The organism is Micromonospora craniellae, from assembly GCF_014764405.1.
Lineage (GTDB): Bacteria > Actinomycetota > Actinomycetes > Mycobacteriales > Micromonosporaceae > Micromonospora > Micromonospora craniellae.
Genome location: NZ_CP061725.1, coordinates 6423207 through 6653892 on the forward strand (window position 1 = coordinate 6423207; position 230686 = coordinate 6653892).

Consider the following 230686-nt stretch of genomic DNA (forward strand, 5'->3'; position numbering starts at 1 on the left):
TAGAGGTCGGCGTACGGGGCGAGCACACGGTCCACGGCCGGGGCGAACAGACCCGCGGTGACACCCGCGACCGCCAGCACCGCGGCCGGGGCGAGCAGCGACCAGGACACCGGCGTGGACTCGGTGGTCGGGGTGTCCGGCTTGTCGGCGAAGGCGCCCCACATGAACCGCAGGGTGTACGCCACGGTCAGCACCGAGCCGAGGATCACCCCGGCGAGGACGACCAGGTTCGCGGTGCCGCCGTGCAGCAGCGACTCGACCGCCGCCTCCTTGGCCACGAACCCGGCCATCGGCGGCAGGCCGGCCATCGACGCGGCCGCGAGACCGGCCACCACGGCCAGGGCGGGTGCCCGACGCCGGAGCCCGCTGAGTTCGCGCAGGTCACGGGTGCCGGTGACGTGGTCGACCACCCCGACGGTGAGGAACAGGGTCGCTTTGAACAGGGCGTGCGCCAGCACCATCGCCACCCCGGCCAGCGCGGTGTCCCGGGTGCCGCCACCGAGGACCACCATCAACAGGCCGAGCTGGCTGACCGTGCCGTAGGCCAGCAGCAGCTTGAGGTCGACCTGGCGCAACGCGGCCCAGCCGCCGAAGAACATGGTGAGCAGACCGGCCACCAGGAGCACCGGGCGCCACGGTCCGGCCTCGGCGACCGCCGGGCCCATCAGGGCGACCAGGAACACGCCGGCCTTGACCATCGCCGCGGCGTGCAGGTAGGCGCTGACCGGTGTGGGAGCCGCCATCGCGCCGGGCAACCAGAAGCTGAACGGGAAGATCGCCGACTTGCTCAGCGCGCCCAGCAGGACCAGCACCATCGCCACCGCGAGGTAGCCGCCGCCTGGCAGGTTCTCGGCGATCTCGGACCACCGGTAGGTGCCGGCGTGCTGGCCGAGCATGACGAAACCGGCGAGCATCGCCAGACCGCCCAGCGTCGTCACCAGCAGGGCCTGCATGGCCGCCCGTCGGCTGGCCCGCTTCGCCGGGTCGTAGCCGATCAGCAGGTAGGAGAAGACCGTGGTCAGCTCCCAGAACACGTAGAGCAGCAGCAGGTCGTCCGAGACGACCAGGCCGAGCATCGCGCCGGCGAAGGCGACGAACACGGCGGCGAAGCGTCCCAGGCTGGGGTCGTCGGAGCGGAAGTAGCGGGCGCTGTACGCGAGGACGAACGCGCCGACCCCACCGACCAGTACCACCATCAGCCAGGACAGCGTGCCCATCCGTAGCGCGAGTTCCAGCCCCAACTGCGGCACCCAGGAGACGGTTTCCACCACCGGTTCACCGGAGCGGACCCCGCTCGTGTGAGCCAGCGCCCACACCAGCGTCGCGCCAGGCACCAGTGCCACCAGGTAGAGGGCGTGCCGTCCCCAGGTCCGCACCAGCGCCGGGGCGATCACGGCTGTCAGCGCATGGACCGCCACCAGTACCAGCACACACCCTCCCCAGAGATCATTCGTCGGTCTGACGACCCTATCCGGTAAGGACCGCAATCCGCATCTGCCGTGATCCGGATCAAAGGTGTGTCACCCTGACAGACCGCCCCGCCTCGTGTGCGAGTTCACGTGCGGTTCACATCCGGACCCACGCTCGAAACCCGCCGCTCACCAGGCAATCCGATCACACCTTAACGGATGTTCAGTCTCGTCCCGCACGTCGGAGTCGTCCGTCGTCGCGGTCGATACGAAGTTCTCGTTCCAGCTCGTCGATGAGGGTGCGCAGATCGTCCAGCCGTCGGCTGATCCCGATCCGAAGACAGGAGGTGCGGGACCGGCGAGGCCGGCCACCGTGCGTCACGAAGACATCGACGTACGGCAGTCATGGCCCACAGCGTACGGGACGTCGGGACGAGGACGGTCATGCCTTCGCGGGGCGCGATGTCGTACCGGCGTGCCCCGGCCGGCACGACATCGCCCCCCCCCCTGGACGACCGCCCTCATGAAACAGGTCTCAGGCCACGGGAACCCGGTCCAGGAACCCCAGTACCTGGGTCAATCGGCCGTCGTCGTCGACGGTCGCCACGTCGAAACCGGCGATCGGCGCCTAGACGCCCTCAGGACCGAGTTCCCATGCGAAGCGGACCTGCTGGTGGTGGCCGTCGACCGGACCGACCGCGCGGAACGTCATCCCCGGGAACCGGTCCTGCACCGCGGCGATCGTCGCGTCGACGGCCTCCCGCCCTCTGGGCGACCACCAACGGGTCGACGTAGCGCCCCTCGACGGCGAACACGTCGTCGATCTCCCGGCGACGCCGCGCCGGGTCGGTCTCGTTCCAGATCGCCAGGTACCGCTCGACCAACGTGTCGAACTCGACAGCCATCGACGTCTCCTCGTCGCCACAACTGGCCCCGGTCCGCGCCGCCGTGCGGCGGATCCTCGACGGGCACCACCCGTACCCGGCCGTGCTCGTCGACCGGCACTGGCAGCTCCTCGAGGCCAACCCCACGGTCGCCCTGTTCACCGCCGACGCCCACCCCGACCTGCTCGTCCCACCGGTCAACGTGCTGCGGCTCAGCCTGCATCCGGACGGCATGGCACCGCGCATCGCCAACCTGGCGCAGTGGCGCACTCACCTGCTCAAACGGCTGCGTCACCAGGCCCAGGCGACCAGCGATCCGGTGCTGTCCGCGCTGCATGACGAGCTTTGCGGCTACCCCGGCGGCGACGGTCCCGCCGAGCCGGTCGGTGACCTCGCCTCGCGGGTCGCCGTCCCGCTGCGGTTCCGGCACGGCGACGGCGAGCTGTCGAAGTAGGTGTCCGGCCAGGGCTCGTCCCGGTAGCGGAAGTGCCACCACTCCCGGTCGTAGCCGACGAACCCGCCGTCGGTCATCAACTGCCGCACCAGCCGCCGGTTCTCCCGCGCGGTGGCGCCGACACCACCACGCCAAGGCCGATCGCCCACCGGCCGAGCCTGCGCCGGGGGCGCTGCTGACGGGTGCCGACCAGTCCGGCCGGAGCAGGTCAAAGGTCCGGACGACCACGGTGGGCTGCCCGACCGCGGCGGGCGACGAGTGCGCCGCCCAGCAGGGTCAGGCCGGCGGCGAGCACGGTCAGCGAGGCCCACCGGAGCGGGGCGGCGAGGGTACGTCGGCCGGACTCGCCGGCCGCCCCGCCGGGCAGCGCCTGCGGTGGCACGGGGGCCGACGGTACGGCGGACGTCGCGGTGCCGGGGCTCACCAGCACCCCGACGGAGGCGTCCCGGGGCAGCGCGAAACCCCAGTCGAGCAGCGCGGCCCCCTGCTCCCAGCCCCGCTTGTCGACGACGTCCGCGCCGAGCAGCGTGACCACCAGCCGACGCCCGCCCCGCTCGGCCGCGCCCACGTAGGTGTGCCGGGCCAGGTCCGTGTAGCCGGTCTTGCCGCCCAGCGCCCCGGGGTAGTGGTAGAGTAGCTGGTTGTCGTTGTCGATGGTGAAGCCCTTCGCGCCCTGCCTCGGCTGGGGCGGGATGGTCGCCTCCCGGGTGGCCGCGTACCGGCGGAAGTGCGCGTCGGCGAAACAGGCCCGGGCGATCAGCGCCAGGTCGTACGCGCTGGTGAACTGCCCCGGACCGTCCAAACCCGACGGGGTCGCCGCGTGCGTCTGGTACGCGCCGAGCTGCCGGGCCTGCTCGTTCATCGCGCGCAGCCCGCCCGTCATGCCGTCCGCTCCGCCACCGGCCCGGGCCAGCGCGTTCGCCACCTCGTTGCCGGAGCGCAGCAGCAGGCCCAGCCAGAGCGTCTCCACCCGGTACCGGCCGCCCTTCACCAGCCCGACGGCCGAACTGCCCGGTTCGATGTCGAGGTCGCCGTCGGTGACGGTGACCATGTCGGACGGGTCCAGTCGGGGCAGCATGGTCGCGGCCAGCAGCAGCTTCTGCACGCTGGCCGGAGTGGCGTACTCGTGCGGACCGCAGCCGCCCAGCACCGCGCCGGTGTCCAGGTCGGCCACCAGCCACGAGGTGGCGGCCACCTTCGGCGGCGCGGGCGCCCCCGACGCGACGACCAGCCCCTGGGTGGCCAGCCGCGCGCCGCCCACCGCCCGCTGCACCGGGTCCGGTGACGGCGTGACCGGCTGCGACGGCCCGGGAGCCGGCGGCGCCGGACGCGGGCACGGGATCGGTGCCGCCACGGCGGCGATCGGCGGCAGCGGCGCCGTCATGAGTACCGCAGCCGCCGCGACGGCCAGAGCTCGTACTCTCACATTCAGCGACACTATCGGGTAATTACCGACTGGTCCGGCAAATCGACCATCGGGCACGCCCTCGGCGCGCACGGCGACGCGTCTTTCAGGCTGAACAGCACGCTCGGAAGGGCCCGCGGACACGGCGACCCGGAGCCGCGCCGGCAGAAGCCCGGGTGGTGGCGGGTCGGCGGGTCAGTCGCGTGGGCGGCCCGAGGCGCGGGCCCGGCGGGCGGCGACCACCGCGATCGCGATCACGACCGCGCCGACAGCCAGCGCCACGACCGTGCCCGCGCCCGGGCGGTCGTCGACGGTGGCCGAGGTGGCGCTGCTCACCGGGGGCGCCTCGGCCGGCTCGGGCACCGCCGGCGACGGCGTGGCCGGCGACCTCACGGCATCCCACTCCCCCGGCTCCACCAGCCGCCCCACGCCCGCTTCCCGGGGCAGACGGAAGCCCCAGTCGAGCAACGCGGCACCCTGCTCCCAGCCGCGCTGCGGTCGAGGCTCCGCACCGAGCAGCGTGACCACCAACCGGCGGCCGTCCCGTTCGGCGGCACCCACATAGGTGTGCCGGGCGTAGTCGGTGAAGCCGGTCTTGCCGCCCAACGCGCCCGGGTAGCGGTAGATGAGCTGGTTCTCGTTCTGGATCTGGAAACCCTTGCCGCCCAGCCCACGCTGGGCCGGGATGCGGGTGCGTTCGGTGAGCGCGTACCGGCGGAACGTCGGGTCGGCGAAGCAGGCCCGGGCGATCAGCGCCAGATCGTACGCGCTGGTGAACTGCCCCGGACCGTCCAACCCCGACGCCGTGACCGCGTGGGTCTGCAACGCGCCGAGATGGCGGGCGTACTCGTTCATCGCCCGCACCCCGCCCGCCGCACCGTCCGGGCCGCCGCCGAGGCGGGCCAGTGCGTTGGCGGCCTCGTTGCCGGACTGCAACAACAGCCCCAGCCAGAGCGTCTCCACCCGGTACCGGCCGCCGGGCAGCAGCCCGACCGCCGAGGAGCCAGGCGCGATGTCCAGGTCCTCCCGGGTCACGCTGATCGTCTGCTGCGGATCGAGCCGGGGCAGCATCGTCGCGGCCAGCAACAGCTTCTGCACGCTGGCCGGGGTGGCGTACTCGTGCGGACCGCAGCCGCCCAGCACCGCGCCGGTATCCAGGTCGGCCACCAGCCACGAGGTCGCAGTCACCTTCGGCGGGGCCGGTACACCCTGCGGCACGACGAGGCCCGGTGTCGCCAGCAGTTCCCCGCCGACCGCCAGATGCTCTGGATCCGACGGCGGCGGAGTCGGTCGTGGCGAGCGGTTCACCTCCGGTGCGACCGCCTTCGGGCAGGGCACGGCAGCCGGTCCCGGAACTGGCGTGGCAGCCGGGAGGGGCGGGGTCGACGGGGACGCGCCCACAGCACGCTCGGTGACCGCAGCCGCACCGGGAGTCGCGGGAGCCGCCACGATCGCGAGGACGGCGACGCTGACGGAGAAGGCCCGAACTCTCATGAAGACGCAGACTAACGGCACGATCGGCGGGAGCAGCCGATCGGTCGCACCGCCGACTCGACCCGAGCTCGCCGATCTTCCACACGCACCGGTTGAACCGATCCCGTACGCCCCCCGTATCCACAGCCGAACACACCACAACGTTCGGACCTGCGACGGGAGCGCTCCCGAAGCTCGCCCGACGGTCATCCCGGGAATGGTGCACGGCACGCGGACCGGCCGCCGCTGCCGCACCACCCGGGCTTTCCACGGCGCTCCAGCCGGCAACCGCCGACCCGCGTCGGCCCGCCCCGGCGGTCATTCATGAGGAGAGATGCATGGTCAGGCGTACCCAGAATCAGCGGAAGCAGGCCGCCCTGAAGGTCGGCGGGGTCGGCATCCTCGCGGTCGCGCTGCTCGGCGCGGGCTTGACGCTGGCCTCCGCCGACGACAGCGCCGGGCCGCAGACGGCGAACTGCCCGACGGTCCGGGACAAGCTCTCCGGTGTGCCGGCCGCCGCCGTCAACGGGGTCGAACAGGAACTGGCCAACCTCGACAAGCAGATCGAGGAGGCCAACGCCCGCCTCGCCGCACAAGCCGCCAACCCCCAGGGTGGCGCCAACTTCATCCAGAACGCCATCCTCGGCCCGCTGGCCAGCAAGCGCACCGCCGCCCTCGACCGCATCGGCATCAACATCAACCGGGCCGGCGGACAACGCCCGAACCTCGCCAGCCTCGCCACCTGCGGCCTGAACGCCCCGGGCGCCCCCAGCGCGCTCAACGGCGGCGCGGGCAACGGCGACATCGGGGCCGGGAACGCCAACAACGGCGGCAACAACGGCAACGCCGGAGCCGGTGCGGCGCAGACGGCGAACTGCCCGACGGTCCGGGACAAGCTCTCCGGCGTACCCGCTGCCGCCGTCAACGGGGTCGAACAGGAACTGGCCAACCTCGACAAGCAGATCGAGGAGGCCAACGCCCGCCTCGCCGCACAAGCCGCCAACCCCCAGGGTGGCGCCAACTTCATCCAGAACGCCATCCTCGGCCCGCTGGCCAGCAAGCGCACCGCCGCCCTCGACCGCATCGGCATCAACATCAACCGGGCCGGCGGACAACGCCCGAACCTCGCCAGCCTCGCCACCTGCGGCCTGAACGCCCCGGGCGCCCCCAGCGCGCTCAACGGCGGCGCGGGCAACGGCAACGCGGGCAACGGCGGGAACAACGGGAACGCCGGGGCCGGCGTGGCGCAGCGGGTGAACTGCCCGAGCGTCGCCGACCGACTGCCGACCGTACCCGCTCAGGCCGCTGCCGAGGTGCAGCGTGAGCTGGCCAACCTGGACAACCAGATCGCGGACGCCAACGCCCGTCTCGCCCAGCTCGCGGTACGCCCGGAGGGTGGACCGAACTTCGTTCAGAACACCGTCGTCGGCCCGCTGAAGGACCGGCGTGTCGCCGCCCTGAATCGGATCGCCACCGCGATCGGCCGGGTCGACGGCAACCGGCCCGCCGAACTGGTGAACCTGGCCCCCTGCTCGGTCAACTGACCTGGCGAGACCCACGGACGGTGGGCGACGGCTCCGACCGTCGCCCACCGTCCGTTTGTGCGGCACCGACCGCGACAGTTTGATCGACCACCTCGACCTGCTGGTGCTGCGCTGAGCTTTCCGGCGGGCGGGTCAGGCCCGGCCGAGGTGCCGGAGGTAGGCGTGCAGCGCGGCGGAGCCGGCCAGCCGACGCAGGCCGCGTCGGTGCAGGTCCTGCTCCCGCCGGGCGAGTTCCGCGCGGACCCGCTGCGGGCTGCCGGTGCTCCTCAGCTCGTCGAGCACCGCCGTGATGATCTCGAACGGGTAGGCGCCCCGGCGCAGCAGCGCCACCACCTGGGCCGCGCGCAGCTCGGCCTCGTCGTAGTGCCGGTAACCGGTGCCCGGTTCGCGCGTCGGCCGGAGCAGGCCACGCGTCTCCCAGAGCCGTAGCTGCGAGGTGCGGACCCCGACCAGGTCGGCGACCGCGCCGACCCGGGCGCTCCGGCGGGGTACCGCGACCGGCGAAACAGGGCTGGTCACCACCGTCTCGAAGGCGCCGAGCACCCGACGGATCTCGGCGCGTTCCCGGTCCAGTTCGGCGTGCCCGGCGTCCAGCGCGGCCAGCGCCGCCGGCAGGTCACCCGCGTGCACCGCCGCCATGATCTCGCGGGTACGCCCCCAGCCGTGCCCGTCGGCCACCGCCCGGGCCACGGTCAGGGCCCGCTCGTGCGCCGGGGTGAAGATCCGGTAGCCGCTCGGCGTGCGCTCCACGGGCGGCAGCACCCCGAGGTCGACGTAGTTGCGCACCTGCTGCACGGAGATGCCGACCGTCGCGGCGAGGTCGACCGCGCGCAGCCGCCCGGTCCCTCGCCGTCCCGCCACGGGTTCACACTAGCGCCTCGGCAGCGTTTGAGACTTTCGGGCATGTTTCCCCTCAACGAGCAGAGGGTGATCGACAGAAGTCTCCACGACATGGTCAATGAGACACTTGAAGCTGGCCAGGCCATCCCCGCCGGTTTCTCCGGGCGGGAGTCCGTCCACGATCTCGCGAAGGGTTCGCATGCAGCAGCCAGCACGGTCCGCCGCCGACAGTCACGACGTGATCGAGGTACGCGGCGCCCGGGAGAACAATCTCGACTCCGTCTCGGTCGACATCCCGAAGCGTCGCCTGACCGTCTTCACCGGCGTCTCCGGATCCGGCAAGTCGTCGCTGGTCTTCGGCACCATCGCCGCCGAGTCGCAACGGATGATCAACGAGACGTACAGCGCGTTCCTCCAGTCGTTCATGCCCAACCTCTCCCGGCCGGACGTGGACTCGCTGCGCAACCTCACCCCGGCGATCGTGGTCGACCAGGAGCGGATGGGCGCCAACTCCCGCTCCACCGTCGGCACCGCCACCGACGCGTACGCGATGCTGCGCATCGTGTTCAGCCGGCTTGGCAGCCCGCACGTCGGCGGCGCCGGGGCGTTCAGCTTCAACCTGGCCGAGGGCATGTGCCCCGCCTGCGAGGGCCTGGGCCGGGTCTCCGACCTCGACGTCAACGAGCTCGTCGACGTGGAGAAGTCCCTCAACGACGGCGCCGTCACCGTGCCGAACTTCGCGGTCGACACCTGGTACTGGCAGACCATCGTCGGCTCGGGCCTGTTCGACCCGGACGTCAAGCTCCAGGACTTCACCCCGCAGCAGTGGGAGGACTTCCTGCACAAGCCGGCCACGAAGATCAAGGTGGGCAGCAACAACCTGACCTACGAGGGCCTGGTCGTCAAGGTGCGCCGGCTTTACCTGACCAAGGACCGCGAGTCGATGCAGGCGCACGTCAAGGCCTTCGTCGACCGGGCGGTCACCTTCACCACCTGTCCCGACTGCGACGGCACCCGACTCAACGCCGCCGCGCTCTCCTCCCGCATCGCCGGACGCGACATCGCCGAGTGCGCCGCCATGCAGATCAGCGACCTCGCCGCGTTCGTCCGGAGCATCGAGGACTCCTCGGTGGCCCCGTTGACCGGGAACCTGCGGGAGCTGCTGGACTCGCTGGTCGAGATCGGTCTGGGTTACCTCAGTCTCGACCGCGAGTCGGTCACCCTCTCCGGTGGCGAGGCGCAGCGGGTCAAGATGGTCCGGCACCTCGGGTCCAGCCTCTCCGACATCACGTACGTCTTCGACGAACCCACCGTCGGCCTACACCCGCACGACATCGCGCGGATGAACGACCTGCTGCTGCGCCTGAGGGACAAGGGCAACACCGTCCTCGTCGTCGAGCACAAGCCGGAGACCATCGCGATCGCCGACCACGTGATCGACCTCGGTCCGGGCGCGGGCACCGCCGGCGGACGGATCTGCTACACCGGCGACATCGCCGGGCTGCGCCGCAGCGACACCCGTACCGGCCGGCACCTCGACCACCGGGTACGCCTGCGCGAACAGGTCCGCACCCCCACCGGACACCTGGCCGTACGCCACGCCGACCTGCACAACCTGCGCGATGTCAGCGTGGACATCCCGCTCGGCGTGCTGACCGTCGTCACCGGGGTGGCCGGCTCGGGCAAGAGTTCGCTGGTGCACGGCTCACTGCACCGCCGCAACGGGGTGGTCGTGGTCGACCAGTCCCCGATCCGGGGTTCACGGCGCAGCAACCCGGCCACGTACACCGGCCTGCTCGACCCGGTACGCACCGCGTTCGCCAAGGCCAACGGGGTGAAGGCGGCACTGTTCAGCGCCAACTCCGAGGGCGCCTGCCCGACCTGCAAGGGCATCGGACTGGTCTACACCGACCTGGCGATGATGGCCGGTGTCGCCTCGGTCTGCGAGCGGTGCGAGGGTCGCCGCTTCACCGACGAGGTGCTGACCTACCGGCTGCGGGGCCGCACCATCAGCGAGGTGCTCGGCATGTCGGTCAGCGAGGCGCGGGACGTCTTCCCCGGCGGCGCCGCCCGGGTGGTCCTGGACCGGCTGGCCGACGTCGGGCTGATCTACCTCACCCTGGGCCAGCCGTTGAACACCCTCTCCGGCGGTGAACGACAGCGGCTCAAGCTGGCCATCCACATGGCCGACAAGGCCAGCACCTACGTGCTGGACGAGCCGACGACGGGCCTACACCTGGCCGACGTGGACCAGTTGCTGGCGCTGCTCGACCGGTTGGTGGACACCGGCAACACGGTCATCGTCATCGAGCACCACCAGGCGGTGATGGCGCATGCGGACTGGCTGATCGACCTGGGGCCGGGCGCAGGTCACGACGGCGGACGGGTCGTCTTCACCGGCACCCCCGCCGACCTGGTCGCGCACGGCGACACCCTCACCGCACGTCACCTGCGCGAGTACGTCGCCCGCTGACGGTCATCCCCCGCCCGACACCGTGGTGTCGGGCGGGGGATGACCGTCAGGCGGCGCAGCGTGACCACCCCTGCCTGCGCGGCCCAGCCCTGCGGCTCTCCGGTCACCCTCGTCTCACCACCGGCGCCCGGACTGGTCCGGGCGCTCCTGGTCCGTCACGGGCCGGTCGTCGGCCCAGGTGCTGCGGTAGATGGTGCCCCGTCCCTCCGGGTCGGGGGTTCCGGTCGACGCCGACTCGGCCACCGCAGAGGCGGTGTCGTTGGCACGCAGCCCGCCGGTCCGCCGGGAGCGCCGGATCCGGGTGATCACGAACCACACCAGCCCGGCCAGGCAGGCCACGATGACCACCTTCTGCAGGATGCTGGCATACCCCTCGACCAGGTGCCAGTTGTCGCCGAGCAGGTATCCGGCCAGCACGAAGGTGGTGTTCCAGATGAGGCTGCCCAGCGTGGTGTAGATCGTGAAGGTGAGCAGCGGCATCCGTTCCACGCCCGCCGGAATGGAGATCATGCTGCGGAAGATCGGGATCATCCGGCCGAAGAAGACGGCCTTGACGCCGTGTCGGAGGAACCACTCCTCGGTCCGGTCGACGTCGCTGAGCTTGACCAACGGCAGTTTGGCCGCGATCGCCCGGGTCCGTTCCCGCCCCAGCGCCGCACCGATCCAGTAGAGCGCCAGGGCGCCGACCAGCGACCCGAGGGTGGTCCAGAAGATCGCCCCGACCAGGCTCATCCGGCCCTGCGCGGCGACGAAGCCGGCGAGCGGCAGGATCACCTCGCTGGGAATCGGCGGGAAGAGGTTTTCCAACGCCACGGCCAGCCCCGCCCCTGGGGCGCCGAGTCGCTCCATCAGGTCGGTGACCAGGCCGACCAGACCGTCCTCGGGTGGCGCGGACTGGCCGACGACGTCGGCACCAGACGGAGCGTGCGGGGCGTGAACCATGGCCCACACGCTACGAACTGAAGCCGAGAGTCGCACAACCACCCGTCGATTGAGGACCGAGCGGATCCTAGAGTACCCGGAATGAGTGAAGCTTCAGCGCGCGGACCGCTGCGGATCGCCGTCGCCCAGCCGTCCTGCGTGGCCTACGACGTCGCGGCGAAGATGTGGGTCGGCCCGGTGGAGGCCCGACGGTTCACGCCCGGCCCGGAGGCGGTCGTGTTGTCCGTCGACGGCTGGCGGCTGGGCCTGGCGATCTGCAAGGACACCGGCGTGCCGGAGCACGTCGCGCGGACCTGCGCGCTCGGCGTCGACGTCTACGTCGCGTCGATCCTCGACCATGCCGCTGACGCGGCGGTCCCCGACGAGCGGGCGCTGCGGATCTCCACCACGCACCGGGTGGTGGTGGCGGTGGCGAGCTTCGCCGGTTCGACCGGCGGCGGCTACACCGAGGCCGCCGGACGGTCGGCGATCTGGGCACCCGACGGCGCGGTGCTGGTCCGGGCGACTTCGTCCGGGCCACGCTCACCTGAGACCGGTCAGTCGTCGTCCTCGTCGTCGAGTGAGTCCTCGATCTTGTCGAGCAGGCGTTCCAGGCGGTCGGCGACGTCGGCCGGGACCCGGTCGCGGTCGACCTCGTCGTCGAGGCGGTCGCGCAGCTTCTCGATGCGCTTCTCACGGTCCTCGGGCTTGCCGGTGGCGAGTTCGGTCAGGTCCTTGCGCAGCCGGTCGGCGACCTTGCGGTCGATGTCGCCGGTGAACTGCCCCTCGGTGAGCAACGCGATGAGCTCACCGGCGGTCTGCGGCATGCTCACCGGCTCGGGTCGGGTGGTCGACGGCGTGGCGCTGGGCCGGGGAGCGGCCGATGTGGGGGGTGGCGTGGAGGTCGGCGGCGGCGCGGCCGGCGCGGCGCTGGGCGTGGCTGCGGGCACCCCGTCGTCGCCGCCGCTCAGGGCGATCGCCGTGCCGATGCCGACCACCAGGGCCAGGCCGGTCGCGACCAGTGCGCCGACCGGCCGCCGGGGCCGCCGGGAACGCCCCGGCACCGGGCCGCCCCGAGCCGGACCGTACGTCGCCGATCCGGTGCGCGGCGGCCAGGGGGGCGGTGGCCACCTGGGCGGCCGTGCGCAGCGCCGACGGCCAGGGCAGCGGGCCGTCGGCCAGCCGATCGGCGAGGTTCTGCCCGTCGACGAGCTCCATGACCAGGAACGGCACCACGGTGCCACCGTCGAGGGTGGCTTCGCCGTAGTCGTACACCTGGGTGACGTGCGGGTGGGCCAGGCGTGCCGCGGCGCGGGCCTCGCGCCGGAGGGTGGCCCGCAGGTCCGGGTCGACGGCGAACGAACCGGCGAGGACCTTCACGGCGACCGGTCGGCCGAGGACCTCGTCGTCGGCCCGCCAGACCTCGGACATCCCGCCGAGGCCGATCCGGTCGTGCAGCACGTAGCGGTCGTGCAACCGCAGGCTGGGGGTGAAGGCTGACATCGGTTCCCAGTCTGCCTGGTGCACCGGCCCGCGCACGACCCGAGCGGCCTGGTGGGCGCCGTTCCGGAGGGATCCGGGCCGGCGCCCGACGGGGCGGTAGGGACCTGGAGCGAACCGTCCTATTGCCGGTCGCTGTTATCGGACGCAGCTGGTCGGACTGGGCAGCGGGGTCGGCTGGATCTGGTCGGCCAGCCGGCGCAAGGCCCCGGCGGTGAGTCGGCGGGCGGCGGCGAAGCGGGCAGTGCGGGGCGGATCGGGACGGATCGGCGCGTCCGGCCGCGCGGAGTTGACGTGGCGGGTGACTGCGTCGATGGCGGACACGAATCCGGTGGACTGTTCCATGGTCAACTCCTCGGGACAGGTCCGGAGCTGGTCCGGACGACGAGCGTGGTGGGCAGCAGGATCTGACCCGCGCGGGCGTCCGCGGGCGGTTCGAGGAGCAGTTCGGCGGCGGTGCGCCCCTTCTGCTCGGCAGGCTGGCGCACCGTGGTCAGGCCGACCGTGGCGGCCTCGGCGATGTCGTCGAAGCCGGTGACCGAGACCTGGCGCCCCCACTCCCCCTGCTCGCGCAACGCATCGAGCGCGCCGAAGGCGAGCACGTCGGAGGCGGCCAGTACCGCCGTGGGCGGCTCGGGCAGGGACGCCAACGCGGAGGTGGCGGCGGCCCCGGCGTCCCGGGTGTTGTCCCGGGCGGTGAGCACCGTCAGGTCGGACCAGGGCACGCCGGCCGTCGCGAAGGCGTCGGCGAAGCCGGCGAACCGGTCACGGGTGGTGGGGTGTGGCACGTCGGCCACGTCGGCCACCCGCAGCAGGTCGGACGCGGCGCGCGGCAGGACGTCGTGACCGAGCAGCGCGACCCGGCGGTGGCCGAGCTCGACCAGGTGCGCGGCCGCCGAGCGGGCTGCGGCCCGCTCGTCGATGCCGACCCACCGGTCGTCCGCGCCGGATCGCGCCGAGGTGGTGACGAAGGGCAGTCCACGGCCACGGATCGCGGCGAGGATCCCCTCCTCGTCGCCGACGCAGTAGACGCAGAACCCGTCCACGGCGGCGTTCTCCACCGCCCGCCGGGCCCCCGACGCGTCCGGCGGCAGCGGCACCAGCAGCAGGTTGCTGTCGTGCCGTTCGGCCGCCTCGGCGACGCCGGTGACGAACCGGACCGCGAAGGGGTCGGTGAACGCGTACGACAGCCGCGAGGTGAACAGGACGCCGATGGCGCCGACGACGCCACGACGCAGCGACCGGGCGGTCGGATCGGGCCCCGGGTAGCCCATCTGCCGGGCGGTCTCCAGGATGCGCTCCCGCAGCTCGGTGGAGAGCTGGTCGGGACGGCCGTAGGCGTTGGAGACGGTGCTTCGGGATACGCCGACCGCCTCGGCGACGGCCTTCAGGGTCGGTTTCATGCGACCCGCCCTTCTGGATCGATTCAGTAACTGGATCGATCCAGAGACTAGCCAGCAGTTCGCCAGGTGTCAATCCCGCCGTCGTGGGGCATCGGATCAACGGCTCAGGTGGGTCACCTGGGGTCGAGGTCGGCGATCATCCGTTCGAGGATCTCGGCCGTGCGCTCCGGCGGCTCGGCCTCGACACAGAGACGCTCCATGGCCACCGCATAGAAGTCGAGGTCATCGCGCTTGTCCAGGTAGATCGCGCTGGTCAACTGCTCGATGTAGACGATGTCCGGCAGGTCCTGGTCACCGAAGCGCAGGATGGTGAAGGCGCCACCCGCGGCGGCGTGCCCACCGGCGGCGAACGGGATGACCTGCACCCGGACGTTCGGCGTCTGGGTGGCCTTGAGCAGCGACTCCAGCTGGCCTCGCATCACCTGCGGGCCGCCGATCGGGCGGCGCAACGCCGCCTCGTCGACCACCGCCCAGAGCCGGGGCGGCTTAACCCGCTGCAGCACCTCCTGCCGGCGCATCCGCAGGTCGACCCGACGGTCGATCTCCGCCGGCGCGGCCTGGCCGTGCCCGAGCAACACGACGGCGCGGGCGTACTCGCGCGTCTGCAACAGGCCCGGCACGAACTGCACCTCGTAGCTGCGGATCAGCGCCGCCGCGGCCTCCAGGCCCAGGTACGACTGGAACCACGACGGGAGCACGTCGCCGTAGCGGTGCCACCAGCCCGGGTTGTTGGCGTCCCGGGCCAGCTTGAGCAGCGCGCCACGCTCCTGCTCGGCGGTGACGCCGTAGAGCGTGAGCAGGTCGGCGACGTCGCGTTCCTTGAACCCGACGCGACCCAGCTCCATCCGGCTGATCTTGGACTCGGAGGACCGGATCTCCCACCCGGCGTTCTCCCGGGTGACCCCGCGCGACTCACGCAACCGCCGCAGTTGGGCACCGAGCAGCATCCGCAGCACGGTCGGGCCCGCCGCCGGACCTTCGTCCGCGGAAACCATGGTCACCTGCCGTCCTCCGCACGCCGTCTCGTCGGCCGGACCGACGGACCGGTCCGACCGACGTGTAAGCATGCCATGAACCATCAGTGAGGTGAACCTCCATCCCGTGTGCGGCGATTCCCGCGTATGGGATGGAGGTTCAGCCGATCAGATGGTCGAAGTCCCCGTCCCGGGCGCCGAGCACGAACGCGGCGATCTCGTCCGCGGTGTAGATCAACGCCGGGCCCTCCGGGTGGCGGGAGTTACGTATGGCGATCCCCGCCCCCTCGGGAAGTTCCGCCAGCTCGACGCAATTTCCGCTGGGATTGCTGCGCCGACTCTTCTGCCAGGCGAGGGGAGGCAACTGGGCGACGGGTACGCCGTTGGGCGGCTGCTGCATGGTGGCGTCGGTTCTCTCCGGTAGGCGCCGGTGCCGTGGGAGGAGCGGTAGCGGCAAGAGGGATGGATTCAACTCATCTGCACGTGCATCTGCTATTGCATCTGCATTGGACAGCGAGCATGATAGCGCAAGTGAGCGGTGCCCATCCGCTCACTTTCTGTCACGCGATCCCGGCTTTCACCAGGGGAAACGAGGGCGTCTGGCACACGCCCGTCGGCCGGTCGCGGGACGCGCTCGCGGCGAAGGGAGAGGTGCGTGCCGGATCCGCTCACGGTCGCGTCCGGTATCTGCGCCGTCGGTGCCCTGCTCTCCTCCTGGCAGCTCGGGCGTCGGGCCGTACGAGCCGAGGCCGAGATCGGCCGCCTCCAGGCCGAACTCACCGCCGAGCGGCACGCCGCCAGCCACGACCCGCTGACCGGCCTGCCGAATCGGCGCGCCTTCTATCGTCTCGCCGCGACCCTGCTCACCGACGGCGCGGGCCGCCCGCTGGTCGCCGTGGTGCTCGACCTGGACGACTTCAAGCAGATCAACGACCGCCACGGGCATGCCGCCGGTGACCAGGTGCTGATCAGCGTCGCCGAGCGGCTGGCCACCTTCGCCGGAGACAACCTGGTCGCCCGGCTCGGTGGGGACGAGTTCGCCGGGCTGCTGGCCAGCCCCACAGTGGACCGTCGCTGGATCGATCACGCCACCCGGCGGCTCTGCGACATGCTCGCCGCACCGATCCCGCTGGGCACGGTCACCCTCCGGGTGACCGCCTCGGTCGGTCTGGCACCGGTGCAGGGTCAACAGCTCACCGAGGCACTCGACCGGGCCGACGCAGCGATGTACGAGGCCAAGGGGATCGGCGTGGGTCGCACCCGGCGCGCCCTGCACGACAGCGCCCATCTCGCCGAGTGCTGACCCGTCCCTTCGGTGCGTGGCCGGCCCGAGACGGGGTACTCACCCCGGATCAGGCGGAACGACGACCGGAGGGACGATCGTGGCGAGTATCCGGGCCCTGGTCCTCAACTGCACCCTCAAGCGCTCACCGGCGCCCTCCAGCTCGGAGGTGCTCGGGCGCGAGGTCCTCGACGCCCTCGCCGACCAGGGCGTCGAGGGCGACCTGGTCCGCGTCGTCGACCACGACGTACGGTTCGGCGTCTCCACGGACGAGGGCGACGGCGACGGCTGGCCGGACATCCGGACGAGGCTGCTCGCCGCACGGATCCTGGTGATCGCCACACCGATCTGGCTGGGCCAGCCGTCCAGCGTGTGCAAGATGGTCCTGGAACGGCTGGACGCCGAACTCAGCGAGACCGACGAGCAGGGCCGGCTGCTCACCTACGGCAAGGTCGGCGCGGTGGCGGTGGTCGGCAACGAGGACGGCGCGCACCACACCATCGGCCAGGTGCAGCAGGCCCTCAACGAGGTGGGTTTCACCTGCCCGGCAGCCGCCGCGACCTACTGGGTCGGTGAGGCCCTGCACAAGACCGACTACCGCGACGCCGGCCCGAAACCCGACACCACCGGCCGGACGACCTCGGCGCTGGCGCTCAACAGCGCCCACCTCGCCCGGCTGCTCGCCGAGCAGCCGTACCCGCCGCCGGACACCCGGCACGCGGCCACCGGCCCTCGCCCCGAATCAGGCTGAGCGCCGGAGGGAACGTCACTGCCAGCCGTACCCGGCGCGCAACGCCTGCCCGACCCGGTCGAAACGGGCCCGGTCCAGCACCGCACCCTCCCGCCGGATGCCGTCCTCCCGCATGGTCAGCACCCGGTCCAGCCGCACCCAACTGGGCCGCTTCTCCCGGTCCCACTCGCCGGGCCCGAGCGCCAGCCAGTGCCGCTCACCGTCCCGGTCGCTGCGGCTGGACAGCATCAGCGCGAACAGCGTCCGACTGTGCCGCCCGACCACCAGCACCGGGCGGTCCTTGCCCTGTCGGGGCTCGTCCTCGTAGGACACCCAGGTCCAGACGATCTCCCCCGGGTCGGCCTGGCCGTCCGGTTCCGGGGCGTACGACAGCACGCGGCGTTGCAACGCGGTCACCTGACGCGGTCGCGCGGTCTTCGCCGGGGTCGGCCCGGCACGCCGGGGACCCGGGATCACCGCGCCGACGCGGGCCGCCATACTCCTCAACAGACCTGCCACGGCGGCAGCCTATCCGCTGCCGTCGACCGCCTCACGGGCAGGGAGACGTCACCAGCTGTGGGTGCCGAGCCCGCCCAGGGCCCTGCGCCGGTTCGTGCCGGGGGCTGGCGGCCGGCCGCGTCACGGCAGGTTCTCGCCCGGTCCGCTCCGCGCGCTCCGCAGTTGGGCCACGAGGTGGCGGAACTCGTCCACGGTGACGGTCTCGCGCAGCGTGGCGAAGACCGCCTCCGTCCCGGCGGACGCCGTCGGTCCGTCGACGCCGGCCCGGTGGGCCACCCGACGCAGGAACTCCACCGGCCGGCTCGGCCCGGACCCCGTGGGCAGGTCACCGGTCAGCTCGTCCGGCAGGTACCCGGTGGGGTCGGCGGTCGTCGCCGCGCCCGCCATCCGCTCGACGACGGTGTCCAGCACCGCGCGGGCCACGGTGGCGGCCTGGTCGCTCGGCAGGCCCGACCGGCGCGACACCGCGGCGACGAATAGGGGAAACCGCACGGTGCCCTCCTGTCGTCAGCGCCGCGCCGATTACCCCGGCCTACCGCCGACAAACCGGCCGCCCCGCGCAGGCAGCCCACCCCGGATGTAAGGAAGGGTCCCCTGCTAACGCCTGGTGTATAGCAGGGGACCCTTCCTTACATCCCGGCCCGCATTCCGGCGAGGCTTCAGCCCACCAGGTCTGCCGGCTGGGCCACGGTCGACGGCAGCCGCCCTTCCGGGGCGGTGGTCTCCGGTGTCCGGGGCGAGCGGGCCTCACGCCAGCACGCCGCCCGCCGCGCGTCCACGGTGTAGCAGAGTTCCCGTGGCGCCTCCGGCCGCCCGTCCACCCGGGCGAACGGAAGTCCTCGGCCCGCGTAGTCGTAGTGCGCCTTCAACAGCCGGGTCAGACCGGCCATCGCCCCGACGATCTTCTTGCGCGGTCGCCCGGTCGCCTGCGCCAGGTCCTGCACCGTGAACATCCGGTCGGGGGCGGCGGCGAGCGCGTCGAGCACCGCGGCCACCGTCCGGTGGGTGGCGCTGCGGCCCTGGCTGAGCCGGCGCAGGTCCTCGACCGTCCAGTCGGCCGCGGGTGGACCCGGCGTCGGCTCGACCCGGGCGCGCGGCGGGCTCGACCGCTGCCCGGCGTCGAGCTCGGCCAGCAGACGCGCGACGTGCGGCACGTACGCCAGCGGCACCGCCACCAGGACCATCCCGTCCGGCGCCGCCCCCGGCTGCGGGACCGGCGCGGCGACACCCGGCGCCCACCCGGCCCGGGGCGGGTAGGACGGCTGTGCCGGGGCGTTCACGAGGTCGGTCGAGCGGCCGGGGCCACGGCGGGCACGAACCGGTAGCCCAGGCCGCGTACGGTCACGATCACCGGGGGTTGGTCGCCGTCGAGGGCGAGACGTCGGCGCAGTCGCTTGATGTGCACGGTCAGCGTGTTGGAGGTGTCGTCGGGAACCCCACCCCAGACGGCGGTGAGCAGCTGCTCCCGGGTGACCGTACGCTCGGCGTGGCTCATGAAGAAGTAGAGCAGCTTGAACTCCTTCAACGGCAGGGCGACTGATCGGCCGTGCAGGCTCACCTCGAACGTCGCCGGGTCCACCCGTAACCCACCGAGTTCGATCGGCGGGTCGAGCGCGCCGGAGGTGTCCGGGCGGATGGCCCGCAGGATCGGCAGCACCTCCTCGGCCCGGTACGGACGCCGGACGCCGGCGGTGGCACCCGCCTTGAGCGCCGCCACGGCCACGCCCCCGTCGTCGTCGCCCACCCCGACCACGGTCGGGATGCCGGCCCGACCGGCCAGCAGCCGCACCAGATCCGCACTGCTCATGGTGGCCAGTCCGGCGGCGACCACGGCGGCGTCCGGTTGCAGGGCGCCGGTGGCCAGCAGGGCCTCCGCTGCGTGCGGGAAGTGGTGCCCGCGTACCCGGTGGTCGGCGAGCTCCGCGACCAGCGCGGCGCCCACGCTCTCGTCGTCGTCCACCACGAGCAGCACGAATCGCCCGTCGGCTCGGTGGTCACCCCTGGTGGCCTCGACGAGGATGTTCATCGCACACCGGCTCCGGTTCAGGTTCGGGCCCGGCGCGACGTCGACACGCCGCGCAGGATGGTCCGCCGCACGGCAGGACGGCGTGCGGCCCGCCGTCGCACCGCCGCTGCGGCTCAGCCGAAGCGGCCGGTGATGTAGTCCTCCGTCCGCTTGTCGGCGGGGTTGGTGAACAGCTTGCCGGTCTGGCTGAACTCGACCAGTCGGCCGTGCCGTACCTGCTTGTCGTCCACCTCGGCGGTGAAGAACGCGGTGTAGTGGCTGACCCGGGCGGCCTGCTGCATGTTGTGTGTGACGATGACGATGGTGTAGTCGCTCGCCAGCTCGAACATCAGGTCCTCGATCTTCGCGGTGGCGATCGGGTCGAGCGCCGAGCAGGGCTCGTCCATGAGGATCACCTCGGGCTTGACCGCGATGGTCCGGGCGATGCACAGCCGCTGCTGCTGACCGCCGGAGAGCGCCAGGGCGCTCTTGCGCAGCTTGTCCTTGACCTCGTCCCAGAGCGCGGCCCGGGTCAGCGCCTCCTCGACGTGGTCGTCGAGCCGGCCCTTGATGTCGTTGATCCGCAGCCCGTACGCGACGTTGTCGAAGATGGACTTGGGGAACGGGTTGGGCTTCTGGAAGACCATCCCGATCCGGCGGCGGACCTGGATCGGGTCGACCTCCTTGGCGTACAGGTTCTGGCCGTGGAAGAGCACCTCGCCACCGACCCGGGCACCGGGGATCGGGTCGTTCATCCGGTTGAGCGCCCGCAGCACCGTCGACTTGCCGCAGCCCGACGGCCCGATCATCGCGGTGACCTGGTTCTGCTGGATCGGCATCGAGGTGCCCCGAACGGCCTCGTAGCTGCCGTAGAAGACGCTGACGTCGTTGAGCTGCATCACCGGGGCGGTCGACGGCACGCTCCCCGAAGCGGTGCTGCCGGCGGCCTGCACCGCGACGGACGGCCGGGTGGTGAGTTCGGTGTCGTTACTGGCCATGTCAGCGCTCCTTGATGGCGAACCGGCTTGCGATGAGTCGGGCGATGATCGTGAAGCCGAGCACGATCACGATGAGCGTCAGGGCGGCACCCCAGGCCCGGGACTGGGCCGCCTCGAAGGGTTGGCTGGCGTTGCGGAAGATCTGCGCCGGCAGCGCGGTGTTGGTGCCGTCGAAGAGGTTCCAGTTCGGCGCGAAGACGATGCCGGTGACGATGACGATGGGGGCGGTCTCACCGGCCGCCCGGGCCACCGCCAGCAGCGAGCCGCTGGTGATGCCGGAGATCGCCGCCGGCAACACGACGGTGAGCGTGGTACGCCACTTGCGGGCGCCCAACGCCATGCTCGCCTGGCGCAGTTCCTCGGGGACCAACCGGAGCATCTCCTCGCTGCTGCGGATCACCACCGGCAACATCAGGCAGGCCAGCGCCAGCGAGCCGGCGAAACCGGTCTGCTTGCCGATCATCAGTACCCAGGCGATGTAGATGAACACGCCCATCACGATCGACGGCACACCGGTCATCACGTCGGCCATCAACCGGATGACCCGGGCCAGCGGCTTCTGCTTGCCGTACTCGTTGAGGTAGATCGCGCCGAAGACGCCGAGCGGGATCGCCATCAGCGCCGCCATGCCGGTGATGGTCAGCGTGCCGACGATCGCCGCGGACATGCCACCGCCGTCGCGGCGGTAGGAGTTGGGGATGTCCTCGGTCAGGAAGGACAGGCTCATCACCCCGGAGCCCTTGACGATGACCTCGTACGTCACCAGGGCGAGCGGGACGACCGCGAGCAGCACGGCCGCCCAGATGGCCGCCGTGGCGAGGTGGTTGCGGAACCGCCGACGGCCGGACAGGGCCGACCGGGTGAGGTCGGGCCCGCCGGCTGCGGCCCGGGGGGCCGGAGGTGCGGTGACGGTCATTACCTGCTTCCCTTCATCCGCGCCTCGGCCCGGCGGACGACCACCTGGGCGAGCACGTTGATCAGTACCGTCATCGCGAACAGCACCACACCGAGGCCGATCAGCGCGGCGGTGTAGGTGCCGGTGGACTCGCCGAACTGCTGCACGATGACCGCGGCCATGGTGTTGCCGGAGGCGAACAGGTTGGCGGTGATGTTGGTCGAGCCGCCGATGACGAGGGCCACCGCGATGGTCTCCCCCATCGCCCGGCCCAGGCCGAGCATCACCGCACCGACGACGCCGCCGAAGCTGTGCGGGAAGACCGCGCCCCAGATCATCTCCCAGCGGGTCGCGCCGAGCGCCAGGGCGGCGTCCTTGTCGGCGCGCGGGACGGTGCCGAACACCTCACGGGTGATCGAGGTGATGATCGGCGTCACCATGATCGCCAGGATGATGCCGGCGGTCATGAAGTTGCGACCGGTGCTGACCGGGCCGAAAAGGCTGCCGAGCACCGGTACGCCGCCAACGAGGTTGTGGATCCCCTGGTAGACCGGGACCAGCGCCGGCGCGACGACCAGGATGCCCCACAGGCCGAAGACCACCGACGGCACGGCGGCCAGCAGGTCGATCACGGTCACCGCCGGGGCGCGCAGCCGGCGCGGCGCCAACTCGGTGAGGAACAGCGCGATGCCGACCGAGACCGGCACCGCGAACAGCAGGGCGATCAGCGACGAGACGGCGGTGCCGTACGCGAACGACAGCGCACCGAAGATGGCGTCGCCGGTCGCCGGGTTCGGGTCCCAGACCCGCTCGGTGATGAAGCGCAGCCCCATCGCGTCGAACGCCGGCCACGCCTCGGTCACGGTGGTGATGAGGATCAGCCCGAGGACGGCCAGCACGAGCAGGCCGGTGCCGAGCGTCCACCAGGAGAAGACACGATCACCGAGGGCGCTGGAGCCGCGTTGGGCCAGCGTCGGCCGAGGGTCGGGGGACTTGGTCGTCAAGGTCATCTTCACTCCAGCTCAGGTGCCCCTGGCGGGGACGGGATCGGTGTCGATCCCGTCCCCGGATGGAACGCCCAGCGATCTTGGATTGATCAGCCCTGGATCTTCTCGACCTGGGCCAGCGCCTTCTCCTTGAGGGAGGCCGGCAGCGGCGCGAAGTCGATCTCCGGAGCCAGTTCCTGGCCCTCGTTGAGCAGGTAGGTGAGGAAGCCCTTGACCAGCTCGGCCTTTGCGGCGTCGCCGTACGAGGTCTTGACGATGATGAAGGTCGGTGCGGTGATCGGGTAGGCGCTGGCACCGGCCGCGTCCAGCGGGTTGTAGCTCAGGTCCGCCTCGATCGCGGCGCCCTCCAGGCCGGCGGTGGTGCCCTCGATCGACGGCGCGACGAACTGGCCGTCCTTGTTCTTGATGGCGGCGAAGGTGAGCTGGGTGGCCTTCGCGTCGCTCAGGTCGACGTAGCCCACGGCGCCGTTGGTCTGCTTGACGATCTGGGCGACGCCGGTGTTCTTCTCACCGCCCTGGGTGCTGGCCGGCCAGGCCACCGTGTCACCGCTGCCCAGCTTCCAGGTGGAGCCGGCGGCGGCCGCCAGGTACTTGGTGAAGTTGTTCGTGGTGCCGGAGCCGTCCGAGCGGTGCGCGACGACGATCGGCGTGTTGGGCAGTTCGACGCCCGGGTTGTCGGCCTTGATCGCGGCGTCGTCCCAGGTCTTGATGTCGGTCTGGAAGATCTTGGCGAGCGTCTCCGCGCTGAGCTGGAGCTTGTCCACGCCCTGCAGGTTGTAGGAGACCGTGATCGGCGCCGCGACCGTGGGCACGTAGAGGAACGAGTCGGCGGTCACACCGTCGGTGTCCTTCACCAGGCTGTCGGTGCCGGCGAAGTCGACCAGGCCCTCACCGAACTGCTTCTTGCCGGTGCCGGAGCCGGTCGCGTTGTAGGTGACCGTGACGTTGGAGGCAACGCCCTTGAACTCCTCGATGACCTCTTGGTAATAGGCGTCCGGGAAGCTGGCGCCGGAGGCGTTCAACGCGCCGGACAGGTTCGCGTAGGCGCTGTCGCCGCCGCTTCCGCCCGGCTCCGTGCTGTTGTCATTGCTACCACAGCCGGTAAGCGCGAGCGCGGCAAGCGCGACGCCGGCGAGGACGCGCCGCGAAAGCACGTTGCGGTTCACCAGGTAAGCCTCTCTATCGGGGTGCATCAGCCCGTCCGGGCCGTACGCGAGTCAAGGTAGGAGGCCCAGGTAGCCGGACTCCCGGACCCAGGTGAACGAAAAGTGAACTTGGCGGCTCGGCCGGTGGCCGGACCGGAGTCGGGATGTGACGTTCGGCCCGCGAGTGTGCCGGATGCCCGGAATGGGACCCCGCTACAGGCGGATCGTGCCCGTCGTCAGGTAGACCACCTGCCGCGCCACGTTGACCGCCTGGTCGGCGTACCGCTCGTAGTAGCGGCCGACCAGCGCCAGGTCGATGGCGGACTCCACCCCGTACGGCCAGCCGGCCACGAGCTGCGACAACAACCGCTCCTGGGCGGCGTCGACCTCGTCGTCGTCGAGCCCGAGCTGCATCGCGGCCAACCGGTCGCGGGTGGCGAGTACGACGGCGGTCTTGTCGGCGATCCGGGCCGCCGCGTCGGCCATCTCGGTCATCACCGGGACCGCCGGTTCCGGGACCACGCCCACCGGATACCGCATCAGGACCACCTTGGCGACGTGCACCGCGAGGTCACCCATCCGCTCCAGGGCGCCGGCGATTCGCAACGCGCACACCACCAGCCGCAGGTCGGAGGCGACCGGCTGGTGCCGGACCAGCACCTGCGGAATCATCGCCTCGACCTCGGCGCGCCGCTGATCGAGCACCGGGTCGGCGGCGATCACCGCGTCGGCGGCACCCCGATCGACGCCGAGCAGGGCGGCGCTGGCACCCCGGATCGCCGCGCTGGCGTCCCGACTCATCGCGGCCAGCACGCCGGTGAGTCGGTCGAGCTGCTCGTCGTAGCTGTCCCGGCTCATCGCGCCCCTCCGTCCGTCCAGGCCGTTCCACCCGCCGGTGCACGTCACCGCCGTGCCGGGGCTGGGCCCGGCCCGGCCCGCAAAGCTACCTGCCGCGTGCATCCCGGTGCCCGGCCTCGGCCCCGAGACCGGTCAGTCGGCCAGCACGTCCAGCAGTAGTGCCGCCGTCCACCCGAAACCCGCCGAGCCGAGACCGGCTCCGGTCTCCGGGTGGAAGTACTCGTGACAACCGGCGGTCTCGGCCAGCCCGATCATCGACGCCCGCAGACCGGCGGCGAGCCGGTCCTGCCCGTGCGCCAGCAGACCGCGCCGCACCAGCCAGTCGACGTTCATCCAACTCGGACCGCGCCAGTAGCGCAGTGGCTCGAAGTCGGCGGAGGTGCGGTCGTGGCTGGGCAGCGGCCGGTCCATCCGCTCGGCCAGACCGAAGCGCGCCGAAGTGGCCTCCACCAGCACCGCCTCAACCTGCCGCGGCGGCAGATCCGGCAGGATCAGCGGAGCCAGCCCCAGCACCGTACGGGCCGGGGTCAGCCGACCGGTCCGCAGGTCGCGGGGACGGAACGTGCCGGCGACCGGGTCGTACAGCCGGTCCACCACCGCCGCGGTGATCCGGGCCGCGTGCTCCCGGTGCGGTCCCGGGTCGGCGTCGACCTCGGCTGCGATCCGGGCCAACGCGTGCTCGGCGACGCCCATCGCGGCGTTGAACAGCGGACACTCCACCAGGAACGGATGCCGGTCGGCCAGCCCCTCGTCGCGGTAACCCGCCGCCCGGTAGGCGGTGACGACGGCGACGTACCGCGCGTAGTCCAGGTCGGTGGGCCGGTGCGCGGCGGCGGCGTGCACGATGTCGGCTCGCCGGTACGCCCGCATGATCGACGCCTCGGCGGGTACCGCGGCCAACGGGTCGTCCCAGGCCGGACTGTTGTCCAGACCGGACTCCCACGGGTGTACGACGGCGGCCAGCCCGGCACCACCGACGTCCCGGTGCACGCGGAGGTAGCGTTGCTGCGCCACCAGCCGGGGATAGAGCCGGCGCAACGCGTCCCGCGCCTGCGGCGAGGGGGCCCGCTCGTAGGCGTGCCAGGCGGCCAGCGCGTGCACCGGCGGCTGGACCAGCCCCGAGGTGGCCACCGGTGGCGTTCCCTCGACCTCGGTCGAGGCCCAGAACACCGGACCCGGGAAGTACGCGCCGCCCGGCGCCGCCGGATTGAACACGATGTGCGGCACCCGGCCGTCACGCCACTGGGCGTCGAACAGGCTGGACAGCTCCGACCAGGCCCGCTCGGGGCGGACATGGGCCCAGCCGATCGCGATGAACGCCGAGTCCCAACTCCACTGGTGCGGATAGAGGGTGCGCGACGGGACGGTGTGGTCGTGCTCCCAGTTGGCGTCCAGAGTGGCCCGCGCCGCCTGCCACAGCCGGGCGTACCGCCCGTCGGCCGGGCGGGCCGCCGCCGGGCTCGGATCGGCCGACGGAACTGTCCGGTTAACCATGTGTCACATCCAGGTAGCGCTACGTTCCTCGCTAGGCTAGACGATCGTGGCATCAGCCACTGCGCACGGGGGCGCGCGAGCGACTCGACGCGAAGGAGCCCATCGATGCAGCAGGGACCCACGGGCACCGAGGGTGCTGACTACACCCAGCGGTTGCGGCGGCTCAGTGGCGCACGGTGGAAGCAACTCCTGGACGTGCAGGCGCCGTACCGGTGGAACCTGCGGCGACTCGGCCTCGGCCGCACCCTCGACGTCGGGTCCGGTCTGGGCCGCAACCTGGTCAACCTGGGGGCCGGGGCGGTCGGCGTGGACCACAACCCGACCTCGGTGGCGTACACCCGCTCGCGGGGGCTGGAGGCGTACACCACGGAGGAGTTCCTCCGCAGCGAACACGCGCGTCCGGACGCGTTCGACTCCATGCTCGCCGCGCATCTGCTCGAACACATGCCAGCCGAGCAGGCCCGCGAGGTGGTCGCGTCGTACCTGCCGTTCGTCCGCTCCGGCGGCCGGGCCGTCTTCATCACCCCGCAGGAGCGCGGGTACGACAGCGACGCGTCGCACGTCCGGTTCGTCGGCTTCGCCGAGGCGGCCGACACCTGCCGGGAGCTCGGGCTGACGATGTTGCGGCAGTACTCCTTCCCGTTCCCCCGGATCGCGGGGCGGGCGTTCACGTACAACGAGTTCGTGACCGTCGCCCGGCTGCCCTGAGGCCGCCGGATACCGTGGGGCGCATGGGCAACCCGACCCGGTGGGCCACCGAGACCGGCCCCGAGCACTCCCAGTGGTACGTCGACCGGTTCCGCCGCATGGCGGCCGACGGGGTCGACCTGGCCGGGGAGACCCGGTTGCTGGACACGCTGGTGCCGCCGGGCTCCCGGATCCTCGACGCCGGCTGCGGCACCGGTCGGGTCGGCGCCCAGCTCGCCGCCCGGGGCCACACCGTGGTCGGTGTGGACGCCGATCCGGTCCTGGTGGACGCGGCCCACGCCGACCACCCGGGGCCGCGTTGGCTGGTCGCCGACCTGACCGAGCTGGACCTGGCGGCGGCCGGTGAGCCCGAGCCCTTCGACGCGGCCGTGCTGGCCGGCAACGTGATGGCCTTCGTGGCGGCGGGCACCGAGGGCGCGGTGCTCCGACGCGTCGCCGCGCACCTGCGCCCGGACGGGGTGATGGCGGTCGGCTTCGGCACCGACCGGGGCTACCCGCTGGCCGACTTCGACGCCGACGTGGTCGGTGCCGGACTGCGCCTGGAACACCGCTTCGCGACCTGGGACCTCCGGCCGTGGCACGACGACGCCGACTTCGCCGTCACCATCCTGCGCCGCCCTCAGATGTAAGGAAGGGACCCTTCCTATGCACCAGGAGTTAGTAGGGGACCCTTCCTTACATCAGGGGGTGGCGGCCTGGCGGGCTGCCTCGGGGTCCAGGGGCGCTCCGGCGGGGATCAGATCGACCACGCCTGCGGGTAGCCGGACCGGGCGCACCTCGCCGTAGCCGAGCATGGCCGCCACGGCGGCGTCGGCCAGGACGTACCGCCGGCCGAGGTCGGTGACCAGCGAGATCGCCCCGCCGGTCGCGCCGGGCGTGGCGACCGATTCGACCACGGCCCCGCGCCCCGGTCCCACCAGCACCTGGTCGGCCACCTGGCCGGTCGGGCGGCTCTGCGGCGGCGGCGCGACGACCGGCTCCGGCAGGTCCACACCGAGCAGCAGTTCGACCGGGCCGGTGTCGTCGCCGACCCGTACGCAGAGCGTCGCGGCGTCCCCGGCGGCCAGCCGGGGCGGTACCTCCGGTGGTGCGCCGGGACCGGTCGGGGCGAGGTCGTCGAGCTGGGGCAGCGTGGCGAATCGCCCGAGGCTGATCTGGTCCGGCTCGCGCTGGCCGGTCCGGGCCAGCAACAGGGCGGCCTGCAACTCGGTGATGCCGGCCAGGCCGTCGCGCAGCACCACCGCGTACTGTCGTCCGCCGCCGGGGTTGCGCACCACCAGCACGTCGCCGACCCGCGCGCCCGAGACCTCCACGGATCGGTCGCCGAGGCCGGGCACCTGCAACGGCTTCAGGTCGGCACCGGCCGGGACGGCGTTGAGCAGGGCCGCGGCGACGGGGACGGCCCGCGCCCGGGTCACCGCCAGCGCGGCCAGCACCCGGTCGGTGTCCCGGACCAGGTGCCGTCGCTGCTGCCAGAGCAGATGCAACGCGCCGTCGGGGGCGCGCAGCAGCAGGGCGTACGCGCCGAGAGGTCGACTGCCGTCGGCGCCGGGACCGACCAGCAGCACCGACCGTGGCCGTCCGGGGCCGGACGGGGCCACGGTCGAGGAGCAGACCGTCCACGGCGCGGTAATGAGCCGTCCGGTGTCCGGCAGCGAGTCGGGTACGTCGCTGATGCCCAGCGGTACGCCACGCGGCACCCCGTCGAGCGACCGGCGTGACACCAGCACGGTCGTCGGCCGGTCCGCACCGACGATGAGCAGCGCCGAGGTGTAGTTGCGCACCGGGTGCAGCCGCTGTTCACGGTAGACGAACCGGGCTCCGGACTCCTTCTCGACGATGACGGCGGCGGTGTCCCGCCACGTCGCGCCGCCGCCGGTGAACAGGCCGTAGAGGGCGAACGCGCCCAACCCGACGACCGCCACCAGGACGCTGGCCAGGGCGGCACCGGCGAGCCGCCGCATCGGGGAGTGCGCCGGGTCGGTCTCGCGCATCACCAGTGCCGCCACCACCCGCTGGAGGGTGAACTGGTATGAGTGGAGCTGGTCCTGCCGCGACGGCATGCGATCTCCTCCGCGCGAGACGGTCGGCGCACAGGATATGCGGCGCGTCGATGTCGCGGGGACCGTGCGTCACCGCCTGCCGGCTTGCGCGTAGCATCCGGCCGGTGAGCGTACGTTTCGAGGAGTTGGCCTGGCGCCCCACCCCGCTCGGCGAGATCAGCCTGCGCCGACGCCGGGACCCCCGTCTCGACCTCGACGTGTACGAGGTCAAGCTCGACGACGAGTTCCTGATGTCGAGCCTCTTCACCGCCGGTGAGATCGCGCTGGCCCGGTTGGGTCTGGCACCGCTGTCGGGGCCCGGCCTGGACGTGGCCGTCGGTGGTCTCGGGCTCGGCTACACGGCGCGGACCGTGCTGGCCGACGACCGGGTGGGTGCGCTGCTGGTGGTGGAGGCGGTCGAGGACGTCATCGACTGGCACCGGCGCGAGTTGTTGCCGTTCGCCGCCGGGCTGGCCACCGATCCGCGTACCCGGCTGGCCCGGGCCGACTTCTTCGCCCGGGTGGCCGGCGGGGACGGCCTCGACCCCGACGCGCCCGGGCGTCGTTTCGACGCCGTCCTGCTGGACGTCGACCACTCCCCCCGGCACGTGCTGCACCCGAGCCACGCCGACTTCTACACCCCGGCGGGACGGCGCCGGTTGGCGCGGCTGCTGCACCCGGGCGGGGTGTTCGCGCTCTGGTCGGACGACCCGCCCGACCCGGGGTTCGAGGCGGTGCTGGCCGAGGTCTTCCCGACCAGCCGTGCCCACGTGGTGCGTTTCGCGAATCCACTGACCGGCGGTGAGTCGGCCAACACCGTCTATGTGGTGCAGACCTCGACCGGGCCTGACCTGGTCGAGCAGGCATGAGGCCGGGCCGAACGGGGTAGCTGACCAGGCAGGCCGCCCGGATCGTCCGGGCGACCTGCTCGGGAGGTGGAGATGCGTGCCCTGCTCTGGGTGGTCGGCGTGGTGGCCGGTGTGCTCGTCCTTCTCGGGCTGCTCCTCGAAGCGGTCCGCTGGCTCCTCATCATCGGCGTCATCGCGCTCGTCGCGGTGATCGCGCTGGCCTTCGTCAAGGGCCGGCAGTCGGCCCAGAACTATCCCAGCCGCCGCTGACCTGCGCCGTCAGACTCCGGCGGCGGCGAGGGCGGGAGTCGCCGGACGGTCGTCGGTGACATCGGTACGCCGACGTCGGTTCGGCAGGGCGAGGCGGAAGACCTTGCCCCACGCGGAGAGCACCTGTCGCGGCAGGGAGCCGGTGACGTACTTCAGGCCGTACTTGTCGAACAGCGCCCGCACCTCGGGAGCGATCTCCTGGTAGCGGTTGCTGGGCAGGTCGGGGAAGAGGTGGTGCTCGATCTGGAACGACAGGTTGCCGGTCATGATGTGCATCAGCTTGCTGCCGCTGATGTTGCCCGAGCCGAGCATCTGCCGCAGGTACCACTCGCCCCGGGTCTCCCCCTCGATCGAGGTCTTCTCGAAGGTCTCCACGCCCTGCGGGAAGTGCCCGCACATGATCACCGAGTGGCTCCACAGGTTGCGGACCAGGTTGGCGGTGAAGGTCGCGGCCATGGTGTGGAAGAACGACGGGCCGGACAGCAGTGGGTGGATCACGTAGTCCTTGAGGACCTGGCGGCGGATCTTCCGGCCGACCGCGCGGAGCCGGGCGCGGAACTCCGGGCTCTTGTGCTTGCCGTCCTTGAGGTTGTTGGCCAGGTCAAGGTCGTACGCGGCGACGCCGTACTCGAAGAAGCAGGCGTTGACGAAGTTGTAGACCGGCTGACCCAGGTAGGCCGGGTGCCAGGGCTGGTCCTCATCCACCCGCATGATGCCGTAGCCGAGGTCGTTGTCCTTGCCGACCACGTTGGTGTAGCGGTGGTGCAGCTCGTTGTGCGACTCCTTCCACTGCGACGCCGGGGTGGCGTGGTCCCACTCCCAGCTCGTCGAGTGGATCTTCGGGTCGCGCATCCAGTCCCACTGGCCGTGCAGGACGTTGTGCCCGATCTCCATGTTCTCCAGGATCTTGGCCACCGACAGCCCGGCGGTGCCGATGATCCAGGCCGGCGGGAACAGCGAGAACAGCAGCACCACCCGGCTGCCGACCTCCAGCTTGCGCTGTGTCGAGATCACCTTGCGGATGTACGCGGCGTCCCGCTCGCCCCGGGAGTTGATCACGCGCTCCCGCAGGGCGTCGAGCTCCCGGCCGAGGTTCTCGATGTCCTCGGCGCTGAGGTGCGCGATCGGGTTGTTGGCCTTCTTCTGGATCACGGTCACGGCGGCGGTTCTCCGATCAGATCTCGAGTTCGCAGGGCCCGGCCGCGGCCGACACGCAGGTCTGCACGCGTACGCCGTCGCCCGGCAGGGCGGTGGTGAGCTGTCCGTTACGCAGGTCGCGGACAGCGCCCTCGCGAAGTGGCAGCACGCAGCCGAAGCAGATGCCCATCCGGCAACCGGAGGGCATCAGCACGCCGGCGTTCTCACCGGCGTCGAGCAGCGGGGTGGTGCCGTCGGCCGCCACGGTCACCGACGAGGTGGTGAAGGTGACCGTGCCGCCGTCACCGGCGGTGATGATGGTGGGTCGGAAGCGTTCGGTGTGCAGGCGCTCGGCGTGTCCGCGAGCGGCCCAGTGCGCCTCGGCCGCGTCGAGCAGACCGAGCGGGCCGCACGCCCAGGTCCGGCGCTCCAGGTGGTCGGGGACGAGGGTGTCGAGTTCGGCGACGTCCAGCAGTCCCTCGACAGCGGTGTGCCGCTCGACCAGCCGGAGGGTGCCACGCTCGGCGAGGGCGCGCAGCTCCGGGCCGAAGACGACATCGACGGCGGTCGGCGCCGAGTGGACGAGCACCACGTCGCTGCCGTCCAGCGCACCGGAGCGGAGCATCCCGGCGACCGGGGTGATGCCGCTGCCGGCGGTGAGGAACAGCACCCGTTCCGGCGCCGGCGAGGGCAGCACGAAGTCACCGCGCGCCTGGTCGAGCTGCACCAGCGTGCCGGGGCGTACCCGCCGCACCAGGTGGTTGCTGACCACGCCGTCCGGGATCGCCTTGACGGTCACCGAGATCGGGTCGGTCCGGCGCGCGGGGGCCGAGGTCACCGAGTAGGCCCGCCACTGGCGTACGCCGTCGACGTCGACACCGAGCCGCACGTACTGGCCCGGGACGTGACCGCGCCAACTGCGTCCCGGCTGGATCAGCACGGTCGCCGCGTCCGCCGTCTCCGGGCGTACCTCGACGATCCGCCCCCGCAGATCGGCGCCGGCCCGCAGCGGGGCGACCAGATCGAGGTAGTCCCCGGGCAGTACCGGTGTGGTCACCGACTCGGCGAGTCGCCACAGGCGGCGCCGTAGGGATACCTTGGCGCCCGGTCGCGGAACAGTGGCGGTCATACGACGATGGTCGCGGCGCGCTGGGCATAAAATCTTGGCCGGCGAAGGTAAAGCGACCCATCTGTTTTGTGCGGGGAGAACAACGTGGCGGAAACCTCCGGCACCACCCATCGGGCGGCCCGCATCGAATTGGACCAACGGGTGGCCCGTGAGCTGCGCGACCGCCTGCCGCTGGTCGCCGAACGAACCGTCACCGCGATCACGGCGGAGGTGCCCAGCTACTCCGGCACCCTGACCGGACAGATGCGACACAAGATAGAGAACGCGGTGCAGATCGCGTTGGGCACGTTCCTGCAACTGCTCGAACGGTCTCACGGCGGCGACCCCAGCACACCGCTGGTCCCGGCGCTGGAGGCCGCGTACGCGCTGGGCAGCGGCGAGGCCCGGTCGGGTCGCAGCGTGGACGCGCTGCTGGCCGCGTACCGGATCGGCGCCCGGGTCTCCTGGCGGGAGCTGGCCGCCACCACCGTGGCGATCGGGTCGCCCGCCGCCGCGGTCGCCGAGTTCGCCGAGCTGATGTTCGCCTACATCGACGAACTCTCCGCAGCCAGCGTGGCCGGGCACGCCGACGAGCTGGCCAGCGTCGGCCGGGCCCGGCGGCGCAACCTGGAACGGCTGACCCAGCAGTTGCTCCTCGGCGAGCCGGAGGACGTGCTGGTGCGCAGCGCGGAGCGGGCCGACTGGCCGCTGCCGCAGACGTTGACCGTCGTGCTGCTGCCGCAGACGAAGCTGCGCGGCGCGCTGGCCCTGCTCGACGAGCGCACACTGGAGAGCAACGAGGAGCTGCCCGCCGGTGAGCCGGGCGAGGAGACCGCCGTACTGCTCGTACCGGACATGCACGGCGACCGGCGACGGCAGCTCGCCCGGGTGTTGCAGGGCCGCCGCGCCGTGCTCGGGCCGGCCCGCCCGTGGGCCCGGGCCTGCTCGTCCTACCGCCGGGTGCTGCGGGTCAGCGCCCTGGGCATCGCCCCACCCGACGACGGCGAGCCGTTGGACACCGAGCGGCACCTGGCCGAGTTGCTGCTCAGCGCCGACGGGGAGGCCCTCGCCGACCTGCGCGCCCGGGTCCTGCAACCCCTCGCCGAGCTGCCCGCCGCCACCGCTGAGCGGCTCACCGAGACACTGCGCTCCTGGCTGCTGCACCAGGGCCGACGTGACGACGTCGCCGCCGACCTCTTCGTGCACCCGCAGACCGTGCGGTACCGGATGGGTCAGCTCCGCCAGCTCTACGGTGAACGGCTCACCGATCCGCGCAGTCTGCTGGACCTCACCGTGGCGTTGGCGCTGGTGGCACCCGGCCCGCCCGCCGCGACGCCCTGAGCGCCCGTGAAAGGAAGGGTCCCCTGCTAACGCCTGGTGTATAGCAGGGGACCCTTCCTAACACATGGCGCGGCTCATTCCAGCGTGTGTGGCCCGAGCAGGCGGATCTCCTCGACGTCCAGCCGGGCCTGCAACTCGCGCAGCACCACGTCGTCGATCTCCCGGGCGTCGCGCATCCGGGTTATCTCGCGGCGCTTGTGGTCCAGCGCGGCCAGGCGCAGCCGGCGCTCCGCCTCCTGCGCGGCAGCCGTCTCGTCCTCCGGCTCGGCCTGGGCCTCGTCGAGGTGCCCCGCATACTCGTCCTGGATGCGCCGCATGGTCTCCGCGGCCGCGCCGACCCGGTCGGCGATGTCGGGCAGCGCGTCGAGGGTGACCTGGGTGGCACGGACCCGTGCCTGCCGGTTCTCGTCCTCGCGCTCCGGGTCACCGGTGAGGCCGGCCCAGGTCAGCAGCAACGGCAGCGTGGTGCCCTGCACCAGCATGGTCAGCAGGATCACCGCCGCCACGCAGAAGATGATCAGGTCGCGTTCGGGGACGTGGTCGCCGTCGATGCTCAACGGGACGGCGAGTGCCGCCGCCAGCGAGACCGCCCCCCGGAACCCGGCCCAGCCGGCGACGGTACGGATCCGCCAGGTCACCCGACGGTTACGCGAGGCCGCGCGATGGTCCAGCAAACTGGCGACGAGGGCGGTCAGGTGCAGCCAGAGCATCCGCACCACCACCAGCAGCACCGCCACCACCACCGCGATGGCAAGCGCACGCGGCAGCGACACACTGGTGACGCTGCGTACCGCCCGGGGGATCTGCATGCCGACCAGCACGAACAGTCCACCGTTGATGAGGAAGGTGGTGAGATCCCAGAACGACAACGCCAACACCCGGGACCGGGCGCGGATCACCCGGGGGCTGGCGGCGGTCAACATCAGCCCGGCGACGACCACCGCGAGTACGCCGCTCTCGTGCACGGCCTCGGCGAGGAAGAACGCCGCGAACGGGGTGAGCACACTGATCGCGCCCTCCCGCAACGGGTCGTCCAGTCGCTTACGGATCAGAATGACCACCGTGCCGACCAACAGACCGGCCGCGATACCACCGAGGAACGACAGACCCACCCGCTCCACAAGCTCGAATACGGTCGGCGCGGCACCGCCGCCGAGCAGCCCGAGCGCCACGGCGAACAGCACCAGCGCGGTACCGTCGTTGATCAGGCTCTCGGTGTGCAGCGTGGTGAGCAGGCGCCGGGGCATCCGCTTGGCCAGACCGGCGACGGCCGCGGCATCGGTCGGGGCGAGCACCGCACCGAGCACCCAGGCCACCGCCGGGTCGATGCCGAAACGCTGCACCACCAGCGACACCGCCACCATCGTGACGCCGACCAACCCGATCGCCAGCAGCGTGATGACCACGATGTTCGCCCGGACCTCGCGCAGGCTGGTGGTCAGGCTCTCCCGATAGAGGATGGCCGGCAGGAACAGCAGCAGCACGACCTCGGGGGGAAGGATGACGTGCGACAGCGGCGGCAGCAGCGCCAGCAGCGCGCCCATGCAGATGAGCAGCACCGGCGGCGCCACCCGGTAACGACCGCCGAGGGTGGTGCCGACCAGCACGGTGACGCCCAACGTGATGATCAGCAGCAGCTCGCTCACGTCGCCCCCGTTCGTCGCCCACCACATGGTGGTACGCCGAACAGCCGTCCCGGGCGGATTCAGCGAATGGCCCGGCTCGTCGCCCTTCACCGCCTGGACATTCGACGGCTGGATCTGGTTGGAGGGCTACCAGTTGGACGCCAAGGGGAATGCCGTCGAGCGACGAGCGGTATTCGTCCGCATCGCCGGTCTGAAGAAGCTCTAGACGACGGGCGACGGCGGCCATCGCGGCCTGCGGGCCCTTCGACCCGGATACCTCTTTCGGCCCCTTTCGAGCTGCACCGTTGGTGCTATCGCACCGCTGGGCACGTGCGCCATAGCCGTGGCCACAGGACGCCCACCGCGATCCGTTCACCCTCTCAGCTCGAAAGGGCCCGACCTGCTGTATGTAGCCAGCCGCGGGAAAGCCCCCGTCCACACGGATGGGGGCCACCGGCGAGAGCGGGTGCAGTTCGACTACACCAGCCATCACGGTGCCCGCTCCCGGCGCACCGTTGAGCCGCACGCGCTGGTGAGCTGGGGTCGGTAATGGCCCCTGGTCGCCTGGGACGTCGACCGCGAGTTGCCCGACGCGGACGCGAGCGCCTACCGGGCGCGGACGCTGTCCACCGGCCCGTACCCGGTCCGGACCACCGTCACCATGCACGCGCCCGCCGCCATGGTGGCCGAGCGGATCTGGCCTGGATGATCGCGGTGATCGGGGTCGACTTCACCGTGCCCGGCCCGCCCGAGCTGTTGACCGCCCTGCGTGAGCCGGGCGAGCGCTGCCACCGGGGCGTGTCGGGCGACGACGGTGGCGGTGGCGGGAACCCCCAGGGCCCGGTGTCCGACTAGAGGGCAGAGCGGCGGGCAACCGGGCGAAGGCAGCACCACCGGCCCGAAGGGCACGGGCGCGTCCGCAGAAAGACCTTCTAGTCCGATCGGAAGAGTCATGTCTCTGACCGAAGTCTCCGGTGCCTCCACACCGGACTCCACGCCCGGCCCGGGTCGCTCCGCCGCCGAGCCGTCGCCCGCCCGCAACGGCGGCCCTCGCCGCTGGCCGCGCTCCTGATCCGCCTGCACTTCCACGCGGGCGTCCTGGTCGCGCCGTTCCTGGTCGTCGCCGCCCTGACCGGCCTGGCGTACACCGTCTGAGGTTACCGGATGTGGTGGCAGCGCCGCCCCATCCGCACCGACCGGCGTGCGCTCGCCGGGGCGCCGGTTCGGCATCCCGCTGCTCGGTCTCCTGGTCGTCGACACCGCCCTGGGGCTGGTCGCCCGGCACCGCGGCCAGGCGACGCCCGCCGCGCGGTGAGGGTGAGCCGTCCCGGCCGGACCATCCGGCCGGGACGGCACCCGTCGGGCCCACTCGGTGGCCACCCACGGAATCGATGCGTCCCGACCATGGCGCGCGGCGCGGTTACGGGGTAGAAACATCTCAACTCCGATTCCTCACACCGTGATACGAGTCCGCCCGTCGAGAGAGCGCTCTCACGGGTCCACCGCGTCGTCGGGCCGGAGATCGCGCCGCCCCGACGGGAAGGACGAACGAATGCCGACTCGACCACACCGCCGGCGGCTCGGTCGCGCGCTGGCCTTCGGCCTCGTGCTGACCACTGCCGCCGCCACCATCACCACCCCGGCCGGCGCAGGCCCGCCCCGACCGGTCACCCCGAACTTCGGGCCGAACGTCACGATCTTCGACCCGAGCATGCCGGTCAGCCGGATCCAGGCCACCCTCGACGCGGCCCACGCCGCCCAGGTCGACAACGAGATGGGCACCACCCGGCACGCGTACCTGTTCCGGCCGGGAAGCTACGGCACCGCCGCGCAGCCGCTCCAGATCAAGGTCGGCTACTACACCGAGATCTCCGGGCTGGGCGCCTCCCCCACCGACGTGGTCATCAACGGCAAGATCGAGGCGTACAACCGGTGCCTGACCGAGGGCGGCACCGGCAACTGCATCGCGCTGGTGAACTTCTGGCGCACGCTGTCCAACCTGTCGCTGCGCATCAACGCCGCCGGCCAGGACGACTGCCGCGCCTCGGCCAACTTCTGGGCGGTCTCGCAGGCGGTGTCGATGCGCCGGCTGGACATCAGCGGCGGCGGGCTGTCGCTGATGGACTACTGCACCAACGGGCCGCAGTACGCCAGCGGCGGCTTCATCGCCGACTCCCGGCTGCCGGCCACCACCAACGGCTCCCAGCAGCAGTGGCTCACCCGTAACAGCGAGGTCGAGAGCTGGTCCAACGGGGTGTGGAACCAGGTCTTCGCCGGAGTGGTGGGCGCCCCCGACGACGCAGGGTTCCCCGACCCGCCGTACACCACCCTGGAGACCACCCCGGTCAGCCGCGAGAAGCCGTACCTGTTCGTCGACGCCAAGGGCAAGTACCAGGTCCGGGTGCCCGCCGCCCGCTTGGACACCCGGGGCATCACCTGGGCCAACGGGCTGACCTCGGGACGCACCATCCCGATCGGCGACTTCTTCGTCGCCAAGCCGTCCGACTCGGTACAGACGATCAACTCGCAGCTCGCGCGCGGCAAGCACCTGCTGCTCACCCCCGGGGTGTACGGCGTGGCCCGCAGCATCGAGGTACGCCGGCCCGACACGGTCGTACTCGGCATCGGGCACGCCACCCTCACCGCCGTGAAGGGAGCCGTACCGCTCGACGTCGCCGGGGTGCCCGGCGTGGTGATCGCCGGAGTCACCATCGACGCCGGCCTCAAGGAGTCACCGGTGCTGCTGCGGGTCGGCCGCAAGCACGGCCGAGACCACAGCACGCCGAAGAACCCGACCACGCTCTCCGACGTGTACTTCCGCATCGGCGGGCCGCACATCGGCAAGACCGACACCGCGTTGGAAGTCAACAGCGACCACGTCCTGATCGACCACACCTGGGTGTGGCGCGGCGACCACGGCGTAGAGGGCTTCACCGAGGGAGTCAACGGCGACACCGACCGTTGGCGGACCAACACCGGTCGCTACGGCGCGGTCATCAACGGCGACCACGTCACCGCCACCGGCCTGTTCGTGGAGCACTTCCAGCGGCACAACACCGTCTGGAACGGCGAGCACGGCACCACGATCCTCTACCAGAACGAGTTGCCGTACGACCCGCCCACGCAGGCGGACTGGATGAACGGCACGGTCAACGGGTGGGCCGGCTACAAGGTCGCCGACCGGGTACGCCACCACACCCTGTACGGCGGCGGCGTGTACGTGTTCAACCAGAACAACCCGTCGATCCGTACCGAGAACGGGTTCGAGGTGCCGGTGCGGCCGGGTGTCCGACTGCACCACATCATGACGGTGAACCTCAGCGCCGGCACCATCGACCACGTGGTCAACGGAGTGGGCGAGGCCGCCGACATGGACCACGTAGGCGCGCCCGTCTACCTGCGCCAGTACCCGTAGAAGTGTAAGGAAGGGTCCCCTGCTAACGCCTGGTGCATAGCAGGGGACCCTTCCTAACCTCCGGGAGCGTCAGCGGACGATTGGGCTGCGGCGTTCGAGGAGGACGACGTCGCGCCAGCGGCCGTGGTGCCGACCCACCCGTTCCCGGGTGCCGACGACGCGGAAGCCAGCCCGCCGGTGCAGTGCCAGGCTGGCGACGTTCTCCGGGAAGACACCGGACTGGATGGTCCAGACACCGGCCGCCTCGGTCGAGGCGATCAGCCCGTCGAGCAGCAGTCGGGCCACGCCCCGCCCCTTAGCTTAGACCGCATCTCATTAGGGGTTGTTGCTGGTCAGCAGGTTGAGGCGGGCGGCGCGGCGGTAACAGATCAAAGCGCAGGCCAGGCGCAGGAATCCGATGAAGTGAGAAGCCTTACGGTCGTAGCGGCGGGCCAGGCGCCGAAACCGGCTGACCCATTCCAGGCAGCGCTCGATGACGTAGCGGTGCCGGCCCAGATGAGCGGCCGATTCGATGCCCTTGCGGGCGATCCGGGCGATCATGCCGCGCCGGCGGACCAGTTCGCGGCAGGACCGGTAGTCGTGACCTTTGTCGCCGTGCAGCTTGGCCGGCCACCGCCGCGGCCGGCCGAGCGGTTGCCGGATCGCGCGCAGGTTGTCGAGCACATCCTCGAGCACGGTGTGGTCGTTGACGTTGGCAGCGGTCACCAGCACCGTCAGCGGCAGTCCGTCACGGTCGCTGACCGCATGGATCTTGGAGCCGGGCTTGCCCCGGTCTACCGGGCTGCGCCCGGTCAGGTCCCCCCTTTGAGTGCCCGCACGTGCATAGCGTCCACGCTCGCCCGTGACCAGTCGATCTGCCCGGCAGCGCCGAGCACGTCCAGCGTCGCCTCATGAAACGCCTGCATGACGCCCTGTTTCACCCGCTCGGTGAACCGGCGATGCGCGGTCGCCCGCGAGATCGGGAACGATTCCGGCAACGCCTCCCACGGGCAGCCGGTCTGCAACACGTACGCAATCGCCGCGACCGCGACACGGTCATCGATGCGCCGCCGCCCGCCACCCTGATGCCTTTCCGGATGAGCGGGCAGCAACGGCTGCACGAGGTGCCACAACGAATCCGGGCAGTACTTCTCCACATCACTCACACCCGTACAACGAATGATGTTGGTACTCAACAACCCCTAATGAGATGCGGTCTTAGCAGCCGGATCCACGTAGACGGAGTGCTCCACCACCCCGGCGTACACCGCCCGGGTCGAGGTCGGCGACACCGCGATCCAACCGTGCACCACATCGTCGGCGTCCACCGCGACCAGCCGGTGCGCCGGCAGCCGGCCGGCGTCGAAGGCGGCCCAGCTCGGCGCGACGGTCTCGAAACTGGCCTGTCCGCCGTCCAACCCGACCTGGTAGATCGCCAACACCCGCGCAGCGTCCCCACCCCGCATCGGTCGCAGCACGACCTCACCCACTGAAGCCCCCCGACCCCCGCTGATCGTGGCGGTGTGGCTGTTCGACACGCCGACACGGGAACAGCCACACCGCCACGATCACACGCGCCGCCATGATCACACACCATGGCGTCAGCGGTCGGCGAGGAAGCTCTCCACCGCCTCCGCCGCGTGTCGAACGCCGCCGTTCGCCCGCACCTCGGACCGGATTGTGTCGAGCCGGCGCCGCAGCTCCGGGTCGTCGGCGACCGCGTCCACCGCCGCACGCAGGGTCTGCGCGGTAACCTCCTCGGCCGGCAGCAGCCGGCCCACCCCGGCGGCGACCAGCCGGTCCGCGTTGCCGAACTGGTCCACCGCCTGCGGGATCGCCACCGTGGGTACGCCGCACCAGAGCGCCTCGGTGCAGCCGCCCATCCCGGCGTGCGTGACGAACGCCGAGGCGTGCGCCAGCACCACCAACTGCGGCACCCGGCGGTGCACCTCGACGTTGTCCGGCAGCGGCCCCAGCGCGGCCGGGTCCACCTTGTCGCCGATGGCGATCACCACGTGCCACCGCGAGTCGGCGAACCCGCTCAGGCACGCGCGGTAGACCGGCACCTGGTCGTTGTACGCGGTGCCGAAGGACACCAGCAGCACCGGCCGCCCGTCGGCGGGTGGCGCCCAGCCCGGTTCGGTGAGCCGGACCGGGTCGAGGCACGGGCCGACGAAGCGTACCCGCTGCCGCGACACCCGGTCGGCGTGCGGCTGCATCACCTTCGGGATCAACGCCAGGACGTGCTCCGGACGGCTCAGAAACTCGTGCCCGTCCTGGTGGATGCCGTTGTCGGCGAGCCACCGGTCCAGGGTGGCGTAGTAGTCCCGCCCGGAGTCCGAGGCGCGCAGGGCGGTGTAGAACTCCGTCATGTCCTGGTCGTAGCCGTCCCAGGCGACCATCGCGGGCGACAGTTGCACGGCCGGTACGCCGTACCTGGCGCCGAGCAGCGGCCCGGCCAGGCCACCGATGTCGTGCAGCACGAGGTCCGGCCGGTCCTCGTCGTAGCGGGCGGTCAGCCGCGGCAGCACCGCCACGGCCTCGTCGAGGAAGACCCGCATCGCCGCGCCCGGATCCTCCGGCCAGTCGGTGTCGCCCTGCGGAAGGATCGTCGGGTGGGCGACCGGCTCGGCCCCGGTCGGGGCGACGAGGTCGGTCAGCGGTGCGCCGACGGCGTAGGTGACCCGGTGGCCCCGGTCGACGAGTTCCCGGATCAGGGCCAGCGAGGGATAGACGTGGCTGGGCGCGGTACTGCCGATCATGGCGATGTGACGTGCTGCGGGCATGGTGAACGATGTCCTGTCGAGTCGGAGGGAGGATGCCGAACCGGCCAGGCTCACGCCAGATGGCCACCGAGCTTCGTGTAACCACGCAGCAGGTCGCGGGCGATGATCAGTCGCTGCATCTCGTCGGTCCCCTCGAAGATCCGGTAGAGCCGCACCTGCCGGTACCAGCGTTCGATCGGCAGTTCCCGGGTGTAGCCCATGCCACCGTGGAGCTGGAGCACCCGGTCCACCACCCGGTTGACCATACCGGCCCCGTAGAGCTTCGCCATCGAGGAGGCGTGCCGTGGGTCGAGGCCCGCGTCGACCGTCCAGGCGGCACGCAGGATCAGCCAGCGAGCCGCCTCCAACTCGGTCTCCGAGTCGGCGATCATCCACTGGATGGCCTGGTTGGTGCCGATCTTCGCACCGAAGGTCTCCCGCGTGTCGGCGTACTCGATCGCCATCCGCAGGGCCCGTTCGGCGATGCCGACGGCGTGCGAGGGAATGGTGTAGCGCCCCTTGCCGATCCGTTCCACGCCGAGGGCGAAACCCTGGCCGATCTCGCCGAGGATGTTGCGCTTCGGCACCCGTACGTCGTCGAAGACCAGCGACGCGGGCCCACCCTCGCCCATGGTGGGGATGAACTCCGAACGCCAGCCCATCGCCCGGTCCACCAGGAACGCGGTCGCCCCGCCGTGGCGGGTGCCCCGCTCGGGATCGGTGACGGCGTTGACGATGGCGAAGTCGGCGTCGTTGCCGCCGGTGATGAAGGTCTTCTCGCCGTTGAGGATCCAGTCGTCACCGTCGCGGCGCGCGCTGAACCGGATGTTGGCCGCGTCCGAGCCGGCGCCCGGTTCGGTGATGGCGAAGCAGGAGATCCGCTCCCCCTCGATGGTGGGCAGCAGGAACTCCTGCTTCTGCTCGTCGGTGGCGTGGAAGAGGATGTTGTCGGCCTCGCCGCCGAACCGGAACGGCACGAACATGCGGCCGATCTCGGTCCAGATCAACGACTGGACGACGGCGGGCAGTTCCATGCCGCCGTAGCGCTGCGGTGTGGCCAGGCCCCAGAAGCCGAACGTACGCGCCTTGAGCTGCAACTCGCGCAGCTGGGCGCGGTCCAGGCCGGGTTGGTGGGCCCGTTCCCGGCGCAGCAGTTCCTGCTCCAGCGGCATGACCTCCCGGGCGATGAAGTCGCGGGCGGTGTCGCGGATGGCCCGTTCCTCGTCGGACAGTCCGAAGTCCATGTGCTCACCCGTCCTTTCCGGTGGGCTGGTGGGGTCTGCACCGCTTAAACCGGGAGCGGATCGTCGAGGCCGCCGTCGCGCTGATCGACGCCGACGGGCTGACCGGGTTCTCCACCCGCCGACTCGCCGCCGAACTCGGCGTCCGGGGGGGCCGTCGCTCTACAACCACTTCGCCACCAAGGACGCGATCCTCGACGCGGTGGCCGACAGCATCACCGGCCAGGTGGACGTGTCGTACTTCGGCGAGATCGACTGGCGCGTGGCGCTACGCCGGTGGGGGCACACCTACCACGCGGCCCTGGCCGCCCACCCGAACATCGTGGCGCACCTGGCGCAGGGTCCCGGACGGCGACCGGCGGCGCTGGCGATGGCCGACGCCGTCTACGGCGGACTCGTCACGGCGGGCTGGCCACCGGCGCGGGCCACCCACATCGGCACGCTGATGCGCTACTTCGTGACCGGCTCGGCGCTGGGCTCGTTCGCCCGTGGCTTCGTCGAGGACCCGAGCGTCTATGCCGACCAGTATCCCCACCTGAGTCAGGCGCACCGGCTCGCCGAGCACCAGCAGCAGGTCGACGAGGGCGCGTTCACCCTCGGCCTGGACGCCCTGATCGAGGGGTTGTCCCGCAGCTACGAACGCACGGTCGGCCCGTTGCCACCTCTCCCGCCGACCGGTGCGGCGTACTAAGGTCGAAACTTCCACCGCTAGGCGAGGTGAGCGCCGCATGGATCTCGTACGGACCGACTTCTACCTGGACGGGCGCTGGGTCACGCCGAGCGGCGGAGAGTCGCTGGAGGTGCACGACCCGACGACCGAGGCGGTCGTCGCGACCGTACCGGCCGGCACCGCCGACGACGTGGACCGGGCTGTGGCCGCCGCCCGCGCGGCGTTCGAGAGCTGGTCGGCGACCGACCCCGCGGACCGGGCCGCCCACCTCGACCGGCTGCACGCCGAGTTGACCGCGCGCGCCTACGACATCGCCCGCACCATCGTGCGGGAACTCGGCACCCCGCTCAAGGTCGCCACCCGGGTGCAGACCGGCCTACCGCTGACCGTACTACGCAGCTACGTCGACCTCGCCGCCCGACCGCCGGCACCGGAGACCATCGGCAACTCGCTGGTGGTGCGGGAGCCGGTCGGCGTGGTCGGCGCGATCACCCCGTGGAACTACCCGCTGCACCAGGTCGTGGCCAAAGTCGCGCCGGCGCTGGCCGCCGGGTGCACGGTGGTCCTGAAACCGAGCGAGCTGACGCCGCTGACGGCGTACCTGCTCTTCGACGCCGTGCACGCCGCAGGTCTGCCGCCGGGCGTGGTCAACCTGGTCACCGGCACCGGTCCGGTGGTGGGCGAGGCCATCGCCGCGCATCCCGACGTGGACCTGGTCTCCTTCACCGGCTCCACCGCCACCGGCCGGCGCGTCGCGCACCTGGCCGCCGACCGGATCGCCCGGGTCGCGCTGGAACTCGGCGGCAAGTCCGCCAACGTGATCCTCGACGACGCCGACCTGGCCACCGCGGTCAAGGTCGGCGTCGGCAACGCCTTTCTCAACTCGGGACAGACCTGCACCGCGTGGACCCGGATGCTGGTGCAGCGCACCCGCTACGACGAGACCCTCGACCTGGTGGCCAAGGCCGCCGAGGGCTACCAGGTCGGCGACCCCCTCGAACCGGCCACCCGGCTCGGTCCGCTGGTCTCGGCGCAGCAGCGGGAGCGGGTCCGCGACCACATCGCCCGAGGGCTGGCCGGCGGGGGCCGGCTGGTCGCCGGTGGGCCGGACACCCCGCTGCCGGAGCGAGGCTTCTTCGTCGCCCCGACGGTGATCGCCGACGTCGACCCGGACAGCGCCCTCGCGCAGGAGGAGGTCTTCGGGCCGGTGCTGGCGGTCATCCCGGTCGACGACGACGACCACGCCGTGACGGTCGCCAACAACTCCCGCTACGGGTTGGCCGGCGCGGTCTGGTCCGGCGACGAGGAACGGGCGCTGCGGGTGGCCCGGCGGCTGCGTACCGGTGCCGTCGACATCAACGGGGCGCCGTTCAACCCGATGGCCCCGTTCGGCGGCTACAAGCAGTCCGGTCTCGGCCGCGAGCTGGGCAGCCACGGGTTGGCGGAGTTCTGCGAAGTGAAGGCGATCCAGCGGTGAGGGGCCTGGTGGCCCGGGCCGCCGACGCGCCGCTGCGGGTCGAATCGATCGAGGTGCCCGCCACCGGCCCCGGCCAGGTACGGGTCCGCATCCGTGCCTCCGGCGTATGCCACTCCGACCTGTCCATGGCCGACGGCACCCTGGCCGCGCCGTACCCGTTGCTCCTCGGGCACGAGGCGGCCGGTGTGGTGGAGGAGGTCGGCGACGGCGTGCACCGGGTCGCCCCCGGCGACCACGTGGTGCTCAACTGGGCACCGGCGTGCCGGTCCTGCTGGTTCTGCCGGCACGACGAGCCCTGGCTGTGCCGGCGCAACGGCGCACCCGCCGTGGCGCGCGGACACACTCTGGACGGTCGGCCGCTGCACGTCACCCTCGGCCTGGGCGCGCTCGCCGAGCAGGTGCTGGTGCCGCAGGAGGCCGCCGTGGCGGTGCCGGCGGACCTGCCGTTCCCGGCCGCCGCGCTGCTCGGCTGCGCGGTGCTCACCGGCGTCGGCGCGGTACGGCGTACCGCAGGGGTCGCTCCCGGCGACTCGGTCGCCGTGATCGGTCTCGGCGGTGTCGGGCTGTCGGCGGTGGCCGCCGCCCGCGCGGCCGGTGCCGGTGTCGTGATCGGCGTGGACGTCTCCCCCGCCAAGGCCGAGCTGGCGGCCGCCGCAGGCGCCACCGACTTCCTGCTCGCGGACGACTCGCTGGTCCGCGCGGTCCGAGGGCTGACCGGCGGGCGGGGTGCCGACCACGCGGTGGAGTGCGTCGGCCGTGCCGCCACCATCCGGACCGCCTGGCAGAGCACCCGCCGGGGCGGACAGGTCGTGGTGGTGGGCATGGGCGGCAAGGACGACATCGTCGGCCTGAGCGCGTTGGACGTCTTCCACTCCGCGCGGACGCTGTGCTCCTCGGTCTACGGCTCCTCGGACCCGGACCGGGACGTCCCCGAGCTGGCCCGCGCGGTGCTCGACGGCACGCTCGACCTGAGCTACCTGGTCACCGACCGGGCCACCCTCGACGAGGTGCCGGAGGCGTTCGCCCGGATGGCCCGGGGCGAGGGCGCCCGGACGGTCGTCCAGTTCGACTGACGCCATCACGACGACGGTCCGGGGCGGTCGGCGGTGGACCGCCTCACCAGTCGTCGGGGTCGCCGGTGGACGACGTCGCGTCCACCGGCGACCCCGGCCGTCTCACTGGACGGTGCAGAGCGTGCCGTTGAGCCGGAAGGCGGTCGGCGTCACGTTCGGCCCGCTGTACGCCCCGACGAACCCGGCGCTGACCGTGCCCCCGGCGGGGATCCGGCGGTTGTCGTCGGTGCCGGTCACCCGTACGGCCGTGCCGACCTGTTCCCAGGTCGCGTTCCAGCCGCTGCTCACCTGTTGCCAGCTCGTCGGCCAGGTCCAGGTCAACGTCCAGCCGTCGACCGCGCTCGCCCCGGTGTTCACCACGTCGACGGCGGCCACGTAGCCGTTGCCCCAGTCCGTGGTGTTGGCGAAGCGGACGGCGCAGGTGCTGCTCGCCGGGCTGCCGGTGGTGAAGGTGAGCGGCGGGGACGCCCAGGAGACCCGGCCTGCGGTGTCGCGGGTCAGCACGTTGACCGTGTACCGGACGCCAGGGACGAGGTTGTCCACGGTCAGGCTGGTGCCCGAGGTTTCCCCGAGCTGTTCGCTGACCGCACCGTGCTGCCGGTACACCTCGTACTTGGCGATCGGGGCGGCACCCCGGGTGGCCGCCGGCCAGGAGATGGTCGCGCTGCGGTGGGTGACATCGGCGACCGTGGGTCGGCCGGGTGCGCCCGGCTGACCGCCCGGCGCGGCGGCCGGACGCACCACGAGCGTGGTCAGCGAGTACGGCGGCAGGGTCCGGCTGGTCGCGCTGCCGGTCTGCGCGGTGGCGACGGCGGTGGCGCCGTTGGTGTGGGTGTGCACCGTGGGCGCGGCGGCCGACGGCGCGAACCCGGCGTAGTCGATGTCGACCTCCCGCGCGTTGTCCGGGTCCTTGTTGATCAGCAGCACCGCGACCTCCCCGTTGGCCCGGCGGACCGCGTGCGCGGCGACCAGCGGGTCACTGGTGCCGGCCCGGACGAACTGGTCGCCGGTGCGCGCGAACCGGCTCATCATGGTCAGCCCGTGGTACGACGCGAAGGGCGTGTTCAGCGGCGGCTCGCAGACCGACCCGTCCGAGGTGCAGGTGCCGCTGGAGAGCATACCGAAGTCGCCGTAGTCGGTCTGCCCCGCCACGGTCGTCACCTTGCCGATGCCGTTGCGGACGTTCCACCACTGCACGGTGAAGACCCCGTTGGCCAGCAACCCGCTGTAGGCGTCGGCCAGGAACAGGGCGGCCGGTTGGCTGGTCATCCCCTCGGCGGTCACGTTCACCTCGGTGAGGCTGATGCCGATGCGGTCCGCGTCCGGTCCGGCGTACCGGCTGATCTGCTGCCGGAGCAGGTACACCGCGTCGGTGATGTGGCTGGTCCGGGGCAGCGACTCGGCCACGCTGCCGCCCGGGTACCAGTGCACGTCAACGAAGTCGATCTTCGGCCCGGCGATCGACAGCACGGTCTGGTTCCAGGGGCCCGGGTCGGCACCGGCGGTCAGGCCGTCCGGCCAGTTCGCCGGCATGGTCAGCACCGCGCCGACCTTGATGCTCGGGTCGACGGCTTTCATCGCGTCGGCGTACTCGACCACCAGGTTGGCGTAGTAGGTGGCGCTCTTGTCCGGGTGCTCGTCGGCCTCCCAGGCCGAGCCGTAGTGGCCGTTGCCGTAGTTCTCGTTGCCAACCGCCCAGTACCGGGCGCCGTACCCCTTGGTCACGTTGGCGTACCGCACCCACTCGGCCGCCTCCTGCGGCGTGCCGGTGCCGTAGTTCGCGATGATCATCGGCTGACCGCCGGCCCGGCGTACCCCGGCCATGAAGGTGTCGAAGTCGGTGTTCGGCGCGACGTACCCGCCCGGTGCGGTGTGGTCGCGCCAGTGGTAGATGTCGGCGTACGAGCCGCCCGGGTATCGCATCATCTGCACGCCGGCCGCGCGCAGCAGGTCCGACGTCTCGGTGGTGCCCAGCTGCGAGTCCCAGATGGCGTGGTTCACGCCGAGGGCGGTGTCCGGCACGGTGGCCAGCCCAGCCCGCGCGTTCACCGTCACCGCCACCGGCGAGGTCGCCGCGCCGACGCTCGGCGCGTCGACGCCGAGCAGCGTCGCGGTGGCGAGCAACAGGCTCGCCACGAGTGCCGCCCGGCCGCGCCGGGAAAGCCGCAGGGGCGGGGAAAGGGGTCGAACACCGTACCTGTTCGAGATTGTCATGGTTGTCCTTCGTTGGTCACGGCGGAGGTCCGCCCGGCCCGGCGCCTCGGCGGTGCAGCCTCGGCAGCGGGCGGACGCGAAGACGGCTCAGCTCAACCCGCCGTCGTCCCCCTGAGCCGTGGCGGCCCCGGTTGCCCATCGGGCGACGGTCACTCGCGCGCGCGACAACGCATCGACGCACCAGAATCCCACAGCATCCAGCGCCGACTCAACGACGCGTTTCGCCGCGACAAAACAAATAGCAAGGTTTGTGAACAGTGAGTGTTACGATAACTTCCGTCGATGCGCGGTGACGCGGTGGCAGTCCTCGGCGGTCTACACCGGAGGCATGCAGGTACTGGATGACGCAGAACGGCCCCGGCACGATGACCGCCCACAGCGCGATGGTCAACGGCGCCGGGTTCGGCCAGACCATCCGTAGCATCAACGGCTCGATCGAGTGCAACGGTGGCAACCCCACCCATGTGCCGAGCCGGGTCACCCGGCACCAGCAGTTCGTGGGCATCCTCGGGGTGCCCGCCGGAGCGAACCTCTACTGCTGACGCCGCCCGTCCGGTGCCGCCCCGCCTCACCCTCGGCGGCGGCACCGGACCGGTCAGCCCAGCTTCGGCGTGGCCCGGTCGATGATCGCGGCGAAGTCGACCCCGGCCGGCAGAGTCCCGTACGCGTGGCCCCGGTCGCCGCCGAGCCGGGAGGCACAGAAGGCGTCGGCGACGGCCGGATGACCGCGCCGGACCAGCAGCGCGCCCTGCAACACCAGGGCCAGTTGCTCGACCACCCGACGGGCCCGCACCTCCAGATCCGCCGGGTCGTCCAGAGCGACCTGGACCTGGTGCACCGCGGCGTCGAGCCGGGAGTCCACGCCGATGGCCATGCCCACCTCGGCCTCGAACGCCGCCCGTACCTCGGGCTGCCCGGCCAGCGCCCGCAGGACATCCAACGCGGCGACGTTGCCGGAGCCCTCCCAGATCGAGTTCAGCGGCGACTCACGGAACAGCCGGGGCATCCCGGACTCCTCGACGTAGCCGTTGCCGCCCAGGCACTCCAGCGCCTCGGCGGCGTGCCCCGGCCAGCGCTTGCAGACCCAGTACTTGCCGACGGCCAGGGCGATCCGCTTGAACGCCGTCTTCACCGCGTCGCCCCGCGCGGAACGGTCGGTGGCCCCGGCGAGCCGCATCATCAGCACGGTCGCCGCCTCGGACTCCACCGCCAGGTCGGCCAGGACGTTGCGCATCAGCGGCTGGTCGGCGAGGTACCGGTCGAAGGCCCGCCGGTGGGCGGCGTGGTGCGCCGCCGTGATCACCCCCTGCCGCATCCCGGCCGCCGCGCCGATCACGCAGTCCAACCGGGTCAGGTTGACCATGTCGAGGATGGTGCGGACGCCCCCCCCGGGCGACGTGCGCGCCGACCCGCCGGTCGACCCAGGGCGCGGCGTGCAGCCCGTGGCCGACGGCCGTCCGCATCAGCTCGTGCCAGGACGGGTGGAACTCCACCTCGACGACCCGACGGCCGAAGCGGTCATGGGTGCGCAGCGTCGGCGGGTGTTCGTTGGCCAGCCGGCCGTGTTCGGCGGCGGCCTCGCCGCCCGCCAGTCGGCCGAGTTCGCGCAGCTCGGCCGTTGCCCAGTCGGCACCCTCGCGGGCCAGCCCGGCCAACAGCGCCGGGTCGTCGGCGACGTCGTGGCCGACCAGCGGCGGTACCTGGTTGAACACCTCGTGCGTGGCCACTGCGCGCGGGCTCGTCGGTCCGCCGCTCGCGGCTCTGCCGACCGACTCGCCCTCGACCGCAGGGCCAGCAGCACCGACAGCACCACCAGGAAGGTCGCGGCGTTGGTCAGGGCCGCACCGGCGAGCCCGGCCACGGCCAGCAGCAGGCCGCCCAGCGACGGCCCGGCGAGCAGAGCCAGTTGACCGGCGAGTTGGCGGGCCGACATCGCGCGGGCCAGCGCGGCCGGTGGCGCCAGACGACGGGGCATCGAGCCCGTGCTGGGCAGATAGAAGGCGTCCACGACCCCGATGGCCACGGCGGCGAGCAGCAGCGGCAGCCGGGGGTCGGTCGACGACCACGCGGCGGCGGCCAGCGCCACGGTCACCGCGACCATCGCCGTGTCCGACACGACCATGACGCGCCAGGCGCCGACCCGGTCGGCCACCGCGCCACCCACCAGCAGCAACAGCGCTCGGGGCAGGTTGATCGCGGTCAGCACCACCGCGGCGAAACGGCCGCCGTGCCCGGCCGCCACCCAGGTCATCGCGAAGGCCATGGCCTGCACGCCGACCAGACTCAACGCGGTGCCGCCGAGCCACGCCCAGTACGCTCCGGGCACCGCCGGCCGGTCACCGATCGCCGCAACCACCACAGCCCTCCCCGTCCACCGCCAACCGTGCCGGCCGGCACCGCTGGTGACGGCACCGGACGGTGTTCCGGTACGGCACTGTGCGACCTTCGACCCGGTCGAGGGTCAAGCCGCCCGGCGCGGGCGGTGGTGGCGCGGACCAGCTGTCAGCCGTGTCCGCGACACCCGGGGAACAGCGCCTAGTCCGCCAGTTCGGTGCGGGCAGCAGGTCGGGTGACCAGCTGAAGTGGTAGCGCGGGCCGGGGCGGACGGTGCCGCCGTCCCGACCCTCTCCAGGGGTCCTCGTCGCGGGCCTCCGGCGGCACCCCGCGTGGCGAACGACCTGCGGCGTTGACCCCGTGAAGCACACAGGCTTGCGCGCCTGTTAACCGGACCTTATTGTTAGCGATAACATTGACATCGGCACATAACACCGTCGAAACCTCAGACCCGTGGAGACGGGCGAGGGCCGCCTATCGCCGCAGGTAGCACACAATGCATCGGCCAGCGTCGAGGGCCGCCACAGCTCCGCCCCTCACCGCTGCCCCGCCGAGGTCTCGACGCCACCACCTACCGCGGCGACACCTTCTGCGCACGCCACCACCTGGGCTCAATGACTGTTCCCGCCCTTGACGTGCCGGAGTCACATCCCCGTCCCCACCGTCAGAAAGGTCAGCACGATGGCTCTGACTCGACGAGCATTCACGCTGGGCGCGATCGCCACCGCCGGGCTCACCGCCTCCGGCCTGGCGATCAACCCACAGGCCGCATCGGCAGCCACCTACACCGCCTACCTGAAGACCTACTTCACCGAGTCGCCAGACCACTCAGCGTCCAACTACGGCCTACACCTCGCGGTCAGCCGGGACGGCCTGAACTGGTCTCCGTTGAACCAGAACAACCCGGTGGCCACCCCGACCGCAGGTGAACGGGGACTGCGCGACCCGTACATCTTCCGCAAGCAGGACGGCACCTTCGTGGTGGTCGCCACCGACCTGTACGGGATCGACTTCAGCCGCAGCAGCCAGTACCTGCACGTGTACGACTCGACCGACCTGACCAGCTTCACCGGGTACCGCCGCATCCGGATGCATACCTACACCAACGTGCACACCTGGGCGCCCACGGTGTTCTGGGACGCCGGGCGCGGCCAGTACGCCATCGTCTACTCGGCCAACACCACCGCGGACCTTTTCCTGGTGAACTACACCAGCGACTTCCGCACGGTGAGCGCGCCGCAGACCTACTTCAGTCCCGGCTTCCCGATCCTCGACGCCGACATCAAGGTCGACGGCGGTGTCACGTACATGTTCTACAAGAACATGTCGAACGGGAACCTGTACGGTGCCCGGTCGAACACCGGCGCCCCGAACAGCTTCACCACCTACACCAGCGGCCTGCGACAGGGCGGCGCGATCGAGGGCGCCCACCTGGTCAAGCGCAACGACGGGTCGGGCTGGTGGCTCTGGGGTGACTCGTTCGTCCCGGTCAACAACGACTTCTACCTGTGGGGCACGAGCAACATCGGCGCCAACTCGTGGTCGGTGCTCAACCAGCGTGACTACACGCCGCCGCTGAACTCCAAGCACGGCTCGATCGTCGGCATCACCGAGGCCGAGTACAACGGCGTGGTGAACCGCTGGGGCCTGCCGAGCTGGGTCCGGCTGAAGTCCTCCAACTTCCCCGACTACTACGTACGGCACGCCAACCACGAGATCCGCATCGACCCGTACCCGTTCGATCCGCACCGCGACCAGATGTGGCGGATGGTGCCCGGCCTCGCCGACTCGGCCGGGGTGTCGTTCGAGTCGGTCAACGTGCCCGGCAGCTTCCTGCGGCACAGCGGCTACGTGGCACGGCTCGATCCCAACGACAACAGCGCGACCTTCCGTGCCGACGCCACGTTCTATCGCACCGCCGGGCTGGCCGACGGTTCCTGGTCGTCGTTCCGCTCGTACAACTTCCCCACCTACTACCTGCGCCACGCCGGATACGTGCTGCGCATCGACCCGCTCAGCTCCTCCTCCAGCGCCGCCGACCGCCAGGACGCCACCTTCCGGGTCACCTCGTAACATCCTGCGGCCGGTGGCCGGGCCATGACGACGGCCCGGCCACCGGCTGTCCGAGTCACCCCCGTCGCCACGTTCGGAGGCCGTGATGCCCTACCCGTCCCTCCACCGTCGCCACCTGCTCCAGGCCGCCGGAGTGGCGGCTGTAGCCGGTGCGATCGGCCCCGTGCTGCGCGGCGGGGCCGCCGGCGCGGCGATCCCCCCGGTCCGGCCCGACATCGGCGTCTCCGCGTACGCCTTCGACCTCGGCCAGGTCCGGCTGACCGCCAGCCGGTGGCTGGACAACCAGAACCGGACGCTGAGCTACCTGCGCTTCGTCGACGTCAACCGGCTGCTCTACAACTTCCGCGCCAACCACCGCCTCTCCACCGGCGGCGCCACGGCCAACGGCGGCTGGGACGCGCCGACGTTCCCGTTCCGTACCCACATGCAGGGGCACTTCCTGAGCGCATGGGCGTACATGTGGGCGGTGCTCGGCGACACCACCTGCCGGGACAAGGCCAACCAGATGGTCACCGAGCTCGCCCGGTGCCAGGCCAACAACGCCGCCGCCGGCTTCAACGCCGGATACCTGTCCGGCTTCCCCGAGTCCGACTTCACCGCCGTCGAGGCACGCACGCTGACCAACGGCAACGTGCCGTACTACTGCATCCACAAGACGCTGGCCGGGCTCCTCGACGTGTGGCGGTACATCGGCACCACCCAGGCCCGCGACGTGCTCCTGGCGCTGGCCGGCTGGGTGGACTGGCGTACCGCCCGGCTCACCTCCGCGCAGATGCAGGCCATGCTCGGCACCGAGTTCGGCGGCATGAACGCCGTGCTGACCGACCTGTACCAGCAGACCGGCGACGCACGCTGGCTGACCGCCGCCCAGCGGTTCGACCACGCTGCCGTGTTCAATCCCCTCGCCGCCAACTCCGACCAGCTCAACGGGCTGCATGCCAACACCCAGATCCCGAAGTGGATCGGCGCGGCCCGGGAGTTCAAGGCCACCGGCACCACCCGGTACCGCGACATCGCCGGCAACGCCTGGAACCTCACCGTCAACACCCGCACGTACGCGATCGGCGGCAACAGCCAGGCCGAACACTTCCGGGCACCGAATGCCATCGCCGGCTACCTGCACAACGACACCTGCGAGCACTGCAACACGTACAACATGCTCAAGTTGACCCGGGAGCTGTGGCTGCTCGACCCGAACCGGACGGCCTACTTCGACTTCTACGAGCGGGCGCTGCTCAACCACCTGGTCGGGGCGCAGAACCCGGCCGATGCCCACGGACACGTCACCTACTTCACGCCGCTGCAACCGGGCGGCCGCCGTGGGGTCGGCCCGGCGTGGGGCGGCGGCACCTGGAGCACCGACTACAACTCCTTCTGGTGCTGTCAGGGCACCGGCCTGGAGAGCAACACCACCCTGATGGACTCGATCTACTTCCACAACGGCACCACCCTGACGGTGAACCTCTTCATGCCGTCGGTGCTCACCTGGTCACCGCGCGGGATCACCGTCACCCAGACCACCAGCTACCCGACCAGCGACACCACGACGCTCACCGTCACCGGCAGCGTCGGCGGCTCGTGGACGATGCGGATCCGCATCCCGGCCTGGACGCAGGGTGCCACCGTCAGCGTCAACGGCGCGACGCAGAACATCGCCACCTCGCCGGGCACGTACGCCGCACTCACCCGCTCCTGGACCTCGGGCGACACGGTCACCGTACGCCTGCCCATGCGGGTGCTGGTGCAGCCGACGAACGACAACGCCAACGTGGTGGCCCTCAGTTACGGCCCGGCGGTGCTCTCCGGCAACTACGGCAACACCGCGCTGACGGCGCTGCCCGCCCTGGTCACCGGCTCGGTCACCCGCACCAGCAGCACCGCGCTCACCTTCACCGCCACCGCCAACGGCTCCACGGTCAACCTGGTCCCGTTCTACGACGCGCACGGACACAACTACACCGTCTACTGGAGCGCCAACGGCCAGAGCGGCACCGCCGCAGCGACGTTCCGGCTCGTCAACGCCGCCAGCGCGCTGGTCCTCGGCGTCGAGAACATGTCCACCGCCGACGGCGCCCCGGCCCTTCAGTGGGGCGACACCGGCACCGCCGACCACGACTGGCAGCTGGTGGTCGACGGCTCGGCGGTCAAGTTCCGCAACGCCAACAGCGGCAAGGTGCTCGGCGTGCAGAACATGTCCACCGCCGACAACGCCCAGGTCGTGCAATGGGGCGACACCGGCACTGCGGACCACCGGTGGACGGTGGTGGACGTGGGCGACGGCTCCCACAAGATCCGCAACGGGCACACCGGCAAGCTGCTGGCCGTCCTGAACGGCTCCACCGCCCAGGGCGCGCGGGTGGTGCAGGATCCGGACAACGGCACGGCGGACAACCTGTGGCGGTTCGTGCCGGGCGGCGCGCGGCGGATCCAGAACCTGGCCAGCGGGCTGGTGTTGGGGGTGCAGAACATGTCCACCGCCGACGGTGGCCCGGTGCTCCAGTGGGGCGACACCGGCACCGCCGACCACCTCTGGACCGCGCTCGTGGACAGCAACGGCTACCTGCGGTTCCGCAACTCCCACAGCGGCAAGGTGCTGGGTCTGGAGAACGACGGCACCGGCAACGGCACGCGAGTGGTGCAGTGGGCCGACAACGGCACGGCGGGCAACCGCTGGCGGTTGCGGTACGGCTCGGGCGGCTACTTCCGTCTCCAGTCCGGCAACGGCGGACGCGTCCTCGGCGTCAGCGGCGCCTCGACGAACCAGGGCGCCCAGATCGTGATCTGGGACGACAACGGCGCCAACGACCACCTCTGGCGGTTCATCTAGCCGACCCGGACCCCCGGCTCGCCGTCCGTCGAGTCCAGACTGGTCAGCCTGCCGTCGCGCAGGTGGACGGTCCGGTCGCAGCGGGCGGCGATGCCGGGGTCGTGGGTGGCCATGACGAGGGTCGTGCCGTGCTCGTCCCGGAGGCTGAGCCGCAGGTCGACGATTGCCGTGCCGTTCTGACTGTCGAGATTGCCGGTGGGTTCGTCAGCCAGCAGCAGCACCGGCCGGTTGATCAGTGCGCGGGCGATGGCGACCCGTTGCTGCTGCCCACCGGAGAGCCGCGACGGCAGAGCGGCCGTCCGGTCGGCGAGCCCGACCATCGCCAGCAGTTCCCGCGCCCGGGCGGCCTTGTCGAAGTCGGTGCGGAACGGAATCAGCGGCGCCATGACGTTGTCCAGCGCGGTGAGCGTGGGCAGCAGGTGGAACCGTTGGAACACGAATCCGATCCTGCGCCGGTACGCCGCCAACGCCCGCCCGGACAGGCCGGTCACCCGCTGCCCGGCGACGTCGATGGTGCCTGCGTCGCTGCGCTCGATGGCGCCGATGAGGTGCAGGAGCGTGGACTTGCCGGAGCCACTCGGCCCGGTCAGCGCGACCGCGCTGCCGGCGGCGAGCGAAAGGCTGACGTCGTTGACGGCCACCAGCGGCGCGCCGTCAGGCAGCGGGAAACTCTTGCGCACCCGATCGAGACTGACCAGCGGTTCCGGCGCGGTGACCGGGACCGGGGGCGAGGTGCGTCGCATCGTGTCTGCACTCCTTGTCGCTCACCCTTGCGCGAGCAGTTGGGCGGTGGGCAGGCGGCGCAGCATGGCGATCGGCACCACCACCGAGACGGCGGAGACGGCGATGCCGAGCACCAGGGCGGCCAGCGCACACCAGGCGAGGGCGGTGGTGATGCCGCCGGCGAAGGCCGAAGCCGCGCCGAGGCCGGCGGCGGCGCCGAGGCTCAACCCGAGGGCGAAGGCGAACCCGAGCGCGAGCAGCGTACCGGCGAGACCTGCGGCGAGGCCGATGCCGGCTATCTCGGTGAACATCAGTTGGGCGAGATGTCGCCGGCTCCAGCCGAGACAAGCCAGGATACCGAAATCGGCGCGTCTGGCCCGGATCGCGGCGGTGTTGGCGTTGAGAACCGCCAGCGCGCACACCGCGAGTACCAGGATCGACAGCAGCACGCTCTTTCGGTCGGCCGCCTGCACGAGCACGGCCGCGACGCCCTTCTGCACCCACGGCTCGGCCACGGCGAGGTCGGTTCGCCCGTAGTTGCCCGCCGGGTAGTGCACCGTCACCGGCGTGGGTGACGAGCCGAGGGTGATGTCGACCTGCAGGCCGGTGCGTTGCGCGATCTCCTCGGCGATCACCCGCACCCGCTCCCGGGAGACCGGGTCGATGCCCACCTCACCGGCCAGCCGGACCCGTACCACGCTGATCGGCGCAACGGTGTTGAGCTGGTACTCGGGGTATTCCGGTTCGGTCGAGTACGCGCCGGGGTCGAAGATGGCGGGTAGCGCCGAGATGGTGGTGAGCATCAGCGGCGGCTGGCTCAGCAGACCGGTGACGTCGGAACGTACCTCGACGACCCGCCGTCGTCGGCCCCCTGACCCCAGATCTTCAGGTCGTACGGATCCGGTCGGGCCCGCAGCCCGTCCGCCTCCTGCACCGTGTTCGGTGGCCCGACGGTCCAGAACGAGTGCAGCCACATGGTGTTGGTGGTGGCCAGGTCGTATTCGATTTCCAACTCGCCGGGGCGCAGCATCCGGTCGACCATGTTCTGGTACGGCTCGTCGATCGGCGTCGACCACTGCCCGACCGGCGTACCCGGCTCGTCCGCGAGGGCCGCCCGCAGACGCTGGTCGTCCGCGGAGGTGCGGACCAGCTCCGTCGAGCCCGGGTCCAGCCGCTCGACGTCGACATCGAGCACCCCGTCGACCTCAGGTCGGTCCGCGATCAGGATCGGCAACACCGAATACGGATAGGGCATCTTGTCCAGGCGATGCGAGGTCGGCGCCTCCGCCGAGGTGAAGTAGCGGCCCGAGGTCACCGCCCGGTCCAATCCCGCCAATGCCGCCTCGGAGTCCGGATCGACCGCGGCCATCAGGAACGGCACCGTCCACACCAGGGTGACGGTGGGGCGCATCGGCTTACCCTCCCGATCCGTCGACCCCATGCCGCCGACACACGTCAACGACGATCGGGCCCGCAGATCCGTCGGTTGCAGCACGTCCTGCTCGCCGATGAAAGGCACCGCCCCGAGTCCGTCACCCACGTCGGCTGCACCCGCAGCACCTGACGCTGCGCGCTCGGGTCGAGCTGGTCCGACAGGTCGACGGTCACCGGCACGGTCCGCATCACGTACCCGATCGCCGCGACCGGCGCCGCGACGGATACGCCGCGTACCGCCTGGATATCCCGCCACTGGTCGACGGTGATGCCGCCGCGCATCCCCGCCAACTGGCCCGACTGGACCAGACTGCGCTCCTGCTCGAGCGGGAGCACGACGTCCTTGGGGCGCACCAACAGATCGTAGACGGGACGATAGTTGGCGGCGACAGTGCCGACTGTGTCCAGCCGCGAGGTCACCGCGGCCCCGGTGAGCAGCGTGAATCCCGCAACCGCCACGGCAATCATGGTCAGCAATGCCAGCGAGCGTCGCATCCGTACCCGCCACTGCGAGACAGCCATTCCCAGCAATCGACCCACCGCCCCCCGTCCAGACCCGCCACATCATGCCCTCTGCATGCCACCGCCGGCCAGACAGATGTCCAACCGGCGGCAACGTCCCCCCGACGATCAGCAGCAGCCGGTGGTGTAGCTCACGGATGGCGCGCTGCAGTAGTCCGCAGTGTTGGCATAGCAGCAAACCTGACCCGAGACCACCTTGTTGTAGTAGTAGCAGAAGGGGCCACCGCACCCCACGTAGGCGCGGGTGCAGACGTTACACGCCGAAGCCTTGGCCTTGGGCAGCAGTGCGGCCAGCATTTTGTCACCCAGCCTGTTGATGATGGCCATCCGTTCCTTTTCCTTTTCTCGCCAGTCGGTCGCTGTGGCGGCCCGGCCACCATGTCATTGTCCGCTTACGATCCGCTAACGCTGCGCTAACGCCGATTGCCCGCGCGGATCACGCTGACCAGCCGGTCGATCCGCCAGCCGGGTACGACGCCGAGCCCGGCGGCCAGGATGTGGCACAGCTCGTCGTACGCGGCCAGCGCCGACGCGATGTCACCGCGCCTCATGTGCGCTTCGATGAGGTGTTCCCAGGCCCGCTCCCGGTAGGACCACTGGCGTACCAGCGGCTCCATCGCGTCGATGACCGCGTTGTGCTCCCCGAGCACGAGCTGCGCCTCGGCCAGGTCCTCCATCGCCCGCCAGCGCCGTTCGTCCAGCGCCGCCGCCTCCACGGCAACCCCGGCGGACCGGGCGTCGAGGCAGGCGTCTCCCCGCCACAGCCGCAGCGCCGCGGTGAGGGCGGCGACCCGCAGTCCGGCCCCGTTCGGGAGCCGTGCGGCGGCGCCGCGCCGGGTCAGCTCGTCGAAGCGGGCCAGATCGGTGGAGGTGCGGTGCGCGCACAGCAGGTAGCCCGGTGGACGGGTCTGCAGCAGCGTCACCGCATCCGCACCCCCCGAGCAGCACCAGACTCCGCCGCAGGGCGCTGACGTGACCCTGCAACTTCGTCGTCGCCGTCATCGGTGGGTCGCCGTCCCAGATGACCGAGACGAGACGGCCGACCCCGACCACCGTGCCGGGGTCGAGGGCGAGCGTCGCCAGCAGCGTCCGCCGCCCCGAACTGCCGATGCTCATCGGCCGGCCTCGGACGGTCACCTCGAGCGCGCCGCCACCACCGACGGGGCCCGGGCCGTGCAGTGGACGTGCGGCACCGGCACCCACCAACAGTGGCGGCGCACCCAGGTGTGACGCACCCCGTGGCGGCCCCGTCCCGGTCCGGACGGGGCCGCCACCGACCGGCGTACGACTGGGTGCCCGGCTGGGAGGACGAGATCAGTAGGTACCGGCCGAACTGGAGCAGCAGCGCGGAGAACTGCGGGTCGTCGACGCTGTCGTGCTGCGCGATCCGGACGTCGGTCGGCTGGTCGGCGGAGGAGGTCCGACCTCGATCCTCCAACCGGTGCCCCGGAGGCGACCTGGCCCGTTCACCGAGCCAGCCAACCGCCGTCGACCGGGATGACGGCACCGTGCACGTACGCGGCCGCGTCGGAGGCGAGGAAGACGGTGGCACCGGCGAGGTCGTCGGGACGCCCCCAGCGCCCGGCCGGGATGCGGTCCAGGATCGCCCGGTTGCGTTCCGGCTGGTCCCGCAGGGCCTGGGTGTTGTCCGTGCCGATGTAACCCGGCGCGATCGCGTTGACGTTGACCCCGTGCGGCGCCCACTCGTTGGCCAGCGCCCGGGTCAGGCCGGCGATCCCGGACTTCGCGGCGGCGTAGCCGGGCACCGTCACGCCGCCCTGGAAGCTGAGCATCGACGCGGTGAAGATGATCTTTCCAGCGCCCCGTCGGATCATGTCCCGGCCCAGCTCGCGGGCGAGGACGAACGGGGCCGACAGGTCGACTTCCAGCACGTGGTCCCAGTCTGAGTCGGAATGCTCGGCAGCCGGCGCGCGACGGATCGTGCCAGCGTTGTTGACCAGGATGTCGACGGGCCGGTCGTACCCGACGAGCCAGTCGCCGAGCGCGCGGACGGCGGCCCGGTCTGACAGGTCCGCCCGGTACGGCACGAACTCGCGACCGTGCGCCGCCACCCGCGCGGCGACCTCGCTACCGGTCTCCGCAAGCGATGCGCTCACCCCGATCACATCGGCGCCGGCCGCCGCCAGGGCCTGCGCCATCGCCAGTCCGATGCCGCGTCGGCAGCCGGTCACCACGGCCAGCCGGCCGCTCAGGTCGAACAGGTTCACGTATCCCGTTACCTCTCAGTGCGCTTTGGTGAGCACATGGTTGGTAGTCCTGCCTTGCGGTAGGACGGTCCCGGTCTGTCCCACGGTTGTGGTGCCGGGTTCACGCATCATCGCCACCTGCCCCCGTACGCGTTTTCACCAGATTTCCTGGCCCTCACCCGGCAGCGGGGTCCGGTCCGGCACCACCGGGCCGGACCCTGCTCGTCGGCTGACAGGTCGATGCCGGGTGGGCTCAGCGGGCCGGTGGCCTGCCGACGCTCTGGCGGGAGACCAGGGTCGGCGCGACGGTCTCGCGCAGTGCGCCGCCGCTGGCCGACTCGATCTGGGTCAGCAGCATCTCCAGGCTGGCCCGGGCCACCGCGTCGAAGTCCGGACGCACGGTGGTCAACGGCGGGATGAAGTACGCCGCCTCCGGCACGTCGTCGAAGCCGACCACGCTGATGTCGTCCGGCACCCGGCGACCGTGCTCGTGCAACGCCCGCAGCACCCCGAGCGCGAGGTGGTCATTGGCGGTGAAGACGGCCGTGGCGTCGGGCATCCGGGCCAGCATCTGCCCGCACCGGTAACCCGCCGCCGCGGACCAGTCCGCCGGCACCAGCGGCGGAATCTCGGCCCCGGCGGCGAGCAGGGCCTCCCGCCAGCCCTCGATCCGGCCCGCGCTGTCGAACCAGTCGGAGGGGCCGGAGACGTGCCACACCGTGTGGTGCCCCGCGTCGAGCAGGTGCTGGGTGGCGGCCCGGGCACCGGCGGCCTGGTCCACCGTCACCAGCGGCATCGGCCGGCGCGGGTCCCCGTCGACGGTGACCAGCGGGACGTCCTTCGGCAGGCGCTCCAGCGCCTCACCGGCCGACTCCACCGGCGCGATCACCACGATGCCGGCGACCCGGTGGGCCAGGTGCCGCTCCACCGCCGCCGAGATGGACCGGTGGTCGAGGTCCCGGACGCTGCCCACGCTGACCGCGAAGCCGGACTCGGCGGCGGTCTGTTCCAGCGCGGTGAGCAGCGATGCCGGACCGTAGAGGGTGGTGTTCTGGGCTACCACTCCGATCACCTGCGAACGGCCGGTGACCAACGCGCGCGCCGCCCGGTTCGGGCGGTAACCGAGCTCGGCGATGGCCGCCTGGACCCGCAGTCGGGTCTGTTCGCGGACGTTCGGGTGGCCGTTGAGCACTCGCGACACCGTCTGGTGGGAGACACCAGCGAGGCGAGCCACGTCCGTCATCGCAGGATCGCGTACGGCCATCTCAGACTCCCCGCATTCGGTCGACGCCGAGACCCGGTCGACGCTGACTGGAACGGCTAGGGCACAAAGATCCCCTCTCGCGGTACCCACACCGGCCCGTGCCGTCCGAGTGGAGAGCGCTCGATCACGCACAGTCTACGTCAGCGTCGATCCCGATCGTCGCTGGCCGAGTCCTCGTCGCACCGAGGGCTTCGTCACCCGGTCGACGCTGTAGGGGTGGTGGTGGTAACGCGCCCGGGCCGTCCGTCGGACGGCCCGGGCGACGTGGTCAGAAACCCCGGGCGAGGCGGTAGTACGCCTGGTTCCAGCGCAGCTCGTCGGCGAAGCGACGAGGCTCGGTGTTCGCGTCGATGACGACCATTTCGGTACGGCTCATCTCGGCGAGGTCGTGCAGTTCCTCCACGCCCACCGCGTGCGAGAGCACGGTGTGGTGCGGGGCGCCCGCCGTGATCCACGCCTCGGCCGACCCGGCCAGGTGCGGGCGGGGACGCCACACCGCCCGGGCCACCGGCAACCGCCGCAGCGGCTGCGGTGGGGGCACCACGTCCACCTCGTTGGCGACCAGCCGGAACCGCTCGCCCATGTCCGCCAGGCCGAGCACCACCGCCGGCCCCGGCTCGGCGTCGAAGACCAACCGGACCGGGTCCTCCCGACCACCGATGCTCAACGGGTGGATCTCCACGTTCGGCACGTCCGTGGCGATCGTCGGGCACACTTCCAGCATGTGCGCACCGAGGATCAACTCCTCGCCCGGCGTGAGGTCGTAGGTGTAGTCCTCCATGAACGAGGTGCCGCCCTGCGCGCCGGCCGACATCGCCTTGAGCGTGTGGACCAGCACGGAGGTCTTCCAGTCGCCCTCGCCGCCGAAGCCGTAGCCGTCGGCCATCAGCCGCTGCACCGCGATGCCGGGCAGTTGACGCAGACCGCCGAGGTCCTCGAAGTTCGTCGTGAACGCTCGGAACCCACCCGCGTCCAGGAAGGTGCGCATCCCCAGTTCCAGCCGTGCGGCGTACCGCAGCGAGTCGTGGCGCTCACCGCCGGGACGCAGCTCGGCGGCGACCCGGAAGGTGTCGTCGTACTCCTTGACCAGATCGTCGATCTGCGCGTCGGCGACCTCGTCGACCACCCGCACCAGGTCGTTGACCCCGTAGGTGTTCACCGAGACGCCGAAGCGCAGCTCCGCCTCGACCTTGTCCCCCTCGGTCACCGCGACGTCGCGCATGTTGTCGCCGAACCGCGCCAGGCGCAGCGAACGCATCGCCGAGAAGCCGATCGCCGCCCGGGTCCACGAGCCGACGCGGGTGACCACACGGGGGTCGCTGACGTGGCCGGCGACGGTCTTGCGGGCCACCCCGAGCCGGGTCTGGATGAAGCCGAACTCCCGGTCGCCGTGAGCGGCCTGGTTCAGGTTCATGAAGTCCATGTCGATCTCGTCCCACGGCAGCAGGACGTTGGCCTGGGTGTGCAGGTGCAGCAACGGTGTGCGCAGCGCGTCCAGACCCGAGATCCACATCTTCGCGGGCGAGAAGGTGTGCATCCACGCGATAACCCCGACCGCACCCTGCACCGCGGCGTCCCGACAGACCTCCAGGATGTCCGCGCTGGTGGTCAGCACCGGCTTCCAGACCACCCGGGCCGGGATGTGCGGCGAGTCGTCGAGCAGGGCGGCGATCTGACGGGACTGCTCGGCCACCTGCCGGAGGGTGTCCTCACCGTACATCGCCTGGCTTCCGGTGAGGAACCAGACCTCGGGTTCAGGATGCGTTGCCATGGAGTTGCCTTCCGCGAGAGGGGCGGTCACTTGTAGCGGATGCCGATGAGGCGCTGGAGCAGGATGAACGCGAAGAGCAGGCCGCCGATAACGATCTTGGTCCACCAGGAGTTGAGGCTGCCGTCGAAGGTGATCAGGGTCTGGATCACGCCGAGCACCAGCACACCGAGCACGGTGCCGAAGACGTACCCCGACCCACCGGTGAGTACCGTGCCGCCGATCACCACGGCCGCGATCACGTCGAGTTCCATCCCGATCCCGATCAGCGGCGCCCCGGAGAGCGTGTAGAAGGAGAGCAGGATGCCGCCGATCGCCGAGCACAGGCCGCTGATGGTGTAGACCGCGATCCGGGTACGCCCCACCGGCAGCCCCATCAGCAGCGCCGACTGCGGATTGCCGCCGATCGCGTACACGTTGCGACCCAATCGGGTGTACGCCAGCACGTACGCGCCGACGAGCACCACCGCGAACGCGATCAGCACGCTCACCGAGACGAAGTTACCGCCGGGATTGCCGATCCGGTGCTGCGCCATCGTGGTCCAGAAACCGTCGGTGATACGGATCGACGAGTCACTGATGAACGTACACATGCCCCGGGCGAAGAACATTCCGGCGAGTGTCACGATGAACGGCTGGATGTCGAAGAAGTGGATCGCACAGCCCATCAGGAAGCCGAGCGTCGGCCCGATGAGCAACGCGATGACCAGCACCAGCAACGCGGGCAGACCCGCCTGGAGCAGCCACGCCGAGACCATCGCCGTCATCGCGACCACCGACCCCACGGACAGGTCGATGCCGCCGGTGAGGATCACGAAGGTCATCCCCACCGCGACGACGAGAAGGAACCCGTTGTCGATGAAGACGTTGAAGATGACCTGGACGTTGGAGAAGGCCCGGTACTGGGAGACACCGATGGCGTACATGACCAGCAGGAGGGCCAACGTGGCCAGCACCGGCACGTGCCGTCGGGGCAGCCGCGCCCAACTCGGCCCGGTGGTCAACGACGTACTGCTCATGCCGTCACTCCGCTTCGCTGCGTGCCGCCATGAGGCTCCACCGCGCCGAGCCGATGATTCGCTCGCTGCCGCTCACTCATGCCGTCACCTCCTCCTTCTGGCGCTGCGGCGACGAGGCCGGCGGGGGTGGGGTGCCGCGCTTGCGGCGGTTGAACTTGGCGCGGAACGCCGGGGCCTGGATGAGGCAGACCGCGATCACGACGACCGCCTTGAACAGCAACGCCGTCTGCGGCGAGATGTTCATGGCGTACACCGTGGTGGTGAGGGTCTGAATGATCAGCGCGCCGAGGATGGTGCCGCTGAGATAGAACCGGCCGCCGGCCAGCGCGGTGCCCCCGATGACGACCGCCAGGATGGCGTCCAACTCCACCCAGAGGCCGGCGGCGTTGCCGTCGGCGCTGGACACGTTGGCCGTCATCATGAAGCCGGCGATCGCCGCGCAGGCCGCGCTGGCGACGTAGACGAGGAAGACGATCCGGCCGGACCGGATGCCGGCCAGCCGGCTGGCCTCCCGGTTGCCGCCCACCGACTCGATGATCATGCCGAGCGCGGTGCGGCGGGTGAAGGCCGCGACCAGCAGCGCCGCACCCAGCGCGATGAAGATCGCCAACGGCAGGGTGAGGAAGTGACCCAGGCCGATCGCCCGGTACGGCCCGGAGTTGATCGTGATGATCTGGCCCTCGGTGATCAACTGCGCCAGGCCCCGACCGGCCACCATCAGGATCAGCGTGGCGATGATCGGCTGAATGCCGATCACCGACACCAGCACGCCGTTCCAGGCACCGAGGACGAGTGCCACCCCGAGCGCCATCGCGAGCGCGGTCGACACGGTGACGAAGCTGTTCTGGTCCGCTGCCTCGCTGATGTGCAGGCAGGCGATGGCGCCGCTGATGGCGCAGATCGACCCGACCGAGAGATCGATGCCGCCGGTGGAGATGACCAGGGTCATGCCGAGGGCGACCAGGATCAGCGGCGCGCTCAACCGGAGGATGTCGATCGGTGTGCCGTACAGGTGGCCGTTGTTCATCTCGATCGACAGGAAGCCGGGCCGGTAGATCGTGTTCGCCGCCAGCATCACCACCAGCACGGCGATCGGCCAGAACAGCCGATGCCCGAGAAGAGGCTTGATCCGCTCGCTCATGATTGGCCCCCCTCCCGCTGGGTCCCGCTGGCGATGGTCTGCATGACCCGGTCGGCGTCCACGGTGTCGTCGTTGCTCAGGTGCGCGACCATCTCCCGGTCACGCATCACCGCGATCTTGTGGCTGAGCCGCAGCACCTCTTCCAGTTCGGCGCTGATGAACAGCACCGCCATACCGCCGTCGGAGAGTTGCACGACCAGCTTCTGGATCTCCGCCTTGGCGCCGATGTCGATGCCACGGGTCGGCTCGTCCAGGATGAGCAGCCGGGGCTCGGTGATCAGCCAACGAGCCAGCAGAACCTTCTGCTGGTTGCCGCCGGAGAGGTTGCGCACCGGTACGTCGGGGTTGGGCGGGCGGATGCTCAACGCCTTGATGTACTTGTCGACCAGTTCGTCCTGGCGACGGCGCGGGATCGGCCGGAGCCAGCCACGGGCCGCCTGCATGGCCAGGATCATGTTCTCCCGGACCGACAGGTCGGCGATGATCCCCTCCGCGCGCCGGTTCTCCGAGCAGAACCCGATGCCGTGGTCGATGGCCTGCACCGGGTTACGCAGGCCGGTCGTGTCGCCGTTCACCGCCACCTGGCCCCGGTCGGCGCGGTCCGCGCCGAACAGCAGCCGGGCCACCTCGGTACGGCCGGAGCCGAGCAGGCCGGCCAGGCCGACCACCTCCCCGGCGTGGATGGTCAGGCTGAACGGCGCGACCGCGCCCTTGCGCCCGAGGTCGGACACCTCGACGAAGGGCGTGCCGCCCTCCAGGGCCGCCAGCTCCCGCCGGGGCTGCTCCTCGATCCGTTCGAGGACGTCGAGCTCCTTGCCGATCATCTTCTCCACCAGGGCGAGCTGCGGCAGCTCTGCGGTCGGGTACTCCCCCACCAGCGTGCCGTTGCGCAACACGGTGATCCGGTCGGCGATGCCGTAGACCTGGTCGAGGAAGTGGGTGACGAAGAGGATCGCGATGCCCTCGTCGCGCAGCTGGCGCATGATCCGGAAGAGCTGCGCGACCTCACCGGCGTCCAGGCTGGAGGTCGGCTCGTCGAGGATGAGCACCCGGGCCTGGACGTCGATCGCCCGGGCGATCGCCACCATCTGCTGCACGGCGAGCGAGAAACTCGCCACCGGAGCGGTGACGTCGATGTCGAGATCCAGGCGGGTCAGCAGTTCCCGGGCCCGCCGCCGGACCTCGCCCCAGCGCACGGCGCCCAGACGGCGCGGCTCCCGGCCGATGAAGATGTTCTCCGCCACCGAGAGGTTGGGGCAGAGGTTGACCTCCTGGTAGACGGTGCTGACCCCGGCCGACGCGGCCTGCATCGGCCCGTTGAAGGCCACCTGCTCGTCGCCCAGGGTGATGGTGCCCTCGTCGATGCCGTAGACACCGGTCAACACTTTGATCAGGGTCGACTTGCCGGCGCCGTTCTCGCCCATCAGGGCGTGCACCTCGCCGGGGAAGAGTCGGAAGTCGACGTTGTGGAGTGCGCGCACCCCGGGAAAGGACTTGCTGATCCCGGTCATCGTCAGGACCGGGCGGCTATCCGTCATCCCATCAGATCCTCTTCTGGGTTCTCTCGGTACGGAAGGCCCACGCAGCCCCCGTGGCGTCCGCCCGGTCAGCCATGGGGCCGACCGGGCGGACGTGGCACGGGGGTGTCGGGCCAGGCGCCCAGTCCGTCGGGAAATGGGCGACACGGCGGGGCCGCCACATCAGCGCGGCGGCCCCGGGCGTCGATCAGTACTTGCGGTTGGGCAGGGCCTCCTTGGCCTGCTCCTGGGTGAAGGTGGTCTCCTCGGTCTCGATCCGCGGCGGCACCTCCTCGCCAGCATGGACCTTCTTCGCCAGATCCATCAGCTGTGGGCCGAGCAGCGGGCTGCACTCCGCGATGAAGTTGAACTTGCCGTCGGCCAGGGCCTGCATGCCGTCCTTGACCGCGTCGATGGTGATGATGGTGATGTCCTGGCCGGGCACCTTGCCTGCCGCGGTGATCGCCTCCAGGGCACCGAGGCCCATGTCGTCGTTGTGCGCGAAGAGGACGTCGATCTTCGGGTGTGCCCGCAGGAACTGCTCCATGACCTGCTTGCCACCGGCCCGGGTGAAGTCACCCGACTGGGAGGCGATGATCTTCAGCTTCGGGTCCGCCGCGATCGCCTCGCCGAAGCCCTTCTTGCGGTCGTTGGCCGGCGCCGAACCGGTGGTGCCCTGCAGTTCGACGATGTTCACGTCGCCGGTCGCGGCCTTCTTCTCCTCGACCAGCCACTCACCGGAGAGCCGGCCTTCCTTGACGAAGTCCGAGCCGAGGAACGTCTTGTACAGCGACTTGTCCGCCGAGTCCACCGCGCGGTCGGTCAGGATGACCGGGATGCCGGCGTCCTTGGCCTCCTTGAGCACCGTGTCCCAGCCGGACTCCACCACCGGCGAGAAGGCGATCACGTCGACCTTCTGCTGGATGTAGTTGCGGATGGCCCTGATCTGGTTCTCCTGCTTCTGCTGGGCATCGTCGAACTTCAGCTCGATGCCCGCTTCGCCTGCCGCCTCCTGGATCGACACGGTGTTGGCGGTCCGCCAACCGCTCTCCGCGCCGACCTGGGAGAAGCCCAGGACGAGCTTGCCGTCGTCGCCGGCGCCGTCGCTTCCGGTGTCACTGTTACCGCAGGCCGCCACGCTGCCGGCGAGCAGCACAGCGGCGGCGACCGCGATGGCGCGACGACGCGCCATCGGCATTCGCATGTTCCTCATCGGATCTCCTCGGGGTGGGTGCGGTTGTCCACGCCGCCCGTCGTGGTGCACGAGCGGCCTGAGTCGGTGGTGCGGATCCTGTGCGGGTGGTGCGAATCAGGTCGACGGGTCGCCGGGACCCGCGACCGGTCAGGAGCTCGCCGGAGGCGAGGGGCGTTGTCCGTAGACGTTCTGGTAGCGGTCGTAGAGCGCGTCGATGTCGGCCTGCGCCATCGGCACCGGTTGCCCGAGCGCGCGCGCCAGATGCGCGGTCCGGGCGACGTCCTCGCACATCACCGCAGCCTTGACCGCGGCCCTGGCGTTGCTCCCGATGGTGAAGACGCCGTGATTGCGCATCAGAACCGCGGGCGATCGGTGCCCGGTGAGCGTGCTGACGATGCCCTTACCGATGTCGTCGCCGCCGATCAGCGCGAACGGCCCCACCGGGATCTCTCCGCCGAACTCGTCGGCCTGAGCGGTCAGATGGCAAGGGATCGACTCGCCACGCGCCGCCCAGGCGGTGGCGTACGTGCTGTGGGTGTGCACGACGCCGCCGACCTCGGGCATGGCGCGGTAGACGTACGCGTGCGCCGCGGTGTCGCTCGACGGCGACAGCTCCCCCTCGACCGGTACGCCGTCGAGGTCGCAGAGCACCATGTTCTCGGCCGAGAGGTCGTCGTAGTCGACACCGCTGGGCTTGATGACCATGAGGTCGTGGCCCGGCACCCGCGCGGAGACGTTGCCTGCCGTCCAGGCCACCAGCCCGTACCGGGTCAGTTCACCGTGCAACCGGGCGACGCTGGCGCGCAACTCGGTCACCAGGGCAGTCGGGTCGCCGCTCATGCCGGCACCTCCACGGTCTCGTGCTGCGTCCCGGTCGACTCGGCCGCCGCGTTGCGGATCGCCCGCAGGCGCAGCATCACGTCGTTGGCGCCACGACCGAAGTGGTCGTGCAACGTGCGGTACTCGGCGTAGAGGGCGTCATAGGCGCGTACCCGCTCCGGGTCCGGCTGGTAGACGGCCTCGTGCACGCGACCCATGGTCTGCGCGGCCTCCCGGATCGAGGGGTACGCGCCGGCGGCGACGGCGGCGTGGATCGCCGAGCCGAGCGCCGGGCCCTGGGCGGAGCCGATGATGCCCAGCGGCCGGTTGGTGACGTCGGCGTAGATCTGCATGAGCAGCTTGTTCGAGGTGAGGCCACCGGCGATCACCAGGTCGTCGACGGGTACGCCCGCGTCGACGAACGCCTCGACGATCATCCTGGTGCCGTACGCCGTCGATTCGAGCAGGGCACGGTAGATGTCCTCCGGCCGGGTGGCCAGGGTCATGCCGACGATCATCCCGCTCAGGTCGTGGTTGACCAGCAGCGACCGGTTGCCGTTCCACCAGTCCAGCGCGACCAGGCCGTGGGTGCCGACCGGCTGGGCGGCGGCCAGCTCGGTGAGGCGCTCGTGCGAGTCGAGCCCGGCGGGTGCGGCGTGCGTGACGAACCATCCGAAGATGTCGCCGACCCCGCTCTGCCCTGCCTCGTAGCCCCACGCGCCGTCGCTGATGCCGCCGTCGACGACGCCGCACATGCCGGCCACCTCGGCCGGGGCGGCGCCGTTGACCACATGGCAGGTCGAGGTGCCCATGATGGCCACCAACCGGCCCGGCTCGATCGCCTGTGCGGAGGCCGCGGTCACGTGTGCGTCGACGTTGCCGACGGCGACCGCGACGCCCTCCGGCAGACCGGTCCAGGCTGCTGCGGCGGCGGTGAGCTCGCCCGCCTTCGCGCCCAGCGACATCAACGGACCGTCCAGTTTGGCCACGAAGTCGCCGAAGTCGGGGTTGAGCGCGGTCAGGTAGTCCGCCGACGGGTAGCTGCCGTCCTGGAGGATGCCCTTGTAGCCGGCGGTGCAGGCGTTGCGGGTCTCGACGCCGCACAGTTGCCACACGATCCAGTCGGCCGCCTCGATGAAACGCTCGGCCCGGCGGTAGACCTCCGGGTCCTCCTCCAGGATCTGCAGACCCTTGGCGAACTGCCACTCCGCGGAGATCTTGCCGCCGTAGCGGCCGATCCACGGCTCGCTCCGCTCGTGGGCCAACGCGTTGATCCGGTCGGCGTGTGGCTGTGCGGCGTGGTGCTTCCACAGCTTGACCCAGGCGTGCGGGCGTTGACGCAGCTCCGGCACCTCGCACAGCGGGGTGCCGTCGGCGAGCGTCGGCAGGACCGTGCACGCGGTGAAGTCGATGCCGATGCCGACGACGTCGGCCGGATCGACCCCGGCGGCGGCCACCGCCGCCGGCACGGCGTGGCGAAGCACGTCCCGGTAGTCCTCGGGGTCCTGCAACGCCCAGTCGGGCGGCAGCGAGGTGCCGCCGTCCGGTAGGGCGGTGCTGATGACCGCTCTGCGGTACTCGTGCACCGCAGTCCCCAACTCGGCACCGTCGCGGACCCGGACCACCAGGGCCCGTCCCGAGAGGGTGCCGTAGTCGACGCCGACGACGTACTGGTCGCCTGCTTCGTCCACTCCGCTCATCTTCACCTCCGGCCGATGACGGACCTCAGTGTTAACGCTCACATCCTGCGCCGTCAAGACACTCGCCGGCAACAGCTCCGTAACGGAGCACACCGAGACATAGGCCAACATCGACAGGCTACCGAAAGATTGTGCGCGGTGGCGCCCCCGCCCAGGTCACCCCGCGTGCGACGGATAGGTGCGTGAACCCGGTCGGGAGCGGGCGCGACGCCCGCCAACCCAGAGCGGACGACACGCCGCACCGGAGGTCGGGACGACAGCGACGCGGGAACCCGTTCGATCCGCTCCGACCTGCTCGAACGAGCCGCCACGCCGACCGGACCGGACCACGCGATGGCACACCGCCGCCCGCCCACGCATCGCGTCGCCGCCCGCCCCGCGCCTCCCCGTCGCCCCGACCGCCACGCGCCCCCGACCTTCGCGCACGACCTGCGCGCATCCGTACGCGCACCGGGACGCGACCGGCGGGTCCCGGACGCCACTCTCCCTCCGCCGGCCGACGACCGACACGCGACCGGCCGACACCGGAAACCCCCCCGTTCGGGGGGCCCAAAGATGAGCGTTAACATCACCGATCCATCAGACGATCAAGTGAGCGCAGCGCCAGCGCGGCCCGCCTGACCGTACGTCGCCTCGAATTCAGGCACGCATCCCTCGCTGACGTGCACGACCACTCGAAGCATCCGGGGCGGCACCGGCACCGAACCTCCTGCACGCGCTCCGGTAACGACTCCCGGCGATTTACAGAACTGTATGTCAGCGATAACATTCGCGACATCGATGCCGGAGCGTGGCCGGCTGAAGACACCAGCGGCCACGGCAGAGGCGACGGTGCTGGCCGCCGGTCCACGGGCAGCACCGTCGGCGGCAGGCGCCCCGCCACCGCCGGTGACGAGCGTCCACGACGGCGACGTGCCGCCGGCGCACCACGCACGCCTGTACCGCCACCACCGGCCGGGCACCTCGTGGCCGGTCATCGACGAAGGACATCTGTTGGCTCCGCGACCTTGAAGGAGGTCCGAATGCGCGCACGACCACGATGGTTGGCCGTCCTGAGCGTCCTGATGTTGACGTTCACGGCCGTCGTCGTCGACGGGCTCCACTCGCCGAGACCCGCCCAGGCACTCAACAACGGGGTGGCCCGTACACCACCGATGGGATGGAACACCTGGAACACCTTCGGGTGCAACATCAACGAGACGCTGATCCGGCAGATGGCCGACGCGATCGTCTCCACCGGGATGCGGGACCTCGGCTACAAGTACGTCGTCGTCGACGACTGCTGGTTCGACCCGAACCGCGACGCCCAAGGCAACCTACAGGCCCACCCCGGGCGGTTCCCCAGCGGCATGAAGGCACTCGGCGACTACCTGCACGCCCGAGGCCTGCTCTTCGGCCTCTACCAGGTGCCCCGGGAGAAGACCTGCGCCCAGTACTTCGGGGCGTGGCCGGGCTCCACCGGCAGCCTGGGACACGAGTACCAGGACGCTCGCCAGTTCGCCGCCTGGGGCGTGGACTTCCTCAAGTACGACTGGTGTTCGCCCTGGGGGACCATCAACGACCAGGTTGCGGGCTTCGCCCTGATGCGTGACGCGCTCGCCGCCACCGGTCGACCGATCGTCTACAGCATCAACCCGAACAGCATCCACGAGAAGACCGGGCCGCAGCGCAACTGGGGCGACGTGGCCAACATGTGGCGGACCACCGAGGACATCACCAACTCGTGGAACACCGGGCAGACCAACGGCTTCCCGATGGGCATCCAGAACATCATCGACGTCACCGTGCCCCTCGCCTCGTACGCCGCACCGGGCGCCTTCAACGACCAGGACATGATGGTGGTCGGCAACGGGGGCATGAACGACACCGAGATGCGCAGCCACTTCGCGCTCTGGTCGATCATGGCCTCGCCGCTGATCGCCGGCAACGACATCCGCAGCGCCAACGCGGCGACGCTGGCCATTCTGCGCAACCAGCAACTGATCGCGATCAACCAGGACCCGCTGGGCGTGCAGGCCGTGCAGGTGTCCAACGACGGCACCCGCCGGGTGCTGGCCAAGCGGCTAGCCAACGGCGACGTCGCAGTGGCCCTGCTCAACCAGGGCTCGTCCACCACGACCGTGTCCACCACCGCATCTGCCATCGGCAAGTCCGGCAGCTCGTTCACCCTCCGCGACGCGTGGACCAACGCCACCTCGACCAGCACCGGCGCGATCTCCGCCAGCGTGCCGGCACACGGCACGGCGGTCTACCGGGTCAGCGGCGGCGGGACGACCAACCCGCCGGCCACCTTCCGACTGCGTAGCGAGTCCTCCGGCCGGTGCCTCGACGTCGACAACGGCGGCACCGCCAACGGCACCGCCACGCTGATCTGGGACTGCCACGGCAACAGCAACCAGAGCTTCACCCAGAGCGGCCAGACGCTGCGTGTCCTCGGCAAGTGCCTGGACATCTCCACGACCGCCACCGCCGGCACCCCGGTGCGGATCTGGGACTGCAACGGCGGTACCAACCAGCAATGGACCTTCAACGGCAACGGCACGATCAGCAGCGTCCGTTTCCCGAACATCTGCCTGGACGTGGACAACAACGGGACCGCGAACGGCACCGCGGTCCTGGTCTGGAGCTGCCACACCGCCGCCAACCAACGGTGGAGCCGGGCCTGACGACGGCGCGGACCCGTCGCCCGGCGCGGCGCGACCGGGTGACGGGCCGGGCGGGTGCCACGACACCCGCCCGGTCTGCGGCGGGCGTCTCGGCGGGTACGCCGACCGGACGGGTGTGTCCAAGCAGTGGGACGACGTCAAGCGCGGGCCAACCAGGGACTCGACTACAGGGCCTAGCGGCCCGCGCCCGCACGCCGCTTGTTGTAGACGTCGAAGGCGACGGCGACCAGCAGCACCAGCCCCTTCACCACCGACTGCATCGACTGGTCCACGCCCATCAACTGCATGCCGTTGCTCATCACCGCCATGATCAGGCCACCGACCATCGCGCCGACGACCGTGCCGACGCCACCGGTGACGGCCGCGCCGCCGATGAAGGCCGCCGCGATCGCGTCGAGCTCGAACATGTTGCCGGCGGCGGGCTGCGCGCCGTTCGAGCGTGAGGAGAAGATGATGCCGGCCACGGCCGACAGGAAGCCCATGTTGACGAAGATCCAGAAGTTGACGGTCTTCACCTTGACGCCCGACAACATCGCCGCGGGGAGGTTGCCGCCGATGGCGTACACCTGGCGGCCGAAGACCGTCCGCCGGGTGAGCATGCCGTAGGCCAGCACCAACGCGGCGAGGATGATCAGCACGATGGGCAGGCCCCGGGCGTGCGCCAACTGCCAGGCGAAGTACATGACCACCGCGCCGACCAGCGCCATCCGCGCCACGAACAGCGCGAACGACTCCACCGGCTGCTGGTAGCGGATGCGCGCCACCCGGGTCCGGAAGCAGCTCACCACGTAGCCGGCCACCGCGATGGCACCGATGAGCAGCGTGAACGCGTCGTACCCGTCACCACCGATGAGTCCGTTGAGGAAGCCCGCGGCGATCCTGTTGTACTCGGCCGGGAACGGCGACAGCGAGATGTTGTCCAGCACCCGCAGGGTGAGACCACGGAACAGCAGCATTCCGGCCAGGGTCACGATGAAGGCGGGGATGCCGACGTACGCGACCCAGAAGCCGTGCCACGCGCCGACCGCAAGCCCGACCACCAGCGCGGCCACCACGCCCATCCACCAGGGTTGGCCCTGCCGGATGACCACCACGGCGGATACCGCGCCGGTCAACGCGACCACCGAGCCGACCGACAGGTCGATGTGTCCGCCGATGATCACGATGACCATGCCGATCGCGAGCACCAGGATGTACGAGTACTGCAGGACGATGTTGGTGATGTTGCCCGGGCTCAGCGAGAGTCCGTCGGTGAGGAACGCGAAGAGCGCGACGATGACGACGAGTGCGACGAAGATGCCGCTCTGCCGCAGGTTGTTCATGATGAGCGTACGGGGGTCGCCGCTGCCGACGTGCAGCGCGGCGGCGGGAGCACTCTCGGTCGACGGGCCCTTCGAGTCCGAGGAGGGCTTGGTGCTGGTCATCCGACGGTTTCCTTGTCCTTCGCCATGAGTTCCATGAGCTTCTCCTGGGTGGCCTCGCCGACCGGCACCATCCCGGTGATCCGACCCGCCGACATCGTGTAGATGCGGTCGCACATGCCGAGCAGCTCGGGCAGTTCCGAGGAGATGATGATGACCGCCTTACCGGCGGCGACCAGCTGATTGACGATCGTGTAGATCTCGAACTTCGCGCCGACGTCGATGCCCCGCGTCGGCTCGTCCAGGATCAGCACGTCCGGGTCGGTGAAGAGCCACTTCGACAGCACGACCTTCTGCTGGTTGCCACCGGAGAGCTTGCCCACCACCGACATCACGCTCGGCGCCTTGATGTGCATGTCGCGCCGGCTCGCCTCGGCGACCTTGGTCTCTTCGTTGTCGTGCACCCAGCCGAGGCGGGCGAGCTTGCGCAGTCCGGCTGCGGAGACGTTGTGGCGGATGTCGTCGATAAGGTTGAGGCCGTACCGCTTGCGGTCCTCGGTGGCGTACGCGATGCCGTTGTGGATGGCCTCCGCGACGGACCGCGCCCGGACCTCGCGGCCGTGCATGAACAGCCGGCCGGAGATGTCCCGGCCGTACGACCGGCCGAAGACGCTCATCGCCAACTCTGTCCGCCCGGCACCCATCAGCCCGGCGATGCCGACCACCTCGCCGGCGCGCACGTTGAGACCGGCGCTCTGGACGACCAGCCGGTCCTGCGTCGGGTGCCGCACCGACCAGTCCTCGATCCGCAGCACCTCCGGGCCCGGTGACGAGACCCGGTCAGGGTAGAAGCTGTCCAGGTCGCGGCCGACCATGCCACGGATGATCCGTTCCTGGGTCACCTCACCGGAGGCCATCTCCAGCCGTTCCACGGTGCGGCCGTCGCGCAGCACGGTGGTCGAGTCGGCGATGGCGGTGATCTCGTTGAGCTTGTGCGAGATCATGATGCAGGTGATGCCCTGGTCGCGCAGCCGCCGCATCAGGTCGAGCAGGTGCGCCGAGTCGATGTCGTTGAGGGCGGCGGTCGGCTCGTCCAGGATGAGCAGCCGGACCTTCTTCGAGATCGCCTTGGCGATCTCGACCAGTTGCTGCTTGCCGACGCCGAGTTGCACCACCGGGGTCACCGGGTTCTCCGGCAGCCCGACCGAGGCGAGCAGCTTCGCCGCCTCGGCGTTGGTGCGGTTCCAGTCGATCAGGCCGCTGCGTCCACGGCGCTCGTTGCCGAGGAAGATGTTCTCGGCGATCGACAGGTACGGCACCAGGGCGAGCTCCTGGTGGATGATGACGATGCCCCGGTCCTCGCTGTCCCGGATGCCCCGGAAGTGCACCGGTACGCCGTCGAGGAGGATCTCGCCGTCGTAGCTGCCGGACGGGTAGACGCCCGACAGCACCTTCATCAGCGTCGACTTGCCGGCGCCGTTCTCGCCGCAGATGGCGTGGATCTCCCCCCGGCGTACGGCGAGGGAGACGTCCTGGAGAGCCGCCACCCCGGGGAACGTCTTGGTGATGTGACGCATCTCGAGGATGTGGTCGTCCATCTGCACCGTCCTGGCGATCTGTGTCGTGCGGGTTGTCCTGGATGGTCGATGCGGGTGGGGCTCGGCGGCGGTGTCCGCCGCCGAGCCCCCGGGTGTCGCCGTCAGCTCTTGGCCTGACCGGCGGCGACCTCCTCGGCGGTGTAGTAGCCGGAGTCGATCAGCACCTTCTGGATGTCGTCTTTGAAGACGGTCTCGACCGGCAGCAGGTACGACGGGACGACCTTGACCCCGTTGTTGTAGGTCTCGCTGTCGTTGGCCTCGGGCGTCTTGTCCTGGAGGAACGCCTCACCGGCGAGCACGGCCTGGTCGGCCAGCAGGCGGGTGTCCTTGAAGATGGTGGAGCTCTGGATGCCGTCGTTGATCAGCTTGACCGAGGCGATCTCGGCGTCCTGCCCGGTGACCACCGGGATCTCGTCGACGCCCCGGTAGCCGGCGTTCTGCAGGGCGGTGATGATGCCGCGCGAGATGCCGTCGTACGGCGACAGCACGCCGTCCACCTTGCTGTTGTCGTTGTAGCTGGAGGTCAGCAGGTCCTCCATCCGCTTCTGCGCGGCCTCCTGCTGCCAGCGCAGGATCGCCACCTGCTCGATCTTGGTCTGCCCGGACTTCACCGTGAGCGTGCCGGCGTCGATGAACGGCTTGAGGGTGTCCATCGCCCCGTCGAAGAAGAAGTGGGCGTTGTTGTCGTCAAGCGACCCGGCGAACAGCTCGATGTTGAACGGGCCGGTCGCCTCGCCCTTCGCGCCGTCCTTGGTCTGCAGACCGAGGCCGACCAGAAGCGCGCTGGCCTGGGCCACGCCGACCTTGTAGTTGTCGAAACTGACGTAGAAGTCGACGTTCGGGCTGTCCCGGATGAGGCGGTCGTAGGAGATGACCGGGATCTTCGCGTCGGCCGCCGCCTGCAACTGTCCACTCAGGGCGGTGCCGTCGATCGCGGCGATGATCAGTACGTCGGCGCCACGGGTGATCATCTGGTCGACCTGCTGCGACTGGGTCGGGATGTCGTCACCGGCGTACTGGAGGTCGACCTTGTAGCCCTTGGCTTCCAGCTTCTCCTTGACGGAGTTGCCGTCGGCGATCCACCGCTCGGAGGTCTGGGTCGGCATCGAGACGCCGATGGTGAGGTCGGACGGCTTCTCGTCGCTGGTGCTGCCGCTGCCGGCACCGTCGCCACTGCACGCCGCCATACTCAGCGCCAGGGCGGCGCTACCGAGAGCGGCCAGAATTCTTCTGCTCACTGGCTTCCCCAATCTGGAACTCGCGCCGTCGCACCGGCTGCGCGGATCGCACTTCGGGGCCCAAGTGTTAGCGCTCACATTGTCCGGGTCAACACCTCGCCGGAAATCCAGCGGTCACGTTCTCGTAACGAAGCCGAGACTCCACCGGTCGGCCGAATCGCCGCAGGCCAGAGGCGTCACACATCGAAGGGAATCGTATCTTCACGCCGGGCACCCGAATAGCTTTCATCGAGACCAGAGAATACGCCAACCCGCGCCCCGAGGCGATGGGCAAGGGTCCCGGGCCGCCGGATCCGTCGACACCCGTACGCCGCCCTGCGCGCGGCCTACGAGGCCCAGGGCAAGACGCCCGCACAGATCGCCGAGTTGCTGCACTACACCGAGTATGGAGTTGCGGCTGATGAATTGCAGCGGGATGGGCGCCGACCTCCAGACCCAGGGCGACGCGGCGTTCGAGCAGCACGCCATCGAGGCGATCCTCGACCGTCAGGTCGACGGCGTGATCTACGCGGCCATGGCCACCCGCCGGCTGACCGTGCCGAAGGCCATCCTCAACGGCCCGGTGGTGCTGCTCAACGCCACCAGCGCGGAGGATCTGCCCAGCGTCCTGCCCGACGACGAGCGGGCCGGTGCCACGATCGGTGATCTCCTTCGACGACGACCCGATCGCCTCCTGGCTGCGCCCGGGCCTGTCCACCGCCGCCATCCCGCACGAGCGGATGGGCCGCCGGGCGGTGGAGCTGCTGCTCGACAAGGACCACTCCGGCCCAGCGCTGGTGCCGATGCGCCGTCGCCGTTCGGTCGCGGCTCCCGCCGCCCGGACGCCGATGCCGGCACCGGCGTCCTGACCGGGCGGTTCCGGGCAGGCGCGGCTCAGCTTGACGGGTCGGCGTGCATTCGACGCCGCTCTCCCGGGGTGAGGCCGATGCCGGACGCCTCGGTGGTGAAGACCGAGACGTCACCCAGCTCCCAGACGGCCATCCGGACGTACATGGCGCCGTCCGGGTTCTCGTGGATCACGTGGCACGGCGCCGGTGGTCAGGCGGCGACCGGCCCGGCCCAGCCGTCGGCGCCGGCCACCAGGCCGGTGTACCCGCCCCGGTGGTAGAGCAACGGCGAGCCGGTGGCCGGGCTGCGGACCAGTTCCGGCTCGGCCAGCACGATGGCGTGGCTGCCGACCGGCACCCGATCGATCACCCGGCACAGCAGCCAGGCGAGCGTGTCGTCGAGGATCGGCACGCCCTCGGGGCCGACCTGCCACCTGGTCGGCGCGGCGAACCGGTCGATGCCGCTGGTGGCGAAGGTCCGGGCGAGGTCCTGCTGATGAAGGGCGAGCAGGTGGACACCGACGTGCCGGGCGGCGGCCACGGTAGGCCAACTGGAGGAGCCGAGGTTGAGGCAGAACGACACGACCGGCGGCGACAACGACACCGACGTGAAGGACGTGGCGGTGAAGCCGGCCGCCGGAGTACCCGGCGCGGTGACCACGGTGACCGTGCTGGCCTGGTGCCGCAGCAGGGTACGGATCTCGTCGGCGTCGGCCTCGACGGGCGGCTGATCGTCGGTGGGCGGTGTCACGGGGTCCTCCCGGGGATGGTGCGCTTCGGCTGGGCGGCACCGGCCACCCGCCGCTCGTACGGGATCTTCTCGCCGGCCTCGACGGCGACCGGTAACCGGTTCTCCGGCGGCGGCAGGGGGCAGGTCGCGAAGTCGGTGTACGCGCAGGGCAGGTTGGTGGCCCGGTTGAAGTCCACGGTGAACTCGATCGTGCCGGGAGCGTCGTACACGTGCTGGAGACCCTCCACGGCGGCGCCGACGGTGGTCGGGCGGGGGCTGTCGAAGGGGACGAACCGTCCGGGCCGGACCCAGCGCGTCGTCGGCGGGTACGCCGGGGTGCCCCGGAAGGCGGTCCGCAAGATCCCGGATCGAGTGGCCTCATGGTCGCGAGGATGCCACTCGGTCCGGGATCGCGCACGCTCGTGCGCGGTACGCGTCGGGGTCGACGAGGCGCTCGTCAGTGCGACCGCGCGAAGGTCGGCTCCTCCGAGCGCTGGGCAGGTGCGGTGACCGTGGTGGTGGGGCTGCCCGGCGTGACGCGGATCCGCACCGGCGAGTCGACCTGGATCCCGAGCGCGTGGAACTCGTTGCGGGTGAGGGTCACGGTCACCGGCTGGCCACCGGAGGTGGTGACCTCGACCCGGATCTCGAAACCGATGCGGGTGATCCGGGTGACCCGGCCGGCCACGCCGGTGCTGTCCGCGCCGTCGGCGGTGAGCTGGAGGTCGTGCGGGCGCACCAACTCGTCGCCGAGCTGGGTGACCGGGCCGAGGAAGCGCATCACGAACTCGTTGGCCGGACGGTCGTACAGGTCGTCGGGCGAGCCGATCTGCTCCACCCGGCCTTCGTTGATCACCACGATCTCGTCGGCGACCTCCAGGGCCTCCTCCTGGTCGTGGGTGACGAAGACGGTGGTCACGTGCACCTCGTCGTGCAGCCGACGCAGCCAGTCGCGCAGTTCCTTGCGGACCTTGGCGTCGAGCGCGCCGAACGGCTCGTCGAGCAGCAACACCGTCGGTTCGACGGCCAGCGCGCGGGCCAGCGCCATCCGCTGGCGCTGGCCGCCGGAGAGCTGCGACGGCAGCCGCTCGGCGAACTGTCCCAGGTGTACGAGCGCCAGCAGCTCGTCGACGCGGCGGGTGATCTCGTCCTTGGAACGCTTGCGGATCTCCAGCCCGAAGGCCACGTTGCGCCGGACCGTCAGGTGTTTGAACGCCGCGTAGTGCTGGAACACGAAACCGACGTTGCGCTTCTGCGGCGGCAGGTTGGTGGCGTCCACCCCGTCGATCTCGACCCGCCCGGTGTCGGCGCGTTCCAGTCCCGCGACGATCCGCAGCAGCGTGGACTTTCCGCCGCCGGAGGGGCCCAGCAACGCCGTCAGCCGGCCGGCGGGGATGCCGACCGACACGTCGTCGAGCGCGACGAAGTCTCCGAAATGCTTGCCGACCTGGGAAATCTCGATGCTCAACGGTCTTCCTTCGGCCTGAGGACGGATACGACGATGATGCAGGCCACAGCGACGAGGGCGAGGAGGAAGGCGGTGGCGTACGAGCCGCCCTTGTCGAAGTTCAGGTACTTCTCCTCGACCACGAGGGTGGCCGTCCGGGTCGCGCCGAGCACGTTGCCGGAGACGATTTTGACCGCGCCGAACTCACCGAGCGAGCGGGCCAGGCTGAGCACGACGCCGTAGATCACGCCCCATTTGATCGACGGCAGGGTGATCCGGCGGAACGTCTGCACGGCGTTCGCGCCGAGACTGCGGGCGGCCTGCTCCTGCTCGTCGCCGACCTCCTGGAGGACCGGGACGACCTCCCGGATGACCAGCGGCAGCGCCACGAACACGGTGGCCATCACCATGCCCGGCACGGCGAAGATGATCTGGATCCCGGCCGCTTCGAGCGTCGGACCGAACCAGCCGTCCCGACCGCCGTAGACCAGGATCAGCGCGAGGCCGACCACGATCGGCGACACCGACAGCGGCATGTCGAGCAGGGCGTTCAGCGTCCGTTTGCCGGGGAAGTCGTAGCGGACCAGCAGGATCGAGATGCCGACACCGAAGACGGTGTTGATGACCACCGCGACGACCGCGACGAGCACGGTGAGTCGCAACGCGTGGGTGACATCGGGGTCGGTCAGGATGTCGTTGAGGTTGACGAAGCCGTCGGCGAACGCGTTGCGTCCGACCAGGTACAACGGCCAGGCCACCAGGAAGAACAGGTACGTCGTCACGACGAACCGCAGGACGTACCGCCCGGGACGCCGGCCGACCCGGGTCCGCGTGACGGTGGGGTGCTCAGCCACGGCGCATCACCCTCCGCTGAATGACGTCGAGTACCACGATGACGGCCAACGAGACGGCCAGCAGCACCACCGCGACCGCTGCCGCGCTGTCGGGATTGTCGTTCTCGATGCTGCTGAGGATGCGGACCGAGGCCACCTCGGTACGCATCGGCAGGTTGCCGGAGAGCAGGACCAGCGAGCCGTACTCACCGACCGCGCGGGCGAACGACAACGCGGCGCCCGCTGCGATGGCCGGCGTGAGGCTGGGCAGGATGATCCGCCGGAAGGTGGTCAACCGGCTGGCGCCCAGCGACGCCGCCGCCTCCTCGGCGTCCGGGTCCAGTTCGGACAGCACCGGCTGCACGGTCCGCACGATGAACGGCAGCGTGACGAAGAGGAAGGCGAGGAAGACCGCGATCCGGGTGTTGGCGATGTTGACGCCGAGCGGGCTGTCCGGCCCGTACAGCGACAGCAGCACCAGACCCGCGACGATCGTCGGCAGGGCGAACGGCACGTCGATCAGGATTTCCAGCGCCCGCTTGCCGAAGAAGCGGTCCCGCACCAGCACCCAGGCGATCAGCGTGCCCATCACGACGTTGACCAGCGTGACCAGCAGCGCGGTGCCGACAGTCAGCCGGAGGGTGGCGGCGGTCTGCTCGTTGGTCACCGCCCGCCAGAACCCGCCCCAGCCGCCCTCCGAGGCGGTGACCACGACGGCGGCGAGCGGGATGAGCACCAGCAGGCTGAACCACACCATCGCGACGCCGAGCCCGAGTCCGGAGACCCGGGTCAGCGGTAGGCCGGCCCGGGCCGACCGGCGGTTGCCCGCCGGCCGGTCCGGAACCAGGGTCGCCGAGGTCACTTCGCCTTCCCGGAGGCCGCGATGATCTTGGTGACGATGCCGTCACTCTCGTCGAAGTACTTCTCCGACAGCGCCGACCAGCTCTCGAAGTCCTTCTCCACGGTCAGTAGCTTCTGCGGGGCGGGGAACGGGTCGTCCGGGTCGATCGCGCCCTCGATGCCGCTGGTGTCGACGCCGTCAATGATCGGCCGGAAGCCGGTCAGCGCGAACTGCCGCTGCCCCTGTGGGCCGAGCACGAAGTCCAGCCACTCCTTCGCCTTCGGGTCGGCGTTCTTGAGGATCGCGCCCGGGTTCTCGATCAGCACGGTGGTCGCCGGCAGGACCCAGTCCAGCTTCTCGCCGTTCTGCCGGGCCAGGATCGTCTCGTTCTCGTACGCCAGCAGGACGTCACCGGCGCCGCCGAGGAAGGTGGTGGTGGCGTCCCGCCCGCTGTTCGGCATCGACACGACGTTGCCGAACAGCTTGGTCACGTACTCCTGCGCCTGGGCGTCGGTGCCGCCGTTGGCGGCGATGTGCCCCCAGGCGGCCAGGGCGTTCCAGCGGGCAGCGCCCGAGGAGGCCGGGTTCGGCGTGACGATGCCGATGCCGGGCTTGATCAGGTCGTCCCAGCTCTGGATGTTCCTGGGGTTGCCCTCGCGGACCGCGAGCACCACCACCGACGACGAGACGATGCCCTTGGTCGGGCCGTCGTCCCAGCTCTCCTCGACCAGTCCGGCGTCGACCAGGCGGGTCACGTCGCTGCTCACGGAGAAGTGCACGTAGTCGGTCTTCAGGCCGGCCACCACGGCGCGGCTCTGGTCGCCGGAGGCGCCGTACGAGGTCCGGAAGCGGACCCCCTCGCCGGCCTCGGTCTTGTTCCACTCGGCGGCGATGGCCTTGTTGGCCGCCTCGGGTACCGCGAAGCCGACGATGCTCAGCGTGGCGGAACTGCCGCCCGCCGCGTCGCCGCCGCAGCCCGACAGCGCCACGCCGGTGACCGTGGCGAGAGCGATGGCTGCTCTGATCCGGTGCCTCATCGGGACCCGTCCTCCTCCAGTGCGCGCCGCACTATATAAATCCGACCGATTAAATAGGGAATATGCCCGTTTCGGGCTGCCCTGGACCGAGCAGTGGTGGGTGTGGTCACGGACCGGGCGTCGATGCCCGGCCGGCACGACGCCGACCACGCCGTCGCACCCGACTCCACATCGGGCGCGGCGGGCCTGATCGTCCGCGCCGACCGCGCACCGAATATCCCACTAACTCGACAGGTTTTCAAGCCTTAGCCGACGAGGCTGTCCGACAGCCTCGACGCGGCGATCCGTCACGCCACCCGGGGCGGCCGACCGACGACGTCCCGCCCCCGCCCATCGCCGGGCGCGAGCAGATCCGCCAGAGTGGCGTGGTCGACCACGTCCTCGATCGCCCGGTGCACCGACAGCCACACCTCTCCCAGCCCGGCGGCCACGCCGTGATAGGTGGCCACGTCGGCGGGCGCGCCACGGACCGTCGTCAGCGCCCCGCCGGTGGCGCGCAGCACGTCGCCCACGGTGATCTCGCCCGGCGGGCGGGTCAACGCGTAGCCGCCGTCCGCGCCGCGCAGGCTGTGCAGCAGGCCGGCCCGGCGCAGGTCCAGCAGGATGCCCTGGAGGAACGAGTACGGGATGTCCTGGCTCGCGGCCAGCGCCGCCGCCTTCACCACCGCCGGGTGGCACTCCGCCACCGCCAGCATCGCCCGTACGGCGTAGTCCGATCGCGCTGAGACGTGCACGTCACCCCACCAGCGCCCTACATAATCCATCAAACATATAGGGATGGTGGACAGTTCGGCGCGGCCCGTCAAGGTGTCGGAGTCGCGCGGGCTACCCGGCGCGCATCGCCCGTACCGCCTCCCCCGCGAACAGGCAGGCGGCCCAATGCCCCGGGACGACCTCGACCAGCGGCGGATCCGTCCCGGCGCAGTCCGGCCGGGCCTGCGGGCACCGGGTCCGGAAGCGGCAACCCACCGGCGGGTCCACCGGGCTCGGGATGTCGCCGTTGAGGATGACCCGCCGACGGGCCCGCTCGGCCTGCGGATCCGCCACCGGGATCGCCGACAACAGCGCCGCCGTGTACGGATGCGCCGGCTGCTGCCAGATCCGGGCCGGCGTGCCGGACTCCACGATCCGCCCCAGGTACATCACCGCCATCCGATCGCTCATGTGCTCCACCGCGGCCAGGTCGTGCGCGATGAACAGGTAGGTCAGCCCCAGGTCCCGTTGCAGCCCCCGCAGCAGGTTCATGATCTGGGCCTGCACGCTGAGGTCCAGCGAGGCGATCGGCTCGTCCAGCACGATCAGGTCGGGCTCGCCGGCCAGGGCGCGGGCGATACCGACCCGCTGTCGCTGACCGCCGGAGAGCTCGTGCGGATGCCGGTCGGCGAGGTCATCACGCAACCCGACCATGTCGAGCAGTTCCGCCACCCGCCGCCGCCGCGCGGCGCTCCGATCGGTGAGCCGGTGCACGGCCAGCGGTTCGGCGATGCTCGCGCCCACCGTACGGCGCGGGTCGAGGGACGCCTGCGGATCCTGGAAGACCATGGCCACCCGGCGGCGCAGCGCGCGCAACCGCCGCCGCGACCAGTGGGTCACGTCCTGCCCGGCCACCCGGACCGTGCCCGAGGTCGGGTCGACCAGCCGCAGCAACGCCAGCCCGGTGGTCGACTTGCCGCTGCCCGACTCGCCGACCAGACCCAGCGTCTCGCCCCGGCGTACCCGCAGCGACACCCCGTCCACCGCGCGGACCACGCCCGCCGGGGTCGGGAACCACACCGTCAGGTCGTCGAGTTCGGCGACCACGTCGGCCGTCGCGCCGGGCCGGTGGCCGGTCAGGTGCGGCTCGGTCCGCTCGGCCGTCATCGGTCCTCCCCGTCGTGCCGTCGCGGATAGAAGGTGCGCACCTCGTGCCGCCCCGACACCGACACCAGCGGCGGCGGCTCGTGCTCACAGCGGGCGTCACCCCGCACCGGGCAGCGGGGCCAGAAGGCACAGCCGGCCGGCAGGTCCAGCGGACTCGGCGGGGCGCCCCGGATGGTGACCAGCTCGCCGCCGCCCGCCGCCGGGTCCGGCCGCGCCGCCAGCAGGGCACGGGTGTACGGGTGTGCCGGCCGACCGAAGACCGCGTCGACCGGCCCCTGCTCGACGATGCGACCGGCGTACATGACCGCCACCGTGTCCGCGATCCCGGCGACCACGCCCAGGTCATGGGTGATCCAGACGACCGCCGTGCCGAGTCGCCGTCGCAGGTCCGCCACCAGCTCGACGATCTGTGCCTGCGTGGTGACGTCCAACGCGGTGGTCGGCTCGTCGGCGATCAGCAGATCCGGCTCGCAGGCCAACGCCATCGCGATCACCACCCGCTGCCGCATGCCGCCGGAGAACTGGTGCGGGTACGCGTCCACCCGCCGCTCGGCCGACGGGATGCCGACCATGTCGAGCAGCTCGATGGCGCGGGTCCGGGCCGCCCGCCGACTCAGGCCGAGATGCTCCTCGCTCGCCTCCGCGACCTGCCGGCCCACCGTCAACACCGGGTTGAGCGACGTCATCGGATCCTGGAACACGAAACCCACGTGCCGTCCCCGCAACCGTCGGCGTTCCGCCTCCCGCAGCCCGGTGAGTTCCGTGCCGAGCAGGTGCACCCGCCCCGTCACCCGGGCCGAACGCGGCGCGAGGCCGGTCGCGGCCAGCACGCTCATGCTCTTGCCGCTGCCCGACTCCCCCACCAGGGCCAGCGTCTCCCCCGCCCGGACCGACCAGTCCACCCCGACGACCGCCCGCGCCGGCCCCCGCCGGGTACCGATCGTCACGGCGAGGTCCTCGATCCCCAACACCACCTGGCGCTCGCTCATGCCGACACTCCGGTCGCTCACGCCGGCATTTCGCTTGCTCACGACGTGCTCCTTCGGGCTTCGGCTACGGTGAGCTGGCGGGGGTCGAGCACGTCCCGCAGCGCGTCGCCGACCAGGTTGAACGCCAGTACGGTGAGGAAGATGGCGGCCCCCGGGAAGACGCCCAGCCACCACGCGTCGGTGACGAACTCCCGGCCGTCGTCGAGCATCCGGCCCCAGGCCGGTTCCGGCGGCTGTACGCCGAGACCGAGGAAGGAGAGCGCCGCCTCGGAGAGGATCGCGAAGGCCAGCGACAGCGAGGTCTGCACGATCAGCGGCGCCGCGATGTTCAGCAGCACGTGCTGACCCATGATGCGCAGGTCCGACGCGCCGATCGAGACCGCCGCCCGGACGAAGACCTGCTCCCGCACCGAGAGCACCCCGGCTCGGGTGACCCGGGCGAAGATCGGCGTGTAGACCACCCCGATCGCGATCATCGCGGTGAGCAGTCCCGGCCCCAGCACGGCCACGATCGCCACCGCGAGCAGCAGCACCGGGAACGCGAACAGCACGTCCATGCAGCGCATCAGGATGTTGTCCAACCAGCCGCCGTAGTAGCCGGCGAGCAGCCCGAGGGTCACCCCGACGGCCAGGGCGATGCCGACGCTGACCAGCCCGACCTGGAGCGAGACCCGGGCCGCGATCATGACTCGGCTGAGCACGTCGCGGCCCAGCTCGTCGGTGCCGAACGGGTGCGACCAACTCGGCGGCTGGAGCATCCGGTCGGTGTCCACCTCGTTGACGCCCGACGGCGCCAGCCAGGGGCCGGCCACCCCCACCACGACCAGCAGCACGAGCACCGCGCTGCCGCTCAGGGCCAGCGGGTCGCGCCACAGCGCCGACAGCGCACGGCGTACCTGCCCGTCGCTGCCGCCCCGCGAGCGGACGTCGGCCCAGGCCGGGACGAGTCGTCCGAGCCGGCCGCTCATCGGACCCTGATCCTCGGGTCGAGGCGGGCGTAGAGGACGTCCACCAGCAGGTTGACCAGCAGGAACAGGGCCGCGACCAACAGCACCGCGCCTTGCAGCACCGGGTAGTCCCGGGCCCGGACCGCGTCGAAGGTGAGCCGGCCGATGCCGGGCCAGGCGAACAGCACCTCGATCACGATCACCCCGCCGAGCAGGCTGGCCAGTTGCACCGCCACGACGGTCACCACCGGGATGAGCGCGTTGCGCAGGACGTGCCGCAGCACCACCACCCGGGCCCGCAGCCCCTTCGCCTCGGCGGTGCGGACGTAGTCCTCGGAGAGCACCTCCAGCATCGAGGAACGGATGAAGCGGGTCAGGATCGAGGCGGTGACCAGGCCGATCGTGGCGGCCGGCAGAGCCACGTGCGAGGCCCACCGGGCCGGGTCCTCGGTCAGCGCCACGTACCCCGACGGCGGGAGCCACCCGAGCACCCCGGCGAAGAGCAGGATGCCCATGATGCCCATCCAGAAGTCGGGCACCGAGACCCCGAACTGGCTGAACACGCGTACCGCGTGGTCGACCAGCGAGCCGCTGCGGATGGCCGAGACGATCCCGAGCGGGAACGCGACGAGCATCGCGAACAGCACCGCGGTGACCGCCAGCGACAGCGTCGCGGGCAACCGTTCCAGCAGGATCGCGGTGACCGGTCGGCCGCTGCGGAAACTGACGCCGAGGTCGCCGGTCAGCGCCCGGCGGAGGTAGTCGAAGTACTGCGGGACCAGCGGCTGGTCCAGCCCGGACCGGGCCCGCAACGCCTCGTACGTCTCCTGGTCGAACCGGGTGCCGAGCGCGACGCGTACCGGGTCACCCGGCACCAGTTGGATCAGCAGGAACACCACCAGGGTCACGCCGATCAGCACCACACCGGACTGCACCAGCCGGCGGATCACGAAGCGTGCCACCTGCGGTCCCCGCCCCGGTCACTTCGCCAACGCCGCGTCGCGGAACCGGATCGCCCGGTCGGTGCGTACCTCGTAGCCGGTCAGACCGCTGGACCAGCCCTGCGCCACGTCCGGGTTGTAGAGGTAGATGTAGCTGGCGTCGTCGACGATCTGCTTGGCCACCTGCTCGTACCGCTGTTTGCGGGCGCCCTGGTCGGTCTCGGTGCGAGCCTGGTCGAGCAGCCGATCGACGGTGGGGTTGGCGTACTTGTGGAAGTTGAAGGTGCCGCCACTGTGGTGCTGGGCGTAGTAGAACTCGTCCGGGTCGATGTTGCCCAGCCAGCCGAGCATGAACGCGTCGAAGTTGCCGTTGCCCTGCTCGTCGAGCCACTGCGCGAAGTCCAGCGTACGAATCTTGACGGTGACGCCGATCTCCGCCAACTGCGAGGCGATCACCTGTGCGGCGGTGACGGTCTCCGGATACTCGGTGGTGACCATCAGGTCCAGGGTCAGCCCGCTGACACCGGCCTGGTCCAGCAGTTGCCGGGCCTGGTTCGCATCGTGCGTGTACGGCGCGTACTCGTAGTGGTAGGCGCTGTTCTGCGAGATGGCGGTCTGGTTGACGGTGGCCAGCCCGAACTTGGCGGCCTTGGTGATCGCCTCCCGGTCCAGGGCGAAGGCGATCGCCCGGCGCACGGCGACGTTGTCGTACGGCTTACGGGCCTGGTTGAGGGCCAGGTACCAGTAGTCGGTGGACGGCACCGACCGCACGGTGAGCTCGTCGGCGTCGAGCAGCGCGGGCACCTGCTGGGGCGGCAGGTTGTCGGTCCAGTGGACCTCGCCGCCGCGCAGGTTCTGCAGAGCCACGGTCGGATCGCTGACGAAGGTGAAGGTCACCCCGTCCACTTTGGGCTTCTCGCCCCAGTAGTTGTCGTTGCGGACCAGCCGGATGTTGTCGCCGCTGGTGTAGGAGCCGATCGCGAACGGGCCGCTGCCGACCGGCTTCGTGGTCACCTCGCCGGACTCGATGTTGGCCTTCTGCACGATCGCCACGCCCTTGAAGCCACCGAGGTTGGCGAGCAGGTTCGGCGTGGGCGCGGTCAGCGCGACGACCACCGTGGTGGGATCTGGCGCGGTCACCGACCTGACGGTGGCGAACTTGTACGCGGTGTTCAGCTTCTCGTCGATGATCCGGGTGTACGAGTACACGACGTCCTCGGCGGTCAGTGGTGACCCGTCGGAGAACCTGACTCCCTCGCGGAGGGTGAACGTCCAGGTGAGCTGGTCGTCGCTGGTGGTCCACCCGGTGGCCAGCGCGGGCTGCATCTCCAGGTTCGCGTCCGGCTCGACCAGGGTGTCGTAGACGTTCTCCAGGACCTGGAAGCTGTAGTAGGCAGAGGTCTTGTGCGGGTCGAGCTGGTCGGGTTCGCCACCGATGGCAGCGTTGAGGACACCGCCCGCGCTCGCTCCGTCGGCCCCGTCGACGTGGACCCCCTCGCCCGTGGTGCAGCCCGCGACTGCGACGAGCATCAGGGTGAAGGTGGCGCCGGCCAACCGGAATCTGGTGCTGGACATGGTCCTCCCCTGGATTCTTTCCCGGCCACTGAAAGATGTCCTTCTACACCTCACGCTAACCGCAAACGACTCCGACGGCAGGACACGTGTCGCGTCGGAGTCAGAGGCAGGACCAGCAGTAGAGGTGTTCGTCGGCGTCCCGGGCACGTCGGGCGAGCGCGCTGACCTCCTCGATCACCGGCTGCATCTGGTCGTCGGGGAGCGGCCCGTCCCAGGCGAGTTCCTCGCTGCGTCCCCACCGGGCCGACAGCTCGGGCGTCTGGTCGGCGGTGATCGACGCCAGCGTGTCCCGCGTCGCGTCGTCCAGCACGGTCAACCAGGGGCCGTCCTCGGCGTCGCTCCACACCAGCCGGTCTCTCACCGGGTCGCCAGCCTCGGCCGGACCCCGCACGAGAGCCACCAGCTCCCCCAGCGTCACCGACGGGTCGATGCCCTTGCAGTCGATCGCGTCGACCCCGGGTCGCCCGTCGGCGAGGGCCACCGGCCCACCGTCGATCTCCGCCATCAGCCTGACCGCTGCGGCGTCGTCGGCCGCGCGAAAGTAGTCGTACAGAACACCCATGCCGGTATCCCAGCAGAGGGGTGCGACACGGCCGCGTCCGCAGTTTCCTCAGGGCTGCCCGTCGGGACAGTTGTTGCTGGTCAGCTTCATCGTGTACTCGGCGTCGTCGCTGGTGATGCCGGACGGCACACCGTCGAACCAGGTCTCCACCTTCTGCCAGCCCACCCGCTGCTCGTAGTGCAGGTGCGGGGCGCCCGAGTTGCCGGTGCTGCCGATCCGCCCGATCTGCTCGCCCTGGGCGACCCGCTGCCCCTCCTCGACCAACGGCGGTTCGAGCAGGTGCAGGTACTGCGTCTCCCACCGCCCGCCGTGGTCGATCTTCACCCAGTAGCCGCCGCCCCGTCCCGGCGGACCATCCGGGTCCGCCGGGGTACGGCCACCCAGCGACCCGTTGATGCCGGCCACCGTGACGGTGCCCTGATACGAGGCGAGCACCGGCTGCCCCCACTGGTCCCCTTCGAGGGGGAAGAAGTCGACGTCGTACTCGCCGTGGCCGGGGTAGGTGCCCACCTGCCACGTCTCGCCGCAGCCCACCGGCATCTGGAACAGCGGGCGCGGTCCCGGCGGCAGCAGTTGCGGCACCACCACGTAGGCGACCGCGCCCAAGGCCGCGACAGCACCGAGCGCGAGCAGGAGCTTCCAGAAACGGCGGGTACGACGATGGGTGCGGGGATGGCCGGTCGTCACCCTGCCAAGCATGGCAGAGGCCGGCGAGTGGCCCCGCCGGTGACGGGACCGGACCCCGACGGCCACGTTCACCGGGGCCGCGTTCGGGTAACGACCCGGCATGGCGCGGTACACGAAACCGGAACTCCGGGAGCAGATCAAGGCCGAGATCATGGCCTCCGACCGGGGCGGCCGGCCCGGTCAGTGGTCGGCCCGCAAGTCGCAACTGCTCACCAAGGAGTACGAACGGCGCGGCGGCGGCTTCCTGGGACCGAAGGACTCGCGGCAGCGGTCGTTGGAGCGCTGGGGCGCGGAGAAGTGGCAGACCAGCACCGGCTCCACCCGGGCCCGCAAGGACGGCGAAACCGCGCGATACCTGCCGAAGAAGGCGTGGGAGAAGCTCTCGGACGAGCAGAAGCGCGACACCGACACCAAGAAGCGACGGGCGTCGCGTACCGGTCGGCAGTTCGTCGCCAACACCGACCCGGCCAAACGCGCCCGCAAGGAGACGACCTCCCCACGTGGTCGGTCCGCCACCTCGGCCGAGCGGCTCACCGAGCTGACGGTTCCCGAGGCCAGTCGACTCGTACGCGACCTCGACAAGAACCAGCTCAGGACGGCGCTGCGACGCGAACGCGGCGGCAAGGCCCGCAAGACGCTCCTGCAACGCCTCCAGTCGGAGCTCGACCGCCGCTGACTCGCGCTGGTGCCTCGGGCGCGCAGTGGTGCAAGGAAGGGTCCCCTGCTAACGCCTGGTGCATAGCAGGGGACCCTTCCTAACATCCCGGCGACGCGAGGCGCAGAGGGGCCTTGGCGAGTGGGCCTCAACCCAGGCTGTTGCTGAAACCGGCGATGCTCGCTGCCAGGGTCCGGTCGACGAACTCGCAGACCTCCTGCCAGCGATCTGCCGCCGAGTCGGTGTGGATGAGGGTGACGCTGTCGTCGGGGCCGGGGTTCAGCAACGGTGTACGCCGGGGCAGGTCACCGGGTACGTGGTTCTCGACTGTCTCAGCGAATGCGGTGACCGCGAGTACGCCCGTCTCCCCCCGGCCGACCTTTTGGACCGCCACGACGTGGCGCATGGTCTGACCGAGTACGGTGAGCCGCAACTGGACCCACCAGCTTCCTTCCCGCAGATTGGTGTAAAAGTCCACGGCGTTCGCTGTGCGGATGAGTTGCGCCCGCCAGTACGCGGCTTGCTCGCTCGGCGGCGCCGCCTCCGTCACCAGGGCTTCCGCAGCGGGGTCGGCGGTGCGGAACGCCTCCAGGAACTGATCCCGCACGCCCCGCATGTAATCGGTCAGCCGCGCGTGCACGTCGAAGGCGAGTTCTTTGGTCTGCTGCCGTGGCCGGCCGTCTCCTGCGTGTACCAACCCTCGGAGGCGTTCGGCGTAGGCTCTGGCGACGTCCACCGCCCCGGCCCCGGCGGGTGCGACTTCCACGGTGCCGGTGAGCGCGGACGTCAGTGCCTGCCGTTCCAGCCGGGCGAAGAAGCGCACCAGTGGCCGGATGTCGCCGTCGTTAGCGTGATCGAGCGCGGCGATGTAGTCGCCGCGTTGACGCCGGTCCACCACGAGCGGAGCGTAGTGGGCCTGGAGCAGCACCAGCAGGGTCAAGGCTCGCGCCACGCGTCCGTTGCCGTCGGCGAACGGGTGGATACGGATGAACCGGTGGTGCAGCCAGGCACCCCGCACGATCGGGTGCACCGTCGCCGACATCTCGTCGTACAGGACGAGGAGGCGTTCCATCTCCGTCTGGACGTGCTCGGGAGGCGTGAAATGGACGCGGGTGCCGTCCTCCCGCGTGACGGAGTTCCCCTGGGTCTTCCAGTCACCGTGCCGCAGCGTGGCCCGCACGACACGCCCGAACTGATCCTGCGCGTCGAAGGTGGGTTGGTGCCGGGTGACCAGCGCATGTAGTTCCCGGATGAAATGCAGGGACAGTGGCGAGCCTCCGCGCGCCGTCTCGGCGAGGTGCTCCAACGCGGTGTACTGGTCCTGGATCACGGCGAGCGTGTCCTCGGTCAGCTCACCCTCGCCCGCCGCGACGTCGAGGGTCAGCCCTTCGGCGACGAGCGCTTCGGTCACACCCCAGTCGAGGTCGTAGAGCCGCTCGATGATCCCCGTCTCGATGGCGTGGCGGCGCAGACTGCGCTTGCGCGCCGCCTCGATCTCCTCCGCCGTGGAGAGTTGGAGGTTGTCCTCCCAGACCATGCGGAGACTGTCGGTCGCCGAGAGCAGTTCGGCGATGTCGCCGTTCAGCTCGGGCAACGGCTCGACGCTGCGCCAGGGAACATCAGGTGTCACAGGGCAGGAGCCTAGTGGTCCCACCTCGGATCACCGTCGTCCGACAGGCGGATCCTTCCGGCAGACAGGTAGCGCGGCCGGAAGTGCCAAGGGCGATCGCGGAGCCAACCGCGTCACAGGTGTGGGCCCTGTCAAGCTGAGCGCGTCAACGGATCGCAGCAGCCGCTGTCGGCCTACCGGTGAGGAATCACCGGCAGGTGCGCCACGGCCCAGCAAGATCGCCGCTCACCGAGCATCGCCGCTCAAGCCGGGCTCCTGACGCTCAGCCACCCACAGGCCCCGCCCCTGCAATCCGACCACCAGCCCACGATCACCTCATGGCTACATCCGCGAGTACTGCTTGACGACGGGCCCTCAGCCCAGTGAGGAAGTGCCCGTAGCTCGCACGGTCGAAGGAGAGAACAGGACCGCTGCGGTCCTTGGAGTCTCGGATCTGCGCTCCGCCGTCGTGCGCCCGCGCCTCCACGCAGCTATCGCTGCCGTTGCTCCTGGTCGACTTCTTCCAGTCCCGCGTCAGACCGTTCACGTCATCTCCTCAGCGGCGCTTCGCAGCATTTCGATTGAGCGATCAGTCGACGCCGCATCCTGCGCCAACCTGTTGAAGACGTCGCCGTACGATGCTACCGCTTCCGGATAGAGGTCCCCCGCGTACGTCTCGCAGTACACGACATCCTCGCCCTCCGGGAAACCGAGGATCACGAGCGGCCCGAGGGTTCCGGCGTGGGCGCCTGTGGAGTGAGCGATCACCTGAAGGTCAACGGTGGGCCTGGTGGCGACATCCACAAGGTGTAGGAGTTGGCGACGCATCACCTTCGGCCCGCCGACCATGCGACGGATGACTCCCTCATCGAGAATCACCCACAGGCTCGGCGGATCAGTCTGTTCAAGGATGGCCTGCCGCGCGGTTCGCACCTCCACGCGAGTGTCGATCTCGTCGGCCTTGAGCCGGACGGGACCGCGTTGCAGCAGAGCGCGGGCGTAGTCCTCGGTTTGCAGCAGTCCCGGCACGATCATCGGGCCGAAGGCTCTGACCGAGCTCGCTTCGCTCTCGAAGGCGATCAGGCTCGCGTACTTCTCCGAGATCGCCGCCGCGTACGGCTGCCACCAGCCACGATCTCCGCGCTTGGTGGTATCGGCAGCGGTCTTGGCAAGCCGCTCGGTGACCTCGGCGTCAGCACCGTAGTGTTGGAGCAGCGCTTTGAGCGTCAGCGGCCGGACGCCAACTCGGCCCCGCTCGATACGACTCAGGTGAGAGTCGGAGATGCCGGCTGTGCCTGCCGCCTGTTCGATGTTCAGACCAGCTGCTTCACGCAACCCTCTCAGCTCGATGCCCAGCTTGCGTCGTGCCGTCGGACTCGCCACGTCGGACAGTCTAAGGCCAACACCAACAACCCATGGCCCCCCTCAGACACTCGCCCCAGACAATTGTCTGGAGCAGATGCCCTATGGAATCATCCTCTGTGATGACGCCGTCACACCGAGAAGCCTGAGTGACACCAGCGGAGGTAGCCATGAGCAGTCACGGTGACACCGCCCGGCAGAACGCAGCCGAGCAAATTCAGCAAGTGGAGCGCGAGACAGCGAAGCAGCGGATCCTCGCCATGGCCGAGGCAGAGCGGATTCCGGTGGAGGAGACGACCCGGGCACTCCCGGAGGGCCGGTGGCGGCGTGGAGAGTGAGGTGCCGGTCGGGCGGCGGGTGGCGTACTGGCGGGCGCGGCGAAGAATGTCGCAGCAGGTGTTCGCCGATCGGCTCGGCAAGTCCAAGAGCTGGGTGGACAAGGTCGAGCGTGGGGTGCGGGCGCTGGACAGGGTTTCCACGCTCCAGGAGATCGCCGGTGTGCTGCGGATCGACCGGGCGGTGTTGCTGGGCCGGGACACCCGCCCCGCCGACGTGGCGGTGCGGATCGAGGGCGTGGAGCGGATCCGGGCGACGCTGTCCGCGTACGACATCGCGCTGGACCGACCGGCGGCGCACCGCGACGTGCCGTCTGCCGCGCGGCTGGCCCGCGACGTCGCGCACGCCTGGACCAGTTTCCAGCATGCGCGGTACCCGGTCCTGGTCGGCATGGTGCCCGAACTGCTGGCCGGCGCGCAGCGCGGCCACGCCCACGATCCGCAGGCCGGGCGGGTGCCGCTGGTGGAGGCGTACCGGGTGACGGCGGCGCTGCTGGTCAAGCTCGGCGAGACCGAGCTGGCCTGGCTGGCCGCCGACCGGGCCATGGCCGTCGCCACCGGGTGATCCGCTGCTGGTCGCCGCCGCCACCGTGCAGTTGGGCCACGTGCTGTGTGCCACCGGTCGAGCCAGGGCGGCGGGTACGGCGGCACTCGCCGCCGCGTACCGGATCGCGCCGACCGACCCGGACGATGCCGACGGGTCACCGCTGTCGCTGTGCGGGACGTTGCTGGTGCAGGCGGCTCTCGCGGCCGCGCGGCACGGTGACGACAAGGCCGCCGCCGTCCGTGTCGACGAAGCCACCGAACTGGCCGTCGTGGTCGGCGACGGCCAGGACCACCATCACACCTGCTTCGGGCCGACCGCCGTCGCGCTCGCCCGGGTCGCGGTCGACGTGGAGCGGGGTGCGGCCGACGAGGCGGTCGCCCGGCACGTGGACGCCGTCGGGCGCGACGGCTGGCGGTGGCTGCCGCCCGGGGTCCGGGCCGCCCATCTGATCGACGCCGCTCGGGCCTATCTCCAGACCGACGATCCGGTAAACGCCGCCCGGGTGCTGCTCGACGCCGATCGCACCGCGTCGGCCGAGGTACGCGACCGGCCCGCAGCCCGGGACGTACTCGCCGACACGATCCGCCATCCTGACGCCCCGGCGACGGTCCTCTCGCTGGCCGTCACCCTCGGGGTGAGCTGAGCCGCGTTCGGTCAGCTACGGCACATCAGGGCGTCGGGTTCCTTGCCGGGTGACCAGATCCAGGCACGGTAGGCGACCCCGACGAGGTGCTCGCCGACGGCGCACTGTCCCTTGTGGTGCCCGCTGGCGAAGTCGCCGCCCGGATTGCCGGCCGGTCGGTTGTCGCCACGGTCGAACCAGACCGTCCGGCGGGTGCCGCCGACGGTGGCGCCCCCGCGAGCCCCGTCCTCCACACCGAAGCCGGAGGACGGGGCTCGCGGGGGCCGATCGGTCAGGCCGCGTCGAGGCGGGCCAGGTCCTCGGCCGAGAGTTCCAAGTCGGCCGCGCCGACGGAGTCCCGGATCGTCTCCGGGCGCGACGAGCCGGGGATCGGGATCACCGTGGGCGCCTTCGCCAGCATCCAGGCCAGGCAGACCTGCTGCGGGCTGACGCCGCGTTCCCGGGCGACCTCGGCGAAGACTGCGAACCGGGAGCCCAGCTCGGCGGCGTTGGAGATGCCGCCGAGCGGACTCCAGGGTAGGAAGGCGATGCCGAGTTCGGCGCAGAGCGCCAGCTCCGGTTCGCTGGAACGGAAGGCGGGAGAGTACTGGTTCTGCACGCTGACCAGTCGGCCGCCGAGGATCTCGTTGGCCTGCCTGATCTGATCCGGGTCGGCGTTGGAGATGCCGGCCATCCGGATCTTCCCGGCGTCGAGCAGGTCCCGCAGCGTGCCGATGGAGTCCGCGTACGGGGTGTTCGGGTCGGGGCGGTGGAACTGGTAGAGGTCGATCGCCTCGACGCCGAGCCGCTTGAGCGACGCCTCGACGGCGTCCTTGAGGTGCTCGGGCCTGCCGTTCAACGTCCAGAGGCCGTCGCCGGGGCGTACGTGGCCGCCCTTCGTGGCGATCAGCACGTCGGACGTGTCGCCGCCGTAGCTCGCCACGGCACTGGCGATCAACGACTCGTTGTGACCGGCGTCGGCGGGGCCCAGGTGGTAGGCGTCCGCGGTGTCGATCAGCGTGACCCCGGCGTCCAGCGCGGCATGGATCGTGGCGATCGAGCGCTGTTCGTCGGGACGGCCCTCGATCGACATCGGCATGCCGCCGAGCCCGATCGCGCCGACGGTGACGTCGCCGATACGGCGGGTCTGCATACAGGCTCCTCCTCGAAGCGGTGCGGTTCGGCGGGCGGGCGGTGGCCCGCAACGCCCGGATTCCACCTTCTACCCCATTGGCAGTGCTGTCTACCGGACCGGCACGTCACCCGCACCGCCAACCGGTGGCGCCGGTCCTGGACGATCGGCGGCGCCCGCACCTCATTTGTACGCACAGCAAATTATTTCCCCTCTTCCTGCGCACCTTCCCCTCCCGCAACAGGCCCTTCCAGGCGCCTCACGGTTCGACGTATGTCCAGGCCACAGCGGTGTCGACGGGCGCCCGAGACCAACTCGTTACTTGACGCAATAGTTCGTTCGCCGTAGGAAGGAAGTGTGACTGACGTGGTGACGCCACCAACGAGCCCGGTGAGCCGGGAGCGGTCGAAGGAGATCAAGCGCCTCTCGGTGATCTCCACCGCCCGCCAGGTACGGCTGCTCTCCCGCGCCGAGCTGACCGAGTTGACCGGGTTGAGCCCCGCAACACTCACTCCCCTCGTCCGCGAACTGATCGCCGAGGGCTACCTGATCGAACGCGGGCCGGGCACCTCCCGGGCCGGCCGCCCCCGGGCCATGCTGGAGTTCAACCCGCGCGCCGAACTGGTCGCCGCGGTGTCGCTGGAACCCAGCCGGATCAGCTGCGAGATCGCCGACAGCGACGGCAGCGTCATCGCCCACCGGGCGGTCCGGCTCACCGGCGACATCGTCGAGACCATCTGCCGCTCCGTACCCGAACTGGCCGGCGCCGGACTTCCCGCGCTGCGCGGGGTGGCGATCGCCGCGCCGGGCGTCTCCTCGGGCGGCACGGTCCGGCTCGCCCCCTCGGTGGGGCTGGTCGAGGGCCGGCAGATAGGCGAATCAGTCCAACGACACCTCGGCGTGCCGGTCGTGGTGGACAACGACGTCAACCTGATGGCCGCCGGTGAACACGCCGCCGGGGCCGGCAGCGACGTGGCCGACCTGCTGCTGTTGCACGTCGCCGACGGCATCGGCGCCGGACTGGTCCTGGACGGGCAGGTCCGCCGGGGCGCCGGTGGCGCGGCCGGCGAGGTGGGCTTCCTGCCGCTGGACCCGACCGACCGGGGACACGACGGGATCGGCCCGTTCGAGGCCCGGTGGTCGGAGAACGCCGTCGCCGAACGGGTCGTCGCGCTCGCCCCCGGCCGGCGGCCGGACGCACCGGTGGCCGCCCTGGTCGAGCTGGCCCGCACCGACGCGCGGGCGGCGGCGTACCTCGACGAGGTGTTGACCGCCTGGTCCCGGCTGATCGTCTCCTGCGCCTGCGTGATCGACCCGGGCCGGGTCCTGCTCAGCGGCGCCGCCACCCAGCTCGACGACGACGCCGTGGCGCGGCTCCAGACGCTCGTCGACGCCTCCGCGCCCGCCGCCACCGAGGTACGCCGGGCGGTCCTCGGCGACCGCGCGGTGCTGCACGGCGCGGTCAGTCACGCCCTCGCCGCCGCGGCGGCCGGCACACCCCAACTCCTACCCACCCCTTGATCCCTTCCCTCGGAGGTACCTCATGAAACGACGACTTCTCCTGGCCGGAGCGCTCGCCAGCGTGCTCGCCGTCGGCACCGCCTGCGGCGGTGGCGGTTCGGACGACGCCGCAGGTGACGTTGCGCAGCTCACCATCTACACCGCCCGGGACAAGAAGGTCACCGACTTCGTGGTGGAGAAGTTCACCGAGAAGTACCCCGAGTACCAGGGCAAGGTCGAGATCCTCAACATCGGCGCCCAGGAGATCCTGGAGCGGGTCCGCGCCGAGAAGGCCAACCCGCAGGCCGACGTGTGGTGGGGCGGCACCCAGCAGGGTCTCTCGGCGGGTGCGGCCGAGGACCTGCTGGCCCCCTGGCAGCCGTCGTTCGCCGACAGCATGGACGAGCAGTACAAGGACGCCGAGGGCCGCTGGTTCGGGGAGATCCTGCTGCCCGAGGTCATCATGTACAACAACGCGGCGCTGGCCCCGGAGCAGGCCCCGAAGGACTGGGACGACCTGCTCGACCCGCAGTGGAAAGACAAGATCATCATCCGGGACGTGGCCGCGTCCGGCACCATGCGGTCGATCTACGCCTCGATGATCCAGCGCCTCTCCCCCGACGGCAGCAACCCGCAGCCCGGGTACGACTGGCTCAAGCGCCTCGACGCCAACACCGGCTCGTACGCGGCCAATCCGGCCGACCTGTACCTGAAGCTCTCCCGCCAGCAGGGCACGCTCAGCGCCTGGAACCTGCAGGACGTGCTGTTGCAGGCCAACCAGTCGAACATGCCCTTCGGCTACGTGATGCCCACCTCCGGTGCGCCGGTGCTGGTCGACGGTCTCGCCGCGGTCAAGGGCGGCAACTCCGAGGGCGCGCAGAAGTTCATCGAGTTCCTCTTCGACGACGGGCTCCGGGCGGACCTGGCCAAGGACTTCTTCCAGATCCCCGCCATCGAGATCGCCGACCAGCCGGAGTGGCTGGCCCAGCTCGACCTGCGCCCGATGAACGTCGACTGGAACGTCATCGCCGAGCACGAGACCGAGTGGATCAACCACTGGAACAGCCAGATTAAGAACAAGGGCTGACCGCGTCGGCACCGGGCCGGGTACGCGTACCCGGCCCGGCCGCCGGCCGGCCGACCGATGTAAGGAAGGGACCCTTCCTATACCGCAGACGTTAGAAAGGGTCCCTTCCTTACCTACGACCGGCAGCACGAGAAGGAGGACATCATGATCGATGTCACGCTGGAGTCGGTGAGCAAGCGATTCGCCCGCGCCGGCGACACCGCGGCCGTCGACGATGTCGACATCAGCATCGCCGCCGGTGAGTTCTTCACCCTGCTCGGCCCGAGCGGCTGCGGCAAGACCACCACCCTGCGCATGGTGGCCGGGTTCTACTTCCCGACCTCCGGCCGGATCCGCTTCGGCGCCGAGGACGTGACCCGCCGCCCGCCGAACAAGCGCGACACCGGCATGGTGTTCCAGAACTACGCGCTGTTCCCGCACATGTCGGTGGCGCAGAACGTCGCGTACGGGCTGAAGATCCGCAAGGTGGGGCGGGCCGATTCCCGGCGACGGGTCGAGGAGGCGCTGGGCCAGGTGCACCTGGACGGATACGGCGAGCGGCGCATCGACCAGCTCTCCGGCGGTCAGCAGCAGCGTGTCGCGCTGGCCCGGGCACTGGTCATCCGTCCGCGTACGCTGCTGCTCGACGAGCCGCTGTCCAACCTGGACGCGAAGCTGCGCGAGGAGACCCGCACCGAGATCCGCCGTATCCAGAAGGAGAGCGGCACCACCGCCATCTACGTCACCCACGACCAGGCCGAGGCGATGGCGATGTCGGACCGGATCGCGGTGATGGAGTCCGGGCGGGTGCAGCAGATCGGCGCCCCGCAGGAGATCTACCACCGGCCGGCCAACGCCTTCGTGGCCCGCTTCATCGGCCGCAGCAACGTGCTGTCGCTGCCGGTGGTGGCGGTCACCGACGAGACGGTCACCGTCGGCCGCCCGGACGGCACCGAGATCGCGGTGGCCGCGCCGGCCGGGCACGGCCTGCGCCCCGGTGAGAGCGCGCTGGTGTCGGTACGCCCGGAGCACATCGGTCTCACCTCGGCCACCGAAGCGGGTGCGCTGCCCGGCCAGGTGACCGAGCTGGAGTTCACCGGCATGGCCACCAACCTGGTGGTCGACGTGGCCGGTGAGTCGGTGCAGGTGGCCGCGATCGACGTGCCGGCGGGCGTCGCCGTCGGCGACCGGATCGGGCTGCGGCTCAACCGGGAGCGTATGTGGGTGGTGCACCCGTGACGGCCGCACCCAGCGCCGCCACCGCCCCGCCGATCACCGAGGACCCGACCCCGGCCGGACAGGGTCGCCGTCCCCGGCTGGGCGGACGCTTCGCCAGTGGCGCCAGTTCCCGCTGGTTCCCGTACGCGCTGGTGTTCCCGCTGGCGCTGATCCTGTTCGGGTACGTGGTCCAGCCGATGTTCGCCACCTTCGCGGAGAGCGTCGGGGTGGACGGGGTCGCCAACTACACCGAGTTCCTGCGCGGCGAGGGCGTGGCCCGGTCGTCGTTGCTCACCTCGCTGGGCATCTCGGCGGCCAGTGTGCTGTTCTGCGGGATCGTCGGCGTGGCGATGGCGTTCCTGCTCAAGCGCTTCCAGTTCCCCGGTCGCCGGTTGATCGAGGCGATCATCCTGGTGCCGGCCGCGCTGCCGCCGCTGATCGGCGCCATCTCGTTCCAGCTGCTCTACAGCGAGACCGGCATCCTGCCGCGCGGGCTCCAGCAGCTGTTCGGCACCGAGAGCCCGGTGCTGCCGTTCACCGGCATCGCGGGGGTGCTGGTGGTGCACACCTTCACCATGTACCCGTTCTTCTATCTCGCCGCCTCGGCCGCCCTGTCCGGGATGGACCCGTCGGTGGAGGAGGCCGCGTACAACCTCGGCGCCGGCCGGGTACGGGTGTGGCGTACCGTGCTGCTGCCGATGCTCACCCCGGCGCTGGTCTCGGCCTCGCTGCTGGTGTTCATGACCTCGCTGGCGTCGTACACCGCTCCGCTGCTGTTCGGCGTGGACCGCACGATGACCATGCAGATCTACATCAACCGCACCAACGGCGACCTGCCGATGGCCTCCACGTACGCCTCGGTGCTGGCGGTGGTGTCGATCCTGTTCCTGCTCGGCATGCGCTGGTACGAGGGGCGGCGCAGCTACCGCTCGCAGTCCAAGGGGGTCGCCGCGCACCGGCGGGAGATCACCAACCCGTTCGGCAAGTGGGCCGTGCTGGCCGCCTCGGTCCTGGCCACGGTGGTGCTGCTGGCGCCGGTGGGCACGATCGCGCTGGTGGCGTTCTCCGAGGACGGCTCGTGGACCACCCAGGTGATCCCGTCGGCCTACACCTGGCAGAACTTCGTCACCATCTTCTCCGACCCGAGGGCGTTCCAGCCGATCCTCAACTCGTTGCAGATGAGCCTGATCGCCACGGTCGCCTGTGTGGTGGTCGGCGTGCTCATCGCGTACGCGGTGCGGCGGTTGGACTTCCGGGGCCGGGCGCTGCTGGACGTGGCGGTCATGCTGGCGTGGGCGCTGCCCGGCACGGTGGTGGCGATCAACCTGATCTCGGCGTTCAGCACCGGCAACGCGTTCAGCTTCGGGCAGGTGCTGATCGGCACCTTCTGGATCATGCCGCTGGCGTACTTCGTGCGGTTCCTGCCCCTGGTGTTCCGGTCCAGTTCGGCCACGCTGGCGCAGATCGACCCCTCGCTGGAGGAGGCGGCCCGCAACCTGGGCGCCTCGTGGTGGCGGGCGTTCGGCACGGTCACCCTGCGGCTGATGATCCCCGGGGTGGCGGCCGGCGCGCTGCTGGCCTTCGTCAACGGCGTCGGCGAGTTCGTCGCCTCGGTGCTGATCTACACGTCGCAGACGGCACCGATCTCGGTCGAGATCAACAACCGGATGTACTCGTTCGAAGTCGGCACCGCCGCCGCGTACGGCATGCTCCAGGTGGCGCTGATCTTCGTGGTGATGGTGGTCTCCGGTCGGCTCCAGAGCGGCCGGTCGGCGTCCCGGGAGGCGGCGAAGTGGACGGCGTGACGCGTACCGAGGTGACCGTGAGCTGGCCGGAGTCGGGCCTGCTGCCGATCGGCCGGGTGCCCGGTGGCGAACTGGCGGCGGTGGCCGCCGCCGCGGACTTCGCGGTGCTGCCGGTGGGCGCGGTGGAGTGGCACGGCCCGCACCTGCCGCTGGGCACCGACCTGATCCTGGCCGAGGGGTTCGCCGCCGAGAGCGGCGCGACCGGCGAGGGCCCGCGCGGCGTCCTCTTCCCCGCCGTGCCGTACGCGGCCTGCCCGGGGCAGACCCGGCCGTGGCCGGGGACGGTGGCGATCCGCCCGGAGATCGCGGTCGGCTACCTGGCCGACGTGATCGAGGGGATCGTCGCGGCCAGTTTCCCCCGCCTGCTGATCGTCAACGGGCACGACGCCAACATGTCCACCGCGCGGGCCGCGATGGAGTGGGTCTCCGGCCGCCGTCAGGCCAGCCTGCTGCTGGTCAACTGGTTCCAGTTGGTGACCCCGGCGGAGACCACCCAGCTCTACGGCGAGCTGCCCGCGCGCGGGCACGGCGGGGCGTACGAGACCTCGGGCGTGCTCGGCTTCGACCCCGACGCGGTACGCCTCGACGCGGTCGAGGACCTGCCGCCGAAGCCGAAGCTGCCGGTGCCGCACCCGTACGTGCTCGTGGAGTCCCGGCCCGACCCGTGGCAGGGCTGGTCCGGGCACATCTCGCTGGCCGACGTGGAGACCGGCGAACGGGTCCGGCACATCGCCGGGGCCCGGCTGCGGGAGATCGTGGCCGCCTGGGTCGCCGCACCGCCACCCGCGCCGCCCACCGCCGATCCCCTGCCCACCGACCCGACACCTTCTCGGAAGGAGGGGTGACCGTGGACCGGGGACTGGATGTCGTCGACTTCCACCTGCATTTCCGCATCGGCGCCGACGAGACGGTCCACGCCTGCGAGGAGGCCGCCGGGATGCACCCCGGCGGGGCACCCGAACGGGCCGCCCGCGCCGCCGCCTCCGCCCCGTACGCGCGGGCGTGGCGGCAGGCGTGGTCGTTCCCGGAGCCGGAGCCGCCCGCCGCGCACTGGCCGGACGAGGCCGACCGGTGGGCCGACGAGCTGCGCCGGGTCGGCGTACGCCGGGCGGTGTTCGTCACCGGCGGCGGCAACGACGCGGTGGCCGACGTGGTCGACCGGCACCCGGACCTGCTGCTCGGCTTCGCCCACCACGACCCGTACGCCCCGGACGCCGCCACCGAGCTGGAACGGGCGGTCACCGAGCGCGGCCTGCGCGGCTTGAAGCTGTTCGCGCCGTTGCTGCGCGGCCCGCTCGACGGGCCGGACCTCGATGCGCTCTGGGGCACCGCCCAGCGGCTCGGCGTGCCGGTGCTGATCCACATCGGGCACTACGGCAGCGCCGGTGGCCTCACCTTCGGTCGCCACGGCGGCCCGGAGGAGCTGGCCCGGATGGCCCGCCGGTTCCCGGAGCTGCCGGTGGTGGTGCCGCACTTCGGCGTGCAGTACGTGCAGGAGCTACTCTTCACCGCCTGGGGCTGCCCGAACGTGCACGTCGACACCTCCGGCTCCAACCAGTGGGTGCGGTGGATGCCGTACAAGCTGACTCTGGAGGACCTGTTCCGGCGCTGCTACGAGACCATCGGCCCGCAGCGGATCGTGTTCGGCAGCGACTCGTCGTGGTTCCCGCGCGGGTACGTGACCCGGTACCTCGACGACCAGCTGCGCATCTGCCGGGAACTGGGCCTGCCCGACGACCACCTGCGCGCGATCTTCGCCGGTAACGCCGAGCGCCTGCTCGGGCTCGACGACTGACCGGCCGACCGTCCGGGCCGGCCCCGCGCCGACCCGGCCTGGAGAAGGAAGTAGGGAACTCCGTCATGAGCACACCCGCGCTGACCACCTACCAGCGGCACCACCTGCGTCCCACCTACGACCACCACGTCGGGTACCTGTTCCCGGCGATGGTGCGGGCCAGCCAGGCGCACGTGGTGATGCTGACCGAGCAGGGGTTGATCCCCGCCGAGCGGGGCGCCCGGTTGCTGCGCGGACTGGCCGAGCTGCGTGCCGACCCGGCCGACGCGCCGCCCTTCGACGGCACCTTCGAGGACACGTACTACCTGGTGGAGAAGCGGCTCGCGGCGGCCTGCGGGGTACCCACCTCGGAGCTGGACGTGCAGATGGCGCGCAGCCGCAACGACCTCGACGCCGGGGTGTTCCGGATGCTGCTGCGCGACCAGTTGACCGGGGTGCTCGACCGGGTGCTGGACACCGGGACGGTCGCGCTGGACACCGCGGACCGGTACGCGGACGTGGTGATCACCGGCTACACCCACCGGCGTCCCGCCCAGCCGACCACCATCGGGCACGCCCTGGCCGGGTACGCCGAGGCAGTGGCCGGGGAGGCGGTCGCGTACGCCGACCTGATCGAGGCGCTCAACGTCTCGCCGCTGGGCTCCTGCGCGTTCGCCGGCACCGACCTGGACATCTCCCCCGCCCGGGTGGCCGAGCTGCTCGGCTTCGCCGCCCTGGTGACCAACTCGTACGAGGCGGTGGCCGGCGCCGACCACCTGGTGCGGGTCGGCACCCTCAACGCCCAGGCGCTGGCCACCGGGGCGCGGCTGGCCCGTACCCTGATGGACTGGCTGAGCTGGCGGTGGGTGACCACGCCCGGTGACTTCACCCAGGGCAGCAGCATCATGCCGCAGAAGCGCAACCCGGTGGTGCTGGAGCACCTGGTGTCGTACGCGGGGCAGGCCGCCGCCGACGCCGCCGCGGTGCTGAACAACGTGGGCGCGGCCTGGTGGGAGGACTCGAACAACGCCACCACCGACGTGCAGGTGCGGCTCTGGGAGAGCAACGACCGGGCGGACCGGTTCTTCGCCCTGCTCGGCGGCTTCCTCGCCGAGATCGCGCCGTTGACTCCGCCGTCGGCGGCCGAGATCGTCGCCTCCGGGGCCACCACGACCGCCGCCGCCGACGCCCTGACCCGGCACGGTGTGCCGTTCCGGGCCGCGCACTCGGTGGTGGGTCGGCTGGTGCGCGGCGGTGACCCGCAGGGCTGGACCGCCGACGAGGTGCGGGCCGCCGCCCAGGGACTGGTTCCCGGCGGGCTGGACGACGCTGCCGTCGACGACCTGATCGCCGCCGCCGTCCGGCCGGAGCTGGTGCTGGGCCGCGCCCAGGCCGACGGGCCGGGCACCGCTGCGGTACGCGCCCAGGTAGCGACACTGCGGGGCAGCTTCGACGCGGTGCGGGCGCGGCTGGCGGCGGTACGCGACCGACTCGACCGGGCCGACACCGCGCTGGACGCGGTCGCCACCGAACTGGCGGCCCGATGAGCGTGCAGTTGGCGCGACCCGAGTCGGGCGCGCACACCGACGGGCTGCTGCTCGGCATCGACTTCGGCGGGACCAAGATGGCCGTCGGGGTGGCCGACCGGCAGGGCCGGCTGGTGGCCCGCGAGCGGGTCCCCACGTACGCCGAACGCAGTGCGCCGCAGGCGCTGGAACGGGCGCTGCACCTGGCCGCCCGGCTGGTGGCCGAGGTGGGCGGTCCGCTCATGGCCGCCGGGGTGGCCTCCCCCGGGGTGATCCGGCCGGACGGCATCGAGCTGGCGCCGAACGTTCCCGGCTGGGAAGGGCTGCGACTGGCCGACGCGGTCCGCGACGCCCTCGGCGTCACCGAGGTGGCGGTGGACAACGACCTCAACGCCGCTGCCCTGGCCGAACTACGGCTCGGCGCGTTGCGCGACGCCGACCCGGGCCTGGTGCTGGGTCTGGGCACCGGCGTGGCGGCGGCGATCACCGTCGGCGGCGCGGTGGTTTCCGGTCACCGGGGCGCCGCCGGTGAGATCGGGTACGCGGTCTCCGGCGGCCCGTGGCCGGGCACCATGCTGGAGTTGGACTTCTCCGGCCGGGCCCTGGACGGGCTCGCCGCCGAACTGGGACTCTCCGGTGGCGCGGCGGCCCTCACCGGGGCGGCCGGACGACCGGGGCCGGAGCGGCGGGCGTTGACCGCCCGGCTCGACGAGTTGGCCCGGCACCTGGTCACGAGTTGCCTGCTGCTGGACCCGCAGCGGGTGGTGCTGGTCGGCGGGGTGGCCGGCAGCGCCCTGATCCGGGAGCTGCTGGTCGATCGGCTCGCCGAGGTGCTGCCGCACCGGCCGGAGGTGGTATTGTCCCGGTTCGCCGACGACGCCGCCCTGCTGGGTGCAGTCACCCTTGCCCGGGAGGCGGTGGCGGTCACCGGTTGAGCGCCGGAGCGACACTCTCTGGCGAATGGCGCCGCGTCGCCACCACAGGTTAGCCTACCCTAACTTGGCGAGAGCGAGGCGTGATGGCACAGCCGACGGCGCGGATCGGCCGCACCGACCGACGGTGGGTGAGGTGACCGTGCGAGTCAGCCCGACCGGCCGGTTGTTCGGCGAGATGTTCTGGCGGCAGCGCCGGGACACCGCGCTCTGCACCGCCTTCTGGTCGCTGCACCAGGTGTGCGAGGCACTGGTCCCGGTGGCCATCGGCCTGGTCATCGACCAGGCGGTGAGCACCGGGTCGACCTCGGCGATGATCTGGTCCGTCCTGGGGATCTTCGCGTTGTTCACCGCGCTGACCATGGGCTGGCGGTCCGGGTTCTGGTTCCTGTCCAGGGCGGTGACCGAGGAGTCGCACGTCCTGCGGATGCGCGTGGTCCGGCGACTGCTCGGCGGGCAGGGCATCCGCACCGGCCGGCAGAGCGGCGAGCTGCTCTCCATCGCCACCTCCGACACCCAGGCCGCCGCCGACTCACTGGAGTTGGGCAGCCGGGTGGTGTCCGCGCTGCTGGGGCTGGTCGTCTCCACGATCGTCCTGCTGCGGATCGACTGGACGCTCGGGCTCGGGCTGGTGATCGGCATCCCGGTGCTGGTGCTGGGCCTGCACGCGCTCGGGCCGCTCGTGGAACGCCACACCTCGGCGCAGCAGCAGGCCATCGGCCGGGCCGCCGCGACCGCCTCGGACCTGCTGCGCGGGCTCCGACCGCTGCGCGGCTTCGGTGGCGTCGACGAGGCGTCACGGCGCTACCGCACCGCCAGCCGCACCTCGCTGCGCGCCAACGTCGGCGCGGTCAAGGCCGGCGCCGCGTTCGTCGGCGTGTCGACGTTCACCACCGGCCTGCTGATCACCGTCGTGGCCGCCCTGGCCGGCTGGTTCGCCCTGGAGGGGCGGATCACGGTCGGGCAGCTCATCACCATCGTCGGCCTGGCCGCCTTCATCACCGACCCGGTGCTGAACCTGGCCGACTGCGTCTTCCGGCTGGCCACCTCGCGGGCCAGCGCGGCCCGGGTCGCCGAGGTGCTGGCCGCGCCCGAGCGCGCCTCGTCCGGCGTACGGGCGGCGCAGCCCGGTCCGCTGGTCCTCGACGAGGTGCACACCCCGGGCCTGGACGGCGCCAGTCTCGTGGTGTGGCCCGGGGAGATGCTCGGGGTCGTCACCGGGCAGACCAGCACCGCCGACGACGTCACCGACCTCCTGGCCGGAGCACGGGCACCGGAGCGGGGCGAGGTGACCCTGGCCGGCACGCCGGTACCGGACCTCGACGTCGCCTCGCTGCGTCAGGTGGTGCTCGTCGAGCCGCACGCGGTCGACCTGTTCGGCGGCACTCTGCGCGAGGTACTGCAGAGCGGCGACGACCGGGACGACGCCGCGCTGCGACAGAGCATCGCGGCGGCCTCCGTCGACGACCTGCTCGCCGAGGGCGGCCCCGGCCTGGACCGCGAACTGCTCGACCACGGGCTGAACCTCTCTGGCGGGCAGCGGCAGCGGATCGCCCTGGCGCGGGCGCTGCTCGCCGACCGGCCGGTCACCGTCTTCCGCGACCCGACGACCGCGGTCGACGCGGTGACCGAGCACGCCATCGCCGAGGGGATCCGCTCCCGCCGGGCCGGGGACGCCCGGGCCACCGTGCTGGTCACCACCAGCGCGCCCCTGCTCGACCGGTGCGACCGCGTCGTCTTCCTCGACGCCGGGCGGGTGACCGCCGTCGGCCGGCACCGGGACCTGCTCGCCCAGTCCGCGTACGCCGAGGTGGTCCTGCGATGAGCGCGACGACGATCCTGCCGGTCGCCTCCGGCCGGGTGACCGTGGCCACGTTCTGGCGCAACCTGCGCCGCTGTCCGTTGCTGGCCTGGGCGTCGGTCGTGACGTCCGTCGCGGCGAGCGGCGCGGCGGTGGTGGTGCCGATCCTGCTCGGCCGGCTGGTCGACCTGGTCGTCGCGGGTGGCAGCGTGGACGCGCTGCTGGCGACCTCGGCCTGGATCCTCGGTGCCGGCCTGATGGCCGCGGTGCTGACCGGCGCCTCCCGGTGGCTGGTCACCGAGTGGGGCATGCGCGCCTGCGCCGACCTGCGGGAAGAGGTGCTCGACCGGGCCCTGCGGATGGACTCGGCCCGGCTGGAGAGCGCCGGGTCCGGCGACGTCGCCTCCCGGGTGACCGGGGACGTCGAACAGGTCGCCGACTCGATCCGGCTGGCCGCGGGGATCTTCACCGCCCTGGTCACCGTCGTCATCACGTTCGCCGGTTTCGCCACCCTCGACTGGCGGATCGCGCTCGCGTTCCTGATCGTCTTCCCGGTGCACGTGCTGAGCCTGCGCCGGTTCGTGCCCCGCGCCAAGCGGCTCTACGCCGCCGAGCGGGAGGCGGCGGCGGTCCGTACGCAGAGCCTGCTGACCACGTTCACCGGCGCCCGGACGGTGCACGCCTACGGCATGGCGCAGCGGCAGGGCCAGCGGGTCGACGGGGCGTCGCGCAACGCGGTCACGGCGCGCCTGCGGGCCGTCCGCGGGTTCCTGTGGTTCGCGAACATGATGAACTACGCGGAGGCGATCGGCCTCACCGCCGTCCTGCTCACCGGCTTCCTGCTGGTCCGGGCGGGTGAGAGCAGCGTCGGTGACGTCACCGCCGCCGCGCTGCTGTTCCACCGGCTCTTCGGCCCGCTCGGCATGCTGCTGATCTCGTTCAACGACGTCCAGTCGGCCGGTGCCGCGCTCGCCCGGCTGGTCGGCATCACCGGACTCGACGTGCCGGAGTCCCGCGCGCGTGCCGGCGACCGGCCGGCGGGCGGGATCGGCGCCAAGGCGATCGGGCACCACTATCCCGGCGGGCCCACCGTGGTCCACGACGTCTCCGTGGAGATCGCCGAGGGCGAGTCCCTGGCCGTCGTCGGTGAGAGTGGTGCCGGCAAGACGACGCTGGCGGCCATCCTCGGCGGGGTGTTCCCGGCCGCCGAGGGCGAGGTGCTGCTGGGCGGCCGACCGATCGCCGACCTGGATCCGGCGGAGCTGCGTCGCACCGTCGGCGTCGTCACCCAGGAGGTGCACGTCTTCGCCGGTACTCTCGCCGACGATCTGCGGCTGGCTGCGCCGGACGCCGCCGAGGAGCAGCTGTGGGAGGCGCTGCGGCTGGTCGGTGCCGACCAGTGGGTCGCCGCGCTGCCGGAGGGGCTGCACACCCGGGTCGGCGAGGGCGACCACCCGGTCACCCCGGGGCAGGCGCAACAGGTGGCGCTGGCCCGGGTCGCCCTGCTCGACCCGCCGATCGTGGTGCTCGACGAGGCGAGTGCCGAGGCGGGCAGCGCCGGTGCCCGACAACTGGAGCTGGCCAGTGCCGCCCTGGTGCGGGGCCGTACCGCCGTGGTGGTCGCGCACCGGCTGACCCAGGCGCAGAGCTGTGACCGGATCGCGGTGATGGCGCACGGGCGGATCGTCGAGCTGGGCACCCCGGAGGAACTCGTCGCCGCGGGCGGCCGGTACGCCGAACTCTGGGCGGCCTGGCAGCGCTGAGAGACGCGGCCACCCGGATGAGCGCCGCGGTGGAACCGGTCGCGGACGGCTCGGCGCAGGGCGTCGAGCCGCCTCCGTCGACCAACTCCGCCGTGTGCGCGCCGCAGACACACAGGTCGGGGTCGCTCAGGCGACGGGTCGCTCCGCCCGGCCCGCCCAACGGCCCCGCACGTGGCCGATATGCGCCCGCATCAGGCGCTCCAGGCCGACCCGGTCGCCCGCCTCGATGAGGTCGAGCAACTCGATGTGCTCCCGCGCGGACGGCACCAGCTCCCCGGTCTCGGCGAGCCGGGTGAGCCCGAACAGCCGCGACTTCGCCCGCAGCTCACCGACGAGCGAGACCAGGTGGCTGTTGCCCATCAGGGAGAGCAGTTCCAGGTGGAACTGCCGGTCGTGCTCGATGTACGCGATCAGATCCTTCTCCGTGGCCACGTCCACGATCCGCTGGGCGAGCGGTCGCAGCCGGGCCAGGTCCTCGGCGGTGGCGACACCGATCACCTTCACCGTGGTCGGCACCTCGATCAGCTGGCGGATCTCGGTGAGGTTGTCGAGCTCCTTCTCGGACAGCTCGGTGACCCGGAAACCCTTGTTCCGCACCGTCTCGACCAGGCCCTCCTTGACCAGGTCGAGCATCGCCTCACGGACCGGTGTGGCGGAGACGCCGAGTTGGGCGGCGAGAGTGGGTGCGGAGTAGACCTCGCCGGGGCGCATCTGCCCGGACACCAGCGCCGCCCGCAGGGCGTGTGCGACCTGGCCGCGCACGCTCGGGCGCGCTCCCAGGGCCGGCAACTCCAACGAGTCAGTCATCACACCACAGCCTCCATAACCGGACATCGTAGGCGGGGCCACCGGCGGCCGGCGTGCGCTGCCCGGCCGGACACGCGACACCACGGGAGGTCAGCTCCGGGCGGGCGCGACGGCCACGGTGTGCAGGGAAGTGTAGAAGTCCTGCGCCGCCTTGCCCTGCTCGCGGCCACCGAAGCTGGAATCACGTTCGCCACCGAACGGCAGGTAGAAATCCACGCCCGCGGTCGGCGCGTTGACCTTGATCTGTCCCGCCGCCAGCCCGTCGGCGAAGCGGAGCGCGACGTCCAGGTCGGCGGTGAAGACCGAGGCGGTGAGCCCGTACCGGACATCGTTCGCGGCGTGCAGCGCCGCGCCGGCGCTGTCGACCCGGCTCAGCGCGCAGATCGGCCCGAACACCTCCTCCCGGTTCAGCAGGTCCTCGGCGGGCAGGTCGGCCACCACCGTCGGGGCGACGAACCAGCCCCGCTCCCCCACCGCCCGGCCGCCGGTGAGCAGCCGGCCACCGGCGGCGACGCCGCGCTCTGCCGCGTCGAGCACCCGGGTCCGCGCCGCCTCCTCGATCACCGGCCCGACGACGGTCTCCGGCGCCGTGGGATCGCCGCACGCCAGCGCGTCGACGGCGGCGACCAGCGCGTCGGTGAAGTCGGTCGGGTCGCCCACCACGATGATCCGCTTGGTGGCGGTGCACTTCTGCCCCGCGTAGCCGAAGGCCGCGTAGGCGACCTGCCGGGCGACGGATTCGACGTCGGCGTCCGGGAGGACCACCGCAGGGCTGTGGCCGCCCATCTCGCACTGCACCGGCACCCCACGGGCCACGGCGGCCGACCCGACGGCGGCTCCCACCAGTGCGGATCCGGTGAACGAGACGACATCACCCGCCTCGACGACCGCCTGGCCCGCCTCGGCGTCGCCGGGCAGCACCGTCAGGAGCCCGTCGGACAGGTGTGGCGTGATCAGCTCGGCCAGCCGCATCGCGCACGCCGTCGCCTGCGGCGCCGGCTTGAGCAGCACGGCGTTGCCGAAGGCCAGCGCCGGCGCGGCCTTCCACAGCGGGATGGCCAGCGGGAAGTTCCACGGCGTGATCAGGCCGGCGACTCCGCGCGGCCGGCGCCGGGTGTACGCCAGACCCCGGCCGCCGCTCGGGTCGTGCACCGCGCCGGTCGGGTCGTACACCTGCTGGGCGTAGTACCGCAGCAGGGCCACCGACCGGGCCGCCTCACCGCGCGCCTCCGTCACCGGCTTGCCCACCTCACGGACGACCAGCTCGACCAGCTCGGCCGCGTTGGCCGCCACCGCGTCGGCCGCCGCGTGCAGGGCGGCCGACCGTTCCCCGGGCGGTGCCGCAGCCCAGCCGGGCTGCGCCGCTCGGGCCGTCTCGGCGGCCTTGGCGACATCTGCGGCAGCGGCGGCAGGGACCGAGACGACGGCATCGGCCGGGTTCTGTGGGGAGGCGGACACGACGACGGACATGGCAACTCCAGTACTGGTCAGAGCAGGAAGCCGGTAGGGAACGGGTCGGTGGGGTCGAGGAAGTACTGGGCGGTGCCGGTTATCCAGGCCCGGCCGGTGACCGTCGGCACCACGGCCGGGCGGCCGGCGACGGTGGTGCGTTCGAGCAGCCGGCCGACGAACCGGCTCCCGATGATCGACTCGTTGACGAAGTCGGCGTCCAGCGCCAACTCGCCCCGGTCGTGCAGTTGGGCCATCCGGGCCGAGGTCCCGGTACCGCAGGGCGAGCGGTCGAACCAGCCCGGGTGGATGGCCATCACATGCCGGGAGCGCCGGGCGTCCGACCCTGGAGCCGCGAGGTAGACATGGTGGCAGCCGGTAATCGCCGGATCCTCTGGATGTACCGGGTCGATCTGCTCGGTGACCGCGTCCATGATGGCCGACCCGGCGTCGAGCATGCGTTGCCGGGTGCGCGCGTCGGTCGGCGTGAAGGGAATACCCAACTGGTCGAGGCCGAGGATGGCATAGAAGTTGCCGCCGAAGGCGAGGTCGAGGGTGACCGGGCCCAGCCCGGGTACCTCGACCGTCGCGTCCAACTCCTGCACGAAGGCGGGTACGTTGCGCAGCGTCACCGACTCGGCGTGCCCGTCGCGCACCGCCACCTCGACCACCACCAGCCCGGCGGGGGTGTCGAGCCGGATCACGGTGACCGGCTCGGTGACGGTCACCATGCCGGTCTCCACGAGGACGGTGGCCACCCCGATGGTGCCGTGCCCGCACATCGGCAGGCACCCGCTCACCTCGATGAAGAGCACCCCCCAGTCGGCGTCCGCCCGGGTGGGCGGTTGCAGGATCGCGCCGCTCATCGCGGCGTGCCCGCGCGGCTCGCACATCAACAGGGTGCGGATGTGGTCGAGGTGCGCGATGAAGTGCCGCCGGCGTTCGGCCATCGAACCGCCGGGGATCACACCGACGCCGCCGGTGATCACCCGAGTTGGCATGCCCTCGGTGTGCGAGTCGACCGCATGGAACACCCGGCTGCTGCGCATCGCCTACCGCCCTTCCGTCACCGGCCGGCGGCCGCTACCGCCTTCTCGGTGGCCTCCCGGACAAGGCGCTCGTGCTCCTCGGTGAGCGGCACCCGGGGCGGCCGGCACGGCCCGCCGTAGCGTCCGACGATATCCATGGAGAGCTTGATCGCCTGCACGAACTCGGTCTTCGAGTCCCACCGCAGCAACGGGTGCAGCGCCCGGTAGAGCGGCAGCGCGGCGGCCAGGTCGCCGTCGGCCGCGGCGTTGAACAGTTGCACGCAGGCCCGGGGCAGCGCGTTGACGTACCCGGCGATCCAGCCGGGCGCGCCGGCGATGGCGAGTTCCAGCGTGACGTCGTCGGAGCCGGCGATCAGGTCCAGGCCGGGGGCCGCCTCGGCGAGTTCGTAGGCGCGGCGGACGTCGCCGGTGAACTCCTTGACGCCGACGATGAGGCCCTCGCCGTGCAGGCGGGCGAGCAGATCCGGAGTGAGGTCGACCTTGGTGTCGATCGGGTTGTTGTACGCCACCACCGGCACGCCGACCTTCGCGACCTCCCGGTAGTGCTCGACCACGGCCCGCTCGTCGGCACGGTAGGCGTTCGGCGGCAGCAGCATCACGGCCGGGCAGCCGGCTTCGGCCGCGTCCTCGGCCCAGCGCCGGGCCTCCTGCGCACCGTAGGCGGCGATGCCGGGCATCACGGTGAAGCCCTCGGGTGAGGCCTCGACCGCGACGCGGACCAGCGCGCTGCGTTCGGCGTCGGTGAGGGTCTGGTACTCGCCGAGCGAGCCATTGGGCGTGACCCCGTCGCATCCCTCTTCGGCCAGCCAACGGACGTGTTCGGCGTACCGGTCGAAGTCGACGGCGAGTTGGGCGTCCAACGGCACCGTCGTCGCCACCAGCACGCCGTGCCATGGTCTCAATCGTGCAGCCATCGAATACTCCTTATCCATCGACCGCGACGGGTCCATTCTGTGCCGTGTGACATGGACACCGGTCGCCGTCACCGCGGCGGGGAGCCAACAGTGAGACGTACAATGTCACACTACAACAGCGCAACTGCTTCCAGCCCGCAACGCCCCGAGGTGCACATGCCCGGAACCGCTCCCGCGCCACCCCCGGATGCCATGACCGCCCAGCGACACCGGCCCTCCCATGCCTAGCCACGCCCCCCGCGCGGGAACCCCCGGCCCGGCCGACCTGGTCGTCGTGGGCGCGGGAATCGTGGGCGCCGCCTGCGCGTACCACGCCAGCCGAGCCGGCTTGTCGGTGACCGTCGTCGACAGCGGACCGATCACCGGCGGGACCACCGGGGCGGGCGAGGGAAACATCCTCGTCTCGGACAAGGAACCGGGCCCGGAACTCGACCTCGCGCTCTACTCCAACCAGCAGTGGCGGAGCATGGCAGACCTGCCGGTGGACGGCACGACGTTCGGCCGGCTGGTAGAGCTGGAGACCAAGGGCGGCCTGGTGGTCGCCGCCGACCAGGCGTCCCTGGACGGCCTGGCACGGCTCGCCACGCAGCAGCGGGACCTCGGAATCGAGGCGGCAGCCGTGCCCGGGGATCGGCTACGGGAGTTCGAGCCGCACCTGACCGACGACGTCGCCGGTGGCTACCGATACCCCCAGGACCTGCAGGTGCAGCCCATGCTCGCCGCCGCGCACCTGCTACGGCTGGCCCGCCGGTCCGGTGCCACGGTGCTGCCCCACGAACCGGTCACCGGTGTCCTGCGGGTCGGCGAGCGGGTCGTCGGCGTGCGAACGCCCCGGCGCGACATCCCCGCCGCAGCCGTACTCAACGCCGCCGGCACCTGGGCCGGGAAGATCGCCACTCTGGCCGGCGTCCCGCTCCCGATCGCGCCGCGACGCGGCTACATCCTGGTCACCGAGCCACTCCCGCCAGTCATCCGACACAAGGTGTACCTCGCCGACTACGTCGCCGACGTGGCCAGCGACTCGGCCGACCTGCAGTCGTCGACGGTGGTCGAGGGCACCCGGGCCGGCACCGTTCTCATCGGCGCCACCCGGGAACGGGTCGGCCTCGACCGGAGCATCTCGGTGCCCGCGTTGCGGCAGCTCGCCGCCGGCGCGGTCCGGCTGTTCCCGTTCCTACGCGACGTCGCGGTGATCCGCGCGTACCGCGGCTTCCGGCCGTACTGCCCCGATCACCTCCCGGTGATCGGCGCGGATCCGCGCGCGCCGGGGCTGCACCACGCCTGTGGCCACGAGGGCGCCGGCATCGGCCTCTCCCTGGGCACCGCGCGGCTCATCACGCAGGGCCTGATCGGCGAGCCGCCCGAGATCGACCTGAGCCCGTTCCGCCCCGACCGCTTCGGCCCGGAGGTGCCCCGATGAGCCACCCCGACCAGTTCGAGATCTTCCTCGACGGCACGCCGCTGCCCTGCCGCGACGGCTGGACCGTCGGTGCCGCGCTCACCGCCGCCGGGATCCGGTCCTGGCGGGGCACCCGGCACGCCGAGCGGCCCCGTGGCCTGTTCTGCGGCATCGGGATCTGCTTCGACTGCCTGGTGACCGTCAACGGGCAACCCTCGTTGCGGGCCTGCCTGGTGCCCGCCGCCCCCGGCGACGACGTCCGCACCCAGCAGGGAGCGGGCCGGTGACCACGCAGCGCGTGGATGTCGCGGTGATCGGTGCCGGGCCGGCGGGGCTGGCCGCCGCCCTGGCCGCGGCCGAGGCGGGGATGAGCGTCGCGGTCGTCGACGCCGGCGTACGCCCCGGCGGGCAGTACTGGCGCTCCCCGGCACCCGGTGCCGGCCCGTTCCGGCCGGCCGCCCTGCACCACGGGTGGACGCGGTTCACCTCGACCGACACCCGACTGTCCGAGCTGGCCGACGCCGGCCGGGTGCTCCGGCTGGCCGGGCACCACGTCTGGTCCGTCGTGCCGGCCGGCGACCAGTGGTCCGTTCACTGTGTCGTGGGGGTCGAGCCCCGGCAGCACGGCACACCCGCCCCGGTCACCGTGCACGCCCGGCGACTCGTCCTCGCCACCGGCGCGTACGACCGGCAACTGCCCTTCCCTGGCTGGGACCTGCCGGGTGTGCTCACCGCCGGTGGGGCACAGGCGCTGCTCAAGGGGAACCTCGTCGTGGCCGGGCAGCGGGTGGTCGTCGCCGGCACCGGGCCGTTCCTGTTGCCGGTCGCCGACGGCCTCGCCCGGCACGGCGCTCAGGTGGCCACGGTCGTCGAGGCGAACAGCCCGCTCGCCTTCGCCCGGTTCCCGCACACGCTGCTCGGCGCGGCCGGCAAGCTCGGCGAAGCCTCCGGGTACGCCGGGCGGCTGCTGCGGCACCGGGTCGCCGTGCGGTACCGGCACGTGGTGCTGCGGGCCCTCGGCACGGACCGGCTGACCGGTGTCGTCATCGGCAGGGTGGACCGCGACGGCCGGGTGCGGGCCGGCACCGAACGGCGGATCGACTGCGACGCGCTCGCCGTCGGCTGGGGGTTCACCCCGCAGCTCGAACTGGCCCTCCAACTCGGTTGCGCGACCCGACTCGACGTCGACCAGAGCCTGGTGGTGACCGTCGACGACAACCAGGCGACCAGCGTCGGCGGGGTCTGGGCGGCAGGTGAGGCCACCGGCGTCGGTGGCGCCGACCTCGCGTCGGTCGAGGGCCGGATCGCCGGCCTGGCGGTGGCCGCGGCGCTCGGCGCGGATGCGGTGCCCGTCGACCGGGCGCTGCGCCGGCGGCGCGCCGCTCTGCGGCGCTTCGCGACCGCCATGCACCAGGTCCATCCGATCCCGGTGGGCGTGCTCGACGAGTGCACCGACGAGACGCTGGTCTGCCGGTGCGAAGAGGTGAGGGCGGGTGAGATCCGGCGGGCAGTCGTGGAGCTGGAGGCGACCGAGGCGCGCATCGTCAAGCTGCTCGCCCGGCCCGGCATGGGATGGTGCCAGGGCCGGGTGTGCGGCTTCGCCACCGCCTGCCTGACCGCCCGGCACGCCGGCCGGGCCGTCGCCGAGCCGGACCTGCGGGCCTTCGCGGACCGACCGATCGCCGCACCCACCCTCCTCGGGGAGCTCGCGACGCCCGACGGCGACGCGCGCCCGGACGGCGATCGGGGGTAGGCGGGCGCCGGGATCCCCGCCCGGCCGTCCGGGCCGGGTGTCGGCTCCCGGCCGCGACGGTCAAGGAGGAACTTGACGGGGCTCGACAGACCGGCCCCGAGCAGCGGAGCCGATCTCGGCGCGGACGACACGAACGCCCAGCAAGGCAGCGATGTTAGCGTTAACAGAACCTTGTTTTCTGCAGGTTTCGTCCGCCGCACTTTACCGTGTCGTAGGGATTGACGGCCCGAAAGTTAGCGTTCACACTCGCTGGCAATCAGGGATTGCATCGCCAGCGCTGCCCCGGGACGGGCGCTGACCACCCGGGCCGAACTGACACCGCCAGCGGATCCGCCTCGGACCACCGAGAGGCAGGAGCTGGCCGAGCCGTACTTCCAGCTGAAAGGACGATCCCAAGTGGCTGATTCCGTTGAGTTTCCGGTAAGTCGACGTCAGGTGCTGCAGGTCTCGGCTGCCGGTGTGGCCGCAGTGGCCACCGCGGCCGCGTTCCCGGCCGGTGCACAGGCGGCACCGGCCGCCGGGGTGGCTACCGGTCCGACCACTCTGGGCGTGACGTCGGCCGACCCGGGTCCCGGTGGGACCGCTCCGGTGCGGCCGTTCCAGTTGCGTGACGTGCGGCTGGGTGACGGCCTGCTTCAGGAGAAGCGGGACCGGATGAAGAACTACCTCCGCCAACTGGACGAACGCCGGTTCCTGGTGTTGTTCAACAACCAGGCGGGTCGGCCGAATCCGGCGGGCGTGACGGCGCCGGGTGGCTGGGAGGACGGTGGCCTGCTCAGCGGCCACTGGGCCGGGCACTTCATGACCGCCCTCGCCCAGGGATACGCCGACCTCGGTGAACCAGTCTTCAAGAACAAGCTCGACTGGATGGTCGGCGAACTCGCCGCCTGCCAGGCGGCCATCACCGCCCGGATCGGTGGTGGCGATCCAGGAGGTGAGGACCCGGAGGAGCCGGAGATCGGTCGGGTCACGGGCCGCTTCGGTAGCGGCCTGCGCCTCAACGGGCCGAGCCGGGCGGAGCACGTCGCCCTGCCACAGGAGGCGATCAGTCAGCTCACCGATTTCACGATCGCGACGTGGGTGAACCTCGCGGCGACGCAGAACTGGAGCCGGCTGTTCGACTTCGGCCAGAACAGCACGGTCAACATGTTCCTCACCCCCCGCGCCGGTACGACCGGCAACGCACCCAGGTTTGCGATCACGGTCGGCGGCAGCGGCGGCGAACAGCAGATCAACGGCACCACCGCGTTGCCCACCAACCAGTGGGTGCACCTGGCCGTCACACTCACCCAGAACACCGGCACCCTGTACGTCAACGGCGTCCAGGCCGGCCAGAACACGAACATGACGTTGAGCCCGGCGAACCTGGGGAATCCCGGCAACCGGTGGATCGGGCGGTCGCAGTACGGCGACGCGATGCTCAACGCCACCATCGACGAGTTCCACATCTTCGACCGCGCGCTGAGCGCGCAGGAGGTGGCCTCCCTCCAAGGCTCCCCCGCCGGCAGCACCGGTGGCGGGTCGATCGCCTGGTACCGGTTCGAGGAGGAGGGCGGGTCGACGATCCTGGACTCGTCGCCGAACGGCCGTGACGGCGGAATCGTGGCGTCACAGAGCGGCGGGGATGAGTTGTGGGTGCCGACGCACCCGGGCTACCTGGGGGCGATTCCGGAGGACGCGGTGTTGCGGCTGGGTCCGCCCCGGTGGGCGGTGTACGGCAGCAACGCGGCCACGAACACCTGGGCACCCTGGTACACCCAGCACAAGATCATGCGAGGTCTGCTCGACGCGTACTACCACACCGACAACGCCACGGCGCTCGACGTGGTGACCAAGATGGCCAGCTGGGCGAACCTGGCGTTGACGATCGGGGACAAGAACCACCCCGGCTACCCGGGGCCGATCACCCGGGACAACCTGAACTACATGTGGGACCTCTACATCGCCGGCGAGACCGGCGGCGCGAACGAGGTGTTCCCCGAGATCTACGCGCTCACCGGCGACAGCCGGCACCTGGAGACCGCCAAGCTGTTCGACAACCGGGAGTCGCTCTTCGACGCCTGTGTGGAGAACCGGGACATCCTCGTCACCACCCCGGCCACCAACCCGGGCCGTCGCCGCCCCGACCGGCTGCACGCCAACTCGCACGTGCCGCAGTTCGTCGGCTACCTGCGCGTCTACGAACACAGCGGCGACAGCGAGTACCTCCAGGCCGCCAAGAACTTCTACGGCATGGTGGTCCCGCACCGGGCGTACGCCAACGGGGGCACCGGCGGCAACTACCCCGGCTCGAACAACAACATCGAGCTGTTCCAGAACCGGGGCAACGTCGCCAACTCGATCGCCCAGGGCGGTGCCGAGACCTGCACCACGTACAACCTGATCAAACTCGCCCGCAACCTGTTCTTCCACGAGCAGGACCCAGCGTACCTGGACTACTACGAGCGGGGCCTGATCAACCAGATCGCCGGGTCCCGCGCCGACACCACCACCGTCGGCAACCCGCAGGTCACCTACTTCCAGCCGCTGACCCCCGGCGCCGCCCGTGGCTACGGCAACACCGGCACCTGCTGCGGCGGCACCGGCATCGAGAACCACACCAAGTACCAGGAGACGATCTACTTCAAGTCCGCCGACGACTCCACCCTCTGGGTCAACCTGTACGTGCCGTCGACCCTGACCTGGCAGGAGAAGGACCTCACCGTCGTACAGGAGACGGTATACCCCCGCCAGGACCACACCCGACTGACCATCGACGGCAGCGGCCGGCTGGACCTCAAGCTCCGCGTACCGGCCTGGGCGCAGAAGGGTTTCCAGGTCAGCGTCAACGGTGTCGCCCAGGACCACACCGCCACCCCGGGCAGCTACCTGACCCTGAGCCGCACCTGGCGCTCCGGGGACACCGTCGACATCCGGATGCCGTTCAGCATCCGCATCGAACGCGCCATCGACCGCCCCGACACCCAGGCCGTGTTCTGGGGACCGGTGCTGCTGCAGATCCTCGGCAACCCCGGCGGCGGCGCCTTCCGGGAGCTGTCGCTGTACCGCCACCTCAAGCGCGATGGCGACTACAGCCGGGCGGCGATCACCCCGAGCAGCACCACGGCCGCCGGTGACCAGGTCTTCGCCTCGCAGGGATTCACCCTGCGGCCGTACTACGTCGCCGACACCCAGGCCGCCTCGTCGTACTTCCGGCGGGTCGAACCCACGGTCGTGTTCGGCAGCATCGACACCGGCGTACCCAACCACAAGCGCAACGACGGCCTGCCCGCGTACGACGTCCCGGTCAGCGGCGTGCCGTCACCCGGCACCGACGGTCCGACCTTCCTCGACCTGCTCTGGGACGAGGCGCCGTTCGCCAGCCACGGTCAGTTCGTCACGACCGTCACCCGCATCGCCGACGCGTTCGTCGACGCAGACGTCTTCACCGCCGCGCAACGCGACCGGATCGTGGCCGACGCCACCCGGGCGAGGGCCGACCTCGACCCCGGTACCTCGTTCGACGTCGAGGTCACCGCGAAGACGCAGCGCATCGGCGGCAACGCCTACGTCTCCGTATCCGCCCGCAACGCCGACGAGGTGCCGCTCACCATCGAGCTGGTCACCGCCTTCGGCTCGCGTACGGTGACCGGCGTCGCCCCGGGCAAGACCGCCTTCCAGCAGTTCAACACCCGCAGCACGGCGGTACCGGCCGGCACCGCCACCGTCCGTGTCACGGGCACCGTCGACGGCGAGGAGATCACCACCGAGATCGAGGCGCCGTACCCGGCCTCCAGCGCCAGCTGAGCGCTCCGCCCTCAGCGGTGGCGGTGCCCGCCGAGGCGCCGCCACCGGTGACGGGACGGACGTGTTTGCCGAACTGCCCGACACGACGGCCGTTCCCGGTGGAGTCTGCCAGGGAGGAGACGGCAGGGAGGCGGGATGCGGCAGCGGAGACGGGCGGGTCTGCTGCTGCTTACGGCCGTGTCCCCGACAATCGAGGCCACCTTCCTGGTCGCCATGGGCTTCGTCGCCGCCACCGGGCTGTCGCCACAGACCTCGGCCGTCTGGCCGTACGACACCTACCACGACCTACGCTGGCTGTACGTCTACCACGAGTCCTGGCCGAAGTTCCTGCTCTGGTTCGGCGCCGTGGTGGTGGCAAGGGGCATATACCACACCGCGCTGATCATGCTGGCCTGGCCGGACGAGGTGCCCCGACCGCCGGTACGGTGGTTGCTGCGGCGCAGTCTCGGCCTGGCCCTGCTGGTGGCGGTGATCGTGGCGCCGTGGGCGTTGATCTCGGTGGCCGCGTCGGTGGTGGCGCTGTCCTGGGTGCTGCTGGCCTCGCTGCTGCCGATGTTCCTGCTGGCGCCGTTCCTGCAACGGGCCGCTGTGGTCGGCCCCTGGTGGCGCGGGCTGCCGTCGCCGTCCCTGGTCGGCTGGTCGCTGCTGAACTTCGTGGTGTTGACCGTTGCCGGCGCAATCTGCTGGAGCGTGCCGGGCTGGTGGACCGTGCCGGTGGCCACCGCAGCGGGGGTGGCGAACGGGCTGCTGTGGGACCGTACGGTCCGCGCTGCGTTGTGCCCGTCCCGCGGCCGGTTGGCGTGGCTGCCGGCGACCCCGATCGCGGCGGTGCTCGCCCTCGCTGTGCCGCTGCTCATCCCGCCGTTGGTGCAGGCGGTGCCGGGCGAGAACCTCCGTGCCGAGGCGGTGGTGCTCGACCATCCGCTGCCGCCGGAGGTGGCGCAGGCGGTCATCGTCCTCGCCGGCTACGGCTCCAGGTACGGCGGCGAGGCACCGGCCGACGACCGGGTCGAGCGGTTCTCCTACCGGGGGCTGGCCCCCGATGGCACACCCCTGCCCTACGAACCGCGCGACACCACGAACTCCGTGGCACACAGTGTGCGGCTGCTCGACGAGCAGGTGCAGCGGCTGCACGGGCGGACCGGCCGGCCGATCGCGCTGATCGGCGAGAGTGAGGGGGCCATGGTCGCCCGTACCTACCTCCGGGACGGGGCCCATCCGGCGGTCGACTCGCTGGCGATGTTCAGCCCGCTGATCAACGCGGGACGCGCCTACTACCCGCCGCCGCACCACGACCGGGGCTGGGGCGTGGTCACCGGTTGGCAGTTGCGGATCATGTTCGGCCTGCTGCACAGGGGAGGCGGGCCGGGTAGCAGCCCGGACGAGCCGTTCATCCGCTCCCTGGTCGACGACGCGCCATTCTACCGAAACCAGCTCATGTGCCCGGTGCCTGGCGTGCGGATGGTCGCCTTCATACCCACCACCACCGCCGCCGAGGCGCCGCCCGGCGACTACACCGACATCCCGGTGTTCCAGATGCCCGGGGTCCACGGCGGCCTGCTGAACCGCGCGCTGGTCGAGGACCGGCTGGTCGCCTTCCTCTCCGGCGAACCGATCCGGCAGGAGCGCGACGAGTATCCGCTGTTGCAGCGGCTCGGTTCTGCCTGGCAGGCGCCGCCGTTGGCCATCGAGGCCAACCCGGCCTGGGCGGCGTTCCGGCAGCCGGACCCCGCGTTCACCGGGCAGGTCTGCCGGCCGGCCCGTTGACCCGGTCGCGCGTGGCTCAGTGGGCCGGACCGGCGCGATGCAGGAGCACCAGCCGGACGGCGGCCAGCGCGGGCCCGAGCACCAGGACCGTCTGCACCGGGTGGTAGGTGAACAGGAGCAGGTGCAGCACGACGAAGACCGCCACGGCGGCCAGCGCCAGCCACGCCGACCAACGGCGGCCGAGGGGTACGAGCGCCCCGGCCAGTGCCGTGCCCACCCCGGCGACCAGCCGCAGCCAGACCCAGGCGGTGACGTCGTGCTGGTGGACCGCGCCGCTGCCGATCGAGACGTACGGGTCGCTGGTCAGGTCGGCCCCGGCCGCCACCGCGTCGAAGATCCCGGCCACGCCGAGCAGTACCCCCGCCAGTAGCAGCGCCCGCGCACGTACGTCGTTCCTCGTCACCGCTCCCCCGTCGTCCGTCGGTCCGGCAGCGTCCGTGGTGCGCTCAGCGGGTGATCTCCAGATGGCGGTCGAGCATCGCGTTCATCTGTGCCGGCACCTCCAGTTGCACGAAGTGCCCGGAGCCGGTGGTCTGTCCGATGTGCGCCTCGGAGACGAGTCGGGTGAGGTGGGCGTAGTCGGCGAACGGCGCGTCGGTGCCGATCATCAGCAGCGGCCGGGCCCAGGTACGTGTGGTCGCGCATCCCTGCCGTGATCCGTCCGTCCACCGTCGTACCTCCCCACGGCCCGGCGTGCTCGTACTTCCACTGAAGCACGGTCCCGCACGGACAGAGGATCATATTGCATATATCCTATTTAATGGCGTTACCGACGCGGCGGGTCCTTCGAGCGTCTCCTCGCCGGCCACGACCATTTCGTCTCCATGCTGTTCCGGGGAGTGCTCTCGGTCGAGGGCGACCTCACGCTGCTCAACCACGCGCCCGCGCCGACGCGCTCCACCATGCGACTGACGGTCGCCGCCGACTTCGCCGAGGTGCCCGAGGTCCGCAGCGGCCTCCAGGCGCTGCCCTTCATCCCGGCACGGGCAGCCCGGACCCTGCGGATCCTGGCGCTCACCCAGGGCGCGCGGGACGACCCGTTCCGGGGCGAACAGCCGGGCAAGATCGTCCAGGAGTGCCGGTACGGCGACTCGGCCGCCTTCACGCCCTCTTCGTCATCCTGCTCGACGAGTACGAGCGGTGGACCGGCGACGCCCGACCTGGTCCGTGGGTACGCGTACGAGGTGCGGACGGCCATCGCCTGGCTCGACGGACCCGCCGACCCGCAGCGCACCTGTGTGGAGGCCGGCATGCCGGAGCAGATGGGCCAGATGTAAGGAAGGGGCCCTTCCTATACACGAGGCGTTAGCAGGGGACCCTTCCTTACACGTCAGGCGTCGGTGCGGGCGGGCGTCGGCGGGGCGCGGTCGGCCCAGCTACGGGCGATGGCGGCACAGACGACCAGTTGGATCTGGTGGTAGATCATCAGGGGCAGCACCAGCAGACCGAGCGCCTCGGGCTGTACCAGGACGGCGGCCATCGGCAGGCCGGTGGCCAGGCTCTTCTTGGCCCCACAGAACAGGATCGTCACCCGGTCGGCCCGGTCGAAGCGCAGCAGCCGGCCACCGGCGTGCAGCAGCCCGAGCACCAGCGCGAGCAGCCCGGCGACGACGGCGATCAGGACGATCAGCCGCCCCGGCGAGACCTCGTCCCAGACCCCGGCCACCACGCCGGCGCTGAAGGCCGAGTAGACCACCAGCAGGATCGCGCCCCGGTCGACCCGGCCGGTCAGTGACCGGTGCCGCTCGATCCAGCCGGCGGTCCACCGGCGGGACAGTTGCCCCGCGACGAACGGCACCAGCAGTTGCAACACGACCGTGCCGATCGAGCCGGCGCTGACCCGCACCTCGCCGGAGCCCTGGAGCAGCAGGGTCACCAGCAGCGGGGTGAGCGCGATGCCGGCGATGTTGGAGAAGGAGGCGGTGAAGACCGCCGCCGGCACGTTGCCCCGGGCGATGGCAGTGAACGCGATCGAGGTCTGCACCGTGGATGGCACGGCGCAGAGGAAGAGCAGCCCCTGGTACAGCTCGGGGGTCAGCACCGCCGGTCGCAGCGGCGCGGCGGCGAGCCCGAGCAGCGGGAAGACCACGAACGTGGCGAGCAGCACCACCGCGTGCAGCCGCCAGTGCCGGGCGCCGGCGAGCGCGGCCCTCGGGGCGATCTTGGCCCCGTGCAGGAAGAAGAGCAGCGCCACCGCGAGCTGGGCCGCCACCCGTCCCACCTCGGCGGCCGTGCCGCGCAGCGGGATCAGCGCGGCCAGCGCCACGGTGCCGAACAGCGCCGCGATGAACGGGTCGATCGGCAGCCGGCGAGGCCAGCGCATCGCCTCTCCCCTCCGGTCGGTCCTGCCGCCCGCCGCCCGGGGGCGGCCGCCCGACCATTGTCGGCCCGGATGGATCAGTGGGAAAGGCGATCATCATGCTTACTGTCATCACATACCGTGATAGCTTTGCCGGATGTATGACCCGGTCCAACTGCGCAGCTTCCTGGCGGTGGCCCAGGCCCTGAGCTTCACTCGGGCCGCGGCCCGGCTGGGCGTGCGCCAGTCCACGGTGAGTCAGCACGTCCGGCGGTTGGAGGCCGAGACCGGGCGACCGCTGTTCGTGCGGGACACGCACAGCGTCAGCCTCACCGTCGACGGCGAGGCGATGGTGACCTTCGCCCGGGACATCCTGGACGCGGGCGACCGGGCCCGGCGTCACTTCGCCGCCGGGCCGGTACGCGGCCGGCTGCGGCTCGGCGTCTCCGACGACCTGATCTCCACCTATCTGCCCCGGGTGTTGCACGACTTCCGGCACCGACATCCGCTGGTGCACCTGGAGTTGACCGTCGACCTGAGCGGCACCCTGCACCACCGGCTCGACGCGCAGCAGTTGGACGTGCTCTTCGCCAAGCGCCTGGCCGGGCAGGACCGGGGCAGGCTGGTCTGGCGGGACCGGCTGATCTGGCTGGCCGCCCCCGGCCACCGGCTCGGCCCGGACGAACCGGTGCCGCTGGTCGCCTACCCGCCGCCCAGCATCTCCCGGGCTGAGGCCCTGGACGCGCTGGGTGCGGCCGGTCGCGCCTGGCAGCTCGCCTGCACCAGCACCAGCCTGGGCGGGCTGGTGGCGGCGACCCGGGCCGGTCTCGGGGTGATGGCGCACTCCGCCGAGCTGGTCCCACCCGGGCTGGTGCCGGCCCCGACCGGGCACCGGCTGCCGCCGCTGGGCGAGGTGGAGTTCGTCCTGCTGCACCGTGACGGCGCGCCCGCCGACACGGTCGCCGCCCTGGCCGAGGCGATCCTGACCGCCGGGGCCCGCACCGTGTCTCCGTCCTGAGCGCCGACACAGCGGTATCCGGCCCACACGGGGCGTAGGCTCGCGCCGTGGACGACACGGCCCGGCCCGGGGCAGTGGCGGGGCGTGCGCCTGTGGCTGTGCGGCGCCACCCTGGTCGACCTCGACCTGCGCCCAGTTCCACGGCACCACCCGACTCGACGGCAGCCGGTTCGACCACGTCTCGTTCAGCCTGGCCGGGCCGTCTTCCACGGTGACGTGGTGTTCGGCACCGCGCCGCCGGATCACGTGGTCCTGCACGGCGCGGTGGCCTGACACCGCATCCTGGCGGACCCGTCGGGTTCGGGATGCGGTTCAGCGGGCCGGGAAGCGCAGCACCCGGTCGTCGCCGTCGCGGACGTCGCCCCGCCCGTCGGTGTTGGACGTGGTGACCCAGAGCGCGCCGTCCGGGGCCACCTGCACGGTGCGCAGCCGTCCGTACCCGTCGAGCCGGGCGGACGGCTCGCCGAGCCGGTCACCGTCGAGTAGCACGACCCAGAGCCGCTCGCCACGCAGCGCCGCGACGTAGGCGTTGCCGCCGGTGATCGCGATGCCGGACGGCGACGCCTCGCGGGTCGACCAGGTGACCAGCGGATTGGTGTAGCGCCCGCCTGCGGTGTCGCCCTCGCCCTCGACCTCGGGCCAGCCGTAGTTGCGCCCGGCCTCGATCAGGTTGACCTCGTCGACGTCGTTCTGCCCGAACTCGGTGGCGAAGAGTCGGCCCTCCGGATCCCAGGCCAGGCCCTGCACGTTGCGGTGCCCGAGGCTGTAGACCGGGGAACCGGCGGTGGGGTTGCCGGGCGCCGGCTCGCCGTCCGCGGTGAGCCGGAGGATCTTACCGGCCGGGCTGGCCGGGTCCTGGGAGCTGCTGGTGTCCCCGGCGTCGCCGGTGCCGACGTACAACATGCCGTCGGGACCGAAGGCGATGCGCCCGCCGTTGTGGAAGCTCGCCTTGGGGATGCCGGAGAAGACCACGTCCGGCTGGCCGCCGTCGAGCCGGAACCGCACGATGCGGTTGTCGTCGGCGGCGGTGAAGTAGGCGTAGACCAGGTCGTCGTCGGCGAAGTCCGGCGACACGGCGAGCCCGAGCAGGCCGCCCTCACCGCCGGCGGTCACGCCGGGCACCTCGGTGACCTGTTCGGGCGTGCCGCCGCCCGGGGAGAGTCGCAGGATCCGACCGGTGTTCCGCTCGGCGACAAGCGCGTCGCCGCCGGGCAGGAACGCCAGACCCCACGGCACGTCGATGCCCCGGGCCAGTTCCTCCCCCGCGTCGAGGTCGGGCGCCGCCGACGGGGAACTGCTCGCCGTGCTGGAGGCCACCGGCCCCGGGTCCGGACCGGGTCCGGTGGCGTCGGTGTCTCCGTTGCCGCACCCGGCGGTCCCGGCCACCAGCAGCACGGCCAGGGCCGATCCGGCCCACACGTGGTATCGCATTCGTCTCCTTCGGCGGTCTCCTGATGCGTCCCGGTACTTCGAGCAGCGAACCATGTGGCGACAAGATTGAGGAGGAGACCCCTGGCGGGTCCCGGCAGCGACCGGCGCTCCCCCGGCTCAGGACGCCAGGGTGGAGATCAGGTAGTCGTCGAGCTCGACCTGCTCGCTCACCGCGTTGACGATCAGGTCGAAGCCGTACCGCAGCCGGGTGAAGGGCGCCGGGTCGTTCGTGGCGTGGTGGTGCATGGCACCGAGCCGCACTCCGTCGGCCTGCTTGTTCAGCGTCTGGGACAGCACGGTCACCTCCGCGCCCATGGCGGCGGCGAGCTGCACCGCCATGTGACGAAGATGGTAGGTCTGCACCAGGTAGCCACCGGACCAGAGCAGCCGGATGATGTCCAGCGCCTCGCGCAGCCGCTCGTGCCGCCCGCGTACGCTGGGGAACCCCTGGCCGACGACGTGCTCGTTGAGGCGCTCACCGGCGCCGACACCGAGCGTGAACCGGTTGTCGGAGATGATCGCGAGCGTGGCGGCGGCCTGCGCGATGATCGCCGGGTGGTAGCGCACCGTCGGGCAGGTCACCCCGGTCGCCAGACCGATCCGGTCGGTACGGGCGGCGACGGCGCCGAGCACCGTCCAGGTGAACGAGGAATGGCCCTGGTTGTCCACCGCCGCTGACCGCAGTCCACGCCGCAGCGCGGACGTCGTCGGTCGGCGGCCGGGGCGGTGCGTCTCACGTCCGGCGGCGAGGAGTTCCTGGTGCGCAAGCTTGTCTCGGCCCTCCTCACGGTGGTGCTCCTGCTGATCGCCGCGGCCTGCGCCGGCAGGTCACCGGGCGACCCGGTCGGCGCGGTCGACGAGGACCCGTACAGCGAGTCCGCGCTGCGGTACGGGATGGCGCCCATGCCGCACCCCGATCTGACGTACCAGCCCGACGTCGTCCTCGTCGGCGGCGGTGGCCGCTCGGTCCGGTCGGTCACCGCCGACGGGCTCACCTGGCGGATCGACGGCAGGGCACCCCGCGCCGACGACCTGGCCCCCGGCAAGGTCATGTTCGTCACCGGCCGGGGCGTCGGCCGGGTGCTCGACCTCCAGCGGGAGGGTGGCGACCTGCTGGTCACGATCGGGCCGGTCACCATCACCGACGTGATCCGCGACGGCACCCTCGCCAAGCAGGGCATCGCGATCGAGGACCCGGTCGCCTACCAGGCCGGGGAGCCGATCTGGGCGCTCGACGAGGAGGAGGCCGACGCCAGGCTGGCCACCCCGTCGGGCCGGGCCGGGCGCAGCGCGCCGCTGCGACTCGCCCCGCCGCCGCCCCGGCCCGCGCAGCCGGCACCGACCCGGGGCGGCGGCGAGGTCAAGTCGGTCGTCGCCAACTTCTCCACCGGCGTCAGCCTCAACAGCGGCGCCGAGGTCAGCTTCAACTACGACCGCGACGGCACCAGCTGTCCGGGCGGGCCGCGCTGACCTTCCAGCAGCCGGAGGCGGGCTTCTTCCTGAGCATCAAGGGCGGCTCGGTGGCCCGGGCGGAGCTGTCGATCAGTGGCGGCTTCGGTATCCGGTACTCGTTCGAGGCCGGGATCCGGGACGGGCAGAACATCAAGGCGGTGCCCCCCATCCCGGTGGACTTCAGCATCCCGATGGGCACCGTGCTCGGCGTACCGCTGGCGCTCACCGTCAGCCAGACGGTGAAGGTCACCACGGCGTTCGGTGCGAAGACCGGGACCATCAAGGGCAACGGCGAGTTCTCCCTCGCCGGCAAGCTCGGCTACGGGTACGCGGGCGGCACGTTCGGCCCGCAGGTCAGCAAGAACTTCCAGCGCAAGGAGAGCCTGACCAACTCGCTGCGCGGGGTGCCGGTCGGCGTGATGGGCCTGCTCATCGAGCACCGGGTGCGGTTCGACCTCGGGTTCAGCGCGTTCGTGCTCAAGGCCGGTCTCTTCTTCGAGGTGTCGACGGCGTACGGGACGACCATGGGCTCGGCGCTGGGAGCGCCGCTGGCGGTGTGCCGGGGGGGGTGGGCATCGGCGTACGGGCCTCGTACGGCATCGGCTACACGATCCTGGCGCCGGTGGTGAACGTGATCAACAAATTCCTCAACCTGGTGAACATCAAGCCGATCGACCCGTCCGGCAAGTGGGGACCGCCGCCGTACCGCACCCACAGCGCGGAGGAGATCATTCCGCCCGGTACGAAGCTCTGCGGCACCCCGAAACCGTCCGCCGACTGAGCCCTGCGACACCTGTCGCGCTCGGGCAGGCCCGCGAGCGCCTGCGGGCCGGGTCCGGGTGAACATCGCGCGAGTGTGCACCCTCGTCGATGGGTTGACCCGACTGTAAGACATCTTTACAGTCCTGTTTCGACGCGTGTCGGGAGCTACCCCACGACAACAGAGGGAGTGGAATGTCCAGACTGCGTACTGCGGTGTCCGGAATCCTCGCCGCCACACTCGCCGTCGCCGGCGTCCTGATCGCCGCCCCCGGCGCGCACGCCGCGACCGCGAACTTCGCCAAGGTCCAGGAATGGGGCAGCGGCTACGAGGCCCGCTTCACCGTCCGCAACGACACCGCCACCACCATCACCAGTTGGCGGGTCGACTTCGACCTGCCGGCCGGGTCCACCCTCGGCAGCTACTGGGACGCCCTGCTCGCCAGCAGCGGCAACCGGCACACCTTCACCAACCGCTCCTGGAACGGCACCCTGGCCGCCGGTGCGTCGACCACGTTCGGCTTCATCGTCTCCGGCAGCGGCACGCCGACCAACTGCACCGTCAACGGCGGCCCGTGCGCCGGCGGCAGCGCGGACACCCAGGCGCCCAGCGTGCCCGGCAACGTCAGGGTCACCGGCACCAGCACGTCGAGCGTCTCGTTGGCCTGGAACGCCGCGACCGACAACGTCGGGGTCACCGGCTACGACGTCTACCGTGGCAGCACCCTGGCCACCACCGTCGTCGGCGCCACCTCCGCCACCGTCGGCGGCCTGAGCCCCGCCACCGCGTACACCTTCTCGGTCCGGGCCCGCGACGCCGCCGGCAACCTCTCGGCGTCGAGCGCGACGGTCACCGCGACCACCGCACCCGGTACGGTGACCGGCACCCCCGCCTCGATCAACGGTCAACTGCGGGTCTGCGGCGTGCAGCTCTGCAACCGGTACGGCCGCCCGATCCAGTTGCGCGGCATGAGCACCCACGGCATCCAGTGGTACTCGCAGTGCGTCAACGACGCCTCGCTGGACGCGCTCGCCACCGACTGGAACGCCGACGTGCTGCGCATCTCCATGTACATCCAGGAGGGCGGCTACGAGACCGACCCGCGCGGCTTCACCGACCGGGTGCACGACTACATCGAACGGGCCACCGCGCGCGGCATGTACGCCATCGTCGACTGGCACATGCTCACCCCGGGCGACCCGAACCACAACCTGGCCCGGGCCCGCACCTTCTTCACCGAGATCGCCCAGCGCCACAAGGACAAGACCAACATCCTGTACGAGGTGGCCAACGAGCCGAACGGGGTGAGCTGGGCGTCGATCAAGAGCTACGCGGAGCAGATCATCCCGGTCATCCGGGCCCAGGACCCGGACGGCGTGGTGCTGGTCGGCACCCGCGCCTGGTCGTCGCTGGGACTGTCCGAGGGCTCCTCGGAGACCGAGATCGTCAACAGCCCGGTGAACGCGTCGAACATCATGTACACGTTCCACTTCTACGCCACCACACACGGCACGTCCTACCTGAACGCGTTGTCGCGGGCCGCCGACCGGCTGCCGATCTTCGTCACCGAGTTCGGCACCCAGACCGCCTCCGGTGACGGGGCGAACGACTTCGCCCGCGCCCAGCAGTACCTGGACCTGATGGCGACCAAGAAGATCAGTTGGGTCAACTGGAACTTCTCCGACGACTTCCGCAGTGGTGCCGTCTTCACCACCGGCACCTGCAACGGCAGCTCGTACACCGGGACCGGCGTGCTCAAGCCGGCCGGTGTCTGGATCCGCGACCGGATCCGTACCCCGGACAACTTCCTGACCAGCTGACGACGGCACGAGGCGGGGCGGCCCGACGGGCCGCCCCGCCTCGCGGTCGGTGTCCCCCGGTCAGCCGCCGACGCCGGAACGGGCGGCCGCCGACACGCCGGGGCGGTGAGTTCCGACACGCACCGACTCCACCCATGGTGAGCAGACGATAACCGTCCGCAAAGAGTGGACGCTTGAGGCACCTGACGGAACTCCGCAGTTCCGAGTACGACAAACGTCGGCCCCTCAGGGGTTGAGGTACGCCAACACCGCGAGGACCCGCCGGTGGTAGTCGTCGGAGGGCGGCATGTCGAGCTTGGTGAAGATGTTGTTGATGTGCTTACTGACAGCCTTCTCGGTGATCTGCAGCTTGCTGGCGATGGCGGCGTCGGAGCGGCCCTCGGCCATCTCGCGGCCCTGCTGCTCGTGCTCACCCCGCCGCAGGCCGTCGCGTTCCTGCTGCTGCACCAAGCTCTTCGGCGTCTACCTCGGGATGACCTTCGCGCCCACCACAAGGGGATGCCGCATCCGACCGGTTCCGAGGACAATCTGCGGCCGATCGTGCAGGCGTACTGTGCCGAGATCGGTGTCCGCTACGAGCAGACCAGTCTGGTCGCCTCGTACCGGCAGGCGCTGTGCCACCTGCACGAGGTGGGCGTCCCCGCCCGCGCCACGCATGCCGCCCGGTGACTCCCCGGCCGGTGCGTAGTCGCCGGGAGACCGGGTACGCGGCACCTTCGCCAACGAGTACTGGGACAACAAGGACCCCGGTCTCTATGTCGACGTGGTGTCCGGTGAACCTCTGTTCGCCTCCGTCGACAAGTATGACAGCGGCACCGGCTGGCCGACGTTCAGCAAGCCGGTCGAGTCCGGGAACCTGGTCGAGATCCCGGACAGCAGCCTCGGCGTCACCCGTACCGAGGTCCGGTCTGCGCACGGCGACAGCCACCTCGGCCACGTCTTCGACGACGGTCCGATCGAGACCGGCGGGCTGCGCTACTGCATGAACTCGGCCTCGCTGCGCTTCGTGCCCCGCGACGACCTGGAACGCGAGGGCTACGGGGCGTACCGCGACCTGTTCGCCGCCCGGCGGTGAGCTGACCCGCACGAGGACACACCCCCGTTCGCCCACGAGGGCGGAACAGGAGGCAGAGACGGCCGTCAAGACCGAAGCCCGACCGCAGACCCTGACCGCGCTGGCGGACTCGCCCGTCGGATTGGCCGCGTTCCTGCTCGACCACGACGCGCGCGGCCTGGACCTCGGTCGGGGGTCGCGGTGCACGGATCGGCCTCGGCGTCGGCGCGCAGCCGCGCCACCGCGCGGGCGAGGAGATCGTGCCGGCGGTGATCCCGGCGGACGTGCACGACGATGCGACGCCGGACGACGGGCCGGACCACGGGCCTCGACACCGCGCCCTCGGGCAGTTCGGCGACGGCCAGGCACGGTAGGAGGGTGACGCCGACACCCGCCGACACCAGGCGCAGGGCCGCCCTGTGGTCGTCCAGACGCGCGGCGAACCGGGGCGTGAACCCGGCGGCTCGGCAGGCGCTGGAGATGATCTGTCCGATCGGGCTGTCGTAGATGTCGTGGTCCACCCACGGCTCGGCCCGCAGGTCCCGCAACGCGATCTCGGGGGCGTCGACGAGCGGGTGCCCTGCGGCCAGTACGGCAACGAGTTCCTCGACGGCGAGTTCGTGCCGGTGGTAGCCGTCGAGCCGTACCTCGACGCCACCGGCCGGCTCGGTGCGGATGTCCAGGTCCGGCTGCCGGCGGCCCCGCCCGTCGACCGGTTCGTTGAGACTGATCTCGACGGTGAGGTTCGGTCGGTGCTGCCGAACGGTCCGCACCAGCCCCGGGATCCACCGCTCCGCCGCCGAGGCGAAACAGGCGATCGCCAGGTGTTCGCCCTGGCCGCCACGCAGGTCCGCGACGACCCGTTCCAGGCGGTCGAAGTCGGCGACCAGCGTCTGCGCCTGGTCCGCGAGGTGACGGGCGGCGTCGGTGGCGACGATGCCCCGGCCCTGCTTCTCGAACAGGACCAGCCCGGTCTCCTTGGCCAGCGCGGTCATGTGCTGACTGATCGTCGCCGGGGCGTAATTGAGGTCCCGTGCGGCCTGGTTGATCGATCCGGCTGTCAGGACCGCCCGCAGGACCACCAGGCGTCGAGGGTTCAACATGGGCCAACCGTACGGTGACAGCGAATGATCGGCGATCTTTGTCTGCTTGTCGCCCCGCCCGGGCCCGTCGGAGGATGACCGTCGGGGACCGGCTCCGCCGCCCGCCCGGCGCACGAGAGGACCGCTGATGGACACGACGTTCTGGGACGAGGCGGACCGCCTGCTGATCCGCTACGGGGCGAGCTTCACCCCCCGGATCATCGAGCGCGCCCGTGGCGCGTACGTCTTCGACCGCGAGGGCAGGTCGATCCTCGACTTCACCTCGGGGCAGATGAGCGCCATCCTCGGCCACGCGCACCCGGACATCGTCTCGACCGTCTCGTCCGCGGTCGCGTCGCTGGACCACCTCTACAGCGGCATGCTCAGCCCGCCGCTGCTCGCGCTGGCCGACCGGCTCGCCTCGACACTGCCCACCCCACTGGGCAAGACCCTGCTGCTCACCACGGGCGCCGAGGCGAACGAGGCGGCGATCAAGATGACCAAGCTCTACACCGGCCGGTACGAGATCGTCTCGTTCGACCGGTCCTGGCACGGCATGACCCAGGGGGCAGCCTCCGCGACGTTCTCCGCCGGGCGACGCGGCTACGGTCCCCCGATCCCGGGCAACCTCGCCCTGCCCACTCCGAACGCCTACCGGTCACCGTTCCGTACGACCGACGGCGCGCACGACTGGGAGGCGGAACTCGCGTACGGCTTCGCCCTCGTCGACCAGCAGTCCGCCGGAAGCCTCGCCGCCTGCCTCGTCGAGCCGATCCTCTCCTCGGGCGGCATCATCGACCTGCCGCCCGGATATCTGCGTCGGCTGCGACAGATGTGCGACGAGCGCAGGATGCTGCTCATCCTGGACGAGGCGCAAACCGGTCTCGGCCGCACCGGCACGATGTACGCCTTCGAGCGCGACGGCGTCGCCCCCGACATCCTGACCCTGTCCAAGACCCTCGGCGCCGGGCTGCCGGTGGCCGCCGTGGTGACCAGCGCCGAGATCGAACAGGTCTGCCACGACCGAGGCTTCCTCTTCTACACCACCCACGTCTCCGACCCGCTGGCGGCGGCGGTCGCGCTGACCGTCCTCGACGTCATCGCACGAGAGGAGCTGGTACGGCGCGCGGCGCAGCTCGGCGAGCAGCTCACCGATCGGCTCCTGGCCCTCCGGGACGAGCACGAGGTGGTCGGTGACGTCCGGGGCCGGGGTCTGCTCCAGGGCATCGAGCTGGTGACGGACAAGGCGAGCCGCACACCGGCCGACGCGCTCGGCACCCGGGTCACCTCGGCCTGCCTGGACCGGGGGCTGCACATGAACATCGTCCAACTGCCGGGCATGGGCGGCATCTTCCGGATCGCCCCGCCCCTCACGATCAGCGACGACGACCTGTACGCCGGCCTGGACATCCTCGACGCCTCACTCAAGGCCGTCCGGCACGAGCAATGAAGCCACCCGCCGGCCGGAACGCCGACCACGGCGGCCGGGACCGTCCACACTAGGCTTGCCGCCATGTCAGAGCCAACGCCCGGGCCGCGCAGGGTCGGCCAACTGATCTGGGCCCCCCACGAGGTGACCGCCGGCCTCGGAAGCCAGGTGCAACCGCAGGTCAGCCGAGGTCGCCGAGCGCTCCAGACCGGGCTGGCGGCTTTCGTCCTGACGTGGCCGCCGACGTTCGTCATCCTCACCGCGGCCACCTTCGCCGCACCGTCGCTGACCGACGACGCCGGCGTCGGCCGGGTCGCCCTCTGGGCGTTGCTGATCGCCGTGCTGTTCGCGATCACGGCAGCGGTGAGCACCCTGTGGTCGAGGCCCGATCGGGACGGGGAGGAGCCCACGAGTCTCGTCGTCACGCTGCGCGTCGTACGTGGCGCGCTGCTGACCGGCGTGGGTGCGGGTGCGGTGCTGGCATGGCAGGGACTGTCGGTGCGACAGGCCGCCACGCTGGCGCTGATACTGGCGCTCGTACTACGCGTCCTGCCGGTGGTCGTGGCGCGGACGCTGCGGCGACGGCACGACCGCCCTGCGGAGAGCCCCGCCGTCCCATCGCCGTAACCGCCCCGGCGAGCCCACGGCAACTGGCCCACCCAACTCCCGGGTGGCCCCACCTCCGCGTGCGCGGAGAGCAGCGCTGCTCGCGCTGCGCCAGGTGGAGTTGATCTGGATCACCCCCGCGTGCGCGGGGAGCAGGTTCTTGCCCAGGACGTGGTCGTACTCGCCTTCGGATCATCCCCGCGTGCGCGGAGAGCAGACGCCGGGGGCACCGTCCACAGCGTGCGTCACGGGATCATCCCCGCGTGCGCGGGGAGCAGAGATGCCGGTAGTCACGGGAACCGTCGACCGTCGGATCATCCCCGCGTGCGCGGGGAGCAGAGATGCCGGTAGTCACGGGAACCGTCGACCGTCGGATCATCCCCGCGTGCGCGGGGAGCAGTCCCGGTACGCGGTCTGCGCGTTGTGGTCAGGGGGATCATCCCCGCGTGCGCGGGGAGCAGTCCCGGTACGCGGTCTGCGCGTTGTGGTCAGGGGGATCATCCCCGCGTGCGCGGGGAGCAGGTCCGCGTCCGCATGGCCGCCAACCACTGGAAGGGATCATCCCCGCGTGCGCGGGGAGCAGGGCTTGGCCTTGGCTCCACCAGCCTGCGACCACGGATCATCCCCGCGTGCGCGGGGAGCAGGGCGTCGGCCCACATCGCGTCGAGGCGCTGTAGGGATCATCCCCGCGTGCGCGGGGAGCAGTTCGGCGTTCCCCAAAGGCGCAAGCGGGTGGTGGGATCATCCCCGCGTGCGCGGGGAGCAGTTCGGCGTTCCCCAAAGGCGCAAGCGGGTGGTGGGATCATCCCCGCGTGCGCGGGGAGCAGAGACGACCATCCTCGACACCATCTCCCCCGAGAGGATCATCCCCGCGTGCGCGGGGAGCAGTGCCGCAGCGCCTACATCGCCGACGACGTCCGAGGATCATCCCCGCGTGCGCGGGGAGCAGGACCATCGTGTTCATCGCCCTCAAGCTGACCGGGGATCATCCCCGCGTGCGCGGGGAGCAGCCAGGGACCGGACCCTACCCTTGGGGGTACGGAGGATCATCCCCGCGTGCGCGGGGAGCAGATTCCCTTTGAACCGTCGGGACGCTTCTTTCCCGGATCATCCCCGCGTGCGCGGGGAGCAGCCATCTCCTGCCACTGCGCCAGTCCTCCGCAAGGGATCATCCCCGCGTGCGCGGGGAGCAGGAGCGCGACGTCCCTTGTCATCGAAGTGCACAGGGATCATCCCCGCGTGCGCGGGGAGCAGGTGCTGATCGGCCGGTTTTCGGCGATGCCCGACGGATCATCCCCGCGTGCGCGGGGAGCAGGCCATGGGTGTCCGAACATGTACGGCTGAACGAGGATCATCCCCGCGTGCGCGGGGAGCAGACTTCCAGCACAGACGTACCCGGAACGGTGGTGGGATCATCCCCGCGTGCGCGGGGAGCAGCCCACGAACGCCATCCGGGCGCAGTGCTGCCAGGGGATCATCCCCGCGTGCGCGGGGAGCAGAACGCACCTCCGAAGCCGTCGGCACCGCGCTCGGGATCATCCCCGCGTGCGCGGGGAGCAGCGGTCGTACAGGCTGTTGGCCCAGCCGGTGCGGGGATCATCCCCGCGTGCGCGGGGAGCAGTTAGTCCCTGAGCTTGACACCTAACGCCTAGCGGGATCATCCCCGCGTGCGCGGGGAGCAGGTCTACTACGCGCGCAAGGCGCAACGCAGGCAGGGATCATCCCCGCGTGCGCGGGGAGCAGGGCGGAGACCTCGCCGACCTCGGGCCACGTTCTGGATCATCCCCGCGTGCGCGGGGAGCAGCTGTAGTGGAACCGGAACGGCTTGCTGTTGCTGGGATCATCCCCGCGTGCGCGGGGAGCAGTCCTTCTCCTGGCACACGAAGACGACCGTCGGGGGATCATCCCCGCGTGCGCGGGGAGCAGCCGGAAGGCACGAATGATGCACGGACTGTGAAGGGATCATCCCCGCGTGCGCGGGGAGCAGTCAGAGCGGGTTGCGGGCCAGCTCCCGCTGGAGGGATCATCCCCGCGTGCGCGGGGAGCAGCAGACGGGCCGCGCCCACTGAATCCACGTGTCGGGATCATCCCCGCGTGCGCGGGGAGCAGCCCGCCACCTTGTGGGGCAGGCTGCGGTGGGTGGGATCATCCCCGCGTGCGCGGGGAGCAGGTGATCCTGCGGAACCGGGGCGCCGGTCGCAGCGGATCATCCCCGCGTGCGCGGGGAGCAGACTCGGGGTCGTCCAGCCAGCTCGGCGCGACGCGGATCATCCCCGCGTGCGCGGGGAGCAGGAGTCGCACGGCAACGATGGGGTCGCCAGGATGGGATCATCCCCGCGTGCGCGGGGAGCAGTAAAAATGCTCCACTGGTCGTCACGAGGTCGCCGGATCATCCCCGCGTGCGCGGGGAGCAGACTTCCTGACCTGCGGCGCTAAAGATCAACCTTGCCGTTTCTCTTCACTTCGACTCTCAAGATCATGCCCTTCGGTTTCGGACGGACAGGCCGGATGAGCATCTCGCAGGCCGCCGTCAGCCTAACGCGCCTCGACGGCCGAACACGTCTCGCCATGCCCGCGCAGCCCGGATCCCACCGGGGTGACCGAAAGCCGCTGGCGGGTGGAAACACTTGCAACGTACAACCGGATGGTTGTATGGTCGTCTGGTGACGGAGACGAATGAGGACCGGGCAGACACCCTGTTCCACGCACTCGCCGACCGCACCCGACGCGACATCCTCCGCCGCGTGCTGGCCGGAGAACACTCCATCTCGACACTCGCCATCAAGTACGACATGAGCTTCGCCGCCGTACAGAAACACGTCGCCGTGCTGGAAAGAGCCGGGCTGCTGACCAAACGACGCAACGGCCGCGAACAACTGGCCAGCGGCGACATGCAGGCAGTGCGATCAGCGACAGCCATGCTCACCGAACTCGAACACATCTGGCGCGGCCGCATCACCCGCATCGACGCGCTCATCACATCCGATCCCGACCAGGAGAACCGCCGATTTACCCGGCCACCGTGGTCGACCACGACCTCACCCCCGGCGGCCGGGTCACCTACTACATGACCAGCCCCGAGGGCGAGCGCTACGCCGGATACTGGCTCATCACCGCCGTGGACGCGCCGCGAGGGCTCTCCTTCGACGACGACTTCGCCCACGACGACCTCACCCCCAACCCCCAGATGCCGGTCTCCAAGGACGTGTACACCTTCACCGCGCACGACGGCGGGACCCGGGTGACATACGCGAGCACCTACCCGTCCGCCGAGGCGCTCCAGCAGGTGCTGGACATGGGCATGGTGGAGGGCGCCACCGGGGCGATCAACCAGATCGACGGGTTCGTCGCCGCCTGACCGGTGCGGGGCCGGGGCGACACCGGCGCGGAGGGCCGGCGCTGGCACGGCCGATGTTAGGAAGGGGCCCTTTCTATACCGTAGGCGTTAGCAGGGGACCCTTCCTTACACCGATCCTTACACCGAAGCGCGTGGTTCACTACTTCGCTGGGACGAGCACGAGGGGGTGGCAGGTGCGGGTACTCATCCTCGGTGGCACCGCCGAGGCACGTGGTCTCGCCGCCCGGCTCGTCGACCGACCGGGGCTGTCGGTGATCTCCTCGCTGGCCGGGCGGGTCGCCGATCCTCGCCTGCCGGTCGGGGAGGTACGCATCGGCGGGTTCGGCGGCGCCGACGGTCTGGCCCGGTGGCTCGGCACGCACCGCATCGACGTGCTGATCGACGCCACTCACCCGTACGCGGCCCGGATCCGGACCTCCGCCGTCACCGCCGCGGCCCAGGTCGGCGTACCCCACCTGCGACTGGAACGTCCGGGCTGGACGGCCCGGCCGGGCGACCGCTGGCACCGCGTGCCGGACGTGGCCGCTGCGGCCCGGGAACTCCCGGCGGTGGGGCGGCGGGTCCTGCTCACCACCGGACGGCAGAGCCTCGCGGCGTTCCTTCCGTCGACCGGGCTGTGGATCCTCGCCCGGGTCGTGGACGCCCCGGACGAGCCGCTGCCGGAGCACATCCGACTACTGCGCAGCCGGGGACCCTACACGCTGGCCGGTGAACTGGAGCTGATCCGGACCCACCGCATCGACGTGGTGGTGACCAAGGACAGCGGCGGCCGGCTCACCGAGGCGAAACTCGATGCGGCCCGGCAGCTCGGACTTCCGGTCCTGATGGTCGACCGGCCCGCACCCGCCGTCCGCCCCACGATGGTGTCCACCGTGGACGGGGCCGTGCGCTGGCTGTTGGCGCTGCCGGTTCAGCCGGGATAGGTACGCGGGGTCCAGACCACCACCGAGTCGTCGCCCCGCGTACTGACCTGGGTGGTCGACGAGCCCACGATGAGCAGGCACCGCATGTCCACCGTGTCCGGGTCGAGATCCCCAAGCGTGAGCACGGCGACGGACTCGGTGGCCCGGCCCACGTCCCGGGCGAGGACCACGGGCGTCTTCGGGTCGCGGTGACGCAACAGCGTGTCCCGGGCCGCGCCGACCTGCCAGCGGCGGCTGGCCGAGGCCGGGTTGTAGAGCGCCAGGACCAGGTCGGCGGCAGCGGCGGCCGCCAGCCGTGCCTCGATGACCGGCCACGGCTTGAGACGGTCCGACAACGACAGGACCGCGAAGTCGTGCCCGAGCGGGGCACCCACACGGCTCGCCGCCGCCTGCGCCGCAGTCAGGCCCGGCAGCACCCGCACCGGCACCCCGGCGAACCGGGCCTGCCCGGTCGCCACCTCATAGACCGCGCTGGCCATCGCGAACACCCCGGGGTCGCCGGAGGACACCACCACCACGCGGGCCCCGTCGAGCGCGAGCTCCAGCGCATGGGCGGCGCGTTCGGTCTCCACCTGGTTGCCCGAGGTGTGCCGCTGCTGGCCGGGACGCACCGGCACCCGGTCCACGTACGGGCCGTACCCCACCAGGTGCTCGGCCTCGCGCAGCGCCCGTGCCACCTCTGGGGTGAGCCAGCGGGGTCCGGCCGGGCCGAGCCCGACCACGACCACTTCCCCCGCTGACGCCGGTCCCGGTGCGGGCAGGTCGTCCCGGCTGGCGGCGCTGGTCGGGCTGGGCAGCAGGGCCAGGGAGAAGTACGGCACCTCGTCGGCGGACACGTCGGCCAGCGGCGCGTGCCGTCCGCATCGCGAGGTGGCCCGCTCGACGTACCATGTCTCGGGCAGTCGGCCCGCGTCGTCGAGTGCGGCGCGGACGTTGTCGAAGGTCCGGCCCAGCTTGAGCACGGCGGCGGCGTCGGTGTCGGCGAGCCGCCGGGCGAGTTCCTCGGCGGGGAGCGTGCCGGGCAGGACGGTCAGCACCTCGTCGCGTTCGACGAGCGGCCGGCCGAGCACGGCGGAGGCGGCGCTGACCGAGGTCACCCCGGGCACCACCTCTGCCGGGAACCGGTGCGCGAGGCGTTCGTGCAGGTACATGTAGGAGCCGTAGAACATCGGGTCGCCGGCACAGAGCACCACCACGTCGCGTCCGGCGGCCAGGTGGACGGCCAGCCGCTCGGCGCTGTCGTCGTAGAACCGACGGATCACCCCCTCGTAGCCGGCCGGGTCGTCGGTGCCCTCGGTGGTGACCGGGTACACCAGGGCCTCGTGCACGTGGTGCTCCTGCAACAGCCCGGCCGCGATGGCCCGGGCGATGCTGCGACCGTGCCGGGCCGAGTAGTACGCGACCACGTCGGTCTCGGCGATCAGCCGGGCCGCCTTGACCGTCAGGAGTTCCGGGTCGCCGGGTCCGACACCGACCCCGTAGAGCGTGCCGGGCTGCACCATGGTCACTCCACCTCGCTCGCGATGCCGTTCACCGCCGCTGCGGTGACGGCACTGCCACCCCGACGACCGTGCACGACCAGGTACGGAATCCGGGCCGGATGCGCGGCCAACGCCTGCTTGGACTCGGCCGCGCCGATGAACCCGACCGGTACACCCACCACCGCCGCCGGCCGACCCGCGCCCTCGTCGATCAACTCCAGCAGCCGGAACAGGGAGGTCGGGGCGTTGCCGATGGCGACCACCGCCCCGTCGAGGCGGTCCCGCCACAACTGCATGGCGGCGGCGCTGCGGGTGGTGCCCATCTGCCGGGCCAGCTCCGGCACCGCCGGATCACGCAGGGTGCACATCACCTCGTTGTCGGCGGGTAGTCGGCTACGGGTGATCCCGGCGGCGACCATCGCCGCGTCGCAGAGCACCGGTGCACCCTCGGCCAGTGCGGCGTACCCGGCGGCGACCACCTCCGGGTGCGCGTCCACGTCGTCGACCAGGTCGACCATGCCGCAGGCGTGGATCATCCGCACCACCACCCGGGAGACGTCGGCGGGGAAGCGGGACAGGTCGGTCTCGGCGCGGATGGTGGCGAACGAGCGGCGGTAGATCTCGGCGCCCTCGCGGACGTAGTCGTAACTCATCGTGGTCTCCGTGCCTGTGCCACCCGCTCGGACAGCGGGCCCTGGTGATCCCCTCGGGGGCCGGCGACACGGTAACCGGCGCCGGTGGCCACCGCCAGGGCGGCCGGGCCGAAGGGGCGCCCACAGCACCGGTCGCAGCCGGCCCAGTGCAGGGGAAACGCGTCGGCGGCGGGTGGCGCTGCGGCGGCCAGGGCGGCCGTGGCGTCGGCGCGCACGTCGGCCAGCGCGCTGCCGCAGCCGGGTCGGCCGGCGCAGGCGGTCACCCCGACCCAGGGCGAGGCCGGGTCGACGACCAGCCCGGCCCCGGTCAGCGCCGGAACCGCCGCCTCGGGTGCGGCGACCACGACGACGGTACGCCACGGGGTCACCACCGCCGGCCCGTCGGTCAGGGCCGCGACCGCCTCGGCCTGTGCGGCGGTGAGCCGACCCAGCGGCGCGGCGGCGACCACGAACCCGGCCGGGTGTGGACCGACCGGTGGCGGACCGCTACGGGGCGGGTCGACCGGCTCGGCGTACGGCCCGCCCAGCGCGGCGACGATGGCGTCCGACGCCTCCGGCAGGTCGGCCACCCGCCACACGTCCCGCCGTCCGGCGCGCTGGCGCAGGAACGCCCGGGCGGCGGCGACGATCGTCCCGGGCGCCTCGTCGGCGGTGGCCCGCAGCCCGACGTCCCGGCCCGCCAGCAGCAGCGCACCACTGTCGGCCAGCCAGCACAGGTCGGCGCCGAGGGCGGCGACGTCGCCCCGGCCGTCGTCGACCGCGATCAGGAAACGCCCGCTGAGGTCGGCGAGGTCGGGACAGGCGCAGAGCGCGTCGTCGACGCGGGTCACCACCGGCCGTACGTCGCTCCGGCCGCTGTGGTCCAGGCCACTCAGCGGCGAGGCGACGATGTTGCGGACCGTCTCGTGGCTGGCGCTGGGCAGCAGCCCCGACTCGACCAGGACGGCGGCGATCCGGTCCACCGCCTGCTGGTCGGGGATGCCACGGAGCTGCACGTTCCCCCGTGAGGTCAGCTCCAGCGTGCCGTCGGCGTCGCGCCTGGCGGTGGCGGCCAGCCGGCGTAGCTGTGCCGTGCTCAGCCGACCGCCGGGAAGGCGTACGCGCACCAGCAGTCCGTCGGCGGCCTGGTGGGCGCGAAGCGCCCCGGGACACCGGTCGGCGCCGGAGCGGCCGGACGGGGAGGAGACAGCGGGCACGTGCTCATCGTAGAGTCGGAGTCTCGGCACGGAACGCGCCGAGATCAGCATCACGCGGTCGGTGCAGAGGAACCCGGTGCGAGTCCGGGGCGGTCCCGCCACTGTCACCGTCCGGCCCCGCGCCGGTCCGGGAGCCAGACACTCCGGTCGACCGCGACCGACGACCACGGGCGCGGACCCGGGGAGGAGTCAATCATGCCCGGCGACGGCGTGGTCCTACTACTGTCCACCTCGGACACCGACCTGCTCAGCGCCCGGTCCAGCGGTGCGGCGTACCGGCTGGCGAACCCGGCCCGCGTCGGCGAGGAACCCGAGGCGCTGGCCGACCTGACGGCCGGCGTGGACCTGGTGGTGGTCCGTATCCTCGGCGGCTACCGGATGTGGCAGCGCGGCCTGGACACGTTGCTCGGCGGCGACGTGCCGGTGGTCGCCCTCGGCGGTGAGCAACTGCCGGACGCCGACCTGATGGCCCGTTCCACGGTGGCGCAGGGCATCGCCGCGCAGGCGCACGCCTACCTGGCCCAGGGCGGTCCGGACAACCTCCGCGAGCTGCACGCGTTCCTCAGCGACACGGTGCTGCTGACCGGCCACGGCTTCGCGCCGCCGCTCGCGCACCCCGACTGGGGCGTCATGTCGCGTCCGGCACCGACGGTGACCGGGCCCACGGTGGGCATCCTCTACTACCGGGCCCACCAGCTCAGCGGCAACACCGCCTTCGTGGAGGGGCTCTGCGCGGCCGTCGAGCAGGCCGGTGGCGTGCCACTGCCGGTGTACTGCGCGAGCCTGCGCGCCCCCGAGCCAGAGCTGCTGGCCACGCTCGGCCGGGCCGACGCGCTGCTGGTCACGGTGCTGGCTGCCGGGGGCACCCGGCCGGCGGAGGTGTCCGCCGGGGGCGCCGACGAGGCGTGGGACGTCGGCGCGCTCGCCGAGCTGGACGTGCCGATCCTCCAGGCGCTGGCGCTGACCCAGGACCGGGCGTCCTGGGCGGAGAGCGACGACGGGCTCAGCCCGCTGGACGCGGCCACCCAGGTGGCGGTGCCGGAGTTCGACGGCCGGCTGATCACGGTGCCGTTCTCGTTCAAGGAGACCGACGCCGACGGGTTGCCGCACTACGTCGCCGACCCGGAGCGTGCCCGCCGGGTCGCCGGCATCGCGGTCCGGCACGCCCGGCTGCGGCACGTGCCGCCGGCCGAGCGGCGGATCGCGGTGGTGCTGTCGGCGTACCCGACGAAGCACGCCCGGGTCGGCAACGCGGTCGGGCTGGACACTCCGGCCAGCGCCGTCCACCTGCTGCGGACGCTGCGCGGGCAGGGGTACGACGTCGGGCCGGTCGACGGCCCGGACGCGCTGCCCGGCCTGCTGCCCAGTGGCGACGGCCAGGACGCCGACGGGGACCGCCTGATCCACGCGCTGATCGCGGCCGGCGGCCAGGACCCGGAGTGGCTCACCGAGGAGAAGTTGGCCGGCAACCCGGTCCGCGTCCCGGCCGCCACCTACCGCCGCTGGTTCGACGCGCTCCCCGACGATCTGCGGGAGGCGATGACCGAGCACTGGGGTCCCGTCCCGGGTGACCTGTTCGTCGACCGGTCCGCCGACCCGGACGGCGAGATCGTCCTGGCCGGGTTGCGGGCCGGAAACGTGCTGCTGATGATCCAGCCGCCCCGTGGTTTCGGCGAGAATCCGGTGGCCATCTACCACGATCCGGACCTGCCGCCGACGCACCACTACCTGGCCGCCTACCGGTGGCTGGACGAGGAGTTCGGCGCGCACGCCGTGGTGCACCTGGGCAAGCACGGGTCGCTGGAGTGGCTGCCCGGCAAGAACCTCGGCCTCTCCGCGAGCTGCGGGCCGGACGCGGTCCTCGGTGAGCTGCCGCTGATCTATCCGTTCCTGGTCAACGACCCGGGCGAGGGCGCGCAGGCCAAGCGGCGGGCGCACGCCACCATCGTGGACCATCTGGTGCCGCCGATGGCCCGGGCGGAGAGCTACGGCGACATCGCCCGGCTGGAGCAGTTGCTCGACGAGCACGCCAACATCGCCACCATGGACCCGGCGAAGCTACCGGCCGTACGGGCGCAGATCTGGACGCTCATCCAGGCCGCCCGGCTCGACCACGACCTGGGGATGGAGCAGCGCCCGCACGACGCCGAGTTCGACGACTTCCTGCTGCACGTCGACGGGTGGCTCTGCGAGGTCAAGGACGCGCAGATCCGCGACGGCCTGCACGTGCTCGGGCACGCCCCGACCGGCGAGGCGCGGATCAACCTGATGCTGGCCATCCTGCGTGCCCGTCAGGTCTTCGGCGGGCAGGCCGACGCGGTGCCCGGTCTGCGGGCCGCGCTCGGCCTCGACGAGGGCGGCGCCGAACACACCGCCGAGGTGGACCGGATCGAGGCGGTGGCCCGACGGCTGGTCGAGGAGATGGAACGGCACGACTGGTCCGTCGAGGCGGTCGACCGGGTACGCGTCGAGGTGCTCGGCGACGACCACCCGCACGGCGCGGAGGTCGGCCGGGTGCTGACGTTCGCCGCCACCGAGGTCGCGCCACGGCTGGCCGGCACCACCGGCGAACTCGACGCCGTGCTGCACGCCCTCGACGGGGGTTACGTGCCCGCCGGACCGAGTGGGTCGCCGCTGCGCGGACTGGTCAACGTGCTGCCGACCGGCCGCAACTTCTACACCGTCGACCCCAAGGCCATCCCCAGCCGACTGGCCTGGGAGACCGGGCAGGCGATGGCCACCAGCCTGCTGGAGCGCTACCGCCGGGACACCGGCGAGTGGCCCCGCTCGGTCGGCCTGTCGGCCTGGGGCACCTCGGCGATGCGGACCTCCGGCGACGACATCGCCGAGGTGTTGGCGCTGATCGGGGCGCAACCGGTCTGGGATCCGGCGTCCCGGCGGGTCACCGGCGTCGAGATCGTCCCGCTGGCCGACCTGGGCCGCCCCCGCATCGACGTCACGTTGCGCATCAGCGGCTTCTTCCGGGACGCCTTTCCGCACGTGGTGCTCCTGCTGGACGACGCGATCCGGGAGGTGGCCGCGCTGGACGAGCCGGACGAGGAGAACTACCTCGCCGCGCACGCCCGCGCCGACGCCGCCCGGCACGGCGACGACCGGCGTGCCACCACCCGCATCTTCGGCTCCAAGCCCGGCGCGTACGGCGCCGGACTGTTGCCGCTGATCGAGAGCGGGAACTGGCGCGACGACGCCGACCTGGCCGAGGTCTACACCGTCTGGGGTGGCTTCGCGTACGGCCGTGACCTGGACGGACGGCCCGCCCGGGAGGACATGGAGTCGGCGTACCGGCGGATCGCGGTGGCGGCGAAGAACACCGACACCCGTGAGCACGACATCGCCGACTCCGACGACTACTTCCAGTACCACGGCGGGATGATCGCCACGGTGCGGGCGTTGACCGGGCAGGCGCCTCGGGCGTACATCGGGGACAGCACCACCCCGGACGCCACCCGCACCCGGTCGCTGACCGAGGAGACCGCGCGGGTCTTCCGGGCCCGCGTGGTCAATCCACGGTGGATCGCCGCCATGCGTCGGCACGGCTACAAGGGCGCGTTCGAGATGACCGCCACCGTGGACTACCTGTTCGGGTACGACGCCACGGCCGGCGTGGTCACCGACTGGATGTACGAGCAACTCGCGGAGAGCTACGTCCTGGACCCGGAGAACCAGCAGTTCCTGCGCCGGTCGAACCCGTGGGCACTGCGCGGGATCGTCGAGCGGCTCACCGAGGCCGCCGACCGTGGGCTCTGGGCCAAGCCCGATCCGGCCCTGATGGACGCGCTGCGGCAGGCGTACCTGGAGGTGGAGGGCGACCTGGAGGAGTCCGGTTGAGCGGTGCCGCCCCTCGGGACCGGACCGGTACCGAGGGGCGGGCTCAGGCGTCGGCGAGCCGCATGGCCTCGGCGAACGCGGCCACCGCGCCGATCACGGTGACGGCGGGTGCGCACAGGTGCTGGGCGGCGGCGACATCGGCGATGTCGTCCAGGCGGCCGCGCAGTACGCGTTGCCGGTCGGTGCCGCCGTTCTCCACGCTGACCGCCGCCGTGGCCGGGTCCATGCCGTGCCGCAGCAGCGTGGCGGTCACCTCGGGCAGCGTCTGCACCGCCATCAGCAGCACGATCGTGGTGCCGGAGCGGGCCACTCCGGCCCAGTCGACGGTGCTGCCCGGGTCGTCGGGCGGCAGGTGGGCGGCGAGCACGGTGAAGCCCTGGGTCAGACCGCGGTGGGTCACCGGCACCCCGGCCAGCTCGGGTACGGCGACGGCACTGGTCACCCCGGGCACCACCGCCACCGGCACCCCGGCGGCCCGGCACGCCAGCATCTCCTCCATGCCCCGGCCGAAGACGAACGGGTCACCGCCCTTGAGCCGCACCACCCGGTGTCCGGCCTGGGCCTCGGTGACCAGGATCTGGTTGATCTGCTCCTGCGGGACGAACGCGCCGCGCGGCACCTTCGACACGTCGACGACCCGGACGCCGGGCCGCAGGTCGCGCAGCACCACGTGTGGCACGAGCCGGTCGGCCACCACCACGTCGGCCTCGGCGAGACGGTCCAGCGCCCGGCGGGTGAGCAGACCCGGATCGCCGGGACCGGCCCCGACCAGCGTGACCCGACCGACGGCGGGCGACTCGGCCGGGACGGGACCGGTCGACCCGGACACACGCGGGATCGGAATCACCCCGGCCGCCGGGCCCGCGACAGCCGAGCCAGTGGCAGCGGAGCCCGCGTCGGCCGGGACGGCAGTGGGCGTACGGGGTGTCGCTCCGGTGGTGTGCCGGTGGACGGCGGCGGCGAAGCGGGCCGCCAGGCTCGGGTACCCGGCCCAGTGCACGTGCAGGTAGGAGGCGTGCACGGTGCCGGACACGACGCCGTCGGGCACCGGTGCGGCGATGCCGTGCGCAGCGGACGGGCGGGGCCGGAACCGCCAGGCGGGCGTGCTGTCGGGATCGGCGTCGACGCGGGTGCGGTGGAACTCGTGGCCGGTGACCTGCTGGTCGACGTCGGCGAGCACGCTGTCCGTGGCGGCCCGCGCGTCCCGGTAGCCCAACGTCAGCCGGTCGGTCATCCGGGCACGCACCGGCAGGACCCCGGTCATCGGCGCGCCGTCGAGGTCGCGGGCCAGATAGAGCAGCCCGGCGCACTCGGCGACGGTCGGGACGCCACGCGTGGCGGCGTCGGCCACCGCCCGGCGCAGAGGTGCGTTGTCGGTCAGGCCGGCGGCGTACACCTCGGGGAAGCCGCCGCCGAGGTACAGGCCGGTGGTCTGCTCGGGCAGCGTCGGGTCGTGCAGCGGGTCGACCGGGGTCAGCCGCAGGCCGGCCGCCGCGAGTAGTTCGTCGGTCTCGGCGTACCGGAAGGTGAAGGCCGGTCCGGACGCGACCGCGACGGTCCCGTCCACGGTGAGACCGGACAGTTCGGCCACCGGGTTCCAGGCCGGGCCGGGCAGCGCGGGTGCCCGGCGGGCCACCGCGACCACCTGGTCGAGGTCGACACCGGCGGCGACGTGGGCGGCGAGAGCGTCGACGGTACGCGCGGCGGCGGCGGCCCGCTCGGCGGCCGGCACCAGGCCGAGGTGCCGGCTCGGGGTGTCCAGGGTCGCGTCCCGGCGCAGCGCCCCCAGCACCGGCACACCGGTGACGGCCAGCGCGTCGCGGATCTCGGCCTCGTGGGTCACCGAGCCGACCTTGTTGAGGACCACCCCGGCGACGGTGAGCTGCGGGTCGAACGTGGCGAAGCCGTGCACCAGCGCGGCGATGCTGCGCGAGGCGCCGGAGACATCCACGACGAGCAGCACCGGGGTGCGGGTCAGCCGCGCCACGTGGGCGGTGGAGGCGAACCCGGCCCGGCCGACCGCGCCGTCGAGCAGACCCATCACGCCCTCGACGATCGCGATGTCGGCGGGTGCCCCGACGGTGGCGCCGTGCCGCAGCAGCGGCAGGATCCGCTGCTCGCCCTGGAGGAACGGGTCGAGGTTGCGACCTCGGCGGCCGGTGGCCAGTTCGTGGTAGCCGGGGTCGATGTAGTCCGGGCCGACCTTGTGGCCGCTGACGGTCAGGCCACGCCGCCGCAGCGCCGCCATCAGGCCGGTGGCCACCGTCGTCTTGCCCTGCCCGGAGGCAGGGGCGGCGACGATCAGCCGGGGCGGGAGGCTCACCATTCGATGCCCCGCTGCCCCTTCTGACCGGAGTCCATCGGATGTTTGATCTTGGTCATCTCGGTGACCAGGTCCGCCGCGTCCACCAGCCGGGGGTCGGCGTCCCGCCCGGTGACCACCACGTGCTGGTGGCCGGGGCGCTGCCGCAGCGTCTGCACCACCTCGTCGACGTCCACCCACCCCCACTTCATCGGGTAGGTGAACTCGTCGAGCACGTACAGGTCGTGGGCAGAGGTGGCGAGCCGACGCTTGATCTCCGCCCAGCCCTCCGCAGCCTGCGCCGCGTGGTCGCTCTCGGTGCCCTGGGTACGGCTCCAACTCCAGCCGGCACCCATCTTGTACCAGGAGACCGGGCCACCCTGGCCGGTCTGCTCGTGCACCGTACCGAGGGCGCGCAGCGCGTGTTCCTCGCCGACGGTCCACTTGGCGCTCTTGACGAACTGGAACACCGCGATCGACCAGCCCTGGTTCCAGCCGCGCAGGGTGAGCCCGAAGGCGGCGGTGGACTTGCCCTTCGACGGTCCGGTGTGGACCATCAGCAGCGGCCGGTTCCGGCGTTGCCGGGTGGTCAGCCCGTCGTCCGGAACGGTGACCGGTTGGCCCTGTGGCATCAGGCGGCGCCCCTGGCGGTACGGACGGCGGTGTGGGCGCGCACCGCGTCGGTGAGCGCGTCGGCGGCGACGCCCTCCAGCGGCAGGTACTGCCCGCCGAGCGTGGTGGCCAGGTCGGCGGCGAGTCGCATGCGTACCCGGCCCTGCTCGCAGTCGACGACCACGGCGCTGGTGCCGGCGGCGGCCAGCAGCCGGGCCGCGTGCCGGGCCCGGGCCACGGCGTCCGGGCCGGTGGTGGCGCGACCGTCGGTGACGAGCACCAGCAGCGGACGCCGTCGCGGGTCGCGGATCCGTTCCACGCGCAGCACCTCACGGGCGCGCAGCAGCCCCTCCGCCAGCGGGGTGCGTCCCCCGGTCGGCAGCGTGGCCAGCCGGGCGGCGGCCACCTCCACGCTGGCGGTGGGCGGCAGGGACACCTCGGCGTCGGTGGCGCGGAAGGTCACCAGGCCGACTTTGTCCCGGCGCTGGTAGGCGTCGAGCAGCAGGGACAGCACCGCGGCCTTGACCGCGCCGACCCGCTGGCGGGCGCCCATCGAGCCGGAGGCGTCCAGGCAGAACAGGATCAGGTTGCCCTCGCGGCCCTGCCGCACGGGCAGCCGCACGTCGCCGGGGTGGACCAGGATGCCGGGGCCCTGGCGGCCCCGGGCCCGCTGGTGCGGTGCGGCAGCGTGCAGCGTGGCCACCAGGTGGGGCCGTCCGGTCGTCGGCCCGTCCGGACGCCGGGCGCCGACGGTGCGGCCGGTGGTGGTGCGGGCCGGCGAGCGGCGGCCGGCGACGCCGAGGCCGCTGCCGGGGACCTGTAACAGCCGGGCCCGGTACGGCGCGCCGGCCGGCACCGGTGCGGGTACGGTCCGTTCGCCCTCGGTGCCCGGGGCGGGCGGGGCGTCCGGACGGGAGCGGTACGGGCGCTCGTCGGCGGATTCACCCTCGGGGTCGCCCGGGCCGCCGCCGTCGGGCGGGCCGTCCGGGTCGTCCGGGCCCGGTGGCCCGTCCGTGGGCGGATCCGGTTCGTCCTCGGGCGGCCCGGGCTCGTCCAGCCCGGCGTCGTGCAGCGCCCGGTCGAGGTCGGCGGCGTCCTGCTGGGGCGGGTCGAAGGGGTTGCGGCGGCGGCGGTGCGGCAGGGCCAGCCGGGCGGCGACCCGGACGTCGCCGACGCTCACCTCGGTGCGCCCGCACCAGGCCGCGTGGGCGATGGCGGTCCGCGCGATGACCAGGTCCGCGCGCATCCCGTCGACCTCGGCGGCGGCGCAGAGGGCGGCGATGCGGGCCACTGTCGCGTCGTCGAGGCGTACCGACGGCAGCAGGGTCCGGGCCCGGGCGACCTGTGCGCCCAGCGCCGCGTCGGCGTCGGCGTAGCGGGCGGCGAAACCGTCCGGGTCGGCCTCGTACGCCAGCCGTCGGCGCATCACCTCGGCCCGTACCTGCGGGTCCCGGCTGGCGGCGACCTCGACGGTCAGGCCGAAGCGGTCCAGCAACTGCGGCCGCAGTTCCCCCTCCTCGGGGTTCATGGTGCCCACCAGCACGAACCGGGCCGCGTGGGTCACCGAGACACCGTCGCGCTCCACCGTGGCGCGGCCCATCGCCGCCGCGTCGAGCAGCACGTCCACCAGGTGGTCGTGCAGCAGGTTGACCTCGTCGACGTAGAGCAGGCCACGGTGCGCGGCGGCCAGCAGACCCGGGTCGTACGCGGTGACGCCCTCCCGCAGCGCCCGTTCCAGGTGCAGCGCGCCGAGCAGACGGTCCTCACCGGCACCGACCGGCAGCTCCACCAGGCGGGCCGGACGGGTACGGGCCGGTGGGTCGGCCGGGTGCGGCCCATCCGGGCAGTCCGGGTCGGGTGCCGTCGGGTCGCAGGAGAAGCGGCAGTCGGTCACCACCTCGACCGGCGGCAGGAACGCGGTCAGGGCCCGCACGGCGGTGGATTTAGCGGTGCCCTTCTCGCCCCGGACCAGCACACCGCCGATCGCCGGGGAGACCGCACACAGGTTCAGCGCCAACGCCATGTCGTCCATGCCGACGACGGCGGAGAAGGGGTACGACCGCACGGCCACACCTTTCACCTCGCGTGGGTCCTCGCCCACGGCCGGTCACCGAACCGCGCCGACGCACGGGCGACGCGGTACGACGCAGCGGGTGTCTGGCTCCCGGCTGCCGGCGCGGGGCCGGTGGCCGGTCACAGTGGCGGGACCGCCCCGGAGTCGCCGGCCCCACTCGGACCGGCCCACCGGTGTTCCCCACCGAGCCGTCGCCGCCGATGATGTCACACCGACCCCCGGGGCGGCAGGGTCGCGCAGTGCTGGACTACCGTTGCGCCGCGTGAGGTCCATGACACCCGACGAACCGGTCGCCGTGGTCGGCGTCGGCGCGGACGGCTGGGCGGGGCTCGGCGAGCGCGGACGCGACGCGGTGCGGCAGGCAGAGGTCGTGCTGGGCGGCCAGCGGCACCTGGACCTGCTGCCGGACAGCGTGCCGGCGCAGCGGGTCGCCTGGCCGACGCCGCTGCTGCCCGCCCTGCCCGACCTGCTCGCGACGCACGCCGACCGGCGGATCTGCGTGCTCGCCAGCGGCGACCCGATGTGGTTCGGCATCGGCACACACCTGGTCCGGCTGCTCGGCGCCGACCGGGTCCGCGTGGTCAGCCACCCCTCCTCGATCGCGTTGGCGTGCGCGCGGATGGGCTGGCCGGTGGAGCGGGTCACCGTGCGCAGCGCGGTCGGCCGCGACCTGGACGAGGTCCGCCGTGACCTCGCCCCGGGCCGGCTGCTGCTGGTGCTCAGCACCGACGCCGCCACGCCCGCCGCGCTGGCCCGGCTGCTCACCGACGCGGGGTACGGCGACAGCGAGCTGACCGTCCTGGCCGCGCTCGGCGCCGACACCGAGCACCGGGTCGACGGACTCGCCGAGAAGTGGACCGCCCCGCCCGGCGATCCGCTGAACGTGGTCGCGGTGCGGGTCGCCGCCGTGTCCGGCGCCCGGGTGCTGCCCACGGTGCCCGGACTGCCGGACGACGCCTTCGCGCACGACGGCGCGCTGACCAAACGGGAGGCCCGCGCGCTGGCCCTGTCCCGGCTCGGTCCCACCTGCGACGACCTGCTGTGGGACGTCGGCGCCGGCAACGGCAGCGTGGCCGTCGAGTGGCTGCGCAGCGATCCCAGCACGTCGGCGGTGGCGGTGGAGAGCCGCGACGACCGGGCCGACCGGATCGTCGCCAACGCCCGGGACCTCGGCGTACCCCGATTGCGGGTGGTCCGGGGAAAGGCGCCGCAGGCCCTCGTGGCGTTGCCCGCACCCGACGCGGTGTTCGTCGGCGGCGGGCTGACCGCACCGGGGGTGTTCGACGCGGTCTGGGCCGCGCTGCGCCCCGGCGGGCGGCTCGTCGCCCACGCGGTCACCCTCGAAGGCGAGCGCGAACTCACCGAACAGATGGCCCGGCGCGGTGGGGACCTGACCCGATTGTCGATCGAACGTGCCGCGCCGCTGGGCGGTTTCACCGGGTGGGAACCCGCCCGCGCGCTGGTGCAGTGGGCGGTGAGCAAGCCATGACGGTTCACTTCATCGGCGCCGGACCGGGTGCCGCCGACCTGATCACCGTACGCGGGCAGCGCATCCTGTCCCGCGCCCAGGTCTGCCTGTACGCCGGCAGCCTGGTCCCCGCCGACCTGCTCGCCACCTGCCCGCCCGATGCACGGCTGGTCGACACCGCCGAGCTGACACTGGACGAGATCGTCGCGGCGATGACCGAGGCGCACCGCGCCGGCCACGACGTCGCCCGCCTCTGCTCCGGCGACCCGGCCGTGTTCAGTGCGGTCGCCGAGCAGGCCCGTCGGCTGGACGCGGCCGGTGTGCCGTACGAGATCGTGCCGGGCGTGCCGTCGTACGCAGCGGCGGCGGCCACGTTGCGTCGTGAGCTGACCGTGCCGACCGTCGGGCAGACGGTGATCCTCACCCGTACCCAGGCCCGGTCGACGCCGATGCCGCCCGGGGAGACCCTGGCCGAGCTGGGGCGCAGCCGCGCCACCCTGGTCCTGCACCTGGCGGTGGCGCGGACCCGGCAGATCGCCGGGGAACTGGTCGGGCACTACGGGGCGGACTGCCCCGTGGCCGTGGTCGCCAACGCCAGCCGACCCGACGAGATCGTGCTGCGCGGCACCCTGGCCGACATCGCCGATCAGGTGGAGGCGCACGGGATCCGCCGGACCGCGGTGGTCATCGTCGGTGCCGCGCTGGCCGCCGACTCCTTTCCAGACAGTTACCTCTACTCCCCCGGCCGGGACCGCAGCGCCAAGCGTCCGACCGGGTCGACGGGGTGAGCGCGGTGCGCACGATCCTGGTGATCGGTGTCGGTGCGGGCGACCCGGGCCAGCTCACCCTGGCCGCGGCCGAGGCGATGCGCCGGACCGACGTGTTCTTCCTGCTGGACAAGGGCGCGGAGAAGCACGACCTGATCGCGTTGCGGCAGGAGCTGCTGGCCCGTTTCGCCCGGCCGGAGCACCGGGTGGTCGAGGTACGCGACCCGGACCGGGACCGGAGGGCCGACGGGTACGTCACGGCGGTGGACCAGTGGCGACGGCGCCGCGCCGACCTGCTGGAGGAGGCCGTCGCCGAGCACCTGCCCGACGGGGGCTGCGGCGCGTTCCTGGTGTGGGGCGACCCGGCTCTCTACGACAGCACGCTGGCGGTGCTGGAGGAGATCCGGGCGCGCGGGCGGGTCGCGCTGGAGCACTCGGTGATCCCCGGGGTCAGCAGCGTGGCGACGCTGGCCGCGCGGCACCGCATCGGGCTCAACCGGGTGGGCCGGGCGTTCCTGGTCACCACCGGCCGACGGCTGGCCGAGCGGTTGCCCCGGGACGTCGACGACATCGTGGTGATGCTCGACGCGAACTGCTCCTTCACCCACTACCTGGACGAGGACCTGGACATCTTCTGGGGCGCCTACCTGGGCACCGCCGACGAGATCCTCATCGCCGGCCGGTTGTCGGAGGTGGCGGAGCGGATCGTGAGCACCCGCCGGGAGGCTCGCGGCCGCAAGGGCTGGATCATGGACACGTACCTGCTGCGCCGCCGGGACCCGGCCGACAAGGGGTGACCAGGCGGGCGACTCTCCTGTCCGCGTCGCGGGAGAAACGGACGGGGTGCCGGCGGTCAGCCGACACCCCGTCACGGTCGATCACGTCAACTCGCGGAGCAACTCGCGGTCGGCGTGGTGTTGTTGCCGTTCTTGTAGAGCGTGATGCCGAAGTTGTTGCCGTTGCCGTTCGGCCGGGCGGTGAGCGTGCCGCTGGAGCCGCTGATCGAGGCGTTCCAGCTGTTCTGCAGGCTCTGGCTGCCGTTGGTACGGATGGAGACCGTCCAGTTGTTGCTGCCGCTGACCGAGAGGTTCACGTTGAACCGGTCGCTCCACTCGTCGGCGCGGCTCACGCTGACCGAGCAGCCGCCGCTGCCGGGCGGCGGGTTGGTGGGCGGCGGGTTGGTGCTGCCCCCGCTGTTCACCGTGATGTTGGAGCTGCCGCTGCTCTGGTACCCCTCGGTGGCCATGATCTGGTAGTAGTGGTTGCCCAGGTTCATGCCCCGGCTGGCCCACGCGTCGAAGTGGTTGCCGGTGGTGATGGTGCCGCCCACCCGCTTCGACGTCCGGACGCTCCAGTACTGGTAGAAGGTCGCGGTGCCGTCGATGGAGGGCTGGTTGACCCGCTGGGTGCGGTAGATGTCGTACGTGCCGCCGTCGGTGTTGACCGTGCCCATGGAGTTCGCGCCGGGCGGCCGCCAACTGCCCCAGCTGTCCACGATGTAGTACTCGACCAGCGGGCTGCGGGTCCAGCCGTACAGGGTCAGGTACGAGTTGCCGTTCGGGTTGAAGGTGCCCGAGTAGCTCACGTTGCGCCGCGTACCCGGGTTCCAGCCCTTGCCGGCGACGAAGTTGTTGACGTTGCTCCACTGGGTGCTGTACTGGCCGCCGTTCCCCATCGTCATGGAGACGTTGCCGCTGTCCTTCCAGAACGAGAAGAAGAACCCGCTGTGGTTCCCCTCCTGGTTTGACGTCACGGTCTGGGCGTGGGCGGGACCGGTCGTGATCGCCACGGTTCCGGTCGTGATCAGTGCCACGGCGCAGGCCGCGCCGATGAGCGACCGGAGGCGACCGGGTCTGCGGCGTCTCGGTGGGACGAGGCCGTCGGACATTGCTTCCTCCTCGGGACGGCTGGCCGAAGGCCAGCAGTGCGCTACGCGCCGGCGTGGTCTCGGCGACCCGGGCGACCGCCGTCGACGGTCGGCGTCGTATCGCGTTCGGTGGTGGTGGCGCACCGGCCACACGGTGACCGGCGGAACTGGTGGTGAGGTCGACGATGATTGAGTCGCGTCGATGGCCATCAGTATTGGCCGGTCGCCTGGAGGCGTCAACAACTTCCGGAAACACTTCCGACATCTTCGGCCAGCCAGCGCACCCGTCTACAGCAGTGTTCATCCTGTTCAGCGCCGACAGCAGCGCCTCGCTTCAGAAGGTATCCACCGCAACTATCGGTACCGACCGGGGAGGCCCCAGCCTCCGTCTGCGGAAATTCCAGAGGCTTTCCGGTCAGCGACGGGCGAACGACCGGCTACCCGGAGCGCTGCACCTCGGCGAGTCGGCGCCGGGCCCCCTCGGCGGCCGGGTCACCCAGGTCGTCGTAGATGGCGGCGGCCAACCGCCACGCCGCCGCCGCCCCGTCGAGGTCGTCCATGGCGGCACGGGTCTCGCCGAGCCGGGTGAGGGTCTCCGCCTGGTGGTAGCGGTCGGCGGAGTCGCGGAACAACTCGATGGACTGCTCGTAGCAGGTCACCGCCGACTGGTACTCCCCGAGCCCGTGGTAGGCGAAACCCAGGCTGTCCAGCGTCGCCGCCTGCCCGTTGCGGTCGTCGATCAGCCGTTGCTGGGCGAGCGCCTCGGTGCAGTCCGCGATGGCCTGCCGGTGGTTGCCCTGCACGGCGTGGATGTACCCGATCGCGTTCAGCGCGCGCCCCTCACCGGCCCGGTTGCCGGCGAGCCGGTAGAGCCGCAGCGCCTCGTGGGCGTGCGTCAACGCCTCGTCCCGCCGGCCGAGCACGAAGCAGTGCTCGGTGTAGTTGTGCAGGGTCTGCGCCAGGCCGCCCTGGTCGCCGAGCTTGTCGTACAGCGTGATCGCGCGCTGGAGGCGGTCGCCTGCGGTGTCGTGCTCGCCAAGCCGGTAGGCGGCCCGGCCGAGCAACCGGTTGGCGGTGGCCTGCGCCTCCAGGTCATCGAGACGTTCCGCCGACTCCAGCGCGGCCTGCTGGGCGGCCAGTTGGTCCTGCCACAGCCCGCGCGGCGCGAGGAAGGTGGTCAGCGCCCAGGCCAGCCGCCACGCGTACGCGTCGAAGCCGGTCGCGCTGGCCTGCCGGACCACGCGCAGCAGCACGTGCCGTTCGGCCGTGAACCAGGCCAGCGCGGCGTCCTGGTCGGCCATCGGCACGTGCACGTTGCCGGGCAGCGCGGGTAGCGCGGTGACCGATGGCCACTGCGGCTGCACCAGACGACCGGCCGGTTCGGCGCTGTGCAGGTAGTGGTCGTACAGCCGGCGGTGCGCCGCCCACCGCTGGCCGACCGGTTCGTCCGCCTGGGCCAGCTCGGCGGCGTACGAGCGCAGCAGGTCGTGGAAGGCGTACCGGTCGGGGCGGTGCTCGGTCAGCAGGTGCAGCCGGGTCAGTTCCTGGAGGACCGGGGCGACCGCGACACGTGGCCAGCCGAGCAGCGCGGCGGCGGCGGAGCCGCTCAGTTCCGGCCCCGGGTGCAGGCCGAGCAGGCGGAACAGGCGGGCCGCGTCCGGGCTCAGCGCCTCGTAGGACCAGGAGAACACCCGCCGGACGTCGCCGTCCGCCAGCACCGCGAGCCGGTTCTCCGGTGCCCGCAGCTCGGCGACGACCGCCTCCAGCGGGAACGTGGGTCGGGTGGCCACCCGGGCCGCCACGATGGACAGGGCGAGCGGGAGCCGGCCGGCGGTCTCGATCATCTCGGCCACGGCGGCGGGCTCGGCGTCCAGCCGGCTGCCGTCGACCCGGCTGCGCAGCAGGTGCGTCGACTCGGTGTCGGTCAGCACGTCGAGGGTCAGCAGGCGGGCGCCCTCGGCGGCGACCAGCGTGCTGAGCTGGTCCCGGCTGGTCACCACGACGGCGCAGCGGCCCGCGCCCGGCAACAGCGGTCGCACCTGGTCGGCGTCGCGGGCGTTGTCGAGCACGATGAGCATCTCGCGGTCGGCGAGCAGGCTCCGATACAGGCCGGTGCGGGCGTGCAGGCTGCTGGGTATGCGGGCCAGCGGTACGTCCAACGCCTCCAGGAGACCGAGCAGGGCGTCGGCCGGGGAGACGGCCTCGCACTCGTCGTAGCCGCGCAGGTTGACGTGGAGCTGCCCGTCGGGGAAGCGGTCGGCGACCCGGTGCGCCCAGTGCAGCGCCAGGGTGGTCTTGCCGACACCGGCCATCCCGCAGACCACGGTGACGACCACGGACGTCGGGCCGCCACTCGGGTGTCCGACGACCGCGTCGAGGCGGGCGAGGTGTTCCCGCCGCCCGACGAAGTCCGGCGTGGTGAGCGGTAGCTGTGCCGGCCGGGTGCGGGTGGCGGTGGGTGCGGGTGCGGCAGGCGGTGGGAATCGGTGGTGCAGGATGTCGTCGTGCAGGCGGGTCAGCTCGGGCCCCGGATCCATCCCGGTCTCCTCGGCGAGCACCTGCCGGGCCTGCCGGAAAGCCGCCGTCGCCCCGGCCACGTCTCCGCTGTGGTAGAGCCCGGTCATCAGGTGCGCCCACGCGCGTTGCCGCAGCGGGTGTCGTTCGAGCAGGGCCCGGAGTCGGGGGATGACCTGCGCCGCCGCACCGAGCGCGAGCTGGGTGCCGGCGTGGTCCTCCTCGGCCAGCAGACGCCGCTCGGCCAGTTGCCCCACCCATCGCGACAGCGGCCGGGGCAGTGGCAGCCCGGCCAGGGCCGGGCCCCGCCACAGGGCCAGCGCCTGCGCCAGCTCAGCCTCGGCCTGTACGGGATCACCGCTGGTCAGGGCGGTGCGCCCGCGCGCGACGGCGGCGTCGAAATGGTCCAGGTCGCGTTCGTCCGGCTCCACCCGCAGCAGGTAGCCACCGGCGGTGGTGACTATCCGGCCGTCGCGGTCGATCGCCTGCCGCAGCCCGCGCACGTAGGTGCGGATGTTGGCCCCGGCGGAGGCCGGCGGCTGGTCGCCCCAGAGCACGGTGACCAGATCGTCGGTGGGTACGGCCTCACCAGGACGGGTCAGCAGCAACGCGAGCAGCAGCCGTTGTTTCACCGAGCCGAGGTCGACGGGGTGCCCGTCCCGGGACACCGACAACGGGCCGAGAAGGTCGAAGCGGAGAAGCATCAATCACCTCAGCCGACAGCCTGCGCCATTGGACCGCACCTCATCCGCACCGCGTCGCCTCGCACGGTGCGGGCCGGGCCGACCGACGAGAGTCGAGGGCAACTCAGTTGTACGCCAATTGTGCGCGGCGGATACGTCGGGAACCGTACCATCGGCCGCCGAATCACCGGTCTTCCCATCGGTGTGCGCGGGGGCGTCCACGGGGTGCTCCCGCACACCGGCGAGCGTTCCGGTCCGGACCGCCGGCGTCGGGATGGCCGGCGGTCCGGACCGGAACGTACCGCCGGTGCCGTGCTCCGGCCGGTACCGGCGGATCCGCGTCTCGATCTCTGCGGAGGTGACGATGAGCAAGACCCTGCCGCTCCGGCCGCGCGTGGAGGAGGTGGAGCACCTCCTGCGGACCCGGCAGCCGGTGCGCCGTTTCGTCACCGATCCGCTGCCCCGACCCGACGTGCTGCGCGTCTGTCAGGCCGGTGCGGACGCCGGGCTGCCGGTCGCACCTGGCGACGCGCACACCGCACGCTGGTTGGTGTTCGCCCGCGCGGTGAGCGACACCGCTCCGGGCGTCCACGAGTACCGCGACGGCGACCTGGTCCCGGCGGCCGGACTCTCGGCGGCCGAGGCGATGGCCGGACTGGCCTCGGACGCCTCGGCCACCGCGCCGTGCGTGGTGGCACCGGTATGGATCCTGGGCACCGCGCGGACCGGGCCGGACGTCGACGACCACCTCGACCTGCTGCTACGGACCGGCGCCAGCCTGCACGCGGCGTACCTGCTGGCGATGCGGTCCGGCCTCGGCGGTCACCTGTTCCGTGGACCGCACCCGGCGACGGGGTCCGGCGGGTGGGACGGCCTGGCGGCCCGGCCGTTCCTGGCGCTGGCCTTCGGTCACCCGGACCGACGGCCAGGCGGCCGGTAGGGGTACGCGGCGGTCGGGGCTTGCCCCGGAGCGCGGCCGGCGACGCCGGTCAGACCTCGGCGGCGGTCGATGTTGCCGGACCGGGTGCACGCGTGCTGAAATGACTCGTATCGCCGCAGCGCGGAGGCAAACGCGCTGGGAACGGCCAGCACGGGAGCAGCGCTATGCCGGCAGCGCGCCGCATCGGCAGACGGTCGCGCGCCGCATCGCCAGGCCATCACCACGACGACGGGCACATTTCCGGGCAGGTGTCCCCGCCGTACGTGTCCCCCGGTACGTGTCCCCCGCTCCGCCGACGTGCTCGCGGCGAGACACGCCGGAGGCGTCCGATGCGATCTGCCGACGCACCAGAACCGGCGACGAGGTGAGAAGCAGTCATGATTTCCCGGGAGAGTCTCGCGGGGTGGTACCGGAACCGCTTCGTGTGGGTGGCGGTGATCGTGCTGACCGTCTCGGCCACCGCGGTGACGCTGGTCCGTTCGGCCGAATCGGACACGAAACCGGCGGACCTGCGCGGACAGCTAACGACCTGGATGCGCACCACGCTCGAACAGGCGGACCCGGGGCAGCACAACCACGCCGGGCACACCCCCCAGCAGGCGGCCGGCGGGCAGGAGACGCCACCGGCGGTGATCTGCGGGGTCCACGTGTACGGCTACGAACCGGCCGAGGTGACCACGTTCGCCGACGTCCGGACGGTCTACGGCTTCCACCTCTGCGGGGTGGCCGAGCAGAAGCGCACCTGGGACTGGGCGGTCAAGCTGGCCGGTCCGCTCATCATGGACCGGTCCACCAATCCGCCGGGCATCCAGGTGGTCGAGGCCACCGAGGACGTCATCTTCATCGACCGGCTGCGGCAGATGTTCCCGGCCAAGTACGCCGATCTGGCACAGCGGGAGGCGCTCGAACCCGGGGAAATGGCCGACCTGCGCCGCCGGTACGACGCGGCGGCCGGACTGTGACCCGTACCGGCTGATGGCGGGCCCGTTCCCCCGGCGTCGCATCGCGGTGGGTCACGACGTTCCCGGCCGGTCCGGGCCCACCACCGGACGCCAGGCGCGCAGCGATTCGACGTGCACGCCCGGGGTGGTGAAGTACGGGTCCTCGGCCATGAGCCGCCACCGAGAACCTTTCGGCGGTGCCGCTGTTCTCGATGCTCGACGCCGACCGCATCGAGCGGCTCGGCGCGGAGCGGGGCACGGTGGCCGCCGCTTACGACACCCACCACGGCGCGCGGGTCCGCTTCGCCACGGCGACCGGCCCCTGTGTCGTGGACAAGGCGGCGACACTGCGAGGTGCCGGCGCTCCGTGATCACGTGCTGCGGCACCTGTCCGGGCAGGTCAACCGGGACCGCCGGGACCGGGTCCGGCGCGCCGCGCCGCAGCCGGTCGCCCGGATCGCGGACTGGATCGCCGAGCGTCGGCCCGCACCGGGCAGCCGGATCAGTCTGCCCGGCTCGCAGCAGGGGCTCGGTGAGGAGATCGGCCTGTCCCGGGTCACCGTCAACCGGGCGCTGCGGGTCCTCGCCGACGCGGGGTGCCATCCGGGTCGAGCCCGGCGTCGTGGTGGTGGTCGACCCCTGGCGGGTCGCGGCCGTGGCCGCCGGGCGGTAGCCGGGCACCGCCCCGAAAGTTTCCGGAAGTTCTGGTCACAGCGATCGGTTCGACATAGCATGCACGCGCTTGGATGCGTCTGTCACGCGCCGGCTCCACACCCCGCCACCAGCCACAATCGCGTAAAGGGATCACCGATGCGCCTCTGGAAGACCTCCCCCCGGTCGCGACACCGGTCGCGACTCCTCGCCGTCCTCTGCACCACCACACTCGTCGCGGCCGTCGCCGTCGCACCCGGCCCGGCCGTCGCCGCCGAGACCGTCCTCTCCACCGACTTCGAATCCGGCTCGTACGCCCCGTGGGGGCCGCGCGGCGACGTGACCCTCGCCATCGCGCCGGAGGGCCACGACAGCGACAACAGCCTCTCGGTCACCGGCCGTACGGCGAACTGGCAGGGCCCGGCGACCAGCGCGACCGCCCTGTTCACCCCCGGTACGCGGTACTCGGTCACCGCCTGGGTGAAGCTCCCGGCCGGCACCGAGGGCACCGCCGGCGTGCACTTCACCGTGGAGTCGACGCCTGCCGCAGGCGGTGACAACACGTACACCTGGATCGGCGACAGCGTGCCCGCCACCGCGGCCGGCTGGGTGCGGATCGGCGGCGACTACACGCTGCCCACCGGGCTGAGCGCGGCCACCCTCTACGTCGAGGCGGAGGGGACCACCCCGTTCCTGCTGGACGACGTCCTGATCACCGCGCCGGACGGCGGGACCGGACCGGCACCGGGCACGGTGATCGTCGACACCGACTTCGAGGACGGGCTGGACGGTTGGGGCCCGCGCGACGGCGGCCCGGGCGCTCCGCGCGTCACGCTCACCGACGTCGCGCACGGCGGGGAGGCCGCGGCGCTGGTCAGCGACCGGGTCAACCAGGGCGCCGGGCTCGGCCGGGACGTGACCGGGCTGGTCGAGCCCGGCGTGACCTTCGAGTTCAGTGCCTGGTTGCGCTTCGCCGAAGGTCAGCCGACCGACGAGATCTGGCTCAGCCTTGCCAGCACCAGCGGCGGCAGCCAGACCTTCGCCACCCTCGCCCAGTTCACCACCGTCACCAACAGCGGGTGGACGCAGGTGACCGCCCGCTTCACCGTGCCGGCGGCGGACAGCACGTACCTCTACTTCGAGACCCGCTGGCAGGGCGCGGACGTCCCCGGCAACACCAGCGACTTCCTCGTCGACGACGTCGTCGTACGGGTGCCCCAGCCCCCGGTGATCGAGGACCTCACCGGCATCCACGAGACCACCGACTTCCCGGTCGGAGTGGCGATCGACGGCCGGGAGACCGTCGGGGCCGCCGCCGAGCTGCTGACCCGGCACTTCAACCAGGTCACCCACGAGAACCACATGAAGCCCGAAGCCTGGTACGACGACGAGGGCACCTTCCGGCCGCACGACCAGGCGCTCGCCGTGCTGGACTTCGCCCGGGACAACGAGCTGCGTGTCTACGGCCATGTGCTGGTCTGGCACAGCCAGACCCCGGCCTGGTTCTTCCAGGACGCGGATGGTCAGCCCCTCACCACCTCTGTGGCACACCAGCAGCTGCTGCGCGACCGGATGCGTACCCACATCTTCGGTGTCGCCGAATCACTACGGCAACGGTACGGCCCGTTCGGCTCCGCCACCAACCCGCTGTACGCGTGGGACGTGGTCAACGAGGTGGTCAGCGACAGCGGCGAGCACGCCGACGGCCTGCGGCGCAGCGAGTGGTACCGCATTCTCGGCGAGAGCTACGTCGACCTCGCCTTCGAGTACGCCCACGAGGCGTTCAACGACGTCCACGCGGTCGAGGGCAGCGACCCGGTCGCCCTGTTCATCAACGACTACAACACCGAGCAGAGCGGCAAGCAGGCCCGCTACCGGGCGCTGGTGGAGCGGCTGCTCGCCCGGGGCGTACCGGTCGACGGGGTGGGCCACCAGTTCCACGTCTCGCTGGCCACGCCGGTGAGCAGCCTGGAGGCGGCGCTGGACGCGTTCACCGACCTGCCAGTGACCCAGGCCGTCACCGAACTCGACGTCACCACCGGCACCCCGGTCACCCAGGCGAACCTGATCGAGCAGGGCTACTACTACCGGGACGCCTTCCGGATCTTCCGGGAGCACACCGAGGAGCTGACGGCCGTCACGGTCTGGGGTCTCACCGACGGCCGTTCGTGGCGTTCGGCGAACGCGCCGCTGCTGTTCGACGACGACCTGCGGGCCAAGCCCGCCTATCACGGCGCGGCCGACGGTGAGCTGCCCGCCCGGCTGCGGACCGCCACCGTCTTCGCCGGTGACGTGGCGCTCACCGCCGCCGCGCCTGCGGACCTGACCTGGCGCAAGCTCCCGTTGCACCCGGTGGAGGAGGCGGCCCGGTTCCAGCTGCGCTGGGCACCGGACCACCTCACCGCGTACGTCACGGTCACCGACGCCACGGTCTCCGTCGACGACCGGGTCGAGTTCGTCCTCGACGGCGAGACCTACCGGGTCCGGCGGGACGGCACCGGTGACGTACCGGCCGTGGCAGCGGTCCGGGACGGCGGCTACCACCTGGTCGCCCACCTGCCGCTGACCGACGCCGTCCGGGGGGACACGCTCCCCCTCGACGTACGGGTCACCGACGACGGGACCACGTCGGCCTGGAACACCCCGGGCGCGGTCGGCACCCTGACCCTGGTGGAGGAGTTGTCGTACCTGGAGGTGCGCCGGGCGTCGAGCGCGCCGGGCGTCGACGGCACGGTGGACGCGGTCTGGGCGCAGGCGAGCACGGTGACCACGGCCAAGCAGGTCTCCGGCGCCGACGGTGCGGTCGCACAGGTCCGCACGCTGTGGCGGGACCAGACGCTCTACGTGCTGGCCGAGGTCACCGACCCGGTGGTGGACGTATCCGGGTCCGACCCGTGGACCCAGGACTCGGTGGAGATCTACGTCGACGCCGGTAACGCCAAGAACGGTTCCTACCGGTACGAAGACACCCAGATCCGGATCAACGCGGACAATGTCGTGTCGTTCGGCACCGGAGACGAGGCGTTCCAGGCGGGACGCCTGCGCAGCGCGACCGTGCGGACCGCGACCGGCTACACCGTCGAGGCCGCGATCAGCCTGCTCGAGCACGGCGGCCTCGACACGTTCCACGGCTTGGACTTCCAGGTCAACGACGCCTCCGGCGGTACGCGCACGGCGATCCGCAACTGGGCTGAGCAGGAGGGCGTCGGCTACCAGAGCACCGCCCGATGGGGAGTGGGCCGGTTGGTCGAGGGGTCGACCGTGGACGTCACGCTGACCCGGGTGGCCCGGTGGAACTCGGACAGCGGCGGGGGCTACTGCGCCACCATCACCGCCACCAACAACGGCGACAAGCCGGTGGCCTGGACCGCGATCGTCGACCTGGAGGGCGACATCTACACCGCGTGGAACTTCACCCGGGAGCGCCTGGCCGACGGCAGCTACCGGATCAGCGGTGTGGACTGGAACCGGACCCTGAAGCCCGGGGCCAGCACCGTCAGCGTCGGGTACTGCGCCAACCTGTGAGAGCCGGCACCGGCCCCGGCTGAGGTCGGGGCCTTGGCCGGCTCAGCAGAGACATTGCGACAGGGTACGGGCGCGACCTGTTCCGGTCCGCCCACCGCGAGCGGCTTGCCGCCGCAGTCGCTCGACTCTCTGGGCCTTCTCGCTGGCGCGCGTTGAATCTCGGCGCAGGCGGGGGGGTTGGCGGCCCGAGGGCCGCCATGTCGGGTACGGGCACTGTCGAGCTGACAGCGGCGACGGATCACCTGGGACCGGCCGAACACGTCCTGGCCCGGTGGTGACCGGTCCCGCCGTTCGCCCGGCCGGCCAGCAACCGTGCGCCACCGACACTGCCCAGCCTGCCAGCCCGCAACCTGCCGGCCTCTCGATCCGCCGAGGGGCCCGATAGCGCATACGGATCAGCTCGACAGCGGCCGACGACGTGACCCGGAGCCGGGCGCCGCCGAGAACACGAGACCGGATCGGGCCCAGGGCGTGGTGACGCCGCTGTCCCGGGCAGCGTCACGCCACCCGGGACAGCAGTCCGCCTCAGCCGGTCAGAAGTCGTCGTCGAAGCTGACCGAGCCGGTCACCCCGACCTGGTAGGCGGACACCCGCCGCTCGAAGAAGTTCGACAGCTCCTGGACGTCCTGCAACTCCATGAAGGCGAACGGGTTGCCGCTGCCGTACATCGGCGCGATGCCGAGCACGGCCAGCCGCCGGTCGGCCACGTGCTGGAGGTACTCCCGCATGTCGGCCAGCGACATCCCGGAGACACCCTGCTCCAGCAGGTCGGCGGCGAACTGCACCTCGCACTCGACCGCCTCGGCCAGCATGTCCTTGACCTGCTGCTCCATCTCGGCGTCGAACAGGTCCGGCTCCTCGGCCCGGACGGTGTCGACCACCTCGAACGCGAAGGCCATGTGCATGGACTCGTCGCGGAACACCCAGTTGGTGCCCGAGGCGAGGCCGTGCAGCAGACCCCGGGAACGCAGGAAGTAGACGTACGCGAAGGCGCCGTAGAAGAACAGGCCCTCGATGCAGGCGGCGAAACAGATCAGGTTCAGCAGGAAGGCCCGACGGTCCTCCCGGGTCCGCAGCTCGCGCAGTTCGAAGATCGAGTCGATCCACCTGAAGCAGAACTCGGCCTTGCGGGCGATCGACGGGATGTTCTCCACCGCCGCGAACGCCTCGAACCGTTCCTTCTCGTCCGGGACGTAGGTGTCCAGCAGGTTCAGGTAGAACTGGACGTGCACCGCCTCCTCGAACAACTGCCGAGAGAGATAGAGCCGCCCCTCCGGTGAGTTGACGTGTTGATAGAGGTTGAGCACCAGATTGTTGGCGACAATGGTGTCGCCGGTGGCGAAGAACGCCACGAGCCGCGACACCAGGTGCTGCTCCGCCGGGGAGAGCTTGGCCAGGTCTGCGAGGTCGGAGTGAAGGTCGACCTCCTCGACGGTCCAGGTGTTCTTGATCGCATCCTTGAACCGGTCGAAGAACTGCGGATAGCGCATCGGCCGCAGGGTCAGATCCATGCCGGGATCGAGCAGCATCTGCCGCTGCCCCGCGCTGGCGCTGGTGCTGGATTCGGAAACGGTGGTCACTGGCATGCCTCGCAGCTCTCGGGATTCTCCAGGGAGCAGGCCAGCGCCTCGTCGTCGCTCACCGCGACCACCGGCTTCACACCAGGGGTGACGGCGACGGTGGCCTGCTGGATGCGGGTCGCGGGACGCGACCGCAGGTAGTAGGTGGTCTTCAGCCCGGACTTCCAGGCATAGAGGTACATCGAGGAGAGCTTGCCGATGGTCGGCGCGCTCAGGAACAGGTTCAGCGACTGCGACTGGTCGATGAAGGGGGCACGGGCGGCCGCCAGGTCGATCAGCGCCCGCTGCGGCAGCTCCCACGCGGTACGGAACAGCTCGCGGACGTCCGCAGGAATCTCCGCGACGCCCTGCACGGAACCCTCGGCGCGCTTGATCTGCTCCCGGACCGGGGCCGTCCACAGCCCGCGCGCCTTCAGCTCGCGTACCAGATAGGTGTTGATCTGGAGGAACTCACCGGACATCGTCTCGCGCTTGAACAGGTTGGACACCTGCGGCTCGATGCACTCGTAGCAGCCGGCGATCGAGGCGATGGTGGCGGTCGGTGCGATCGCGACCAGCAGCGAGTTCCGCAGGCCGTGCCGGCCGATCGTCTCGCGCAGCGCGGCCCACCGCCCGGCCTGACCGACCTCGGCACCCCACAGGTCCGGGTGCAGCTCGCCCCGGGCGGCCCGGGTCTCGGCGTACGCGGGATGCGGGCCGAACCGCTCGGCGAGCCCGGCCGACGTCTCCAACGCGGTCAGGAAGATCTCCTCCTGCACCCGGGTCGACAACTCCCGGGCGGCCGGGGAGTCGAACGGCAGGCGCAGCGTGAAGAACGCGTCCTGCAGACCCATCAGCCCGAGCCCGACCGGACGCCAGCGCGGGTTCGACGCCGCCGCCTGCTCGGCCGGGTAGTAGTTGATGTCGATCACCCGGTCGAGGAACACCACGGCGGTACGCACCGTCGCCCGCAGCCGTTCCCAGTCGACGCCGTCCGCGGTGACGTGCGCGCCCAGGTTGACCGACCCGAGGTTGCACACCGCGGTCTCGGCATCGTCGTTGACCTCCAGGATCTCGGTGCACAGGTTCGACAGATGGATCGTGTTGCCCGGTGCGCCGGTCTGGTTGGACAGCCGGTTCGAGGCGTCCTTGAACGTCATCCACCCGTTGCCGGTCTGCGCGAGCGTCCGCATCATCCGCCCGTACAGGTCGCGGGCCTTGACGGTCTTGACCGCCTTCTTCTCCGCCGCGCGGTACGCCTCGTTGAACGCCTCGCCGAACAGGTCGGGCAGTTCGGGCGCGTCCGACGGGTCGACGAGCGACCAGTCGCCGTCCGCCTCGACCCGCCGCATGAACTCGTCCGGGATCCAGTTGGCGAGGTTCAGGTTGTGCGTCCGCCGGGACTCCTCGCCGGTGTTGTCCCGCAGTTCGAGGAACTCCTCGATGTCCGGGTGCCACGGTTCGAGATAGACGCAGGCCGCGCCCTTGCGGCGGCCGCCCTGGTTGACCGCGGCCACCCCGGCGTCCAGCGTCTTGAGGAACGGCACGATGCCGTTCGACCTGCCGTTGGTGCCCCGGATCAACGCTCCCCGACCGCGTACCCGGGACCAGGAGATCCCGATGCCACCGGAGAACTTGGACAGCTTCGCGACCTGGTGGTAGCGCTCGTAGATGGAATCGAGTTCGTCGCGGGGCGAGTCGACCAGGAAGCACGAGGACATCTGGGTGTGCCGGGTGCCGGAGTTGAACAGCGTCGGCGAACTCGGCAGGTAGGCCAGGCTGGACATCAGCCGGTAGAAGCCGATCGCCTCGCCGGGCGTCTGGGACAGGCCGCAGGCGACCCGCAACAGCCAGTACTGCGGCGTCTCCACCACGAGCCGGGTCTGCGGGTGCCGCAGCAGGTACCGGTCGGCGACCGTCCGCAGACCGAAGTACTCGAAGCGCAGGTCCCCCGCCGGGTCGATCGCGTCGTCCAGCTTGCGCGCGTTGCGGGCCACGAACGCGGCGGTATCGTCGCCGATCAGGCCCAGTCCGTGCGCGTACCGGATGGACTGACTGAAGCTGGCAACCTGCTGCCCACGGACCTCCTTGTCGACGTACGCGGCCAGCAGCCGGGCCGCCAGCTTCGAGTACTGCGGCTCCTCACCGATCAGTTCGGCCGCGGTCTGGATCGACAGCTTGTCCATCTCGGCGGTGGTCGCGCCGTCGTACAACCCGCTGATGGTCTTGGTGGCCACCCTCAGCGGGTCGATCTCGTCCAGGTCGGCGACCCACCGCTCCACCGCCTTGACGATCTTGTTGACGTCCACCGGCTCGGTGTCGCCGTTCCGCTTGCGGACCTGCATGACGTGCCGGCGCTGCTCCGGCCCCGCCTGCTCCTGGGTCACCGTCATGTTCCCCCTCCTCACGCCTGTCCCCGAGATCGTCGGGTCCGCGCGGGAGGACGCCGCCGGTCACCCGACGGCACTCCTGCCGTGACTGACCAGCCCATGGCGTCGGCTGTCCCGCGCGGCCTTCGACCGCCGCACACGTCGCGTGCGGCACGCTGGCAGGTCTTCGGACTCGTGGGCCTGGTGCTCGCGCCTACTGGCCGTCGCTTCCCAGACCTGGCGGGTCCAGTGCGTATGACGGCGGTCGTTCCCACTCACCGCTGCGGGGCAGTCCCGGATTCCCACCGAGTTCCCTCTTGCCTCGACCGTCGTGGAGCGGCGGCCGAACCAGCTACAGGGCACACCATATATGGGTGCGGTGCGGAGATGGCAACACCAGATGCTGTGCCGGGCGTGTCGTGTGCCGGATGTAGTTCACCCCGCCGACCGCCCGGCCGGGTACTCGATCATGCCCACTAGCATCGTCGCGTGCAGACTGCGGCCGGACCCGGCGACCGACGGGCACTGCTCGACATCCTCGTCCACGCCGCGAACCGGACACCCGACCAGGTCGTGGTGCACGTCCGCGACGACGGCGCCGAACGGACGGTCACCTTCCGGCAACTGCGGGACGATTCGCTGCGAATCGCGGGCGGCTACCGGGCAGCGGGGGTGGTCCCAGGCACCCCGGTGCTCCTGCTCGCCGACGCCGGGGACGACTTCCAGCCGCTGTTCTGGGGGGCGCTCGCCGCCGGGTTGGTCCCGGTGCCGCTGCCGCCCGAGCCGGCCCGGGTACGGGCGGTCCGCGCGCTGCTCACCGACGCGGTGACCGTGGTGGACGACACCACCGAAGCTGTGGCCGACGGGCTGGCGGGCCCGGTGCTGCGGCTGGCGGACCTGCGTACCGGCACCCCGCCGGAGGAGTTGTTCGCCGCCGCACCGACCGACGTGGCGTTCCTGCAGTTCTCCTCCGGCAGCACGGGCGCGCCGCGCGGGGTGGAGTTGACCCACGCCAACGTCCTGGCCAATGTGGAGCAGGCCCGGCTGGCCAGCGGCGCCGGGCCGGACGACGTGCTGGTCACCTGGATGCCGTTCTTCCACGACATGGGGTTGATCGGCACCCACCTGACCCCGCTCGCCATCGGGTGCAAGCAGGTCCGCGTCCCCCCGCTGGCGTTCGCCAAGCGCCCGGCGCTGTGGTTCACCACCGCTCACCGGCACCGCGCGACCCTGCTGTCGGCGGCGAACTTCGCGCTTGCGCTGGCCGTCCGCCGGGTGCCGGCGGACCTCCTCGCCACGCTGGACCTGAGCCGGGTCCGGTGCGTGGTGGTGGGCGCGGAGCCGATCTCCCCGACCGTATGGCGGGCGTTCCTGGCGCACGTCCGCCCGGCCGCGCTCGCCCCGTCCGCCCTGCGACCGGTGTACGGGCTGGCGGAGGCGACCCTCGCGGTGACCTTCCCGCCGCCGGGGGAGGTCGCCGCGCCGCTGGTGCTGGACCGGGCCGCGCTGAGCCAGGGCCGCGCGGTGCCCACCGGGCCGGGTACCCACGCCGTGGAGCTGATGGACCTGGGGTACCCGGTGCCCGGCTGCGAGGTCCGCATCGTCGACGAACGGCACCGGCCACTGCCCGAGGACCGGGTGGGCCTGATCGAGGTACGCGGCCCGAACGTGGCGCGCGGCTACCACCGGGATTCGCAGGCCAGCCGGGAGACCTTCGTGGACGGCTGGCTGCGCACCGGTGACCTGGGTTTCCGGCACGCCGGCCGGCTCTGCGTCACCGGCCGCGCGAAAGACGTGATCTTCGTCAACGGCCGGACGTTCCACGCCCCCGACCTGGAGGCGGTGGCCGCCGCGACCGTCGGGCTGCCGGCCACGGTGACCGCGGTGGTCGGCTGCACCGACCCGGACACCGGCGGCGAGCGGATCGTGGTGTTCGTGGCGTGGGCCCGTCCGCCGGTCGGGGCGGCCGTGGTGCTCGACGCGACGCGGGCCCGGGTCGCCGAGGCGGCCGGGCACGACGACGTGCGGGTGCTGCCGCTGCCGCCGGGCACGTTCGCCCGGACCACCAGCGGCAAGCTGCGGCGGCGACGGATGCGCGAACGCTACCTGGCCGGCGACTTCACCGACCGGGAACGCCGCTGGCACCCACCGGCGCACGGAGGTGCGCACCCGGCCGCACTCGGCGTCGCGCACCCATCGGCGGCCGGAGCGGCGTGCCCGGTGGCCGGGCCGCCGTCGGACGGCTCGGGGCCGCTGTCCCGGCGACGGGTCGAGCAGATCGTCCGGGCGGTCTGGGCCCGGGTGCTGGACCGGCCCGCCGACACCATCACGGCGGACGACCGCTTCCTGGCCATCGGGGGGTCGTCGCTCAAGGCGATGGAGGTGCTGGCCGGGCTGGAGGACGCCCTCGGCGCCACGTTCGATCCGGCGGACCTGCGGGACTGCCCCACCGTCGCCGCGCTGACCGACCGCATCCTGGCCGGGCCGCCCGCGACCCGGCCGGCACCGCCCGGCGGGCGCGCCCCGGCGTCGCAGGACGCCCGCCCCGGTACGGCGCCGCTCGCGGTGATCGGGATGGCCTGCCGGTTCCCCGGCGCGGACGACCCCGACGAGTTCTGGCGCTGCCTCGTCGACGGCGTCGACGCGGTACGGCCGGTGCCCAGTCACCGGTGGACGCCGCAGGACGGACGTCCCCGCTGGGGATCCTTCCTGGACGATCCGATGCGCCTCGACGCGGACTTCTTCGGGCTCACCGACGAGGAGGCCCGGCTCGCCGACCCGCACGCCCGGCTGTTCCTCGAGATCGGGTACGAGGCGCTCGACCGTGCCGGGTACGCCGGCCCGCGTCGGCAGGGCCGCCGCATCGGTGTCTTCGCCGCCGTCGGTGAGAGCGCCTACCCCGAGCTGCTGGCCGCCGCCGGTCCGGTCACCGCACCCGCGGCTCTGGTCGGGAACCTGCGCAATCTCGTCGCGGCCCGGCTGTCGCAGACGCTGGACCTCGTCGGACCCGCGATCGCGGTGGACACGGCCTGCTCCTCGGCGCTGGTCGCGCTGCACCTGGCCGCGCGCAGCCTCGCCACCGGCGAGTGCGACATCGCGCTGGTCGGCGGGGTGACCCTCCACCTCACCGAGACCGCCTACCGGCTGCTGGACGCCGCCGAGGCGTTGTCACCGACCGGGCGGTGTCGCGCCTTCGACGCCGACGCCGACGGTTTCGTGCCCGGCGAGGGTGGCGCGGCGCTGGTGCTGTGCCGCACCGACGACGCGTACGCCGCCGGGGATCGGGTGCTCGCCCTGGTCGCCGGCACCGCCGTCGGCAACGACGGCCGGTCGCTGAGCATGCTCGCCCCGAACCCGCAACGGCAGTGGGAGGTCATCGCCCGGGCGTACGCGGACGCCCGGCTCGATCCCGCCGCCGTCTCCTACGTCGAGGCCCACGGCACCGGCACCGGGCTCGGTGACCCGGTGGAGGTGCGCTCACTGGCCGCCGCGTTCCCCCGCCGTCCCGACGGCATGCCCCGTTGGTTGGGTTCGGTCAAGACCAACCTGGGGCACCTGCTCAACACCGCCGGGATGCCGGCGCTGCTCAAGGTGATGCTGGCTCTGCGGCACCGGCAGTTGCCGCCGTCGTTGCACCACGTCCGGCCGTCCACCCGGTACGACCTGGACGCCGCCGGTTTCGCGGTGGTCACCGAGGCACGCCCGTGGACCGCACCCGGGCCGCTGGTCGCCGGGGTGAACGCGTTCGGCTTCGGCGGCACCAACGCGCACGCCGTCCTGTGCGAGGCGCCACCCCGCGAACCCGCTCCTCCGCCGGCCGGCACCGGCGTGCATCTGGTGACGCTCACCGCGCGGTCGGCGTACGCGCTGCGGCGCAGCGCCCATGACCTCGCCGGGCACCTGCGCGCCCGGCCCGACCTCGACGTGGCCGACGTGGTCGCCAGCGCCGGGACGTCCCGCGACGACGCGCCGTACCGGCTGGCGCTCGTCGCCGACGGCACCGGGCTGGCCGACCGGTTGGCCGCCGCCGCGAGCGCGTACCGCGACGAGCCGGTCCGCCGTCGGCCGCGTACCGTCTTCGTCTTTCCCGGCGACGGACCGCCACTGCCCGCACCCGCGGTCCGGGACCTGCACGACCGGCTCCCCGTCTTCCGGGCCCTGCTGACCAGGGCCTGTGCCGCCGCCGGTCCGGTGGCGGGACGACCCCTGCTGTCCTGGTGCCTGGGGGACGGCGAGGCGGACCAGCCGGACGGTCGGGTCACCGGCCCGGCGGGCGTGGTGGTGGCCCTGGCGTTGGCCGGGCAACTCGCCGCGTGGGGCGTACGGCCCGACGCGCTCCTCGGACACGGGGTGGGTGAGTTGGCGGCGGCCGCCGCCAGCGGCGCGCTGGGTGTCGCCGAGGCGGTGCGGCGGACCGTCGCACTCGCCGACCCGGCCGAGGACCGCCACGCCGACGACGGGTACGCCGCCCTCGCGGCGCTGCGGGGCGTCCCGGTGTTCAGCCCGGCGGCCGGGCGGTGGGATCCGCCGGACCCGGTCCGGTGGGTGACCGGTACGGCGACCGGGCCGGAGTTGCGCGCGGCGTGGCGCCGGCTCCACGACGACGGGTACGACACCGTGGTCGAGCTGGGCGTCGCCGACCCGACCCGGGACAGCGTCGACCTCCTGACGGACGCCGGGACCGGCCTGACCCGGGTGGTCGCGGTGCGCTGCGGGTCGGACACCGGTACCGCGTCGTTGCTGGCCACGGCCGGACTGCTCTGGGCCCGGGGTAGTCCGCTCGACCGGCCCGCCCTGTACGCCGGTCGGCGGCGGGTGCCGGTGCCGACCTATCCGTTCGCGCGTCGCGCCTACCCGCCACCGGGGCCGGCGCACGCCGTACCGGTGCACGCCGTCGCCTGGCGGGAGGTGCCGACGGTCGCGGGCGTGCCTGCCCGGCGGGTGCGGCTGTGCGGCCCGGGGGTGGGTGGCCCGTTCGCCGACGCCCTGGCCGTCGCGCTCACCGCCGACGGGATCGAGGTCCGCACCGACCCGGCACGGGCCGACACTCCCACGGACCTCGCTCCGGACGCCTCCGGACCGCCGCCGGAGACCACCGTGCTGCTCGCCGGGGCGGCGGTGGACACGCCGGACGTGGCCGCGCTCGACGTCGCCGTCGCCGAGCAGGTACGCGCCGTCCGCGCCCTGATCGACGAGGGTGTCGACCGGCCAGGCCGGCTGCTGGTGGTCACCGAGGACGTGCACGTCACCGGCGCGGCGGCGGAGCGTGGCCGCCCGGTGCAGGCGGTGCTGGCCGGGCTGGCCGCCGCGCTCGCCGACGAGCGTCCCGGCCTGCTCGTGCACGCCGTGGATCTGTCCTCGTCGGACGGTACGGCGGCACGGGTCGACGCCGTCCGCCGCGAGATGTGCGCCTTCGCCGGGGACCCGGCACCCGCCGACGGGCACGCCTCGCCCGGCCCGCTCGTGGGGGCCGGGGTGGCCTGGCGGGGCGGACGCCGCCTGGCCCGGTTCCTCGATCCGGTGCCGACGGCCGCGGACCGGACCGACGAACCTGCTGGTGGCGGACCCGTCGCGGGTGCCGTCCACCTGATCGTCGGTGGTGCCGGTGGCGTGGGCGCCGCGCTGGCCCGGTCCCTGGCCCGCCGGGATGGACCGACCCTGCTGCTGGCCGGCCGGTCCGACCGGGCACCGGCCGCGTTGCTGGCGGAGCTGACCGCGCGGGGCGCGACGGCGACGTACCACCGGTGTGACGTGACCGTGCCCGCCGACGTCGACGCCCTGCTCGCCGCGGTGCCCCGGGTCGACACCGTGTTCCACGCCGCCGGCACCGTCCGGGTCGGCACTCTGCGCGCCAAGTCCGTCCAGGACGTACTCGCCGTGCTGGGTCCGAAGGTGCGTGGCAGTCACCTGCTCGCCGAAGCGCTGCGTCGACACGGCCACGACCGCACGGTGCTGGTCGGGTTCTCGTCGGTCAGCGCCGTGCTGCCCGGCCTGGCCGGCGCGATCGGCGACTACGCCGCCGCCAACCGGTTCCTCGACGCGTTCGCCGCCGCGCACCGGGCCGCCGGCCGTCCCGTCCAGGCGGTCGGCTTCGCCGCGATCAGCGACACCGGCATGGCCGCCCGCACGGGCCGGACCGGCACCGGGGCGATGCGGGTCGACGACGCGCTGCGCGGCCTGGCGGTCGCCCGCCACGTCGACGCCGCACACCTCGTCGTCGCGGATCCGGTCGCCGTCCCGCGGGTCGCCGCCCCGCCGCCCGCCGTCCCGGTCGACGCCACCGTCGGTGCCGCTGACGCTGCCGTCGGTGCCGCCGATGGTGGACCGGCCGGTGTGGACGGCGGGCCGGGGCGGGGCGAGGTGGCCCGGCTGCTGCGGCGACTACTCGCCGAACCGCTGCACCGGCGGCCCGACGAGATCGCCGACGACACCTCGTTCCTCGCCCTCGGCCTGGACTCGCTGGCCGCAGTGGACCTGGTCAAACGACTGGAGGAGGAACTCGGCCGGGACCTGCCGGTCACCCTGTTCTTCGAGTACACCACCGTCGCCGACCTGGCCGCCCATCTCACCGGAGCGCGCGGCGTCGAGCCGGTCCCGCCCACGGCGCGCGCGCCGCTGGACGAGTCGCGGACGCTGGTCGAGGGCGAGCCCTTCCCGCTGACCGCCGTGCAGCGGGCCTTCCACGTCAACGAACGGCTCCACCCCACCGTGGCGAGCTTCGCCTTCGTCCAGCAGACCGTCACCGGTCCCCTCGACGCCGGACTGCTCGGGCAGGCGCTGGCCCGCCTGGAGGCGCGCCACCCGATGCTGCGGGTCCGGTTCACGCCCGGTCCGGGTACGCCTCGGCAGGTGGTCCCGCCCGTGCCGGTCCACCCGGCTCCGACGACGCCGGACTGGTACGCGGTGCGGTCGCTCACCGAGCCGCTCGCCGAGGCAGGGGAGCGGCTGTGCAACACCCCGGTCGACCTGACCCGACAGCCGCCGCTGCGGGTGGTTCTCGTCCGGGAGGGTGCCGATCGGGCCCACCTGATGCTGGTGCTGCACCACGCGGCCGGGGACGGGTTCAGCCTGAACCTGCTCAGCGAGGAGCTGTGGGCCGACTACACCGCACTGGCCCACGGTCGCGCCCCGGTGGTCCGACCGCCGGCCCCCGGATTCGACGCGTACGCGCGCGAGGTGACCGTGCCCGCGCCGGAGGATCTGGCGTACTGGCGGGGCCTGCTGGCCGGCGGCGCGGCGCTGCGGCTGCCGTTCGACGGCGACCCGGACACGCCTCCCGGCCCGCCCGTGCTGACCCATCAGGGTGAGCTGGCGCCGGAGCTGGTGGCGGTGTTGCGGGAGCGGGCCGCTCAGGCCGGTGTGTCGCTGTTCCACCTGCTCCTGGCCGGGTACATGCGCTGCCTGGCCCGGTGGGGCGGGCAGCGACGCGTACCGGTGACGGTGGCGCGGGCCGGTCGGGACGCCCGGTTGGCCGGCATCGACCGGATCGTCGGGCCGTTCGCCGACACCCTGCCCGTGGTGATCGACGTGGATCCCGACGAGCCGGTCGGGCAGCTCGCCGACCGGCTCCGGGTGACCTGGTCGGCGGCGCAGCGGCACGGCTCGGTCACCAGCCTCGACCTGGCCCGGCTGCTCGACCGGCCCGGCGCGGGGCCGCGCACCGCCAGCCCGGCCGGGTTCAGCTTCGCCCGGTTCCCGGTCACCCGCGATCCGGACTGTCCCGTCGACGTCACGCCCACGGCGGCCGGTTCGGGCTCCGCCGCCACCCGGCTCAGCCTGCTCTGCTGGGAGTCCGGCGACGGTCTCGGCCTGTCCTGGAACTTCCCGCGCCGACTGTTCACCCGGGCGACCGTGGCCCGGCTCGCCGCCGAGCACCGGGACGACCTCGTCACGATCGCCACCGGCCGACCGCCGCTGTCCACCGTGGAGCGGGCGGCGACCGCGCTGGACGCCACCCCCGCCGGACAGCGGTCCGCCGAGGCCGACCGGGCCGTGGCGCACCGCTCCGACGCCGGTCCGGCCGGGCAGCGGTCCGCCCACGCCGACCAGGTCGAGCGGCAGCCGGTCGACGGCGGCGACGTGACCGCCCGGATCCGGGCGGTCTGCCGGCGTACCCCGGACGCAGTGGCCGTGACGACCGGCGAGCGGACCATGACCTACCGGACACTTGACCGCGACGCCGACCGGGTGGCCGCGCTGCTCGCCCGGCACGGCGTCCGTCCCGGCGACCGGGTCGGCCTGCTCACCGCGCCCGGCCCGCAGACCGTCGTCGGGGTGGTCGGCATCCTGCGGGCCGGTGCCGCCTGGGTGCCGCTGGACACGGCCCACCCGCCGACCCGCCTCGCCGACCATCTGGTCCGCGCCGGAGCCGGACTGCTGCTGCACGACGACGAGTCGGCCGCCATCGCGGCCCGCCTCGACGCTGCCGCACGACCGGTCCTCTTCGGCCCGGGCACGGACGACGCGGTCGAGGAACACGACGTCCCGTCGGTGCCCGACGCGGCACCGGACCGGACGGCGTACGTGATCTTCACCTCGGGGTCGACCGGGCGGCCCAAGGGCGTACCGGTCAGCCATCGGTCGATGCGCACCTACCTCGACTGGGCCGTGGCCACCTTCGACTACCGGCCCGGCGACCGGCTCGCCCAGACGGCGTCGAGCTGCTTCGACGCGTCGGTCCGGCAGATCCTGGCCCCGCTGCTGGTCGGGGCCACCGTGGTCACCTTCACCCGCGCCCAGCTCCGCGACCCGCAGGTGTTGCTGTCCCGGATCGCCGCAGACCGGATCACGGTGTGGAGTTCGGTCCCCACCCTGTGGGAGCGGATCCTGCGCAGCGCCGAGGAGCACGTACGCCGGCACGGCGAGGCACCCGACCTGACCGCGTTGCGCTGGGTGCACGTGGGCGGCGAGGAGCTGTCGCCGGTGGCGGTCCGGCGCTGGTTCGACCTCTACGGCGACGCCCGGATCACCAACCTGTACGGCCCGACCGAGGCCACCATCAACGCCACCTGGCACCTGATCGACAAACGGCCGGACGACACGGTACGCCGGCTGCCGATCGGCCGCCCGGTCGGCGGGGCGGTGGTACGCGTCGTCGACCCGGCCGGGCGGGTGTGCCCACCCGGCGCGGCCGGCGAGCTGTACCTCGGCGGTGCCGGGCTCACCACCGGCTACCTCGGCGAGCCGGAGCTGACCGGGGCGGCGTTCGTGGTCCACGACGGCGAGCGGTTCTATCGCAGCGGCGACCGGGGGCGGCTCGCGCCGGACGGGACCCTGGAGTTCCTGGGCCGACTCGACGACCAGGTGAAGATCCACGGCCACCGGGTGGAGCCCGGCGAGATCGAGGCGGTGCTGCGGACCCACCCGGAGGTCGCCTCCGCGACCGTCCTGCACCATGCCGATCCGTACCCCCGGCTGCACGCCTTCGTGCTGCCCGCACCGCAGGCCACCCCGACCACGGCCGCGCTGCGTGCCCACCTGGCCGCCCACCTGCCGGCGCACATGGTGCCCGCGCGCATCCACCTGCTGGACAGCCTGCCGCTGACCGCCACCGGCAAGGTCGACCGCGAATCGCTGGCGGCGCTGGTCACCTCGGCCACCGACAGCCGCGCACCCGCCCCGGCGGACGCAGACGTCGCGGCCCCTGCTCGCGCGACCGCCGGCGCGCCGGCCGGTACCGAAGCGGAGCTGGCCCGGATCTGGGCCGGTCTGCTGGCCGTGCCGGCGGTCGGCCCGCACGACGACTTCTTCGCCCTCGGCGGCGACTCCATCCTGGCCCTGGAGCTCTTCGCCCACCTTCAGCAGAACAGCGCCGTCACGGCGAGCCCGACGCTCATCTACGAGCACCGGACCCCGGCCGCCCTGGCCGCCGTGCTCGACGCCGAGGCGACCACCGGCGACGACCTGCCCACCGACGCTCCGGCGGACGCCACGGCCGGTCCGGTCACCGTCGACCGTTCGGTGGCCGACGCCGTACCGCAGGCGGGTTCCGCCGCGCCGTTCCCGGTGACCGCAGCGCAGCGCGGCTTCCTGCTCGCCGACGCCGTCGCGCCCGGCGCCGGCACTGCCTGGCTGGCCCGGCTGCGGCTGCACGGGCCGCTGCGCCGGGACGCCTTCCAGCGTGCGGTGGACGTGCTGGTCGCCCGGCACCCGATGCTGCGGACCGTCTTCCCAGCCGGTGCCCGGCCACCGGTGCAGCAGGAACTGCCCGCCGCGATGCGGCTGCCGGTGGCGTACGAGAGCGTGACCGACCTCGCCGGCCTCGGCGCGCGGGTGGCCGAGGAGCGTCGTCGACGCTTCGAGCCGTGGGCCTGGCCCCTGCTGCGGCTGCGACTGCTGCGGCTCGCGCCGGACGAGCACGTCCTGCTGGTGCACGCCCACCACCTGATCGGTGACGGCTACAGCGCCGCGCTGCTGGGCCACGAACTGCTGGCCGCCTACCACGCCGACGGGACGGCCGATCCGCTGCCACCGCTGCGGGCCGGTTTCCGGGACTACGTACGGCTGCTGGCGGAGCATACCGCCGGGGCACCGGACCCGGCCGCGTACGCCTGGTGGTCGCAGCGGTTCGGGTCCGCGTACCGGCCGCCGGTGCTGCGCGCGGACACCGACCGGCCGGACGCCGACGGCACCACCGACCGGAGCACCCTGGTCCGCTCGTTCACGCTCGACGCCACGGTGGTCGCCGGACTGCGCCGGCTCGCCGTCGACGCGTCGACCACCCTGTACGCGCCGGTGCTGACCGCGTACCACCGGGTGCTGGCCCGGCTCACCGGCCAGCACGACCTGGTCCTCGGGCTGGCCGTCACCGGACGCGACCATCCACTGCCGGACCTGCACCGGATCTTCGGTCCGTGTGCGGCGATGCTGCCGCTGCGCCTGGCCGGCACCGACGCCTTCCCGGTCCACCTGGCCCGGGTCGCGGCCGAGGTCACCGCCGCCCGGCAGCACGCCGACCCGCCGTCGATCGCGGCAGCCGTACCCGCCCGACGGCCCGACGGCGCGCCGGCCGGCGCCCAGTTCTTCTTCAGCTTCCTGGACTTCGACGCGCTACGGCCCGCCACCCCGGCGACGCTCGGTACAGCCGGGTCGGACCGGCTCGACCTCTCCTGGGACGAGGACACCGAACTCGCCCCGCCGCCGCTGGGCACCGACCTGTTCCTGACGGCCCGGCCGGTGGCCGACGGCCTGCGGGTCACCCTGCGCGGCTCCCCTACGGCGGTGACCGCCACCGACCTGGAGCAGCTCGCCGACCGGCTACGCACCGACCTGAGCATCGCGGCGACCGAGCCGGGCCGAGGGACGACCGAGCCGAACGCAGACGCGACCGAGATGAGCCCAGCATCTACCGAGTCGAGCCCGGGCGCGACCGGGTCGAGCGCGGCGGGGACCGATCGGCCGCGCGCCGGCAGCCGGGCGGGCGCGACGCCTGACACCGGGCCGTCGACCGGGTTGACCGCCGCCATCGTCGGGTACCTGCCCTCCCCCGCGCAGCTCGCCGTGATCGCCGGTCTGCCGGCGGGGAGCCTGCCCCGCGACCAGCTCCGTGAGCTGCTCTTCCCCGGTGCTCGGCCCCGGCTGTTGGAGGAGTTGGCCACCCCGCTGGGCACCTCCGGTTTCGTCTGCCTGCCCCGCTTCGCCGACGAGTTGACCACCGCCGGGGACCGGCTCGCCACCGAGGCCGCCGCCGCCGTCGACCTCGCCGCCGGCCTCGGTGCGGCCTGTGTCTCCCTCGCCGGCCTGATCCCCGCTCTCACCGGGTACGGCGTGGGGGTGCTACGGCGGACCCGTACCGCCACGGCGGTCACCACGGGTCACGCGGCCACCGTCGTCTCGGTGGTCCTCACCGTCGAAGCGGCGCTGGCGGCGGCCGGGCGGAGCCTGGCCGGGCGGACCGTCGCCGTGGCAGGTCTCGGCTCGATCGGGTTCTCCTCGCTCCGGCTGCTGCTGGCCCGCGCACCCCGTCCACCGGCGCGGCTGCTGCTCTGCGACCTTCCGGCGGTCGCGCCCCGGCTGGCCGATCAGGTGGCCCGGCTCCGCGCCGACGGGCTCACCGCCGCCGTCGAGATCTGCCCCACCACCCCGGCGGTGCCCGACCTCGCGTACGCCGCCGACCTGATCATCGGTGCCACCAGCGCGGCCACCGAACCGCTCGACGTCGACCGGCTGCGTCCCGGCACTATCGTGGTGGACGACTCCTTCCCGCACGCGCTGGATCCCGCCCGGGCGCTGGCCCGGATGCGACGCGACCTCGACGTGCTGGTGGTCGGCGGCGGGCTGCTGCAGGTGGGGCGGACCAGCCGTAGCGTGCCGGTGGACCTGCCGTCGGCGGCGATCGCCGGTCACGCGGCAGCGCTCGGGCTACCCGGCACCATCGCCTCCTGCCAGTTGGAGTCACTGTTGCGCGCCGGTACGCCCACGCTGCCGCTGGTGCACGGTCTGGTGGACGACCCGACGGCGGCGGCGTACGCGGTGGCGCTGGACGCGGCGGGAATCACCGCCGGGCCGCTGCACCTGCTACGTCACCTCGTCGAGCCGGACCTCCCGGCGGGGCTGCCGGAGGTGCCGGCCACCTGAGGCACCCGCTGCCGCGGGTGCCGCACCGCCGGGCGTGAGCTGCGGTTCTCGTGCAGCGCGAGCAGGACCACCGAGGCCAACACCAGCGTCAGGCCGACCCACTGGCTGGTGCCGAGTCGCCCGTCGAGCAGGGTGAGCCCGACCAGGGCGGCGGTCAGTGGGAAGGCCAGTTCGGCCAGGGTCGCGTTGGACGCGGGCGTACGCCGCAGGGCGTGGTAGTACAGCGTCAGGGCGAGCAGGCCGGGGATGGCGGCGAGCAGCACCAGCCGGGGCACCAGCTCGATCGGCACGCTGACCGGGGTGCCGGTGGCCGCCGCGAAGGTGGCCAACGTGACCAGGCCGACGCTGAACCGCAGCGTGGTGACGTGCAGGAAGGACAGTTCCGCGCTGACCATCCGGCCGAGGACGGTCCCGGCCGCCCAGAGCGCGGCAGCGCCGAAGGCGAGTCCGGCCGCGGCCAGGCCGCGCGGCTGCGCCGCCAGCGGATCCGGGAAGGCCAGCAGCCAGGAGCCGACGAGCGCGGGCACCGCGAAGAGGCCGAACCGGGGGCCGACCCGCTCGCCCAGCAGTACGGCGGCCAGGACCAGGGCGAGCACCGGCTGGAGTTTCTGCAACACCTGCGGGGTGATCGGGTCGCCCAGCCGGAACGCGGCGGTGAACAGCGTCGTGGCCAGTGCCGAGGAACCGGCGCCGATCACCAGCACGGCCAGCTTCGTCCGCACCGAGGACCGGACCAGCGCGCGTACGGCCGGGATCAGCCAGGGCGAGACCAGCAGCACCAGCACGACGTGTTCGGCCAGCACCACGCTCAACGCGGGGAGCTGTCGGGCCAACGGTTCCCGGAGCAGGCTGGAGAAGCCCCAGAGGCTGGCGGCCACGGCGACCAGCCAGGTGCGATCGCCGGTGGCCCGGCTGGTGAGCGGGCTCATCGTGTCCTTCCGGTGGGTGCCGACCTCATGATCAGTGAACCATTCTCGACCGTCGGGGCCGAGGTGACCTCAGGCCGGGTGCCGGACGCCGGGCGGTTGGGCCGGACGGACGGGCCGGGTGACGCCGGGAGGGCCGGCGGGCTGCGTCGCGACCCACGCGCGGGTGCTGGCCCCGAGATGACCGGCCCGCAGGTCCAGGAGGTGAGCCACAGTGTCCACGTCCCGGCGCAGCCCTCGGGAGAGCACCGGCAGGTCGTGGTAGCCGTCGGCGAGGAATCTGCGGCGCGAGCCGGGCCCGAGGTAGGGGCGGAAGTCGGCGGCCTCGGTCAGCGCCAGCAGGGTGGTGCCGGTGCCGTCGGCGTCCGGGACGACGGCCCGTGGGTACGGTCCGGCCGCCGCCAGCGCCGCGTCGAACTCCGCCGGTCGGGCCGCGGCGAGGTCGGCCATCACCACGGCCAGGCGTGCGTCGCCGTACGCCTCCCCGGCGAGCCGGAGCGCCGCGTGGGCCTCCCGGTTCAGGTCCGGCGGGCCGGCGCTGGCGGCGACCACGGCACCGCAGGCCAACGCCACGGCGGCCACTTCCGGGTCGGTGGTGGCGACGACGACGGCGCGTACCCGCCGGGCCCGGGTCAGCCCGCCGAGCACGTCGGTCAGCATCGCCCGGGCCAGCGCGGCACGGTCGGCGGCGGCCAGGCCGACGCACCGGGTCTTGGCCGCCGCGAAGGACTTGGCGGGTACGACCACCACCCACGAGCCGGGTGTCACGTCTCCGGTTCCATCCGGGTCAGCCGGCCGTACAGCTCCGGCCGGCGGTCGCGCAGGAACGGACGGCGACGGCGGGACAGGTCCACCAGGTCCAGGTCCACCTCGGCCACCGCGATGTCGTCCCGGTCGTCGGCGGCCTGGGCGAGTACGTCGCCGTTGGGGCCGTAGACCGCGCTGAGGCCGAAGTACTCCTTGGTCCCCTCGGTGCCGACCCGGTTCGCGCAGATCACGAAGAGCCCGTTGAACACGGCGTGGGCCCGCAGCTCCAACTGGAACACCTCGCGCATCGGCGCGCTCGCGGAGGCGACCGGCACGCAGAGCACCGAGCCGCCACGCAGGGCCACCACGCGGCTGAGTTCGGGGAAGTGCCGCTCGTAGCAGATGATGGTGCCGACCCCGGTCTCCCCGGTCTGCACCACGTCGGGCTCGGTGCCGCCCGGCTGGAAGTAGAACTTCTCCGGGAAGCCGTTGGAGAACGGCAGGTGCGACTTGCGGTACACCGACCTCAGTTCACCGTCGACGTAGGTGCAGGCGGTGTTGTGGTAGACACCGGGGACCTGGCCCGCCTCGAAGATCGACGAGACGACCGTCATCCGGTGCCGCTTCGACCGCTCGGCCGCCATCCGGTTCGACGGACCGTCGAGCCCCTCGGCGTACCGGAAGTAGTCCAGGTCGGGCTCGGGTTGGACGAACGGCACCGCGAAGAGCTCCGGCAGCAGCAGGATGCGGGTGCCCTGGTCGGCGGCGGCGTCGATCAGGTCGGCGGCGCGGCCGATCGTCTCGGTGCGGTCGTCGGTGGCGCGGAGTTGCAGGGCGGCGAGTTTCACGCGGGGACCTTTCCGACCGCCGGGGCGAGGCCGCTCAGAGCCAGCCCCGAACGGGTCTTGTACCGCTTGTTGACGCTGATCAGGACTGCGGTCAGGGGTTCCAGTTGGCGGGTCATCCCTTCGCGGCCTGGGCCAGCCGGGTGAGGGTCTGCTCCTTGTCGCCGAGCGTGGAGATGATCGGGCAGCGCACCCCCGCCTCCTGGTACGCCTGGAGCTTCTGGAAGGCGTCGTCGGTGGTGCCGCAGGCGGTGACGTTCTGCACCAGGCTGTTGGGGACCAGGTGCATCGCCCGCTTGATGTCCTCCGGCGTGGCGGGCCAGCCGGCGATCTCCTGCAACCGGTCGACGAGTTCCCGCTCCACCCCGCAGTGCTCCGCGATGTGCGGCTGCTGGCACAGGTAGAGGGTGAGGAACGCCTTGCAGGCGTCGATGGCCTCCTGCGGATCGGCGTCGTTGACGCTGCACGAGACGATCTGGGTCAGGTCGATGGCGTCGCGGCGGTCAGTCCGCTTGGCCAGGCCACGGCCGATCGCCTCCCGGGCACCCACCATGTACGACGGCGGAAGCAGGAAGTCCATGTGCACGCCGTCGCTGATCTCCCCGGCGAGTTCGAGCATCCGGGGACCGACCGCGCCGATGTAGATCGGGATGTCGACCGGCTTGTTCTCCCGGTACATGCTGTCGAAGCGCACGTCCTGCATCTGCACGAACTCGCCGTCGAAGTTGACGACCTCGTTGCGGAAGAACGCCTGGAGCACGCCGATGTACTCGCGCATCGACTTGAGCGGCTTGGACAGCGGCTGGCCGACCTTGGTCGCCAGCGGCTCCCACCAGGCGCCGATGCCCAGGATGGCCCGGCCCGGCGCGACCTCGTCCAGCGTCTTGAAGGTGACCGCCATCAGGGCCGCGTTGCGACTCTTGTTGTTGACCACACCGGTGCCGATCTTCACGTTCCGCGTCTTGCTCGCGATGATCGCCGCCGGGACGATGCCGTCGCGGGCGAGTCGTCCCTCGGCGACCCAGACGGACTCGAACCCGTTCTGGTCGGCGAACTCAGCCTGCCAGTAGGTCTGTTCCAGGCTGAGTCGCTCACCGACGTGGATACCCAGGGGAAGTGTCATCTGTCCAGCTCCGCTCGTACGTGGTGCAGGGGATTCGGTGGGTCAGTGCAGACGCGGCGCGGCGCGGGTCAGGAAGGCGCCCCGGCCGGGGGTGTCGGTCCGCAGGCCGTCCGGGTCGACGAGGTGCTCGCCCCGGGAGAAGACGTGCACGGGTCGACCGGTCACGCGCATGCCCTCGTAGATGTTGTAGTCGGTGCGTGTGTGCGAGCCCGCCGCCGTGATCACGTGGTCGGCGGCCGGGTCCCAGATCACCAGGTCGGCGTCCGCTCCGACCGCGACGACGCCCTTGCGGGGGAACAGGCCGAACAGCTTGGCCGGGCGGGCGGCGACCAGGTCCACGAAGCGGCACGGGTCGATCACCCCGCTCACCACGCCGGACTGCCAGAGGACCATCAGTCGGTCCTCGACGCCGGGGACCCCGTTGGGCACCTTCGGGAAGTAGCCGGGGCTGCGCAGCTTCTGCGGCGGCAGGTCCTCGGGTTGGTGCAGGCAGAAACCGGCGTGGTCGGTGGCGACGGTGGACAGAGCGCCGGTGGCGAGCATCCGCCAGAGGCCGTCCTGGTTGCTGCGTTCCCGGATCGGCGGGGAGCAGACGTACGCGGCGGCCCGCTCCCCCAGGTCGGCGTAGTCCTCGTAGGCCACCACGAGGTACTGCGGACAGGTCTCGCCGTAGACCCGTGACCCGGCGGCCCGGGCCTGGCTGATCTCGTCGGCCGCCGCCGCGCTGGACACGTGCACCACGTACAGCGGTGTGCCGATGCTGTCGGCGAGCACGACCGCGCGATGCACCGCCTCGGCCTCGGAGTCGTGCCCGTGCGCCCGCATGTGGAAGCTCTCGGCGGTCCGGCCGCTGTCCACCAGGCGCCGCACCTCCCGGGCCACCATGTGGCCGTTCTCGGCGTGCACCATCGGCAGCACGTCGAGGTCGCGGGCCAGTTCGAAGCCGTCGAGCAGTTCGTCGTCGTCGACCATCTGGCCCGGATAGGCCATGAAGAACTTCCAGCTGGTCGCGCCCTCTCCGACCAGCCGGCGCAGGTCGTCGAGGACGTCCGGCTGGGCGGCGCGGGGCGGGACGATGGCGTGCAGGCCGACATCCACCACGGCCTTGGCGGCGGCCGTGTCCCGCCGCCGCAGGTACGTGTCGTACAGCGTCCGGTCGGGTTCCTTCTTGACGAAGTCGATGACCGTGGTGGTGCCGCCGCACGCCGCCGCGACCGTCCCGCTGTGGAAGTCGTCGGCGGTGTGGGTGCTGAAGCCGTCGACCGGGTACTCCAGGTGGGTGTGCGCGTCGATGCCACCGGGCATGACCAGCTTGCCGGTCGCGTCCACCACGTGGTCGGCGGTCCAGTCCGTGCCGGTGCCGAGGGCGACGATCCGGCCGTCGCGTACCAGCACGTCGGCGCGGATCGCGGCGTCGGCGTTGACGACCGTGCCGTTGGTGATCAGCGTCGTCGGCATCGTGCCTCTCCTCTCCCCGGCGGGTCTGTCACCCGCCGCGCCGTCGCCTCAGTTCTGGTAGTGCTCGTCGGCGAGGTCGAGCACCTCGTCGAGGACGCCGAGCGCGAGGTCGATCTCCTCGGCGTTGATGATCAGTGGTGGGGTCAGCCGCAGGACGTTGAAGTTGGCGGTCAGGTAGACGCCCCGCTGCATCGCGGCCTTGAGCAGCCGGCCGACCGGTGCGGCGGCGGCTCCCTTGGCGTTGAACGGCACAAGCGGTTCCCGGGTGTCGCGGTCGCGGACCAGCTCCACGCCGTAGAACAGCCCCCGGCCCCGGATCTCGCCGATGCTCGGGTGGCGTCCGGCCAGCTCGGCCAGACCGGCACCGAGCCGCTCCCCCATCGCCCGGGCGTTGTCCACCACGCCCTCGTCCTGCATGATCCGCAGGGATGCCACGCCAGAGGCGCAGGCTAGTGGGTGCCCGGCGTACGTCAGGCCGCCCCAGAACATGTTGTCGCGCAGCCACTCGGAGATCCGGGCGGAGACCGTCATCGCGCCGAGCGGCACGTACCCGGAGTTCAGCCCCTTGGCGGTGGTGAGGATGTCCGGCACCACGTCCCAGTGGTCGCAGGCGAACCACTCGCCGGTACGCCCGAACCCCGCCATCACCTCGTCGAAGATGAGCAGGATGCCGTACCGGTCGCAGACCTCCCGCAACGACCTCAGGTATCCGTCGGGCGGGTAGAGCAGCCCGTTCGTGCCGGTGACCGGCTCGACGATCACGGCGGCGACGGTCTCCGGGTTCTCGTACCGGAGGATCTCCTCCAGGTGCGGGCCGCCGGAGCAGACCGGGCACGGGTCGGGGTGCCCGGCCGGGCAGCGGTAGGTGTACGGGTCGAGCATCCGCACCACGCCGCTCATCCCCGGCTCAGCCGCCCACCGGCGCGGGTCGCCGGTCAGCGACATCGCGCCCGCCGTGGCGCCGTGGTACGAACGGTACCGGGCGATGACCTTCTGTCGGCCGGTGACGTGCCGGGCCAGCCGGACGGCGTTCTCGTTGGCCGCCGCGCCGCCGGTGGTGAAGAAGCTCATCTTGAGGTCACCGGGGGTGAGCCCGGCCATCATCTCGGCCAGTTCCGCCCGGGACCGCTCGGCGAAGCCGGGTCCGATGTAGCAGAGCTGTTCGGCCTGGGCGCGGATCGCCTCGACCAGTCGGGGGTGCTGGTGGCCCAGGTTCAGGTTGACCAGTTGGGACTGGAAGTCGAGGTACCGGCGGCCGTCGTAGTCCCAGAACCACGAACCGGATCCGCCGGCCACGGGGATGGGGTCGAGCTTGCCCTGCACCGACCAGGAGTGGATGACGTACTCCTTGTCGACCTGCTTGAGCCGGGCGCTGGTCCAGGTGGTGGTGTCGGTGATGGTCATCGGCTGGCTCCGTCCCGTCGCGCGCTGGGGTCAGTTGCTCTTGAGCTCGGCGCCGAAGGCGGCGAGGCGGGCCAGCGGGCGTCCGGTGTTCGACGCGGCGCAGACCACGAGGATCTCCCGGGGGCGGGGCACGTCGGCCACCTGGAGGGTCACCGTCTGGTGGTGCGAGCGGGTCTTCGAGTCCAGCTTGTGCTTGAGGGGGATGTCGATCGGGCTGCCGGGCACGCCGACCTTCTCGGCGGCGGGCAGCAGCTCGGTGCCACCGGCGGCCGTCCGGAAGACGTTGCCGAAACGCAGGTTGTGGATCAGCGCCGAGCCGTGCTCGACCTCGCCGTCGATGCCGACGAGCGCGGCCTTGCCGAACGCCTCGACCTCGGCACCGAGCAGTTCGACGCAGGCGGGGCCGACCAGCTCGCCGATCTCCTGGCCGATCTCGTCGGCCAGGGTGACCAGGTCCTGCACGTACTCGCTGGGGTAGGGATTCTCGATGACCACGCCGGCGAAGGCGACCCGGTGCACCGGCTGCACCGCTCTGCCGTTCTCCAGCCGCGTCTCTTCGAGGTGACGGATCAGCTTGCGAACCCGGATGCTCACGATCACTCCTTAGTGGTTCATTGGATGAACCATCGGTTCATATCCTGGCGTTGCAGAGGGAGCGAGTCAATAGCCCCCAGGGACGTATCCGGCTATCCGGCGAGGGTCACCTCTCGCCGTCCACGCAGGTCAGCACGGTGACGGCAGCACCGCTGGCACGGCCTGGTCACCGGTCACATAGAGATCGGTCCGCCGGTCGGCCAGCGGTTGATTGAACGGGTTGTGCCACCGTTGCGCCCGCGTACCGACCAGGTCCACCTCGGCCAGCACGAGTTCCTCGCGGTCCCCGCTGGCCGGGCCGGCGATCGGCCAGCCGTCCGGTCCGACCAGGACGGACCGGCCGACGAAGGGCTGGCCGTTCTCCACCCCGATCCGGCTGATCCCGGCGACGTAGCACTGGTTGGAGTGCGCCCCGGTCATGCACATCAGGTTCGCCATCGCGGGCACCGCCGTCGGCTGCCCCGGCACCGGCACCCAGTTCGACGGCAGCACCACCAGATCGGCGCCCTGCAACGCGGCGCTGCGGAACGTCTCGGGGAACCAGGCGTCGTAACAGATCCCGATGCCGATCCGGCCCAGTGGCGTGTCGTAGACCGGGAAGCCGTCGTCGTTGCGGTCGTAGATCTCCTTCTCGTCGTTCCACAGGTGCGCCTTGCGGAACGTGCCGACGTGACCGGTCGGACCGAGCAGCACCGCCGAGTTGAAGATCCGGTCGCCGTTCCGCTCGGTCACCCCACCCACGATCCACAGGTCCAGTTCGGCGGCGAGCCGCGCCCACGCGGTGACCGTCGGCCCGTCCGGCACCGGCTGGGCGTACCGGGCGGCCTCCACCCGGTCGGCGAAGACGTACCCCGCTGATGCTGCCTCGGGCAGCACCACGAGTCGGGCACCCCGGTCGGCCGCCGCCCTGATCCAGCCACACGTGCTGGCGATGTTCGCCGCGATGTCGCCGAAGACCGGCGCCATCTGCGCCCCGGCGAGCAGGAAGCGGGTCACCATTGCGCCCGCACCGCCGCGTACTTGACGGTGAGGTACTCGTCGATGCCGACCGTCCCGCCCTCGCGTCCCAGGCCGGACTGCTTGACACCGCCGAAGGGCGCCGCCGGGTTGGAGATGACGCCCTGGTTGAGCCCCACCATCCCGCTCTCCAACCGCTCGGTCACCCGCAGTCCACGACCCAGGTTCTCGGTGAAGACGTACGCGGCCAGGCCGTACTCGGAGTCGTTGGCCAGACCAACCGCCTCGTCCTCGTCGTCGAAGGCCACCACCGGGGCGACCGGGCCGAAGATCTCCTCGCGGACGCACCGGGCCCCGTCCGGCACCCCGGACAGCACGGTCGGCGCGAAGAAGTGCCCCGCCCCGGCGATCGGCCCGCCACCGGTGACGACCGCCGCACCGGCCTGCGTGGCGTCGGCGACCAGTTCGGCGACCGAGGCGACGGCCACCCCGTCGATGAGCGGCCCCACGTCGGTCGACGGGTCCAGCCCGTGCCCGACCCGCAGCTCGCCGAGCCGCGCGGCGAGCGCCTCGACGAAACGCGGCGCCACCGACCGGTGTACGTAGAACCGGTTCGCGGCGGTGCACGCCTCACCGACGTTTCGCATCTTGGCCTGGACCGCCCCCTCGACGGCCAGGTCCAGGTCGGCGTCGGCGAAGACCAGGAACGGCGCGTTCCCGCCCAGTTCCATCGAGGTGCGCAGCACCCGCTCGGCGGACTGGGCCAGCAGGGTGCGGCCGACCGGGGTCGAGCCGGTGAACGACAGCTTGCGCAGCCGCTCGTCGGTGAGCAGGGCCGAGGTGACCCGCCCGGACTGCGAGGTGGTGATCACGTTGACCACGCCCCGGGGCAGGCCCGCCTCCTCCAGGATCCGGACCAACGCCAACATGGACAGTGGTGTCTGCTTGGCGGGCTTGACCACGACGGTGCACCCGGCCGCCAGGGCGGGACCGATCTTGCGGGTACCCATCGCCATCGGGAAGTTCCACGGGGTCACCAGCAGGCAGGGGCCGACCGGTTGGCGCATCACCACGACCCGCGAGTTGCCGCCCGGCGCCGGCAGGTAGCCGCCGTCGATGCGGACCGCCTCCTCGGCGAACCAGCGCAGGAACTCGGCGGCGTAACTCACCTCGGCCTGGGACTCGGCGAACGCCTTGCCCATCTCCAGGGTCATCATCCGGGCCAGGTCGTCGCGGCGCTCGATGATCAGGTCGAACGCCCGGCGCAACACCTCGCCCCGCTCCCGGGGCGGCGTCGCGGCCCACCCGGCCTGGGCGCGGGCGGCGGCGGCCAGCGCGTCCCGCCCGTCCTCGACCGAGGCGTCCGCCACCTCGGCGATGGTCGTGCCGGTCGCCGGGTCCTCCACGGGCAGGACGGCGCCGTCCCGACCCGCGCGCCACTCACCGTCGACGTACAGCCCCTTGGGGGTCTTGTCGACCACCGTCAGTGCCGCCGCCAACACCTCGGCTGGTACGGCCATTGTCTCCTCCTTCACCGCACGCGTCGCCATGGACGAGCCGGTGCGGTCGGCGGGTGCCCTAGCGTCTGGCGAAGGCACTCGGAATGTCGATGTCTGCGTTACTGAGCAGGTCGGTGAGCTGCCGGGCCGCCTTGATCACCGACTCCGCCATGGTGTCGATGCGCTCGCGGGTGATCCGGTACGTCGGCCCGCCGATCCAGACCGCGTACGGGGTGGTGCCGCGCAGCCGCACCGGCGCGGCGACCGACGCCGCCCCGACCTCAAGTTCGTCGTACGCGAAGGCGAACCCGCGTTCCCGGACCGCGTCCAACGAGGCCACGAAGGACTCCAGGTCACCCACCTCCGGCGGGGCGTGCTCGGCGAACTCCTCGGTGAAGTCCTCCCGCACCGACTCCGCGCTCAGGGCCGCCAGCAGCACCTTGCCGGTGGAGGTGGCCCAGACCGGCTGGGTACGGGGTACCGGCTTGAGCGTCTGCCCGATCAGCGACGGCCCCGGCACCTGGGCCACGACCATCACCTTCGGCGGCAGCAGCACGTCGAAGCCGGCGGTCTCCCGGGTCTCCTCGGCGAGGTTGCGCAGCACCTCCCGCATGTGGCCGTAGGCGCCGCCGCCGTCGAGAAGTCCCCCCACGATGGAGAGCAGACCGAGGGAGACCCGGTAGCGACGGGTGATCGGATCCAGGGTGAGCCAGCTCTCCCGCTCCAGCACCGTCAGCACCCGGTAGCAGGTGGCCTTGGGGATGCCCGCCTCGCGGGCGACCTCGCTGAGCCCGACCCCTTCCGGGTGCGCCGCCACCGCCCGCAGGAGCCAGATCGTGCGTCGCACCAGGCCCGCCTCACTGGGCGCCATCGCTACCTCCATCAATCGCCATCGGCCGGGGATACGGCCCACATCTTGGCAGAAGCCATCGGCTGCGGGCGTGTGCCGAACGGCGGGAGCCGCCCGGCACACGCCCGCCGCTACCTGCCGCCTTCCGTGATCGTCACGGTCTGCGGGGTGTAGGAGTTCCCGTTGGCGTCGAAGCCGTCGGCGGTGAGCTCGTCGTTGGCGCGCTGCGACAGGTCGGTGCGGAACGAGTCGGAGTCCGGCACGCCCTTGAGCACCCCGCCGCCCATCGCGATCTTGATGGTCTGGTCCCAGGCCGCCTGGTCCATCATCCCGACGCCGTTGACGGCCGGCCAGATCAGCTTGTTGATCTCGTTGAGCATCCAGGTCTGGTGCCCCTTGCCCAGCGCGCTGCCGGCGTTGAGCACGATGTCCACACAGTCGTCCAGCTCGTCGCGGCAGAAGCCCCAGCCCCGGTAGGACGCCTTGAGGAACTTCACCGCGGTGTCCTGGTTGGCCTGCTCGTTGAGCCAGTCACCCCGGGCGTAGACGCCGTCCTCAAGGCTGGTGTAGCCGGCATCCTGGAGGTTGATCACGGAGAAGTCCGACGGCTGGTACAGCTCGCCGGTGTCCGGGTTCTTGGTCTCCAGCAACTGGGCGTACTCGTTATAGGTCTTGGCCTGGGCGGCGTCGACCTCCTTGCGCAGCAGCAGCGACATGTCGAACGGCTGCTGGATGATCTCGGCGTCCTTGGTCGGGTCGACACCGGCGTCCTTCATCGCGGCGAACAGCACGAGTTCGTTGCCGTAGCCCCAGCTCCCGACCTTCTTGCCCTTGAGGTCGGTGAGCTCCTTGATGCCGGAATCGGCCCAGGCGACCTGCAGGTACGCGCCGCGCTGGAACACCTGGCCGATGTTGACCAGGTCCGCGCCCTGCTCCCGGGTGACCATCGTCTTGGTGACGTGGCTGACCGCGAACTCGGCGTTGCCGGCGGAGAGCACCTGCTGGGGGACGATGTTGACGCCACCCTCCTGGATGGTGACGTCGAGGCACTCCTCGGCGTAGTACCCCTTCTCCTTGGCCGCGTAGTAGCCGGCGAACTGGGCCTGGGCGACCCACTGGAGCACCACCCGGACCTTGGTGGTCGACTCGCAGTTCTTGGCGGCCTCGGCCGCGGACTCGCTCGGGCCGTCGGACATTCCTCCGCAGGCCGAGGCGGCGAGCAGGACAGCGGTGAGAGTGGCGGCGATCGTGGTCGGGCGGTTCCTCCGCGAGGTCCGCCGTAGGTGCAGGGCCATATCTGACTCCAACGTTTCGTGGGGGATCCGGGCTTCAGGAGTCACTGTCGTGCAGGGACTCGTGCCAGGGCATCAGGAGGCGTTCCAACAGAGACGTGGCACCGAACAGCAGCAGGCCGAGGGCACTGGCCACGGCGATCCCCGCCCAGGCGAACTCGAAGCGGGGCAGGGCCGCCTGGTAGGCGATGTACACCCCGAGCGCGTTGCTCGGTCCACCGAAGTACTCGGTCACGATCACGCCGATCACGGCGAGCGTGCTGCCGAGTTTGAGCGCGTTGAACAGGTACGGCAACGCGTTGGGCAGCCGCAGCATGAGTGCCACCTGTCGTGGCTGTGCCGCGAGCGACTGCATGATCTCCAGGTGCAGGGGTGAGACCTGGAGAAGTCCCCTGGTGGTGTTGACCAGGACCGGGAAGAAGACCATCACCGCGGCCACGCCGGCCTTGGACATCGGGTTGGTGACCCCGAACCAGTTGTTGAAGATCGGCGCGAGGGCCACGATCGGGGCGCAGTTGATGATGACGGCGGCGGTCAGCACCGGGCCGGACACGCCGGGAAAGCGGCTGAGCGCCAGCGCCACCGTGACCCCGGCGACCGCGCCGAGGAACAGGCCGAGGAGCACCGCGCGCACGGTGACCACCGAGGCCGACATGATCGTGCCGAACTCGGAACGGAACGCGGCTGAGATCTCCACCGGCGCCGGCACGATGAACGACGGGACGTCGAAGATCGTGACGACCAGTTGCCACGAGCCGAGGATCACCACCGCGGTGAGCACGACCGGCAGGAACCGGCCGACGGCTGTCCGCAGCGCGGCGGCGGACGGGACGCTCCGGGCGAGGGGCGTGGTGCTCATCGGGCCGCCTGCTCGGCCGGGACGCCGTGCAGCGCCGCGCGCACCTCGGTGACCTTGGCGAAGAACGCGTCGGTGGTCCGGGTCGCCGCGGTCCGCGGGTACGGCAGGTCGACGTCGATGCTGGCGGCGATGCGGCCCGGACGGGCGGACATCACGACGATCCGCGAGGACAGGAAGACCGCCTCGGAGATGCTGTGCGTGACGAAGACGACGGTGGTCCGGGTGTCCGACCAGATCCGGAGCAGCTCGCCCTGGAGGCGTTCGCGGTTCATCTCGTCGAGCGCGCCCAGCGGCTCGTCCATGAACAGGATCTCCGGGTCCGCCGACAGCGCGCGGGCGATCGCCACCCGCTGCTGCATGCCGCCGGAGAGCTGCCAGGGAAAGTGGCGGGAGAAGTCGGTGAGCCGGACCAGCTCCAGCATCTCGTGGGCCTTGGCCCGCCGCGTCGACTTGTCCACTCCGGCCACCTGCAACGGCAACTCGACGTTGCGCTGCACGGTCCGCCACTCGAAGAGGCCGGCCTGCTGGAAAACCATGCCGTAGTCCCGGTCCAACCGGGACGCCGCAGGCGTCTTGCCGTTGAGCGACACCGTGCCGTCGGTCGGCTCGGTGAGATCGGCCAGGATCCGCAGCAGGGTGCTCTTGCCGCAGCCGCTGGGCCCCAGCAGGGACACGAACTCGCCCCGCTCGATCGACAGGTCGATGTCCTCAAGCGCCGTCACCGTACGGTCTCCGCCGGTGAACTGCTTGGTGACTCCTCGCACGGAAATGATCGCGGCCTCAGACATCAGCGTCTCTCCAGGAGTTGTGGAGGCGGAAGGGGTGGTCACCGGGTCTGCCGGTTCCGGAGCGCCACGCGCTCGATGAGTGCCAGGGACTGCACGAAGACGATTCCGGCCGCCGCCGCGACCAGGACGGCCGCGTACAACTTCTCCGGGCCGTTGGAGTAGTAGTAGGCGAAGGTGAGGATGGCCCGGCCGATGCCCCGGCCGGTGCCGGCGGAGAGCTCGCCCACGATCGCGCCCACCACGCTCGCGGTCGCCGCGAGGCGCAGGCCGGCGAAGACGAAGGGCAGCGCCGCAGGGATCCGCAGCCACCCGAGGACCTGCCAGCGCCCCGCACCGACGCTGCGCATGAACTCCAGCTGGACCTTCGGCGGCGACTTGAGACCGCGCAGGGTGTTGATGGTGACCGGGAAGAACGCGAGGTAGGCGGCGATGCCGGTGACCGCCACCCAGGGCGGCGCGCCGGCCTTGCCGCCCCAGATCACGATCATCGGTGCGATGGCCACCAGGGGGACCGTCTGCGACGCCACGAGCCAGGGCATCAGCCCCTTGCTCAGCGGCACCACGTTCAGGAAGAGGACGGCGAGCAGCAGGCCGAGCGACGAGCCGGCCAGCAGGCCGTAGAACGCCTCGCGCAACGTCACGCTGGTCTCGCCGAGCAGATAGACGCCGAGTGTGGTCGGGTCGCCGCGCCGGGCCGGTTCGACGAGTGCGCCGAGGATCGTCCACACGTGCGGCATCGACAGGTCGTCGGTGGCGACGGGGAAGGCGATCCGGGTGCCGGGCACGACGTCGCCGACGGCGCGGCCCAACGCCTTGTAGCCCTCCCACAGGCCGGCGAGCGCCGCCACCACCAGGACGGCTCCGGCGGCGTTGCGACCGCTCCTGCTCGCGGCGGCCAGTCGGGCGGATCGGCGGCGTGGTGTCGGCGGGTCCACCTGACCGGCGGATCCGCCCTGGGCGGCCACCGCGGCGGTGGCGGTTCTTGTCACGGTCATGCAGGCACTCTCCGAATCCCTCGGAAGCGTCGTCTGGCGTGGGATCCGCCGGCTGGCCCCGCCCCGGATCGGATCACTCAGTGAACTGGTGGTTCACCATAGGAGCGTGAGCGAGGCCACGTCAACGGTTCGCAGCCGCCCTCTGAGCACGTTTTACGACCTCGTTACCCGCCCCTACCTGCGGATACCGCAATCCGGGCAACCATCCACCACCCGTCGCCACACCCTGCGACCATCCAGTCACTCCACGTGCCGCCGGCCTCCACCGACGCCGCGCGCCGAGCGTGGGACGGCCGGACGTCAGGACGGCACGAGGGCCGGACGGGACGGCAGCAGCCCCGCGCCCAGCCCCAGCCAGGCCGCGGCCAGCATCTGGAACGGCAGCCAAGGCCCGACCCCGGCGGTGAGCAGCGCGGAGGCGAACAGCGAGATGGCGCCCAGCAGGAAACCGAAACTGGGCCCAAACACCCGACCGGCCAGCACCAGCAGGAAGAACACCGTCTCGATCCCGGCGGTGCCCGCGCCCAGCGGGCGTAACGCGGCGTTGACGGCGGCGAGCACGCCGAGCATCGCCAGCGCCTTGCTGTCGATGCCGCCCGAGCTGAGTTCGGCCAGGACGAGCGCGAGCAGGACCGGTAGGACGACGATGAAGACCAGCGGCGCCTCGGTGGAACGCGCTGTCGCCTCCGGCTGGGCAGGCACGAAGAACGGCCAGGTGAAGGTGGCGAACGCGGCGACGGAGGCGAGGGCCAGGATGACGGCGGCTCCCGTTGTCGGTGCTCGCGGCTATCGTCCGGCCATGACGAACAGTGATCTTGACGTCTCCCCGACGCTGCCGACGGCCGAGGAGGAGGCGCGCTTCTGGGCGCTGGTGGAGCAGGCGTGGGCCGGACTGGGTCCGGAGCCGGCGGCCCTGCGTCGCGCCCTGATCGACCGCGACCCCGCGCACGACGACGGGTACGCCATGGACCGGTGGCTCGACCCGTTCGTCGCCGAACTGCGCCGGCTGACCGTCGGCCTGTCCCGCGCCGAGCTGGTCGCCCTCGACCGGGTCGTCGAACGGAAGCTCCACGACGTCGACCGCGCCGACATCCACGAGATCACCGACGGTTCCGACGACGGTTTCCTGTATGCGCGCGGCTACATCGTGGCGCTGGGCCGGGAGTTCTACGAGGCGGTCCGGGCAAACCCGGCGACGGCGGTGCCCGACGCCGGTTGTGAGGGCTTCTGCTACCTCTTCGCCCACCTGCATCACGAGCGGTTCGGTGACTGGCCGGACACCGGCTCGGGGATCAGCCGGGAGTCGTGCACCAATCCGGCCGGCTGGTCGACCGACTAGGAGTTCCTCCGCCGGGGCGAAGCGTTTCCGGCCCGGCCAGGCCTCGCGAAGGTGGGCGCGACCAGGGCCGCCGCCGGACAACTATCGTCTGTGATGCATGTGCGGTGTTATCCGCTAATGCCACACACACGCTATCGGCGTATGCACATAACTGAGCAGACTGCCACTCGCGCGACCGGCACCGTAGTGCTGCCCGATGTCGCGAGGGAGGTGATTCTCATGAAGAAGCTCACGGTTCGCCGGCTGGAGTCGGTGAAGACCAGCGCTGTCGCCGCTGCGTGTGTCGTCTCCTGACGGTGACACACCACCTGAAGGCCGGCACCCGGACGGCAACTCCGGGTGCCGGCCTTCATCGACCCTCATGAGATGAGCGAAAAGGACGACTGACCATGGCCGGCTACCCACCAGACACACTTGTCCGAGTGCGCCCGTTCGACCACCGACCGGAGGGCGACACCGTCATCATCGGCGATGTCGAGCGACAGGTGTTCCTGTCGATCCCCGCCGAAGGGCTGGACCTGCTCCAATCGCTGGCCGCCGGCAACTCGGTGGGCGAGGCGGTCCGCCAGTACGAACAGAAGTACTCCGAGACGCCCGACATCACCGACTTCCTGGACGCTCTGGGCGACGAGGGTTTCATCGAGGTCGACGACGCGGCCACCACGCCCACACCCGCCGCCCCGGCTCCCGCTCCGGCGTCCCGGCCCCGCCGCAGCTGGAGCCTGAACTGGCTCAGTCCGACGGTGGCCCGCCGCATGGTCAGCCTCCCCGTGCTGCTGCTCTGCGTCCTGATCATCGCGGGCGGTGTGTACCTCGCCGCGGACGATCCCGACCTGCTGCCGACGCCCGGTGAGACGCTGCTCTTCCCGATCCACTTCGCGGCGCTGACCTGGGCGACGTTCATCCTCACCCTGGTCGGGGTCGCGATTCACGAGGCCGCGCACATGGTCGCGGCGCGGGCGGCGGGCGTACCGTCGCGGCTCGTCATCGGCAACCAGATGTACATCCTGGTGGTCCAGACCGACATGAGCACGATCTGGATGGCGCCGAAGCGGCAGCGCTTCGTCGCGTTCATCGCCGGCACCCTGGTGGACGGGGTGCTCGCCTCGTCCTTCGTCGTCGCCCTGTGGGCGGGCCGGCACGGCTACCTGCAACTGCCGGAGTGGGGCGCGCTCCTGCTGACGGCGCTGTTGTTCACGTACCTGGTCCGGATCATCTGGCAGACGTTCCTGTTCCTGCGCACCGACGGCTACTACATCGTGGCCACCGCTCTCGGGTGCCGGAACCTGATGTCCGACACCGAGGACTACCTGCGCAACCTGGTCGCGCGGATGGTGCGGCGCACGCCCCGGGTGGACCAGTCCGGGTTGCCCCGGCGGGAGATGCGCGTCGTCCGCTGGTACGCCCTGGCATGGGTCGGCGGGCGCCTGATGGCCCTGGTCACCCTGATCTTCGTCGGGATCCCGCTGCTGTGGGGCTTCATCTACCAGTTCCTGCTCTTCGTCTCCGGCCAGGACTCCATGATGGGGTCGCTGGACTTCGTCACCATCGCGGTGATCAGCTTCCTGCTCGACGGCGGCGGGCTGCTGCTCTGGGGCCGTAGCCTCTTGCAGGGCGCGCGGGAGCGGCGTCGCCGGCACGACGTCCGGTCGGCCCGGGAGCAGGCCCGCGCGGGTACGCCGAGCACCGCGACGCCGACGGCCGTGGAGCCGAGCGGCCGGTAGTCGTCGTCCTCTCCCTCCGACTCCCCCTCGCGGCCGTGGTGGCCGCGGGCGGGAGTCGGAGGCGTCAGTGGGTACCGGAAGTCGCGCGCCGCACGGTGATCACGCGACGGCGTCGGGCCGGCTGAGCCGGCCGGACGCCAGGCCCATCCGCTCCATCAGGTACTCGACGATCAGGCGAGGGTCGGCGACGATCGCCCCGCACGACGCCTTTCGGATCATTTTTCGATCGGTGAAGCGTTGCAGGAACAGCCCGACGCGGGAGCGGGTCGTGCCGATCATCGCGGCGTAGTCCTCGTGGCGTAGCTTCAGCCCGATCCGGACGCTTCTTCCGGACGCGGCCCCGAACCCCTGAGCCAGGTCGAGGAGTCGCATCGCCAGTCGCGCCTCGCAGTCGGATGTGGTGTGCTGCAACAGCAGCGAGCGGTGCCGGCGCGCTTTCAACATCTGGCTGTGCAACCACACGTCGCAGATGTTCGGCTCGTCGAGCAGGTCGCGCAGAGCCGCGCTTTCCACCACGATCAGGCTCGTGTCCACCACGGCTGCGGGAATGTACTGGTTCGGCATTCCGGGGAGCGAGTCCTCGCCGAAGTACTCGTTTTTCGACAACACGTCTAGAATGGTCCGACGACCGGTCGGCGAATAGTGCTCAAGGCATATCGCACCGCTCTCGATGAAATAGACACGACCGTCCGCACCACCCGGCTGATGCAATAGTTCGCCGCCCGCGAGTGCGACCCGTCGGGCCGCAACGGTGGGCGAATAGAGAGCGGATCTCACACCTTTCATGAGGCGATGCGTCAGCTCGGATCCGCGCGGCACGAGCATGTCGTCCAGGACGCTCGTGGGGGTCCGCGTGCTGGCCAGGGTCATCTCCGCTCACCGTCCCGCTGGTCTCGTCAACTCGGTGCCGACCCGGGGGCCTCGGCCGGGATTACGGGAATTACAGAAGGCCGGGTCGGCGCACTCGCGCTAATCCCGTGGTGACTCACCGCCACTGCCATTGATCGGGACGGCGATCGTCTCGGCAGGAGACAGGCCCGCCAGGTCGGCCGGCAGGTCTACTCGGCGTCAGCCACACAGTGCCCCCAGGGATCACACCGGACCATCAATGATCTTGACATCCGTTCTTGATACGCTAGCGAGTCGCCCCGCCGTCCGTCAGTCGCGCGTTTTACCGGCTCCGGCGGACCGAACGGTTCCACAGATATGGCCACCCGGTCAGGATGGGCCCGATTCGGCGAGGTCGTCAAGCCGTGCAATGACCGCTGATCCCGCACGTCGCGCGCGATGCGGGGGCCTCCCGGGCAGCGTGGCACACCACCTCGACTGGTGTAGTATGTCGGGTCCGGCCAGCCGAGGGCGAAAACCACACACACGTACAGGCCCCGGGGTGGTCGAGTCACGCGTACGCGAGGCGCGGGGTCACGGCCATCGCCTGCGCCGCCATGCCCGCCCCGTTCGGCCCGTCGGGCATGATGGCGCGGTGCGGATCACCGACATCGACCCCGGCGGGGACGAGGCGCTGGCCCGGACGCTGCTGCCGATCCAGCACGCGGCGTACGCGGTGGAGGCGTCGATCATCGGCGACGATCGCATCCCACCCCTGCACGAGACGCTTGACGAGTTGCGCGCCGCGCCGCTGCGGTGGCTCGGCGCCCTGGACGACGGACGGCTGGTCGGGGCGATGGCCTGGTCGGAGAACCCCACCGAGCTGGACATCGACCGGCTCGTGGTGGACCCGACGGCCCACCGTCGCGGCACCGGCACCGCCCTGGTGCGGACGCTCCTCGCCTCGGCCGGTGACCGGCGAGTCGTGGTCGCCACGGGTGCGGCGAACCTCCCGGCCCGCCGGCTCTACGAACGTCTCGACTTCCGCCTGATCGGTGAGCGCGAGGTCATCCCCGGCCTCCGGATCGCCGAGTACGTCCGCGAACCGGCCACCTGAGCCACCGGGCAGTCCGCCGCGCGGCAGATCGGGCGGAAGCCGTCGGGGCCGGGTCGGTGGTCGCGGAGTACCCAGCGGGCGGCCAGGATCAGTCGGTTGCGGATCTGGGCCAGGGACAGGAACGGTGCGGTCATCCTCAACCCACCCCGACGGTGGCGGCGAGGTGCACGAGCGTCGTCGGGGCGGTGGGGTCGCGGACGATCTGAGCGAGTACGTCCCGGCCCGCCGGACGGTGCCGGACCTCGGCCGGCGCCATCCGGTCAGCCTCCATCAGTGCCCGGCCCGCGCTGACCGGATCATCGGTGTGCAGGTACGCGCGGGCAGCGTCGATCAGGTGCGCGGCGCGGTACTCGACGGGCAGCCACCGCCAGCCGTCGCGGTCGGTCGTCTTCTCGTGCCAGGCCACGGCGTCGCCGCCGTCGCCCAACTCCACCGCTGCGGTCACCCTGGCCGTCTGCACCGCCGTCGGCCCGAACCCGGTGCGGTGGTGGTCGTGCCCGTCGCCGACCTGGGCGGCCAGCGCTGTCGCCTCGCCGAACAGATCGACCACCGCCGCCTCGTCGCCTGATCGGGCGGCAGCCAACGCCGCCTGCACCAGTAGGGCTCCGCCCAGCGACAGTTCCGCAGGTGTGCCATCCTTGATGGTCGGCGGCACGATCCGGTAGGCGGCGGCCAACATGGCCGACCTGGCCGCCCGCACCTGCCCACACCCCCGCAGCACCTGACCGAGTTGCACCGCTGCGGCGGCCACCAGGATGCGGTCCCTGGAGGCAGCGGTCATCGCCCGATCGACCGCCAGCCACGCCAGGTCCGGCTCACCCAGCTTCACCAACAGCGACGCGGTGATCCGGTACGCCTCCACCAGCGACCCCCGACCCGCCATCGGGTCCGCCGCGTGAGCGCGTTCGACGTCTGCGGTCCGGTCGGACACGTCGGTGGGCTGGACGTCCCTGCCAAGCAGCACCGCCGTGTCGATGCGCAGGACCGTGGCGACTTCCTGGAGCGTGGACACCTTGTCCAGCGAGCGCACTCCCCGCTCGACCTTGTCCACCCAACTCTTCGACTTCCCCAGGCGGTCAGCGAACACCTGCTGCGACAGCTTCCGCCGCCCCCGCCAGTACGCCACCCGACGCCCCACCGGCAGCGTCTCCAACGGCCCGGACGTCATCCGACGTGTACGCGCGGAGAGTGGGCGGATTCGTACGTGGTCACCGGGCATCACCCTTACCTCAGCGAAGGCCGGTCCTCGCTCGCAGATCAGACCTGGCACGTTCAGTTACCGTGACGGTACGATCACAGCGAGGCAAGGTGAACTCACCGGCAGTACGAATGAGCTGGTCAGGGCCGTCCCCCGCCGCTGCCTACGCCTCGGAAACGTCGACTGCCAGTCACCGTAGGGATGTTGATGGCACCGCTCGGACGATCCGCCCCCGCACGCGGCGACGTGACCGGCTACCTACTGAAGCTGATTCGCGAGTCCATTCCCCTCACGCAGGAACAACTCGGCGCGGCAATCGGCGTCGACCGCGCGACCGTCCAGAGCTGGGAGTCCGGACGACGTCCGTTCATGGCGGTCCCGTTCGGTCAGGCCGTCTGCATCCGACAACGGCTCGGGAGACTCGGAGCGAACCCGCTGCTCCTCGACGCCGTCGGAGACGCCGTCGAGGCAGATACCATCCTCACCGCCCTACTCGCCCCGGATGACCACCTTCCACACCTGGTCACCGCTGTGGCCCGACGCCCGCTCCGTGGTCACGTCCCTCGCCAACCAGGGAGACCCCGAACCGTTACGGGACTTCATCGCTCGCGCGCACCCCGACGACGCCTGCCAACGCGCGGCCCTCAACTACTCCGCCTACTGGGTCGGCGAAATCCCCTACCGCCAGCCCGACGACTCCTTCATGCCCGCCACCATCACCGAATGGCGCGGCACCCGGCTGGTGCGGCACCTGGTCGAACGCCTCACCATCGACCACCCGTTCATCGACCTCAACATCCACAACCTCTGGGCACTACTCACCGCCCGACGCGCACTCGCCCACGACCACCCCGGCACCGGACACCACCTCGCCGCCCAAGCCGCCGCGATCCTCGACAGCGACCGGATCTCGACACAGTCCCGTCAGGAACTAACCTCGATCGTCTACAGCCTGCGGACCGAGGGCATCAACGGCACAGGGACGGACAGATGAGCCAGGACCAGCACGCCGCCACGATGAGATACATCTTCGAAGCCGGCGTCCTCAAACGCGCCGCCCGCACCGGCTGGTGGTTCGCCGGAGTCAACACCCCGAAACCATCGCCGAACACTCCCACCGCACCGCCCTCATCGGCATGATCCTCGCCGCCATGGAAGGAGCCGACCCCACCCGCGTCACCATGCTCTGCGTCCTGCACGACACCCAGGAAACCCGCACCACCGACCTACCCCACATCGCCAAGCGCTACCTCACCGCCGCCCCCAACACCACCATCACCGCAGACCAGCTCACCGACTGCCCACCAACCGTCATCGACACCATCACCGCCGCCGTCACCGAATACGAAACCGGCGACACCCTCGAAGCCACCGTCGCCCGCGACGCCGACAAACTCGAATGCCTCATCCAAGCCATCGAATACCGCCACCAAGGCATCGACAACGTCCAACGCTGGATCGACAGCAGCCGCACCGCCCTCAAAACCACCTCCGCCCACCACCTCGCCGACGCCACACTCACCGGCCAACCCCTCGCCTGGCTCGCACCCCCGCCGGATCGGACAAGCTAATCCCTGGCCCGTCGATCCTGGGCCACCCCGGTCATCCTGGAGCCCGAGCCCTCGCCGGAACCGCACTCGTCTCGACCCCGCGACCGCCGCAGCGCCGACACGCGCTCCGATAAGCCCTTTGGCCTGACGTCGGGCCGAGCGGTTCAGACCAGCCCGAGGCTGATGGCGAGTTGGGTGATCGCCGTCGACGCGTCCTGGTCGCGGGCGACGTGGGCGACCATCTCTCGTACCGCCGGTCGGTGTCGGATCTCGGCGGGCGCGGTGGCGTCGGCCTGGATCAGGACTCGGGCCGCGTTGGTGGCGTCGTCGGTGTCCAGGTAGGCGCGAGCGGCGTCGACAAGGTGCGCGGCGCGATGCTCGACGGGCAGCCACCGCCACTCGTCGCGCCCGATCGCCTTCTCGTGCCGTGCGACGGCCTCCGAGGTGTCGCCGAGTGCGACGGCGGCGGTGACCCGGGCCAGTTCGACGGCGGTCGGGCCGAAGGCCGTGCGGTGGTGGTCGTGTCCCTCGCCGACCCGGGCGGCCATCTCGGCAGCTTCGTCCAGCAGATCAGCGGCGGCGCGGTCGTTGCCGCAGGTCGCGGCAATGAGGGCGGCCTGCACGAGCAGGCTGCCGCAGAGCGACACCTCCGGCGGATCGCCGGTGTCGGGGTCGGGTGGGGCGATCTGGTAGGCGGCGGCCAGCATCACCGACCGCGCCCGCGCCGACGTGCGGAGCACCTGCCCGAGCTGCACCGACGCGCACGCCAACAACATGCGGTCGCCGGTGGCGGCGGACATCGCCCGGTCGGCGGCCAGCCAGGCAAGCTGGTGCTCGTCCAGCTTGACCAGCAACGCCGTGGTGACCCGGTACGCCTCCACCACCAACGGCCGGCCCGCCTCCGGGTCCTGGGCGTACGCCCGGTGCACCGTGCCCAACAGCCCCGGCAGCAGGTCGATCAGGTGCGGATATCGGGCGTGCTGGTAGGTCGTCCACGCGTGCGCGACCTCCCGCGCCACCCGCTCCGGCGGCATCACCCCGCCGCGCGCGGACGGTCGACCGAGGGCCATCTCGTACGTCGACATCGCCGCCCTGATCCGCGCGACACCCTCATCACGCTCGACCACATCGGCGGGCTCGACGTCACGGCCGAGCAGAGTCGCCGCGTCCACCCGCAGCACGGTGGCGATGTCCCGGATGACCGACAGCCGCTCCAGCGACCGCACGCCACGTTCGACCTTGTCCACCCAACTCTTCGACTTGCCCAGGCGGTCGGCGAACGTCTGCTGCGACAGATTCCGCCGCGCCCGCAGGTAGGCCACCCGCCGCCCGATCGGCACGGGATCACCGGGCACGACGCCACCGCCGATCCGGCACCGCCCGGGTCGTCTCCTCGACCGGTATCCGCTCCGCCTCGGCCTGCGCCAGGATGCGTTGCTTCGCGGCCTCCCGCTCCGCCGCTTCCGCCTGCTCGCCACGACTCTGCACCGGCTCGCGCTGCATTCCGTCCACCCGCTACCTCCTCGAAAGGCACGGCAAGGTGCGCTCGAAAGACGACCTTCGCTGTGCTGACAGAAGGGGCACGGCTCACCTGGGAACTGGTGGCGGCACCTCACGCGCCGATCGCACCCCGTGATCCCATGTTCACGGGGCGCAATGAAGGTGGACAGGTACACGGCAGGCCACGCCATGCGACCTGCGGGAAAGGTGGTACGTAGCGTGCGACTACGCCCCGACCAGAGACGCCAACTCGGCCAGCTCCTTGGTCATCGCCCGCCGACGCTTCTCGGCGATCGACTGGACGATGTCCCGGGCGTACCGCTGCTGCCGCAACCACGCCGGTGCCCGATCCCGGAGATCCATCAGCACACCGGTCGCGTCCGCGTACGCACCGGTCTGGGCATGGGACCACGCGACGTCCAGGTAGTGCCGCTGCCGCGACGACGGGGTCACCTGCGGAGACCGGTGCACCTGCTGTGCGAGAGCCAACGCCTCGTCGGGGCGGCCCGCGATGACCGCCGACTCCACCCGCATCAGGTGCACACCCTCGGCCGAATAGTCGTTGCCGATGACGTCGGCGTCGGGGTTGGGCCGGTCACCGAGCCGGTGCGCACCGGCCGCTGCCAGGTCGAGCATGTCCCGGGCGTCGTCGTGCCGCGCGTCCCGGACCGCCGCCGACGCGCCCTTGATCAGCAGGAAGCCCCAGGCGGACAGGTGGGCGGGCGAGGCGGTGGACAGCTTCGGCTCCACCTGATCGGCGGTCCGTACCGCCAGCACCTCGGCCTCCTCGAACCGGGCCTGCCGCAGCAACAGCCAACACATCGGTGCCACCACTGCGGCACCGATGATCTGATCACCGCTGCGACGGGCGTGATCGAGTGCCGCAGTGAGCGCGACATGCGCAAGGTCAACGCGGCGTAGCTGGATAAGGAGCCGACCCGCCAACTGGTGAGCCTGCGACGCCAGCGCATGCGCGACCAGCCGCTCATCACCGTCGGCGACGTCGACGAACGTCCGCGCCTCGTCGAGCAGGCCGGGGATCAACGTGAGAGCTGCCGCGTAGTCATTGGCGTGGTAGATCGTGTTCGCCGCCTTGATCGACCGCCGCACGTCAGCGGCAGTCGGTGGGCCGATCTCGGGGTCATCCACCACGGAACGCCCATCGAGGCCCGAGACCGGCGTCAACGCGCGGCGGACATCGACAAGGCCCAGCGGCGCGGCATCAGGCTCACGCATGGCCTGCGCCTTGGCGGCAGAACCCATCAGCGCGGACGTCGGTACGCCAAGCGCAGTCGCCAACTTGTTCAACGTCGACATGCGGGCGCTGGTTCGCTCGTTCTGCTCCAGCTTCCGAATCGTCTCCACACTGACGCCTGCCCGCTCCGCCAGCCGCTCCTGAGTGAGAGTGGACTTGCTGCGCAGTCTGCGTAGGTGATCGCCGATCGTCGTGAGCATGGCAGCCTCCCAGGAGAACCGACTGAGCCCGAACCCGCCGACCGCTCGACGGGCCACCACTCCGGACGGTACACCGCATCAACCCGCATGCATGACAACGAGCAACCGGCCCGGACGCCAGCCCACGCGCAGTCTGACTGCATGGGTAGACCGAGGGCCAGGCGTCGAAGCGGAAGGTGCAGCCACGTGCGACAAGGCGGCAGTCGAGCCGATCACGCCAAACTACTAATACTGCTACGGCGGGTCGTGACTTTCGGATGTTTTGAGTCGTTTGCGGTAGTGGCTGGCTTTCGCTTGGGCTTGCCGGTGGCGGCGCCAGTTTGACCAGTGCAGCACGTGGTCGGCTGCGGTGCGTCCGGTGAGGACGAGTTTGGTGAACAGGCGGCGGATCTCGTTGCTGCTCAGGGGGATGAGCGTTTCTGGGGCGGGATCCCCCCCCCCCCCCCCCCCCCCCTTTTCGGGTTCCTTGTCGGCTTCGGTGGCGCGGGTGGCGACCAGAAACGCGGCGGCGGTCATGGCCAGGGTGATGTGGGCGTACCAGGCGTCGTAGCGGCGGACCTGGCACTGGTCGAGGCCGACCTCGTTCTTCGCGGTCTGGAACGACTCCTCGACCGCCCACCGGGACCCGGCGACGCGGACCAGTTCCCGCAGCCGGGTGCCGCGCGGGCCGAAACACACGTAGTAGGCGATGTCAGTGGGATCGCTGATGCTACGCCGGGCGAGGACCCAGCCGCGACGCTCGTTTGGGAAGGTGTCCCGGATCGGTAGCCGCGCCCAGTCGTAGCGGCGTGGACCGAGCGCGCCGTCACCACAGGACAGCCTCGTCCACGATCGGGCCGGCAGCTTGGCGATCAGGGCGTCGACCCGGGTGGTGGTGAACAGCCCGAAGGCGACCTGGTCGTCGCAGCGGGTGGCCATCACATACGAGATGTCCTGTTCCTGCAGCCAGCCACGCAGGCCCGGGCTCTGCCCGTAGGCCTCATCGGCGGTGAACCACGCGAACGGCACCCCCGCGGCGACCGCTCTCTCCAGCATCGCCCGCGCCTGCTGCGGCTTGGTCCCGAACGCCACCTCGTCGGGAATCGCCGCGTCCCGGCACCGCTGCCGGTCCTCGGTCCACGACATCGGCAGGTACAACTCCCGATCGATCAACGCCCGACCCTTGCCGGAGGCATAGCACAGGAACGTGCCGATCTGACAGTTCTCCGTCCGCCCCGCCGTCCCCGAACACTGCCGCTGCACCCCCACAGACCGGATCCCCTTCTTCAGAAACCCCGTCTCGTCGGCAACCAGCACCGCAGCAGGGTCGCCGAGGTGCTCCACCACATAGCCGCGCACATCATCACGGACCAGACGGCCACCGTCGACGGCGTGACCACGGTCGTCGGGATCACCGACAAGAGTCTCGGCGGTGCCTCCGGGTTCGTCGAGACCGGCCACATGTTCCCGGCGGTGCTGGACCCGACGGCCCGTGAGCGGATCGGCGAGGTGGCGGTGGCCGCCCTGGAGGCGGTCGGGTTGGACCGCGCGGTCGGGCACACCGAGCTGCGGCTGACGCCCACCGGGCCGCGCGTGGTGGAGGTCAACCCCCGGCCGCCGGCAACCAGATCACCGAACTGGTGCGCCACTTCGAGATCCTGCTCCCCGGCCGCACACCGGTGCACGGGGACCACATCACCGCCGATTCGGCCGGGTCGGGGGCTTCGCCAAGGGCCACCTCCGTTCGATAGCATCGAACACGGATGTCGGACGGGTTCCGGCCAGCGCGACAGGAGGTCCCCATGCGGTCCACGGGCAGTCATCCGGTTCCGGAGCAGGCCCGCCCCGAAGACGGGGGCACCGGCCACACCCCGGCCGACCTGGTCGGCGCCCGGATCCGCCAGTACCGCAAGGAGCGCGGGCTGACCCTGCGCGGTCTCGCGTCCCGCTCCGGGTTGTCGATCGGCTTCCTGTCCCAGGTCGAGCGCGGCATCTCCTCGATCGGGCTGACCGCGCTCGGCAGCGTGGCCAAGGCGCTGGACCGGACGGTGGGCGACTTCTTCGACGCCAGCACCGCGCCGGCCGGGGGCACCGTCACCACACTGCCCCACCACTTCTCGTTGACCAGGGCGGAGACCACCGCCACGCAGTACGTCTCCGGTCAGCAGACCTACCGGATGCTCTCCGAACGCGGGCCGGACCTGCTGCTCGAACCAATGCTGGTGCACATCGCCCCCGGCGGCCGGCGGGAGACCGCGTACGGCCACGCGGGCGAGGAGTTCGCCTACGTCATCTCCGGCGAGCTGCTCTACGAGGTCAACGGCGTCGAGCACCGGCTGCGTCCGGGAGACAGCGTGCACCTGCGCTCCACGGTGCCGCACGCGATGTACAACGACACCGACGCGGTGACCACCGTGGTCTCGGTCGTCACACCCCGACTGTTCTGACGGCAGCCCCGGCTTGTTCACTGTGATGAAACAAGCCGGCAACTCCGGGCGGTGACTGCGGACGGCCCGGAGGGCGGGCTCACCGCCCGAGGTAGCGCCCCACCTGCTCCATGGTGGCCTGCCAGATCGCCGAGCCGGGACCGATCACGTCGAAGTGGTCGCCGGGCAGTTCGAGGTGGGTCAGCTCGTCACCGGCCGCCCGCGCCGCCACCGCGTACCGGCGGTTGATGTCGACCAGGTCCGGGCTGTCGCCGGCCCCCTGCACCAGCAGCGTGGGCACCCCGATCGGCAGTCGCGCCATCGGGTCGCCGGCCGCGTACCGCTGCGGGACGGTCGTCGGGGTGCCGCCGAGGGCGGCACTGACCGCGCCGTCACCGAGCTGACGGCCGTCGGCCTCGGCAAGGTCCAGCACCCCGGCCAGCGACACCGCCAGGGCGACCCGTGGCGCCGAGGCGGGGTCGGCCAGGTCCGCCGCCGCCCGCAGCGCCAGTTGCCCACCGGCCGAGTGGCCGAGAACGACGATCCGGTCCAGGTCCAGCGCACCGGTGTCGGTCACGACGGGCAGCACCGCCAGCGCCGCCGCCACGTCGGTGGTGGTGGCGTCCCAGCCGTGCCGATCCGGCCGCCGGTACTCCACGTTCCACGCCGCGTAGCCGCGCGCGGCCAGGTCCACGGCGAGCGCGTCCATCAGGTCGGCGCCCCAGTACGACCGCCAGAAGCCGCCGTGCAGCAGCACCGCGACCGGCACCGGACGTGCCGTGTCCGCTGTGGGCAGTCGCAGCTCACCCCACTGGTCGGCGTGCGCGCCGTAGGCAACGCGTACCGCCGGGGACCGGTGCTGGTACACCGCGTGACGGATCGCCCAGACCAACCCCCAGACACCCCGGCCGGAGAGGTGGCGCGCACCGGCGACGGCGGTGGACACGGTGAGGTCGTACCAGACAACGTGCGAGGCGGCCCCGCTCATCAGGGCCCGGGCGGAGGCGGTCGGGCCGGGCAGCACCACCACCGGCGCGGCGGTGGCCGCCAGCGCCGATTCCAGCGCGGCGGTGGAGTCGACGGCCACCAGGCGACCGGTACCGCCGAGGTCGGCGGCGGTGGCCGTGGTGAGCGACTCCAGCAGGGCGAGGTCGGCGGTGAGTTCCGGGCCGACCAGCACGGTGACGTCCATCCACACTCCTCAGCGACGCAACAGGGGCAGTACGGCGGTGCCGAGCAGGTCGACGCCCCGGTCGTCGGTCAGCCCGTGCGGGGTGCCGAACTCCACCCGCCGGACCCCGGCGTCGATGAGTTGCTGGGCCTGGGCGGCGACCTGTGCGGGGGTGCCGGAGAAGGCGAAGCGGTCGAGCACCCCGTCCGGGATCAGGCGGCCGGCGGCGTCGTGCTCGCCCGCGTCGACGAATTCGCCGACACGCGCCACCAGGCCGTCCGGCAGGGTGACCGTCGGGTCCAGGTCGGCGACCACGGCGAGGTACATGGCGACCTCGGTCCGGGCCTTGGCCCGTGCGGCCTCGCCGTCGGTGTCGACCACCGTCACCGCGCCGAGGACGATGCCGACCTCGTCCACGTCGCGTCCGGCGGCGAGGGCGCCGACCCGGAGGCGGTCCTGGACGACCGGCACCATGTCGGGGTTCGCGCTGCCGCCCACCTTGATCTCGTCGGCGATCCGGCCGGCCAGGGCCGCGCCCTTCGGTCCCCACGCGCCGATCAGCAGCGGCGGATCGGGGCGTTGCACGGCATACCGCAGCGCGGTGTCCGGGGCCAGCGTGAAGACCTGTCCCCGGTAGCCGTCGCGGTCACCGCGCAGCAGGCGGTAGACGACCGCCGCCGCCTCCTCGATGGTGGCCAGCGGCTTCGGCTGGGCCAGACCGACCGCGCCGAGCCAGGTGCCACGGGCCAACCCCAGGTAGGCCCGTCCGGCAGACGCCAGGTCGAGCGCGGCGATCTGGCCGGCGATCTCGTACGGCGCCAGGGAGTACGGGTTGAGGCAGGCCGGGCCGAGGCGTACCCGGCTGGTGGCCTGGGCCATCTCCAGCAGCGGGAACACCGGTGGCTGGTACATCAGGTCACCGAAGACGGTCAGCACGTCGAATCCGTGCGACTCGGCGGCACGGGCCAACCGGGCGTACGCGCCGGCCGGTTTGTCGCTCTGTAGACCGAGTCCGATCTCGACCGTCATCAGGTGAGGTCCGCCGAGTTCATCCGGCGGCGGCAGGTGCGTTCCACCTTCATGACCAGCCGCTCCTCCGGGTCCGGGCAGGCGAAGAGCGAGTCCTGGTCGAGCCAGTCCCCGGCGGCCAGGTCCCGCTGTTTCGCGGCGAGGAAGGGCAGCACGGCGGCGAGGGCGTAGACGCAGAAGTGCTTGCCGTCGGGCAGCTTCAGGTGGGCGCTGTTGACCAGGTCGAACGAGTCGCCGATGGCCATGCCGCAGACCGAGCGTCCCTCGATGCGGTCCACGCTCACCCGCAGGTCGTAGATCTCCATGTCGCCGTCCGGGCTGTCGGTCATCCTCGCTCCTCCTCGTCGAGCCGTACGATGATCTTGCCGGTGGTCCGCCGGGCGGCCAGGTCGTCCAGGGCCGCCGGAGCCTGTGCCAGCGGCACCACCCGGCTGACCGGGGGCCGGACCGCGCCGGAGTCGCAGAGGTCGAACAGCGCCCGGTAGGCGGCGGCGACCGCCTCGGGGCGACGCCACGGGTACTGCGAACCCCAGGAGAGCCCGATCAGGTCGGCGTTCGCCGCGATCAGCCGGGCCGGGTCGACCGGCGGTGGCGGGCCACCGGCCGCGCCGACACTGACCAGCCGCCCCTCGAAGGCCAGGCAGTCCAACGAGCGGGCGAGCAGGTCGCCGCCGACCGGGTCGACGACCACGTCCACGCCCTGCCCGTCGGTGGCCTCCCGGACCGCCGCCACGAAGTCCTCGCCGGTGTAGTCGATCGCCACGGAGGCGCCCTGGGCCCGGCACACCCCGGTCTTCGCCGGGCCACCGGCGGTCGCGACCACCCGCGCGCCCCGGGCCACGGCGAGTTGGGTGACCGCGATGCCGACCCCACCGGCACCGGCGTGCACCAGCACCGTCCTCCCGGCGGTGACCCCGGCGCGTTCCAGCGCGAACCAGGCGGTCTGGTAGGTGACCGGCAGGGCCGCCGCACTCGTCGGGTCGACGGTGGAGGGGCGGGGCACCACCACGGTCGCGTCGACCGTCACGGTGTCGCCGAGGGCACCGCGCGGCAGCGCCGGGCAGGCGAGCACCTCCTGACCCAGCAGGTGCTCGGCACCGGCGCCGGCCGCCACCACCCGACCGGCCGCCTCGACACCCGGGGTCATCGGCGGCTCCGGCCGCACCGGGTACTCGCCCCGGCAGAGCGAGACGTCGAGGAAGTTCAGCCCCACGGTGCGCACCGCGAGTTGGACCTCGCCGGGACCGGGCGCGGGGTCGTCGGGCCGGTCGGCCACCGACAGCACCCGACCGGGTTCACCCGTGTCGTACGCGACCAGCCGCCGGATCATCGCGCCGCCACCGCGTCGTCCACCGACTCGGCGTGGTGGTGCACGATCTGCCATCGGCCGTTGACGCGACGCAGCACGTCGGTGACGCGGGCGGACGACGGCGGGTCCTCGGCGCAAGCCCGCGCGATCAGAAGGTAGCGGGCCAGGCCCACGTCGCCCCACACGTCGATGCGCTTGTCCTGCGCCGAGAGCACGGCCAACTGCGGGCGTCGACCGGCAGCGTCGCGCTGGTCGCGGTACGCGTCCAGCTCCGCCCGGGTCCGCAGCGGCCCGGGCAGGTGGGTCTCCCAGGTGGTCACGTCGGCGTGCAGGTGCCCGTCGAAGCGGTGGCGGTCCCCGGCGAGGAAGGCCGCGTACAGGTCGTCGATGAGCGCGGCGATGTGCGCCGCGTCGGCTGCCACGATCGTCATGCCGCCTCCGTCCGGTCGTCCCGGGCGATCCGCCCGCCCTTCATCACCCAGCGCACACCCCGGAACGCCGAGGTGGCGGTGAGTGGGTCCTCGTCCATCGCGATCAGGTCGGCCAGCTTGCCGACCTCGACCGTGCCCCGGTCCTCCTCGACACCCAGCCAGCGCACCGGTCCCCGGGTGCCGGCGTGCAACGCCCGCGCCGGGCCGATCCGCTCGGACATGCACTCCAGTTCCCGGACCGTGGCGTTGGTGCCCTCGAAGTGCCAGAACGGCGGCATGTCGCTGCCGAGCAGCACCTCCACCCCGGCGTCGACAGCCATCGCGAAGCTCTCCAGGTGCCGGGGGCCGGCCCCGAGCGACCGGCACTGCATCCACTCCGGTACGCCGAGTTCGTCGAAGAACTCCTTGCAGCGGGTCACCAGCAGCGTCGGCACCAGGGCGGTGCCCCGCTCGGCCATCCGCGTCACCACCTGCGGAGTGAGCTGGTAGCCGTGCTCCACACAGTCCAGTCCCAGCTCGACCGCCGCGCCGATGATCTCGGCCGGCCCGGCGTGCGCGGTCACCTTGCGGCCCCAGGCGTGGGCGGTCTCCAGCACGGCGGCCAGTTCGTCGGTGAACAACTGCGGGGTGTTGATCCGCTCGTGCTCACCGGCGATGCCGCCGGAGATCATCACCTTGATCAGGTCCGCGCCGGCCTTGATCTGACTGCGGACGCCGCGGCGGAACCCGACCGGCCCGTCGCACTCCAGGGTGTCGCTGCTCTCGTGCCCGTGCCCGCCGGTGCAGACCAGCGCCCGGCCGGCGGTGAGGATGCGGGGACCTTGGACCCGACCGGCGGCGATGGCCCGGCGCAACGCGAAGTCGGCGTGGTCCTTCTCGGCGACGCAGCGCACCGTGGTCACGCCGCAGTGCAGCGTGCGCCGGGCGCCGTCCGCCATGTAGTACGCCAGGTCGTGCGGACCCATCGTCTTGACGTCGTCGCCGCCGGTGCCGGGCAGCGACAGTGACAGGTGGGTGTGCATGTTGACCAGACCAGGTGTCAGGTACGCCCCGTCCAGGTCCACCTCGCGGACCGCTCCGGCGGCCTGGGCCTGCGCCGCCACCTGGGCGTACGGGCCGACTGCGGCGATCCGGTCGCCACGTACCCAGACGGCGGCGTCCGGCACCGGGTCCGCACCGTCCACCACGCGCGCGTCCAGCACGGTGCAGTGGGCCAGCAACAGATTCGACTCGACGGCGCTCATGCGATCACTCCATAGGTCTCACGGGCGGCGTCGGCGGAGACGTACCCCTCCGCCACGTCACGGCGTACCGCCTCCGGATCCCGCAAACCCGGATCACCATGACCACCACCACCAGCGGTCAACAACGACACCCGATCACCCGCCACCACCGCCGTCCGACGCGTACTCACCCGCGCCTCGCGATCCGTACCCGGAAACACCACCACCTGATTCGGCGCCGGCGACAACCCACCCGCCAACGCCCACGGCGCACTCCGCGTCTTCTTGATCACCGACAGAAACTCCCCCGACGACACGAAACGAATATCCCGCCGCAACCCACACCCACCCCGAAACCGCCCCGCACCACCCGAATCCGCCCGGATCTCCACCCGCTCGAAGAACATCCCGGTCTTGGCTTCCAGGACTTCGACGGGGGTGTTGCGGGCCTGGGTCTGGCACAGGTGGTTCGCCGGGCCGATGCCGTCGTGGTCGACGGTGCCGCCCCAGCCCACCGGGTCGTTGTTGCTGACCGCGAAGATCTGACCGGTCTCCGGATGCGCGCCGACCATCATGAACCCGGGCACGTCACCACCACTGGACGCCGGCAACCGCTCCGGCATCCCCTGCGCCAACGCCTTGTAGATCAACTCCAGGGCGACCGTCCCGGTCCACTGGGTGAAGGTCGCCGCCGGGTAGACCGCGTGGAACAGCGTGCCGGGCTCGGCGCGTACCCGCAGCGGGGCGAAGTGCCCGGCGTTGCTCTGCTCGGTGGGGGTGGTGATCGCCTTGAAGGCGACCCGGCAGGTGGCGATGGTGGCGCCCAGCGGCAGGTTGACCGGGCCCGGTACGGCCGGTGAGGAACCGGCGAAGTCCACGGTGAACGTGCCGTCAGCGACGGTCACCGTGGCCCGCATCAGGATCGGCTCGTCGGTGACGCCGTCGTCGTCGAGCCAGTCCTCGGCCGTCCAGGTGCCCTGCGGCAGGACGGCGACCGCCTCGGCGGCGGACTCGGCGGCCGTGGCGATGAGCCGCTCGACCACGGCGTCCACGGTGGCCGTCCCGTGCCGGCGGTACACCTCGGTGAGTCGGCGCTCGCCGGTGCGCAGCGCGGCGATCTGCGCGTGCAGGTCACCCAGCACCGCGTCCGGCATCCGCGAGTTGAACCGGATCAACTCGTGGATCTCCCGCACCGGCACACCCCGGGACACCACCTTCGTCCCCGGAAAGATCAACCCCTCCTGGTGCATGTCCGTCGAATCCAACACGTACCCCGGATCCTTCGCCCCCAGATCCATCCAGTGCGCCCGGATGCAGAGGAAGCCGATCAGCTCCGTCCCGTCGGCGCCTTCCGGGTCGGGCAGGAAGACCGGGGCGAAGAGAGTGGCGTCGTAGCTGTGCGCGGCGTTCCAGTACGGGTAGTTGAGCAGCACCACGTCGCCGGGGTGCAGGTTCTCCCGACCCACGTACTCCACGCCCCTGGCCAGGGAGTAGTCGTTCGCGCCGAGGAACCGGGACAGTCCGGTCGACTCCGCGACCAGCCGCAGGTGGCGGTCGTAGACGGAGATGCCGAAGTCGTGCACCTCGTAGATCACCGGGTTGAACGCGGTACGCACCAGCGTCACCCGCATCTCCTCGGCGGCGGAGGTGAGGTAGCTGCCGATCACCTCGACGGTCGCGCCGTCGACCGTGGTCTCACTCATCGACGTCCACCCCGTAGACCTCGCGGGCGACCTGCGCGGAGACGTACCCCTCCGCCACGTCACGGCGTACCGCCTCCGGATCCCGCAAACCCGGATCACCATGACCACCACCACCAGCGGTCAACAACGACACCCGATCACCCGCCACCACCGCCGTCCGACGCGTACTCACCCGCGCCTCGCGATCCGTACCCGGAAACACCACCACCTGATTCGGCGCCGGCGACAACCCACCCGCCAACGCCCACGGCGCACTCCGCGTCTTCTTGATCACCGACAGAAACTCCCCCGACGACACGAAACGAATATCCCGCCGCAACCCACACCCACCCCGAAACCGCCCCGCACCACCCGAATCCGCCCGGATCTCCACCCGCTCGAAGAACATCCCGGTGCGGGCCTCCATCACCTCGATCGGGGTGCCCCGGCCGGTGCTGCCGGAGACGTGGGTGGCGGCCTCCATGCCGTCGTGCTCGGGCGTGGCGCCCCAGCCGACCAGGTCGTTGTTGCTGACGGCGAAGATCTGACCCGTCTCCGGATTCGCGCCGACCATCATGAATCCCGGCACGTCACCACCACTGGAGGCCGGCAACCGCTCCGGCATCCCCTGCGCCAACGCCTTGAGGATCAGCTCGACGGCGACGATGCCGGTCCAGAGCGTGAAGGTCGGCTGCGGGTAGACCGCGTGGAACAGGGTGCCCGGCTCGGCGCGTACCTCCAGCGGGGCGACGGTCCCGGCGTTCGACGGCTCGTCCGGTGAGGTCAACGACTTGAGGATGACCTTGCAGATCGCCTCGGTCGCGCCGAACGGCATGTTGATCGGCCCCCGGGTGGCCGGTGCCGAACCGGCGAAGTCCACCACGAACCGCTCGTCGGTGACGGTGACGGTGACCCGCATCTTGACCGGGTCGTCGGTGATGCCGTCGTCGTCGAGCCAGTCCTCGGCCGTCCAGGTACCCTGCGGCAGGGTGTCCAGCGCGGCCCGGGTGCGGGCCTCGCCGTCGGCGATGATGTGGTCGACGGCGGCGGAGACCGTGTCCCGGCCGAACTTCTCGATGATCTCCAGCAGCCGGCGCTCGCCGGTACGCAGCGCGGCGATCTGCGCGTGCAGGTCACCCAGCACCGCGTCCGGCATCCGCGAGTTGAACCGGATCAACTCGTGGATCTCCCGCACCGGCACACCCCGGGACACCACCTTCGTCCCCGGAAAGATCAACCCCTCCTGGTGCATGTCCGTCGAATCCAACACGTACCCCGGATCCTTCGCCCCCAGATCCATCCAGTGCGCCCGGACACAGAGGAAGCCCACCAGCTCGCCGTCGCTGTCGGTGTCCGCCGGGTCGGGTCGGAAGACCGGCGCGAACAAGGTCGCGTCGTACGCGTGCGCCGCGTTCCAGTACGGGTAGTTCAGCAGCACCACGTCGCCCGGGTGCAGGTTCTCCCGACCCACGTACTCCACGCCCCTGGCCAGCGAGAAGTCGTTCGCACCGAGGAAGAAGGTCAGCCCGGTGGCCTCGGCGACCAGGCGCAGGTCGGCGTCGTAGATCGACAGGCCGAAGTCGTGCACCTCGTAGATGACCGGGTTGAACGAGGTCCGGATCAGGGTGGCCCGCATCTCCTCGGCCGCCGACAGCAGATAGCTGCGGACGACCTCGACCTGTGCGCCGTCCAGTGTGGTCATGCCGACTCCTCCAGGGTGACCAGCAGGTAGCGGTGGTCGTCGACGGTGACGCGCTGGCCACTGGGCACGACCGTGGTGGAAGTGCCCTCGTCGACCAGCGCCGGGCCGGTGAACGTGTCGCCCGGCTCCAGCGCGGCCCGGTCGTACACCGCGAACGGGACCACCGCGCGCGAGCCGAAGTCGTACGCGTCGCGGTGGGTGAGCAGGGCTCGGGCCGGGTCGCCGTCGCCGCGCGGGTGGGTGCCCAGCTCCGGGCGGGTGGTCCGGCCGATGCCGCGTACCCGCAGGTTGAGCAGTTGCAGCGGGTTGTCCATGATGTGGCCGTAGCGGGCTCGGTGCACCTCGTCGAAGGCGGCACGGACCGCGTCGCGGTCCAGCGTCGACCCGACGGTCACCATCAGGCTGTGCTCCTGGCCCAGGTAGCGCACCTCGAACTGGCGCTCCAGCACGGCCTGGTCGGCCGGTACGCCCTGGGCCACCAGCGAGGCGACCGCCTCCGCCTCGACGCCCTTGAACAGCGCCTCCAGCTCGTCGAGGCCCACCTCGTCGAGGCCGGCCATCACGGTACGGCTGAAGTCGTTCACGATGTCCGCCGACAGCATGCCCCAGGCGGAGAAGCCGGACGGCGCGAACGGCACGACGACCTCGCCGATGCCCATCTCGCGGGCCAGCAGCGGAGCCAACAGCGGCCCGGCCCCGCCGAACGCCAGCAGCGAGAAGTGCCGGGGGTCGTGCCCGCGTTCCACCGTGATCTGGCGTACCGCGCCGACCGTGCGGGCCAGCAGCACGTCGAAAACTCCGGCGGCGGCGGCCGTCGCGTCCAGCCCGAGCGGCCCGGCCAGTTGCTCGTCGATCGCCGCCCGTGCCGCCGTGTCGTGCAGGCCCATGGTGCCGGCGAGGAACCGGTCCGGGTCCATGTAGCCGAGCACCACCGCCGCGTCGGTGACGGTCGGGCGGGTGCCGCCCCGGCCGTAACAGACCGGTCCCGGGTCGGCCCCGGCGCTCTGCGGCCCCACCTTGAGCAGCCCCCGGTCCAGCCAGGCGATCGAGCCGCCACCGGCCCCGATGGTCCGGATGTCGTACGTCGGGATCAGCAGCGGGAAGTGCTCCAACTGCGCCTCGTACGCGGCGACCGCGGTGCCGTTCTCGATCACGCAGGCGTCCAGCGAGGTGCCGCCGATGTCGAACGTGAGCAGCCGCTCCCGGCCCAGCTCCGAGGCGAGGTACGCGGCGCCGACGATGCCGCCGGCCGGGCCGGACAGGACGGTGTGCGTCGGTGACGTCTTCGCCACCGCGCTGGTCATCGAGCCACCGCCGGAGCGCATGATGAGGAACTGTCCGGCGAAGCCTCGCTCGGCCAGACCGGACTCCAACTCGTCGACGTATCGCTCGAAGATCGGCCGGATGTACGCCTCCAGCACGGTGGTGCTGGTCCGCTCGTACTCGCGGTACTCGCGCACGATGTCGGTGGAGAGCGAGAGGCTGACGTCGGGGAACTCCTCGCGGATCAGCCGGGCCGCCTCGCGTTCGTGGGTGGGGTCCAGGAACGAGTGCAGAAAGCAGATGGCGATCGAGGTCACCTGGTGGTCCACCACCAGCGTACGGGCGGCGGTGCGCACGCTGTCCGGGTCCAGTTCCTCCACCACCCGGCCCCGGTGGTCGAGGCGACCGCGTACCCCGGCGGTGAAGCGGCGCTGCACCAGGCTCGGCGGGCGCTGGTACTGGAAGTCGTACATGTGGTCCGATGGCACGTTGCCCCGGCCGATCAGGAAGATGTCGCGGAAGCCCTCGTTGGTGATGATCCCGGTCCGGCCGCCGCGCCGCTCCAGCACCGCGTTGAGTCCCAGCGTGGTGCCGTGCGTGAACAGCTCCACCTCGGACAGGTCGGTGCCGAGCGCGGCGATGGCGGCGAGCACCCCGTCGGCGGGACGGGCCGGGGTGGTCGACGCCTTGCGGAAGCGCACCCGGTTGGTGCGGGTGTCGAGTTCCATCGCGTCGACGAAGGTGCCGCCGATGTCGACGGCCAGCCGGATGGGGCGACGGGTCATGGCGTGTCGGCCTGCTTTCCGATCAGGGCGGGAAGTTCCGGGACCCGCCAGCAGGCGGCCCGGCTCGCGCCGTACGACTGAAGGTCCTGCGGCTCGGAGCGACAGGTGTCGGTGGCGAAGGGGCACCGGGCGGCGAGCGCGCAGCCGGTGGCCGCGTCGGTCTCCTCCAGGTCCTTGACCAGCTCCACCCCCGCGACGGACGCGGGCGGCGTGCCGAGGCGCGGTGCGCTGGCCAGCAGTGCCCGGGTGTAGGGGTGGCGGGGGGTGTCGAACACGACGTCGACGGGCCCCTCCTCGACCACGCGACCGAGGTAGAGCACCGCCACCCGGTCGGCGAAGCCCCGGACGGTGGCCAGGTCGTGCGAGATGAAGACCGAGGCGCGGTCGTTGTCGGCGGTGACGTCGGCGATCACGTCGAGGATCTGGGCCTGCACGGTGACGTCGAGGGCGGAGGTGGGCTCGTCGAAGACGATCAGGTCGGGCTCGCCGACCAGCGCGCGGGCGATGCCGATGCGCTGGGCCTGACCGCCGGAGAGCTCGTGCGGGTAGCGGCGCAGGATCGACCGGTCGAGTTCCATCCGGTCCAGCACCGCGGCGACCCGGGCGTCGCGCTGGGCGGCGGGCAGGCCGGCGGCCCGTAGCGGCTCGGCGATGGAGTCGCCGACGGTACGCCGGGGGCTGAGCGACCCGATCGGGTCCTGGAAGACGAGTTGGGCGCGGGTACGCAGGCGGCGTAGCACCCGGCCCCGGGGTGCGCGGCGGCCCGGTTGGCGTACCAGGTGTTGCCCGGCGACGGCGACGGTGCCGGCGGAGGGCGGGACCAGACCCATGATGAGTTTGGCGAGGGTGCTCTTGCCGCAGCCGCTCTCCCCGACCACGCCGAGGGTCTCGCCGGGTCCCAGGCGCAGGCTCACCCCGCGCAGCGCGTGGTGGCCGCCGGAGCCGAAGCGGCTGCGGTAGACGACGTGCGCGTCCTCGATCTCCAGCACGGCGGACCCGGACTCCGTCGCGTCGGGTGCGACAGTGGGCGTGGGTGCCGCCTCGTCGGTGGTGATCGCACCGGTCTGCGGGTGGTAGCAGGCCAGCGACCAGTCGGCGGCGGGTGTGTCCATCCCGCTGGCGGGCGTGTCCATCGGGGTGGTGAGCGGTCGGCTGGTGGTGCAGGTGTCGTCGGCGTGCGGGCAGCGGGCCGCGAACGGGCACTGGTGCGGGGCCTCGCGCAGCAGCGGCATGGCGCCGGGGGTGGCCACCACCGGTCGGCCGCCGACGTCGGGCACCGAGCGCAGCAGTGCCCGCGTGTAGGGGTGCGCCGGTTCCCGGAAGACCCGGTCGGCCGGTCCGCTCTCGACCACGGTGCCGGCGTAGAGCACCACCACCCGGTCGCAGACCTCGGCGATCGACGCGAGATCGTGCGAGATCAGCAGCACGCTGCGGCCGTCCACATCGGCGGCGTGCCGGAACTGGCGCAGGATCTCCCGGGTGAGCGTCACGTCCAGGCCGGTGGTCGGCTCGTCGGCGATCAACAGGCCGGGGGCGCAGCCGCTGGCCAGCGAGATCATCACCCGCTGGGCCATGCCCCCGGACAGCTCGTGCGGGTACGCGTCGAGGCGGCGTTGCGGGTTGCGGATGCCGACCGCCTCGAACAGCTCCCGCGCGGCCTCGCGGGCCCGTTCGGCGGACATGTCCTGGTGGGTGACGAGCCGGTCGGTGAGCTGGCGTCCGACGGTGCGGGTGGGGCTGAGCGCTCCGCGCGGGTTCTGGAAACAGATCGCCGCTCCCCGTCCCCGGTGCGCGGCGAGGGCCGCCTCGTCCATCCGCAGGACGTCCGCGTCGTCGAAGCGAACCCGCCCGCTGGCGTGCGCGCCGGTGGGCAGCAGGCCGACCACCGCGCGGGCCACCATGCTCTTGCCGCCGCCGCTCTCGCCGACCAGGCCGACCACCTCGCCGGGCCGGACGGTGAGGCTGACGTCGCTGAGGGCCGCGACCTGCCGGCCGGCTCGGTGGATGACCACGGAGAGGTTCTCGATGGAGAGCATGGTTACCGTCGCTTCGCGTTCGCGCGTTCCTGCAGGCCCTCGCCGAGCAGGCTGAACCCCAGCACGGAGACGAACAGGGCCAGGCCGGGCGGCACGCTGGTCCACCACCGGCCACCGACCACGTCCGGGGCACCGAGGCTGATCATGGCGCCCCACTCGGCCTCCGGGATGCTGACGCCCAGCCCGAGGAAGGAGAGCCCGGCCAGGGTGAGCATCGCCCAGCCACAGTTCAGCGGCGCGATCGTCCGGACCGGGGTGAGGCTGTTGGGCAGCAGGTGCCGCCAGAGGATGCCGGTCGTCGAGGCGCCCGAGGTCACCGCGGCGTCGACGAACGGCAACTCCCGCTGGGTGCGCACCTCGGCGCGGACCAGTCGGGCGTACGCGGGGGCGTTCACCGCCGCGATGGTGATAATGAGGTTGACCGTGCCGTTGCCGAGCAGGGCCGCCACCGCCAGGGCGAGGATGAAGGTGGGGAACGCCTGGAAGATGTCGACGACCCGCATGAGCACGTCGTCGATCCAGCCGCCCCGGTAGCCGGCCACCAGGCCGAGCAGCGTGCCGACCACCACGGCCAGGGCCACCGCGGCGACCGCGATGCCCAGGTCCAGCCGGGCCGCGTGCAGCACCCGGCTCCAGACGTCCATGCCGTTGGTGTCGGTGCCGAGCAGGTGCGCGCCGGCCGGGGCGGCCAGGGTGGCGTTCGGGTCGACCTCGGTCGCGCCCCAGGAGGAGAGCAGCGGCGCGGCCAGGGCGGCCAGTGCGACCACGGCCAGGAGGGTCGCGCCGGTGATGATCAGGATGCGGGAGAAGCGGTCGTCCCGGCTGCCAGTGACGATCACCGCGTCGGCGCCGGCGTCCCCGGGGCCGACACCGCGCAGGTCTGCCATCAGATCCTCACTCTCGGGTCGAGGATCGCGTGGACCACGTCGGCGATGAGGAACACCAGCACGTAGCAGAGCGCGATCACCACAACGGAGGCCTGCACCACCGGGTAGTCCCGGTACAGCAGGCCGCGCAGCGCCCACTGGCCGAAGCCCTGCCAGGAGAAGACGTACTCGACCAGCACGGTCGAGCCGATGGCGGTGCCGAAGACCAACGCGGCCAGGGCCGGCAGCCGCAGCAGCGTGGAGCGCAGCAGGTAGCCGTAGAGCAGGGTCCGCTGCGGCAGCCCGTGCGCCGCCGCCGCGGTGTACGCCTCGGAGTTGAGCACCTCCAACGCCGACGCCCGGACGCTGCGGAGCAGCGGTGCCATCACGCCGACGACCAGGGTGAGCACCGGCAGTGCCAGGTACGCGGCGGCGCTGGCCAGCGCCGGTCCGTTCCCGGTCAGCGCGGCGTCGACGAGGCCGGCGCCGGTCAACGGGGTCAGGTTCGTGTCCGGGTCGACCCGGCCGCTGGGCGCCGGGAACCAGCCCAGCATGCTGTAGCCGACCAGCACGAGCACCAGGCCCAGCCAGAACTCCGGGATGGAGTTGCCGACCAGGGCGAACAGCCGTACGCCGTGGTCGCCGACGCTGTTGGCACGCCGGGCCGACCAGACGCCCAGCAGGGTGGCCACCACCAGCGCGATGGAGACCGCGATGACCACCAGTTCCAGGGTGGGTCCGATCCGCAGCGCCATTTCCGCGCCGACCGAACCGCCGCTCTGGATGGAGGTGCCGAAGTCGCCGGTGACCAGCCCGCCGAGGTAGTCGAGGAACTGCCGCCACAGCGGCTGGTCCAACCCGAACCGGGCGCGGGCCGCCTCGGCGTCCGCCTCGCTGGCGTTCTGGCCGAGGATGCTCCGGACCGGGTCGCCGGGCAGCACCCGGACGATGAGGAAGGTCAGGACGACCACCCCGAGCAACACCGGGATGAGCTGGAGCAGCCGCCTGACAACGAAACGAAGGATTCGCATGAAGGGAGCCGGCCGCGCCTAGGCCGACCTGCTGAGGTAGCGCAACCGGGCGAGGCCGTCCATCGGCTGCACCCAGCCGGCCACCGCCTCGCGTACCGGGAGGTTGAAGTTGGGCTGGCAGATGACCACCCACGGCACGTCTGCGGCGAGGATCTGCTGGACCCGCTGCCAGAGCGCGTTGCGGGCCGACTCGTCGACGGTGGTGTGCGACTGCTCGTAGATCTGCTCGATCTCCGCGTTGGTGTAGTTCGAGTAGTTGAGGTTCGCGCCCTCGACGAAGCTCGTGGCCAGCATGTACTCGACGTCGTTGACCCAGAGCTGGCCGGAGGTGAGCTGGAGCGGGATGTTCTTGCGGGTCCGCCGCTCGCCCAGGGTGGCCGGGTCCAGCGGGGTCAGCTTGAGGTTGATGCCGGCCTTCGCCGCCTCGCTCTGCACCTGCACCGCGATGCGCTGCTGCTCCTCGTTGTCGGCCTCGAAGACCAGTTCCGACTCGACCGAGGCGCGACCGGCGGCGGTCAGCGCGGCGCGGGCCCGGTCCACGTCGTGCGTGAACGGGTAGCCGCTCTCGTCGTACCCGGGCATGTCCAGCGGCACCGGGCTCTTGGCGGCCCGGGCGTCACCGCCGTACACGTTGTTGATGATCTGCTCGTACGGCACCGCGTAGGCCAGGGCCTTGCGGACGTCGACGTTGTCGAACGGCGCCGAGGTGACCGACATCTGGATCGCGACCTGGCGGTTGCTGGCCGCCGAGATCACCTTGACCCCGTCGGTGCTGCGCAGGTCCTCGATGTCGCGCTGGCTGACGCCGAGAGCGATGTCGATGTCACCGGCCTGGAGTTGCAGCCGCTGGTTCGAGGCGGCGGGCACCACGGAGATCCGGATCGTCGGCGTCCTGGGCGCGTCCGGTCCCGGGTAGCCGGTGTTCGCCGTCAGCTCGATCTCCTGCCCCTGGGTGGCCCTGGCGACGTTGTAGTAGCCGCCGGTGGGGGCGTTCTTGGCGAACCACTCCTTGGCCCACGGGTCGTCGGCGGTGGCGTGCTTCTTGGCCTCCACCGAGTCGAAGACGTACAGCGAGATCGCCTGGATCTGCCGGGTCAGCGCGCTCGGGAACGCCTGGTGGAACTCGACGGTGTGGTCGTCGACGACCTTGACCTGGTCGGGCTCGGTCAGGCCGATGGTGCGGTAGATGCCGGCCACGTTCGCCTGGGCGGCGAAGGCGCGGTCCTTGGACCACTTCACGTCGGCCGCCGTCATCTCGTTGCCGCTGGCGAACGTGACGCCCCGGCGCAGCTTCAACGTCCACACCTTCTGCTCGGCGTCCGGTTCGAAGGACTCGGCGAAGGTCGGGGTGATGTTCTGGGTGTCGAGGATCTGGCTGTCACCTGCGGTGGTGACGCCGTAGTCGATCATGTAAGGGAAGACGTTCTTGAACATCATCAGCGCGGTCAGGTCGAAGCCGACGAAGTCCTGATCCCAGCTCGACAGGTAGCTCGACACCGCGATCCGCAGCGTGCTGGCGGTCGGGCCGCCCGACGTCGAGTCGTCCGAGTCCGAGCCGCTGTTCGCGGCGCAGGCGCCCGTGGCGAGCAGGAGCGCGAAACTGCCGCCCAGCTGCAGCACCCCGCGGCGGGAGATGGCGGGCGAGGAGGGGCCCACACCAGGTGAACGTGCCATGAAGTAGTCCTCCTAGAACTACGAGGCGGACGGGCCGCGCAGCGGACCCACTCGTGTTCTATCGGATTAGGCACAAGTGAACAAGACCCCAACGCTTGTTCACAGCCGATCTCCCGAAATTGGCACCAATGCCCGGCCGAACGGCTGATGAAGTGCGGCTCAAGTGTTCACACAGGTTCACACAACTGATACGTATGCCTATGCACAGTCGTCCCGTCGATGCGGGTACCCCCACGGCCGCACCCGCCCCTGGGGAGACCTGGGTGCGCGCCCGCGGTGGCATGCTGCCCGGCCACGACCGACCTGACCGACGCGCTCTGGCGTGCGCACCTCGACCGGCTCACCGAACGGGCAGCCAACCCGGACACCATGTGGAACTGGATGAGCGCACTGCGGGACGGGCTCGGCGGCAACTTCCAGGCCCGCACCCCCGACGTGCAGCAACGGCCTGTCCCGCTACTTCATCGCGGCGATCTGGATCAGGTTGCCGCAGGTGTCGTCGAGCACGGCGGTGACCACCGGACCCAGGTCGGTCGCCTCCTGAACGAACCGCACACCCAGCCCCTTGAGGCGTTCGACCTCGGCGTGGACGTCCTCGACGGCGAACTGCGTGAACGGGATACCGTCGTCGACCAGCGCCTCCTTGAAGGGCCGGGCCGCCGGGTGGCCGTCCGGCTCCAGCAGCAGTTCCACCCCGTCCGGGTCGGCGGCGGACACCACGGTGAGCCAGCGCGCCGCACCGGCCGGCACGTCGGTCTTCTTCACGAAGCCCAGCTTCTCGGTGTAGAAGGCGAGCGCCTTCGCCTGGTCGTCGACGTACACGCTGGTGATGTTGATGCGAAGCACGGTCGCTTCCTCTCAGTCGGTGGGCCACCGCTCGGCGATCGCGCGCAGCGGGCCGGTGTCGATGTGGTGAAACTTGTACCGGCCCTGTCGCCGGACGTGCACCAGCCCGGCCTGTTCGAGCACCGCGAGGTGTTGCGAGATGGCCTGACGCGACGACGTCAGGCCGTGCTTCATGGTCAGCCGGCCGCAGATCTCGAACAGGGTCTGGCCGTCCCGGTCGACCAACTCGTCCAGGATGATGCGTCGCGTCGCGTCACCGAGGGCCTTGAACAGATCCGGTTCCGCGTCCACCCGCACAGTTATAGGCAAGCAGCGACTTGCCTGTCAAGTCCGCCACGCCCCGTCGGGCTCAGCCGATCGAGTGGGCGTGCCGGGCGGTCCGCTCGGCCAGCCACAGCCAGCGGCGCTGCACGTCACCGCTGGTGGCGGCGACCATCGACAGGGCGTCGCCGCCCACCTTGCGCAACGCCTCCGCCTCGGCCGCCGGGTCGTCCAGCAGTGCCGCGCCATCGCGGAACGCCTCCGCCTCGGCCGACCCGCCGAACCGGGGCGCGACCTCGTCACGCCAGAACTCGGCCCAGGTCGACTCGGGGTTCCAGGAGAACCGGGCGTACGCCAGGTAGCTGATCTCGTTGGTCGGGTGGTACGCGGACGCCTCGGCGAAGATGGTCAACCCGCGCATGCCGGCGGCGGCGGTCCGGGTGGCCATGTCGGTGTACATCTCCGGCACCCACGAGTGCCGCTGCCGGTTCCACTGCGACCCCGCGTGCGTGCGCAGCACGTTGGTGCGGTGCGGCAGCGCCGCCACGTGCTCGGCGGTCAGCCGGTCCCGGTTGTCGTACCAGAAGCCCCGGTTGACGCAGTACTGGTACGCCACGTCGTCGGGCAGGTCGGCCAGCGGCCGTTGCGCGTCGAGGTCGAAGATGTTGTCCCAGTACACCTCGACCAGGTGACGCAGCGGCACCCCGGCCGGGCCGGGCCGCCGGGCGGTGTCCAGCAGGGTCGGGTACACCGACCGCATCGCCTCGTACGACCAGGAGGTGCGCTCGCCACCGGTGCGGCCGGCGCACCGCGCGCAGGCGCAGCTTCCGTAGTCGCCGGTCTCGAAGTTGATCCCGCCGACCGGCAGGGTGTCCAGCAGCCAGTCGACGGCGTCCCGGTGCCAGGCCAGGTTCTCCGGCTGCGACGGGCAGGCGGCCATCATGTACTCGCTGGCCGGGAAGTGCAGGTCGCCGAACTCGTCGATGTCGAAGCCGACCTTCTTCGGCAGCTCGGCGGCCAGGTCCGGGCGTCGGCGCAGCCAGGTCGCGAGGTTGTACCGGTGCCGGCCGTCGAAGTAGATGCCGCCGTAGGCGTTGATGCCCACCCCGGCGATGATCCGCACCCCCCGGGCGTTGGCGTACTCGCACAGGTCGCGGGCCGCCTCGACGCCGCCGTGGGCGTCGCGCAGCAGCCCGTACACGACGATCCCGCCGATGCGTTCGGCGCTGCAGAAGTCCACCAGCCGCCGGTAGTCGGCCCCGAAGGCGTCGGCCCCCTTGGCGTACGGGTTCAGTGCGCCAATCTCCTGCTGGCCGAGCTGGCGCAGGTCCCAGTTGGTGGAGTGGTCCCAGGTCCACAGGGTGCGCAGCGCCAGTCCGGGGGCGTTATGGTGCGACCCGACGGGCAGCCCGGCCGGGGTGGCCCGGGCCAGCAGGTCCCGGACGGCGTAGACCAGGCCAGCGAACGGGTCGCCGACGACGCGGATCTCCCCGGTGGCCGGCGCCTCGACCCGGAAGCCGCCCTCGGGCAGCGTCGGGTCGGGGACGAACCGTACCGGCTCCGGCCCCTCCCCCAGCGATTCGGCCAGCAGGGTGGCCGCGAACGGCGCGTGCTCGGCCCCGTGCACCCGGACGCCGGGAATCTGGCGGTACGACATCATGACCTCCCGAGGGACTGCGGGGTGGCGGCCAGGTAGTCGACGATGTCGAGAGCCGCCCACACCCGGTGTCTCCAGTACGGATCGTGTTCGACGAGGGCGCGGGCCGCCGCCGCGTCGGGTGCCCGCAGCACGAGGACGGAGGCGCTCAGGTCGGCGCGGGCCCCGGCGATCAGGGCGGTGCCGTCGGCGAGCAGTCCGCGTACGTGGGCCAGGTGGGCCGCCCGGTGCGGCTCGCGACGACGGACCGCGTCGGCGGCGAAGGTGGCGGTGACCAGCCAGGTCGGTTCGAAGATCACGTGTCTGCCCCGATCGCCCCGACCAGGCGTTGCAGGGCCACCCGGTAGACACTCTGCGGCCGGCCGGCACCGGTGCTGACGTGCACGCCGACCTCCTCGGCGAACCCGGCCGCGCGCAGCGCCTTGAGCAGCCGGCGGGCCGAGCGGGTCTCCACCCCGTACGCGTCGGCCAGACCCCGCGCGGTCACCTGGTGGGGGTCCATCTGGTGCAGCGCCTCCAGCAGCCGCCGGGTGGACAGCGGCCCGAGGCGCAGTTGCTCGGAGACCCGCAGCACGCCGGGGGCGGTCTCGCGCAGGCGCTGCTTGACCGCGCCCTCCCGGGTGGAGTAGATCTCCCCGTCCGGAAAGACCACGTGCGTCTCGCCGCCCCGGCCCAGGGCGAGAGCCTGTCGGGCGTTGGCCTCGGCGGCGGCGATGGTGGTGCCGGCGCCGAAGCCGACGCTGTGGTCCCCGTCGACGCCGCGCAGGCTGAGCAGGGAGGCGTGCCCGGCCCGGTGCCGTGCGATGGCGCTCTCCACCGTGCCCCGGGTGGTCGTGATGAGCAGGGTCCGGTCGTCGATGGTGTTGAGTCGTCCGCGCATCCGCTCGGCGTGCTCCAGCAGTGCTTCGCGCAGCCGCAGGCGCTGCCGTTCCGCCTGGTAGGGGTCCTGCGGGCGGCTCGCCGACTCGGCCACCTCGATCATCATCACCGCGATCTGGGTGGCCCGGGACTGGCGTACCTCGGCGGCGAGCCAGGCCCGGCGCAGCGCGTCGCGGACCGAGGCCCGGGTGTGCTCGACACGCCAGACCGGCACCCCGCGCTCACGCAGTTCCCGGTGCACCGCGCCGAGGCAGGTCAGGCACGCCTCGACGGCGCCGGACTCGTACCGCTCGCGGTGGTAGGCGGTGATCTCGGCCAGACCGGAGAAGAGCAGGCCGGACGAGTCGGCGATCGGCAGGATGTCGGTGGGCGGGCTCAGTTCGATGTCGTGGTACGTCTCCCGGACGGTCTCCGCCTCGATGGTGTCCACACTGACCCGGGGCAGTTGCCCACCGCCGGCCAGCAACATCCGGGACAGGGTGCGGTACAGGTCGATCCCGGCGTGCCGGATGTAGTCGATCTCGGCCCGCAGCCCACCGGCCGCCGCGGCGAAGGCGTACGGGATGCGCCCGCTGAATAGCAGCACCTGGCACAGGTCGTCCAGCTCACGGGCCAGGGCGGGGGCCTGCTCGGGGTCAGTGTACGCGCGGGTGGTCGCCTCCTCCGCGCGGCCCTCCCCGGCCGCCACCTCCTGTACGAGCCGGATCGAGTCCTCCGGGCCGATGATCCCGATCACGCTGCCGCCTCCAC

General features: G+C 71.6%; 191 protein-coding genes, 15 pseudogenes, 1 CRISPR repeat array and 2 riboswitches (1 of these 209 running past the window's edge). Of the genes and pseudogenes, 73 read left to right on the top strand and 133 right to left on the bottom strand.

Going from position 1 to position 230686, the window contains the following annotated elements; genetic code table 11:
• Positions 1-1430 carry the 5' portion of a Na+/H+ antiporter subunit A gene (locus tag ID554_RS29265; protein WP_117227699.1) on the bottom strand. The gene continues 1393 nt to the left of window position 1, outside the view, so 1430 of the gene's 2823 nt are visible here — the first part of the coding sequence; its start codon is at positions 1428-1430; the stop codon falls past the left edge of the window.
• Positions 1431-2294: 864 nt separating this feature from the next.
• Between ID554_RS29265 and ID554_RS29275 the strand changes: the two genes are divergently transcribed.
• Positions 2295-2747, top strand: coding sequence for an MmyB family transcriptional regulator (locus ID554_RS29275; RefSeq protein WP_223884328.1), 453 nt, complete (start codon positions 2295-2297; stop codon positions 2745-2747).
• 208 nt (positions 2748-2955) lie between these two features.
• On the opposite strand, the gene ID554_RS29285 is transcribed toward ID554_RS29275, so the two are convergent.
• Positions 2956-4173: a D-alanyl-D-alanine carboxypeptidase family protein gene (locus ID554_RS29285; protein WP_191088658.1), complete on the bottom strand. Its 1218-nt coding sequence runs from the start codon at positions 4171-4173 to the stop codon at positions 2956-2958.
• Between the two features lie 174 nt (positions 4174-4347).
• A complete protein-coding gene (locus tag ID554_RS29290) occupies positions 4348-5646 on the bottom strand; it encodes a D-alanyl-D-alanine carboxypeptidase family protein (RefSeq protein WP_117227701.1) in 1299 nt (432 codons plus the stop codon).
• Positions 5647-5963: 317 nt separating this feature from the next.
• Here ID554_RS29290 and ID554_RS29295 point away from each other — a divergent pair, with 317 nt between their 5' ends.
• The gene (locus ID554_RS29295; RefSeq protein ID WP_223884330.1) at positions 5964-7169 is read left to right on the top strand and encodes a hypothetical protein; all 1206 of its coding nucleotides are present in this window, start codon (positions 5964-5966) and stop codon (positions 7167-7169) included.
• Between the two features lie 132 nt (positions 7170-7301).
• On the opposite strand, the gene ID554_RS29300 is transcribed toward ID554_RS29295, so the two are convergent.
• Entirely contained in the window at positions 7302-8030 is a 729-nt protein-coding gene (locus ID554_RS29300) for a MerR family transcriptional regulator (protein WP_117227702.1), read from the bottom strand.
• Positions 8031-8208: 178 nt separating this feature from the next.
• Between ID554_RS29300 and ID554_RS29305 the strand changes: the two genes are divergently transcribed.
• Positions 8209-10482, top strand: a complete 2274-nt coding sequence (locus ID554_RS29305) for an ATP-binding cassette domain-containing protein (protein ID WP_117227703.1) — start codon at positions 8209-8211, stop codon at positions 10480-10482.
• Positions 10483-10596: 114 nt separating this feature from the next.
• On the opposite strand, the gene ID554_RS29310 is transcribed toward ID554_RS29305, so the two are convergent.
• Positions 10597-11424 (bottom strand): DedA family protein, encoded by an 828-nt coding sequence (locus ID554_RS29310; RefSeq protein WP_117227704.1) that lies wholly within the window; start codon positions 11422-11424, stop codon positions 10597-10599.
• Between the two features lie 162 nt (positions 11425-11586).
• Here ID554_RS29310 and ID554_RS29315 point away from each other — a divergent pair.
• Positions 11587-11919 (top strand): annotated as a pseudogene (locus tag ID554_RS29315) (nitrilase-related carbon-nitrogen hydrolase); the annotation flags it as partial.
• A 41-nt stretch (positions 11920-11960) separates the two neighbouring features.
• Here ID554_RS29315 and ID554_RS32195 read toward each other — a convergent pair.
• From ID554_RS32195 to ID554_RS29340, 6 genes are all read right to left on the bottom strand, one after another.
• Positions 11961-12230, bottom strand: a complete 270-nt coding sequence (locus ID554_RS32195; RefSeq protein ID WP_117227705.1) for a hypothetical protein — start codon at positions 12228-12230, stop codon at positions 11961-11963.
• On the bottom strand, positions 12211-12906 hold the full coding sequence (locus ID554_RS29320; RefSeq protein WP_117227752.1) for a protein kinase domain-containing protein: 696 nt from the start codon (positions 12904-12906) through the stop codon (positions 12211-12213). Before ID554_RS29320 ends, ID554_RS32195 begins: the two co-directional genes overlap by 20 nt.
• Before the next feature lie 135 nt (positions 12907-13041).
• Positions 13042-13248, bottom strand: coding sequence for a hypothetical protein (locus ID554_RS29325; protein WP_117227706.1), 207 nt, complete (start codon positions 13246-13248; stop codon positions 13042-13044).
• 2 nt (positions 13249-13250) lie between these two features.
• A complete protein-coding gene (locus ID554_RS29330; protein ID WP_117227707.1) occupies positions 13251-14306 on the bottom strand; it encodes a LacI family DNA-binding transcriptional regulator in 1056 nt (351 codons plus the stop codon).
• Positions 14307-14419: 113 nt separating this feature from the next.
• Positions 14420-15301 (bottom strand): helix-turn-helix domain-containing protein, encoded by an 882-nt coding sequence (locus ID554_RS29335; RefSeq protein WP_396888575.1) that lies wholly within the window; start codon positions 15299-15301, stop codon positions 14420-14422.
• Between the two features lie 139 nt (positions 15302-15440).
• Positions 15441-15680: a DUF397 domain-containing protein gene (locus tag ID554_RS29340; RefSeq protein WP_117227708.1), complete on the bottom strand. Its 240-nt coding sequence runs from the start codon at positions 15678-15680 to the stop codon at positions 15441-15443.
• Between the two features lie 255 nt (positions 15681-15935).
• On the opposite strand from ID554_RS29340, the gene ID554_RS29345 reads away from it, so the two are divergent.
• Both ID554_RS29345 and ID554_RS29350 read left to right on the top strand, forming a co-directional pair.
• Positions 15936-16583: a GGDEF domain-containing protein gene (locus ID554_RS29345; protein WP_117227709.1), complete on the top strand. Its 648-nt coding sequence runs from the start codon at positions 15936-15938 to the stop codon at positions 16581-16583.
• Between the two features lie 79 nt (positions 16584-16662).
• Entirely contained in the window at positions 16663-17313 is a 651-nt protein-coding gene (locus tag ID554_RS29350; protein WP_117227710.1) for a flavodoxin family protein, read from the top strand.
• Positions 17314-17328: 15 nt separating this feature from the next.
• On the opposite strand, the gene ID554_RS29355 is transcribed toward ID554_RS29350, so the two are convergent.
• From ID554_RS29355 to ID554_RS29400, 10 genes are all read right to left on the bottom strand, one after another.
• Complete coding sequence (locus tag ID554_RS29355) at positions 17329-17811, bottom strand: type II toxin-antitoxin system PemK/MazF family toxin (RefSeq protein WP_117227711.1); 483 nt, start codon at positions 17809-17811, stop codon at positions 17329-17331.
• Positions 17812-17931: 120 nt separating this feature from the next.
• Positions 17932-18303: a DUF2267 domain-containing protein gene (locus ID554_RS29360; protein ID WP_117227712.1), complete on the bottom strand. Its 372-nt coding sequence runs from the start codon at positions 18301-18303 to the stop codon at positions 17932-17934.
• A 167-nt stretch (positions 18304-18470) separates the two neighbouring features.
• Complete coding sequence (locus ID554_RS29365; RefSeq protein ID WP_191088659.1) at positions 18471-19091, bottom strand: hypothetical protein; 621 nt, start codon at positions 19089-19091, stop codon at positions 18471-18473.
• Positions 19088-19837 (bottom strand): response regulator transcription factor, encoded by a 750-nt coding sequence (locus ID554_RS29370; protein ID WP_117227713.1) that lies wholly within the window; start codon positions 19835-19837, stop codon positions 19088-19090. The genes ID554_RS29365 and ID554_RS29370 overlap by 4 nt, the downstream gene beginning before the upstream one ends.
• A 113-nt stretch (positions 19838-19950) precedes the next feature.
• Positions 19951-20814, bottom strand: a complete 864-nt coding sequence (gene pstB / locus ID554_RS29375; protein ID WP_117227714.1) for a phosphate ABC transporter ATP-binding protein PstB — start codon at positions 20812-20814, stop codon at positions 19951-19953.
• Between the two features lies 1 nt (position 20815).
• A complete protein-coding gene (gene pstA / locus ID554_RS29380) occupies positions 20816-21730 on the bottom strand; it encodes a phosphate ABC transporter permease PstA (RefSeq protein ID WP_117227715.1) in 915 nt (304 codons plus the stop codon).
• Positions 21730-22719, bottom strand: a complete 990-nt coding sequence (gene pstC / locus ID554_RS29385; protein WP_223884331.1) for a phosphate ABC transporter permease subunit PstC — start codon at positions 22717-22719, stop codon at positions 21730-21732. The genes pstA and pstC overlap by 1 nt, the downstream gene beginning before the upstream one ends.
• 86 nt (positions 22720-22805) lie before the next feature.
• On the bottom strand, positions 22806-23882 hold the full coding sequence (pstS, locus tag ID554_RS29390; protein WP_117227717.1) for a phosphate ABC transporter substrate-binding protein PstS: 1077 nt from the start codon (positions 23880-23882) through the stop codon (positions 22806-22808).
• A 192-nt stretch (positions 23883-24074) separates the two neighbouring features.
• Positions 24075-24719, bottom strand: coding sequence for a phosphate signaling complex protein PhoU (gene phoU, locus ID554_RS29395; protein WP_117227718.1), 645 nt, complete (start codon positions 24717-24719; stop codon positions 24075-24077).
• A gap of 132 nt (positions 24720-24851) precedes the next feature.
• Positions 24852-26213: an MGH1-like glycoside hydrolase domain-containing protein gene (locus ID554_RS29400; RefSeq protein ID WP_223884332.1), complete on the bottom strand. Its 1362-nt coding sequence runs from the start codon at positions 26211-26213 to the stop codon at positions 24852-24854.
• Between the two features lie 105 nt (positions 26214-26318).
• Between ID554_RS29400 and ID554_RS29405 the strand changes: the two genes are divergently transcribed.
• Together ID554_RS29405 and ID554_RS29410 are read left to right on the top strand one after the other, a co-directional pair.
• The gene (locus ID554_RS29405) at positions 26319-26921 is read left to right on the top strand and encodes a class I SAM-dependent methyltransferase (RefSeq protein WP_117227719.1); all 603 of its coding nucleotides are present in this window, start codon (positions 26319-26321) and stop codon (positions 26919-26921) included.
• 23 nt (positions 26922-26944) lie between these two features.
• The gene (locus ID554_RS29410; RefSeq protein WP_117227720.1) at positions 26945-27550 is read left to right on the top strand and encodes a class I SAM-dependent methyltransferase; all 606 of its coding nucleotides are present in this window, start codon (positions 26945-26947) and stop codon (positions 27548-27550) included.
• Between the two features lie 51 nt (positions 27551-27601).
• Here the strand turns inward: ID554_RS29410 and eccB are convergent, their stop codons facing one another.
• The gene (eccB, locus tag ID554_RS29415) at positions 27602-28984 is read right to left on the bottom strand and encodes a type VII secretion protein EccB (protein ID WP_117227721.1); all 1383 of its coding nucleotides are present in this window, start codon (positions 28982-28984) and stop codon (positions 27602-27604) included.
• 104 nt (positions 28985-29088) lie between these two features.
• On the opposite strand from eccB, the gene ID554_RS29420 reads away from it, so the two are divergent.
• Together ID554_RS29420 and ID554_RS29425 are read left to right on the top strand one after the other, a co-directional pair.
• On the top strand, positions 29089-29832 hold the full coding sequence (locus ID554_RS29420) for a polyamine aminopropyltransferase (protein ID WP_117227722.1): 744 nt from the start codon (positions 29089-29091) through the stop codon (positions 29830-29832).
• A gap of 72 nt (positions 29833-29904) precedes the next feature.
• Entirely contained in the window at positions 29905-30081 is a 177-nt protein-coding gene (locus ID554_RS29425) for a hypothetical protein (RefSeq protein WP_191088660.1), read from the top strand.
• A 9-nt stretch (positions 30082-30090) separates the two neighbouring features.
• On the opposite strand, the gene ID554_RS29430 is transcribed toward ID554_RS29425, so the two are convergent.
• Together ID554_RS29430 and ID554_RS29435 are read right to left on the bottom strand one after the other, a co-directional pair.
• On the bottom strand, positions 30091-31239 hold the full coding sequence (locus tag ID554_RS29430) for a fatty acid desaturase family protein (protein ID WP_117227725.1): 1149 nt from the start codon (positions 31237-31239) through the stop codon (positions 30091-30093).
• 16 nt (positions 31240-31255) lie between these two features.
• Positions 31256-32347 (bottom strand): ferredoxin reductase, encoded by a 1092-nt coding sequence (locus tag ID554_RS29435; protein WP_117227726.1) that lies wholly within the window; start codon positions 32345-32347, stop codon positions 31256-31258.
• A gap of 84 nt (positions 32348-32431) precedes the next feature.
• Between ID554_RS29435 and ID554_RS29440 the strand changes: the two genes are divergently transcribed.
• Complete coding sequence (locus tag ID554_RS29440; protein WP_117227727.1) at positions 32432-33667, top strand: PucR family transcriptional regulator; 1236 nt, start codon at positions 32432-32434, stop codon at positions 33665-33667.
• A 74-nt stretch (positions 33668-33741) separates the two neighbouring features.
• Here ID554_RS29440 and ID554_RS29445 read toward each other — a convergent pair whose 3' ends face one another.
• On the bottom strand, positions 33742-35313 hold the full coding sequence (locus tag ID554_RS29445; RefSeq protein WP_191088661.1) for a Na+/H+ antiporter: 1572 nt from the start codon (positions 35311-35313) through the stop codon (positions 33742-33744).
• Between ID554_RS29445 and ID554_RS29450 the strand changes: the two genes are divergently transcribed.
• The 5 genes from ID554_RS29450 (at position 35291) to ID554_RS29465 (ending at position 38707) form a co-directional block, all read left to right on the top strand.
• On the top strand, positions 35291-35518 hold the full coding sequence (locus ID554_RS29450) for a hypothetical protein (RefSeq protein WP_117227728.1): 228 nt from the start codon (positions 35291-35293) through the stop codon (positions 35516-35518). The genes ID554_RS29445 and ID554_RS29450 overlap by 23 nt on opposite strands.
• Before the next feature lie 240 nt (positions 35519-35758).
• Positions 35759-35842 carry a WYL domain-containing protein gene (locus tag ID554_RS33410; RefSeq protein ID WP_449560076.1) on the top strand — a complete coding sequence of 28 codons (84 nt, stop codon included), beginning with the start codon at positions 35759-35761 and terminating at the stop codon, positions 35840-35842.
• Between the two features lie 33 nt (positions 35843-35875).
• The gene (locus tag ID554_RS32615) at positions 35876-36001 is read left to right on the top strand and encodes a hypothetical protein (protein ID WP_263407313.1); all 126 of its coding nucleotides are present in this window, start codon (positions 35876-35878) and stop codon (positions 35999-36001) included.
• Positions 35998-36147, top strand: coding sequence for a hypothetical protein (locus ID554_RS29455; protein WP_158573716.1), 150 nt, complete (start codon positions 35998-36000; stop codon positions 36145-36147). The genes ID554_RS32615 and ID554_RS29455 overlap by 4 nt, the downstream gene beginning before the upstream one ends.
• A gap of 697 nt (positions 36148-36844) precedes the next feature.
• The gene (locus ID554_RS29465) at positions 36845-38707 is read left to right on the top strand and encodes an adenylyl cyclase (protein ID WP_117227730.1); all 1863 of its coding nucleotides are present in this window, start codon (positions 36845-36847) and stop codon (positions 38705-38707) included.
• Between the two features lie 69 nt (positions 38708-38776).
• Here the strand turns inward: ID554_RS29465 and ID554_RS29470 are convergent.
• From ID554_RS29470 to ID554_RS29490, 5 genes and pseudogenes are all read right to left on the bottom strand, one after another.
• Positions 38777-39007, bottom strand: a pseudogene (locus tag ID554_RS29470) (N-acetyltransferase family protein); the annotation flags it as partial.
• A gap of 15 nt (positions 39008-39022) precedes the next feature.
• Positions 39023-39852, bottom strand: a protein-coding gene (locus ID554_RS29475; protein ID WP_396888576.1) for an IS5 family transposase whose coding sequence is annotated in 2 segments (ribosomal slippage) — positions 39023-39508 and positions 39511-39852 — 828 coding nt in all. Because the reading frame shifts where the segments join, the coding sequence is not laid out codon by codon here.
• 51 nt (positions 39853-39903) lie between these two features.
• Positions 39904-40152, bottom strand: a pseudogene (locus ID554_RS29480) (N-acetyltransferase family protein); the annotation flags it as partial.
• 135 nt (positions 40153-40287) lie between these two features.
• A complete protein-coding gene (locus ID554_RS29485) occupies positions 40288-41472 on the bottom strand; it encodes a macrolide family glycosyltransferase (protein WP_223884333.1) in 1185 nt (394 codons plus the stop codon).
• A gap of 50 nt (positions 41473-41522) precedes the next feature.
• Positions 41523-42695 carry an acyl-CoA dehydrogenase family protein gene (locus ID554_RS29490; RefSeq protein WP_117227005.1) on the bottom strand — a complete coding sequence of 391 codons (1173 nt, stop codon included), beginning with the start codon at positions 42693-42695 and terminating at the stop codon, positions 41523-41525.
• A 20-nt stretch (positions 42696-42715) separates the two neighbouring features.
• On the opposite strand from ID554_RS29490, the pseudogene ID554_RS29495 reads away from it, so the two are divergent.
• The 3 genes and pseudogenes from ID554_RS29495 (at position 42716) to ID554_RS29505 (ending at position 45912) form a co-directional block, all read left to right on the top strand.
• A pseudogene (locus ID554_RS29495) lies at positions 42716-43383 on the top strand (TetR/AcrR family transcriptional regulator).
• Positions 43384-43420: 37 nt separating this feature from the next.
• Positions 43421-44839 (top strand): aldehyde dehydrogenase family protein, encoded by a 1419-nt coding sequence (locus ID554_RS29500; RefSeq protein WP_117227004.1) that lies wholly within the window; start codon positions 43421-43423, stop codon positions 44837-44839.
• Positions 44836-45912, top strand: coding sequence for a zinc-binding dehydrogenase (locus ID554_RS29505; RefSeq protein WP_117227003.1), 1077 nt, complete (start codon positions 44836-44838; stop codon positions 45910-45912). Before ID554_RS29500 ends, ID554_RS29505 begins: the two co-directional genes overlap by 4 nt.
• Positions 45913-46014: 102 nt before the next feature.
• Here the strand turns inward: ID554_RS29505 and ID554_RS29510 are convergent, their stop codons facing one another.
• Positions 46015-48048 carry a cellulose binding domain-containing protein gene (locus tag ID554_RS29510; protein ID WP_223884334.1) on the bottom strand — a complete coding sequence of 678 codons (2034 nt, stop codon included), beginning with the start codon at positions 48046-48048 and terminating at the stop codon, positions 46015-46017.
• Positions 48049-48467: 419 nt separating this feature from the next.
• Here ID554_RS29510 and ID554_RS29515 point away from each other — a divergent pair, with 419 nt between their 5' ends.
• A complete protein-coding gene (locus tag ID554_RS29515) occupies positions 48468-48668 on the top strand; it encodes a glycoside hydrolase family 19 protein (RefSeq protein ID WP_396888434.1) in 201 nt (66 codons plus the stop codon).
• A gap of 53 nt (positions 48669-48721) precedes the next feature.
• Here the strand turns inward: ID554_RS29515 and ID554_RS29520 are convergent.
• Together ID554_RS29520 and ID554_RS29525 are read right to left on the bottom strand one after the other, a co-directional pair.
• Positions 48722-49853, bottom strand: a pseudogene (locus ID554_RS29520) (acyl-CoA dehydrogenase family protein).
• 20 nt (positions 49854-49873) lie between these two features.
• A pseudogene (locus tag ID554_RS29525) lies at positions 49874-50485 on the bottom strand (MFS transporter); the annotation flags it as partial.
• A 656-nt stretch (positions 50486-51141) separates the two neighbouring features.
• On the opposite strand from ID554_RS29525, the gene ID554_RS29530 reads away from it, so the two are divergent.
• Positions 51142-52533: a glycoside hydrolase family 43 protein gene (locus ID554_RS29530; RefSeq protein WP_117227001.1), complete on the top strand. Its 1392-nt coding sequence runs from the start codon at positions 51142-51144 to the stop codon at positions 52531-52533.
• An 85-nt stretch (positions 52534-52618) separates the two neighbouring features.
• Entirely contained in the window at positions 52619-55360 is a 2742-nt protein-coding gene (locus tag ID554_RS29535) for a beta-L-arabinofuranosidase domain-containing protein (RefSeq protein ID WP_117227036.1), read from the top strand.
• Here the strand turns inward: ID554_RS29535 and ID554_RS29540 are convergent.
• From ID554_RS29540 to araB, 16 genes are all read right to left on the bottom strand, one after another.
• Positions 55357-56103 (bottom strand): ABC transporter ATP-binding protein, encoded by a 747-nt coding sequence (locus ID554_RS29540; protein ID WP_117227000.1) that lies wholly within the window; start codon positions 56101-56103, stop codon positions 55357-55359. The two genes, ID554_RS29535 and ID554_RS29540, sit on opposite strands and share 4 nt — an antisense overlap.
• A gap of 21 nt (positions 56104-56124) precedes the next feature.
• On the bottom strand, positions 56125-56886 hold the full coding sequence (locus tag ID554_RS29545) for an FtsX-like permease family protein (protein ID WP_117226999.1): 762 nt from the start codon (positions 56884-56886) through the stop codon (positions 56125-56127).
• Positions 56887-56900: 14 nt separating this feature from the next.
• Positions 56901-57602, bottom strand: a complete 702-nt coding sequence (locus ID554_RS29550; RefSeq protein ID WP_147333405.1) for a hypothetical protein — start codon at positions 57600-57602, stop codon at positions 56901-56903.
• The gene (locus ID554_RS29555) at positions 57539-58048 is read right to left on the bottom strand and encodes a hypothetical protein (RefSeq protein ID WP_191088662.1); all 510 of its coding nucleotides are present in this window, start codon (positions 58046-58048) and stop codon (positions 57539-57541) included. Before ID554_RS29555 ends, ID554_RS29550 begins: the two co-directional genes overlap by 64 nt.
• Positions 58049-58147: 99 nt before the next feature.
• Positions 58148-58366, bottom strand: a complete 219-nt coding sequence (locus tag ID554_RS29560; protein WP_117226996.1) for a hypothetical protein — start codon at positions 58364-58366, stop codon at positions 58148-58150.
• 86 nt (positions 58367-58452) lie between these two features.
• Positions 58453-58962: an AfsR/SARP family transcriptional regulator gene (locus ID554_RS29565; RefSeq protein ID WP_117226995.1), complete on the bottom strand. Its 510-nt coding sequence runs from the start codon at positions 58960-58962 to the stop codon at positions 58453-58455.
• Positions 58959-59591, bottom strand: coding sequence for a glycosyl hydrolase family 95 catalytic domain-containing protein (locus ID554_RS33325; RefSeq protein ID WP_396888435.1), 633 nt, complete (start codon positions 59589-59591; stop codon positions 58959-58961). The genes ID554_RS29565 and ID554_RS33325 overlap by 4 nt, the downstream gene beginning before the upstream one ends.
• Complete coding sequence (locus ID554_RS29570; RefSeq protein ID WP_117226994.1) at positions 59506-60267, bottom strand: SDR family oxidoreductase; 762 nt, start codon at positions 60265-60267, stop codon at positions 59506-59508. Before ID554_RS29570 ends, ID554_RS33325 begins: the two co-directional genes overlap by 86 nt.
• Before the next feature lie 232 nt (positions 60268-60499).
• Entirely contained in the window at positions 60500-61489 is a 990-nt protein-coding gene (locus tag ID554_RS29575) for a LacI family DNA-binding transcriptional regulator (RefSeq protein ID WP_199489147.1), read from the bottom strand.
• A gap of 289 nt (positions 61490-61778) precedes the next feature.
• A complete protein-coding gene (gene araA / locus ID554_RS29580) occupies positions 61779-63281 on the bottom strand; it encodes an L-arabinose isomerase (protein WP_117227035.1) in 1503 nt (500 codons plus the stop codon).
• Between the two features lie 26 nt (positions 63282-63307).
• Entirely contained in the window at positions 63308-64297 is a 990-nt protein-coding gene (yjfF, locus tag ID554_RS29585; protein ID WP_117226992.1) for a galactofuranose ABC transporter, permease protein YjfF, read from the bottom strand.
• Between the two features lie 76 nt (positions 64298-64373).
• Positions 64374-65438, bottom strand: a complete 1065-nt coding sequence (locus ID554_RS29590; protein WP_117226991.1) for an ABC transporter permease — start codon at positions 65436-65438, stop codon at positions 64374-64376.
• On the bottom strand, positions 65435-66976 hold the full coding sequence (locus ID554_RS29595; RefSeq protein ID WP_117226990.1) for a sugar ABC transporter ATP-binding protein: 1542 nt from the start codon (positions 66974-66976) through the stop codon (positions 65435-65437). The genes ID554_RS29590 and ID554_RS29595 overlap by 4 nt, the downstream gene beginning before the upstream one ends.
• A gap of 187 nt (positions 66977-67163) precedes the next feature.
• Complete coding sequence (locus ID554_RS29600) at positions 67164-68168, bottom strand: ABC transporter substrate-binding protein (RefSeq protein WP_396888436.1); 1005 nt, start codon at positions 68166-68168, stop codon at positions 67164-67166.
• Positions 68169-68297: 129 nt separating this feature from the next.
• Complete coding sequence (locus ID554_RS29605; RefSeq protein ID WP_117226988.1) at positions 68298-68990, bottom strand: L-ribulose-5-phosphate 4-epimerase; 693 nt, start codon at positions 68988-68990, stop codon at positions 68298-68300.
• On the bottom strand, positions 68987-70669 hold the full coding sequence (gene araB, locus ID554_RS29610) for a ribulokinase (protein WP_117227034.1): 1683 nt from the start codon (positions 70667-70669) through the stop codon (positions 68987-68989). The genes ID554_RS29605 and araB overlap by 4 nt, the downstream gene beginning before the upstream one ends.
• Before the next feature lie 1022 nt (positions 70670-71691).
• On the opposite strand from araB, the gene ID554_RS29615 reads away from it, so the two are divergent.
• Positions 71692-73335: a glycoside hydrolase family 27 protein gene (locus ID554_RS29615; RefSeq protein ID WP_117227033.1), complete on the top strand. Its 1644-nt coding sequence runs from the start codon at positions 71692-71694 to the stop codon at positions 73333-73335.
• A 173-nt stretch (positions 73336-73508) separates the two neighbouring features.
• On the opposite strand, the gene mmsB is transcribed toward ID554_RS29615, so the two are convergent.
• From mmsB to chvE, 3 genes are all read right to left on the bottom strand, one after another.
• On the bottom strand, positions 73509-74759 hold the full coding sequence (mmsB, locus tag ID554_RS29620; protein WP_117226986.1) for a multiple monosaccharide ABC transporter permease: 1251 nt from the start codon (positions 74757-74759) through the stop codon (positions 73509-73511).
• A complete protein-coding gene (mmsA, locus tag ID554_RS29625; RefSeq protein WP_117226985.1) occupies positions 74756-76294 on the bottom strand; it encodes a multiple monosaccharide ABC transporter ATP-binding protein in 1539 nt (512 codons plus the stop codon). Before mmsA ends, mmsB begins: the two co-directional genes overlap by 4 nt.
• A gap of 101 nt (positions 76295-76395) precedes the next feature.
• The gene (chvE, locus tag ID554_RS29630; protein ID WP_117226984.1) at positions 76396-77532 is read right to left on the bottom strand and encodes a multiple monosaccharide ABC transporter substrate-binding protein; all 1137 of its coding nucleotides are present in this window, start codon (positions 77530-77532) and stop codon (positions 76396-76398) included.
• 415 nt (positions 77533-77947) lie between these two features.
• Between chvE and ID554_RS32200 the strand changes: the two are divergent.
• Positions 77948-78124, top strand: a pseudogene (locus ID554_RS32200) (LacI family DNA-binding transcriptional regulator); the annotation flags it as partial.
• A 37-nt stretch (positions 78125-78161) separates the two neighbouring features.
• Positions 78162-78380 (top strand): substrate-binding domain-containing protein, encoded by a 219-nt coding sequence (locus ID554_RS32205; RefSeq protein ID WP_223884335.1) that lies wholly within the window; start codon positions 78162-78164, stop codon positions 78378-78380.
• Between the two features lie 25 nt (positions 78381-78405).
• On the opposite strand, the gene ID554_RS29640 is transcribed toward ID554_RS32205, so the two are convergent.
• From ID554_RS29640 to ID554_RS29710, 15 genes are all read right to left on the bottom strand, one after another.
• Positions 78406-78552 carry a hypothetical protein gene (locus ID554_RS29640; RefSeq protein ID WP_158573694.1) on the bottom strand — a complete coding sequence of 49 codons (147 nt, stop codon included), beginning with the start codon at positions 78550-78552 and terminating at the stop codon, positions 78406-78408.
• 18 nt (positions 78553-78570) lie between these two features.
• Complete coding sequence (locus ID554_RS29645; protein ID WP_117226983.1) at positions 78571-79110, bottom strand: flavin reductase family protein; 540 nt, start codon at positions 79108-79110, stop codon at positions 78571-78573.
• Positions 79107-79448, bottom strand: coding sequence for a DUF1684 domain-containing protein (locus tag ID554_RS29650; RefSeq protein WP_223884336.1), 342 nt, complete (start codon positions 79446-79448; stop codon positions 79107-79109). The genes ID554_RS29645 and ID554_RS29650 overlap by 4 nt, the downstream gene beginning before the upstream one ends.
• A 98-nt stretch (positions 79449-79546) precedes the next feature.
• Positions 79547-80557, bottom strand: coding sequence for a sulfate/molybdate ABC transporter ATP-binding protein (locus ID554_RS29655; protein ID WP_117226981.1), 1011 nt, complete (start codon positions 80555-80557; stop codon positions 79547-79549).
• Complete coding sequence (locus ID554_RS29660) at positions 80554-81390, bottom strand: sulfate ABC transporter permease (RefSeq protein WP_117226980.1); 837 nt, start codon at positions 81388-81390, stop codon at positions 80554-80556. Before ID554_RS29660 ends, ID554_RS29655 begins: the two co-directional genes overlap by 4 nt.
• Complete coding sequence (gene cysT, locus ID554_RS29665) at positions 81383-82231, bottom strand: sulfate ABC transporter permease subunit CysT (RefSeq protein WP_117226979.1); 849 nt, start codon at positions 82229-82231, stop codon at positions 81383-81385. The genes ID554_RS29660 and cysT overlap by 8 nt, the downstream gene beginning before the upstream one ends.
• Positions 82228-83247, bottom strand: coding sequence for a sulfate ABC transporter substrate-binding protein (locus ID554_RS29670; protein WP_117226978.1), 1020 nt, complete (start codon positions 83245-83247; stop codon positions 82228-82230). Before ID554_RS29670 ends, cysT begins: the two co-directional genes overlap by 4 nt.
• A 287-nt stretch (positions 83248-83534) precedes the next feature.
• A complete protein-coding gene (locus ID554_RS29675) occupies positions 83535-83981 on the bottom strand; it encodes an RrF2 family transcriptional regulator (protein ID WP_117226977.1) in 447 nt (148 codons plus the stop codon).
• A gap of 91 nt (positions 83982-84072) precedes the next feature.
• Positions 84073-85107 (bottom strand): ABC transporter ATP-binding protein, encoded by a 1035-nt coding sequence (locus tag ID554_RS29680; RefSeq protein WP_117226976.1) that lies wholly within the window; start codon positions 85105-85107, stop codon positions 84073-84075.
• Positions 85104-86096 (bottom strand): ABC transporter ATP-binding protein, encoded by a 993-nt coding sequence (locus ID554_RS29685; RefSeq protein WP_117226975.1) that lies wholly within the window; start codon positions 86094-86096, stop codon positions 85104-85106. Before ID554_RS29685 ends, ID554_RS29680 begins: the two co-directional genes overlap by 4 nt.
• A 38-nt stretch (positions 86097-86134) precedes the next feature.
• A complete protein-coding gene (locus tag ID554_RS29690; RefSeq protein WP_223884337.1) occupies positions 86135-87064 on the bottom strand; it encodes an ABC transporter permease in 930 nt (309 codons plus the stop codon).
• The gene (locus ID554_RS29695) at positions 87061-88005 is read right to left on the bottom strand and encodes an ABC transporter permease (RefSeq protein ID WP_117226974.1); all 945 of its coding nucleotides are present in this window, start codon (positions 88003-88005) and stop codon (positions 87061-87063) included. The genes ID554_RS29690 and ID554_RS29695 overlap by 4 nt, the downstream gene beginning before the upstream one ends.
• Before the next feature lie 18 nt (positions 88006-88023).
• Positions 88024-89559 carry an ABC transporter substrate-binding protein gene (locus ID554_RS29700; protein ID WP_117226973.1) on the bottom strand — a complete coding sequence of 512 codons (1536 nt, stop codon included), beginning with the start codon at positions 89557-89559 and terminating at the stop codon, positions 88024-88026.
• Positions 89560-89659: 100 nt separating this feature from the next.
• On the bottom strand, positions 89660-90121 hold the full coding sequence (locus tag ID554_RS29705; protein WP_117226972.1) for a hypothetical protein: 462 nt from the start codon (positions 90119-90121) through the stop codon (positions 89660-89662).
• Positions 90122-90169: 48 nt separating this feature from the next.
• Entirely contained in the window at positions 90170-90808 is a 639-nt protein-coding gene (locus ID554_RS29710; RefSeq protein ID WP_223884338.1) for a M23 family metallopeptidase, read from the bottom strand.
• Between the two features lie 100 nt (positions 90809-90908).
• Between ID554_RS29710 and ID554_RS29715 the strand changes: the two genes are divergently transcribed.
• The gene (locus tag ID554_RS29715) at positions 90909-91484 is read left to right on the top strand and encodes a DUF5872 domain-containing protein (RefSeq protein WP_117226971.1); all 576 of its coding nucleotides are present in this window, start codon (positions 90909-90911) and stop codon (positions 91482-91484) included.
• Positions 91485-91611: 127 nt separating this feature from the next.
• Here ID554_RS29715 and ID554_RS29720 read toward each other — a convergent pair whose 3' ends face one another.
• The 3 genes from ID554_RS29720 to ID554_RS29730 form a co-directional block, all read right to left on the bottom strand.
• Positions 91612-93093 carry a Fic family protein gene (locus ID554_RS29720; protein WP_147333403.1) on the bottom strand — a complete coding sequence of 494 codons (1482 nt, stop codon included), beginning with the start codon at positions 93091-93093 and terminating at the stop codon, positions 91612-91614.
• A 310-nt stretch (positions 93094-93403) separates the two neighbouring features.
• Entirely contained in the window at positions 93404-93619 is a 216-nt protein-coding gene (locus ID554_RS29725) for a DUF397 domain-containing protein (RefSeq protein ID WP_117226969.1), read from the bottom strand.
• Positions 93616-94455, bottom strand: a complete 840-nt coding sequence (locus ID554_RS29730) for a helix-turn-helix domain-containing protein (protein ID WP_117226968.1) — start codon at positions 94453-94455, stop codon at positions 93616-93618. The genes ID554_RS29725 and ID554_RS29730 overlap by 4 nt, the downstream gene beginning before the upstream one ends.
• 149 nt (positions 94456-94604) lie before the next feature.
• Between ID554_RS29730 and ID554_RS29735 the strand changes: the two genes are divergently transcribed.
• From ID554_RS29735 to ID554_RS32215, 3 genes are read left to right on the top strand one after another with little or no spacing between them, the layout of a single operon-like run.
• Positions 94605-94772, top strand: coding sequence for a hypothetical protein (locus tag ID554_RS29735; RefSeq protein WP_191088663.1), 168 nt, complete (start codon positions 94605-94607; stop codon positions 94770-94772).
• Positions 94762-95334: a helix-turn-helix domain-containing protein gene (locus tag ID554_RS32210; RefSeq protein ID WP_223884339.1), complete on the top strand. Its 573-nt coding sequence runs from the start codon at positions 94762-94764 to the stop codon at positions 95332-95334. Before ID554_RS29735 ends, ID554_RS32210 begins: the two co-directional genes overlap by 11 nt.
• A 31-nt stretch (positions 95335-95365) precedes the next feature.
• Entirely contained in the window at positions 95366-95959 is a 594-nt protein-coding gene (locus ID554_RS32215; protein WP_223884340.1) for a hypothetical protein, read from the top strand.
• An 11-nt stretch (positions 95960-95970) separates the two neighbouring features.
• Here the strand turns inward: ID554_RS32215 and ID554_RS29745 are convergent, their stop codons facing one another.
• Positions 95971-96192 (bottom strand): hypothetical protein, encoded by a 222-nt coding sequence (locus tag ID554_RS29745; RefSeq protein ID WP_117226967.1) that lies wholly within the window; start codon positions 96190-96192, stop codon positions 95971-95973.
• Positions 96193-96230: 38 nt separating this feature from the next.
• Entirely contained in the window at positions 96231-97091 is an 861-nt protein-coding gene (locus ID554_RS29750) for an aldo/keto reductase (RefSeq protein ID WP_117226966.1), read from the bottom strand.
• Positions 97092-97427: 336 nt separating this feature from the next.
• On the opposite strand from ID554_RS29750, the gene ID554_RS29755 reads away from it, so the two are divergent.
• The 10 genes from ID554_RS29755 (at position 97428) to ID554_RS29800 (ending at position 110455) form a co-directional block, all read left to right on the top strand.
• Positions 97428-98591, top strand: a complete 1164-nt coding sequence (locus tag ID554_RS29755; RefSeq protein WP_117226965.1) for an ROK family protein — start codon at positions 97428-97430, stop codon at positions 98589-98591.
• Positions 98592-98613: 22 nt separating this feature from the next.
• Positions 98614-99657 (top strand): extracellular solute-binding protein, encoded by a 1044-nt coding sequence (locus tag ID554_RS29760; protein ID WP_117226964.1) that lies wholly within the window; start codon positions 98614-98616, stop codon positions 99655-99657.
• A 144-nt stretch (positions 99658-99801) separates the two neighbouring features.
• Positions 99802-100875, top strand: coding sequence for an ABC transporter ATP-binding protein (locus ID554_RS29765; RefSeq protein WP_117226963.1), 1074 nt, complete (start codon positions 99802-99804; stop codon positions 100873-100875).
• On the top strand, positions 100872-102659 hold the full coding sequence (locus ID554_RS29770; protein WP_223884341.1) for an ABC transporter permease: 1788 nt from the start codon (positions 100872-100874) through the stop codon (positions 102657-102659). Before ID554_RS29765 ends, ID554_RS29770 begins: the two co-directional genes overlap by 4 nt.
• Positions 102656-103504, top strand: a complete 849-nt coding sequence (locus ID554_RS29775; RefSeq protein WP_223884342.1) for a creatininase family protein — start codon at positions 102656-102658, stop codon at positions 103502-103504. Before ID554_RS29770 ends, ID554_RS29775 begins: the two co-directional genes overlap by 4 nt.
• Before the next feature lie 2 nt (positions 103505-103506).
• The gene (locus tag ID554_RS29780) at positions 103507-104454 is read left to right on the top strand and encodes an amidohydrolase family protein (protein ID WP_199489146.1); all 948 of its coding nucleotides are present in this window, start codon (positions 103507-103509) and stop codon (positions 104452-104454) included.
• Positions 104455-104519: 65 nt separating this feature from the next.
• On the top strand, positions 104520-105980 hold the full coding sequence (locus tag ID554_RS29785; RefSeq protein WP_117226962.1) for an argininosuccinate lyase: 1461 nt from the start codon (positions 104520-104522) through the stop codon (positions 105978-105980).
• The gene (locus tag ID554_RS29790; protein ID WP_117226961.1) at positions 105977-106894 is read left to right on the top strand and encodes an ROK family protein; all 918 of its coding nucleotides are present in this window, start codon (positions 105977-105979) and stop codon (positions 106892-106894) included. The genes ID554_RS29785 and ID554_RS29790 overlap by 4 nt, the downstream gene beginning before the upstream one ends.
• A 133-nt stretch (positions 106895-107027) precedes the next feature.
• A complete protein-coding gene (locus ID554_RS29795; RefSeq protein WP_158573693.1) occupies positions 107028-108716 on the top strand; it encodes an ABC transporter ATP-binding protein in 1689 nt (562 codons plus the stop codon).
• On the top strand, positions 108713-110455 hold the full coding sequence (locus tag ID554_RS29800) for an ABC transporter ATP-binding protein (RefSeq protein WP_117226959.1): 1743 nt from the start codon (positions 108713-108715) through the stop codon (positions 110453-110455). The genes ID554_RS29795 and ID554_RS29800 overlap by 4 nt, the downstream gene beginning before the upstream one ends.
• 126 nt (positions 110456-110581) lie before the next feature.
• On the opposite strand, the gene ID554_RS29805 is transcribed toward ID554_RS29800, so the two are convergent.
• The 4 genes from ID554_RS29805 to ID554_RS29820 all read right to left on the bottom strand — a co-directional run bounded on the left by ID554_RS29805 (position 110582) and on the right by ID554_RS29820 (position 114674).
• Positions 110582-111262, bottom strand: coding sequence for a GntR family transcriptional regulator (locus ID554_RS29805; protein ID WP_199489145.1), 681 nt, complete (start codon positions 111260-111262; stop codon positions 110582-110584).
• 90 nt (positions 111263-111352) lie between these two features.
• The gene (locus ID554_RS29810; RefSeq protein WP_117226957.1) at positions 111353-112732 is read right to left on the bottom strand and encodes an aldehyde dehydrogenase family protein; all 1380 of its coding nucleotides are present in this window, start codon (positions 112730-112732) and stop codon (positions 111353-111355) included.
• Positions 112733-112749: 17 nt separating this feature from the next.
• Positions 112750-113760 carry a proline racemase family protein gene (locus ID554_RS29815; RefSeq protein ID WP_117226956.1) on the bottom strand — a complete coding sequence of 337 codons (1011 nt, stop codon included), beginning with the start codon at positions 113758-113760 and terminating at the stop codon, positions 112750-112752.
• A 17-nt stretch (positions 113761-113777) separates the two neighbouring features.
• Positions 113778-114674 carry a dihydrodipicolinate synthase family protein gene (locus ID554_RS29820; protein WP_117226955.1) on the bottom strand — a complete coding sequence of 299 codons (897 nt, stop codon included), beginning with the start codon at positions 114672-114674 and terminating at the stop codon, positions 113778-113780.
• A 220-nt stretch (positions 114675-114894) separates the two neighbouring features.
• Here ID554_RS29820 and ID554_RS29825 point away from each other — a divergent pair, with 220 nt between their 5' ends.
• The 5 genes from ID554_RS29825 to ID554_RS29845 all read left to right on the top strand — a co-directional run bounded on the left by ID554_RS29825 (position 114895) and on the right by ID554_RS29845 (position 123379).
• On the top strand, positions 114895-116094 hold the full coding sequence (locus tag ID554_RS29825) for an NAD(P)/FAD-dependent oxidoreductase (RefSeq protein ID WP_117226954.1): 1200 nt from the start codon (positions 114895-114897) through the stop codon (positions 116092-116094).
• Entirely contained in the window at positions 116091-116360 is a 270-nt protein-coding gene (locus ID554_RS29830) for a (2Fe-2S)-binding protein (RefSeq protein ID WP_117226953.1), read from the top strand. The genes ID554_RS29825 and ID554_RS29830 overlap by 4 nt, the downstream gene beginning before the upstream one ends.
• Positions 116357-117826 carry an FAD/NAD(P)-dependent oxidoreductase gene (locus tag ID554_RS29835; protein WP_223884343.1) on the top strand — a complete coding sequence of 490 codons (1470 nt, stop codon included), beginning with the start codon at positions 116357-116359 and terminating at the stop codon, positions 117824-117826. Before ID554_RS29830 ends, ID554_RS29835 begins: the two co-directional genes overlap by 4 nt.
• 396 nt (positions 117827-118222) lie before the next feature.
• A complete protein-coding gene (locus ID554_RS29840; protein ID WP_117226952.1) occupies positions 118223-121612 on the top strand; it encodes a beta-L-arabinofuranosidase domain-containing protein in 3390 nt (1129 codons plus the stop codon).
• Between the two features lie 135 nt (positions 121613-121747).
• A complete protein-coding gene (locus ID554_RS29845) occupies positions 121748-123379 on the top strand; it encodes a hypothetical protein (protein WP_117226951.1) in 1632 nt (543 codons plus the stop codon).
• 16 nt (positions 123380-123395) lie between these two features.
• Here ID554_RS29845 and ID554_RS29850 read toward each other — a convergent pair whose 3' ends face one another.
• Entirely contained in the window at positions 123396-123782 is a 387-nt protein-coding gene (locus ID554_RS29850; RefSeq protein WP_117226950.1) for a DUF7144 family membrane protein, read from the bottom strand.
• Between the two features lie 43 nt (positions 123783-123825).
• Positions 123826-123987, bottom strand: coding sequence for a hypothetical protein (locus ID554_RS29855; protein ID WP_158573692.1), 162 nt, complete (start codon positions 123985-123987; stop codon positions 123826-123828).
• Positions 123988-124203: 216 nt separating this feature from the next.
• On the opposite strand from ID554_RS29855, the gene ID554_RS29860 reads away from it, so the two are divergent.
• Complete coding sequence (locus tag ID554_RS29860) at positions 124204-124656, top strand: glycogen debranching N-terminal domain-containing protein (RefSeq protein WP_117226949.1); 453 nt, start codon at positions 124204-124206, stop codon at positions 124654-124656.
• 53 nt (positions 124657-124709) lie between these two features.
• Here the strand turns inward: ID554_RS29860 and ID554_RS29865 are convergent, their stop codons facing one another.
• Positions 124710-125702: a bile acid:sodium symporter family protein gene (locus ID554_RS29865; protein ID WP_117226948.1), complete on the bottom strand. Its 993-nt coding sequence runs from the start codon at positions 125700-125702 to the stop codon at positions 124710-124712.
• A gap of 133 nt (positions 125703-125835) precedes the next feature.
• Here ID554_RS29865 and ID554_RS29870 point away from each other — a divergent pair, with 133 nt between their 5' ends.
• Entirely contained in the window at positions 125836-126696 is an 861-nt protein-coding gene (locus ID554_RS29870; protein WP_117226947.1) for a LysR family transcriptional regulator, read from the top strand.
• A gap of 84 nt (positions 126697-126780) precedes the next feature.
• A complete protein-coding gene (locus ID554_RS29875; protein WP_117226946.1) occupies positions 126781-126969 on the top strand; it encodes a hypothetical protein in 189 nt (62 codons plus the stop codon).
• A 39-nt stretch (positions 126970-127008) separates the two neighbouring features.
• Here ID554_RS29875 and ID554_RS29880 read toward each other — a convergent pair whose 3' ends face one another.
• Positions 127009-128127: a PQQ-dependent sugar dehydrogenase gene (locus ID554_RS29880; RefSeq protein WP_117226945.1), complete on the bottom strand. Its 1119-nt coding sequence runs from the start codon at positions 128125-128127 to the stop codon at positions 127009-127011.
• Positions 128128-128454: 327 nt separating this feature from the next.
• Positions 128455-128796 (bottom strand): annotated as a pseudogene (locus ID554_RS29885) (LLM class flavin-dependent oxidoreductase); the annotation flags it as partial.
• A gap of 90 nt (positions 128797-128886) precedes the next feature.
• Here ID554_RS29885 and ID554_RS29890 point away from each other — a divergent pair.
• The 4 genes from ID554_RS29890 (at position 128887) to ID554_RS29905 (ending at position 132159) form a co-directional block, all read left to right on the top strand.
• The gene (locus ID554_RS29890) at positions 128887-129597 is read left to right on the top strand and encodes a hypothetical protein (protein ID WP_158573691.1); all 711 of its coding nucleotides are present in this window, start codon (positions 128887-128889) and stop codon (positions 129595-129597) included.
• 50 nt (positions 129598-129647) lie between these two features.
• Complete coding sequence (locus tag ID554_RS29895) at positions 129648-130208, top strand: hypothetical protein (protein WP_117226944.1); 561 nt, start codon at positions 129648-129650, stop codon at positions 130206-130208.
• 2 nt (positions 130209-130210) lie between these two features.
• Positions 130211-130360: a hypothetical protein gene (locus tag ID554_RS29900; protein WP_158573690.1), complete on the top strand. Its 150-nt coding sequence runs from the start codon at positions 130211-130213 to the stop codon at positions 130358-130360.
• A gap of 173 nt (positions 130361-130533) precedes the next feature.
• On the top strand, positions 130534-132159 hold the full coding sequence (locus ID554_RS29905) for a cellulase family glycosylhydrolase (RefSeq protein WP_117226943.1): 1626 nt from the start codon (positions 130534-130536) through the stop codon (positions 132157-132159).
• Between the two features lie 225 nt (positions 132160-132384).
• Here the strand turns inward: ID554_RS29905 and ID554_RS29910 are convergent.
• Positions 132385-132546 (bottom strand): annotated as a pseudogene (locus tag ID554_RS29910) (LuxR C-terminal-related transcriptional regulator); the annotation flags it as partial.
• Between the two features lie 111 nt (positions 132547-132657).
• Here ID554_RS29910 and ID554_RS32850 point away from each other — a divergent pair.
• Both ID554_RS32850 and msrB read left to right on the top strand, forming a co-directional pair.
• Positions 132658-132828 (top strand): hypothetical protein, encoded by a 171-nt coding sequence (locus tag ID554_RS32850; RefSeq protein WP_317985205.1) that lies wholly within the window; start codon positions 132658-132660, stop codon positions 132826-132828.
• Positions 132829-132883: 55 nt separating this feature from the next.
• Positions 132884-133234, top strand: a pseudogene (gene msrB, locus ID554_RS29920) (peptide-methionine (R)-S-oxide reductase MsrB); the annotation flags it as partial.
• Between the two features lie 65 nt (positions 133235-133299).
• On the opposite strand, the gene ID554_RS29925 reads toward msrB, so the two are convergent.
• Positions 133300-134316 carry a LysR family transcriptional regulator gene (locus tag ID554_RS29925; protein WP_117226942.1) on the bottom strand — a complete coding sequence of 339 codons (1017 nt, stop codon included), beginning with the start codon at positions 134314-134316 and terminating at the stop codon, positions 133300-133302.
• 127 nt (positions 134317-134443) lie between these two features.
• Between ID554_RS29925 and ID554_RS29930 the strand changes: the two genes are divergently transcribed.
• From ID554_RS29930 to ID554_RS29950, 5 genes are all read left to right on the top strand, one after another.
• Positions 134444-135745 (top strand): aspartate aminotransferase family protein, encoded by a 1302-nt coding sequence (locus ID554_RS29930; protein WP_117226941.1) that lies wholly within the window; start codon positions 134444-134446, stop codon positions 135743-135745.
• Between the two features lie 63 nt (positions 135746-135808).
• Positions 135809-136351: a hypothetical protein gene (locus ID554_RS29935; RefSeq protein ID WP_147333401.1), complete on the top strand. Its 543-nt coding sequence runs from the start codon at positions 135809-135811 to the stop codon at positions 136349-136351.
• Positions 136352-136458: 107 nt separating this feature from the next.
• Positions 136459-138744: a CRISPR direct-repeat array (repeat unit 28 nt; unit sequence GGATCATCCCCGCGTGCGCGGGGAGCAG).
• A gap of 249 nt (positions 138745-138993) precedes the next feature.
• A complete protein-coding gene (locus ID554_RS29940) occupies positions 138994-139401 on the top strand; it encodes an ArsR/SmtB family transcription factor (protein WP_117226939.1) in 408 nt (135 codons plus the stop codon).
• Complete coding sequence (locus ID554_RS29945; protein WP_199489143.1) at positions 139353-139688, top strand: SRPBCC family protein; 336 nt, start codon at positions 139353-139355, stop codon at positions 139686-139688. Before ID554_RS29940 ends, ID554_RS29945 begins: the two co-directional genes overlap by 49 nt.
• A gap of 173 nt (positions 139689-139861) precedes the next feature.
• Entirely contained in the window at positions 139862-140611 is a 750-nt protein-coding gene (locus ID554_RS29950) for a cobalt-precorrin-6A reductase (protein ID WP_199489142.1), read from the top strand.
• Here ID554_RS29950 and ID554_RS29955 read toward each other — a convergent pair.
• Genes ID554_RS29955 through ID554_RS29965 form a run of 3 tightly spaced genes read right to left on the bottom strand, consistent with a single transcriptional unit; the run spans position 140599 to position 143941 of the window.
• Positions 140599-142113 carry a precorrin-2 C(20)-methyltransferase gene (locus tag ID554_RS29955; RefSeq protein ID WP_117226936.1) on the bottom strand — a complete coding sequence of 505 codons (1515 nt, stop codon included), beginning with the start codon at positions 142111-142113 and terminating at the stop codon, positions 140599-140601. The genes ID554_RS29950 and ID554_RS29955 overlap by 13 nt on opposite strands.
• Positions 142114-142115: 2 nt before the next feature.
• Positions 142116-142745, bottom strand: a complete 630-nt coding sequence (locus tag ID554_RS29960) for a precorrin-8X methylmutase (protein ID WP_117226935.1) — start codon at positions 142743-142745, stop codon at positions 142116-142118.
• Positions 142742-143941, bottom strand: a complete 1200-nt coding sequence (locus tag ID554_RS29965) for a precorrin-3B synthase (RefSeq protein ID WP_199489141.1) — start codon at positions 143939-143941, stop codon at positions 142742-142744. Before ID554_RS29965 ends, ID554_RS29960 begins: the two co-directional genes overlap by 4 nt.
• A gap of 66 nt (positions 143942-144007) precedes the next feature.
• Positions 144008-144085: riboswitch (cobalamin riboswitch) on the top strand.
• A 51-nt stretch (positions 144086-144136) separates the two neighbouring features.
• Between ID554_RS29965 and cobN the strand changes: the two genes are divergently transcribed.
• The gene (cobN, locus tag ID554_RS29970) at positions 144137-147790 is read left to right on the top strand and encodes a cobaltochelatase subunit CobN (RefSeq protein WP_199489140.1); all 3654 of its coding nucleotides are present in this window, start codon (positions 144137-144139) and stop codon (positions 147788-147790) included.
• Positions 147791-147833: 43 nt separating this feature from the next.
• On the opposite strand, the gene cobA is transcribed toward cobN, so the two are convergent.
• The 4 genes and pseudogenes from cobA to ID554_RS29985 all read right to left on the bottom strand — a co-directional run bounded on the left by cobA (position 147834) and on the right by ID554_RS29985 (position 152736).
• On the bottom strand, positions 147834-148637 hold the full coding sequence (gene cobA, locus ID554_RS32220; protein ID WP_263407351.1) for a uroporphyrinogen-III C-methyltransferase: 804 nt from the start codon (positions 148635-148637) through the stop codon (positions 147834-147836).
• A 96-nt stretch (positions 148638-148733) separates the two neighbouring features.
• Positions 148734-150116 (bottom strand): annotated as a pseudogene (locus tag ID554_RS32225) (cobyrinate a,c-diamide synthase); the annotation flags it as partial.
• Positions 150110-150724, bottom strand: a complete 615-nt coding sequence (gene cobO / locus ID554_RS29980) for a cob(I)yrinic acid a,c-diamide adenosyltransferase (protein WP_117226934.1) — start codon at positions 150722-150724, stop codon at positions 150110-150112. The pseudogene ID554_RS32225 and the gene cobO, both read right to left, overlap by 7 nt.
• Positions 150724-152736, bottom strand: coding sequence for a magnesium chelatase subunit D family protein (locus tag ID554_RS29985; protein ID WP_199489150.1), 2013 nt, complete (start codon positions 152734-152736; stop codon positions 150724-150726). Before ID554_RS29985 ends, cobO begins: the two co-directional genes overlap by 1 nt.
• A gap of 313 nt (positions 152737-153049) precedes the next feature.
• Between ID554_RS29985 and cbiE the strand changes: the two genes are divergently transcribed.
• From cbiE to cobF, 3 genes are read left to right on the top strand one after another with little or no spacing between them, the layout of a single operon-like run.
• The gene (gene cbiE / locus ID554_RS29990) at positions 153050-154267 is read left to right on the top strand and encodes a precorrin-6y C5,15-methyltransferase (decarboxylating) subunit CbiE (protein ID WP_117226933.1); all 1218 of its coding nucleotides are present in this window, start codon (positions 153050-153052) and stop codon (positions 154265-154267) included.
• Entirely contained in the window at positions 154264-155034 is a 771-nt protein-coding gene (gene cobM / locus ID554_RS29995; protein WP_117226932.1) for a precorrin-4 C(11)-methyltransferase, read from the top strand. Before cbiE ends, cobM begins: the two co-directional genes overlap by 4 nt.
• A gap of 5 nt (positions 155035-155039) precedes the next feature.
• The gene (gene cobF / locus ID554_RS30000) at positions 155040-155810 is read left to right on the top strand and encodes a precorrin-6A synthase (deacetylating) (protein ID WP_117227024.1); all 771 of its coding nucleotides are present in this window, start codon (positions 155040-155042) and stop codon (positions 155808-155810) included.
• Positions 155811-155896: 86 nt separating this feature from the next.
• Here the strand turns inward: cobF and ID554_RS30005 are convergent, their stop codons facing one another.
• Together ID554_RS30005 and ID554_RS30010 are read right to left on the bottom strand one after the other, a co-directional pair.
• Entirely contained in the window at positions 155897-156901 is a 1005-nt protein-coding gene (locus ID554_RS30005; RefSeq protein WP_117226931.1) for a glycoside hydrolase family 11 protein, read from the bottom strand.
• Between the two features lie 416 nt (positions 156902-157317).
• Positions 157318-160098, bottom strand: coding sequence for an AfsR/SARP family transcriptional regulator (locus ID554_RS30010; RefSeq protein WP_117226930.1), 2781 nt, complete (start codon positions 160096-160098; stop codon positions 157318-157320).
• 343 nt (positions 160099-160441) lie between these two features.
• Between ID554_RS30010 and ID554_RS30015 the strand changes: the two genes are divergently transcribed.
• The 4 genes from ID554_RS30015 (at position 160442) to ID554_RS30030 (ending at position 166134) form a co-directional block, all read left to right on the top strand.
• Entirely contained in the window at positions 160442-161017 is a 576-nt protein-coding gene (locus tag ID554_RS30015; protein ID WP_147333400.1) for a hypothetical protein, read from the top strand.
• Between the two features lie 377 nt (positions 161018-161394).
• On the top strand, positions 161395-161979 hold the full coding sequence (locus tag ID554_RS30020; RefSeq protein ID WP_117226928.1) for a hypothetical protein: 585 nt from the start codon (positions 161395-161397) through the stop codon (positions 161977-161979).
• A 176-nt stretch (positions 161980-162155) separates the two neighbouring features.
• A complete protein-coding gene (locus ID554_RS30025; RefSeq protein WP_158573688.1) occupies positions 162156-162329 on the top strand; it encodes a hypothetical protein in 174 nt (57 codons plus the stop codon).
• 4 nt (positions 162330-162333) lie between these two features.
• Positions 162334-166134 (top strand): endo-1,4-beta-xylanase, encoded by a 3801-nt coding sequence (locus ID554_RS30030; RefSeq protein ID WP_158573687.1) that lies wholly within the window; start codon positions 162334-162336, stop codon positions 166132-166134.
• A gap of 533 nt (positions 166135-166667) precedes the next feature.
• On the opposite strand, the gene ID554_RS30035 is transcribed toward ID554_RS30030, so the two are convergent.
• Together ID554_RS30035 and ID554_RS30040 are read right to left on the bottom strand one after the other, a co-directional pair.
• Positions 166668-167720: a ribonucleotide-diphosphate reductase subunit beta gene (locus tag ID554_RS30035; RefSeq protein WP_117226926.1), complete on the bottom strand. Its 1053-nt coding sequence runs from the start codon at positions 167718-167720 to the stop codon at positions 166668-166670.
• Complete coding sequence (locus ID554_RS30040; protein WP_117226925.1) at positions 167711-170086, bottom strand: ribonucleoside-diphosphate reductase subunit alpha; 2376 nt, start codon at positions 170084-170086, stop codon at positions 167711-167713. The genes ID554_RS30035 and ID554_RS30040 overlap by 10 nt, the downstream gene beginning before the upstream one ends.
• Before the next feature lie 137 nt (positions 170087-170223).
• Positions 170224-170430, bottom strand: a riboswitch (cobalamin riboswitch).
• A gap of 121 nt (positions 170431-170551) precedes the next feature.
• On the opposite strand from ID554_RS30040, the gene ID554_RS30045 reads away from it, so the two are divergent.
• A complete protein-coding gene (locus ID554_RS30045; protein ID WP_199489139.1) occupies positions 170552-182638 on the top strand; it encodes a non-ribosomal peptide synthetase/type I polyketide synthase in 12087 nt (4028 codons plus the stop codon).
• Here the strand turns inward: ID554_RS30045 and ID554_RS30050 are convergent.
• The 15 genes and pseudogenes from ID554_RS30050 to ID554_RS30120 form a co-directional block, all read right to left on the bottom strand.
• A complete protein-coding gene (locus ID554_RS30050; protein ID WP_117226924.1) occupies positions 182584-183567 on the bottom strand; it encodes a DMT family transporter in 984 nt (327 codons plus the stop codon). The genes ID554_RS30045 and ID554_RS30050 overlap by 55 nt on opposite strands.
• A 69-nt stretch (positions 183568-183636) precedes the next feature.
• Positions 183637-184332 (bottom strand): 2-phospho-L-lactate guanylyltransferase, encoded by a 696-nt coding sequence (gene cofC, locus ID554_RS30055; protein ID WP_117226923.1) that lies wholly within the window; start codon positions 184330-184332, stop codon positions 183637-183639.
• Positions 184329-185159, bottom strand: coding sequence for a carbon-nitrogen hydrolase family protein (locus ID554_RS30060; RefSeq protein WP_117226922.1), 831 nt, complete (start codon positions 185157-185159; stop codon positions 184329-184331). The genes cofC and ID554_RS30060 overlap by 4 nt, the downstream gene beginning before the upstream one ends.
• Positions 185160-185271: 112 nt before the next feature.
• Positions 185272-186279 (bottom strand): LLM class flavin-dependent oxidoreductase, encoded by a 1008-nt coding sequence (locus ID554_RS30065; protein ID WP_117226921.1) that lies wholly within the window; start codon positions 186277-186279, stop codon positions 185272-185274.
• Between the two features lie 42 nt (positions 186280-186321).
• On the bottom strand, positions 186322-187737 hold the full coding sequence (gene hydA / locus ID554_RS30070) for a dihydropyrimidinase (RefSeq protein ID WP_117226920.1): 1416 nt from the start codon (positions 187735-187737) through the stop codon (positions 186322-186324).
• A 48-nt stretch (positions 187738-187785) separates the two neighbouring features.
• The gene (locus ID554_RS30075) at positions 187786-189141 is read right to left on the bottom strand and encodes an aminotransferase class III-fold pyridoxal phosphate-dependent enzyme (RefSeq protein WP_117226919.1); all 1356 of its coding nucleotides are present in this window, start codon (positions 189139-189141) and stop codon (positions 187786-187788) included.
• A 30-nt stretch (positions 189142-189171) separates the two neighbouring features.
• Positions 189172-189735, bottom strand: a complete 564-nt coding sequence (locus ID554_RS30080) for an amino acid synthesis family protein (protein WP_199489138.1) — start codon at positions 189733-189735, stop codon at positions 189172-189174.
• A gap of 129 nt (positions 189736-189864) precedes the next feature.
• Complete coding sequence (locus ID554_RS30085; protein WP_199489137.1) at positions 189865-190734, bottom strand: nitrilase family protein; 870 nt, start codon at positions 190732-190734, stop codon at positions 189865-189867.
• Positions 190728-192212, bottom strand: a complete 1485-nt coding sequence (locus tag ID554_RS30090; protein ID WP_117227020.1) for an NAD-dependent succinate-semialdehyde dehydrogenase — start codon at positions 192210-192212, stop codon at positions 190728-190730. Before ID554_RS30090 ends, ID554_RS30085 begins: the two co-directional genes overlap by 7 nt.
• A 58-nt stretch (positions 192213-192270) precedes the next feature.
• A complete protein-coding gene (locus tag ID554_RS30095; RefSeq protein ID WP_158573686.1) occupies positions 192271-193062 on the bottom strand; it encodes an IclR family transcriptional regulator in 792 nt (263 codons plus the stop codon).
• A gap of 110 nt (positions 193063-193172) precedes the next feature.
• Positions 193173-194336 (bottom strand): ABC transporter substrate-binding protein, encoded by a 1164-nt coding sequence (locus ID554_RS30100; RefSeq protein ID WP_117226917.1) that lies wholly within the window; start codon positions 194334-194336, stop codon positions 193173-193175.
• Between the two features lie 34 nt (positions 194337-194370).
• Complete coding sequence (locus tag ID554_RS30105) at positions 194371-195192, bottom strand: ABC transporter permease (RefSeq protein ID WP_117226916.1); 822 nt, start codon at positions 195190-195192, stop codon at positions 194371-194373.
• Entirely contained in the window at positions 195189-195980 is a 792-nt protein-coding gene (locus ID554_RS30110; RefSeq protein WP_117226915.1) for an ABC transporter ATP-binding protein, read from the bottom strand. The genes ID554_RS30105 and ID554_RS30110 overlap by 4 nt, the downstream gene beginning before the upstream one ends.
• Positions 195981-196018: 38 nt before the next feature.
• The gene (locus tag ID554_RS30115) at positions 196019-196975 is read right to left on the bottom strand and encodes an ABC transporter permease (RefSeq protein WP_117226914.1); all 957 of its coding nucleotides are present in this window, start codon (positions 196973-196975) and stop codon (positions 196019-196021) included.
• 321 nt (positions 196976-197296) lie between these two features.
• Positions 197297-197731 (bottom strand): annotated as a pseudogene (locus ID554_RS30120) (ECF transporter S component); the annotation flags it as partial.
• A 43-nt stretch (positions 197732-197774) separates the two neighbouring features.
• Here ID554_RS30120 and ID554_RS30125 point away from each other — a divergent pair.
• On the top strand, positions 197775-198314 hold the full coding sequence (locus ID554_RS30125; RefSeq protein ID WP_117227019.1) for a DUF4240 domain-containing protein: 540 nt from the start codon (positions 197775-197777) through the stop codon (positions 198312-198314).
• 422 nt (positions 198315-198736) lie between these two features.
• Positions 198737-200038 carry a hypothetical protein gene (locus tag ID554_RS30130; protein WP_191088664.1) on the top strand — a complete coding sequence of 434 codons (1302 nt, stop codon included), beginning with the start codon at positions 198737-198739 and terminating at the stop codon, positions 200036-200038.
• Between the two features lie 99 nt (positions 200039-200137).
• Here the strand turns inward: ID554_RS30130 and ID554_RS30135 are convergent, their stop codons facing one another.
• Positions 200138-200908 carry a Crp/Fnr family transcriptional regulator gene (locus ID554_RS30135; RefSeq protein ID WP_117226913.1) on the bottom strand — a complete coding sequence of 257 codons (771 nt, stop codon included), beginning with the start codon at positions 200906-200908 and terminating at the stop codon, positions 200138-200140.
• 613 nt (positions 200909-201521) lie between these two features.
• On the opposite strand from ID554_RS30135, the gene ID554_RS30140 reads away from it, so the two are divergent.
• Positions 201522-201983, top strand: a complete 462-nt coding sequence (locus tag ID554_RS30140) for a GNAT family N-acetyltransferase (RefSeq protein ID WP_158573685.1) — start codon at positions 201522-201524, stop codon at positions 201981-201983.
• Between the two features lie 136 nt (positions 201984-202119).
• On the opposite strand, the gene ID554_RS30145 is transcribed toward ID554_RS30140, so the two are convergent.
• On the bottom strand, positions 202120-203136 hold the full coding sequence (locus ID554_RS30145; protein ID WP_117227018.1) for a helix-turn-helix domain-containing protein: 1017 nt from the start codon (positions 203134-203136) through the stop codon (positions 202120-202122).
• Positions 203137-203388: 252 nt separating this feature from the next.
• Here ID554_RS30145 and ID554_RS30150 point away from each other — a divergent pair.
• A pseudogene (locus ID554_RS30150) lies at positions 203389-204175 on the top strand (helix-turn-helix domain-containing protein).
• A pseudogene (locus ID554_RS30155) lies at positions 204172-204752 on the top strand (HD domain-containing protein). The pseudogenes ID554_RS30150 and ID554_RS30155 overlap by 4 nt, the downstream one beginning before the upstream one ends.
• Before the next feature lie 143 nt (positions 204753-204895).
• On the opposite strand, the gene ID554_RS30160 reads toward ID554_RS30155, so the two are convergent.
• From ID554_RS30160 to ID554_RS30170, 4 genes and pseudogenes are all read right to left on the bottom strand, one after another.
• Positions 204896-206086, bottom strand: coding sequence for a helix-turn-helix domain-containing protein (locus ID554_RS30160; RefSeq protein ID WP_223884346.1), 1191 nt, complete (start codon positions 206084-206086; stop codon positions 204896-204898).
• Entirely contained in the window at positions 206076-206243 is a 168-nt protein-coding gene (locus ID554_RS32230) for a hypothetical protein (protein WP_158573684.1), read from the bottom strand. The genes ID554_RS30160 and ID554_RS32230 overlap by 11 nt, the downstream gene beginning before the upstream one ends.
• Before the next feature lie 213 nt (positions 206244-206456).
• Positions 206457-207686, bottom strand: a complete 1230-nt coding sequence (locus ID554_RS30165; protein ID WP_117227016.1) for a helix-turn-helix domain-containing protein — start codon at positions 207684-207686, stop codon at positions 206457-206459.
• A 459-nt stretch (positions 207687-208145) separates the two neighbouring features.
• Positions 208146-209225: pseudogene (locus ID554_RS30170) on the bottom strand (IS701 family transposase); the annotation flags it as partial.
• Between the two features lie 242 nt (positions 209226-209467).
• On the opposite strand from ID554_RS30170, the gene ID554_RS30175 reads away from it, so the two are divergent.
• Positions 209468-210112 carry a helix-turn-helix domain-containing protein gene (locus tag ID554_RS30175; protein ID WP_117227015.1) on the top strand — a complete coding sequence of 215 codons (645 nt, stop codon included), beginning with the start codon at positions 209468-209470 and terminating at the stop codon, positions 210110-210112.
• A 79-nt stretch (positions 210113-210191) separates the two neighbouring features.
• On the opposite strand, the gene ID554_RS30180 is transcribed toward ID554_RS30175, so the two are convergent.
• The 18 genes from ID554_RS30180 to ID554_RS30265 form a co-directional block, all read right to left on the bottom strand.
• Positions 210192-211283: an alpha/beta hydrolase gene (locus ID554_RS30180; protein WP_117227014.1), complete on the bottom strand. Its 1092-nt coding sequence runs from the start codon at positions 211281-211283 to the stop codon at positions 210192-210194.
• Positions 211284-211292: 9 nt separating this feature from the next.
• Positions 211293-212291 (bottom strand): LLM class flavin-dependent oxidoreductase, encoded by a 999-nt coding sequence (locus ID554_RS30185; protein ID WP_117226910.1) that lies wholly within the window; start codon positions 212289-212291, stop codon positions 211293-211295.
• A complete protein-coding gene (locus ID554_RS30190) occupies positions 212291-212620 on the bottom strand; it encodes a TIGR04076 family protein (protein ID WP_117226909.1) in 330 nt (109 codons plus the stop codon). Before ID554_RS30190 ends, ID554_RS30185 begins: the two co-directional genes overlap by 1 nt.
• The gene (locus ID554_RS30195) at positions 212617-213621 is read right to left on the bottom strand and encodes a zinc-binding dehydrogenase (protein ID WP_117226908.1); all 1005 of its coding nucleotides are present in this window, start codon (positions 213619-213621) and stop codon (positions 212617-212619) included. The genes ID554_RS30190 and ID554_RS30195 overlap by 4 nt, the downstream gene beginning before the upstream one ends.
• Positions 213618-214031: a nuclear transport factor 2 family protein gene (locus ID554_RS30200; RefSeq protein WP_117226907.1), complete on the bottom strand. Its 414-nt coding sequence runs from the start codon at positions 214029-214031 to the stop codon at positions 213618-213620. The genes ID554_RS30195 and ID554_RS30200 overlap by 4 nt, the downstream gene beginning before the upstream one ends.
• Positions 214028-215275 carry an amidohydrolase family protein gene (locus tag ID554_RS30205; protein ID WP_117226906.1) on the bottom strand — a complete coding sequence of 416 codons (1248 nt, stop codon included), beginning with the start codon at positions 215273-215275 and terminating at the stop codon, positions 214028-214030. Before ID554_RS30205 ends, ID554_RS30200 begins: the two co-directional genes overlap by 4 nt.
• Complete coding sequence (locus ID554_RS30210) at positions 215272-216957, bottom strand: hydantoinase B/oxoprolinase family protein (RefSeq protein ID WP_117226905.1); 1686 nt, start codon at positions 216955-216957, stop codon at positions 215272-215274. Before ID554_RS30210 ends, ID554_RS30205 begins: the two co-directional genes overlap by 4 nt.
• Complete coding sequence (locus ID554_RS30215; RefSeq protein ID WP_117226904.1) at positions 216950-218638, bottom strand: hydantoinase B/oxoprolinase family protein; 1689 nt, start codon at positions 218636-218638, stop codon at positions 216950-216952. The genes ID554_RS30210 and ID554_RS30215 overlap by 8 nt, the downstream gene beginning before the upstream one ends.
• Positions 218635-220686, bottom strand: a complete 2052-nt coding sequence (locus tag ID554_RS30220) for a hydantoinase/oxoprolinase family protein (RefSeq protein WP_117226903.1) — start codon at positions 220684-220686, stop codon at positions 218635-218637. The genes ID554_RS30215 and ID554_RS30220 overlap by 4 nt, the downstream gene beginning before the upstream one ends.
• Complete coding sequence (locus tag ID554_RS30225) at positions 220683-222722, bottom strand: dipeptide ABC transporter ATP-binding protein (RefSeq protein ID WP_117226902.1); 2040 nt, start codon at positions 222720-222722, stop codon at positions 220683-220685. Before ID554_RS30225 ends, ID554_RS30220 begins: the two co-directional genes overlap by 4 nt.
• A gap of 2 nt (positions 222723-222724) precedes the next feature.
• Positions 222725-223609 (bottom strand): ABC transporter permease, encoded by an 885-nt coding sequence (locus ID554_RS30230; protein ID WP_117226901.1) that lies wholly within the window; start codon positions 223607-223609, stop codon positions 222725-222727.
• Entirely contained in the window at positions 223609-224619 is a 1011-nt protein-coding gene (locus ID554_RS30235) for an ABC transporter permease (protein ID WP_117226900.1), read from the bottom strand. Before ID554_RS30235 ends, ID554_RS30230 begins: the two co-directional genes overlap by 1 nt.
• 18 nt (positions 224620-224637) lie before the next feature.
• Positions 224638-226293, bottom strand: a complete 1656-nt coding sequence (locus tag ID554_RS30240; RefSeq protein WP_117226899.1) for an ABC transporter substrate-binding protein — start codon at positions 226291-226293, stop codon at positions 224638-224640.
• Between the two features lie 456 nt (positions 226294-226749).
• Positions 226750-227139 carry a VOC family protein gene (locus tag ID554_RS30245; RefSeq protein ID WP_117226898.1) on the bottom strand — a complete coding sequence of 130 codons (390 nt, stop codon included), beginning with the start codon at positions 227137-227139 and terminating at the stop codon, positions 226750-226752.
• A 12-nt stretch (positions 227140-227151) separates the two neighbouring features.
• Positions 227152-227430 carry an ArsR/SmtB family transcription factor gene (locus tag ID554_RS30250; protein WP_117226897.1) on the bottom strand — a complete coding sequence of 93 codons (279 nt, stop codon included), beginning with the start codon at positions 227428-227430 and terminating at the stop codon, positions 227152-227154.
• 58 nt (positions 227431-227488) lie between these two features.
• Complete coding sequence (locus tag ID554_RS30255) at positions 227489-229057, bottom strand: FliH/SctL family protein (protein WP_117226896.1); 1569 nt, start codon at positions 229055-229057, stop codon at positions 227489-227491.
• A complete protein-coding gene (locus ID554_RS30260; RefSeq protein WP_158573683.1) occupies positions 229057-229356 on the bottom strand; it encodes a YciI family protein in 300 nt (99 codons plus the stop codon). Before ID554_RS30260 ends, ID554_RS30255 begins: the two co-directional genes overlap by 1 nt.
• Positions 229353-230672: a hypothetical protein gene (locus ID554_RS30265; RefSeq protein ID WP_158573682.1), complete on the bottom strand. Its 1320-nt coding sequence runs from the start codon at positions 230670-230672 to the stop codon at positions 229353-229355. Before ID554_RS30265 ends, ID554_RS30260 begins: the two co-directional genes overlap by 4 nt.
• Positions 230673-230686 lie beyond the last annotated feature (14 nt).

Coding starts and splice junctions, on each gene's coding strand:
- ID554_RS29290 (WP_117227701.1), bottom strand. CDS start 5,646: ATGAGAGTTCGGGCCTTCTCCGTCAGCGTCGCCGTCCTCGCGATCGTG.
- ID554_RS29295 (WP_223884330.1), top strand. CDS start 5,964: ATGGTCAGGCGTACCCAGAATCAGCGGAAGCAGGCCGCCCTGAAGGTC.
- ID554_RS29305 (WP_117227703.1), top strand. CDS start 8,209: ATGCAGCAGCCAGCACGGTCCGCCGCCGACAGTCACGACGTGATCGAG.
- ID554_RS29310 (WP_117227704.1), bottom strand. CDS start 11,424: ATGGTTCACGCCCCGCACGCTCCGTCTGGTGCCGACGTCGTCGGCCAG.
- ID554_RS32195 (WP_117227705.1), bottom strand. CDS start 12,230: ATGCCGCAGACCGCCGGTGAGCTCATCGCGTTGCTCACCGAGGGGCAG.
- ID554_RS29320 (WP_117227752.1), bottom strand. CDS start 12,906: ATGTCAGCCTTCACCCCCAGCCTGCGGTTGCACGACCGCTACGTGCTG.
- ID554_RS29325 (WP_117227706.1), bottom strand. CDS start 13,248: ATGGAACAGTCCACCGGATTCGTGTCCGCCATCGACGCAGTCACCCGC.
- ID554_RS29330 (WP_117227707.1), bottom strand. CDS start 14,306: ATGAAACCGACCCTGAAGGCCGTCGCCGAGGCGGTCGGCGTATCCCGA.
- ID554_RS29335 (WP_396888575.1), bottom strand. CDS start 15,301: ATGGTTTCCGCGGACGAAGGTCCGGCGGCGGGCCCGACCGTGCTGCGG.
- ID554_RS29340 (WP_117227708.1), bottom strand. CDS start 15,680: ATGCAGCAGCCGCCCAACGGCGTACCCGTCGCCCAGTTGCCTCCCCTC.
- ID554_RS29370 (WP_117227713.1), bottom strand. CDS start 19,837: ATGAACATCCTCGTCGAGGCCACCAGGGGTGACCACCGAGCCGACGGG.
- pstB (WP_117227714.1), bottom strand. CDS start 20,814: ATGGCCAGTAACGACACCGAACTCACCACCCGGCCGTCCGTCGCGGTG.
- pstA (WP_117227715.1), bottom strand. CDS start 21,730: ATGACCGTCACCGCACCTCCGGCCCCCCGGGCCGCAGCCGGCGGGCCC.
- pstC (WP_223884331.1), bottom strand. CDS start 22,719: ATGACCTTGACGACCAAGTCCCCCGACCCTCGGCCGACGCTGGCCCAA.
- phoU (WP_117227718.1), bottom strand. CDS start 24,719: ATGAGCCGGGACAGCTACGACGAGCAGCTCGACCGACTCACCGGCGTG.
- ID554_RS29400 (WP_223884332.1), bottom strand. CDS start 26,213: ATGGTTAACCGGACAGTTCCGTCGGCCGATCCGAGCCCGGCGGCGGCC.
- ID554_RS29405 (WP_117227719.1), top strand. CDS start 26,319: ATGCAGCAGGGACCCACGGGCACCGAGGGTGCTGACTACACCCAGCGG.
- ID554_RS29410 (WP_117227720.1), top strand. CDS start 26,945: ATGGGCAACCCGACCCGGTGGGCCACCGAGACCGGCCCCGAGCACTCC.
- eccB (WP_117227721.1), bottom strand. CDS start 28,984: ATGCCGTCGCGGCAGGACCAGCTCCACTCATACCAGTTCACCCTCCAG.
- ID554_RS29425 (WP_191088660.1), top strand. CDS start 29,905: ATGCGTGCCCTGCTCTGGGTGGTCGGCGTGGTGGCCGGTGTGCTCGTC.
- ID554_RS29435 (WP_117227726.1), bottom strand. CDS start 32,347: ATGACCGCCACTGTTCCGCGACCGGGCGCCAAGGTATCCCTACGGCGC.
- ID554_RS29450 (WP_117227728.1), top strand. CDS start 35,291: ATGATCAGCAGCAGCTCGCTCACGTCGCCCCCGTTCGTCGCCCACCAC.
- ID554_RS29455 (WP_158573716.1), top strand. CDS start 35,998: ATGATCGCGGTGATCGGGGTCGACTTCACCGTGCCCGGCCCGCCCGAG.
- ID554_RS29465 (WP_117227730.1), top strand. CDS start 36,845: ATGCCGACTCGACCACACCGCCGGCGGCTCGGTCGCGCGCTGGCCTTC.
- ID554_RS29485 (WP_223884333.1), bottom strand. CDS start 41,472: ATGCCCGCAGCACGTCACATCGCCATGATCGGCAGTACCGCGCCCAGC.
- ID554_RS29490 (WP_117227005.1), bottom strand. CDS start 42,695: ATGGACTTCGGACTGTCCGACGAGGAACGGGCCATCCGCGACACCGCC.
- ID554_RS29500 (WP_117227004.1), top strand. CDS start 43,421: ATGGATCTCGTACGGACCGACTTCTACCTGGACGGGCGCTGGGTCACG.
- ID554_RS29515 (WP_396888434.1), top strand. CDS start 48,468: ATGACGCAGAACGGCCCCGGCACGATGACCGCCCACAGCGCGATGGTC.
- ID554_RS29530 (WP_117227001.1), top strand. CDS start 51,142: ATGGCTCTGACTCGACGAGCATTCACGCTGGGCGCGATCGCCACCGCC.
- ID554_RS29535 (WP_117227036.1), top strand. CDS start 52,619: ATGCCCTACCCGTCCCTCCACCGTCGCCACCTGCTCCAGGCCGCCGGA.
- ID554_RS29540 (WP_117227000.1), bottom strand. CDS start 56,103: ATGCGACGCACCTCGCCCCCGGTCCCGGTCACCGCGCCGGAACCGCTG.
- ID554_RS29545 (WP_117226999.1), bottom strand. CDS start 56,886: ATGCTCACCACCATCTCGGCGCTACCCGCCATCTTCGACCCCGGCGCG.
- ID554_RS29560 (WP_117226996.1), bottom strand. CDS start 58,366: ATGGCCATCATCAACAGGCTGGGTGACAAAATGCTGGCCGCACTGCTG.
- ID554_RS29575 (WP_199489147.1), bottom strand. CDS start 61,489: ATGACGGACGTGGCTCGCCTCGCTGGTGTCTCCCACCAGACGGTGTCG.
- araA (WP_117227035.1), bottom strand. CDS start 63,281: ATGGCAACGCATCCTGAACCCGAGGTCTGGTTCCTCACCGGAAGCCAG.
- yjfF (WP_117226992.1), bottom strand. CDS start 64,297: ATGAGCAGTACGTCGTTGACCACCGGGCCGAGTTGGGCGCGGCTGCCC.
- ID554_RS29590 (WP_117226991.1), bottom strand. CDS start 65,438: ATGAGCGAGCGGATCAAGCCTCTTCTCGGGCATCGGCTGTTCTGGCCG.
- ID554_RS29595 (WP_117226990.1), bottom strand. CDS start 66,976: ATGACGGATAGCCGCCCGGTCCTGACGATGACCGGGATCAGCAAGTCC.
- ID554_RS29600 (WP_396888436.1), bottom strand. CDS start 68,168: ATGAGGAACATGCGAATGCCGATGGCGCGTCGTCGCGCCATCGCGGTC.
- ID554_RS29605 (WP_117226988.1), bottom strand. CDS start 68,990: ATGAGCGGCGACCCGACTGCCCTGGTGACCGAGTTGCGCGCCAGCGTC.
- araB (WP_117227034.1), bottom strand. CDS start 70,669: ATGAGCGGAGTGGACGAAGCAGGCGACCAGTACGTCGTCGGCGTCGAC.
- ID554_RS29615 (WP_117227033.1), top strand. CDS start 71,692: ATGCGCGCACGACCACGATGGTTGGCCGTCCTGAGCGTCCTGATGTTG.
- mmsB (WP_117226986.1), bottom strand. CDS start 74,759: ATGACCAGCACCAAGCCCTCCTCGGACTCGAAGGGCCCGTCGACCGAG.
- mmsA (WP_117226985.1), bottom strand. CDS start 76,294: ATGGACGACCACATCCTCGAGATGCGTCACATCACCAAGACGTTCCCC.
- ID554_RS29670 (WP_117226978.1), bottom strand. CDS start 83,247: ATGAGGCACCGGATCAGAGCAGCCATCGCTCTCGCCACGGTCACCGGC.
- ID554_RS29680 (WP_117226976.1), bottom strand. CDS start 85,107: ATGACGGCCGAGCGGACCGAGCCGCACCTGACCGGCCACCGGCCCGGC.
- ID554_RS29685 (WP_117226975.1), bottom strand. CDS start 86,096: ATGAGCGAGCGCCAGGTGGTGTTGGGGATCGAGGACCTCGCCGTGACG.
- ID554_RS29690 (WP_223884337.1), bottom strand. CDS start 87,064: ATGAGCGGCCGGCTCGGACGACTCGTCCCGGCCTGGGCCGACGTCCGC.
- ID554_RS29700 (WP_117226973.1), bottom strand. CDS start 89,559: ATGTCCAGCACCAGATTCCGGTTGGCCGGCGCCACCTTCACCCTGATG.
- ID554_RS29705 (WP_117226972.1), bottom strand. CDS start 90,121: ATGGGTGTTCTGTACGACTACTTTCGCGCGGCCGACGACGCCGCAGCG.
- ID554_RS29715 (WP_117226971.1), top strand. CDS start 90,909: ATGGCGCGGTACACGAAACCGGAACTCCGGGAGCAGATCAAGGCCGAG.
- ID554_RS29735 (WP_191088663.1), top strand. CDS start 94,605: ATGAGCAGTCACGGTGACACCGCCCGGCAGAACGCAGCCGAGCAAATT.
- ID554_RS29750 (WP_117226966.1), bottom strand. CDS start 97,091: ATGCAGACCCGCCGTATCGGCGACGTCACCGTCGGCGCGATCGGGCTC.
- ID554_RS29760 (WP_117226964.1), top strand. CDS start 98,614: ATGAAACGACGACTTCTCCTGGCCGGAGCGCTCGCCAGCGTGCTCGCC.
- ID554_RS29765 (WP_117226963.1), top strand. CDS start 99,802: ATGATCGATGTCACGCTGGAGTCGGTGAGCAAGCGATTCGCCCGCGCC.
- ID554_RS29785 (WP_117226962.1), top strand. CDS start 104,520: ATGAGCACACCCGCGCTGACCACCTACCAGCGGCACCACCTGCGTCCC.
- ID554_RS29790 (WP_117226961.1), top strand. CDS start 105,977: ATGAGCGTGCAGTTGGCGCGACCCGAGTCGGGCGCGCACACCGACGGG.
- ID554_RS29800 (WP_117226959.1), top strand. CDS start 108,713: ATGAGCGCGACGACGATCCTGCCGGTCGCCTCCGGCCGGGTGACCGTG.
- ID554_RS29805 (WP_199489145.1), bottom strand. CDS start 111,262: ATGACTGACTCGTTGGAGTTGCCGGCCCTGGGAGCGCGCCCGAGCGTG.
- ID554_RS29810 (WP_117226957.1), bottom strand. CDS start 112,732: ATGTCCGTCGTCGTGTCCGCCTCCCCACAGAACCCGGCCGATGCCGTC.
- ID554_RS29815 (WP_117226956.1), bottom strand. CDS start 113,760: ATGCGCAGCAGCCGGGTGTTCCATGCGGTCGACTCGCACACCGAGGGC.
- ID554_RS29820 (WP_117226955.1), bottom strand. CDS start 114,674: ATGGCTGCACGATTGAGACCATGGCACGGCGTGCTGGTGGCGACGACG.
- ID554_RS29825 (WP_117226954.1), top strand. CDS start 114,895: ATGCCTAGCCACGCCCCCCGCGCGGGAACCCCCGGCCCGGCCGACCTG.
- ID554_RS29830 (WP_117226953.1), top strand. CDS start 116,091: ATGAGCCACCCCGACCAGTTCGAGATCTTCCTCGACGGCACGCCGCTG.
- ID554_RS29845 (WP_117226951.1), top strand. CDS start 121,748: ATGCGGCAGCGGAGACGGGCGGGTCTGCTGCTGCTTACGGCCGTGTCC.
- ID554_RS29855 (WP_158573692.1), bottom strand. CDS start 123,987: ATGATCGGCACCGACGCGCCGTTCGCCGACTACGCCCACCTCACCCGA.
- ID554_RS29860 (WP_117226949.1), top strand. CDS start 124,204: ATGCTGTTCCGGGGAGTGCTCTCGGTCGAGGGCGACCTCACGCTGCTC.
- ID554_RS29865 (WP_117226948.1), bottom strand. CDS start 125,702: ATGCGCTGGCCTCGCCGGCTGCCGATCGACCCGTTCATCGCGGCGCTG.
- ID554_RS29870 (WP_117226947.1), top strand. CDS start 125,836: ATGTATGACCCGGTCCAACTGCGCAGCTTCCTGGCGGTGGCCCAGGCC.
- ID554_RS29880 (WP_117226945.1), bottom strand. CDS start 128,127: ATGCGATACCACGTGTGGGCCGGATCGGCCCTGGCCGTGCTGCTGGTG.
- ID554_RS29905 (WP_117226943.1), top strand. CDS start 130,534: ATGTCCAGACTGCGTACTGCGGTGTCCGGAATCCTCGCCGCCACACTC.
- ID554_RS32850 (WP_317985205.1), top strand. CDS start 132,658: ATGCCGCATCCGACCGGTTCCGAGGACAATCTGCGGCCGATCGTGCAG.
- ID554_RS29925 (WP_117226942.1), bottom strand. CDS start 134,316: ATGTTGAACCCTCGACGCCTGGTGGTCCTGCGGGCGGTCCTGACAGCC.
- ID554_RS29930 (WP_117226941.1), top strand. CDS start 134,444: ATGGACACGACGTTCTGGGACGAGGCGGACCGCCTGCTGATCCGCTAC.
- ID554_RS29935 (WP_147333401.1), top strand. CDS start 135,809: ATGTCAGAGCCAACGCCCGGGCCGCGCAGGGTCGGCCAACTGATCTGG.
- ID554_RS29955 (WP_117226936.1), bottom strand. CDS start 142,113: ATGGTGCAGCCCGGCACGCTCTACGGGGTCGGTGTCGGACCCGGCGAC.
- ID554_RS29960 (WP_117226935.1), bottom strand. CDS start 142,745: ATGAGTTACGACTACGTCCGCGAGGGCGCCGAGATCTACCGCCGCTCG.
- cobN (WP_199489140.1), top strand. CDS start 144,137: ATGCCCGGCGACGGCGTGGTCCTACTACTGTCCACCTCGGACACCGAC.
- cobO (WP_117226934.1), bottom strand. CDS start 150,724: ATGCCACAGGGCCAACCGGTCACCGTTCCGGACGACGGGCTGACCACC.
- ID554_RS29985 (WP_199489150.1), bottom strand. CDS start 152,736: ATGGACGACATGGCGTTGGCGCTGAACCTGTGTGCGGTCTCCCCGGCG.
- cbiE (WP_117226933.1), top strand. CDS start 153,050: ATGACACCCGACGAACCGGTCGCCGTGGTCGGCGTCGGCGCGGACGGC.
- cobM (WP_117226932.1), top strand. CDS start 154,264: ATGACGGTTCACTTCATCGGCGCCGGACCGGGTGCCGCCGACCTGATC.
- ID554_RS30005 (WP_117226931.1), bottom strand. CDS start 156,901: ATGTCCGACGGCCTCGTCCCACCGAGACGCCGCAGACCCGGTCGCCTC.
- ID554_RS30010 (WP_117226930.1), bottom strand. CDS start 160,098: ATGCTTCTCCGCTTCGACCTTCTCGGCCCGTTGTCGGTGTCCCGGGAC.
- ID554_RS30015 (WP_147333400.1), top strand. CDS start 160,442: ATGAGCAAGACCCTGCCGCTCCGGCCGCGCGTGGAGGAGGTGGAGCAC.
- ID554_RS30020 (WP_117226928.1), top strand. CDS start 161,395: ATGATTTCCCGGGAGAGTCTCGCGGGGTGGTACCGGAACCGCTTCGTG.
- ID554_RS30035 (WP_117226926.1), bottom strand. CDS start 167,720: ATGCCAGTGACCACCGTTTCCGAATCCAGCACCAGCGCCAGCGCGGGG.
- ID554_RS30040 (WP_117226925.1), bottom strand. CDS start 170,086: ATGACGGTGACCCAGGAGCAGGCGGGGCCGGAGCAGCGCCGGCACGTC.
- ID554_RS30050 (WP_117226924.1), bottom strand. CDS start 183,567: ATGAGCCCGCTCACCAGCCGGGCCACCGGCGATCGCACCTGGCTGGTC.
- ID554_RS30065 (WP_117226921.1), bottom strand. CDS start 186,279: ATGACACTTCCCCTGGGTATCCACGTCGGTGAGCGACTCAGCCTGGAA.
- hydA (WP_117226920.1), bottom strand. CDS start 187,737: ATGCCGACGACGCTGATCACCAACGGCACGGTCGTCAACGCCGACGCC.
- ID554_RS30075 (WP_117226919.1), bottom strand. CDS start 189,141: ATGACCATCACCGACACCACCACCTGGACCAGCGCCCGGCTCAAGCAG.
- ID554_RS30085 (WP_199489137.1), bottom strand. CDS start 190,734: ATGGTGACCCGCTTCCTGCTCGCCGGGGCGCAGATGGCGCCGGTCTTC.
- ID554_RS30090 (WP_117227020.1), bottom strand. CDS start 192,212: ATGGCCGTACCAGCCGAGGTGTTGGCGGCGGCACTGACGGTGGTCGAC.
- ID554_RS30095 (WP_158573686.1), bottom strand. CDS start 193,062: ATGGCGCCCAGTGAGGCGGGCCTGGTGCGACGCACGATCTGGCTCCTG.
- ID554_RS30100 (WP_117226917.1), bottom strand. CDS start 194,336: ATGGCCCTGCACCTACGGCGGACCTCGCGGAGGAACCGCCCGACCACG.
- ID554_RS30105 (WP_117226916.1), bottom strand. CDS start 195,192: ATGAGCACCACGCCCCTCGCCCGGAGCGTCCCGTCCGCCGCCGCGCTG.
- ID554_RS30110 (WP_117226915.1), bottom strand. CDS start 195,980: ATGTCTGAGGCCGCGATCATTTCCGTGCGAGGAGTCACCAAGCAGTTC.
- ID554_RS30115 (WP_117226914.1), bottom strand. CDS start 196,975: ATGACCGTGACAAGAACCGCCACCGCCGCGGTGGCCGCCCAGGGCGGA.
- ID554_RS30125 (WP_117227019.1), top strand. CDS start 197,775: ATGACGAACAGTGATCTTGACGTCTCCCCGACGCTGCCGACGGCCGAG.
- ID554_RS30135 (WP_117226913.1), bottom strand. CDS start 200,908: ATGACCCTGGCCAGCACGCGGACCCCCACGAGCGTCCTGGACGACATG.
- ID554_RS30165 (WP_117227016.1), bottom strand. CDS start 207,686: ATGCTCACGACGATCGGCGATCACCTACGCAGACTGCGCAGCAAGTCC.
- ID554_RS30175 (WP_117227015.1), top strand. CDS start 209,468: ATGCGGTCCACGGGCAGTCATCCGGTTCCGGAGCAGGCCCGCCCCGAA.
- ID554_RS30180 (WP_117227014.1), bottom strand. CDS start 211,283: ATGGACGTCACCGTGCTGGTCGGCCCGGAACTCACCGCCGACCTCGCC.
- ID554_RS30185 (WP_117226910.1), bottom strand. CDS start 212,291: ATGACGGTCGAGATCGGACTCGGTCTACAGAGCGACAAACCGGCCGGC.
- ID554_RS30190 (WP_117226909.1), bottom strand. CDS start 212,620: ATGACCGACAGCCCGGACGGCGACATGGAGATCTACGACCTGCGGGTG.
- ID554_RS30195 (WP_117226908.1), bottom strand. CDS start 213,621: ATGATCCGGCGGCTGGTCGCGTACGACACGGGTGAACCCGGTCGGGTG.
- ID554_RS30200 (WP_117226907.1), bottom strand. CDS start 214,031: ATGACGATCGTGGCAGCCGACGCGGCGCACATCGCCGCGCTCATCGAC.
- ID554_RS30205 (WP_117226906.1), bottom strand. CDS start 215,275: ATGAGCGCCGTCGAGTCGAATCTGTTGCTGGCCCACTGCACCGTGCTG.
- ID554_RS30210 (WP_117226905.1), bottom strand. CDS start 216,957: ATGAGTGAGACCACGGTCGACGGCGCGACCGTCGAGGTGATCGGCAGC.
- ID554_RS30215 (WP_117226904.1), bottom strand. CDS start 218,638: ATGACCACACTGGACGGCGCACAGGTCGAGGTCGTCCGCAGCTATCTG.
- ID554_RS30220 (WP_117226903.1), bottom strand. CDS start 220,686: ATGACCCGTCGCCCCATCCGGCTGGCCGTCGACATCGGCGGCACCTTC.
- ID554_RS30225 (WP_117226902.1), bottom strand. CDS start 222,722: ATGCTCTCCATCGAGAACCTCTCCGTGGTCATCCACCGAGCCGGCCGG.
- ID554_RS30230 (WP_117226901.1), bottom strand. CDS start 223,609: ATGGCAGACCTGCGCGGTGTCGGCCCCGGGGACGCCGGCGCCGACGCG.
- ID554_RS30235 (WP_117226900.1), bottom strand. CDS start 224,619: ATGCGAATCCTTCGTTTCGTTGTCAGGCGGCTGCTCCAGCTCATCCCG.
- ID554_RS30240 (WP_117226899.1), bottom strand. CDS start 226,293: ATGGCACGTTCACCTGGTGTGGGCCCCTCCTCGCCCGCCATCTCCCGC.
- ID554_RS30255 (WP_117226896.1), bottom strand. CDS start 229,057: ATGTCGTACCGCCAGATTCCCGGCGTCCGGGTGCACGGGGCCGAGCAC.